Consider the following 230,686-nt stretch of genomic DNA (forward strand, 5'->3'; position numbering starts at 1 on the left):
CTACAACAAATGAATTTACCATTTTAGTGGAGGATGAATTTGTCGATAAGGCCTTCGCAGCCATTAAACGGGTAAAGTCCTAAAGTTGAGTTGTTCTTTTTCGTATCATGCTTTCATATAGATTTACAAGTACAAAGGTGCATATTGCAGGTAATACCCACCCTAAATTCTCCTTAGCTAAAGGAATAAATTTATTGATCCCAGCCAATTCTTTCGCAGAAATTAAAAACCCTAAAAAATCAGGAATACTAAATATGAATGCGACTAAAACCACTGCTCTAAATACAAAGCTGGAAGCCCACTTTTCAGGTATCACGTTCAATACTATCAGCACAATACATATGGGATAAATAAACATCAATGCTGGAAGCGCTATATCAATAATATACTTCACATCCATTTGTCCAACACCAATGCCGACCATACAACAAATAATTGCCGTAACTAAATAGGCTTTTTCATATTGCTTAAAGTAAGCTTTAAAAAAATCTGCCACACTTACAATAATAGCAACTGCAGTAGTAAAACACGCCAAACTTACCAATATACTCAGAAAGACCGAACCGGTACTCCCTAAAGTTTTAGATGCTAGTCCAGAAAGTAAATCTGCTCTTGAAATCCCCTCGTTAAATTCAGAATTATGTAGAGCACCAACAGCAATCAATCCAGCATAAATTATGAATAGACCAGTCATAGCGATCAAACCAGATTTAAAAATCATCACTTTTTTTTCCTTGAAAGACATCGTCTTTTTTGAGTTGTTAATAGAGACTAGCACCACACCTCCCATTAGCAATCCTGCAATAGCATCATAAGTTTGATAACCTTCTAATAAGCCACTAACTACAGGTAATTCAAAAGTAGATGCATGCATTTCTACGGCAGGAAACGCAATACCTATAGCGATGATAATTAATAATATAACAACAATTATAGGCGTTAGATACTTCCCTAATATATTCAATACATTATTTCTATTTATTACAAAGAAAAAAGCTAGGACGAAAAATACAATACTTGTAAGTAGCGAACTTGTACCAAAAAAAGGGGCAATAGCCATTTCATGTGTAACAGCTGCCGTTCTAGGTGCGGGCAATGCAATGACAATTAGAAAAATGCAAAAACAAAAAAATAGGCTAAAAACAGGGGAAACTTTTTTACCAAAATCGTACATGGTACCTTGCACATTTGCATGTGCCAACAGAGCAAGCATTGGAATGATGGTTGCTGAAATAATAAAACCAAGGGCGACCAACCACCAATCTGCCCCAGAATTAAAACCTAGTAACGGTGGTAAAATTAAATTACCTGCCCCAAAGAAGCCAGCAAACAACGCAAACCCAAATACAAAGGTTTCCTTAGTTTTATTCATAGGTTGATTTTATCTTTGCCTAAGATATTATAAAAATGTTTCTACAACACAAAGGCGTTCATATTTTTTATACCGACACAGGAGAAGGACAACCTTTGGTATTGCTGCATGGATTTCTAGAAAACAGTAGCATGTGGGAGGCATTCATTCCAGAAATATCAAAAAAAAACAGAGTCATTTGTATTGATCTGTTGGGTCATGGGCAAACGGAATGTCTTGGCTACGTACATACTATGGAACTTATGGCTGAAGCTGTTGATGCTGTTTTACAACATTTGCAGGTATATAAACCCATCATGATTGGTCACTCTATGGGCGGCTATGTCGCTTTGGCTTTTGCGGAAAGGAATCCTGAAGCATTACTTAAATTATGTTTAATGAATTCCACGGCACAAGAAGATTCTACCGAAAGAAAGGAAAATAGGGAACGCGCCATAAATGCTGTAAAACAAAATCACCAATTATTCATAAATATGGCAATCAGCAATTTATTCCGTCCCAAAAACAGAATCATTTTTGCAGAAGCCATCAAAGCCATAAAAAAAGAAGCCTTAAGAACACCACTTCAAGGTATCATCGCTGCTCTTGAAGGCATGAAAATTAGAAAAAACCGAGAAGCTATAATGAAAAACGGATCGTTTAAAACGATGATGATGATAAGCAAAAAAGATCCTGTTTTAGACTATGCAATAGTAATGGAAGAAGCCAAAAGAAACGAGGCAAAAGTCGTTGAATTTTCCGATGGGCATATGAGTTATATTGAAAATGAAAGTTTATTCTTTCAATCAATAATGTATTTTATCGAATAAATTATGCTTTTAATCGTTTTATTAAAATATATTACTATGTTTATAGTCCCCAAAACGATTCATTATGAAAACCACTACCCACAAAACTTCATTTATTCCTAAAATGTACTGCAACCTCTTTGGTCATGATTATCAAGTTTCTAAAAAGGTTACGCGTCATGTTAAGGAATATATGTGCTCTCATTGCAAAAGACAATTAACAACCAACAGCAATGGGAACTTAATTGAGCTCACCCCAAAATTTAAAGAGATAAATGCCATTCTTGAGCGTATTCACAACAGCCGAACGTTACGTTCAAAGGAAAAACTATTCAATTCATCGATTTGTTAACAGGTTGTTGATAACTTCTGAATGTTTTCACTATATTTAACTATCTCTCCTAGATAACATTAAACTAATTAATAGTGAAAATGAAAAACATTCATTGCAAGATGTTTGGTCATGATTTTAAAGTAGCGCGTCATGTTACCTATCATGTCAAAGAATATCAATGCCAACACTGCAAAAAACAATTGACTACAAGTGGAAATGGCAGCTTAATTGAGTTGACTCCAAAATTTAAAGATATCAATGATGTCTTAGAGCGTATCCATCAAAAGCGCCATTTGAGACTGAAAACTTTAAAGCAAGAAAAAACCTTAGCAACTAACACTCAAGAAAAACTACGTATAGCTTAGCCATTAAAGTTTTTCCAACCTTGCGCTTTAATAGGAATTTTAGTTTCTGCTCTAGTCACTAAATGCATCCCTTCCGACGCTTCTTTAATATAGCCAATAACCGTGAAATTAGGGTTCCCTTTTAAGTTTGGATAATCCTCTTGGGATATTGTAAATAACAATTCGTAATCTTCTCCACCATTTAAAGCCACGGTGGTACTATCTATATTAAATTCTTCACAGGTAGAAATCACTTCTTGATCTAAAGGAATTTTACTCTCGTACAAATCACATCCCACTTTACTTTGCTTACACAAATGCATAATTTCTGAAGACAAACCATCGCTGATATCAATCATTGCAGAAGGCTTCACCTTTAACTCACTAAGTAATTTCACAACATCTTTCCGTGCTTCGGGCTTTAGTTGCCGCTCAATTATATAGGTATATGATTCTAAATCTGGCTGACTATTAGGATTGACTTTATACACCTCCTTTTCACGTTCGAGCACTTGAAGACCCATATAAGCGGCTCCCAAATCTCCAGTAACCACCAGTAAATCATTAGGTTTAGCGCCATTTCTATAAACAACATCTTTTGGCTCTACTTCACCAATTGCGGTCACAGAAATTAAAAGTCCTGTTGTAGACGATGTCGTGTCGCCACCAACAACATCTATATCATAAACTTTTGCCGCAGTCTCTATACCCGCATATAAATCTTCCAAAGCTTCCAAAGGAAACCGGTTAGACACCGCTATACTTACTGTCACTTGAGTAGCTATAGCATTCATCGCGTATACATCTGATAGGTTTACCACGATGGCTTTATATCCCAGATGCTTCAAAGGCATATAGCTCAAATCAAAATGTACATTTTCAATAAGTAAATCTGTACTAATAACAACTTGATTCTTTTTAAAATCCAAAACGGCTGCATCATCGCCAATGCTCTTAATAGTCGTTTTCTGAGTCACCTCAAAATGCTTTGTTAAATGGTCAATGAGTGCAAACTCCCCTAAATCACTCAATGGGGTACGTTGCTGATTTTTATCTTCTATCATGCTGCAAAAATAGGAAGCTTATTAAAAAAAAGGAGGAAAAGATTCAATTATTGTTAGTCACATTTCAACTATTTGCAATAGACTCTGTCGATTTTAACATTTAAATCGACGATGTGTGGTTTACATTGTTCATAATTACCTTAATTTTGTTCCAGTGGTTTTGAACCATATATACTATTCATAAGCATTTCGAACAATATAAACCAATATAAGCTCGTTTATTTATACCAGTTTGAAAACAGAGAAAGCTTAGTTTAGAAAAAAAACAAAAAAATTGTCCTATGTCCTTAAAAAGTAAATACATCAATACTTTTAAAATTGTTATTGTTTGTCTTGTCTTAACTGTATGTCAATCTTGTGAGAACGAACCTGTCGAAATAACCCCCATAACAGACTCGGATGGTGATGGTATTGAGGAGGGTGTTGACAATTGCCCATTCACAGCAAACCCTAATCAAGAAGATGAAGACAACGATGGTATTGGAAATGTATGTGATGATGATTTTGGTGGCGATCCTGTCCCTTTAGCGCTCTGCGAAAACGGTTTTGCCGATATCTACCCATGTAAAGACTACGATTTAATGGCACGTATACCAATTAACGTTCTTGCGTCCACATTTACAGACAATTTAACAGCCCCAGAAGGGAGCGATATTTGGGGATGGACAGACGCCTCTACAGGAAATGAATATGCCATTGTAGGAACCACAAATAGCACAGCGTTTGTTGATGTTACAAACCCTTCTAATCCTGTGTTCTTAGGAAGAGTTAATACGGAAACCACAGATAGCTTTTGGCGCGATGTCAAGGTGTACAATAATTTTGCCTTTATTGTTGCTGATGGCGTAAATGACCACGGGATGCAAGTTTTCGATTTAACCCGTTTACGTAATGTTACTAATCCACCGCAAACCTTTACAGCAGACCAAGTTTTTAAAGATGTTGGCAGCTGTCATAACATTGTGATTAATGAAAGTGAAGCAATCGCCTATTTAGTGGGCTGTAACACCTTTGGTGGTGGCCCAAACTTTATTGATATCTCAAATCCAGCAAACCCGACAACCCTTGGTGGATTTGCATCTAATGGCTATTCGCACGATGCACAAGTTGTGACCTATAACGGCCCAGATACAGAACATACTGGAAAACAGATTTATATTGGGAGCAATGGTAGTACTCGAGTAACCAATAAAGTGGTCATATTAGATGTGACGGACAAAAGCAACCCATCGTTTATTGCTGAAGTGACATACCCTAATTCGCAATATGCACATCAAGGCTGGTTTACCGAAGATCAACGCCATTTTATTTTAGGAGATGAATTGGATGAGATTAGACTTGGAGGTTTAACAAAAACATTGGTTTTTGATTTTACTGACTTAGATAACCCCGTATTATCTTCAACTTATTTTGGCCCAACAGCAGCAATAGACCATAATGGATATGTAAAAGGAAACAAGTATTACTTAGCCAATTACAGAGCAGGAATGCGCGTTTTAGATATTACGAACATCGCTGCAGCTACTGATGCTATGACCGAAGTTGCATTTTTTGACACATACCCTTCAAGTGATAGTGCTGCTTTTAATGGAGCATGGAGTGTTTATCCGTATTTCCCAAGTGGAAATATCATCATCAGTGATATTGAAAGTGGTTTGTTCATTGTTAGACCTAGTGATTTATAATAGTGTAGCCCCATTTATACGAAAAAGAACATATTAACGATTGCGATTTTAGTTACAGCTTATACCCTGTTAAGTTGTAACCCGGATGACACGGATAAACCTAAAAACCCCAGTTTTATTGAAGATGTTATTACGCTCGGAGGCAGCCTCAACGAAAGTGCTCAAGCCGTTATCTCAACTAACGATGGTGGTTATGCCATTTTAGGCTATACGCAAAGTATGGATGGAGACATCACAGCTAAACAAGACGAATCTTTTGATTATTGGCTTACCAAATTTGATTCGGCAAGTAATCTAATGTGGCAAAAAACATACGGCGGCACTAGTAATGATAGGGGCAATTCTATTATTCAAACGGCAGATAACGGTTATGTCATTCTCGGAAATAGTCAAAGTAATGATGGGGATATTTCGACCAATGCCGGCTCCAGTGACTTTTGGGTTTCTAAATTGACAAATTCCGGAGACCTTGTTTGGGAACAGTCTTATGGATTTGCAGGGTCAGATGACGGCAATGCTATCATTCAAACCAATGATGGCGGCTACTTACTTGTTGGCGTTTTAGATGTTTCCGCTTCTGGTGGTCTGGGAAATAGCAAAATCAACTCTGGAAAATCAAGCAGTCATGCAGGTGGCGATTATTGGGCAATAAAATTAAATGCATCTGGCACGAAGGAATGGAGCCGTTTTTACGGTGGCAGTTTTACAGATATACCGTTTGATGTGATGCAAACTTCAGACAATGGGTATTTGATAGTGGGGTCTTCAGATAGTAATGATGTTGATATTACAAATAATATAGGAACTTACGATTTTTGGGTTATTAAAATATCTGAAACTGGAACTTTGGTTTGGGAAAAATCATTTGGTGGTTCAGAAATAGATGAATCTAGAGCCATTGTTCAAACTAACGATGGGAATTATGTCATTATAGGAGATACTAGAAGTGATACCATAGACGTTTCAAGCAATAAAGGCGCTGCTGATTTTTGGCTGATTAAAATGACTCCAAACGGTGATTTAATTTGGGAGAGAACAATTGGTGGTAGTAGTTTCGATGCCGGACGTTCCATTGCAATTACGCAAGATGGCGGTTTCGTAATTGTTGGCAGTTCTCGGAGCGCCGACGGAGATGTACCCGATAATAATGGGCAAAATGATGCGTTTATGATTAAGGTAGACACTAACGCAAACATTGTATGGCAAAAAACAATTGGTGGTTCTGAAATTGATCTTTTTGAAGCTGTCACAGAACTTAACAACGGAACAATTGTCGCTGTTGGTGAGTCTAATAGTGCTGATAACGATATTATTGAGAACAAAGGCTTTACAGATGCACTCATCTATACAATTAAAGATAACTAATGAAGAATATATTAATTTTCTTGAGCTTGGTGTTTTTAACCGCTTGCGCAGAAGATAATGACGACACTAATTTAGGTTATAATGTGACATTTAGTTTCTCGCACACTTGGGATGGAGAACCTGTTTCTGATGCCACTTTTAACACCATTCAATATACTAATGCCAATGGTGAGCAAATGAGCATTGAAAAGCTTCGGTATTTAATCTCAAATATCACCTTTCAAAAACCAAATGGCGATGAATTAATCCTCGATGGTTATCATTTAGTGGATGTTACCAGTGGCGAAAACTTGGTGATTACACCATCAGCTACAATCACTTCAGGAACCTATAGTAACGTGTCGTTTACCTTTGGATTTAATAACGAGGATAATTATGGGCAAACCTATTCCGATTTAAATTCAACCTCTTGGAATGTTCCTGAGATGCTTGGTGGCGGATATCATTTTATGCAATTAGAAGGCAAATTTATTGATAATACAGCTACCGCAACTGGTTATGCATATCATGCCATTAGAGCGGTTGATAATAGTGTAACCCCGCTAAAATTTCAGGATACTTTTTTTGTAGTTGATTTAGGGAAAGTGACCATAACCAATAATGCAACATTTAATATTGAAATGAATATTGCCGAGTGGTTTAAAAACCCTAATACTTGGGATTTAAATGTATTATATAATTCGCTAATGCCTAACTATCAAGCCCAAGTTATGATGTTTGAAAATGGGCAAAATACTTTCAGTTTAAAATCTGTAACACCCTAAGTTGCTTTGAAAAAATGGATCGTTTATATTGGTGTTTTAATTCTTTTCATTTTTGCCTCGTGCTCAAATGAATCGACAGATCAGTATATTCCAACACCAAGTCCGTTACAAATTCCACCTTTTTTTGAGGAAAATATATTAAACCCCGTCATTCCAATAGACAATCCACAAACCACCGAAGGTATTGCTCTAGGTAAAAAACTGTTTTTCGACCCTATTCTATCTGGCGACAATTCCCAAGCCTGTGCCGATTGCCATGCGCCCCAAAACGCCTTTACCGATGCCGAACGTTTTAGTGAGGGTATTGATGGTGTTTTTGGCAAACGCAACTCTATGCCGCTTTTTAATCTAGCTTGGAATTACGACGAAAAATTCTTTTGGGATGGTGCCTCATTTAGTTTAGAACATCAAGCGTTTGTCCCTGTTTCCGACCCGATTGAAATGGCGAGTCTCTGGACCGATGTTCAAACCAAACTTCAAGACCATTCCGAGTATCCAACACTGTTCCTGCAAGCATTTGGCGTAAACAAAATTGATTCTACATTAATAACAAAAGCCATTGCTCAATTTGAAAGAACCCTAATTTCATCCAATTCAAAATTTGACAAATATCTATTAGGGGAAGCTATATTAACGCAAGAAGAGCTCGATGGTTTTAACGTGTTTATGGACGAAACTAAAGGCGATTGTTTCCATTGTCATGGAAATGAAAACAACCCATTATGGACCGATAACAGTTTCCATAATAATGGATTGGACGCCACATTTTCAGATCTTGGATTAGGTAAAGTTACGGGCGATCCAGCCGATAATGGAAAATTCAAATCGCCGTCCTTACGAAATCTCGCGTTTACGGCACCCTATATGCACGATGGTAGATTTACCACAATAGATCAGGTTATTAATCATTATAGCGAAGGTCTTAAAAACTCACCTACGATTGATCCCTTGATGAAAAAAGTGGCACAAGGTGGCGTACAATTATCCGCAAAGGATAAAGTAGATCTTAAAGCGTTCTTATTATCACTTACCGATACAGAGTTTACAACCAATCCAGACTTTTTAAATCTATAAGAAATTACTATAAAACCATATGCTAATATAATGTTAGGTTATATGGAAATCCATGACTTATATTGTATATTTGCACTCTATTTAGACAAAATCTATATAAGAATTATGATTAAAGTTTCTGAAACAGCTAAGAAAAAAGTTATCGAGCTTATGCAAGATGAAGGCTACAATGCAACTACCGATTTTGTACGCGTTGGTGTAAAAAGTGGTGGTTGTTCTGGACTTTCTTATGATTTAAAATTCGATAACGAGAATAAAGATGGCGACAAGGTTTTTGTAGATAATGACGTTAAAATTATTGTTGACAAAAAAAGCTTTTTGTACCTAATTGGCACAACCTTAGAGTATTCTGGAGGATTAAACGGAACTGGGTTTGTGTTTAATAATCCAAATGCTAACCGAACTTGTGGTTGTGGTGAAAGCTTTTCTTTATAGTTCAAGTGTAGAAAGTAAAAAAGTTTAAAAAGTAATAAATGGCAAAGTTTAACTCTTTTGAAGAAATTATTTCATGGCAAAAATCAAGAGAATTAAATAAAGCTATTTATCACATAACAAACAATAATACTTCTTTCTCCAAAGATTTTGGATTAAGAGATCAAAATAAGAAGGTCAAGCATATCAATTTCTTCTAACATTGCTGAAGGATTTGAAAGAGAGACCACAAAAGAGTTTATTCGTTATTTATATATTGCAAAAGCATCTGCTGGAGAATGTCGTTCTCAACTATATTTAGCATTTGATTTAAAATATATTAACAATAATGATTTTAATAAATTAAAGTTAAACGTAAATGACATTTCAAAAATGTTGAGTGGTTTAATAAAATATCTTAATTCCACTTTATAAACTTTTAACTTTATAACATTAAAACTAATTTATGTCGAAGTATACCGAGGATGATTTACGCGAAGAACTAAAGACCAAAGAATATGAATACGGTTTTTACACAGATATTGAATCTGATACATTTCCTATTGGATTAAATGAAGATATTGTACGTGCCATTTCCCTAAAGAAAGAAGAACCACAATGGATGACTGATTGGAGATTGGAAGCCTTTAAAGCTTGGAAAGAAATGACCGAACCAGAATGGGCCAATGTACATTATACAAAGCCAGATTTTCAAGCCATCTCATACTATTCTGCGCCAAATAGTAAACCAAAATACGATAGTTTAGATGAAGTAGACCCTGAACTTTTAGCAACGTTTGCAAAACTAGGCATCTCCATTGATGAGCAAAAAAAATTAGCGAATGTGGCTATGGACGTTGTGATCGATTCTGTTTCTGTAGCAACTACTTTTAAGAAAACATTAGGCGAAAAGGGTATTATTTTTATGAGTATTTCTGAAGCCATTAAAGAGCATCCAGAACTCGTTAAAAAATATTTGGGCACAGTAGTCCCACAAAAAGACAATTTCTACGCGGCATTGAATTCTGCTGTGTTTAGCGACGGTAGCTTTTGCTATATTCCTAAAGGGGTTCGCTGTCCAATGGAATTATCCACGTACTTTAGAATTAACCAAGCAGGAACCGGTCAGTTCGAAAGAACGTTAGTTATTGCAGATGAAGGAAGCTATGTGAGTTACCTCGAAGGTTGTACCGCACCGAGCCGAGATGAAAATCAGTTACACGCAGCCGTAGTAGAGTTAATTGCATTAGATGATGCCGAAATAAAATATTCAACCGTACAAAACTGGTATCCAGGAAATGCCGAAGGCAAAGGAGGGGTTTACAACTTTGTTACCAAGCGTGGTCTATGTGAGACCAATGCGAAAATATCATGGACACAGGTTGAAACAGGGTCTGCTGTTACATGGAAATATCCAAGTTGTATATTAAAAGGTGATAATTCGGTTGGTGAATTTTACTCCATTGCAGTAACCAATAATTATCAGCAAGCCGATACGGGGACAAAGATGATTCATTTAGGAAAGAATACGAAGTCCACCATCATTTCAAAAGGAATTTCTGCAGGAAAATCCCAGAATAGTTATCGTGGATTGGTTCAAATAAATTCCAGGGCAGAAAATGCCCGGAATTTTTCACAATGTGATAGTTTACTAATGGGCAACGAATGTGGCGCGCATACCTTCCCATACATTGAAGCGAAAAACAAAACCGCAAAAATAGAACATGAAGCGACCACCAGCAAGATTGGAGAAGACCAGATTTTCTATTGCAACCAACGTGGAATAGATACCGAAAAAGCGATTGCACTTATTGTAAATGGTTTCAGTAAGGAGGTTTTAAATAAGCTCCCTATGGAATTTGCTGTTGAAGCACAAAAATTATTAGAGATTAGTTTAGAAGGAAGTGTAGGCTAAAATTCAATTATAGATGAAAAAAATAGGAATTCTATTAGTATTAATCACCATGGTTTTAAGTTGCAAAAACGAAGTGAAATCCCAAACATCAGAGGGTAATATTACTACAGAAGACGCTCAGAGAACAGAAAAACAAAGTGATGGTTTAACCCTATTAAAAGGTGAATTTGTCTATTATAATGGGGCGGCAGTATTGCAAACACGAAACGAAATTTACGGCATATTCATTACAGAAAAACTGGAAGAACTGGATAAAAAAGCTGGTCAGTATAAAAAAGAACCCACAGATATGGTCAATGTTGAAGTCAGAGGTAAAATTACCAATACCAAGGACGACAAAATACTTTGGGAAAATAAATTTGAAATTATCGAAATATTAAATGTTTCTGCTCCAAATGAGACAGAAAATAACATTGTAAAATTAGCACAATAACAGTATGTTAAAAATTAACAATTTACACGCAAGTGTTGAAGATAAAGGTATTTTAAGAGGTATAAACCTTGAAGTCAAACCAGGCGAAGTTCATGCAATCATGGGACCCAATGGCTCAGGAAAAAGCACATTGGCCTCTGTTATTGCAGGTAAAGAAGAATATGAAGTAACCGAAGGGAATATCCTTTTCGATAACGAAGATATTGAAGATTTAGCAGCTGAAGAGCGTGCGCACAAGGGTATCTTCCTATCCTTTCAATACCCAGTTGAAATCCCAGGAGTGTCTGTAACCAACTTTATTAAAACAGCTATTAACGCAACGCGTAAAGCAAAAGGTTTAGAAGACATGCCTGCAAAGGAGATGTTGAAACTCATTCGTGAGAAATCCGATTTATTGGAAATCGACAGAAAATTTCTGTCGCGGTCTTTAAATGAAGGGTTTTCCGGAGGAGAAAAAAAACGTAATGAAATTTTCCAATTGGCTATGCTAGAACCTAAACTGGCCATTTTAGATGAAACGGATTCTGGTTTGGATATTGATGCCTTGCGCATTGTTGCAAACGGCGTTAATAAACTTAAGAGCAAAGATAACGCTGTCGTAGTTATTACGCATTACCAAAGACTTCTAGATTATATTGTTCCAGATTTTGTACATGTTATATATGATGGGCGTATCGTGAAATCCGGCGGAAAGGAACTGGCTCATGAACTGGAAGAGAAAGGATACGATTGGATTAAAGAAGAAGTGAACGCATAGAAAAGTTTGCAGTATTCAGTTTCAGTGTGCAGTAGCTCACTAATACTGGAGATGTAAAACCTTAAAAAATAGGGAACAGTTTAACACTTAGTTACATTTATGAAAACTGAGACTGAAAACTGAGACTGAAAACTGAACACAATGGATTTAAAAGAAGAATTATTATCGTCCTTTTTAGTTTTTGAAGACAATGTAGATATAGATAGCTATGTCCATCATCTTCGAAATGATGCCATAAAAGTATTTGAAGAAAAAGGATTTCCAACCAAAAAGGAAGAAGCTTGGAAATACACCTCGCTCAATACCCTTATAAAACAGGATTATAGTGTTTTTCCAAAACAGGAAAACGCTTTGGAATATCGTGATGTAAAAAAGTATTTCATACATGATATAGATACCTATAAAATAGTATTTATAGATGGTAAATATTCATCACACCTGTCGCAAACTACTCATGACGGAATGGATATTTGCTTAATGTCTGCCGCACTCTCAAAGCCAAAATATCGTTTAATCATTGAAAATTACTTCAATAAAGCAGCAACAAAAGACAGTTTACCTTCTTTAAACACAGCCTTTTCAAACGAAGGTGCTTACATCCATATCCCAAAAAATAAGCTTGTAGAAAAACCTATTCAAATTATCCATTTTTCAACGGGAAACGAATCGGCAACGCTTTTACAACCACGTAATTTAATCGTGGTAGACGAGAATTCACATGTGCAAATCATTGAGCGTCACCAAAGTTTAACAGATAACTCGACTTTTACAAATAGTGTGACCGAGATTTTTGCAAACAAGCGCGCCATTGTAGATTATTATAAAATTCAGAATGACATTTCAAAGGCCTCATTAATTGATAATACCTTTATCAAGCAAAAACGAGAAAGCGTCGCCTCGGTGCATACTTTCTCATTTGGCGGCAAATTAGTTCGTAACAACCTTAATTTTTATCAAGAAGGCGAACGCATTGATTCTATTTTAAAAGGCGTCACTATTATTGGCGATAAGCAACACGTCGATCACAACACCCTGGTACATCATATAGAGCCCAATTGCGAAAGTCATCAAGATTATAAAGGTATTTTCGGCGAGAATTCCACTGGTGTATTTAACGGTAAAATTGTGGTAGATAAAAAAGCGCAAAAAACCAATGCCTTTCAGTCCAACAACAATATATTAGTTAGTGATAAAGCCACGATCAATACAAAACCTCAACTGGAAATTTTTGCAGACGATGTGAAGTGTTCGCACGGTTGTACCATTGGTCAATTAGATGAAAGCGCCATGTTTTATATGCAAACGCGCGGTATTCCAGAAAAGGAAGCCAAGGCCCTTTTAATGTATGCCTTTAGTAACAATGTTTTAAGTTCGGTAAAAATTCCTGAAATGAAACAACGTATTACTAAAATTATTGCTAATAAATTAGGTGTTAATTTAGGGTTTGATCTTTAAATTAATTTGAAGCTATTTCCCGCTATCCGCTATATCTTTTTTGCTTAGAAAAAAAGCAAAAAAGGATGCCGCTACTATCGGGGCTAAACACAAAGCCATGTTCAACGTAGACGATATAAGAAAAGATTTTCCCATTCTTTCAAGAGAAGTAAATGGCAAACCTTTAATATATTTAGATAATGCCGCTACATCCCAAACCCCAAAACAGGTTATAGACGTTATAGTAGACTACTATTCAAATTACAATGCCAATATCCACCGTGGTGTGCATACCTTAAGTCAGGAAGCTACCGATTTGTACGAACAAGCGCGTCAAAAAATCCAGCAACACTTTAATGCTAAGTTTTCGCATGAAATCATTTTTACATCGGGTACTACTCATAGCATCAATTTAGTCGCCAACGGATTTTCATCACTCTTAAAAACTGGCGATGAGATTCTTGTTTCAGCATTAGAACACCATAGTAATATCGTGCCTTGGCAAATGCTTTGTGAACGTACTGGCTCTATTTTAAAAGTCATTCCAATGAACTTGGAAGGCGAATTGGTTATCGCAGATTTTGATAGCTTGTTATCAAACAAAACAAAACTGGTATTTGTTAACCATATTTCAAATGCCTTAGGCACCATCAATCCTATTGAATACATTATTGACAAAGCACATCAAGTTGGCGCTGCGGTTTTAATCGATGGTGCGCAATCCTGCCCGCATATTAAACCCGATGTTCAGAAATTAGATGCCGATTTTTATGTGGCTTCTGCTCATAAAATTTGCGGTCCCACGGGCGTCGGTATGCTTTACGGAAAAGAAGCATGGCTCAACAAATTACCACCCTATCAAGGTGGTGGTGAAATGATATCCGAAGTCACTTTCGAAAAAACAACCTATGCCGAGTTGCCACATAAATTTGAAGCTGGTACTCCAAACATTTGCGGGGGCATTGCCTTTGGAGCTGCTCTTGATTATATGAACCAGATTGGTTTTGACGCCATAGCATCCTACGAAAACGAACTGCTTGATTATGCTACAGCAGAACTGCTTACCATAAAAGGACTAAAAATTTATGGTACTTCAAAAAACAAAACGTCTGTTGTTTCCTTTAATTTAGAAGGTATTCACCCATATGATATCGGGACTATTCTAGATAAATTGGGCATTGCTGTACGAACAGGGCACCACTGTGCGCAACCTATTATGGATTTCTACAACATTCCAGGAACGGTACGGGCCTCGTTTGCATTCTACAATACCAAATCAGAAATTGATGCTCTGGTTAATGGTGTGAAAAAAGCAAAATTGATGCTTTCGTAAACACGACTCTGTTATTACAATCCGAAAAATTTTATTCTTGCTTAAATTTCTCTGTTATCTATTTAACAGAATTGTGCAGTTTGTCGAATATTTAACAATTCTTTTACATATTGTTAACATATTCTATTTAATTCTTATATATTCAGCAAAATTTAAACCTAAACCTTCATTAAAATGAAAAAATTATTGTTGAGTATGGCCGCTGTAGCCCTATTATTTACAGCTTGTGATGATGACAAAAGTGCATCTATCGAGCAATCTAAAGTAGACATGAATGACTTTTATGTATATACAGATGCAAATGATGACGTAGCTTCAAAATCGGCAAATGATAAAGGAAATAAAAAATCCTGTTCATCTATGTCTGTCCTTAATAGACAACTTGATGCCAACCCGGGATTAGAAAGAAAGATGTACAACATAGAATTGCATACTAGACAATTCATTGCTGGAAAAGGCAAACCACCAGGATCTGGCGGCAGCGGTACTGGCGGAGGTGATACTGATGTAGATATACTACCAATTCAAGATAATTTAGGCATTATTAACATTCCCGTTTACGTACATATAGTCTATCCAAATGCAAATAGCATTTCTGATAGCAGGGTATCTGAGCAAATGAGTGTTTTAAACGCCGATTTTAAAAATACCAATACCGGTTTACTTCCTAGCGGAACAACCTTCGCAAACGATGCAACCAATGCCGAATTTAGTTTCTCATTGGCAGGAACTATTAGGCATGATGACCCTAAGTCTTCTTGGGGAACAAATGATGCTGTAAAAGTAGCATATCCCCCTATTACTCCAGAGACCCACTTAAATATTTGGGTTTGTGAAATAGGTGGAGGTATTTTAGGCTATGCACAATTCCCAGGCGGAAATGCTTCTACAGATGGTATTGTTCTTGGTGGTGCTTACTTTGGTAATACTGGCGGTGTATATGGTGCAGGTAGAACGGCAACCCACGAAGTTGGACATTATTTAAATTTACGTCACATTTGGGGAGACGGAAGATGCAACAGAGATGATTTTGTAGCTGATACACCTTTAGCTGGTGCTTCTAACGGAGGCTGTCCTTCATTCCCATCGGTAAGCTGTAAAACTGCTGATATGACCATGAATTATATGGATTACACGTATGACAACTGTATGTATATGTTTACCGATGGTCAAAGAAACAGAATGCGTGCTATATTTGCACAAGGAGGTTCTAGAGCGGGTATGCTAAACTAATTTCCACTTTAAATATAAAGTTAAAAGACGCCAAATTTGGCGTCTTTTTTGTATTGAACTCGTTTAAACTTTTTCAATTAGCTAAAAAATTGTTTTTTTGTACCCATTTTTCATCTTTTTTCATTACGTAGCGCTGCTATGCAACTCAAAAAAAACCTTAACTGGTCACAAAATGACTAATTCTCGACTCAATCCAAAAAGTTTAAACAAGTTCATTATTAATTATCCAAATAAATCGTAAACTCCATGAAATTTCTAATCGCACTTTTATCCATTGTTATTTTAGACAATGGCTGTTCCAAATCAAAAATCAATCAAGATACCCTCACTATTGAATATACTGCACAGGCACGAGGCCCTTATCAGCATATTAAAATCAACAAAAAAACCATCGCTGTTATTTCTACTAGAGGCGGGGAAACAAAGATAAAACCCTGTCTAGAAAAAGATTGGAACCGTCTCATAAGTATTCTTAAAACTGTAGATATTCAAAACATCCCAAATTTAGAGGCGCCTTCAGAAAAGCGGTTTTATGATGGTGCAGCCATCGCACGCTTAAAAATAACACATGATAAGGAGACCTTTGAAACGGAGCCTTTTGACCATGGAAATCCGCCAGAGGCTATTGCTCCACTTGTTAAAGAAATCTTATTGCTTTCAGAAAATATTGAATAGCAAGTTTTGTTATTGTATTTTTGCATAAAATGGATATTGTGACTATTGAAGCTATACAAGAAGAAATTATTGAGGAATTCTCCATGTTTGAAGACTGGGAAGAACGCTATCAGTATATGATTGATCTAGGGAAAGATTTACCCCTAATTGACGACCAATACAAAACCGAAAGTAATATTATAAAAGGATGCCAAAGTAAAGTTTGGGTGCATGCCGAAATGAACAGTGATAAGATCCAGTTTACAGCAGATAGTGATGCCATAATAACAAAAGGTATCATTGCTATTTTAATTCGTGTATTCTCCAATCAGCATCCTAAAGACATTATTGATGCCAATACCGATTTTATTGATAAGATTGGATTAAAAGAACATTTATCGCCTACTCGTGCCAACGGGTTGGTAAGTATGGTAAAGCAACTTAAAATGTATGCGATAGCATATCAAACACAATTGAACTAGTTTAATTGTTTATGCGTTTAGCGGTTATCCTTCTAAACGTATTTACAAAAGAACACATAAACTTAGAAAAGATGAGTGAAACAATAGATACTACAGCATTAGGCGAAAAAATAGTAAACGTACTTAAAACGATTTACGACCCGGAAATACCGGTTGATATTTATGAATTGGGTCTAATTTACGATGTGTTTGTAAATGAAGATTATGATGTTAAAATCCTTATGACATTAACAACACCCAATTGTCCAGTGGCTGAAACCTTGCCTTTAGAAGTTGAAGAAAAAGTAAAATCCCTTAACGAGGTAAAAAGCGCTGAAGTTGAAATCACGTTTGATCCGCCTTGGACCCAAGATTTAATGAGCGAAGAAGCGAAGTTGGAGTTGGGGATGCTTTAGAATAGAGCTTTCAGTATTCAGCGTTCAGTATTCAGTGTTCAGTAGCAGTTGGCGTAACCAGCCAAATTAATTCAAATTGATAAAGTAGCACCTAAATAAAAAAAATCTTGAAACCGACTATCCTCGAGGTAGAGCCATAGAGGTATTTCGTAGGTTTCATTTTGGCCTTTGCGCCAAAAACAGAAATTTTGTATTTTACCTCACCCGGATCTGCGAAAAAGCAGTTCCGACCTCTCCGAAGGAGAGGTAAAGCGGAAACCCCGGCAGAGCCTTCGGGGAATTATTTAAATTAAATACACAAAAAATGGAAGGTGAATATTATAAAACAAAAGAATCTGTTGAAGAATATATCGAACTTGCAAGAGAGGTAAATGGGGGGCAATTGATAGAAAAAATTACTAAATTTTTGCCTATAGATTCTCTTTTACTTGAAATAGGTTCTGGCCCAGGGACAGATTGGAAAGTCTTAAGTAACTATTATAAAGTTATTGGCTCAGATAATTCAACAGAATTTTTATATCACTTAAGCAACAAATATCCCCATGGGGAATTTCTTCTTCTGGATGCTATCACTTTAAAAACATCTCAAAAATTTGATGGTATTTATTCAAACAAAGTGATGCATCATTTAAAAGACAACGAATTAAGTGCCTCTATTAAAAGACAGTATGATATATTAAATGCTGATGGAATCATTTGTCATTCATTTTGGAAAGGACAGGGTTCTGAAATATTTAAAGGGCTATTCGTTAATTATCATACAAAGGAAAGCTTAATGACGTTATATCAAGATAATTTTGAGATCCTTTATATTGAAGCGTACGATGAATTTGATCATAAAGATTCCCTTTTGTTAATTGCAAAGAAAAAATAAAATGCCAGACGACATCATAAACCGCATAGCGAACAGTAAATTAATCACTTTAAATCTGGAGGATTATTACCCAGCAGGACAGCGTGTGCTTTTTGATATTAAAGACTGGCTTTTTGAAGGCATCGTTTTACGGGAAAAAGATTTTAGAAACCATGTCTTAGAACACGATTGGTCCCAATATAAAGACAACTATGTCGCTTTAATTTGCAGCAGCGATGCCATCGTTCCGGGTTGGGCTTTTATGTTACTTAGTGTGCAGTTACAGCCCTTTGTAAAAAAAACAGTCATTGGGGATTTAGAAACTCTAGAAACCGCTATCTATCAAGAGGTTTTAAGCCATTTAGATGTTTCAGACTACCAAGATAAATCGGTCATTATTAAGGGCTGTTCTAAAAAGCCCGTTCCGCAAAACGCCTATATTATGTTGGCAAATAAACTACAGCCCATAGCAAAATCCATTATGTATGGTGAGGCGTGTTCATCGGTACCTTTATATAAAAAGAAATAACTTTTATCCCATTTACAATTTACTTTAACTCTAACTTTTCTTGACTTTGTTAGATGTTGATATTAACTTTATCTTAGCACCTTCAAAACAATAAAAAAATTTTAAAACTGGCTATCCCCAAGACAAGCCATAGGGGGATTTCGCCTCCCGATAGTTATCGAAATCATTTTGTCCTCAGGGCCAAAAATTAAAATTTTGTATTTTACCTCACCCAAAACTGCCAAAAAAGGCAGTTCTGACCTCTCCCAAAGAGAGGTGAATAGGAAACCCCGACCCAAGGGTCGTAAAATTTTTAGATTAAAAATGAAAAAAACATTATTATTACTAAGCTTTTTTATCGGAATTATTTCTCTTCAAGCGCAGACCTTAGAGTCTGAATTAAAAGCAGAACAGGCTGCTAAAAAAGATTCGATCAAAGCTCTTGAAACTCGTGTTAATGCCATTCAATCTCAATTAGATGCTTTACCTGGTTGGAAAAAAGGTGCTTTTGGTACTATTGGCGGAAGTGTCTCTAATTTTAAAAACTGGTACGCACAGGGAAATCCTAATAATGCCTCTGGAAATATTGGTGTTACAGTAAATGCATTTGCGAACTTAACACAGGATAAGTTTTTCTGGAGAAATGCAGCCAACGTCAATTTGTCTTGGGTAAAATTAGATGACAAGGATGACCCAACAGACAATGATTCGTTTAGAGAAGCTACAGACGTTTTTAATATTACATCTTTATACGGTAGAAAATTAAATGAAAAATTTGCCATTTCGGGCTTGGGAGAATACCGTACGACTTTACTAAGTAATTTTAATGATCCTGGATATTTAGATCTTGGTGTTGGTGCCACTTGGACACCTATACAAGATTTAATAGTCGTGGTTCACCCATTAAACTACAACTTTGTATTTAGCAATGAAGACGCTATTTTCGAGTCATCATTAGGAGCTAAAATTCTAGCGGATTATACGAGACAAATTGGCGCCATAAGCTTTAAAACAAACCTCTCTATGTTTCAAAGTTATGAAAGTTCAGATCTTTCAAACTGGACATGGACCAACTCTTTTGGCTATACGCTTTGGAAAATGATTGGAGTAGGTTTTGATTTTGGATTAAGAAACAATAAACAAGAAGCTTTAAACTATGCCGTAAATACTTTAGGCGATGCTACAGCTACATTTGACAATGTGGATAACGATTTACAATCTTACTGGATTGTTGGTCTAAATTATAAGTTCTAAAAAGACTTGATTTCTAAAACATAAAACCCACAGTTCAGATAGACCTGCGGGTTTTCTGTATTTGAACTCATCTTGACTTTTTGTTTTTAACCGAAAATGAGTTGGAATTTGTTCAGATTAGGCAGTTTTTGAAAGGCATAGCATCGTTACGCATAAGAAAAGTAACGAAATATGGGCGAATTTCAGCCATTTTTTAGGAAATAGAAAAAGTCAAGATGAGTTCATTAAGTAATATCAGTTTCTTTTGAATTTTCTTTTCTTATTCTTCCTGCCGAACAAGCGCTTAAAAAATTTATCGCGTTTTATGGGTTCACAATTTAAGTCTGCCAACACTTGAGGTGATGGTTTTTCAAAATGGCTTTTTGTTATCTCATTAAAAGTAGCATCTGCGTTTAATTTCTGATAGAACTTTGCAAAAACTGGAAGTGCCGAATTAGCCCCTTGTCCCATTCCCGTAGTTTTAAAACCAATGGCATGATTATCATTTCCTACCCAGGTTACCGTGACCAGCTTTGGAGTAATTCCAACAAACCAACCATCTTTATTATTTTGAGTGGTTCCTGTTTTTCCAGCAATGGCATTCGTTAAATTATAAGTACTTCTTAACCTCGAAGCTGTTCCAGAATTAACAGTAGATTTCATCATTTCCAACAACACTTGTCTGGTATAACTATTGAAGGCCTCCTGCTTATTTTCTTCTGGTTCGAATGAAGCAATGACATGTCCATTTTTATCTTCAACCTTTAAAATACAATACGGTTTTGCTACACGGCCACTGTTAACATAACTTGTATAGGCAGCTGTAAGCTCTCTTAAATTAATTTCAGCGACACCCAAAACTATTGATGGCTGATTGGGCAGGGTTTTAGTAATGCCCAATTTCTTAACCTGATCTAAAACCTTTGGAATTCCAACTTTATTTAAAACCTTTACTGAAATGGTATTTACAGAATTGCTTAATGCCTTTTCTAAATTATAGTTAATATGTTCACCTTCTACAGTGCCGCCAGAATTACTGGGTGTCCAATTATCGTAATTTGTATAAGTCACTTCGTCTAATGAAAAATAGGTACACGGATTCATGCCATCTTCAATAGCGGCAGTATATACAAATGGTTTAAAGGTAGAACCCACTTGTCTTTCACTCTGTGAAACATGATCGTATTTAAAATAGCGGTAATCAATTCCTCCAATGTAGGTCCTAATGGCGCCTGTCGTCGATTCAACTGAGAGCATCCCCGTATTTAAAAACTTCAGATAATGCCGCAAACTATCTTTTACTGAAACGTTCTTTATCGTATCGCCTTCCCAACGAAACAATTCAACGTCGCGCTTCAAAATAAGTGAATCTTGAATTTGTTTTTCTGACAAACCTTTTTCTTGATAGGATTGATAAACAGGCGTATTTTTAACAGCGGCATCAACTAATTGTTTATTTTTTAACCAAGGGGCACGCGTTCCGTAGGACATTTCAAAATCTTTTTGCAGTGCCGTTAAATGTTCTTTCATGGCCTCTTCTGCCAATTGTTGCATATTATAATCCAGAGTAGTGTGCACAATCAGTCCGTCCTTATACAAATCATAAGGCTCACCGTTTGGCTTCATTATAGTGTCTAATAATGTTGCTAATTCCTTTTTAACCTGCTCCCTAAAATAAGGGGCTATCCCTACGTCATGATTAAATGAACGATAATTTAAAACCACATCCTGATGGGTGTAAAAATCTAAAGAATCATTAGACAGATATTTATATTTTACCATTTGATTCAACACCATGTCTCGTCGCTCTTGACTTCGCTTTAAATGTAATCGTGGATTAAAGTAATTATTCGCTTTTAAGGTGCCAATTAATGTGGCCGCTTCAGATTGGGTTAAATCAGACGCCGGTTTGTTGAAGAATTTACGGGAAGCGCTTTCGATACCATAGGTGTTATCTGGAAAGGGAACGGTATTAAAATAAAGTGTGAGAATTTCATTTTTAGAATAAATGGATTCAATTCGTTTAGCAACAATCGCTTCCTTAAACTTATTTACTAGCATGCTAAAAACCACATAATCTTTTCTTCCGAATAGATTCTTGGCCAATTGCAAGGTGATGGTGCTTCCACCACCTGCCGATCTATCTTGAAATATGATGTTTTTAACGAACACACGCATCAAACTTACATTATCTATCCCGTCATGCTCAAAAAATCGGGCATCTTCTGTAGCAATGAGTGCATCAATTAAATGCTGGGGTAAATCCTCAAAATGTAGAGGCTGTCTGTCATAAATATAATATTTACCAATTAAGCGACCATCTTTGTCCAACACTTGAGTAGCTTGCTCCTGTTTAATGGAGCCCAATGCTTCAGTTGTGGGTAGCGCACCAAAAAACCCTAAATATATAGATAGGTACAGCCCAATTAAAAAAAGGAGTCCGGCTGCGGAAATAATCGCTAGCCATTTTATCCATTTATATTTAAATATGTTTAACAACCTTTTTACAAGCGGTGACTCTGGAAAAATTTTCATTGGAAAGATTTAATGACTTTCTTCGTAATCAGGGTATAGAAAATGGTTATAAGGAAAACGGGTTATATGGATCTCTCTTACCTCATCATACACTCGTTTTTTGAAGTCTTCTAAATTCTCTTTATTTAAAGCCGAAATGAACAAAGCATTTTTACCTACTTTCCCCATCCATGTTTTTTTCCATTCTTCTAAAGAGTAATGTCTTTCTGAGCGTTCGGTTTCTAAATCGTCTTCTTCTAATGGTTCAGCCTCATAAGCATCAATCTTATTAAAAACCATAATCGTTGGTTTGTCGCTACTTTTTATTTCACCTAAAATTTTATTGACCGATTCGATATGCTCTTCAAAATTAGGGTGTGAAATATCTACAACATGCAAAAGTAAATCGGCTTCTCTTACTTCGTCCAGCGTACTTTTAAAACTATCGACGAGTTGGGTTGGCAATTTTCGAATAAAACCAACGGTATCACTCAACAAAAATGGCAAGTTTTGAATTACGACCTTTCTCACCGTCGTATCTAAGGTGGCGAACAACTTATTTTCAGCAAAGACATCGCTTTTGCTAATCACATTCATGAGTGTGGATTTCCCAACATTGGTATAACCCACCAGCGCTACACGAACCATTTTGCCGCGGTTACCACGCTGTACCGCCATTTGCTTATCAATGGTTTTTATACGCGCTTTCAAAAGTGTAATTTTATCACGTACAATACGTCTATCTGTTTCAATTTCGGTTTCACCGGGACCACGCATACCTATTCCCCCTTTTTGACGTTCAAGGTGGGTCCACATACCTCTTAATCTAGGGAGTAAATATTCACATTGAGCCAGTTCCACTTGGGTTCTTGCATAACTCGTTTTTGCACGTTGCGCAAATATGTCTAAAATTAAATTGGTTCTGTCCAGTACCTTACAGTTGAGAATTTTACTTATATTTCGTTCTTGAGCAGAAGATAATTCGTCATCAAAAATAGCTGTCCCAATATCGTTTTCTTCAATAAAAAGACGCACATCTTCCATTTTTCCTGTACCTATAAAGGTTTTGGGGTTTGGCATGTCCATTTTCTGGGTAAATCGTTTTATAACCTCACCTCCCGCTGTATATGTTAAAAACTCTAATTCATCTAAATACTCCTTGGATTTTTCTTCATCCTGTTCTTTGGTAATAACGCCAATGAGAACTGCTCTTTCCAAGCTAACATCTTTCTTTTCTATCATAAATTAATTAATTGAAATCATTTGAAGCATATTCAATAATCTTCAAAGAATAAAATAAGGTCTTTTTTATTAGTTTTGAGGTTACTAAAGATTAAATCTATAGCTCATTTGAATGCGTGCATCCCTCACTGAATTATAAATCTCTTTAAAGCACAAAGTTACATAATTGAACCCATTATAACTTTTATATTTTTTTGGCTTACTTTTGACGCATGACCTACCCCTTAGGAGATATTCCCGTTAGAAACGATTTACAAACTATAGCCTTTTATAATGTTGAAAATTTATTTGATGTTTTTGACGACCAACGCACTAACGACAACGATTTTTTAAGTACGTCTGTGAAAAAATGGACAAAAAAACGCTACGGTAATAAGCTTAGGAAATTAGGATATACCATCTCTAATATTGGAAAAAAAGAAACAGGAAAACATCCTGCTCTTATTGGTATTGCAGAGGTAGAAAGCGCCAATGCTATTGAAGACTTAATAGCTTCCGCACACTTAAATGATTGCAGTTATAAATACATACACTATGATTCGTTAGACGAGCGTGGTATTGATGTCGCACTCTTATATGATGCAACTGTTTTTCAAGTTCTTGATTCTGAAATTTTTAGAGTTGATTTGCTTAATGAAGCTAATTTACCAGACTACACACGTGATATTTTATTGGTTTCTGGTCTGTTGGATGGCGAAAAAATTCACGTGATTGTGAACCACTGGTCTTCTAGACGCGAAGGTGAAAAGGAAACCGAATTTAAGCGTCTGGCATCTTCAAATAAAGTTGGAGAACTTATTTCCAAGATCAAACACAATGATGCTCAAGCCAAAATTGTTGTTGTGGGTGATTTTAATGATGACCCGTCCAGCCTAAGTATAAAACAACTTGTTGATGCTCATGGTTTATTCAACCCAATGGAGACCTTGCGCTCTTATAGTAGAGGTTCTAGTAATTATAATAGACAATGGAATTTGTTTGACCAGATACTATTTTCCACTAATTTTTTTGAGAGTACTAAAACAGATTTCGAATATTTCACTGCAGATATTTTTGATGCAAATTTCTTAAAATTGATGAACGGCAAGTACAAAGGCACACCATTTAGAACTTATATTGGAAAGCGCTATAATGGTGGATATAGCGATCACTTTCCCGTATATGCTATATTTAAGAAATGATTGTTTCGTTATGGCGTAAACATGAAGCAATCTGACTGTTATTAATTAATATAGAACTACTTTTACAACTGTAAAGATTCCATTTACAAGATCACTTCGGTCATGCTTCCCTCGTAATGACGGTTTTATTTGTGGTTTAGAAATATAAATCAATCTGCTACAATTTAGTCCAATATATTTAAACTTTACGTCATTGCGAAGGAGGCACGACTGTGGCAATCTCTTTAAAAAAAAAGACTGCCACATTTTGCAAAAAAAGCAAAAACTCGCAGTGAAGGATAGTTTGTTATTCTGAATTCAATTCAGAATCCCATCAAACATTGCAATAACTTTATAAGGCCTTGAAACAAGTTCATGGAGAGGAAACCTTTTAAGCAGCTTTGGATACCACATAAGTCAACCCCAAAACGGCAACGGGCAATAACCAGAGCAACCAAATATTATAAGTCGGTTTTTTATTTTTAATCCTTTTAGCATTAAGCACCATCCGTTTTCTTCCACTATACTGTATCCAATTCTTGAAGTATATAAAAACTACAACCAATACAAACACTATCCAAGCTTTATCTGCCGACATGATATCCATGTGCATTTGTTTAAAAAAACCAGCAAAAAATACACCTAAAAGCAATAGTAAAGTGCATTGTAGAAATGTGATATAAAATGTGGCTATACTATTCGCCTTTTTATTGTTTTTGGTTTTGTAATAATTAAAAAGGTTGAAGAACAGTGTGTCGAATGTGGTCATTTGGCGAATTTATGGTATTTATTCAAATTTAGATCTGTTTACGATCAACCTTTTCTACTCTGCATAATCAACACTAATCTCATCCAACTCATAAATACCATCAAAAGTATCTTGTCCGCTACCTGTGTATTTAAATGCGATATGCATCGTTCCTGTTGCACAGGACAGATCAACACTTCCAGAATTAAACCAAGGCACAAATGAATCGGTATCCTTTACAACGTAAGCTGCAGACAAAACGCCCCAAGTTGCCGAGGTAATGTTTTCTTCAGTGCCATCCCAATCTAATGCATATAAGACTTCCATAAAACTGCTATCAGCGAGACTGTTGGATGTTTTAAAGCGTAATGTTTCTCCATCTTGTGCGTCCAAGTCAATTGCAGGTGTTATTAGCCACCCTATGTTACTAGCATCACCAGAGCTTGAAGATTGAAACCTAGCAGATCTCCCTAAAGAGGCGTTAGAAGAGGTTGATGAATACCCTTCCCAAGCTTCGGTACCCGCTTGAATATAGTTGGTCCAACCAGCAATTACAATGGGTCTGTTATTTCTTTGAGATTCAAAATCTTCATATAATAGATTTCCTGATCCAACACTTGATGCTAGCCCGCATGAAAATTCCATTGGGTCGCAACGCTCCGTATTATCAAAATTAATATCTGCGGAACTGTTCAAAATTAAAACATTGAAATCGTCACCAAAGTCTCGACTGAATATCCCAGTAACGGATCCTTTCCCTTGAGGGACTATTAATGACTTAAAATCTGAAAACGTACTGGTTTCCAAAATCATTGAAATACCAGAATCGCAACTTTCAAGAATGCGATGTCCATCAAATTCATCATAAGCCTCGCTTGCAAAAGTGGCGCCCAATTCAAATCTATTTAGTTGCATATTATTAAGTTGGATTAAGGTGTTTTTATCCGCTTCGGTTAAATCTGCCAACCCAGAAATTTTAGGCGTAATGGTAGCAACCTCATTACTTCTTATAACAATACCTTTATACTCTGCAGGTTGAATTTGCTTCACCGCAACAGCATCGCCTTTACCAATGGTGATGACGCCGTTACTTTCCCCTATGGCCAAACCATTCATTTTAACATATACTTTTTGTCCAAATTGATACGTATCAGATAAACTACTCACATTAATAATCACTTTAAAACCTAACCTAGGGTCGTTATCTGGACTGCTATCATCTGTTTTATTCTGAACAATTAATTCTTCAAAAAAGTTACCCGATTTATCTGTGGAAATCACATAGCCTTCAATAAAAAAATCAGGTTCGTCATCAATAACCACAGTCGCATTTCCGTTATTTACAGCTTGTTCAAAAAGTGATTTTACAGCTTTAAAAGTTGTTATTTGCGCTGATGGGATATTTGGTTCGGTAACTGAAATATCCGGGATACCATAGTCATCATCTTTTACACAAGACGCAAAAAGCATCAAAGCACACATGATACTCATAACCGTTTTACTATTCATTATCTTTTGCATAATAATTCATTTAAAATCTAACATTTAAATTCAAGAAATAAGTTATGCCACGTCCGTACCAATATTTTGATCCAAAAACTGGTGAATCCAACGCTTTATCATCTCTTAATTCTCTATAATTAGCATTTCTGCCTTGTTCAAAACCACCTGTTTTATAGACTTCATCTAACAGATTGTTGATGCTTCCAAAAAATCCAACATAATAGTTTCCAATTTTCCACGACTTTCCGCCCACTAAATTAACCGACATATAATCATCAAAACGCTCCTGCTTTAATAAGGTCCTTGCCAAATCTTTATCATAATCATTAAACACATTCCCGTCAAAATCTGTATTAAAATTGGATGATCTGGTTAATGGGCTCACATCTACATAAGTATTACTGAAAAAATTCGCTGTTGCACCAAACCACCAAAAATCGGGGTCGCGATATTCAAAACCAACGGAATACGCATTTTGTGGCCCCGATGCCAATTTGTAACCTTTTAGTTTTGATTGACCGAAATCCTTAAATCCGTTTACAAATCCAGCCTCGACAGAGTCTTCATCTGGCTCGGTTGACAAAAACAAATTAGGATTATTGTCGTAAGTAAATTGACCTATTGCAGCTGCCCCTTTTAACTTAATAGTTGCAGTTACCTGTGCTTCAATACCTACTTCTGCGCCCATGTGCTTTCTATCAATACCTTGTAGAATCTCCTGTACGAATGCGGTATTATCACCACCAATGCCATCTGCAAAAAAGAATGCTATTTCGCTAGCATCAGAAATTTTCGTGTAATATCCTGTTAATTTTGCTTTAACACTTGAGGACCGAAATATATAACTAACATCAACAGACGCTATTTTTTCCTCTGAAATACCTGGTACGGTATTATGATTTTCCCTAGAATTAGAAAACGTATTTTGTATGGATGGTGCTCTTGAAATTAAGCCACCATTAAAATCGAATACATGCCTTCCTGATAATTTATAAGTTAAACCGGCTTTTGCTCCATAAGCTGTGAATACCATTTTTTCTCCTTTGCCCAAGGAGTTATCAGGAAATCCACCATTTTGATAGACCCCTTCCCTTTGATATTGTGTGTTTTTTATACTTCCTGAAATATAAAAATCTACTTTATTATAGGTAAATTGAGCATGTGCGTAACCACTTAACTCGTTTGCAAAAATGTTGTAGTCATATTTAAATGTATCCCCTTCACCCACAATTCGGTTTGGATGACGTAGATCGTTTTGAGCTTCATCAATGTTTGTGGCAAAACCATCAATATCCAAATAAGTTGAGCCACCCAAAAGATCTAAAACCTTTGCGAAATTTTTCGATTTTAAGGACTTATAATTTATACCAGCATCCAGAATAATATAATCATTGACCTGTTTGTTTAAAATAGAATTTACTGTCAATTGCGTGTCGTCAACGCGATCTTCGTATAATGCATAAATGGCATTTCCACCATGTTGACTGTTAACGATATTGGCATTATACATGCTGTTCCAATTAATTTGACCGTCATTTTGAAATGCTTTTAAAGCGCTATATGCAAATTGTAAATCATTTGGAAAGTTCCTTTCAAAATAACTTGGAAGTTTTTGATAATACGTCGGGCTTGGATTTGATCCTCCTCCTTGAGGAAAACCATCAATTAAATCTGTACCATTATAGTCCAATCGGCTATTGCTAAATTTCCCAAATTGATACCCCATATTGGTGTTTAAGGAGGTTTTACTATCAAGCTCCCAATAGTGGTTTAACATCACTATAGGTTCGTTAACTCCCTTAATTCTGGAATTTCGTTTTTCACCATCTTGCCATCCCCAATACTCATTATATTTTATATCTTTTAAATCGTAAATCTCTTGGGTGTTTGGAGATGATTTTCCTCTGCGGTTTGGCGTGTAAATGGCCGTTAAGTTTATACTATGTTTATCATTAATAAGTTTTTCTACTGAAGCAAAAAATGAATTTGAATTATAACTCGTGGCATCTTGATAGCCTTCATTACCCCAGCGCCTACCAACAGAAACGGTATATGCCCAGTTTTTTTTTAATAATCCTGAAGCATAAGTCCCCATAACCCGATTTGTATAGCTTCTGTTTGAGGATGAATATGTCAAACGCCCTCCTGGTCTAGCTTCCGAAGCCCTAACATGTATATTTGTAGTGCCCAAAACACCTCCAAAATTATAGCTTGATGGTCTTAGTCCCCAAGTTAGTTCTTGATTGCGCAACACATCATTGATCCCACCCCAATTACTCCATTGTGGCCTGCCATTATATATTTTATTCATTTCCATACCATTAATGAGAATGGATCCGTTTTTTGAATCTAAACCTCGAACTCTAAAAAAAGACGGACTGAATTCAAAAGCTACTGTTCTTTGAAAGACATCGAGAGAAGATGCTAACAATCCTGAAATATTATCTGCTCCACTCGTGTCATCGTTAAGTTCATCATCTGTCAAGGTAATTGTAAATAAATCGGCGACACCTAAAAGAGTCCTTTCTAAAGTCATATCACTAATATTTACCGTTTTTCCCTCGTTTATAATAATGGGATACCGTTTTGTGATATATCCGGTTTTTGAAATTTTCAATATGTGCTCTCCTAAAAGGACGTTTTTATTAAATATAAATTCGCCTAAGGCATCCGTTAACACATATAAATCTGTGCCTTCGATAACTACGGTCACATCTTCGATAGGCTCGAAAGAGCGTGCTTCTTTAACACTTCCCTTAATAACGGTTTGTTGAGCATGGAGCGAAATTGAGAAAAATCCGAGTAAAAATATGAGGGCTGTTTTAGTCATACCTATCTTTAAGACCCAATAATAATAACTAATTATATTCTAAAAAATTTAAATCACTTACAATAACTTTGGCTTAGGTTTTGTATTATAACTACGGTAATATATTCTTATCTCGTTTAAATGAATTATTTAAAACTTAATTTACTAACTTTATTTATGTGTGTGTTTATAAATACAAACGCACAAGAAAAGAAGTTTAAAATTCATACCATAGCCTTCTACAATTTAGAAAATTTATTTGACACTATAAATGATCCCACTAAATTTGATGAGTTTAGTCCTATTATGGAACTAAAGACTGATCGTGGTAAAGCCTATAAACAAAAGGTCCATAATATGGCACGTGTGATTTCTAATATTGGCAAGGATGTTACCAATAATACCCCAGCAATTATTGGTGTTTGTGAGGTTGAAAATAGAAGTGTGATAGAGGATATAGTGAATGATTCCTTATTACGCCATAAAAATTATGGCATTATCCATTACGAAGCACCAGATACTAGAGGGATAGATGTGGCGTTATTATATCAAAAAAAGCTATTTACACCTGCTAGTACAAGTACACATGAATTAAAACTATATGATGATCAAAATCAAAAACGGGTTTATACCAGAGATCAATTATTGGTAAGCGGTGAGCTTGAAGGAGACCCCATTCATCTTATTGTAAATCACTGGCCTTCTAGACGTGGTGGAGAAGCAAGGAGTAGGCCTAAACGTATTGCAGCCGCTAAGTTGAGTAAGCGTCTTGTTGATTCACTTCAGGTAATAAATCCTTATGCTAAAGTAGTTATTATGGGTGATTTCAATGACAATCCAAAAAATACCAGTATACGCTCTATTCTAAAAGCAAAAAAAAATAAATCAGTTGGTTTAAAGGGAATTTATAATCCATTTATAAACTTATATAATAACGGTTTGGGCACAACCGCTTATCGTGATGCTTGGAGTCTGTTCGATCAAATTATGGTCACGAAGCCATTACTTGAAAAAGAGTATTCGTCTTTTAGGTTTTATAAGGCGGGTATTTTTAACAAGCAGTACTTAATAACTAACAAAGGTGCATATAAAGGCTACCCTTTTAGAAGTTGGTCGAATGGCGGTTTTAGTAATGGTTATAGTGACCATTTTCCCGTTTATGTTTATGTGATTAGACAAGTCCCCACTGTCCTATCGGACATCTCCCCGAAGGAGAGGGATTAAGCATCATGCTTTTTAGTTTTATATAAAAATACGAGTTCGATTAACAAACTTTTAATTATCAATTAGTTCTTAAAATCCTGCAAGGTTTTGAATCCCATTAGCTATCGGGGCTTGTAGGTTTATTTTGTTTAGTTTAATACCTGCAAGGTCAAAATAAGACCTTGCAGGATATGAAAAAGAATTATTTGTTGTTGAAATTAAAGCTGTTAAATTTTTGAATATTAATCAAACTCACGTTAAAATTTACACTTCAATCCATAAAAAAAGACCTGTCTGGTTTTTGAAACCTGACAGGTCTGAGTATGTATCTCTTTTAATATTGAACTCGTTTATACGAATTACGCCATCCAAGTACTCCATGGAATTCTAGACAAGAACAACACTAAAGCTATCGTATAAAATATGGCAATCAATTTAAGTTTCGCTTGAGAAGTCAATTTCTTTTTATGCTTTGAATAACCTATGGTAATTAAAGCTACTGCTATGATGTTTATTAAGGGGTGTTCAACTAAATATAATCTGTTAACCGAATCTTTCATGATCTCGCCCATTCCTAATTCGCTAAACATTTGTAATCTGGGTGATACAAAATACAAAACCAACCCTATTAATAATTGAATGTGCGATACGATTAAAGTGAATAAAGATATTCTAAAATCCTTAGCGGTATATTCTTTATCTCCCAGTGTTTTGATTATAGCGTTTACAGTTGCAATTATTAAAACTAAAAGCACTAAATATGCCCAATATGAATGAAGTGATCTTACCGTTTCGTACATGATTATTTTAATTTATTTTATTTAACAAATGTAATAATTATATACATAAAAAAACCGCTTCTCCTAATAACTAACTAGAGAAGCGGTTTTTGAATTTTTTAAAAAATAAATGCTACCATTTATTCTCTGCAGCAGCACCTCCCCAAACTAAGGTTGCCAAATAGGGATTGTCAATAAATGCGTTTCTATTGCCTTGGGCTGCATAAATAACATTATTTCTTTGTTCTTCAAAAGCAGAAACAGGATCTTCTGTATTCCATTTTAGGAATAACTCTAAAGTACCAACCTTAGTGAAAGTTTCTCCATATCTAATATTCAAATACATTACCATTCGTGCTACATCTCCCTTCCATTCATCACCAGGATACCATTTTTCTCCTTGTAATGCATACGTTCCGCTACCATCTATAAAGCCATAATTGAGACGCTCGCTATTCACATCTGCATCACATGACCTTAAATGATGTAGATCGGTTACTGCATCTTCTGCACTTAACAAAGATTGTGGGTATATATGCTCTGTATTAAAGGTTTGTGGTGAATAAGAGTTTGTACCTGACATGTATTCTTCCCAATATCGACTTACACCAGAATACATCAATATGACATTATCTGCATTACTTTCATCTTCATCTGCGTTGTACAAGTATTGATGTCTTTGTCCATAAGACAAAATAGTAGTATGATTTGATTTTGTATGTTCTTCTAATTCATCAAACATTAAATTAGAATCTTCAGAGAAAATAACGCCGTTATAATAATCTACTAATTGTGAAGGAATATTAAAACCTATAGGCTGAATAACTGTAATAGTAACGGTAGCAGTAGAACATGTGTTATTTGGACTGTCATCATCACAAATGGCATAGACAAAAGTGTCTTCACCTAGAAAGCCATTTTGTGGTGTATATGACACGGTGCCATCATTGTTTAAAATAACTGTTCCTTGTGTTAAGGCATCATCAATCGTTGACAAAATCGAATCATCAATTAAAGAATCGTTATCCAATACATCAGAAATTATTTTTACTTCATTTTCTATAACCGTGTAAGCATCATCTACTGCCGTAGGATTTCCTTCATCTATTACGGTTATTGTAACGGTAGCAGTTGCACATGTGGGCGTAGAGTCGTTATCACATAAGGTATAAGTAAATGTGTCTTCACCAGAAAACCCATTTAGCGATGTATAAGAAATTGTTTTATTATTGTTTAATATTACCGTACCAGAGCTTGATGAATTATCAATTGAAGTTAATATAGCATTATCAACCAATGTGTCATTATCCAATAAGGTTGTAATTGTTGTTGTTGTGTTCTCTATAATTTCTAAAGTGTCATTTACGGCAGTTGGGTTACCTATATCAGTTACAGTAACGCTTACCGTACCTGTTGCGCAATTTGGAGAACTTAAACCGTCGCAAATAGTATAAGTAAAATTGTCGGTGCCAGTAAAGTTATTTGCTGGTGTATAAATAAGTTTGTTAGAGGCTTGGGAAATTGTTCCACCATTGGTTGAAGCAGTATCAAAATCGTTTAGCTTCGCATTATTTGTAAGCGTATCGTTACTTAAAACACTTATTGGTATTGAGGTGTTTTCTAGAGTACTTACAGCATCATTAGCAGCTACTGGAGGCTCTACAGCAATACTATCATCACTCCCGCCGCATCCAAAAAGTATTACGGCTAAACATATATATACATATTTCATAACAAAAGTTTTATGTGAAGATAAAAAAACCTCTTAGTTTAGTAAGAGGTTTTTTTTTAATTGAATTAAGATACTAATTTGCTACCCAAACTCCATCTGTTTTGATAACGCTTTTACTTTCAATACCTGTTGAACCCGTATATACTACGAAGTTTAAAACATATTTTTGTCCTTCTTGAGCACTAGGGTTTTTTGCATCTAGTAGCACATTAGCTACTTCCAATAACATATCATCATCCCAGTAATTATCACTTCCAGATCTTCTATCAAAACTTCCGAAGAATCCTACATTGTCCGCAGGACCCGGATAAATATCTATGAACGCGTTTGAAATTAATGCAATATCTGAACTTGTTAACGTATAATTAATAGTGTTATCTGGCAACCATTCACCATCTTCAAAACCATATTGGAATCTAGTTTCAATAACGTCTGGAGTTAAATTCCAGTTTTCACCGTCAAAAATACTATGACCGTATTTTGTTGAAGTTCCACCTGAGAAATAATCGTATTGAACCATAGCCACATCGCCTTCTTGAGCGTAAGGGAATAACTCTTCTAAAAAGATGTCTAAAATATAAATATCGCTGCTTCCAAAGTTTGGAAATCTAAACCCGAAAGTATCGAAATTTTTATCTGTAAATACATAAGGAAATTCCCAATCGCCATCGTTCTTAGCTACTACAGCAGTTACTTCTACAATAGTTGCATTAGCAATATAGGCTCCTGATGAAAATAATAAAGTCATAGTTTCTATGCCGCTAGAACCATTGTAAATATCATAAGTTACAGCGTAAACATCACCTTCTGTCGCAGTTGGTAAAATAATATTTAAAGCTTCCAAAATCATAGCATCACTCCAGTAATTATCACTTGTAGATCTTACGTCAAAACTACCAAAGCGCCCTAAATTTTCCGCAGGACCTGGATATGTTGCACTTAAATCAGTAGCTATTGTCTCATAATCAGTCCCTGTTAATGCATATTCTGTTGCGGTTGTTCCACTAGCATCAGCATCCAATTTAGAGAATCCGTATCCATTGTATTGAATAGTAAATGATTCTGAAAAGTTTGTTCCACCATCATAAATAGCAAAAGTAACAGCTACAACTTGACCAATACTATATTCACTTCCTAATAATTCGTTAAAACCTTCTAAAAGCATATCATCTGACCAATAGGCGCTATTTGATGGTCTTCTATCAAAATTTCCGAATCTCGCTGCGCTTTCAGCTGCTTCAGGGTATGAAGAACTTAAAGCATTACCAATAGTTTCATAATCGTCACCCGATAATGCATAAGATAATATATCTGCATTATAAGTTAATTCTACAAAAGTTCCATTGTCTGCTGTTTCATAGTTAGAGCCTAAATAGCTATCAATTTCACTTAAATTTGATAAGGTTTCCGTCGTAGACATAATCTCTAGCTCTGTTTCATCGAATAAGTTATAACCAACAGTTACTAATGAGCCTTCTCCCCAAACAGGGTATTTATCAGCTAAAAAGTCTGGGATTATTTGATCTGCTTGATCTTGAGATTCAAAATATTCCTCCCCGTTTAATTCTGTTTCATACAGCGCATAATCTTCTGAAGTAAAAGTGTATGTTTCTTCAGCTTGAATAAAATCAAATCCTGGTTTTTCTACTGAATCGAGATCGTTATAAATATCTTCATTAGGATTACAACCTGTTAAGGTTATGCCTAAAATTACTAAGCAATAAATTATTTTTTTCATTTTCTTTTTTTTTAGAAATTAAGTTTTGCACCGATACTAAATGTTCTTCCATAACCGAAATACACTAAAGCCGTGTCTGCTGTAGAACCAGATCCATCTTGTGCATCTGAAATATATTCAGTATCAAACACATTATTCATTCTACCTGTTAAAGTCGCATCAAAAGACCCAAATTTAAATCCATGGCTAAGGGCTATATCAAATAAACCATAATCAGGCATTTTCCATGCGTCTGGCGCACCTTCTGTACCACGATCACTAGGGTCATAATCAGCATATATATCAGCATAATAGTTGTAGTCTATAATAAATCTAGTTTCAGGTGCTAATTTATAATTAGCTCCTAATGCAAACGTTGTTTGTGCTGCATCAGCTACATGTAAATCACTAATATATATATCTACGGTATCCAACAAATTTTGCTCTTCATCAAAAATATCTACACCCAATACATCGCTATCCCATCTCCAATCTCCTAAAGATGCCATACCCGTCACGCTTAATTTATCCGTAGCTCTATACACAAAGTCTAACTCTATACCCTGGTGAATAGCATTTACGCCTAAAATATTAGCTGCTGCTCTTGTCCCATCAGGTTGTTGGAAGCTAGCCGTTTCTGTTCTATCATTCCATGTGGTTCTGTATAAGTTTACGTTAGCAGTTAATTTCTCACCACGAAAACCATAACCTAACTCATAACTTGTTATTTTTTGATTTTCAGCATCCGCATTAATATTGTCATTTGAAAAATTTAAAAATACAGAATCAAAATCTGCTGCTTTTTCAAAGTAGCCTAAGTTAGCAAATACATTATGATTTCCATCAATTCTATAATTTGCACCCCCTTTAATACTATAACCTAAAAAATTATATTTATCTGTTTCCTGCAAAGGATCTGAATCTAAGTAATTAAAATAATCAATTCTTTGGTAAGACGTATTAGACACCGCTAAAGCTACAAATGTGTTAAAATTTTCATTAACATCGTATTCTAATTGACCAAAGAATCCTAACCAACCAACTTTTCCGTCGTTATTATAATTTATCATATCCCCGACTTGAGCTGCATTATTTGGGTTGTTTTCATCATTATCATCTAAGAAATATTGTCCGCCCAATAAATCGGTTACCTCTTGAAAGTGTATCCCTGTATAAGATCTATAGTCTAAACCAGCTAATAACACTAAATCATCAGATAAATCTGTTTTTAATGTAGATAACAATCCGTACCAGTTATGGTCATTACGAGACGCTCTTAAAATGGTTTCAGAACCATTTGCTCCTAAAGCTTCATTCTCATCAGAAATTTTATCAAAATCTAACGGTCCAAAAAGACCTGTTCTATAGTCGCTACTTCCATCAGCATTAAAAGTAAACTTATTAACACCTCTGGTTCCACCACCACCGCCTGATCCGAAAGACACATAAGCAGATGAGTTAATAGATGTTTTTTCGCTTAGAGTCCAATAATGGTTTAAAGAAATTTGAGGTTTATTGTAAAAGTTGTCTTCTTGATAAGTTACTTGACCATTCTTATACCCCCAATCGGCGTTGAATTTTCTACCTCTTTCACTATTTCTATAAGTCTCAATTAGTTGTCTGTTTTGTCTTTGTCCATGACGTTGTTTAGAACCAAATGCAGAAAATGCTAGTTTGTGATTTTCGTTTATTTCTTTAGAAATATTTACAAAATATGAAACACCTGTAAACTCTGTACCATCAACATATCCATCACCTGTAGTTTTTGCAGCAGAAACCGTTGCAGCAAAACCATTGTCCATTAATCCTGTTGAGTATGTTAAGCCATATTTTAGGTAACCATCGTTAGCAACGGTTGCTAGTATGTTACCTCCTTCTTCAACATCGGTAGTTTTTGTGATAATATTGATTGTACCTCCAATAGATGGTACAGCAAGTTTTGAAGCTCCTAAGCCCCTTTGAACCTGCATGGTACTAGTCACATCACCTAATCCTGCCCAGTTAGACCAGAAAACACGACCATTTTCCATGTCGTTTACAGGAATACCGTTTATCATTACAGCAACATTTTCAGAATCAAATCCACGAAGATTAATTCTACCATCACCATATCCTCCACCAGCTTTAGTCGCATACACACCGGGTGTAGATTTTAAAATTTCTGGAAACTCTTGTGTCCCTAATTTAAGTTCAATATCTGCGGCTTTAACGGTAGATACTGCTACTGGTGTTTTTCTATCAACTGCTACAGAAGCAATGATTTGTATTTCTTCAAGTCCAAATTGACTTGACTCTAATTGGATGTTATCTAAAGTAGTATCTCCAGAAAAAGAAATAGTTTTAGAATTATAACCAATATAGGAAATTACTATCTCACCAGAAGATGATAATGTTTTAAAAGAAAAATTTCCGTCAAAATCGGTAGTTACACCATTGGACGTGCCTTTTTCAATAACGTTTGCTCCTGGAAGTGGAACATTACTTCCTGCCTCTAAGACTGTACCACTAATGGTGCTTTGAGCCATCATTACCGTAGAACATAATAGCACCACAGCCATCAATAAAAATTGAGTCGTTTTTTTCATAATTTGTAATTAAATTAATTATTTGAAATTAGTCGAAGCAAAAGTACATATAAATGATTAATTAATATTACCCAAATGTTAAGAAATTTAACAGTTCATTATATGATAAAAAAAGCATCGAAATTCAGATTTCGATGCTTTTTATAAAGTGAAGTGGTTTAAACTTTTAAATTAATTAAACCCTTTATAATAATTCAATAAATTGGCTGTAGAAGCGTCGTGATTATTCGAGTTACTCGTGTTAAATTCCTGTAAAATTTTATTAGCTAACTGCTTACCAAGTTCTACTCCAAATTGGTCATAGCTGAAAATATTCCAAATAACACCTTGAACAAAAATTTTGTGCTCATACATAGCAATAAATTTCCCTAAGCTTTCTGGTGATAATTTATTTATAAAAATGGTGTTTGTAGGTTTGTTACCTTCAAATACTTTAAAAGGAACGATTTCTTCTTTTGTGCCTTCCGCAATAACTTCCGCTCCTGTTTTACCGTGTAATAACGCCTCGGTTTGTGCCAAAAAATTGGAGGTTAACTTATCTTGGTGATCTTGATTTCCGTGCAAGGATTTTACAAAACCTATAAAGTCGGCCGGGATTAATTTAGTGCCTTGATGGATCAATTGAAAAAAAGCATGTTGGGCGTTGGTTCCTGGCTCTCCCCAAATAAGCGTACCTGTTTGATAATCAATTAGGTTGCCATTTCTGTCTACACTTTTGCCATTACTTTCCATAATACCCTGTTGCAAATAGGTGGCAAACTGATTTAGATATTGAGAATATGGAATGACCGCTTCGCTTTCAGCCTCAAAAAAATTGTTATACCAAACACTAATCAGAGCCAAAACCACTGGAATATTCGTTTTAAAATCTTCATTTTTAAAATGTTCATCCATCTTGTTTGCACCAGAAAGCAAACTGTTAAAATGATCATAGCCTACTGCTAAACTTACAGATAAGCCTACGGCACTCCACAGTGAAAATCGACCTCCAACCCAATCCCACATAGGGAATATATTATTCTTATCGATACCGAAAGATTGGACGCTACTTAAATTAGTAGATACTGCAACAAAATGTTTTGCAACAGCTTCGTTAGTGGCCGATTTTAAAAACCAGTCTTTTAAAGTATTTGCGTTAGAAAGGGTTTCTTGAGTTGTAAAGGTTTTTGAAACAATTACAAAAAGGGTTGTTTCTGGGTTTAGTTTTTTAATGACTTCATTTACATGATCCCCATCTACATTGCTTACAAAATGCGTTGTTAAATGATTTTTATAAAACTGTAGCGCATCAACCACCATGGCGGGTCCTAAATCTGAACCGCCAATACCTATATTCACAATATCTGTAAACGGCTTGCCTGTATACCCTTTTAAGTTACCATTAACCACATGATTGGTAAACGTTTTTATTTTTTCTTTAACTTCATGAATCTCTGGCATCACATTTTTACCATCCACTTTAAAATTTGCATCTTCTGGCGCACGCAAGGCCGTATGCAATACTGCTCGTCCTTCAGTTTCGTTAATCACTTCACCAGAAAATTGACTTTTAATAGCCGCTTTAAGTTTTACCTCATCGGCCAATTGCAGCAAATAGTTAAAAGTCTCTTCAGTCATTCTGTTTTTTGAAAAATCGACATAAAAGTCCTCCCATTTTATAGTAAACTTATCTGCCCGTGCTTCATCTTGAGCAAACCAATCTTTCATGTGATCATCTTTCACATCTTTATAATGGGCTTGTAATTTTTTCCAAGCATTTGTCATTGTTGGATTTATTTTAGGTAATGCCATGGTTTAATTTTTAAAAGTTATTAAATTGTCTTCTAGACCACCATCTGTAATCTCATTGGTGAAAGGAATTAAATCTAAAGTCGTTTTTATAGGCTCTATAAAATCTAAGAATTTAACTTTTAAAGAATCTGAAATAGGCTTCGCTTCGGGCAATTTTTGTTTAAAAGGATCTACCTGTTTGCCATTTTTCCAAAAGCGATAGCACACGTGCGGACCACCAGTATTTCCTGTCATGCCAACCCAACCAATAACATCGCCTTGTTTCACAAACTGACCAACCTTGGCCTTGCGTTTTTTCATATGAAGGTATTGCGTTTCATAGGTGGCGTTATGCCTAATCTTTACATAATTGCCGTTACCTCCTTTTCTTCTTGACTCTGTTACTGTACCGTTAGCTGTTGCCATAATTGGCGTGCCTATACCTGCAGCAAAATCGGTGCCTTTGTGCGGACGCACTTTAAAGCCATAAACTGCAATGCGGCGTTTTAAGTTATACCTAGAGGAAATTCTTTTGAATTTTACAGGTGCTTTTAAAAATGCACGTCGTAAATTTTTCGCCTCTTCGTTAAAATAATCTATAATGCCTTTCGTACTATCTGTTTCAAATTCGAAAGCATAAAAGGGTTCTTTATTGTGTTCAAAATAGGCCGCTTTAATATTATGGACGCCTGTATAAATAGTGTCATCTATATATTTATCGGTGTAAATCACTTTAAAGCGATCGCCTTTTTGAAGGCGTCTAAAATCAATGGTCCATGCATAAATTTCATCTGCCATTTTATAGGCTAATCGCTGACTTAGACCTTGTGCTTCTAACTCTGCCGAAATGCTGCTTGTAATAATACCCGTGGCTGTTTTTTCAACATATTTAATGGGCTTTTTACTTGTATAGGCATGGATGGAATCTTGAAAATTAATAACCACATATTCTTCTTGGTTAGGCTGGTAAATAAAACACTTGGGTAGCTCTAATGAGTCCTTAGAACATAATAAGGTGTATGGTTTACCAACTTGAAGTTTTCGAATATCAAAACTATCCCGGGCTATATTGGCAATGTTGTAAATTTTAGGGTAACCTATTTTGTTGCGTTCTAGAATTTCGCCAAAACTATCTCCTTTTTTAACAGTATCGCGCTTTACTATAAAATCATTGAGGTTAAAACCAAATTCATAAATATGGACAGGTTCCACAACGACCGCCATGTCTTCTTTTGGTTCTGGTAATTTATTATTTTCCTCTTTGCAGCTTGCAAAGGCCAATATACTTATTAGTAAAATTAAACATCTGTACCCCATTCCTGTAATTCCTTTTCTGTCCATAAATCTGGAAAAAATATTCTTCTTTGATATTTTGGGTGCATGTATTTCACCCATTCACTTCCACCAGTTGCCTCGGCTGTTTTTCCTCCAATATTCAAATAATGATTGGCTGTGTTATAATGTGCCATAACCCACTTTATATTTACTGTATAATCGTAATGGCGCATGGCGTCTATTAAATCTTTATTCTCTTTGACATCTTTTGGTAGCGCTTTAAACTTGGTCCACAAATTATGTGTATTGTAAAATTCTGTAAATCTAATAAATTCATCTTTATACTTTTCTTCAAAAATCGTTAAAGTATAGCTCTTTTTTCCTGTTCTATAATCCTTTCCTGCAGCTTGCCAATACAAATGCTCAAAAGCATGTTCATAGGTCGTATTTCTATCTATGGTTTCCCTGAATCTATTGTCAATAAGATTAATAAGCTCTGTTGATGCAAATTCTATCTTCCGGTATTGGGCACTTTGAAAGCCGCTTGCTGGCGTTAATGTTTTTCGGAATTTATTGTACTGTTCTATATCCATGCCATCTTTCATAATAGTGAAAGAAGATGTCAGCATATCGAAATAGCGACTGATTCGCATGACCTTTGTTATAAACATGGTTGCATCAACTGATTCAGCTTTTGCAACTTGCTCAATTTCATGAAGAATCATTTTGAAAAGCAGCTCGTTGACTTGATGATACATGATAAACACCATCTCATCTGGTAAATCGGTACGTGGGATCTGAAGATTTAATAAGGTATCTGTATGAATATAATCCCAATAATTAATGGGTTTACTATGCAACAAGCCTTCTAAATGTGTGTCTAAATCTTGGCCTAGTTTATTATATTTTTCTTGGAGGTGATCGTTAATATTATTTTCCAAAGTTTTTTAATTTGCTACAACAATTCTGAATGGATGTTTTAGGCCTTTAAAAGCCTCAAGGTCTGCACGTAATGAGCCCACAGCTAAATCTGCCTTAATGCGTAAAGGTACTTTATTTTTGTCTTTTGAGACCCAAAGCGTTAAACTTTCTTCCTCTTTAAATACGCGCCCTGCCATAACATATGGTCTGAATTTTAAGGATTCTATTCTACCAAAATCCGTATCTATGGTTTCTTCACCCAAATACTTTAGTTTGAAGCCATAATTTTCTTCATCAAAAAACATATCTACTTTTACCTCATCTCCAATTTTCATTGTCTTTACATCTAAATTATTTCTTAGATAATAAAACGTCGAGACCATATCTTGAATATTTGGTGCTGTGTCTACAACCGTCTTCTTTTTATGTTTCTTATCATGAACATAGGCTTTTTGATTTTTTTGATCAAAATTAATCTCCAGGTCTTTGGTGTGACCACCTTCATCAATGTTTCGAATAAACTTATAAGGCGTCAAGGTGGTTTTGTCGAAGTAGCTTTCGTAGCGGTCCTTTACCTTAAAAAACCATTTTATCATCCCCGTAGTCCAGCCTTTACCAATCACGTGATACACCTCTTTATTGTCTATTTTGGAATCTTTAACTGTAAGTGTCGCATTTCCCGCTTTTAGAAAGCCGCTATAACTCATTTTAAACTTAAACCATTCACCATCTCCAAACGCTGAATTTTGCTGCGAAAAAGACGTTTGAATAGTAAGAATCGTGACGAATAAAAGTATAGCTCTTTTCATATGTTGTAGGTCATTGTAATGTAACTTGGTAACTTACATTTTATTGTTGTAGCTATCAAATTACAATTACTGTTCCAAAAATAAAAAAATTCTTTAGACTGCTTGCCTTTATATGAAGCCGATAACATAAAATTGTTACAAACAAAAACTCCATCATTTTATCATGATGGAGTTTTTACCATATTCAATAGCTCTTATAGTGTGCCTCTATTCGCTTGTTCTCGCTCAATAGACTCAAATAGCGCTTTAAAATTTCCTGCTCCAAAACCTCTTGCTCCCATACGTTGAATGATTTCAAAGAATAAGGTCGGACGGTCCTCAACAGGTTTCGTGAAAATTTGCAATAAATACCCTTCCTCATCGGCATCTACCATAATGGATAACTTTTGAAGCTCCTTAATATCTTCTTTCATCATGTCTTTATGCTCGCCCAATCGTCTTGGAATATCGTCATAATAAGCCTGTGGGGGGGGGGGCAAAAACTCAACACCTCTGGCTTTTAGTTGACTCACCGTGCCAATAATATCATCTGTAGCAACTGCTATGTGCTGTACGCCTGCGCCTTCATAAAAATCAAGATATTCCTCAATTTGAGAACGTTTCTTTCCTTTTGCTGGCTCATTTATAGGGAACTTTATCCGGCCGTTACCATTACTCATCACCTTGCTCATTAATGCAGAGTATTCGGTATGTATTTGCTTGTCATCAAATGACAGAAAATTTTCAAAACCCATAACGTCCTCATACCATTTTACCCATGTGTTCATTTGGCCCCAACCTACGTTTCCCACCATGTGGTCTATATATTTAAGACCAACGGGTTCAGGGTTATAGTCTGACTCCCAAGCCCTGAAACCTGGCAAAAATGAACCGCTATAATTTTTGCGTTCTACAAACATATGTACGGTTTCCCCATAGGTATAAATACCAGCCCTTACGACTTCGCCATGTTCATCTTTTTCAACAGCAGGCTCCATATACGATTTGGCACCTCGCTTTGTGGTTTCTTCATAAGCGCCTCTAGCATCTTCTACCCAAAGTGCAATGACCTTCACACCATCACCATGTTTTACAATATGGTCGTTTATGGGTGATGTACTGTTTAATGGGGTCGTTAAAACTAATTTTATTTTATCTTGTTTTAAAACATAGCTTACCGCATTTTTTGACCCTGTTTCCAATCCTTTATAAGCATAGGATTGAAATCCAAATGCTGTTTTGTAAAAGTGTGCTGATTGTTTGGCATTCCCAACATAGAATTCTACATAATCGGTTCCTAAAAGTGGCAAAAAATCTTGTGCGCCTTCGAATATTTTTTCTAATCCGTAATTTACTGATTTTATGTCTTTGCTCATGATAAAAACCCCTCTTAATCTCCCCGAAGGGGAGAAACTCAAATCGGGTATTTGAATTTTTTATTTTAAAAATTTAATTTATTGATGGTGCTATTCCTTCCCTTTGAGAAGGTTAGGATGGACTTAACCACGATTTATAATAGTCTTCATCTGCTATTTTCATAGCGTCTTCTGTAACCATTAATGGCTTAAAAGTGTCTACCATAACCGCTAGCTCATCTGTTTTTGTTTTACCAATACTACGTTCTGTAGCGCCTGGATGGGGACCATGCGGAATGCCGGCTGGATGCAGAGAAATGTGTCCCGCATCGACATCATTACGACTCATGAAATCACCATCTACATAATACAACACCTCATCGCTATCTATATTGCTATGGTTGTAGGGTGCTGGAATGGATTGCGGATGATAGTCATACAAACGCGGTACAAAACTACATATTACAAAAGCATCGGTTTCAAAAGTTTGATGCACTGGTGGCGGTTGATGAATTCGACCTGTTATGGGTTCAAAATCGTGAATTGAAAATGCATACGGGTAGTTATACCCGTCGTAACCAACCACATCAAAAGGATGGGAGGCATAAACCATTTCTATGATTTCATCTTGCTTTTTTACTTTAATTAGAAAATCCCCTGTCTCATTATGCGTTTCCAATTCCTCAGGCCTTCGGATATCGCGCTCACAAAATGGGGCATGTTCTAATAATTGTCCAAACCAATTTCGATACCGTTTTGGCGTGTAAATGGGTCTGCGAGACTCTACTATAAACAGTCTGTTATCCTCTGTATCAAAATCAATTTTATAAATAATGCCTCTTGGAATTAATAGGTAATCACCATATTTAAAATCTAAGTTTCCAAGGTGGGTTCTTAGTTTTCCTGTGCCTTTATGGATGAAAATCATTTCATCAGCATCAGTATTCTTATAAAAATAATCTTGTGTGGATTGCTTTGGTGCTGCTAAAATTATGGCACAATCACTATTTATTAAAACCGTTTTTCGGCTCTCTAAATAATCAAGCTCTGGCTTCACTTGAAACCCTCTAAAGCGATACGATTTAATATTATTTGCTTTTGATATTTTAGGCGCAACGCTATATTGTTTTTTTATGGATTTTACTTGTGTTGGCCTATGCTCGTGATAACTATTTGTTGACATCCCATCAAAACCAATGGTGCCAAAAAGCTGCTCAGCATACAATGAGCCATCTGGCTTTCTAAATTGAATATGGCGCTTATGTGGGATATTCCCTAGTTTGTGATAAAAAGGCATTGTTCTTAAATTTAAATGTTGAATACTAAAATTAAAACGTGTAAGTCTTTATATTTTAAAGTCTTATAAAGATACAATAAAGCCTACTTATTCTGGATTTCTCTTGATAAGAAAATGAAGATATGATAATAAATCTGTCCAAAAAAGTGTCATAGTATAGCAAATATCGGAAAAACTTATCAATTATAAATAAGATTTACTAGACTTTCAATAATTACAGTTCCCTTAGAATGAATCTGAAAATATTTAAAACCAAAATCCAACTGTAAAAAACCACACGCCACTTTTAGCTTCTGGCGAATAACTGTATTTAGCTTGAACGGGGCCAATAAATGTATTAATAGCATAACCTAAGGCATAGCCTCTATAGTCTGGAAGTGCAAACCAATCGCTACTATCAAAAATATTATCATCAACATTGGCCCAATTGCCTTCTAAAGTAATATATTGATTTTTAAAGGCTTCATAATTGGCACTCATATACGCTTTTATATAACTATTACCGGTTAACGAAATAAAGTCATATCCTAAAAATGGAATAAAATTATTTATAAGATCATTTCCATACCCGCCCAATGCAAAATCCAGGGAATTTGTATTATTGTTGCCGATTTTAAATCCGCCACCAGTCTGTAAATTAAAAGATAACTTTTTTGAAACACTAAAGGCATAACCCAACGTGCCTTGAGCAATTGAGAAATTTTGAAATTCCGTATTGAATCTTGATGCAAATAAATACGTGTGTAGGTCTGCATCAAAATAAACCCCTCTCTTCGGAAAATATTTATTGTCATATGTGTCTAACTTTAATTGACCAAACACGCTAAAATAGTCTGTGTTTTCAAAAGCCACATCGTCGGGTTGGTTATCTCGAAATATAGTTTCAGAGGTTATGGATAATCGCTTATGTTCTGCCCCCAGGCTTAAGGCAAAATCTTTTCTAAATAAGGTTTCCAAATATACTTGATTGGTTTGGTCGCGTAATTCTATATCCAATTTATTCACTTCTGCACTAATAATCTGGCCTTCTTCTAATAGTAAGTCGGCACTAACATTTTTGTGAAATTGGTTATATCTAGAACGCAACCCAAAACTCAGATAAAACCCGTTGTCTATGAGGTATTCAAAGTTGTAACGCACATTATCTCCTAAAATAAGATCTAAAGACGCAATATCATTATTGAATAATAATCGTTTTTTTGTAAGGTTAACAATAGCTGCAGTCTTATACAAATCGTCAAAATGCAATCCCATTTTTAAAGAAGTGGTACTGTTTGTTTCGGTTACTGAAGCATGTAAATCATACCCCGTATTGTATTGCGACTTTTTAAATTCATAAAGAAATGACTCAAAATTATTGGTAGCTACCAAATTATTGACGCCTTCATTAAAGGTATCATAACTAATTTTTTGATTAGGCTTTAATTTCAGCTTCCCCAAAACATAGGATCGTGTATAGTGCTTCCTTCCATTAATGTAAATACTATTAATTTTTATACTGTCTATATTTTTTATTGTCTCAAATTGCTGTTTCTTTTTAATTCGTTTTGACTGAATATCCTTCAAAACATCGGTATGTTTTAGCGCTGCCGTAACACCACTTTCAATAATATCCAGACTTTGGCCGAATGATATGACGGTAAAATCCTCAATATTTGGTTTTATATAAACATCTGTTTTAGCCGACTTTATTTTCATGTCCTGAATAGTACGGTAATTATTGATTTGAAGTAAAATTTCTGGAGCGGATTTTAGCTCATCCCTTGTTGCCAAATTATCTTGAACATCTACACCAATAATTAAATCCATGCCTTTTTTTCTAAGTTCATCTATGGGATAATTGTTAACCACACCACCGTCTACCAGAATTTGATCATCGATAACTACGGGTTGAAATAGCGATGGAAAAGCTCCACTTGCCATGACTGCTTGCGGCAAATGGCCCGTATCTAGCATCACAGCTTTACCCGTTTCAATATCCGTGGCTATACAGAAAAAAGGAATGGGAAGGTCACTGAAATTTTTATTTTGATTGACAGGCAATGTTAACTTAGAAATCAAACTATAGGCATTTTGACCACGAGAAAGGGCAGATGGCAACTTCACTTTAAAGTTATCGAATGGGAGGACTATGGCAAACTTTTCTGAATTATTACGTTCATAGAATGTTTTTGATTTTCTAGGTAAATCATCACTTATTAAGTCATCAAAATCGGTTGATTTAAATATAGAGTCCAAATCTTTTCCCGAATAACCAGAGGCATATAACCCGCCAACAATAGCACCCATGCTAGTTCCTGCAATATAATCAATACGAACCCCTAAGCTATCTATAACCTTTAATACGCCAATATGCGCTAAGCCTTTAGCGCCACCACCACTTAATACCAGACCAACTTTTATATCATCCTTTTCAAGATTTTGAGCCTGACCACTTAAACCTATAATTATTACTATAATTGCTATGATGTATTTCATTTCTTGTGGAAGTAATTATAAATTTTTTCAGCTCTAGACACACCTACGATTTCCTCTAGTTCATCTAATTTTGCATTGGCTACACGTTTTGAAGATTTAAAATGCTTCAATAAATCGATAACCGTTTTTTCTCCAATTCCCTGGATGGTTTCCAGCTCTGTATTTAAGGCGGTTTTACTTCGCTTATTTCGGTGATGCTCAATTCCAAAGCGGTGCGCTTCGTTACGTAATTGTTGAATAATCCTTAACGTTTCACTTTTCTTATCTAAATATAGCGGAATTGGATCATCTGGATAAAATAACTCTTCTAAACGCTTTGCAATTCCGATGATCGCAATTTTTCCTCTTAAATTTAGACTATCCAAACTTTTGACCGCTGAAGAGAGTTGCCCTTTTCCGCCATCAATTATAATAAGTTGAGGTAAGGGTCGCTCCTCATCTAAAAGACGTTTATAGCGACGGTACACCACCTCTTCCATAGAAGCAAAATCATCTGGTCCAACCACCGTTTTTATGTTGAAATGTCGATAGTCCCTTTTACTTGGCTTTCCGTTTTTAAATACCACACAGGCCGCCACAGGATGCGTGCCTTGAATATTCGAATTATCAAAACATTCAATATGTCTAGGTTCTTCCGGCAGACGTAAATCGGCTTTCATTTGTGCCATAATCCTATTCACATGTCTGTCTGGATCTGTTATTTTTATTTGTTTAAAACGCTCCATCCTATAGTATTTGGCATTTCTAAGCGACAAATCCAATATATGCTTTTTATCCCCCAATTTAGGAACGGTAATTTTTATATCGTCACCTAAATCAACTTTAAATGGCACATAGATTTCTTTTGAATTGGAATGGAAACGTTGCCGAATTTCGGTAATGACCAATTCTAATAATTCTAAATCGGTTTCGTCTAATTTCTTTTTAATTTCTAAGGTATGTGAGCGTATAATGGCCCCATAAGATAATTGCAGAAAGTTAACATAACCATAACCCTCATCACTCATAATGGAAAACACATCCACATTACTGATTTTCGGATTGACAATAGTTGATTTGGCTTGATAATTTTCTAAAACCTCAATTTTATCTTTAATTTTCTGAGCTTGTTCAAACGCCATATTGGTGGCGTAGGTTTTCATTTGGGTTTTAAAAAGCGTTAGTGAATCTTTAAAATTTCCTTTTAAAATTTCTTTAATGGCTTGAATATTTTCATGGTATTCAGTCTCAGATTCTAATCCTTCGCACGGCCCTTTACAATTCCCTAAATGATATTCCAGGCATACCTTATATTTTCCTTTATTTATGTTCTCTTCAGATAAATGATAATTACACGTTCTTAAATGATAAAGGCCTCGAATTAAATCTAACAATGTAGACACCGTTTTCATACTGGTATAAGGTCCAAAATATTCGCTCCCATCTTTAAAAACCCGTCGCGTAGAAAACACCCTAGGGAAACGCTCGTTTTTAATGCAGATCCACGGATACGACTTATCGTCTTTCAACAGTACGTTATATCGTGGCTGATACTTTTTTATTAAATTGTTTTCTAATAATAAGGCATCCGTTTCGGTGGCGACCACAATGTGTTTAATATTGGTGATTTTGCGAACCAAAACACGGGTCTTCCCATTATCGTGTGTTTTTGTGAAGTAAGAGCTTACTCTTTTTTTTAAATTTTTTGCTTTTCCAACATAGATTAAATTATCTTTTACATCATAATATTGATACACGCCAGGAGCTGTTGGTAAGGTTTTTAATTGTATGTCTAACGTGGGTTTGGTCATTTCTTCAAAGATACTATATATCTATAATTAGAGTTAATTTTTAGCGGCTTTTCAAATGTGTTTTAAGAACGCTTTTTTATTACCTTGCGTGCTACAAATATTTCAAATTAAATGCCCAGAAAAGTAATAGGTAGAATTGACAAAGCAGATTTCCCTTTGCTTGATTTGTACGAGATTGATATCAAAATTGATACCGGCGCGTATACATCTTCTATTCATTGTCATCAAGTTAAAATAGAAGGCGATTTACTAAAATGCACTTTCTACGATAAGGGACATCCGCTGTACAATGGCAAAGAAATTACATTTGACACCTATCAAATTGCCAAGGTAAAAAGCAGTAATGGTATCGTGCAAGAACGCTATAAAGTAAATACTACTATCATCATTTTCAACAAAAAATATAAAATTAATTTAACCTTAAGTACGCGCGACGACATGAAATACCCTATCCTTATTGGACGACGGTTTTTAAACAAAAAATTTATTGTCGATGTTAGTTTGAAAAACGTATCTTATCAAAAACAAAATCTATGAACATCGTAATCTTATCCCGAAACCCCAACTTATACTCTACTAAAAGGCTTGTAGAAGTTGCCGCAAAACGCAAACATCATGTAGAAGTCATCGATCCGCTAAAATGTGAAATTATCATTGAGAAAAAGAACCCAGCCGTTTTATATAAAGGACGGGTTTTAGACAATATAGACGCCATTATACCAAGAATTGGTGCTTCGGTTACGTTTTACGGAACTGCAGTGGTGAGACAATTTGAAATGATGAAAGTCTTTTCTACCGTAGAGTCTCAAGCTTTGGTAAGGTCTCGTGATAAATTAAGAAGTTTACAAGTGTTATCGCGTGCTGGTTTGGGCATGCCGAAAACCGTTTTTTCAAATTACACGAAAGACGTTAGCGACATGATTAAATATGTTGGTGGTGCACCACTCGTTATTAAATTACTGGAAGGCACACAAGGCTTAGGGGTCGTTTTAGCGGAGACCAATAATGCAGCAGAATCTGTTTTAGAAGCGTTTAATGGTCTACAGGCACGGGTTATTGTGCAAGAATTTATTAAGGAATCCAAAGGCGCCGACATCAGGGCGTTTGTAGTTGATGGTAATGTAGTTGGTGCCATGAAACGACAAGGCAAAGAAGGTGAATTTCGCTCTAACTTACACCGTGGCGGAAGTGCCGATATTATTGAATTAACCGACGAAGAGGAAAATGCGGCCTTAAAAGCAGCTAAATCTCTTGGCTTGGGAATTTGTGGTGTCGATTTACTACAATCTGCGCGTGGTCCGTTAATTTTAGAAGTAAATTCATCACCTGGTTTAGAAGGTATCGAAGCGGCAACGCATCACGACATTGCTAAAACCATCATTCGTTATATTGAGCGTAATGTTTAACATATATGACAACTAACTACAAAGACCTTATCACTATTTTAGGGCAGGATATTCCTTTGGGAACATCTACTGAAATCAATTTTAACATTGCCAGACTTCATACCGCTTCAGACATTAATGTGCCCATAATTGTGGAGCGATCAAAAATAGAAGGCCCTACCATTCTATTTAACGCCTGTTTACATGGTGATGAGATAAATGGTGTTGATATTGTGAGGCAACTTATTGCTAATAAAATAAACAGACCAAAACGCGGTACCGTTATCTGTATCCCCATTTTGAATATTCTTGGGTTTCTAAACGGATCTAGAGCATTCCCCGATGGACGTGATTTAAACCGTGTTTTTCCGGGTAGTTCAAACGGTTCCTTAGCAAGTAGAGTGGCTCACAAACTCATCCATGAGGTTATTCCGGAAGTTGATCTTATTGTCGATTTCCATACAGGTGGCGCCAGTAGGTTTAATGCGGCACAGGTAAGAATTGTAAAAGACAATCCTGAATTAAAGGAACTGGCACAAGTATTTGGAGCGCCATTTGTACTATACTCGAAACATATTGCAAAATCCTTTAGAAATGCCTGTTTTCAACTCAATAAACCCATGGTTTTATTTGAAGGAGGTCGATCCTCTTTTATAGACGATAACATTTCTAAAATTGGAGTAGAAGGCGCTAAGCGTCTTTTAGCGCATTACGACATGCTGGACGAAGCACATAAAGTCAACAAACCAAAATCAAAATCTATTTTTGTAGAAAAAAGTAGTTGGATTCGAGCCAGGCGTTCAGGTATGTTTAAATCTATTATAAAGATAAATTCTAAAATAGAAGTCGGGAGCATTATTGGTCAAATAACAGATCCTTATGGTAAAATTCATCAGCCTGTAAAATCTACTTATGCGGGTTATGTGATTAATGTTAATGAAGCGCCCTTAGTGTACCAAGGTGATGCGCTATTCCATATAGCCACTAAGTTACATGATAAAAAGTAGTGCGGCATGAGCAAATTGCAATTAAGAGAAAAATACACCTTACTTAGACAATCTATAACGCATCAAGAGCGCGAAAATTTAAGTTTATCGATAGCTAATCAAGTTCTAAAATTGCCTATTTGGGAGCATCTGTTTTATCACATTTTTTTAGCTATTGAAGAAAAAAAAGAAATCAATACAGATTATATCCTCAACATTTTATCGGGTAAAGACAAAAACGTTTTAATATCGAAAAGTCATTTTAAAACGGGCGATATGTCTCACTTTCTTTTAACGGATAATACTATCATTAAGAAAAACAAGTATCATATTCCTGAACCCGTTGATGGTATTGAAATTACAGAAGATAAAATCGAAGTGGTCTTTATTCCTCTTTTAGCATTTGATGAACAGGGCAATCGGGTGGGTTATGGTAAAGGATTTTATGATCGGTTTTTAGCTAAATGCAAGCCTACAGCTATTAAAGTCGGGCTGTCCTTTTTTAAAGCTGAAACTGATAATATAGATGTTTTTGAAAGTGATGTGAAGCTCGATTACTGTGTGACGCCGGATCACATTTATCGGTTTTAATGACTCTTGGGAAACGCCTTTTTATTAAACACAATTAGCAATAGAAAACCTGTGCTAATCGCCATATCGGCAATATTAAAAACAGGTTCAAAAAAGTTAAAGCGTTTCCCACCATAAAAAGGGAATGCTTCTGGAAGGTCTATTTCAAATAAAGGAAAGTACAACATATCGACTACCTTCCCATGCAGTAAACTATCATAGCCGCCAGACTCCGGTAAAAATGCCGCCACTTGGCTTACACTATCATCAAACCATACACCGTAAAATACAGAATCTATAATATTCCCTAAGGCACCTGCAAAAATAAGAGCGATGGCCCATATTAAAATCACTGGACGCCGCCTGGAAGTGGCATCATACAACCAATAGCCAATTCCAAAAATAGCCACTATTCTAAATAGCGTTAAAGCAACTTTGGCGCTCCTATCATCAACAAAGGACACAAAATCGCTAATTTTAGTACCCCAAGCCATCCCATCATTTTCAATAAAATAAATTTTAAACCATGAAAACACTTCTAAGCTTTCATGTAAAGCAAAATGGGTTTTAATATAAATTTTACTTATTTGATCTATAAGTAAAATGAGCAAAATGACAACTATGGATTTTTTTAGAGACATTATAGATAACGCTTAATGATTTATTCCTACTGATAGCTAATGGTGTTAGTAGGAATCACAAATAAAAACGTCTCGTTTGTTAGTCGAGACGTTATCATTTATATTTAAAATAACTTGGTGTGCATTTTTTGTCAGTTCGGGTGATTTTCGATAAAAAATCATATTAAGAACACTAGTTTTATAACTAAAATTTGATTCTCGATACTAATTTTTCTCATTGTCAATTGTATAATTCACTCGAATTGACAAATTTTATTCAAAATACACAACAGGTAAAATATTCTTATTGCATGTTTTTAGCTTCAATGCTCAACGTCGCATGCGGTACTAATTTTAAACGTTCCTTGTTTATCAATTTGCCCGTAACTCTACAAACGCCATAGGTTTTACTTTCAATTCTGATCAGGGCATTTTTTAAATCACGAATAAACTTCTCTTGCCTAATTGCTAGTTGAGAATTTGATTCTTTACTCATCACAGAACTACCTTCATCAAACGCCTTAAACGTAGGCGATGTATCTTCAGTCCCATTATTATGGTCATTCATATACGCGCTCTTTATAAGCTCTAAATCATGTTGTGCTTTTTCGATTTTTTCCGTAATCAGTAATTTGAATTCGGCTAAATCTGCATCTGCATACCTTATATTTGTATCCATTTTGTTTGTTTTTTTAATGTATTTGAATAAATAGCTTGGTGTTGATATCGTCAAATGCAATCTCTATACCATTATTCATTACGTCTTTAATTTCTAACACTTCCGCTAATGTTTCTGCCTTAATATATTCTCTATTTGTTTCTATGGCATTTGCCACATGTTCATCGTTTTGAAATATGACATCAATCTTATCAGTAACCTCAAAACCTGAATCTTTTCGCAAGTTTTGAATACGGTTAACAAGCTCTCTTGCAATACCTTCTTTACGCAATTCATTGGTTATGGTAACGTCTAAGGCTACTGTTAATGCACCTTCGTTTGCCACTAACCATCCTTCTATATCTTGTGATGTAATCTCGACATCATCAAGTTCTAAAATAATACTTTTTCCGTTAATATCAATATCTAATTGACCATTTTGCTCGATTTTTTTAATGTCTTCGGATGTAAACACCTGAATAGCAGCTGCAATAGACTTCATGTCCTTACCAAAGCGAGGCCCAAGGATCTTAAAATTAGGTTTTATCTGTTTTACCAAAATACCTGAAGCATCCTCTAACAGAGTGATTTCCTTAACATTGACCTCATGTTTTATCAAATCTGAAACCGCCAGAATTTCTTCCTTTTGTTGTTCATTATCAACAGGTATCATTATTTTTTGAAGTGGCTGACGCACTTTTATCTTTTCCTTTGCTCTTAATGATAATACCAAAGAAGAAATGGTTTGAGCACTTTCCATTTTTCGCTCTAAACTTTTATCAACATATGCTGCATCAAACACAGGGAAATCAGCTAAATGTACACTTTCAAAATTTTCCTTTTTAGTCACTGAATTTAGATCTAAATACAGCTTGTCCATAAAGAAAGGAGCGATAGGCGCACCTAATTTCGCAATGGTTACCATACAAGTATAAAGCGTTTGATATGCCGAAATTTTATCGGTTTGGTAATCGCCTTTCCAGAAACGCCTTCTACTTAAACGCACAAACCAGTTACTTACATAGTCTTGCGTAAAATTTGAAATGGCTCTAGCGGCTTTTGTAGGTTCGTAATCTGCGTAATATTCGTCTACTTTCTGAATTAACGTATGCAATTCAGAAAGAATCCAACGGTCTATTTCTGGTCTTTCATCTAGAGGTATTTCCGCCTCAGCATAACTAAATTTATCTAAATTAGTATACAATGTGAAAAACGAATAGGTGTTATAAAGCGTTCCGAAAAACTTTCTCTTTACCTCTTCAATACCTTCTAAATCGAACTTTAAATTATCCCATGGATTGGCATTGCTAATCATATACCAGCGTGTGGCATCTGCACCAAAAGTGGACAACGTATCAAACGGGTCTGTGGCATTTCCTAAACGTTTAGACATTTTTTGTCCGTTCTTATCCAATACCAAGCCGTTAGACACCACATTTTTATAAGCCACAGAATCAAAAACCATCGTCCCAATGGCATGAAGGGTATAAAACCATCCACGAGTTTGATCGACACCTTCTGCTATAAAATCGGCAGGAAAGGCTTTTTTATCATCAATGAGTTCCTTATTTTCAAACGGATAATGCCATTGTGCATAAGGCATAGCGCCCGAATCGAACCAGACATCAATTAAATCGCTTTCGCGGAACATTTTTTGTCCGCTTGGCGATACCAATACAATTTGATCAACGATGTTTTTATGCAAATCTATTTTAGCATAGTTGGCTTCGGAATGGTTTCCAACTTCAAAGCTTTGGAAGATGTCAGATTCCATAATACCTGCCTGAACGGCACGTTCCATTTCTGCTTTAAGTTCTTCAACCGAACCAATACAAATTTCTTCTGTGCCATCTTCGGTTCTCCAAATAGGCAAAGGAATCCCCCAATAGCGTGAACGTGATAAATTCCAATCGTTTGCATTTGCCAACCAGTTTCCAAAACGACCCGTTCCAGTGGCTTTTGGTTTCCAGTTGATGGTTTCGTTAAGTTCATACATCCTATCCTTAACATCGGTTACTTTTATAAACCAAGAATCCAAAGGATAATAAAGAATGGGCTTATCTGTTCGCCAACAATTTGGGTAACTGTGTTTATATTTTTCAACCTTAAAGGCTTTGTTTTCTTCTTTTAACTTGATGGCCAGTTCAACATCGACTGAACGTTCGGGCGCTTCGCCATCATTGTAATATTCGTTTTTAACATATTTACCAGCAAACTCTCCCATTTCTGGTCTGAATTTCCCTTGCAAATCGACCAATGGCACTAGGTTGCCGTTTTCATCTTTGACTAATAGTGGTGGAATTTCAGGTGTAGCCTGTTTTGCCACTAAAGCATCATCTGCTCCAAATGTTGGTGCTGTGTGTACAATACCAGTTCCATCTTCAGTCGTAACAAAATCGCCAGAAATGACTCTAAATGCATTTTCTGCATTATCGTTTGGTAACGCATATTTTAAAAGTTGTTCGTATTTTATACCGACTAAATCTGAGCCTTTACATTCTGCTATTACTTTAAATGGAATTTTCCTACTGACTGTTTGAATATCTGCCTCAACCATAAGTTGAAGCTTTTTTTCATCAAATTCATAACCATGTTCATAAAATACAGATTTTAACTTAGGAATGTCTTTTTTGTATTTCACCAATAAATCAAAAAACATTTGAAACTGTACATCCATTAGTTTCTTACCATACAAAATCTCTATTCTTTCTGTTCCTCCAATTTTAGCTTCCTCTATATTTGAAAACTCAATCGATGAATCAAGTTCAAAAAAAGTTTTTTTATCAAATTGGTAGTCAACTAATTTTTTTGCAAGTATCACTTTAACAGGCTCAAATGTATATTGATTATAGGTTTCAACTAAAACATAATCAATCTTAGAACCCACTGTTAATGCCGTATTACTAGGCAAGGTCCAAGGTGTGGTGGTCCACGCTAGAAAAAAAATCCCCCCAGCCCCCGAAGGGGGAGTTTGTTGCTCTTCCCTAAATTGAAACGCTTTATAAAAAGTGTTCATATTTCCCCCTTCGGGGGTTAGGGGGAATTGCGCCACAACCGTAGTGTCCGTAACATCTTGATACGTCCCAGGTTGATTTAACTCATGTGAGCTTAAACCTGTCCCCGCTTTTGGTGAATATGGTTGAATGGTATAGCCTTTATAGATTAAGTTTTTATTGTAAATCTCTTTGAGCAACCACCAAACACTTTCCATGTATTTGGGTTCGTAAGTAATGTATGGATCATCCATATTTACCCAATAGCCCATTTTTTCGGTTAAATCATTCCAAACATCTGTGTATCGCATGACTGCCTTTCGACACGCTGTATTATAATCTTCTACAGAAATGGTTTTACCAATGTCTTCTTTAGTAATCCCCAATTCTTTTTCAACGCCTAACTCTATAGGTAAACCATGTGTATCCCAGCCTGCTTTACGCTTAACTTGATAGCCTTTCATGGTTTTATATCTGGGGAAAATGTCTTTAATAGCACGCGCCAAAACGTGATGTACTCCGGGAAGTCCGTTTGCAGAAGGTGGCCCTTCAAAAAACACAAAGGGTTTGTTGCCTTCGCGTGTCTCCACACTTTTTTCAAAGATGTTGTTTTCTTGCCAATAGCTTAAGATATTATCCGCTACTTTTGGTAAGTCAAGTCCTTTATATTCAGGAAATTTAGCGCTCATTAATCGTTGATTCTTATAAGTTCGCGAATTTAAGGAATTTTGATAAAAAACCCACCCATTTGCGGTAAAAGCGTCAATTTAAAATGTCGTGAACTTAATTTCATTTAAATTAGCAATAATTCAACACGGTATATGCGTTAATAATCCCTTGATTAGCGTTAATTAGAATGCCAAAATATTTGTATCATTGAAACAAATTAATCCTAAATTTATAATTATGAAAAATTTATCAATAGTTTTTGCTCTGGTATTTATGGCCTTGACCTTCAGTTGTAATCAAAATGTAAACGGGCAAGCGCCAGAAGCGGTAAAAAAATCTTTTCAAGCCAAATATCCTGGGGAGAATGATCCTGACTGGGAGAAAGATTCAAACGGTAATTACGAATCTCACTTTAAAATTGATGGCATAAAATACAGAGCCGATTTTAAACCCGATGGAATGTGGATAGAAACGGAATCCAGCATAGAGAAAAAAGACTTACCGAAGGCCATTAGAGAGAAAATTGAAAATGATTATGAAGGTGAAATCACAGAAATTGAAAAAGTAGACCATCACTCAAAAGGGATTTTTTACGATGTGGAATTCAAACAAAAAGGTAAAAATAAAGATATTGAATTCAAGGCCGATGGGAGTGTAATAAATTAATTCTAAATCCTTTTCCTCTCTTTAATTATTATGGCATATTAGTTGCCATAACGTAACCATACAAATTATCTTTGAAAATGATGAAAAGCTTAAGAATATCTTTAATTATATTGATTTCGCTCAGCACCCTGACTTCCATGGGGCAAGATACTAGGGTTAAAAAGAAAATTGGAGTTGCACGAATACCTATTACTGTAATTAATGATACTATTCTTGCGCCATTACCGATTAAGCATATAGAGGAAATTGAGCCTATTTTTGAATTGCAGGACAAAACCCTTCAATCTTTACTTAATAAAGAAATCAACCGTAACCCCTCATGGAAACGTTTAGTAGCCAACAAGTCTTTAGCTATCGGCATTGTAGATTTAAGTGATTCTGATAACATTAAATACGCCGGTATCAATGACGAGAACATGATGTATGCTGCAAGTTTACCAAAAATTGCTATTTTATTGGCAACGATGGATGCTATTGATAAAGGTGAAATAGAAGACACAAAAGAAGTTAGAAACGATTTGCGACTCATGATAAGTAAATCTAATAACCAAGCATCAACCCGAAATATAGACCGTATAGGTTACGAGAAAATAGAAGCAGTCCTTAGAGCGCCAAAAACAAAACTTTATGATGAAGAAGTTGGTGGTGGCTTATGGGTTGGGAAGCGTTATGCTGCTGGTGGAAGGCGATATCCTGAGCCTTTAAAAGGCTTAAGTCATGCGGCCACAGCCAAACAGGTTTGCAGTTTCTATTACCAATTGGTCATGGGGAATTTAATAAGTACAGAACGCTCTAAAGAAATGTTGGAAATCATGAAAAATCCAGCATTACATCATAAATTTGTAAACACGTTGGATAAAATTGCTCCGAAAGCAGACATCTACCGCAAATCTGGTTCTTGGAAAAATTACCATTCAGACTCCGCTTTGGTATGGGGACCAAAAAGAAAATACATTATAGTAGCGCTAGTAGATAATGATTATGGTGAGAAAATTATTCGGAATCTTGTGATGCCTTTAGAGAAGGTCATGAAAAAATCCCGAAATTTGTCCAAACTTAAAAAATTGTAATCTAAATTTTGATAAGACCGTTTTTATATAAAACATTTGGACTAAGAGATGGTGAATTATACATCTCTTTTTTAATGCAGTTATATATCTTTCTAGTCATAACGGTGTTGCTTATTGTTAAACCAACTGTTAATGCTCTTTTCTTATCGCGATTAGGCGCAGACAGCCTACCTTATGGCTACATTATCGTGGCTATTGTAGCAGTCATTACCACCTATTACTACAATAAAGCTGCGATTAGATTTGCCCTCGTTCAAGTTACCACAATTACCCTTATATTTTTTAGTTTAAGTTTTATTGCGTTATGTGCAATTCTTAATTTTGGAGTACTTAATAAATATATACTTTACGCTTATTACGTGGGGGTGTCTCTATTTGCAGTTATTGCCACTTCGCAATTCTGGATTTTAGCCAATATTGTTTTTAACTCTAGGGAAGCCAAACGCTTATTTGGTTTTATTGGTGCTGGTGCCATTGCAGGAGGCGTGTTTGGAGGCTATTTAACGAGTATCATAGTTTCAGCATTCAATAATGTCACCGCAATATTAGTTGCAGCTATTTTAATCTTGTGTTGCATTCCTATCATGCATAAAATATGGTCTTTAAGAATTAAGAAGCTTAATACCTACGTAAGGAAACAACGAAAATATACGGATTCTAATGGCGGTGAATCTGCTTTAAAGATTATTTCAAAATCCAAACACTTAACCTATCTCGCTATTATTACTGGATTAGGTGTGGTTGTCGCTAAATTAGTGGATTTTCAATTTAGCGATTTCGCCAACAAAGCGATACTGGATCCTGATAAATTGGCTTCATTCTTCGGTTTTTGGTTTTCAACCTTTAATGTATTAGCACTGATACTCCAGCTCTTTTTAACAAATAAGTTATTAAGTAAACTTGGCGTTTCTACTACCTTATTAATACTCCCACTGGGCATAGCAATTGGAAGTTTGCTCTTTATAACCTTTCCTGAATTATGGGTGTTAATTATTATAAAAGGGATTGATGGCAGTTTCAAACAATCCGTTAACAAAGCGGCGGTAGAATTATCCATCATGCCCATTCCCTTTCATATAAAAAATCAGGCCAAATCCTTTATAGATGTTGCTGTAGATAGTATTGCTACTGGATTAGCCGGTTTGATGCTTATTTTCTTAATTCGGAAATTAGATCTCGATACAACGTATATTACTGTAATCATATTGTTATTTACTTTCGCATGGATTGTATTAATATACAAACTCAGGGAAGCGTATTTCAATTCTTTCAGAATAAACATTCAACGCAACCTTACCACAGAAGCCCTTAATAAAAAAGAATCTCGAAAAGAGAATACCATCTCGTATTCCAGAAGAATTTTAAGAACTGGAAGCGAAGATGCTATTTTAAACATGCTCGATCAAATTAGCCAATATAAAATTAATGCCTTAAAGCCAGAAATTATTGCCTTACTGGATTTCCCATCTATTTTAGTAAAAATCGAAGCTATTAAGCAGTTGTATGCTTACGATAAAGGGACTGCCATTAACAAGGTTAAATCGCTTATTATTTCCGAAGATGATGAATTGGTTTATACCGCTTTAGAATATATTTTAGAACACTCCTATTTAAATAAAAATGAATTTTTCAATCAATATTTAGATCATGAAAGCAGGTATATCTCCGGTGCAGCATTACTATGTCTTGCTAAGGAGGCATCAGACAATAAACGGCTATCAGAAGCTTATAATTTAGAAAAAAGAATTGCCGATAAAGTTAAATCTTTACATGATGATAATGATGTTGAGCGGAAAGAAGAAATTGCTAAATTGCTTATAACTATAGCATATTCGGGCTTAAGGCAATATTATCCATTTATCAACCTTAATCTCAATCATAAGAAGTCCTACATTGTAAAACACGCTATAAAAGCGGCCGGCATTACTGTCGATGAATCGTATATAGAAGTGCTCATTCGTTTTCTAAAAACCAAAACCTATAGAAACATCGCCATTAAATCTCTTAAAAGATATGGCTCTGAAATAACCAAAACCTTTATTAAGCTAGATAGAAAAGAAGAACTTGGTGTCGACGCAAAACGTTACATCCCTAAAATAGTGCAATCTTACAATACCCAAGGTGCTGTAAAAGTCTTAATTAGGCTTCTTAAAAGTAAAGATGTTATAATACGATTTGAATCTGCAAAATCATTAATCAAATTAAAATCGAAAAGTGAGCATTTATATTTTAATAAACGCTTGTTTAATAATGCCATAATCAATGAAAGTAAATACGTTAAAGATACTTTGGACATTATCGCATCCATTCAATATTTAAGTAAAGGAGATATTGAAGTAGACACCCCTATTTCTGCCGCTAGAGAAAGTCTAATTGGGGTTTTAGAAGAACAACTTGAAACGAGCCTGCAATGTATCTTTAAGTTGTTGAGTTTGGTGTACGAAGAAGCAGATATTAACGTGAGTTACTCGGGGCTAATAAGTGAAGTAAAAGAAGCTCGCATAAATGCCTTGGAATTTTTAGATAATTTACTTCAAAGTCAATTAAAATCAAGAGTCCTACCACTGGTAGAATACTATATTGTGGACGAAAGTGAAGTTAACAATTCGCGCTTGAAATTAAATATCATTCCAGAAAGTGCTTATATAAAATTGCTGATTAGAAAACGAGGGAAACGCATTAAGCTTGAATTGCTAAAACTAATTGAAATATTAAAAAACAAATCTTATATCCCAACAGTGGCATCTTTAACGAAACACCAAAACAAGGATATAAGATTTACTGCTATTGAAACCCTGAAAGAGTTAAAAAAGCTTTAAACTAATTATCACCTGTATCTTCTTCATCTTTATAGTCTACCTCAACAACTGGCGGCTTTTTATCTATATTATCCTTAGAAATCAAGTCATCAATTTTACTTGCCAAGTACATATGCGCTCCTGCCGAGTTTTTATTAAGCACATTCGTCATTAAACACACTATATACTTGGTATTGTTTGGATGTTCTACAATAATTACCGAGTTCATATAATTAAACACATTGCCAGCATATTTTTGACAATTTGGATTCTTTTCACGATCACATTTATAATAGCTCCCCGATTTAAAATAAACAGCAGCACTGTCTAAGCGGTTAGATTTCGCATAACGGATACGACGGTCTGTTAAGTACAACAAGCGTTTAATTTCCAAGCTAGATTTTTCGTCTATTACTTTCCCTTGTTCTAATTTAACCAGATATTTCATTAATCCTTTTGGCGTACCAATACTTCCCCCTTTTCTACCCACGTATCTTCCTGCAGGACGTGTAAACAATCCGCCCAATCTCCAGTCATCTTCTGTAATACCAAGTTCACGTAATGGTTCGTTAACAACCGTATTTGCTAAGTTAGTTAATGAATCTCGAGGCGTTTCCTTAAAATATGTCTCTGCTTGCTCTTCAGTCAGTTCAAAATAGTTTTCTTCAAATGCTGCCATAAGCATCGCTTCTCTATACATGACACTGGCCGCACCATTATTACTTACAGAAACCATGTGGTCTAACCATTCATATAACGAAAACTCATCACTTGCCACAACTTGTCTTTTAGTGAGTCTGTCTTTTTCAATATCATAAATAGGAATGGTGTGATGGTCGCCCGTACCCCAATATCTTGAGGTCACTTTAATATCTCTTAGATACATCACGCGATCTTCCCAAGAGTCTGGACATAATTTTGCTAATTGATAAAAAACCGCATTTAAAACGGCTATTTTACCAACGCTTCCTGGTTGATAGCCAACATTTTCTCTATACGCAGCGTACTTTAAATTTTCGGGATCGGACATATCGAGTACAGCTGCAGAATATCCACCGCCAGGAAATAACCTGTTTATACGTTTAGCAAAATCGTCATCTTCAACTAAAATTTTATTAACACTATCTTCTTTTACATTGGTAAGATTTAGCTTAATATCCTCCAGTTTTTTATAGGCTCCTGCTGGGATGCGCGTATAGCGAACGCTATCCAATTGAAATTTTCTGAGTTGATATAACCTTTTTATGCCCGTGGTTTCGTAACCATCAATAGGATAAAAAGTGAAGCCAAATGATATTAAAATGGCGAACAGTATCGAAATGCTAAGTAACTTTTTCATAATTATATAGATGTTGAAAGCTTAATTTTTAAATTCTTGTCCAGTTTTGGTGCAATAGCCGAAAGATAGTCTGAGCTTTTGGCCTGTTTATTTTCAACGAAAGGACGGATTTGGAACAGCCACAGTTTGTCATCTTTAAAACCAAACTCCACATCAAAAGCCTGATTGTTTACTGATTCTTCAGATAACTTTTTTCTAACTTCTTTTGCAATTTCACGAATATCTTCAATATTCTTATTATTTAAAATAGGTGATTCAAAAGTGGCAATATACTCTTTAGTGCCGCCAGTTTTTGGCAATCGAATATAATCCGATTGTCTCGCAGGCGCCAGTAGCACGTGGGTTTTTTCGGTAATTAATCTTGTTTCTGCAGATTGACCGTCAACGGCACCTCCAGCGCCTTTACTAAATGCCACGGTTAAATCGTCGTCATTTCCAGAATTTATCCCCTTAGTAATCATGACACCAGAGTAATCCACATCGACACTCGGAATAATTAAAATTGACGGGAATACATTTTCGGGGTTAGACAAATACTTCTGCCTCCATTTAAAACTTCTCTCGGTATATGCAGATGCCCAGACACGCTTTATGCCATTTAATATTTCGGCTTCATCTAAAATATTAAATAAAGTGAGGTTTAATCCTGCTCCTGTAAACTCTTTAAGATCTTCCATATTCGTGTCACTTCTTAAAAACACAGGAACATCGCCAATTTTATCTCCAAAAACAGACTTAAAATTACTTTTTAAATCTTTTAAAAATGAGGCGTCAAGTGGCATTTTAATAATGGCTTTATGTAATTTTTCCAAGGCCTTGAGTTGGAAATCTTCTACAGCGTCCTCTGAAGCGCCTTCCGATTGCATTTCATTCGCTTTTGAAAACGTATCATTCAAATATGCCCAGTACGACTTGTTTTCACCAGGCATAGCTTCATCCATATGCGACCTAAAAATCCCGAACGGAATAATTAATCCTTCCACCACCTGATCTGGAAACAACTTTTTCAACTCTCCCAAATTGGCAGCTTTTGGGCCACATAATTTTCCAGAATCCTTGGCGTCTACATCGCGCATGTTCACTACCTTCTTTTTATCCAATCGGATTTGATCTACAGGAACCGCAATTACATTTTTACTACGTTGTTGTTTGCTGAATAAATTCTGCTCAACATGAGACATATCGTCTTCTGTTTTTAAAACCACATTGCCTTTATTGGACACCGCGTAGAATACCATTTTACCACTGTATTTTTTTAAATCCTTAAGATTTTCATAAGACAAGGCTGCGTTAGGAATTCCTAAATTTCTAGCTAATAATTGCACGTGCGACACCAAATTCCCTTCTGATACCGTCATAATTCCTGCTACAGGTTTTAAATCGGCAGGTGGTTTTTCAAAGATGTATATTTTGTTTGTACTCACTTCTACTAAATCGGGATTGCCATCAACAACAACCAACTCCCCTTTAGCGTATCCAGGATTTAAGCCTCTAATGGCACTTTGATTACCGATAGACATCACCGTATTATTAATATTCGTGGCTTTTGCAACAAAACTACCCAATTCACTAACGGTTTCACCAAGATTAAGTGCGATGCTACTTCTAACTCTATCATCAATAAAACTATAGGCTAAAGGTTCAAAGGCTGTATAGATATCCACGTCCTTCTGATAATTGGCTTTAACCATTGAGGCGCTCCATTCTACAGCACTTCGCGCAACACTTAAAACATCGTTTAATTCGTCAACTTTTAATTCATCTTTAGCCAACTGACTTCCTATGGCTTCTTCAATGGCTTGATATTCCCAGTTTTCGAGGAGGCCTGTCCCCATGGCAGCACACACTAAGGTGTTTATTTTTTCCAGATTATGATACAGGGTTTCTGTTTTCCAATCTTGAAGTTGCGATAATAAGGTGTGCTCCAATTCATTTGAAATATCAAGTAAAATCAATTTGTCATCACTCTTATCAAAACTATTTATGTGTAGACGAATGGTGTTTAAAATATTAGCAATATTAGAACTAAAGGATGCCGAAGATTCGTTATTCTTATTATCTTGAATAAATGCCATGATTTTTTTAGTAGCTTCATTAATAACAGAGACACCTTTTAAATCACTTTCTAATTTATCAAAATCGATAGGAGCATAATACTTCTCCATCGTTTCAATAAGTTCTCCAAAATCTCTTTTTAAATTGGTAGATAGCTTCGATTGATTCTTTCTTGCAAAAGTTTTCACAGCATCTACATCAGCAGCTTCTGGCTTTCCATGAATTTTTATTCTTAAATCCATAAAAGGGACATATTCTTCTGAAATAATTTTAGATTGACTCCGCATGAGTTGTGCGATGTTACTATCGCCGTTATGAGGGATATCTTTCAGCGCTTGTCTAATTAAATAATAATTGCTTTGCAGTAAATTGTCATTTTTTAACAACCACTCAAAAAAGTCCTTTCCCCAAGCTTCTTCATCTTCAGATTGAATAGCACCTCTGTAATACTGTCCTTTTCTTAATATCCAGCCGTCATCCACACTGGCTAGATATTTTCCTATTTGATATTGTTTTAACCTGCTATAATTATTTGTTTTATCTAAGAACGCGTCCTTTTCGGCGGCAGCCAAAATATCTCCAAAAAATAAATGGTTGGTTTTTCGCAAATTTATGGCACTTTCTTTAAAACTGGCATGTTGAATGCCACCACCAATACTATCTGGACAAGGATCTCTGGGCTCCCTTATGCTACCGTCTTTACAAAACCATTTAATTCTGTAATATGGCCCGCGGATGTCCTTTTTATAAGTTTCTACTAAATGCTCTAACTGTTTATTAGATAGCTCTTGAGACCAACTTAGTGTGGTAAAAAAAACGAGAAGTAATATAATGTAATTCGATTTGTGCATTTTGATAAATTTGGGTATTAATGTAATATATTTTTTTATTACAATTTGCAATGATAACCTATTAAAATTGTTATACTTAATGGCTTTAGAGATTATTTTAACTCAAATGAACCTAAACAATAAAATCTACTAAATCTTCTATTTTAGAGATGAGCTGAATTTTAATAACTGTGTTTTTTAATGACATTTTATTGTATTTTGAAACAAAAATTGTTGAAAACCCTAATTTTTCGGCTTCCAAAATACGTTGTTCTACCCGTTGCACGGGTCTAATTTCTCCTGAAAGCCCTACTTCTGCCGCAAAACAAAAGTCTTTTTGAAGCGCTACATCTTCATTGGATGATAAAATTGAAGCTACCACAGCCAGATCAATAGCCGGATCATCCACAGTGATACCACCGGTGATATTTAGAAACACATCCTTTGCTCCCAGACGAAAGCCAGCACGTTTTTCTAAAACGGCCAGTAGCATGTTCAAACGTTTTGCATTAAAACCTGTAGCACTGCGTTGTGGCGTGCCATAAACGGCAGTACTCACCAACGCCTGAACTTCAATCATTAACGGACGTACACCTTCTAAAGTAGCTGCAACGGCATTTCCGCTTAATTCTTCATCTTTTTTAGATATTAAAATTTCAGAAGGATTTGAGACCTCACGAAGCCCAGATCCCTGCATTTCATAAATACCCAATTCGTTTGTAGAACCAAATCTATTTTTATGCGCTCTTAAAATTCGGAACACATGATTTCTATCGCCTTCAAATTGCAAAACCGTATCTACCATATGTTCCAAAATCTTTGGCCCTGCAATATTTCCATCCTTGGTGATATGACCAATAAGCAGCACCGGCGTAGATGTTTCCTTGGCGAACTTAATAAGCTCGCTGGTGCATTCCTTTATTTGCGAAATGCTCCCAGAAGAGGATTCAATATAATCTGAATGTAAGGTTTGAATGGAATCTATAATCACAATTTCTGGTTGCAACTTTTCAATTTGCTTAAAGATGTTTTGCGTTTTGGTTTCTGTTAAAATGTAGCAATTGTTATTCTCTGGATGAATACGTTCTGCACGCATTTTGATTTGTTTCTGACTTTCCTCTCCAGAAACATATAAGGTTTTATAAGGCAGCTTTAAAGAAATTTGAAGCAACAAAGTGCTTTTACCAATGCCAGGTTCACCACCCAATAAAGTCAATGAACCAGGAACAATCCCGCCCCCTAAAACACGATTAAACTCGCCATCAAAAGTGTTTAATCTGGCTTCTTTTGAGGCATCAATTTCATTAATTCTTAATGGAATAGCGGTTCTTTTGGCCCTTGAGGTTGGCGGCTTCCAATCGCTCTTCTCAAGTTTCTGAATAACCTCTTCAACAATAGTATTCCATTCTTTACAGGCGTTGCACTGTCCTTGCCATTGCGCATATTGCGAGCCACAGTTTTGGCAAAAAAAAGTCGTTTTTATTTTCGCCATTAATATCCGAAGTCTTCTTTAATTAAATCTGCTTTTTCAAGCATTACATCTTTGGTGATGCCTGCTATTTCATCTAAAGTATAAGCCGACTGATAGGTCCACATTGCTTTTTTAGACTCTCCTGTTTCTTCATAAAAGCGTGCCAAGTAATAATTACCTAAAAGTGTTTTAGGATATTGTTTTCTAGCTATTTTGCCGAGTTCTTCAAAATATTCAAACTTTTCTATTTTTTCTATGGCTGCCGAAATTGCCTTAAAATCGTTTATAAGTATGGTTTTCTCTATGCCGAACAAATTATAAATAGTCTCATACTTTTCTTGAAGATATACAACAGGCGAGGTTTCTAACTTAAGGATTGTTTCTTTATACTCGGCTTTACTAATAGGTTGGAACACACTAAAAATTTTCTCTATAGCATTTGGCAACACATGTAAAGGCAAGGCGTAATGTGAAGGGCCTTCAAAACTTTTAAAGTTGTAATGCAAGTTCTCATTTTCTAATTCAGATAGGTCGGTATGTAAAGCGTTGCTCATCCCGATTATAGGCTTAGAATCACCGCTAGTATTTGCTAGATAGTAAAATGTTTGCGTGTCTATACTTTTTAAACGCTCTGGAATATATTCAATCATTTGAGGCCCCAATTCTGGACTTATCACAATATAACCTTGAAACAATGGCTTTGGTTTCAGTAAAAAATAATTAATAAAATTAGCTGTTTCGCCGTGTCCTACCGCCACTCTAAAATTAGCTGTTCTATAGGTTTTATCAATATAAGGCAATAGCTCCATGCCTATAAACTCAAAAAAATTGACACCTGTTTCAATAGGAAGTGAATTTTGTTCGGAATACATGGAATCATCATAACGTTTATCAAATTGATTTATACCTACTACAATGGCATCTGGCATATCTTCCCAGTAGGAATAATAATCGACGTTACCTGTAACGGCCTCAAAAAGGTAATCGCCATCCAAAACGACAAACACAGGGTAATGCTGATCTTCGTTAGCGTTATAGCCTCTAGGTAGTTGAATTTTTAATTCGCGAGATTCGCCTAATTTTGAAGATTCTATAGATTTATAAATAGCCTGGCCATCAACACTTAAAATGGATACTAGCAGTAACAGAACAAAAAGGAATGGTTTCATAAATAGGATACTGATTTGAGATTTAGTACTGGCAAGATATGAAAATAAGTGAACCCTTAAAAAAGCAAACGCATTGAAGTCACTTTTTTTGCGAACCCTTTTTTCGATTGTAAATAGGTAAATAAATTAAGGATAAGCCTCCGAAAATGATAATCATTAAAGTTTGTGACCCCCACATAATCCATCCAAAGGCAATACTCGGTTCTTCAGCAATTCCAAAAATAGAAAATGCGGCATAAATAGCTAAAGGATAAGAGCCAATACCACCATTTGTAGCGGCAATACTAAAACTGGCAGATATAAAACCTATTAAAATAGCACCTGCTGAAATTCCTTCTAAATCTTCAATGGCAAAGGAAGTGACATAAAACATAAGTAAGTACATAGCCCAAATAAATAGGGTGTGAAAAATGAATGCCCATTTCTTTTTCATCTTAAAAATGCTCAAAGCACCCTCTACCAAACCACTAATAAAATTTCTGATTTTTATTGCAATCTTAGAATCACTATTCTTTATAAATCTTGAAAATAAAAGGACTAATATCGCAAGTATTGAAATCCCAATGATTATTTTAATGGGATCAAAAGTATCTACAAGAAAGCCATAAATAAAATCAAACTGTAAAAAAAGGGTTATTAAAATAATGCCAAACATGACAATAACATCTGCAATACGCTCTGCAACAATAGTCCCAATGCCCTTTTCAAAAGGGACGCCTTCATAATTAGTAAGAATGGATGCTCTGGCTACTTCACCTGCTCGGGGAATGGTATAATTAATTAAATAGGTAGCAAAAACAGCCATGACACTATTACCAAATCTGATGTTGTAACCCATAGGCTCCAACTGAAAACGCCAGCGGTATGCCCGTGATAAATGACTTAGCAAACCCAGGAACATACCCATTATAATATACTTATAATCGGATTTTTTAAGATAGACCAATAACTCTTCAACTGAAACCTTGGATAGCGAATACCAGACCAAAAAAACTCCCAACAACAGTGGGAGTATAATGGTAAGTATTTTTCTTGTTTGTGGTTTCAAAACAACTTATTTTAACAAGTTTGTGGCTTCATCTGGAAATACCAAAGACGGCTTAAAAACTTTAGCCTCTTCAATATCCATGAAGGCGTAGGTTATTAAAATTAAGGTATCGCCAACCGAAACTTTTCTGGCAGCAGCACCGTTTAGGGTAATTTCACCACTGTTTCGCGGCCCTGGTATAACATAAGTTTCAAGACGTTCACCATTGTCATTATTAACAATTTGAACTTTTTCACCTTGTATAATATTGGCAGCTTCCATTAAATCTTCATCAATAGTTATACTACCAATGTAATTAAGGTCGGCACCTGTACATTTTACTCTATGAATCTTAGATTTTACTACTTGAATTTGCATGTGGCAAAGATAATTAATTTAGTGCGATATTATCTATGAGTCTAATATCATCTGCATATACGGCTATAAAAGCTCTATATGATTTTTTGTTTGATTTTCTTTTTACTGGTTTCAAGGTTTCTATATCTGCAATAATAAAATATTCCAATTTTAATAAATCATGTTTTGCAAACTGATTTTCAACCCATTCCGTTATTTTATTAGCACTTTCTGTGCCAAATTTTGCTTTGGCAGTTTTTAGCGTCTTGTAGATAAACGGGGCTGCTTGTCTATATTCCTCTGTTAGACGAGCGTTACGAGAGCTCATGGCTAAACCATCACTTTCACGATGGATTTCGCAACCTACTATGTTTACAGGCATATCGTAATTTCTAACTAGGGCTTTAACTATTTGAAGTTGCTGAAAATCCTTCTTACCAAAATAGGCCTTATCTGGTTTTAAAATATCAAACAACCGTTTCACAATAGTCCCTACCCCGTCAAAATGTCCTTTTCTAAAACGTCCTTCCATTTCGAACTCAATACCACCAAACTTATAATCCTGAGAAATTATATCGCCTTCATATATATCATCAACACTAGGTGCATAAACTAAAATGCGGTTATTTTCGTTAAGTGTTTTAAGCAATTCTACATCGTTATTTAAAGTCCGTGGGTACTTGCTTAAATCATTAGTATTGTCAAATTGGGTTGGATTAACAAAAATGCTCACAACCACATAGTTGTTATCATGAAGCGCTTTTTTCACAAGCGCTAAATGACCATGATGCAAGGCGCCCATAGTAGGGACTAAGCCTATCGTGTGTTGTTGAGATTTTAGTACCTGAATATCAGGCGAAATCACTGTTTTTTGATTGTAAATTTTCACTATTTAATAAAAAATTAACGCGTGCAAACTTAAGATTTTAGAGTGAATTTGCATAAAATTTTGTACTTTTGCGTGTTTTTTATTTTGAATTCTCAAAAGAAAGACAGATACATGACGTGCATTATCAATTTTATAATACCCATAAAATCGTTGTTTGCACATTTTTTAAGACCATTAAAGTCACCAAAACCTAGCATATGAAAGATAAGAGGATATTGTATGTATCATCTGAAGTAGTACCCTATTTACCTGAGACCGAAATTTCATCCATGTCATTTGAAGCGCCAAGAATGGTTAACCAACAAGGCGGACAAATTAGAATTTTCATGCCTAGATACGGGAATATTAATGAGCGAAGACATCAATTGCATGAAGTCATTAGACTTTCTGGAATTAATTTAGTTGTAAATGATTTAGATATGCCACTTATTATTAAAGTAGCATCGATTCCTAAAGAGCGTATTCAAGTTTATTTTATAGATAATGACGAATACTTTAAAAGAAAGGCCACGTTAACGGATGAGGATGGCAAATTGTTTTCTGATAACGATGAACGCGCTATTTTCTTTGCAAAAGGTGTTATAGAAACCGTTAAAAAGTTAAACTGGGCACCAGATGTTATTCATGTGCATGGGTGGTTAGCATCATTACTTCCTGTTTATCTAAAAGAATATTATAAAGATGAACCCTTATTCAATGAAAGTAAAATAGTAACCTCTGTATATAATCAAAGTTTTAACGAAACATTAAATAAAGATCTGTTTAATAAGATTAAATTTGACAACATTAATGATGATGCTATTGAAGGTTTGAAAGAACCAACATACACCAACTTAATGAAAGTAGCTATCGATTATTCTGATGCGCTAATTGTTGGATCAGAAGAAATTCCAGAAAGTTTAGACACTTACATTAAGGCATCTGAAAAACCTGTTTTAGAACACAAACATAAAGATGAATTTGGAGAAGCCTACACGGCGTTTATTAATAATGACGTTTTAAGCTAGACCCACGTTCCTTATATTATATATGAAAAAAATATTTAAAGCCCTAAAATTCTCAAGTCTTTTTAGCCTAATTGTCATTTTATTTGTTGGTTGCGACAAAGACTTTAACATCCTTGAGAGTGATGTTCTTGGTAGAGATAACGCTAACTTTAACACAGGTTTTAATAAACTTCCTGTTTTGGCCTACAATAAAAAGTTAGACTCTGTTCAAATAAACGGTTTAAGCGCTAATTTGCTTGGTGTTTATAACGATCCTTCTTACGGACTCACAAAAGCGAGTATTATTACGCAAGTAACACCAACAACGTTTGGTGTCGATTTTGGCGTTAACCCAATTATTAAATCGGTAACCTTGCACATACCGTATTTTAGTAGAGCTATCGACGTAGATGGTGATGGAAACCTTACTTATACCATACAAGATTCGCTATTCGGAAATCCAGAGGCGTTTATAAAACTCTCTATTTATCAAAACAATTACTTTTTAAGGGATTTTAACCCTAATTCAAGTACAAACGAGGCACAGAACTATTATTCAAATGCTGAAAGTGGCATTAACATGACTGATAATTTTGCTCTTACCGATAACGCTCTCATAAATTTTGACGAGCAAAAGGGCGCTTTAGTATATAATGATGACAATTTCATTCCGAGTGCTGATGCCATTATTACAATTACCGGTGAAGGTGAAACTGCAGTTACGACAAGGTCTGCCCCTGCGCTTAAAGTTGAATTGAACAAAGATTTTTGGACAAATTTATTATTTCTCGATGCCACCGAAGCAGACTTAAGCAATTCTAATAATTTTAAGAATTATTTTAGAGGCTTGTATTTCAAAGCTGAAAATATAGGTAACGATGGTAATATGGTATTGCTTAATCTGGCTTCAAACGAAGCTAATATCACTATCAATTATATCAATGATGCGAGTACCGACGATGATACAGAGACTTATACTCTTAATTTTTCAGGAAACCGATTAAATACTTTTATCAATGATTTTTCATCAGTAATACTAGAAAACGGCGATAAAGATTTAGGCGACCTACAACTCTATTTAAAAGGAACTGCTGGCTCCATGGCCGTTGTAGATTTATTTGGAAATGAAGACCTAAACGATAATGACATTCCAGATGGCTTAGAAGATTTTATTAGTGACTACAGAAAAACGGATAAAGACGGAAAATTTATTACAGAACCGACAACGGGGAATTTCAAACTAAAACGCTTAATTAATGAGGCCCAATTGGTCATTTATGAAGACGTAACGTCGCTGCCTTCAGATGAGGACTACCATAAGTACGACCGTATTTATGCCTATGATATTGCCAATGAACTTCCAACTGTCGATTATTTTATTGATCCTGTAGAAAATAGCCAAGAGCCTTATAACTCAAAAGTCATCAGCTTGGGGCAAAGAATTATTGAAGACGATGTTCCAAAATATAAAATTAGACTGACTGAGCACTTGAACAATATCTTGCTTAAAGATTCAACCAACACCAAATTAGGGTTGGTGATATCCAATAATGTGAACCTCATTAATAATGCGGAAATTTTAGATAGCGAAGATGCGGTTAAGTCAATTCCATCTGTCTCTATTATTTCGCCCAGAGGGACTATTTTATATGGCACCCATAGCACTGTTGACGAAAAGAAAAGAATGGCCTTCGAAATATTTTATACAGAACCCAAAGAAAATTAATCTTTACAATATGTAATTCGCACGCCGAAAGTCATTTATAATTATAAAAAATGACTTTCGTCGTATAAATAGGGAATTCATATAATAATTCTTATTCACTAGCATATATTTCACATATTTGCTTTGAATTAAAACCCCAAAACTAATAGAATCATATGTGTGGAATTGTTGGATATATAGGACATAGAGACGCTTACCCCATTATAATCGAAGGCCTTAAGAGACTTGAGTACAGAGGATACGATAGTGCCGGTATCGCTTTATTTGATGGTACCGATTTAAAAGTATCAAAAACGAAAGGTAAAGTAGCTGATTTAGAAGCGCGTGCAGATATCGAAATTTCAAAAAGTGGAAATGTAGGCATCGGCCATACACGATGGGCAACCCACGGTGTACCTAATGATGTGAATTCCCATCCGCATTTATCAAATTCGGGAGAACTGGTTATTATCCATAATGGAATTATTGAAAATTACGATTCATTAAAACAAGAGCTTATATCTAGAGGCTATGTTTTTCATTCGGATACCGATACCGAAGTGCTCATAAATTTAATTGAAGATGTCAAGAATAAAGAAAATGTTAAGCTTGGCAAAGCGGTACAGATAGCCTTAAACCAAGTTATTGGCGCCTATGCCATTGCCGTGTTCGATAAAAATAAGCCAGAAGAGGTCGTTATTGCTCGGCTAGGAAGCCCTTTGGCTGTTGGCGTTGGAGAAGATGAATTCTTTATTGCTAGTGATGCGTCACCTTTTTTAGAATATACAAAAAATGCCATTTATTTGGAAGATGAAGAAATGGCAGTTATTAGGTTTCATAAACCTATTAAAATCCGTAAAATTAAAGATGATTCTTTAGTTGATACCTATGTACAAGAGCTTCAATTAAACTTAGAACAAATTGAAAAAGGGGGCTATGAGCATTTCATGCTCAAAGAGATTCACGAACAACCTAAAGCGATTACAGATACCTACAGAGGAAGGCTCTTAAGAGGGGATGCCATTATTAAAATGGCTGGTGTTGAAGATAACATGAAGCGGTTTCTTAATGCCAATCGTATTATTATTGTGGCTTGCGGTACATCGTGGCACGCAGGACTGGTAGCCGAATATATTTTTGAGGATCTGGCTAGAATTCCTGTAGAAGTTGAATATGCTTCAGAATTTAGATATAGAAACCCTGTCATTACAGAGAATGACGTGGTGATTGCCATTTCGCAATCTGGTGAAACCGCCGATACTTTAGCTGCCATTAAACTAGCCAAGTCAAAAGGTGCTTTCGTATTTGGAGTTTGTAATGTAGTCGGTTCATCTATCGCAAGAGAATCAGATGCAGGGGCATATACGCATGCTGGTCCAGAAATTGGAGTGGCATCAACTAAAGCATTTACAACTCAAATTACCGTTTTGACATTAATCGCATTACGTTTAGCTAGAGCTAAAGGCACCATGTCAAGTTCAGACTTCCGTCAACACTTATTAGAGTTAGAAATGATTCCTAAAAAAGTTGAAAAGGCCTTAGAAGCGGATGCACATATTAAAATGATTGCAGATGTATATAAAGATTCACGAAATTGCTTATACTTGGGCAGAGGTTTTAATTTCCCTGTAGCTTTAGAGGGCGCATTAAAACTAAAGGAAATCTCGTATATTCATGCTGAAGGCTACCCTGCTGCTGAAATGAAACACGGTCCCATCGCATTGATTGATGAGAATATGCCTATTGTAGTCATTGCTACAAAAAAAGGCCATTACGAAAAGGTTGTGAGTAACATTCAAGAAATTAAATCCAGAAAAGGAAAAATTATAGGTATTGTCACTGAAGGCGATATACAAGTGAAGGAACTAGCAGATCATGTTATTGAAGTTCCAGATACACTAGAATCCTTATCTCCATTACTTACTACCATTCCGCTTCAATTACTATCATACCATATTGCGGTGTTGTTAGATAAAAATGTCGATCAACCACGTAATTTAGCGAAATCGGTTACCGTGGAATAGTTAACGGCATCACAACCTAATTTGAAAATAGTGTGATTTTTATCATTTTAATTGCTAAAATGATAAAAATCACACTATTTTTTTGCAGAAAAACTACTATGCGCGCATAATTTTTTATATTTTTATGTGGAAGTCCTGTATAATATATATATATTGCTAAACTAAACTTAAACTAATTCATACAAATGAAAAAAATTCTCCCAATTTTCATGTTGTTTTTATGCGGTATCACCTACGCTCAAACAACAATTACCGGGACTGTTGTTGATGACAGTGGTCAACCCATTCCTGGTGCAAACATCATAGTTACTGGAACTTCCACTGGAACAGTAACAGACTTTGATGGTAATTTTTCACTCATTTACGCTCAAAACCCTCCATTTTCGGTACAAGCAAGTAGTGTAGGGTTTGAAACAGTGACTGTTGAAGTTACATCAAATAATCAAAAAATTGATTTTATCCTTAACGAAGGAACTTCTCTAGATGAAGTAGTCATTTCGGCATCGAGAACTCCTGAGCGTATTTTCGAATCACCAGTAACTGTGGAGCGTTTCGGATTAAAGGAAATTAAAAATACAGCTTCAGCAGGTTTTTACGATGGATTAGAAAATCTAAAAGGGGTTGATATTAATACGAATAGTTTAACTTTTAAGTCGATAAACACCAGAGGATTTGCAACATTTGCAAACACACGTTTTATGCAGTTGGTAGATGGCATGGACAATTCGGCACCCGCATTGAATTTCCCAATCGGAAATTTGGTTGGAATGAATGAGACCGATGTAGCTAGCGTCGAGCTATTACCTGGAGCGGCATCTGCTCTTTATGGAGCGAACGCATTCAATGGTATCTTATTTATGCGAAGTAAAAGTCCTTTTGATTTTCAAGGCATTAGTGGTTATCATAAACAAGGTATTACTTCGCAAGACGCTGGTGGGGACAATACCTATAGAGATTCTGGTATCAGAGCAGCTTATAAGTTCAGTAATAAATTTGCTGCCAAAGTCAACTTTGGATGGTTAAAAGGGACAGATTGGACTGCTGATAATTATAATGGTAAACCAGGAACTGGTGCTACCAGAGAAAGTCTCGATTATGATGGAATTAACGTTTATGGTGATTTGGTTGCTGCTAACATTAACGTATTAGCTGGCGGAACTGGTATTGTACCAGATGTGGTTGTAAGTAGAACTGGCTACGAAGAAAGAGACTTGACAAACTATAATGCAGAAAGTATTAAAGCAGATTGGGGCTTGTATTTTCGGCCTTGGGAAAATGATTTTGAAATTCAATACGTTGGAAAGTTTGGTACAGGAAATACCATATACCAAGGTAGTAACAGATACAATATTAATGGTTTCTCGCAACAGCAACATAAAATTGAAGTAAAGAATGATAATTTCTTTGTTAGAGGCTATGTCGTTTCAGATAAAGCTGGAGATTCTTATGATATGGTATTCACAGGTGTTAATATAAATAGAGCATGGAAGTCTGATGAACAATGGTTTGGTGAGTATATCAACACTTATGTTGGTGCCACACTTACAGGAGCAACAGATACTCAAGCTCATGCTGCCGCAAGAGCACAGGCAGAGTCAGGGCGTTTTTTACCTGGCACTCCAGAATTTGAAGCTGCATTCAATAAAAGTATTAACGACCCTGATTTGACTACAGGTTCTAAATTCCAGGATGCATCTAAATATTATCATAGTGATGTCAATTACAACTTTAGTCATTTATGGGATGTAGTAGATATTCAAGTTGGTGGCTCATATAGACAATACAGTTTAAATTCTTCTGGGACTATTTATACGGATTTTGATGGTCCTATTGATTATTCTGAATATGGAATCTACACCCAACTCCAAAAAGAATTTGAGTTGAATGATGACATGCAATTAAAACTTACGGGTTCTGCACGTTACGATAAATCTGAATTTTTCGATGGCTTTATTTCTCCCAGAATTTCTGCTGGTTTAACAGTAAACAGAAATCATAATATTAGAGCTTCAGTACAAACAGGTTTTAGAAACCCAACCACACAAGATTTATTTATAGGTCTTAATGCTGGTCCAAGAGTTTTAGTTGGTTCTGCTCCAGATAATTTAGATCGTTATGAAAGAACTTATAACATCAACCCAGGAGGTATTGCTTTGGGTCAACCAGCTACGGTTTCTCAAACGGGTCGAGCTGCTTATGAAAATTCATTCTTAAAATCATCAGTAGATGCATATTTAGCAAGTGGTAACAATGTGAACAATAGAGATGCTAGTTTATTAGAAGTTGGTAACTCTGATGTTGTTAAGCCTGAAAAGGTTACTTCTGTTGAAGTTGGATACAGAGGTAAGCTAAATAAGGTAATCATTGATATGAGTGTTTATTACAACAAGTACCAAGATTTTATTTCTGGAGAAGTTGTGAGCGCACCGTTCTATGGTACTGCTGGAACTGATGATATTTCTGTTGATGCAATTTCAAATCGCGATTTTCGTGATTATCAAACCTATAACAATTCTGAAGCAGATATCAATTCTTATGGTGGCTCTATAGGTTTAAATATGAAAGTTTTAGGAGGTTTTGATTTAGGTGGAAGTTATACCTATACTAAACAGGATTTTGACCAAGCTGCTTTCCCTGACTTTATTACAAGCTTCAATACACCAGAACATAAAACTAAATTAAGTTTTGGAAACACTGAACTATTTAAAAACTTCGGATTTAATGCCGCTTGGAGATGGAGTGACACCTATTATTGGCAAGCTACCTTTGGCAATGGTCAAATTCCAGCCTATCATGTTATAGACGCACAAATTAATTACACAGTCCCATCACTTAAGTCATCATTTAAAGTAGGAGCAACAAATTTACTTGGGGATGAATATTTTACAGCCATTGGTGTTGGTAGCATTGGATCCATGTATTACTTGTCTTGGACTATTAATAACTTATAAAAATTGATTAAAATGAAAAGCATTAAATACATATTCCTTTCAGCTGTCCTAATAACGTTTACAGCTTGTAGTGAAGACGATTACGATTATACCCCAAACCCAGAACCAGTACCAGCTTTTACTGCTGGTAGTGCAGATTTTACAAACTATGTTGCTGTTGGAGCCTCTTTTACAGCGGGTTTCACGGATGGCGCTTTGTTTATTGCTAGTCAGCAAAACTCATTTCCAAACATACTATCACAGCAATTTGGTAGCGCAAATTTTTCACAACCACTGATGAATGATAATATTGGTGGACTACTATTTGGTGGAAACATTATAACTAATCCAAGGCTATTTTTCAATGGCTCTGGACCTGCTGTTTTACCTGCAATACCAACAACTGAAACAACAAATATTCTTTCAGGATCCTTCTCTAATATGGGAGTTCCTGGAGCAAAAAGTTTTCATTTCGTAGCTCCTGGTTATGGTAACCTTGCAGGAGTACCTGTTGGAGCTGCAAATCCTTATTTTGCAAGAATGGCATCATCTACAAATGCAACTATTATTGGTGATGCTGTCGCTCAGAATCCTACTTTTTTCACACTCTCTGAAGTAGGAGGAAATGATGTTTTAGGGTTTGCAACTTCTGGAGGATCAGGAGTTGACCAAACAGGGAATTTGGATCCAGCTACTTATGGTGGAAATGACATTACAGACCCTAATGTATTTGCCCAAGTTTTTTCAGGCCAAGTCACAGCATTAACCGCAAACGGTGCTAAAGGTGTTGTTGCTAACGTACCCTATATTACTAATTTACCTCACTTTACCACGGTGCCATTTGCTCCATTAGATCCAACAAATCCAGATTTTGGCCCTCAAATACCAACATTGAATACAGTTTTTGGTGCGCTAAATCCAATTTTTCAAGCCATTGACCCAAGTCGGGTGATTGTTTTTTCTGAAACGGCGGCAAGCCCTGTGGTTATTAAGGATGAAAGTCTGCCTAATATCGCAGCACAAATTTCAGGAGCACTAGCTGCCAGTCCAGCTTTTCCCGTTTTCCTTTCTCAGTTTGGTTTAGACGGAAGCAACCCGACTATTGTACAAACCGTAGCTGGTTTGTTTGGAAGTTTGTATGGACAAGCAAGACAAGCTACAGAAGATGATTTACTAGTGCTACCAAGTAGCTCAATTATTGGTACAGTAAATACCGCTTTTGCAGGCCAACTAGCCCTAGCAGGATTATCTCAAGCTGTTGCGGGTCAATTTGCTGTAGAAGGCGTCACGCTTCCTTTAGAAGATAAGTGGGTTTTATTACCAAGTGAACAGCTCGCTATTAGAACTGCAACAGATGCTTACAACGCAACAATTGCGAGCGTTGCTTCTGCTAACAGTTTAGCTTTGGTTGATTTTAAAGGCATTTTGGAGGAGGCTTCCACTACAGGAATCTCTGATGGTGATTTCACGCTTACAACTGATTTGGTTTCAGGTGGTTTAGTAAGTTTAGATGGTGTACATTTAACAGCTAGAGGTTATGCTATAATGGCTAATAAATTTTTGGAAGCTATTGATACTACTTATGGCTCCAATTTTATAGCTGCTGGAGTTAAGGCAAATCCTGGAGATTACCCAACAAATTATTCTCCTAACTTATAATAATTCAATTCAAATATATTATACTGAAACACCTTCTTACCGAAGGTGTTTTTTTTGTCTAAAAAAGGCATAGTTTGATACAAAAATTTAAATTAAAAAATATATCTTTGCACGCGAAAACATCAAGTGTGTTCATAGAATTAAATCGCATAATATTAAACATATAAGTAATGTCTAAAGTTACAGGTAGAGTTGCACAAATAGTAGGTCCCGTTATCGATGTTGAATTCGGTGCAGGTGCTGAACTTCCAAAAATTTATGATTCGTTAGAAATTAAAAAAGCAGATGGTTCGCTTTTAGTACTTGAAGTACAATCTCACATTGGTGAAGATACTGTTCGTACTATTGCTATGGATTCGTCTGATGGTTTAAGTAGAGGTACTGAAGTTGTTGCAACTGGAGCACCTATACAAATGCCAATTGGAGGTGATGTATATGGCCGTTTATTTAATGTAATTGGAGATGCTATTGATGGTCTTGGAGATTTACCTAAGGCGGGTGATGCTGGATTGCCAATTCACAGACAAGCACCTAAATTTGAAGATTTATCAACCTCTACTGAAGTTTTATTCACAGGTATTAAAGTCATCGATTTAATTGAGCCCTATGCAAAAGGTGGTAAAATTGGATTATTTGGTGGTGCCGGTGTAGGTAAAACGGTATTAATTCAGGAGCTGATTAACAATATAGCTAAAGGACACGGTGGACTTTCAGTTTTCGCTGGAGTTGGAGAAAGAACGCGTGAAGGGAATGACCTTTTAAGAGAGATGTTAGAATCTGGCATTATTAAATATGGTGACGACTTTATGCATTCTATGGAAGCAGGCGGATGGGATCTTTCTAAAGTTGATAAAGCTGGAATGAAAGAATCTAAAGCGACGTTTGTTTTCGGACAAATGAATGAGCCTCCTGGAGCACGTGCACGTGTGGCCTTATCTGGTTTAACCATTGCTGAATATTTCCGTGATGGTGCTGGTGAAGGACAGGGAAAAGATGTCCTTTTCTTCGTAGATAATATTTTCCGTTTTACACAAGCTGGATCTGAGGTATCTGCATTACTTGGTCGTATGCCATCTGCGGTAGGTTACCAACCCACATTAGCAACAGAGATGGGTGCCATGCAAGAGCGTATTACATCAACAAAAAGAGGTTCTATTACATCTGTACAAGCGGTTTATGTACCTGCAGATGATTTAACCGATCCTGCTCCCGCAACAACATTTGCTCACTTAGATGCCACAACGGTATTATCTCGTAAAATTGCTGAATTGGGTATTTATCCTGCGGTAGATCCGTTAGATTCTACTTCAAGAATTTTGACTGCTGATATTTTAGGAGCTGAACATTACAACTGTGCGCAACGCGTAAAAGAGTTATTACAACGATATAAAGAATTACAAGATATTATTGCCATCCTTGGTATGGAAGAATTATCTGAAGAAGATAAAATGGCTGTTGGTAGAGCAAGACGTGTACAACGTTTCTTATCACAACCGTTCCACGTGGCTGAGCAATTTACAGGCCTTAAAGGTGTTTTAGTAGACATTAAAGAAACCATTAAAGGGTTTAATATGATTATGGATGGTGAATTAGATCACTTGCCAGAAGCAGCATTTAACCTTAAAGGAACTATTGAAGAAGCTATTGAAGCTGGTGATAAAATGTTAGCTGAAGCTTAATTGGTTAATGGTTTATAGTTTATGGTTGCTAGTTTTACCAACAACCATAAACTAATAACAAACAACTATAAAATATGTATTTAGAAATTGTATCTCCAGAAGCATCCCTAGTAAGTGGCGAAGTTGAAAGCGTTACTGTTCCAGGTGTCGATGGTGAATTCCAAATGTTAAATAATCATGCCGCCATTGTTTCACTATTGGCTGAAGGTGAAGTAAGGTTTCAAGGAAATCCTGCAATTACCATAGGCTACGAAAATAAATTTACTCAGAAAAACGGTAAATGGGTTATGCATATTAATGGCGGAACCATTGAAATGAAAGATAATAAAGTTATTGTTTTAGCAGACTAGATTTTATTTTACAATATATTAAAAACGCGAAGCAAATGCTTCGCGTTTTTTTATGCCCTTTACCTAATCTTTAATAGGCTAAGTTCTTCATTTGCATTCATCAAAATAAAATATAATTCGTCGTTTATAACAATACGCTCAATAGCCTTAACTTCATTATTCGGCAAACTTATTAAATCTTTATAGTCAGATATTTTATTGTTGTTATAAGTTAAAATATAACATTGAGAAGCATCGTAACGTATCGTTTCAACTTCTGAATCATATATACTTCCAACTCCCAATAATTCAAGTAAACCATCATTATTCATATCTAAAAACTCAAAATCTAGCGTAGGTCCAAATTGAGCTAAATTGGGTAAGCTTTTAAATTCAAAATCCCCATTGCCATTATTCTGAATATAATACGAACTAAAACTGGAGGCTTGTAAATGAAGGGCAGACTCGATATTTTCTTTTCCGTAAACATCCATAATATTCGAATTGGCAAACTCTCTAAATGTTTTAATTTTTTCGTTTAAGAAAGGTGTTTGTTGAGATGAACATTCCTTACCACGAATAGGAAATAAATCGCCATCAGATTCTTTACTTAATGCAATATCGTAGCTAGCATTGTCATCAAAATAATTAGCATAAATATGTAGTGGTTTCTTTTCTGTTGGATGAAATTTATTATTTTCTCCTAAGTTTCCAACAAAATAATCATCATCGCCATCGGTATCAAAATCTATCGCGCATATGGTTTGAAACCAACCTGTAATGGTATTTGTTGGCAAATCTACTTTTGTAAAAGTGCCCTTTTCATTATTAAAAAATGTGACAGGCATCCATTCGCCTGCCAAAACTAAATCGACATCGCCATCACTATCATAATCTGAAAACTGGGCATCGTTTACTAAACCAATGGTCTCTAACTCCTTAGCTTTTATCGAAGTCATGTTTATAAAGTATCCGTTTTTATTTTCCAATAAATACGATGTTGGTTCCTTGGGATATTTCCCTGGAACTATGCGTCCGCCAACAAATAAATCTAAATCACCATCATTATCATAATCGCCAGTGGCAATGGCCTTTGTAATCGTCAACATTTCTGGAAGTTTTCGTTTCGAAAAATTTCCTTTACCGTCATTTATATATAACCTGTCTTGAAGTAAAGTGCTTTTTTCTGGTTGACTGTAGTTACCCGAAGCAACATATAAATCTAAATCGTTGTCATTATCAACATCAAAAAACAATGCATTGTTATCATTATACGCTTTATCTTTTTCAAATAACTCCTGATTTGTTTTCACAAAAGTTCCTAAATTATTTTGAATATAAAGTTCTGCAGAAAATCCTATTGTATTTCCAATGAAAACATCGTCTAAACCATCGTTATTCACATCGGCAACGCTTAGTGCATTATCAATTGTAGATTGCTTTTGAGGTAATAATAACTGCAAGTTGTAATCGTTAAAATTAACAGATTTGTGTTTGTAATCAATTCCTATGCTAGAGGCAGAAATTGAATCGAATAATGACACTTCTTTTTTAACATCAACATCTTCTTTTTTTGCTTTTGAATAAGACAAGGTTAAGCGCTTATTTGCTTCAATATTTGTTAAAGTTTCTGTCTTATTATCATTCCAAATCACTTTCAAACTATCTACAACTTTTGATTCTCCCAACCCAAAATTCAAATTAAAACTTACTGATGATTGATAGCCTCTACTCGTATATAGTTGCTTTAATTGTTGTGTATTATTAGTGTAAACTTCAACTTTTGCACCGATGCCTTTTATGTTTTCTTTTGAGCCTTCTAAACTTAATGTTACATAGTTAGCTTCTGTATTATTCCTATAAATAGATGCTTTATCTGACTGATTATTAAGCACAAGATCGAGGTCGCCATCATTATCAAGATCGGCATAAGCGGCACCGTTTGAATTTATTTTAGCGTCAAAACCAAAATCAAGAGAGACATCTTTAAAAGTATAATCGGCATTATTTTTAAACATATAATTTGTAAGCTTTTCTGAAGGAATTAAATTAGTAGCTTCTTCTAAACTTTCCTTTTTATTATAGTTTATATTTTTTCTGCGCATGGTATTTCTAAAATCCTGATTAGAAAGGTCTTTATCTATTCCGTTGGTAACAAACACATCGTTAAAGCCATCATTGTTAAAATCGGCAATTAAGGGCGCCCAACTCCAGTCTGTTTTTGCTATTCCCGAAAACTGGCCAATTTCACTAAAAGTTCCATTTCCGGAATTAAGTTGTAACATATTAGACATGTATTGATGGTGATAGCCTTTGTTCACCATACGATTAAATTTTGCCGTGCTCATGGATGGCATATTTTCTTTTCCGCGCTTTCTATCGGCAGCCATCATGTCTAAAACAATAAGATCTGGTAACAAATCATTATTAATATCAGCAAAATCAGAGCCCATGCTATTGTTTGAAATATGCTTAAAGTTCTCTAGAACAGAGTTTTCGAAAGTGCCATCTTTATTGTTAATGTATAAAAAATCGGGTTCTAAAAAATCGTTTGCCACATAGATATCTGGCCATGAATCGTTATTAAAATCGCCAATAGAGGCACTTAAACCCCATGCTTTTTTAGTGGAAATCCCCGATGTTTTCGTGACGTCTTTATAGACGCCATTGTCGTTTCTGAATAACCGGTCTATATCATCTTTTGTTAATCTACTTTGATATTGAGGTGGGCTGAGTAAATCGTTATTAAAATTTGAGCTATGGTTAACGAGATACATATCTAAATCGCCATCTTTATCGTAGTCTAGAAAATAAGCCTGTGTTGAAAAACCATATTCTTTTAGCCCATATTTTAAAGCCTCTTCCTTAAAAGTATTGTTTTTTTGATTGATAAAAAGCTTGTTTTGCCGCGCCCTGCGATTGTTTAATGATCCCGATTTACAAACATAAATATCCAACCACCCATCGTTATTAATATCTACCATAGCAACTCCTGTAGTCCAGCCTGTATCATCTTCGACTTTAGCTTTTTCAGTAATATCTTCAAATACAAAGTTCCCTTTGTTTAAGTATAATTTATTGGAATTTTGATTAGAGGTAAAGTAAACATCTTCTAAACCGTCGTTATTAATGTCGCCTACAGCTACGCCTCCGCCATTATATATATATGAGTAGTTTAAAAAATTGAAATCCAAATTTTCTTCAACTTTATTCTCAAAATCTATTTTAGAATGGCTTTCTGGAATCGCTGTGAACACAGTGTTTTTTCCATCGTCAAAAGGAACAAAATTGTTTTCTTCGCTACAGCTTATACAAAAGCAAATTAAGGTTATGAATAATATGTGCTTTAAACTCATAGCTGACTTCATTTATTTTAAAAAATATATTAAAAACGTGAAGCAAATGCTTCGCGGTTTTTTATACCCACAGATTAATGTAATATCCATTTGTAAAAGGAATCAAAAACATTAAACCATAAAAAAATTACTCCTTTTTTAATCCAAGTTTATGCCCCAAAAAAGCATAATATAAAATAATGAGATAACATGGTAATAAAATCCAATAACCTTTTGTAGAAGCTTCTGCAAATGCCATGGCATCACTCATACCTTGAGCAACTAAATCCGCTTTATTTCCATCAACTAATTTTCCATATAATGGAGGTATTATTGCGCCTCCTGAAATAGCCATAATTAACAATGCTGAAGCTGTTTTAGTGAATTTACCCAACCCCTTTAATGTTAAAGGCCAAACAGCTGGCCAGACCAATGCATTAGCTGTCCCCAATGCTGCTACAAAAAGAACGGATACAAATCCTGAAGTAAAAATTATACAAAAAGTAAATATTATTCCTAAAATAGCGCTTGCTCTTAATGCTAAAGCTTGATTAACATATTTAGGAATTAAAAACACACCTAGTCCATAAGTAGCAACCATCGCCATTAATGTAAAGGTTGTGAAAAATTTAGCATCAGTGGCGGGAAACCCTAAAGAAATACCGTAAGCTATAATAGTGTCACCTGCTATAACTTCAGCACCAACATACACGAAAAGGGTTAATACTCCTAGCCATAAATGTGGAAATTGAAAAATACTGGTTTTAGCTGTTTCTCCTTCTTTTGATACTTCAATCGGTTCGGCTTCAACATGTGGCAACGGTGCTTTTCTAATTAGAACCCCTAATATAAAAAGAACAACTGCCATAACAATATAAGGCGTTACAACACTATCTGCCATAGCATCTAACAAGAGTCCTTTTTCAACAGCACTAACGATACTTAATTTTTCTTTAATTTCGTCTATTCCTGATAATAAAAGAGCTCCAAAAATTAGTGAGCCTAAGGCACCTGCAACCTTATTCGCAATTCCCATAATTGCTATACGCTTTGCGGCACTTTCAATAGGTCCTAAAATAGTAATATAGGGGTTTGAAGCTGTTTGTAACAAAGTCATCCCCATACCTTGTACAAAAATCCCTAATAAAAACACCCAATATGTTCTTGCCTCTGCTGCTGGAATAAAAACTAAAGCACCAATAGCCATGACAATTAAGCCTAAAGACATCCCTTTTCTATACCCAATTTTATTAATTATATAGGAAGCGGGTAAAGCCATAACCACAAAGGAAATGTAGGAAGCTGATGCTACTAAAAAGGATTGTGCAGACGTTAATTCACTAATAGTTTTCATAAAAGGTATTAAAGCACCATTAATCCAAGTAACAAAACCGAAAATGAAAAATAATCCGGCTATGATAAGAATTGGAACTAAGTGTTTGTTCTTTGCTTGCATTGATGTTTCTAGATTATTAGCTATGGTTATTAATAAAATTATATTTTAGTTTGTTTTACCGTCATTAATATTGAAGATGCATTCTTTAGTTTGTTTATATAATTACGTCCAATTCCAAATAATAAGTTCCCAATTTTGATTATTTGACATATACCTTTTTAGCAACTTAAACCCTATTGTTTTATGGGCATTTAAAGACCTCGTATTTTTTCCGTCTACCTCGGTAATTATCGCATCAAATTCATGTTTTACATGGGTTTTCATGGCATTGTAAAGCCCTCTAAATACACCTTGTTTTCTAAATGCTTTATCAATGCAAATCTGCCCCATGGTTATATAGCTAAGATTTGGATCTACACAGCTATCTATTTTCTTAAACATGGGTTTTAAAACAGGTATCTCTTCCTTAAATGCTTTAACCATAGATAAGGCATACCCAATTACGTTGCCATTACTTTTTGCAATGGTGTGGGCACAGGTATTGTTCATGGCTTTTAAGATGGAAAAATCATGTTGTACGGTTACAAAGCCTTCAGATTTGCTCTCTGCTTTGGATATAGAATCTCGAATATTTACATGTTGAAGATCGAGAATTTGATATAACTCCTCAGTAGTTTCTGCCTTTTTGTAAATTATATTTTTCACTTAAAAGACTACACTTTTTTAATCACATTGGTAACAATACCCCAAATGATAAAATCATTTTCGCTTGTAATTTTTATTATGGGATAATTGGGATTTTCTGGCTGCAACCAAACCTCATCTTTATCTACTTTTAAACGTTTTACTGTAAACTCACCATCTAAAAAGCAGACCGCTATTTTGTTGTTTTCTGGTTCCAGGCCTTTATCTATAACCAACAAATCATTGTCGTCAAGTCCTGCTCCAATCATAGATTGCCCGCTTACCCGTGCAAAAAAAGTGGCTTCTTTGTTTTTAATAAGTTCTCTGTCTAAAGAAAGTCGCTCTTCTTTAAAATCTTCGGCTGGCGAAGGAAATCCTGCTGAAATGCCGGTATCTAAAAATACGGCATCCAATCCGTTGATGGCTTCTGGTGTGAAAAGCGTTAAACTTTTAGAGGTATGAAGTATCATGTTTATTTGTGTATTATTTTTTTGCTTTAGTGTTGCAATCCTTTGTATTCGCTAACACTTTATAATGACATTTAAAACCTTTTGCAATCTGACTAAGGTGGATGTGAAAGTAAATATACGAGAAAGTGATATTTAAATTGAAAAAGAAACTATTAAAATAAAATTTTATTGTATATCCGTAAACACCCCTATATTGATTAATATTTTGTATATTTAATTGATTCAAAAACAGTTAGCTATGGATATATTTTCTTTTGGGGTTCATTTCACAGATGAAAAGAGTTGCAGGCTTCATTTCAAGGAGCAAAGGGACAAGCAAGGTGTTGTTTGTAAGCGTTGCGGATGTACAGACCACTATTGGCTGATCAATAAATGGAGCTATCAATGTAAATCCTGCAACTCAAGGACATCATTGCGCAGTGGCACCATAATGGAAAGCTCTAAATTGTCATTTCTGGTTTGGTACAAGACCATTTTTTTGATGAGCACCACAAAAAAAGGATTTTCCAGTAAAGAGATACAGCGCCAGTTGGGGCTAAAACGTTATGAGCCAGTTTGGGCAATGGTCCATAAACTGCGTAGAGCAATGGGGGATCGTGATGACAGGTACACATTGGAAGGAATGATAGAAATGGATGAAGGCTATTTTACTATTGAAGCCTCGGAACAAGCACACAAAACCCAAAAAGCAGGTCGAGGGAGCAAAACTAAATCCAATGTTATGATTATGGCAGAAAGCACCATACTGGAAGATATAGAAACAGGAAAAGTAGATAGACAATGCCGTTATTTTAAAGCTAAGGTATTAGAAGACCACAAGGCAGATGGCACAGACCAAAGCTTCAAAGACGCTATTGATGACGAGCAAACTATTATATTTACAGATAAGAGTACTTCATATGTAAATATTGCAGACTATGTAGAAATACATATGACAGAGAAATCAAACGAACAAACCACCAAAGAAACACTCAAATGGGTGCATATAGCAATAAGCAATGCTAAAAGGAACTTTGCGGGAACTTATCATAAAATCAAGAAGAAATATTTGCAATTATATCTGAACGAGTTTGTTTATAAGCTCAACCGCAGGTATTTTGGAGAACGAATCTTTGATAGGCTTATTATTGCTAGCATTACAGCTAATGGACATTAAACGGATATACAAAAAATTTTTGATCTTAAAAAAACTTCGCTTTCTTTATAATAGAATTCCCAATACGTTTATAGGTCACTTTTTTGCCCTTTGCACAAAAATGATACACTGCTTTTTCCTTTTGTTCTTTATAAGACAACAATAAAACATCAGTGACATCGCACTTATAGTCTTTAGCAACCTTTTTCTTTACATGATCAATTGTGGCATGACCTCGCTTTAATTTTGATTGGATTTTACTATCTAACTTTGGCTCTTTAAACCCTTTCTCCATATTACAGGCATTCTTACTTAATTACTTAGAGCCATCTGCAACGGCACCAACTGTAGCTGGTTTTTCTGAATCGATATACTCCCAAGAAAAATCAGTCTTTAGTAAAACGCGTCTGCCATCATCTGTTTTTACAATATGATTATCTTGGGCAAAACCGATACCAGAGATCGTAAATAAGAGCAATAAAAAAATCGTTTTCATAGTGCGTATATTTTATAGAATTATAAAAATACACTTTTCGTGTTAAACTAATCTTCTACATATTCTAAAATATCGGCTGGTTGGCAATCTAAGGCTTTACAAATAGCCTCTAATGTTGAAAACCGAACCGCTTTAGCCTTACCCGATTTCAAAATAGATAGATTGGCAGGCGTTATATCTATAATTTCGGCCAATTCATTGCTACGCATTTTACGCTTCGTCAACATGATATCAAGATTTACAATTATTGGCATAAGTTAGATTGTTAGGTCGTTTTCAGCTTGAATTTCAGTAGCTCGTTTAAATAATGACGCTATAACAAAAATGACACCAGCCATAAATATATATGCAGAAGTCTCCATTTCTAGTTCTGTAAAAATCACTTTGTAACTCAACCATTTGGTATAAGCATTCGAAATAATCCCCAAGAGACCCACACTTAATGAAAAATAACTAATTTTAAAAATCAGTTGTACTACTACTCCATCAAATGGCCTATTAAAATCCATTGTTTTAAATATTTTAATTAGAAGGTAAAAAATATAAGCCTTTATAATTACAATCAATACAAAGAGCAACACAACAAAAGTGTAGTGCATCTCACTAAAATCATAAAGATTAGAGATATCAATTCCCATATATAAATTTTCGGTAGCCTTCTTATTTACAAAAATGGTAAGAATTGACACTATAGCTATGGCACCCGCTTTAATACAGTAGCCTATAAATACAATCCACGATACTACGTTCATTATGTTTAAAACTTGTTTTGTTTTCATAATTATTATTGTTTTTCGATAACAAATATACAAAAATTATTGATAAACAATAATTTTTTATTAAAAAAAGATAAATATAAATTTTTAGACCTATCATGTTTTAAAAACCTGACAGGTCTTTGTACATTTGATTTGTGATTCCAAAAAAACTTCAACAAAAACTAGAAGAACGCAAAGCGAATAACGCTCTGAGATATTTGGGAACACCATCTAATTTAATAGACTTTTCATCCAATGACTATTTAGGTTTTTCTAAATCTGAAACCATTTTTAATAAGACACACGCGTTTTTAGTGGGGCATAACATGACCCAAAATGGGGCTACGGGCTCTCGTTTATTATCAGGTAATCACACTTTATATCCTATTACTGAAAATATAATTTCAAATTTTCACAACAGTCAATCTGCACTCATGTTCAATTCGGGTTACGATGCCAATATCGGGCTCTTTTCGTCTGTCCCACAGCGCAACGACGTGATTTTATATGATGAATTTGCACACGCTTCCATACGTGATGGCATCTCTATGAGCCATGCCACAGCCTATAAGTTTATGCACAATGATCTGGAAGATCTAGAACGTCACCTTGTGCGTTGCCGACAGATTTCAAAGGAAACCACTATGTATATAGTAACAGAATCTGTGTTTTCTATGGATGGTGATTCGCCAGATTTAAAAGCCCTAGTTACCATCAGCAAAAAGCATCAAGCGCATGTTATTATTGATGAAGCACATGCGGTTGGTGTTTTTGGAAAAAATGGTGCAGGTCTTGTTCAAGAATTAGAATTAGAACAGTATATATTTGCTCGCATTATAACCTTTGGAAAAGCGCTGGGGTGTCATGGTGCTGCTATTCTTGGAAGCGAGCCCTTGAAAGCATATCTCATCAATTTTGCGCGTAGTTTTATATATACTACCGGGCTACCACCTCATAGTTTAGCCACCATTCAGTTTGCGTATCAGGAATTAACTGATACAAAAATCAGACATAAACTGCATCAAAATATTCACTATTTTAAATCGGAAATCACTAAAAATAATATTGAAAATATCTTTATTGAATCTCATTCGGTGATTCAGTGTTGTATTATTTCAGGTAATGATTTGGTAAAATCTATTGCAAAAAAACTACAAGACCATCAGTTTGATGTCAAACCAATAGTATCACCAACCGTTCCTAAAGGCAAAGAGCGCTTGCGTTTTTGCTTACACAGTTATAATACTAAAAAAGACATCTCAGCGGTTTTAAATTTGCTGGCAACTTTTATAAATTAGGCATGACGGAAACACCCAATAAAATGTATGAGCGAAATATTTAAAACCATAGCACGATTTCAATATTCCATGGAGGCACAAATCGTAAAAGGCCGACTGGAAGCCGAAGGCATACAAGTGTTTCTATCAGACAACCTAACCATAGATACAGACCCGTTGGTAAGCCATGCTATTGGCGGCGTGAAACTCAAAGTGTTATCCCGTCAAGCGTTGGAAGCACAGCATATTTTAGAGTCTATCAAAAAATATTCTATTGATGACGATGGTAATACCGTAAATTGCCCAAATTGTAAAAGCGAAAAAATAGAACTCTTTTCAACAATAAAGGATGCTAAATCATTATTCTGGTTTATTTTTGGTGTATTATTTTCAACACTCCCATTTTACACAAAACATAAATATAGGTGTGAAAATTGTAAAACAGAATTTGATTTAAAATGAACACCTATTTCATTACAGGAATTTCAACCGATGTCGGTAAAACAATCGCTTCAGCAATTATAACGGAAGCTTTAGAGGCCGATTATTGGAAGCCTATTCAAGCTGGGGAATTAGACCATGGCGACACCAAAAAAGTAGAACATTTAATTTCAAATAAAACATCGAAATGTCACCCCAATAGCTATGCGTTACAAACTCCAATGAGTCCACATGCAGCTGCAGAAATTGAGAATATTTCAATTGACATTAAAAAAATTAAATCGCCGAAAACTAAAAACCATTTGGTTATTGAAGGTGCGGGCGGATTGTTGGTCCCTTTAAATGACACCCAGACCGTTTTAGACCTCATCAAACCAGGATATATGGTCATTGTGGTATCTCGTCATTATTTAGGAAGCATTAACCATACACTGCTTACCGTGAATCTTTTAAAAGAAAAAGGCTTTAATGTGTCTATCATCTTTAGCGGTGCGGAACACGTAACAACCGAACGTATTATTTCTAAAATGACAGGTGTTCCCATCATTGGAAGAATTGATGAAGAGCCCTATTTTGATAATAATGTGATTAAGGAATATGCCGAAATTTTTAAAGAAAAATTGTAATCAATGTTACCTTGAAATTGCTTGTGCCGAATTTATTTCAGTATTTCAGGGGTAACATCAAAAAAATATGAGATACTGAAAACGAGTTCAGTATGACGCTTATGAACTTACAAGAACGCGACAAAAAACACCTATGGCATCCCTTAACGCAACATAAGTTGCATCCCGATACCGTAGCCATAACCAAAGCCGAAGGTTGCATCCTAACAGATGAAAACGGTAACGAGTACATTGATGCTATAGCCTCTTGGTACACCTGTATGTTTGGGCATTGCCATCCGTATATTACCAGTCGAGTCTCAAAGCAAATGCAACAACTCGATCAAGTGGTGTTTAGCGGTTTTACTCATAAACCAGCTGTAAAACTTAGCGAAGCGCTTATAAAAATCCTCCCTGAGAATCAAAACAAGATTTTCTTTAGTGACAATGGTTCTACGGCTGTTGAAATTGGAATTAAAATGGCGCTACAGTTTCATTTTAATAAAAGTGATAAACGGAATACCTTAATTGCCTTTGAAGATGGATTTCATGGCGACACCTTTGGTGCCATGAGTGTTTCTGGATTATCGGTTTATAACGGCCCTTTTGAAGACTTCTTTTTAGATGTACAACGCATTCCTACCCCTAATGGCAAAAACCATGAAGACATATTAGACACTCTGGAGGCTATTGTTAAAACACATGATGTGGCAGGCTTTGTTTACGAACCTTTGGTACAAGGTGCCGCCGCCATGAAAATGCATGACGCTGAGGGTTTAAATGCTATTCTAAACTTTTGTAATGACCATGATATTATTACTGTGGCAGATGAAGTCATGACCGGTTTTGGGAAAACAGGCAGGCACTTTGCATCACTCTATATGGATACAAAACCAGATATTATCTGTTTAAGCAAAGCACTTACCGGGGGTTTATTACCTATGGCGCTTACCACCTGTTCCCAGAAAATATATGATGCCTTTTATAGCGACGACCTTAAAAAAGGACTTTTTCACGGGCACACCTATTCTGCAAATCCACTGGCTTGCACCGCTGCTTTGGCGAGTATTGAGCTTTTGACCTCGAAAGAGATGCAAGACAACATAGCCCGCATTACCGATTCACATCAAGCGTTTGGAGCACGTATAAAAAACCACCATAAAGTAGTATCTATTCGGCAAATGGGTATCATTTTCGCACTAGACCTGAATGTTGAAATGGCACGTTATGGTAACTTACGAGACAAGTTATTCCAGTTTTTTATGGATAAGGGTGTCTTTCTGCGCCCATTAGGCAATACCATATATATTCAAGCGCCATACGTGATTACTAAAATTCAATTGGATAAAGTGTATCAAGTTATTGAAGATGCTTTAGAAATAGTATAACTTTGTCATCCGAACGTCAATCTAAATTTATTTCAGATTTACATCCCAACATGATGAGGTGCTGACACAATCCCAATATCGGGACAGCATGACAAAAACATATGGACAAACCAATCTCTATAACGGCTATAGCATCTATTTCCCCCTTGGGAAAATCATTGGCCGACACTTGGACGAATTATCAAACGGACAGCCATTTTATCAAAGAAAAAAAGTTTAAAAATGATCCTGTTTTAGTCGCTGAAATTCCAAAAGAAGCAAAACAAGACATTGAATTATTAAGACAATCTGACAGCAAATATAAATCGCTTGACAATACGGTTTTATATGCCATTTACGCCTCTAGACAAGCCGTAAGAGATGCCGGTTGGAAAAATACAGACAATTTTGGTATCAATATCGGCTCATCAAGGGGCGCGACACATCTCTTTGAAACCTATCACGAAGATTTTCTTAAAAATAACAAGGCCAAAACCCTAAGTTCGCCAACCACAACTTTAGGGAATATCTCATCTTGGGTGGCTCATGATTTACAAACTAAGGGCCCAAACATTAGCCATTCTATTACCTGTTCAACGGCATTGCATGCGGTACTAAACGGAATTGCTTGGATAAATTCTGGCATGTGCCGTTCCTTTTTGGTTGGCGGCAGTGAAGCGCCATTAACAGGGTTTACTATTGCGCAAATGCAAGCTTTAAAAATTTATGCTAAAGACACTAATGACTATCCGTGCAAAGCCTTAGACCTGAACAAAACCCAAAACACGATGGTATTGGGAGAAGGCGCTTCTATGGCCTGTTTAGAATCTGGCAGAAAAGAAAATGCCTTAGCTATTATTAATGGTATGGGTTATGCCACCGAAATTCTTGAACATAACATCTCCATTTCAAGCGATGCCAAATGTTTTCAAAAATCCATGCAAATGGCATTGGGCGGCATGAATCCGGAGGCCGTTGATGCTATTGTAATGCATGCTCCAGGGACTATAAAAGGCGATCAATCGGAATATAAGGCCATTGAAACCCTATTTAAAACAAAGATGCCCGCTTTAACTTCCAATAAATGGAAAATAGGGCACACCTTTGGTGCTTCTGGAATGTTGAGCATAGAATTGGCGATTTTAATGTTACAACATCAAACCTTTATAAACGTGCCCTATTTAGATAACGAGCACCAACCGACCACACTCAATCATATTTTAGTGAATGCCGTAGGTTTTGGCGGAAATGCCGTGAGTATTTTGTTATCTAAAAAATAAAAGCGTAACTTTTAAATTAGTATTTTTGAAATTGAATAACCAACAGATTTATGAGCGAGATAAGACACAACTGGACTAAGGAAGATATTCTTAATATTTATAATAAACCCTTAATGGAATTGCTTTACGAAGCAGCTACCATTCACCGTTTGCACCACGATCCTAATACGGTTCAGGTGAGCACCTTGCTATCTATTAAAACGGGGGGTTGTCCAGAAGATTGTGGTTATTGTCCGCAGGCAGCACGTTATCACACCGATATTGAGGGGAATGATTTAATGTCTCTTCAGCAAGTAAAAGCGCAAGCTTTACGAGCCAAATCAAGCGGAAGCTCGCGCGTATGCATGGGTGCCGCATGGCGAAATGTAAAAGACGGCGAGGAGTTTGACCAAGTTTTAGAAATGGTACGCACCATAAACAAATTGGATATGGAAGTGTGCTGTACCTTGGGTATGATTACCGAAAACCAGGCCCAACGTTTAGCAGAAGCCGGATTATATGCTTACAACCATAACTTAGATTCCTCTGAAGAGTATTATAAAGAAGTCATTTCCACGCGAGGTTACGAAGACCGTTTAGAAACTATTGATAATGTACGTAAAACCAATGTTACAGTGTGTAGTGGCGGTATTATTGGTATGGGCGAAAAGATTGAAGACAGAGCTGGCATGTTAGTCACCTTATCAACATTAAATCCGCAGCCAGAATCAGTTCCTATTAATGCGTTGGTAGCCGTTGAAGGCACGCCTCTAGAAGACCAAGAACCTGTATCTATTTGGGATATGGTTCGTATGGTAGCTACCACTAGAATCGTGATGCCCGAAACCCAAGTACGATTAAGTGCGGGTAGAACCGACATGACCAGAGAAGGACAAGCCATGTGCTTTTTTGCTGGTGCCAATTCCCTTTTTGCAGGTGATAAATTATTAACCACACCCAATCCAGATGTGAACGAGGATATGAAAATGTTTGAGTTATTGGGCTTGAACCCGCAAAAGCCCTTCATTAAAAAAATGCAACCTGAAACCGTTGAGGCCAATAATTCTCAGTATCAAGCCTTAGGTGAAAAGCCGAAATGGACACGGCCAGAGCATGCTATTGAACGTAATGAAGCAGCAAAGGCAAAAGCTAAGACTGTTAAGTAGCGTCATTTCGACGATAAGAGAAATCTGATAATCTTAATCTGTGAAAACCTAACTATTTTTCGTTGCTACATAAATACGTCGTTTATATTACTACTAATAAATACCGAACCACATGATACATAGGTTTTACCAATAATATCCAAAATAGATTATCTCAACATTATTTTGATAGTCAACATACTAAAAAATCTTTTGCAGGAAAATATGCATGCATCTATATGGTTTATTACGAAACATTCAAATATCCAAAATTACGGATTGCAAGAGAAAAAGGACTCAAAAAATGGTGACGCGAAAAGAAAAATAAATTAATATCAGATTTCAATTCTAAGTGGGAGACTTTAAATCATCACATATTCTAATCTTTATGCGATGTCTCAATCGTTCCTCATTTCGACATGACTAAAAAACACCTGCGTTAGGGATAGCAGCGGCATCCTTTTTTGTGCCCAACAATACGTTATAATAGAAACTCATTTTAAGAGGTATTGCGAGCATTTATTGAGATCCTGAAATAAATTTAGCACAAAAAAGATATAGCGTATAGCCCGACCCTTGTGGTAACGCACAAATTACTTTTTTACTTCGACTCTATTTTAATACCTTTGACTCCCTTAAAACTCGGAAGCATTGTCCTTAAACCTTCAAGATATACCGCGCGTTCATACCATTAGTAAGGCTAATTTTATAGAGTACTACCTAAAGCCGCAAAAGCCTGTTGTGATCGAGCATTTTATTGATGATTGGCCAGCCTATAGCAAATGGAATTTAGCGTATATGAAACGTTTGGGAGGCGACATTACGGTGCCGTTATATGATGACCGCCCCGTGGATTATAAGGATGGGTTTAATGAGCCGCATACTAAAATGAAATTGGGTGATTATGTCGATTTATTACAGCGCGAACCTACCAAATACCGTATTTTTTTATGGAATGCCTTAAAGGAAATACCGCAGTTACAAAAGGATTTCTGGTTTCCGGATTTTGGTTTAAGGCTGATGAAAGGTTTGCCTATGCTATTTTTTGGAGGTCGCGATGCACACACTTTTATGCATTATGATATTGATTTAGCCAATATTTTTCATTTTCATTTTGAAGGCAAAAAACAATGTATTTTGTTTGACCAAAAGCAAACCGATTATTTATATAAAATTCCGCATTCCTTAATTACCCGCGAGGATATTGATTTTAATAATCCTGATTTTGATAAATGGCCCGCACTTAAAAAAGCCACCGGATATAAAACAGAACTCAATCATGGTGAAACGCTGTATATGCCCGAAGGCTATTGGCATTATATGCGTTACATCACACCAGGTTTTTCTATGAGCTTGCGCGCTATTGCCAGAAACCCAAAAAACTTTAGTAAGGCTGTTTATAATTTATTGATCATGCGTCAATATGATAACGTTATGCGTCGCTTTAAAGGGCAGAAATGGATAGATTGGAAAAATGAACAGGCTATAAAATCCACAAATAAACGTTTGTAATTAAAACCTTAACAATTACAAAACTTAGTAATACATTTGCACACTCAAAAAATAAAAATAATGAAGAAAATAATTTTAGTAGTAACCTTATTAAGTGCTTACTTAATAAATGCACAAGCTTTTATAGGTAGTGGCGATAACAAATTTCAAGTTGGTGCAAATTTTTCAAGATAATGGTACAGGGCTTAACGCCAGTTACGATTTTGGTGTTGGCGAGAACATGTCTTTAGGTCTTTCGTCTACCTACGCCTTAGGTGTTGATGATGCGCTTGATGCTGATTTTGGAGATCGTTTTGATGTTAGAGCGCGTTTTAACGCCAACTTAGGCAGTGTGGTTAATATTGATGAGAATTTTGATATTTACCCAGGTTTAAGTTTTGGTTTAAAAAACTTTGGCGGCCATTTAGGGATGCGTTATTTTTTTACTGAAGGTTTCGGGATTTATACCGAATTCAATACGCCTTTTGCTAAATACAATACCGATAGATTAACGCCAGATGAAAAACTACACAACCAGTTTACCGTAAATTTAGGTGCTGCCTTTAACTTATAAACCCTATACTTTTAAAAAAAGCGAATAAGAGAATTATTCTTTACCCGATTTTTTATGCCTTACTTGATGATTTCGTGTGCTTTAGCATAAACTAAATGCGACTCCCAACCGCGATATAAAAAATAATCTATAAACTTCTTTCTTTTCTTCATAACATGCATTTCGGTAATGATTTTCGCTCTTTTTTCGGCTAAATCATTAAAAATCTCGATATACTCCGCCTCTGGTATTTCTGCAAGTGCCTGATTTATATTAACTTTGGACACGTCCTTTTGCTTTAGTTCATAAGTTAATCGGCGTCGACCCCAAGCCTTAATTCTAAACTTACCACTTACAAATGTTTTGGCAAAACGTTCTTCGTTAAGAAAGTTGTGTTGCAACAGGTGTACTACAATCATATCGATAGCTTCAGGTATCATACGCATAGACACTAATTTTTGCCTGACTTCTTGATGACAACGTTCTTGGTACGCACAATAATGCTCTAGTTTTTTGGTAGCTTCTTGTAGGGTATATGTTTTATTTGATTGCATAGGCTTTCAAAAATAACAATAGATACATTAACAATAAGAATAAAAATTTATAAAAACCAAATCGTAGATTTTCAAAAGGTAACACGATGCAAAACTTGACTTATAAATCATCCCTTACATTTTTAATAGGTTGCTTGTTTGTGGTGTCTTTTGGGTTTGGGCAAATAAAATTAGCTGAAGTAAATTTTGAAAAATCAGGAGGGTATTCTACAAGTATTCCAGAATTTACAGATTTTGTTGATCCTGGAACAGGAACGGATGGAAGGGATTATTTTATTAGAACAGACGGGGCTAATATTAGAGCAGAAATATTTACCAACAAACAAGGGTCTTATTATTTTACCGCCCAAGATCATAGCGCTGATGGCAGACCCAATATTGCCAGATTATTTTTAAACAATTTGAACGTAAGCGGCTATTCTAATTTAGTGTTTAAAATACATCTTGCTGAGGATGATTTAGTAGATGGAAGTACAAATCATTGGGATAACCCAGACTATGTCCATATTGGTTATGATATTGATGACACCGGAATTTATTCAGACCTTTTATGGATTGAAGGGTCTGGGGGTGACAATAGCGCACCCAGAATAGATACAGATTTTGACGGTACAGGTGATGGTACAGAAATCACGGATGAGTTCGTGCAATTCTCTGAAACCATAGGTGGTATAGGGAGTCTTTTAGACATCCAGATAGAATTTAGACTAAACGCCGAGGGAGAAGATATTGCCATCGACAATATTGAAATTTGGGGGACTTTAGACCCTTGTGGTTCAGCGGTGACTTGGGATGGTTCTTCTTGGGATAACGCTGGTGCCGGACCAGATATCACAACACCTGCAATTATTAACGCTGATTTTAACACTGGCACAAACGGAAGTTTTAGTGCTTGTAATTTAACCGTATCTAACGATTCCGATTTATTTATTGCAGATAACACTTTTGTGGAAATTCAAAATGATATAAGGGTTGATGCTTTAAGTTCTATTGATATTGCACCTACAGGTGCTATAGTTCAGAGAAATGATTTTAGTGATCTTATAAACAGCGGTTCTATGTCCGTTGACAAAATAACCGCTCCTATGGACGCTTGGTATGAATACACCTATTGGAGTTCGCCTGTTTCAAATGAAACTATTGTTGGAGCGATTCCTGACTCTGAACCTAGTAGACGTTTTGTATATAATGGGCAGGATTTTTTGGATGCCACTGCCGAATCCAATAATGACAATTCATCTGATTCCGGTCAGGACGATGTAGATGATGATGGCAATGATTGGGCACGGGTAGATAGCACGACAGTTATGGAAGCAGGCGTTGGATACGCTACTACATTAACTGAGTTTGCCTATAATATTGTGCCAGGAACATCTAATAAAAGTTTTAGATTTACTTTTACAGGTGATTTTCATAATGGTGTTTATAAAATTCCTGTATATAGAAATGACTCTGAAATGGCAGACAACAACTGGAATTTAATAGGAAACCCATATCCTTCAGCTATTGATGCGGATCTGTTTTTAGAAGTCAATAGTGCTATTCCTCAAGATATTAGCGGCATCGATTATACTGGCATCCCATATATAGATGGTGCGATTTTTTTATGGTCTCAAGACACGAATTTTTCTGCTAATAACAATGGAAATGAAGCACTAAATTTTTCAGCCTCAGACTACGCTATAATCAATGGATCGGGTGAAACTGCCGGTGGCGATGGGATACAGCCAAATCGATTTATCCCTTCGGGTCAAGCCTTTTTTGTATCCATGTCTAATGATGCCCCTGCCGATTTGTTTTCTGGAGATGTTTACACAACAGAGGTCAGGTTTAATAATGGGATGCGTACTTCTGGGACTACGGATAACAGTCAATTCTTTAAAAACTCATATACTAAAAAGAGTTCTACTTTAAATGCTAATAAATTATGGATTGATTTAACTTCTGATAATGGCGTGTATAATCAAACTCTTGTCGCTTATATAAACGGTGCTTCTAACGATGATGATGGTGCTTATTTTGATGCTCGTAAAAGTCCATCTGCTGGTACTTCTGCAATACTATATACTATTATAGAAAATTCTGATAAAAAATTCGCTATTCAAGGAAAATCACCACATAGCTTAAATGAAGATGAAATTATACCACTTGGATTTAGTACGACTATAGATGTAGCTACCTTATACAAACTATCTATTGCGCAATTAGAAGGCGACTTTTTAGACAACAATCCTATCTTTTTAAATGACAAACTTTTAAACACCGTGCATGATTTATCGGCATCAGATTATAGCTTTACATCCGAAGTCGGGGAATTTAACGAGCGTTTTGAAATCGCCTTTACTGCCAGTGCATTTTCTACCGAAGAACTCCGCGCAGAGCAGCATGGATTGAAAATTATAGAAAGTAATGGTAACCGTGTACAGTTTAGCGTAAACCCTAATCTAAACATTAAAACTGTTGTTATTTTTGATGTATTGGGCAGACCCTTGTACAATTTAAAAGGGACGCAACCTACCGAAACGTTTACCTTATCCAATTTAAAGAACACGGTTTATATTGCTAAGGTGACCTTGTCAAATGGTGCCGTGATTACTAAAAAGGCTCTAAAAAAATAATGCGTTTTCAAATGGGTAGTGGCATCAAAATAGTTGGCGACCAGATTCTTTCAACGAGTCGTCATAACTGTTGGCTTTGTTATGCTTTAAACAATCTGGGGTTGATTAATAAATTTTTAATTAGTTATTAAAATCCTACAAGGTTTTCAAATCTTGTAGAATTATTTTGTAATTCTAATACCTACAAGGTCAAAATAAGACCTTGCAGGATATGAAAAAGAATTATTTGTTGTTGAAATTCAGGTTTTTTAATCTTGAACATTAATCGAACCCAGGTTTTAAAAACGATACTTCAAAGCCATAATTAAGTTTCTTCCTCCTGCCGTAATTCCCGAAGAATAGGGTCTATAACGCTGGTCTGTAATGTTTTCTAAGGCTGCCGTAATAGTTGTAGAAGCTCCAATAGTATATTGAGTTCTTATATTAAGGGTATACCATGAGGGTGCAAAAGGATTCCCATCAGCATCGCTAGCATACAAATAGTCTTTTTCCACTTCAGAAGGCGCTAATTGATTGAAGGCTAATTCATTATTATAATTCAAAAATGCATCCACTTTAAAATCCCCTTGATTCCAAATAAGGTGGGTATTTCCAAAGTGTGGTGCGACGTGACGGATGGGTACCTCAACTCCATCATTATCCTCTGTTCCACCAATAATACTGTACTGCGATGTGAGTTGTAATTGGGTAGATATAGGAAGTTTTAAACCCACCTCAAACCCATAAATCCATGCCTTGGACGCATTTTGAATGGCTTGTACTTGACTGAGTTCTCCATCATACATGATTTCTGATGCACCGTTTAGGGTAGCATCACGTCTTACAAGCGCATTGTCTAAATACGTATAGTAAGTGCTCATGTCTAAAATAAGTTTCTTATTGAAATTTAATTTTAGTCCCAATTCGCCACCATAAGCATATTCTGGTCTTAAGGCCTCATTAGGCACCACCACCGATCCAGGTTCGGAATCGAATACTTTACCAATATCATCAATATTGGGTGCACGAAACGCAGAAGAGGCATTTAACTTCCACTGCATAATCTTATTCGGAGACCAGGTCATACCCGCGGTTCCTGTGAGCGCCCCTGCGCGATTGGTCGATCCATTAAATGGTAAGTTTAAATATATATTATTCTCTGAAAAGTCTGCTTTCGATACCACATGATTAAAACGCAAACCCGACTGAAACACAAATTTGGAATTGGGTTTATATTTAATACTGCCATACACTGCTGCCGATTGCCAACTGGCACCATTTGGGTATCTGGACACTGTTGAATTTAATTCTTGTGTGGCAATATTCTGTTCTAAGCCTTTAGATTTTACTTTATTATACACATACGCTGCTCCGTAATAGAACCGGGTTTTTAAGCTCGCCGTTTTTTCAAAATCTAAATTGAATGAATAGGCATCTACAGCTTCTTCCCGAGTGCTTCTAATATCGGATTGAAAATCACGATCCGATCGACTTTCTTGAAAATTTTGATAGGCTATCGTGGCCTTTATTTTATCATATATATTAGAGCCACTGCTTAATTTAGTGACTTGCATATTGGACATGAACCAACGTTGTGGGCCGTAATGCCATTCAACAGACCGTAAGCTGTTATTTTTATAGCGAATTAAACGATCGTACCTAGGAATATCTGAGGTGGTGGTGTAATACAATCCCAAATCGAAACTCAAGTTCTCGGTAGGTTCATAGCGCGCTTTCTGCAATAGATTCAACTGACTATAGCCAGAATATCTTTGAATCTTTGGATTACTATTTAAAATACTTATGTCTTCACCATCTACTCGTATGGCGAACTCTGGTCTTAAATAAGCATCTAGTCCGTTTGCTCCCATTCGTAAATCCCCAAAACTGGTATAGCTGGCATGCGTTACAAAACCCCATTTCCTGAATCCTAAATTAAAATCGATATGTCCTGTTTTCTCATCACTAGCGGTAGCATAGCGCGTAATCACTTGAGACCTTATAACTAAAGAATCTATATAAGACAGCTTGGGTTTTTGGGTATAAAAACTCATGACGCCCCCAATGGCATCGCTACCATAAATTACAGAACCCGAGCCCAAGGTCACCTCTGTATTTTGAATAGCAAAAGGGTCTATGGAAATCACATTTTGCAAGTTTCCCCCTCTAAAAATGGCGTTGTTCATGCGTACGCCATCTACCGTAATTAATAATCTATTGGTTGAAAACCCACGAATCATCGGGCTGCCACCACCCAACTGACTTTTTTGAATGTAAACCTGTCCTGTACTTTCTAACAAATCGGCAGTGGTTTGCGGATTCACAAATGCCACACTTTCGGCATTCATGCTTATTATTTTTTGAGGAATATCTCTTTTACTTTGTTGAAATTTAGAGGCCGAAATAACAATTTCTTCCAGGCCTTGCGTGTTCGATTCTAAATAAATGCGATTAGCGATCCCGAGTTTAGATTTCGTAAGGCTTTTTAAAACAAAAGATAAGTGTTTAAGATAAATGGTTTCAGTATCTGAAAACTTATCAAGATTGGCTTCCCCAATAAAATTTGTAACAACACTTTTAGATTTGTCAATATTGTAGATTGCCACCCCAAAAACAGGTGCGTTGCTGCTTTTATTAAGCACCTTTATTTGTTGCCCATGCATGCTGGTTATGGCAAATAAAAAAGTTAAGAATCCGTAAAAAAATTTCATGTATTAATTAAAAACTTGATTAAAAATCTTCAAGGATTTAGGGGTTTTAAAGCTGCCCAAATGTAATTCAAAATAGAGCAAAATCATATTTAAAAATGCTTGTCTTTGTTTGGCGTTAATCTTCACTAAATAAAGTGCATCAAATGTTGTGCCCATTAGTTGTTTTAAGAGTATTAAATTTTCTCCTGAAATGGAATATCGATCTGTTTTTTTTAACTCGAATTGACCATGACTGAGGTTAAAATATTGATAATCTGTATTAAAATCTTCGGGATAAAACCCTAGGTACTTGGTGAGGTTAAGTAAAAACAATAAGTGAAAGTTTGAATAATTCGAATGGGTGTCGAGCCAGAGTAGCGTGGTTTCAATATATTTAAATAGCGATTCATTTTTTTCTTCTTCTTGCAAGGTGCTCGATAAAACCTCGGAAAGGAACATAACAATCGAACTTTTTAAAATATGCGTATGTAAACTGGTATATTGATGATTAAGTTTCGTTTCTGTGATGGCCTGCAATGAACGATTGCCTTTATAAACGATGTTTAATTGCAATTGCGAAAGAAGCTGAAAATAGGCTACTCTTGAAGCGCCTTTTTTGCTTTTTAAGACCCCACGAATAAGAAAACTAACAACGCCCAATTGCTCCGTATAGCACTTGACTATTAAATCGTTATCACGGTATTTTAGCTTAGAAAGAACAATGGCATTTGTGAAAACCTGCATTACCTAACCACCATTAATTTTATAATGCGTGTTTCAAATGTATCCAAATCTGATAGCATCACCAAATAGACACCAGAAGCCACGATATTATTCGCTAGGTTTTTACCATTCCAATAGGCTGTTCCGCCATCAATTTCGAGATTAAAACCATTATATCTTTGATTGGTTCGAGACTGCGCCTCTGCAACTAAATTACCTTCAATATCTGTTATTTTTATATTTACATTTTCAGAAAGGTCTTTAATCTTGACCTTTTCATCTACTATATTAAAGTTCGGTCTAACGGGATTGGGATATGCGAAGGTGTTTGTTAAGTCTTCCAAAGGATCCGAAGACCCCGACCGAAAAGAGACTAAACCTTTGCTTGTGGCAATATACACAATGCCGTTTACATCATCTATTGCGACATCATTGACCGTGTTTGAAGGTAGTGGTGAATTATCTGTTGTAAAATGATAAATGGTTTGTTGGCCGTCCGAAGAAAAATAGAATAATCCTGAATCGGCAGTAGCAATCCATTTGTTATTGGAGCCATCTACTTTTATATCGGTCACAAACTGCTGAAATAATAACTCCTTAGCAATGCCATCTTCAAGAATAATTATTTCTTCAACCGTTGCATTATCATTAGTGAAAAAGTCGGATGTGTTATAAAGCACCCGCAATCCACTTTCCGTACCTATCCATAATTGATTTCTCTTGTCTAAAGCTACAGCCCAAGTTCGGGTTGTTGGCATATTTTCTTCTTTTTCTCTTATATTTTTTAATAATGGCGTGCCGCTATTTTCGTTATATACAATTAGACCATAGTTGTAACTTCCAATCCATTTGGTAGAATTATTATCAATAACAAGATCGCTAAATCCAAGGTTACCAAAAGGATCTGGGATTAAGGAGCTAAAATCATAACTTTGCCACTGGTCTGTATTGGGGTTATAAGACTTTAATGGCTTATCTATTATGGCCGTCATAGACCACAATAAACCGTCTCTATCGAACACCGATCCCGAAAGCCTTAGACCAATAGCATTTGGATCGGTTGGCAGTGCGTAGGATTCCAAACCACTATTGGTTTGATCAAATCGGTTGGTAGGAATATCATCCAGGATTTCTAACAAACCATCCTGGAATGAGCTTACAAATACTTGTTGAGGATTAAATGGATTAATGGCAATATTGTTTAAATTTCTCAAATTAAACAAACTATCGTAAGGAATATTCCTCCATAATTCGTCATCAAGTTTACTAAGGCCATAAGGTCTTACTGGCGAGGGAACATATCTACTCGTATAATCACCAAAAGAAACCCATACTTTATTAGTCCCTGCTTGAATTGAAAAAGGTGTATTTAATAATGGTCCATCGGGATGAATTTCTCCATAGTTTACAGGGTTTGCAATGGCTGTTTTCAAAACACCAAAATTTTTGGTGCCAATATATAGAAATTCTGAATCTGAAGTGGCAGATGTGAATACCGTTGGAAAATCCGTTGATACGGTTGCTTGCACTATTAAATTAAAAGCCGCATCGTAAACGAATACATCATTTTTAGTGGTTACGGTTAAACGGTTGTTGACAGAATTGGTATGAAGTGGTGCATCATTATATGTAAACCGCGTTACGGGAACATCATTCACTATCTCAAAAATACGTCTTCCCGTATTAACAGCATATAATGCATTCTCCACATACTCGACGGATAAAAAACTACCCGTAGTAATAGTTTGCCAATTCCTAAAGTCAATCAAATTTGGATTTGAAATTTGTGCTTTTTTTATACCATTTCCATTTGAGCAGGCTGCATAAATGTAATCGCCTTTAATGGCTGTTTGTTTGACTTGCAATTGAGCGCCACTATTGCCTATAAAATACGTATCTCCAAACTCCAATCGCTCTAAATCAAATACAGAAATTCCAAAATTTGTAGATATGTAAATGACGTTATTATATGAATTAAAGTGATTGATTCTTTTATCTATCGAAGGAATGGTTGGTTTGTCAATAATATCGACTACCGTTAGAATTTTATCGTCATTATCAAAAGCAATTTCAATCAAGCCATTTTCATAGCCTATAATTAATAATTCATATGTCGTGCTGTAATAAATAGTTGATATAGATTCTCCAGACAGCCCATTAACCGTGGTTAGTTTTTCAATGTCATTAGTGTCGGTATCATAGCTAAAAATCGCATTCTCCGCAGCAGCATATATCTTGTTGTTCCCAGGGATCACATCTTTAATATTAAAATACGAAAAATGACCTTCCCATAATGCTGAAAAATCTTGAGCAAAATGTAGCAATGGCAACAGGAGAATAAATAGTGAAAAGGTTTTTTTCAGCATAAGTGTGTTCTAAATGTAAATATATTTATAAGTAACGGGTTTTAGCAGAAAATAATATATTTTAAATGAAAAAGACCTCTTGTTTCCAAGAAGCCTTTTATAATTTAACTATTGGTGCTTTCTAAACCACGCCTTGTGCTAACATAGCATCTGCCACCTTAACAAAACCGGCAATATTAGCCCCTTTTACATAATCGACATAACCATCATCGTCTTTTCCATATTCAATACATTTATCATGGATATCTTCCATAATATCTTTCAGTTTCTCATCGACCTCTTCTCTCGACCAATTATATCGTAACGAATTTTGAGTCATCTCTAACCCAGAGGTTGCAACTCCTCCCGCATTTGATGCTTTCCCCGGTGCAAACAAAATTTTAGCTTTGTGAAATGCAGTTATTGCTTCCTTTGTAGATGGCATATTAGCGCCTTCACTTACGCAAAAACAGCCGTTTTTTAATAAGGTCTCGGCATCTGCTTCATCTAGTTCATTTTGAGTAGCACATGGTAAGGCGATATCACACTTTACCCCCCATGGCGTTTTACCTGCTTCAAATTTGGCATGAGGATATGCATTAACATATTCACTTATTCTACCGCGTTCCACGTTTTTTAAATGCATAATAAACTTCAACTTATCGGCATCAATGCCTTCCTCATCATGAATATATCCTGAAGAATCTGAAAGTGTCAATACTTTTCCGCCTAGGTGCAGCACTTTTTCTGCGGCATACTGTGCCACATTTCCTGATCCAGAAACCACGACGTCTTTTCCTTCAAAGCTATCCTCTCTAATTTGTAGCATTTTTTGCGCAAAATAAACGTTGCCATAACCCGTTGCCTCTGGTCGTATTAAAGAGCCTCCCCAAGACATTCCTTTTCCTGTTAGAACACCTGTAAATTCATTTCTTAGTTTTTTATACATACCGAACAGGAAACCTATCTCTCGTCCACCAACACCAATATCTCCAGCAGGAATATCTGTATTAGCTCCAATATGTCTAAATAATTCACTCATGAAGGCATGACAAAAACGCATGATTTCGTTATCGCTTTTTCCTTTAGGATCGAAGTCACTTCCTCCTTTTCCTCCTCCCATTGGTAAAGTTGTCAGACTATTTTTAAATACCTGCTCAAAGGCTAAGAATTTTAAAATACTCATGTTGACAGTCGGGTGAAAACGCAAACCGCCTTTGTAAGGTCCAATGGCTGAATTCATTTGAATTCTATAACCTCTATTTACTTGAATTTCTCCTGAATCGTCTACCCAGCAAACCCTAAAGGTTATAGCCCGTTCTGGTTCTACCATTCTTAAAAGAATGTTTTTACCATGATAAATATCATGATTAACAATATAAGGAAGTACCGTTTCTGCTACTTCTTCAACAGCTTGCAGAAACTCGGGTTCGTTGCCGTTTCGTTCTTTAACAAGATCTAAAAACGAATCAATTGTGTCTTTCATTTATTCAATTTTGTATTATAATTTATAAATTTGCAATTTCAATGCACAAATATACGTTATCTTTAAAAATTACATCATTTTTTTTTGAAATTCGCAATTAATTATTTGATGATATTTTAGTCATTTTCTTAATATTTGTTTCTACCCTCAGTTTTTATATATTTGTTCTTAATTGCGCCTATGAGTCAAAACCTTATTATGCTTAATTTGAAACATTTAGCTCTAATATTTTGCTTGTTCTTTATTTGCCACTTCTCATTTGCACAATTAGGCTTTTCTCATGAAATAGGCATTGTTGCTGGTCCTGTTCAGTTTCGATCAGATTTTGGTGTAAGGGAGGATTCGCAAACAAATTTTGAGAATTCAGGTGTAGGGATTGGTCTTCTACATTATATGAATTTCGCTTACAGTGCCGATTGTAATTGTTATACAACAGACACCTATTTTAATGATCATTTTAAGGTTAGAAACGAAATTTCATGGAATAGAACGAATTTAGAACATGCTGGTGAATTTGTTGATCCTTCCAAAACTAGCGCTGATGCGAATAGATTGAGAGCACACACAGGAGTTGCCCAAAACCTTGATATTGGCACACAATTAGAATGGTTTCCTTTAAGTATAAGATCTTTTCAATCTTATGGTTACAAATTTGCGCCTTATCTTAGTTTGGGTGCGCATTTCACATCTTATAGCCCAAAGGCAAAAACAGTTTATAATAGCCCAGATCCAACGGTAGCATTTGGAGATGTCTTTGATGCTGGTAATATTTATTCGTTTTGGGTAGACGATCCAAGTGCAACATATCCTATTAATACCAATGGTGGCACAACATGGTCCGTTGTATCCAGTATTGGCGTGCGCTACAAACTAGGCCCCCTATCTGATTTATTATTGGATTTTAGGGGACAATATTATTTTAATGATTGGGTTGACGGCCTGAACCATAAATTGGAGTATAATAAACATAATGATTGGTTATTGTGGTTAAACTTTGGCTACATTTATTATTTGGACTAAAGAATATCATTTATAAGCTTTATTTCAAAGCCTGTTCTAAATCAGCAATTAAATCATCAATATCTTCAATCCCAACGCTCAATCTAACTAAAGAATCTACAACACCTATTTTTTCACGCTCTACTTTAGGGATGCTAGCATGTGTCATACTTGCTGGATGTCCAGATAAAGATTCTACGCCGCCTAAAGACTCTGCTAAAGTGAATACCCTAAGGTTCTCAATGATTTTAATAGCTCGCTCATAATTATTGCCTTTTGCGGTAAAAGAGATCATCCCACCAAACCCGTTCATTTGGCTTTTCGCAATATCGTGATTGGGATGACTTTCAAATCCTGGCCAATATACTTTTTCAATTTTAGGGTGTTTTTGAAGATATTTTGCAACCGCTTTACCATTTTCACAATGACGCTGCATTCTAACATGCAGTGTTTTTATACCTCTCAAAACCAGAAAACTATCTTGAGGCCCACAAATAGCGCCACTAGCATTTTGTATAAAATACAATCTATCGGCTAAGTCTGTATCTTTCACTGCAAGGGCTCCCATGACAACATCACTATGGCCGCCTAAATATTTTGTTGCAGAATGCATAACAATATCTGCTCCTAAATCTAAAGGTTGTTGTAAATAAGGCGTTGCAAAAGTGTTATCTACCGCTAAAATCACATTATGTTTTTTAGCTATGTCAGATGTCGCCTTAATATCTATAATGTTCATCATCGGGTTGGTTGGTGTTTCAACCCAAATGAGCTTGGTGTTTTTATTGATATACTTCTCAACATTCGAAGCATCTTGCATCCCGATAAAATGAAATTTGATGCCAAAATCCTGAAAAATCTTAGTAAACAATCTAAACGAACCGCCGTACAAATCGTTTGTAGAAATCACTTCATCATGAGGCTTTAAAAGTTTCATGACGGCATCAATAGCCGCCAGTCCTGAGCCAAATGCTAAACCATATGTCCCATTTTCGATACTAGCAAAAGCATTTTCTAAAGCATTACGCGTAGGGTTGTGCGATCTAGAATACTCATAACCCTTATGCCCACCAGGAGTGGTTTGTGCATAGGTAGTAGTTTGATATATTGGTGGCATAACGGCACCATATGCTGGATCGTGCTCTTGACCGCCATGTATCGTTTTGGTATTAAATTTCATTGTAATTTCTGTTTGTATAAATGTAAGTTTAAATTCGGTCTATTCAAATGCAATATTTACCTTTAACATTAAAACAAACCTGTCATACATTTATGAAAAAATATGGTCTAATTCTCTGTGTTTATATAGTTTTATTTTCCTGTGAACAACCAACGAAGCTATTATTTGCCGAGGTTGATTTTACATCTAACAACGATGATCTCGTAACGGTTAATATTCCAGTAGCTACAGAAGGTTCGGTTATTTCTGAATATATAAATTCTGAAATTCATTCACAGGTTATATCTGTTTTAAGTTTTGATGATTCTGATGATGAAAACGCCGAAACTATAGAAGAAAGCATCGCAAATTTCAACAATGCGTTCGTTAATTTTCAAAATGATTTCCCAGAGCGTGCTCAAGAATGGGAGGCTCAAATAGATGGCGATGTTATGTTCCAATCTGAAGAAATTATAAGTATCGCGCTAAGCAATTACATCAATACTGGTGGGGCGCACGGTATTTTAACCATTGTTATTTTAAACTTTGATGCGAAAACAGGATCAATTCTAACTTCCGGAAACTTAATTAATAATCCCTCAAAATTGAAAGCCATTGCAGAACCCTACTTTAGAGAGGCGTTACAAGATCAAAACATGACGTTTAATAGCAAAGATTTTAAGCTACCAAGAAATATAGGTTATAGTGATGATGGTCTCGTATTTGTATATAACATAAACGAGACAGATCCTTATTCTGATGGGATTATTGAATTTGTAATCCCTTATAATAAAATTAATTCGCTGTTAGTTTTTGATAGCGCGATATAAGGCCATGACATAGCCCAAATGCATACCTTCATGAAACAGTATAAACTCTAGAGCATCATCAATATTAGAAAGTGTATTTCCTGTAGTAGACACGGTATATTCTTGGAAATTCTTAAATGTCTCACTATTATAATCGGCTTGCGTGCTTTCAATAGTTCTGAATAATAATGTATTAATTTCATCAACTTCCTGCTGCGTTACTTCACTTTCAGGTTTACTTCCTTTTTTGTATTTGTCGATTAAATCGTCACTAACCATGGTTGGTAATCCAGATAATCTATATGCTAATAACTGCTCGGTAACTACAATATGACCAATATTCCAGATAATATTATTATTAAATCCTTTTGGGATTTTATTCAAATCTGATAACGATGTGTTTTCAATATAGTTTCTAAAAAATTTTCTAGTCTTAAATAATACTTCAAAGGTTATGGTCATAGCTACAGATTTTTTAATAAATATAGTTTAAATGCCATAATTACTTTATTTTGTTGAAAATTATTTCTCAATGAAAAAAGTTTACTATTTAAAAACCTGTAGCACCTGTGTTAGAATTTTGAAGAATTTAAATTTATCTGAAGATTTTATATTACAGGATATAAAAACGGAACCCATTACAAAGTCACAACTCGAAGCCATGAAAGACCTAGCTGGTAGCTATGAGTCCTTATTTAGCAAAAGAGCACAGCTTTATAAAACAAAAGGATTAAAAGCTATAGATTTAAAAGAGTCTGACTACAAAGCGTATATTTTGGAACATTATACCTTTTTAAGCAGACCGGTTATTATTATTGAAAATGCGATTTATATAGGTAATTCCAAGGCTACGATTGAGAGCGTTAAAGCTTCATTAAGTAAATAGTGGTTATTATTCGATTTCTCTTTTAAGACTTAAGGAACCTTTATACTCATAAAATTAATAACTGAACCACTATGGACTAAAAGTCCATAGGTTCGCGATGGTGACTTAAAGTCACCCAATGGTCACTTCTCAATTATAAAATTCGTTGCATTACCATCATCTGGTCTTCGATGGTGCTCCAAATACTCATTGACCATTTCATCAGTAATATTCCCGGTCCTCCAGCAACCATAACCAATTCCCCAAAAATGCCTTCCCCAGCCACCATTAAGCAAAAAGAATGGATGCCTAATACAGGCGCAAGCAATACAAGCACAGGGAGCAACATCGCAGTAGTCGCCAAAGGACAGTCCGTGCTCATTACCCGGGCGACGGGCTTCAGCAAAAAAGTTTCATAGCTTCCGCACTGAGTCACAGAACCTGTTCGCAAGTAACCAAGGTGTGCTTTTAAGTTAGGTATTTAAATACACTTACCTCTACAATTTTAATCTATAGTATCTAATTTACACATCATTATAATCTACCACAATTGTAGGGGTAATAGCTTGTGCTTGACAGGTTAAAATTAAACCTTCGTCAATATCACTATCTGTCAAAATATTGTTATGAAGCATATTAGCTTCACCTTCAGTGAGTCTAGCGATACAGCTGCTACAAATACCTCCTTGGCAAGAGTAAGGGGCGTCAATACCTTCATTTAAAGCAGCTTCTAGTATGGTGCTTTTTTGTGACATTGTAAAGAGCAACTCTTTCTTTTTTATTATAACGGTTATTTTTGTACTGCCATCCAATACATTTTTTATAGTATTAGCAGGAGCTGAAACTTTAAATAGTTCAAAATGAATATTATTATTTTTTATATCATACTCTTGTAAAACTTCTGAAACAGCAGTTATCATAGCTTCTTGCCCACATAAGTAGAATGCATCGACAATAATACCTTTATATTTATTTTCGATAAAGTATTTTACTATGTTTTTTTCAATTCGACCAAATAAAGCATTCTCCTCATCACTTTGGCTAAATACAAATTCAAAATTAAACTGATTTGGATATTTTAGATTAAGATCTAGTAATTCCGCATAAAAAATAGTATCCTTAGGTGTTTTATTACCATAAATTAAAATAAATTTACTTAAAGGCTCTTCTTCTAAAACGGTCTTTATAATGCTCATGATTGGAGTAATACCACTACCAGTAGCAAAACCCACAATAATTCTTGCTGTAGATTTAATTGGCTCGAAAACAAAACGTCCTTTTGGTGGAGCTACCTCCAAAACATCATTAGCTTTTAACTGAGTATTTGCATAAACTGAAAATAATCCGTTTTCAACTTTTTTAATAGCTACTTTTAGTTCATTGCTTTTTGGAGAAACACATAACGAATAATCTCTACGAATTTCCTTTCCTTTAATTTTAGTTTTAAGCGTGATATACTGCCCTGCCTTAAAGGCAAAAATTTCGTTTAAATTCTGAGGCACATCAAAACTAATGATTACAGCGTTATCAGTATCTTTAATAACTTTCTTTATTGTTAGTTGGTGAAATTGTGACATAAATTTTAATAAATTTATAAGGGCGAATGCATATTCGTTATAAATTCCATACGGAAGAATTTTTAAGGATCTTAAAAAAAATAGCTTTAGTATAAAGGAAATAGTATTAATGAACCATTTGAATATCTATTAGAGAAAGCCTATCTCCACAACGCGATTTGATTCCTAGTTTACCAATGAAAACTAGATAAACGAATCATCAAATTAATTCAATTTCCCCAAGGGCGTTCATTAATCCCTTAAAAATCAATGTGCTTCCGAGTTAAGAAGTAAGGCTTACCATAACACTCTCAATAAATATATCACTATAAATAAACTTCTTATTATTCATGGTAAACCTTCAAAATAATCTCAATACTTTATTTCTTCTTTGCCTTTTTCTTAACTGGGTTTAATAGCTTTCTAACAGAAGGAGATGAGATGTACCATAGTAAAAAACCACTCATTACTGTTATTAACCCTAAAATAGAAAATATTCTTAAAAGTGTATTGTTAAAGTTATCTCTTCCTTCATAATCCATTGTATGTGTCATCCATAAAAAATCAAAAATACGCCAGTTGCGATGTCTTACAGTTTGAAATTTGCCATCATTAATTGATATATATGCTTTTAGCGCTTCATCATTTGAATAAGAAACTACATATGCTGGCAATTTCCCTATATCCTTTCTTTGGCGAAATTCATGATGATTATCAGTCTCAGTTAATATGTCAATTGATACCACTTTTAAATCATCCCTCATTCTTTTATTAGCTATATATAATGCTTCATCTTGAGTAATTCCATTTTTTGGATTACCTGAATTAGCATCAAAGAGTTTACTTTCATTCAGCCAATAATAGGGCTTGTCCGCAATATTTAACAATTCCAATGAAGTAATATCTTCGTTTGATTGTATTTCGTTTGGGCCAATCAAATTACTAAATGATGTTTTTAACATCGATTCATTCAGAAATTGGTCGCCATGAATTTCATCAATATCAGTCCAACTAAAATATAAACCACTTATTGTCCACATAAGGAATTGTATGCCCAAAAATAAGCCCAAATAGCGATGAACCTTTCTTATTTTTGATGCTGTATGTCTATTTACCATAATTGTATTTATTTTTTTTAAATAAAAGAACATAGCGCTATTTCCAATAAAATAGCGCTATGGAGCTTTGACTAAATTAGTATCCTCCTTGTGTTTGTACCATTCCTGATGCGTTAATTTCTTCAATTGGAATGGGATAAATAGTTTGATAATTATCAAACTTAATCGTTATTTTGTCTAGCGGTATATTTTCATGATCTGATGCAACACGAGTAATGTCCTTACCTCTTCTAATATAATCATATACACCATGACCTTCTACTGCTAACTCTTTTCTTCTTTCAATAGCGATTTCATCTACAAGGGCATCTCCAGTTAACGTTGATAAAGTATAGGATGTGCTTCTTCGTTGGGTAACTTCAAATAGGTAGCTCGCGCCGTCCCCGTTACTTCTTGCTGCAGCTTCGGCAGCAATCAGAAAAACTTCTGACAAACGAATGACAACAACATTATGAGACCCCTCTTGAGCAACATCTAAATACTTTGCATAACTTAATTCGTCTGTAGTTTCTCTATCCTCTTGAAAAAATTGGCCTCTCGGGTCATCAGCAAATTGAGTCAATAATGTTTTAAATGAAAGTGTTGCCAAAATATCTTCCTGTCCTCCATTATCGTTTGTTAATTGAGCACTTATAGCACTACTTCCTACAGAATTATTTGGATGAATTAAATCTAGTTCAAATAAAGATTCTGAATTAAAAGGATCTCTTGTAAAATTAGATATATTCATTAAGCTACTGGAACCCATCGTTGAGATAACTTTTTCTGCATAGATGAGCGAATTAGCCCAATCTTCTTGATATAAATAAGTTCTTGCCAATAATGCTTGCACAGCTGTTTTATTAATGAATCTTGAATTTTCGACAGGACTCAATAAAGCTTCAGCGGCTTTATAATCGGTAATTACTTGCGCATATACATCTGCAACAGTGCCTCTTTCTATTATTGCTGCCCCAGTAACTTCAACAACCAAAGGGATTCCTTGAGACGACCCATTACCTATTATCCATGGATAGGAAAATGTTCTTACCAAATCAAAGTGAATCATAGCTCTTAAGGCCAGTGCTTCTCCTTTTATTCTGTTACGCTCACCATCATCTCCAGGTACTTCATCAATTTTTGCTAAGAGAATATTAAGATTATTTAATGCCTTATAGCAAGAACTCCACATATTAAAAGCATTTCCATTTAATATAGCAGTTTCACTATATTCATATTCTACCCTTAAAGGATTCCTCTCATTTAAACTAGGCTTGATGGCTCTAAAATCGGTGCCTTTCATGGCAGCACGTAAATAAAGCCCTGCACCCAAATAGCTTGTTCCAGCAATCTCGTTATATACTCCCATTAAAACACCATTTGCCTTCGTTACAGTAGAGAATACTATTACTTCATTTATTTGATCGTCAGGAAATTTTTCCAATACATTTTCACAAGAGCTAAGCAGTATACTCATTACCAACATGTACACTATTGTTTTTATATTTTTCATCATTTTTCTCCTTTTATTTTGTTAAAAATTACTGTTAAAAATCAAGCTTTAAACCCAAAGTAAAACTTCTAGCTGTTGGGATTTGATAAAAATTTACTCCATTTATCGAAGATTCTGGGTCATAACCGTCTAGCTCTGTTGATAGAAATACATTATTTATTAAAGCATACAAATTTACAGATTGTATATACTTATTTTTAATAGGTACGTTATATCCAAGACGTATGTTTTTAAGTTTTAAATAATCTGCACTATACAAATATCTTGTTGATATAGCATTGGACCCGTTAGTGGCTCCATTTATTCTTACAGGAACATTTGTATTAGTATTTGTTGGAGTCCACCTATTTAATTGATTTGTTGTTACGGTATATTGAGGTCTCGCCCCATCATCATCTCTTTTGTACGAGGTTAAATCATATACACTACCACCAATTCCATAAGTGAATAAAAAATTAAAGCTCCAGTTCTTATATGTGATTTCATTAGAAAAACCACCTTGAACGTCCTGTGTTGCTTGACCAAAAATACCGTAACCAGCTTCTTGATAGTCCTCTGTAATTGATCCTGTTCTATTTCCATTATTATCTAAAACATACCATTGAGCACTACCGGTTTCTGGATTCACTCCTTTATAATCTCTTAGATAAAAAGAATAAAAATTTTCTCCTTCTCGACGAATAATAGGGTATTCATCATAGTTTCTAGAAGTAATAATAATATCGCTAGGCAATTGAGTAATCTTATTTTTTAAAGTACTCGTATTGATAGTAGTATTCCATGTAAAATCTTCTTGTTCTATAATACTAGCTCCTAATGAAAACTCAAGTCCACTATTCTCCATACTACCATAATTTCTTAACGCAGTATTAAATCCACTAGTAGAAGATATAGGTACGTCTAATAATATATTATCAGTTTTTTTATTAAAATACTCCAGAGTTATCGCATACTTATCAAACAATTGAAAATCAAATCCTATATTAAAATTTTCACTTGTTTCCCAAGATAAATTTTCGTTAGCAACTTGAGATAGTTGTACCCCTGCATCGTCTCCATAGCCATTTCCTCCACTAAAAAAAGGAAGATGTGCATATAATTGAGACGGTAAGTTCCCATTTGTACCATAACTAGCTCTTAATTTCATATCTTGAAAAACACCATCCTTTCCCTCCATAAAATTCTCTTGACTTATTCTCCAAGCACCAGAAATTGCCCAAAAATTACCCCATCTTGAATTAATTCCAAACCTTGAAGAACCATCTCGTCGAAAACTTCCACTTAAATAATACTTTTTATCAAAGTCATAGTTAACCTGTGAAAGAAAAGAAACTAAACCATAGCCTGTTTCATTACCTGAAAAACCCCAATTTCCGTTAACTCCATTTGGCGCTAGTAAATCGTCATCCAATACATCATATCCATCTATTCCAATCCACTTAGCCTTAGTATCTTCTATTTCAAAACCAGCTAAGGCGCTAACAGTGTGTTTTTCATTAAATACTTTATTATAATTTACAATATTAGAACTTGTTATTTTGAATCCTTCTTGTTTATATTGCCCCGTTGCTCCATTCCATTGTCCTGCACCCGAGCCAAATTGACTATTGTCATAACTAACTTCATCTGTTGAGTAATGTTCTATACCAAATGTGGATTTGAATGATAAATTTTCATTAAAATCTAATTTTCCCCAAAAAGTTCCTCTGGTCCTAAATTCATCATTTGTAAACACTCCTAATGCTAATAAAGCAGAGGGATTAGAATTTGCGTCTAACTGGTTTGGCAAATCGGCGTACGAACCATCATCATTTCTTATACGAGCTACTGCGGGAATCATACGTGCCATATAATAAGGATTTAATGAGAATGCTCTCTCATAAGTTGCTCCCCTTTTCCTTAAAGCCATCGATAAATTAGCACCGAAACTTACATAATCATTTGCCTTGTTTTCTAAATTAATTCTACCTGAATAACGTTTCAAATCAGACCCTACAAATGTTCCTTCTTGATCTAAATATTCACCTGAAACAAAAAATTTGAACGTATCTGACCCCCCACTGGCAGTAAGGTTATATTTTTGAGTTACACCATTTCTTGAAATATCTCCAATCCAATCACTATTATATGCCGTAGTTCCATATAACTGTTCATAGTTTGTAGTAGCTATAGCAACATAAGAGTTATAAAGGCTTGAATTAGCATAAACACCTTTAAAATCGCTATTATCATTATTCACAATTAGCCTGTTCACATCACCTTCTAACCATAATTCTTTATATTGCTCTCCGTTAACTAAGTTTTCCATGCCTAAGTTATTGGCAAAACCTAATTGAGAAGTAAATGAAAATTTAGTTTTTCCGCTTTGCCCTCGTTTTGTTGTAATAATAATTACACCGTTAGCTGCTCGAGAACCATATAAGGAAGCTGCCGCTGCATCTTTTAATACTGTAAGAGTTGCGATATCGTTAGGGTTGATACTGGTTAAGGGATTCTCTGCTTGAATACTCCCATTACTAGCTCCTCCCCAAGCTCTTAAAGTGGCATCCGAGTTAATCACCACACCGTCAACTACGTATAAAGGTTGAGATGACCCATTTACCGAACCAACCCCTCTAATACGAATATTTGATGGCCCACCTGGTTGTCCAGTAGTAGCAATCTGAACTCCAGCAACATTACCCTGTAATCCCTCCTCAAAACTACTAGTAGCTTCTCTAACAATTGCTTCTGTTTTAACAGTTTGTGCAGATCCTGTAAAACTGCTTTTTTTAGAGGTTCCATAAGCAGTTATTACGACTTCGTCTAATTGGTTATCTACTTCCATTGTCACATTAATAATGTTTGATTCTCCTACTGTAAATTCTAATGATTTGAATCCTACATAAGAAAAAATTAAAACCTCACCCTCACTAATACCGATTGTGTAATTGCCGTCAAAATCTGATTGTGCTCCTTTAGTTGTTCCCTTTACAATAATATTTACTCCAGGTAAAGGTATCCCTGAATTGTCAGTAACAGTACCTGTAATTGTTTTTTCTTGAAGGTTAATTATGTTATCTGTATATATTGAATTTGCATAAACAGGGCTGAAATTTATATTAATTAATACAAGAAACGTAATTAATATATAATCTCTAAGATTCCTTTTTTTCTTAAAAACGGAATTGATGTTGTTAATTTTATTCATAAGCTTGTGTTTTATAATTAATTATTATCGCTGTAAAATACAGTAGTTCATTTTATAACAAATTTTAGTTTATCTTCTTTAATTACCCATTTCATATATTGTATTAATTAATATAAATTTTGCTCTGAATTAAATCCCTTTCCATAAGAAAATTATGAGTGAAATCAAAAATGAAGTTTCATTTGTCCAAATTTATTCTTATTTTTAATACCTAACAAGACTAATTAAGTAAGTTATTGATGTTTATGGGTAATCAAATAGAATTAAGACATATTCGCTATTTTTTAGCTGTAGCTGAAGAATTGCACTTTAGAAAAGCTGCGGAGCGATTATACATTTCTCAACCAGGACTGAGCAGGCAAATAAAACAAATGGAAGATGATTTGGGAATTAAATTATTTGAACGAAATAACAGAAAAGTAAATTTGACCAAGGTCGGTCTGTATCTTAAAACTGAACTTTCAAGAAAATTAAAAAATTTAGATCATATTTTCAACCATGCTAAATTGCTTCATGAAGGAAAGAATGGTATTTTAAATTTAGGTTATGTAGGCTCTGCCATGCAAAAAATTATCCCCGATCTACTATTGAAGTTTAAGAAAGATCATCCAAATGTTCTATTTAATTTAAAAGAAATGGACAATAAAAGACAAATAGAACATTTATTTTTGCAAAATATTGATGTAAGTTTCACAAGGTTAGAAAGGGTTTCAAGAGATCTAAATATTCAGCAAGTTTTAAAAGAACCTTTTTGTTTAGTTCTTCCAAAAAATTATCCAATAGATAGTACAAATTTTAAAGACATTTCTCAATTTAAAAATGAATCTTTTATCCTGTTTGACGAAGAATTCAGTCCGTCTTATCACAAAAAAGTAATGCAAATTTTTGACGATAGTGGGTTTACCCCTCAAATTTCTCATAATACAATCCATTCAAGTACCATTTACAAATTAGTTGAAAATAATTTAGGCATTGCTATAGTTCCAAAATCTTTACAACTTAAATTTTATAAAAACGTGAAGTTTATTGAATTGGATAAAATTCCTCAACGAACAATTTTATCCATTGTATGGGATAATAACAATACAAATCCCATTTTAGAAATTTTATTGAAATATTTTAAATAAAAAAATTCTTGAATCCGACTATACCCGATACATGGACTTGCTAAAACAAAAAAGACCTTACATTTCTGTAAAGTCTTTCTCTTACTAAGCTCCTTCTCTTGGGCTCGAACCAAGGAGATTAAACTGCTTTACATCAAATGCTTGACAACTTGACAACTTTTATTGTAACCTTTTTGTATGCCTTTTTTAAATAATTAAATTACTTCAAATTCTTAATCGCTGGTTGTAATGCCACTTCAAATTTAGGTAAGTAGGTAACTAAAAATTCATTCATTTTATCCCAATCGTTTTTATCAAATAAGTTTACATCACCCAATTCATATTTAATACGACTCATTTTGTAGTTTGCTAATTCTTCCCATTCAAGTTCACCACCAAATGTGTTTTCAATACTTTCTTTATTAGATAATAAGTATTTTTTATTTAGTTCTTTGCTTGATGAACCTATACTTAATTCTATTCTTACATACTTGCCAGTTATAACGAATGTATAGCCTAAACCACTAATTCCAGCTCCAGAACTTAACCAATGGTCTTTAGTTGGGTTTACATTAGAAAATAGTTCAGTGTCTACAATTAAAGGCAACAGCTGTTTCCAATATTCTTTACGTACACCAAAACGATTAGGTACGTTACCACTATCACTATCAGCATATTTTATTAGTAACTCATCTTCAAGTTCAAATAATGGAAGTAATTTTTTAAGTGTACTAAACTTAGAATTACTATCTATATTTGATTCAATAAAATAACCACTTTGCAATTCTTGTGGTGCTCTAAAATCTGATGCATTACGAGACATTTTAAATACATCTTTAGCTTCTAATAATAGTTGTGCGTTTTTCTCGTATAATTTTTCAATTACATAAAAATACATTTGAGCAATAACCTCTTCATCTACTTTAGTGTTTTCAAAAATAAAATACTCTAATTTTTTATGTTTAGGTGATTCTGCATTGTATAGATTTTGTTCTTCTGTATTATCCGAAACAGGTATTTCTACATCTGGGTATTCCCATATTTTAAGAAAACGACTGTAAATTAAATCAAACCTTTCATTGTAGTTTTCAATATTCCAATTATTAATGGTTTTAAGATAATCGTTAAGCCAAAGACGACTATAATTATAACCTTGTTCACCACATTGTCGGTTCATCATCTTTTTATCTGGAAAGGATTTATTACTTAAAGCTCCATTATTACCTGATAAAGTTAAATTAGCAATTGTGTTTACATACTTCTCTTTAAACTGAAAATAATCATCAGGTGTTATATTTTTATTCCAATCTTCATTTGGGGTTTGAGGAAAAATATGTTCAATTGTTATGTTTTCATTTGAAGTGTTTACATATTCTCTGTTGTTATAATTCTCTAACAACTCAAACATATAATTTCTGTTTTTTGATTGGATATTATATAAATCTTTATCCTTCAATGCTGTTTTTAAATCTTCGTCGGTTGGGAATTTTGCACCACCACGTTTCTTTATTAAAGCTAATGCAATAGAATCATAATACTCTTCTGTATCAACTTCAGAATATAAAGTCATAAATATTTTATTCAATGAATTGGTAGGCAAGCCTACAACAAAACGTCTCCAAGTATAAGATTGAATCAATTTTAAAATTTTAATTAACTCGTCATTGCTAAGTCTCTTTTTTATTAAATCTAAATCTTGCATCATAATACGCATTACTAAACACTATGAGTATGCTGAAAAAAACTAAAAAGCAAAGTGACCATTTCAATTTCAATAGCAAGGGATACTGATGATAGACAATTATGATTGGTAAAATAACAACAAACAATAGTGCTGATATTAAGAATAAATAAATTTTACTTTTACTCTTTTTAATTTCATTTTCTAGTATTGAATTTATTGCATTAGTTATTTTTACCCTTGGTTTTAAATACACAAAGATTATTAGATTGCTTGTTAATTTAATTAGCCATTCCATATACCAAGATATAGGTATAAGTTACAGATAAATGAAAGTAAATGCAAGGGATATTTGTCGTACCATATGGCATCAAAACAAATTAAAATAGCACAATTAGAAGCAAATAATATTTTCGTTTTATTTTATAAAAGTTAGAAAACGCAGATAATGAAAAATTTGTATTTCAATTTACACGTAAAATGGTTTATTCGAAAAAAGTAAAATGTTGTACCAATATTGTGCTGAAGGGTAATATTTAAAAATAAAAAAACCACTCAATCTCTTGAATGGCTTTCTCTTTTTAAGCTCCCTTTAATAAGCTATTATTGAATCGATTAATTTTGATTTTCAAAGAGTTAGACTTAAATTAAACCTTTCTTGAATATCATACCAACAACCAATTAATAACAACTTAGAGGTTATTCTTCCTTTTTTAAATCCTTAGGATACACTTTTAAAATTTTTCCATCTTTGGAAATAACTATTGGTGTTTCTTTTTGTTCTTTAAATTTGATCATTTTCTCATAGGCTTTTTCTAAGCCCTTTGAAATTTTATCTTCTAATTCCTGTAATTGTTCTTTAATTCCCATTGTATTTTTCTTTTAATTCATTCCAAACTATATCATCTTTTATAAATAGTTTATCATCAGCTCCTTCTGCTATAAATTTAAACCTTTCTTCTGAATTATCAGCAATTATCCATTTATCAACTATTAGGATATATTTCTGGAACAAATTTCTTAGTCCATTTTTGTAACGCCTTCTTATAACATCTACTGGAATATTATGCCCACCTTCCAAAACTCTAGTTTTAACACGTTCAATTGCTAACTCTTCTGAATTTAATTTCAAAAAAAGTAAAATTACCTCGTATCTTTTTAGTTTTGCCTTTTTAATAAAACTTACATAGCTATTCGTTGACAACGTTGTTTCTAAAGCAAAAGTCTTGCCATCTTCCAATAACTCATTAATTCTAGCTAGCATTATTCTTCCTGCCTGAAAAGCAACTAAGTCTGGATTAAACGGAGAAAGTCCTCTTGCAATTTCATCGGCATTTACAAACTCTTTACAATCAAAAATTTCAGGTAAAATAGTAAATGAAGCAGTTGTTTTTCCTGCGCCATTTGGGCCTGCAATAATGTATAACTTTTTCATTAGCACAAAGATAGTATAATCTTTTAGCTTTAGTATTTATGAGTTTACTTAAAAAGAATTTTCAGATTAAAACTATATTTTTATCAAAATAAAGGTGATTTTATTTTTTAAATATGGAAGTGATTACAAAAGAGCAATTACAACTTTTTCGTTCTCTTTTTAAAGGGCGTGATGATGTTTTTGCTTTACGTTGGGAAAAGCAAAACAAAAATGACTATATGCCTGCATATTCTTATGACCCTTATATGTATCGACTTCATAAGCAAAGCGGTGGCTCATTTAAGAATTATACTGATAAAACCTATTTAAAACTAGATGATTACCAACTTTTAAAACATTTAAAAGGCAATCATTTTACAGGAATTTATCCACTTTTAAAAGATAATACATCAAATTTTATAGTTGCAGATTTTGATAAAACTGGTTGGGAAAAACAATCAAAAAAAGCATTAGAAGCTTGTACAGAAGCGCAAATTCCTGCTTATTTAGAACGGTCTCGGTCTGGAAATGGCGGACATGTTTGGATTTTCTTTGAAGAACCGTATCCTGCAATTAGAAGCAGAAGAATTGTTCTAACACTTTTTGAGCAAGCTAGTATCTTTTCAGTCTTTGATAAAAACACAAGTTTTGACCGTTTATTCCCAAATCAAGATTATTTATCAGGTAAAGGATTGGGAAATCTTATTGCGCTTCCTTTACACGGCAATACTTTACAACAAGGAAACTCTTGTTTTATTGATGCCGATACATTAATACCTTTTCTGGACCAATGGGCATTTTTAAAAACAATCAAAAAAGTATCAACACTTGATTTAGATGCTATTCTAAAATTATTTTCTGAAAAACCAAATCAAGAAATTTCAATAGAAAAAGAAATTACGTACAATGGAAAAATTCAAATCATTTTAAAAAATAGTATCACTTTAAACCGTAATGGTTTAACCCGTATTCTAACTAATTTTCTAAAAGAGCAATTAAACTTTTTCAATTCTGATTATGCTATAAAAAAGAAAACAGGCAGAAGCACTTATAAAACGGAACGTTATTTTAAACTTATTGAAGAAACCGAAAACACTATAGAAATACCAAGCGGCTTTATAGGTAAGTTGTTACGGTTTTGTAATCAAAATAAAATTCAATATAATTTTTTAGATGAAAGAATTAAACTAGAAGAAATTGAAATAACGTCTTCAATTCAATTATTAAACCACCAACATTTATCTCTTGAAATTACCAAGAAAAAAGATTTTGGAATTATAGTTGCCCCTCCAGGATCTGGTAAAACTATTATTGGCTTAAAAGTCATTGAACAGAAAAAACAACCAGCATTAATTATCACGCACAGAAAACAAATTGCAGAGCAATGGATAGGCAGAATTGAAAGCTTTTTTGGAATACCCAAAAGAGACATCGGGAAAATTGGTCAAAGGAAAATGAAGATAGGAAAACAAATAACAGTTGCATTAATTCAGTCCTTATCAAAAAAACTGAATACTGCCCCTAAAGAGTTAACATCGGCTTTTGGTACAATTATTATTGATGAATGCCATCACATTCCAGCAAAGTCTTTTAGAGAAGTTATAAATCGTCTATCTCCCTTCTACCAATATGGATTAACAGCAACACCTTTTCGAAAAAATAGTGATGAAAAACTACTGTTTGTCTATTTGGGCGATATTATTTCGGAAATAAAACCCAATGAAATAGATACTTTTAAAAAAGCAAGATTTACTGTACGTGATACAAATCTAGATATTCCATTTAATTCCAAAACTGACCATTTTGAAACATTATCCAAAATATTGATTCATGATTCTGAAAGGAACAAGATCATATTAAAAGATATTCAATATGAGTTAAACAAAGGTAGAAAGGCAGTTATTATTACAGAAAGAAAAGAACATATTCAAACACTAAATCAATATTTAAAGAATCAATATGAAATTATTACACTTTCTGGAGAAGACAACACATCTTCAAGTAACTCAAAATGGCAAGCTATAAAACAAGGGAATTACCAAGCTATTATTACTACTGGGCAATATTTTGGAGAAGGTATTGATATTAAGGATGTTTCATGTTTATTTTTAGTATATCCTTTTGCCTTTAAAGGAAAGTTAGTTCAATACATTGGTCGTGTTCAGCGTTCAGAATTAACCCCAATTATCTACGATTATAGAGATAAACATATTCCATACCTCAACAGACTATTTTTAAAACGAAACACATATTACAGAAATCTAGACCGACAAGCTACATTATTTGATGATTTTGAAGAAAATATAAATCCTATTTCAAAAGGGAATAAAATTGACAAAACTTTCAAAGTTCCTATTAATGATTTAGAGTTTCATTATGGAATGGTTAGTTTTTCTTATTCTTTGAAATCAAACATATCTATTCCATTTGAAATCGAGAATGAAGATATACAACCAGAATTTGAAGTTCTGAAACCATATTTTGCAAAAGTACTAAACTCAAAATCTGTTGTTATTCATATAAATATTGAATTTGAAAACGATATCATTGTATCGCAAATAGCAACATCTAAAGATATTGAGAACATAAACAAGGAAGTCATTGAAAGCGTAAAGTTTCAACTTGTAAAACAAAATTTTATAAAATCTGGAAAAACAATCAATCAAGAAGATATCACAAATAATATTGAAGCTTTTTTTGATTCAAAGGAAAACCTATTGGAAACTATTTTAAAAAATGACATTTATGTCCATTCCAAACAACTTTATTATTTGGCAAAGCATCACGATTTCAAAACTCTAAAAATTAGATTTGTTTTAAGCCCATTTTCATTTGTATTTTTATTGGTAGGAGAGCTGAATTACCATATTATTTTAGAAACGTTAAATACTAAAGAAGCAACTTACATTTGGCGTCTTTCCAAAGATTCAATCCTATTTAAAAAAGAGTTGTCACAAATAAATCAAAAACTAAACTTAATTCGTATAAGTGGTCGACAAGCTTTTTTAGAAACTAAAAACAGCAACTTTAGTCGAATTATACATGATTATAATAATGCCGAAAAAGGATTTTATAAATGGAAAAACATACTAGAAGAAAGGTTGAGTTAGCATTAATGGCTCTTATACTCGAACCTATTTTAACACTTAAAAAAACAGCGTCAATTTCAATTAAGGTAGGAGAATTATAGAACCGCTTTATTCAAAACCGTTTAAAATGGCTAATTCAATAAAAATAACCACCAATATTGGCTAAACTGGATATGATTAAATTATAAATTATCGGATAGAGTATCTTAATCCTCTTTCTTTTTAATTTTTTAACAAAAATAAAATGTTGTACTGAAGGGTAATATTAGAAAATAAAAAAGCCACTCAATCTCTTGAATGGCTTTCTCTCACTAAGCTCCTTCTCTAGGGCTCGAACCTAGGACCCTCTGATTAACAGTCAGATGCTCTAACCAACTGAGCTAAGAAGGAGTGTGCTTTTTCGCCTTAGCGAGCGCAAATATATAGTAATTTTTAATTACTACAAAACGACTTTTAATTTTAATTAAAAAAATTAATCAAAAACTGCTTTAAATATATCATTCCCGTTTGCAAACAGTACCAAAGCTATTAACAGTATAAACCCAACCATTTGTGCATATTCCATAAACTTATCTCCAGGTTTTCTTCCAGACACCATTTCATATAATAAGAACATGACATGACCTCCGTCTAAGGCTGGGATAGGCAATAGATTTAAAACCCCCAGCATAATGGATAAAAAGGCGGTAATATTCCAGAATACTTCCCAGTTCCAGAAACTAGGAAATATATCATAAATAGCCTTAAAACCACCAACGCCTTTATACGCACCGGTACTCGGTGTGAATATGGCTTTGAATTGTGTAATGTATGACGAAATTTTATCACCAGTCTTTTTAATACCAATCGGAATGGACTCAAAAAATCCGTATGTCTTATTTTTAAATTTATAATAATCTAGAGCCTCTAAAGTTTCTGGAGTAGAACCGTTGGCATATACCAATCCCAATTTACCATCTTCGCTAATTTTTAAAGGGATGACGGTTTCATTATTATCTCTTAAAACGGTAGCAGATACTGTTTGTCCTTTAAATTTTTCTAAGCCCTCTTTTACTTGATCAATATATCTAGTGTTGTAATCATTTAAACCAAGTATGATATCTCCTGCTTTAATTCCACTTGCTTTGTTATAGGATGTATCAGGAACCTGAACAATGGCGAATGGCATCCTCAAATTGATAAAACTTTTTTCCTTAGAATCAATTAATTGTGCTAAAAAATCCTCAGGCATGGTTACTGTAGATTGTTGCCCGTCTCTTTCAATAGTAATCTCTCTCCCAAATAATACTTTTTCGGAAACTTCAGAAAAGGTTTCTATCTTATCACCATCAACAGCTATAATATTATCTCCGGTTAGTAATCCCGCTTTATTGGCCACAGTGCTCTCGATAAATAATCCATCTTTTATATTTTCAATGGGTAAAAAAGTCTCTCCGTAATAAAAGGTCATGCCTATATAAATAAAAACAGCCAATAAGAAATTAACCGTGACGCCACCCAACATAATGATTAAACGTTGCCATGCTGGTTTAGAACGAAATTCCCATGGCTGTGGCTCTTTTGCCATTTGCTCAGTATCCATGCTTTCATCAATCATTCCAGCAATTTTAACATAGCCTCCTAGTGGCAACCAACCAATTCCGTATACCGTTTCGCCTATTTTTTTCTTAAACAGGGAGAACTTCACATCAAAAAATAAATAAAACTTTTCTACTCTTGTTTTAAAGGCTTTTGCAGGAATAAAATGCCCTAATTCATGTAAAATAATAAGCAATGAAAGACTCAATAAAAATTGAGATATTTTAATAACAAACTCCATATATCTTCTGTCGTATTTTTATAATCGCACAAAAGTAAGCTTTTAAACCAACTTTAAAAAGCCTATTGCTGAATGGCTCTGTATTTAACAAGAATTTAAGTCAAGAATAAATTCCATCTGTTTGAATTTCATTGTATTTTTGCAAAAGTTCAAATCTATACTTCTAAAAAATGTTATCCTTTTTTAAAGATTATAAAAAGTTCGCCATTGTTTTTGGTATTATTTCCGCCATTATAATCATACTCATTTATAACACCTTAAATGTGTACCGGCCACTTGATATTTACCAACCTGCCAGGGTGAGCTCTGAATTGGTTGACAGCACCATTCAACACCAAAAAAAGTATCATAAAATAGCCGATTTTAAATTTATTAATCAAAATGGAGACACCATTACGCAAGAAGATTATAAAGATAAAATCTATGTTGCCGATTTCTTTTTCACTACCTGCCAAACCATTTGTCCGATTATGACAGATCACATGGTAGACATTCAAAATAAGCTTATAGATGATGATGACGTCATGCTGCTTTCTCATACGGTGACTCCACAAATTGATACTGTAGCACAACTAAAGCGATACGCCATTAAAAAAGGGGTGAACGATAAGAAATGGAATTTGGTTACCGGTGACAAAAAGCAAATCTACGAACTTGCAAGAAAATCCTATTTGGCCGTAAAAACCAACGGGCTCGGGGACAAATATGATATGATTCATACCGAAAATTTTATGCTTATTGACAAGAAACGCCAAATTCGTGGGTTTTATGATGGTACTAATTCCGAAGATATTTCCAAACTCCTTGAAGATATTAAAATCTTGAAAAAAGAATACGACCAATAGTTTATAACAATCTATTTCTTTAGCCTAAATTTTTATATTACTTTTGCTTCTTTAAAATCAATCTAAATAAGCTTGGAAGATACTTTAGCCAATTTAAAACGTGGAGAACGCGGCATTATAAAGGATGTTTCGTCAGTTCATATTCCATTAAAGCTCCTAGAAATGGGGTGCTTACCAGGTAATAGTGTCAAACTAGTACAAATGGCTCCATTCCAGGATCCCATGTACTTAAACATCAATGGCACGCATTTAGCCATAAGAAAGGAAACTGCTATCCATGTTTTAATTGAACGCGTAGCAGATGAGTAAACAAATAAATGTTGCCTTAATTGGAAATCCAAACACAGGGAAAACTTCCGTTTTTAATGCCTTAACCGGACTCAATCAAAAAGTTGGTAATTACCCAGGCATAACGGTTGAGAAAAAAGAAGGTATTTGTAAGCTTCCCCGCGGTGTGAAGGCACATATTATAGATCTACCTGGTACGTATAGCTTAAACGCTTCATCCCTTGATGAAAATGTTGTTATAGAACTTCTTCTTAATCGAAATGATAAAGACTTTCCAGATATTGCGATTGTTGTTAGTGATGTCGAGAACTTAAAACGTAACCTGCTCCTTTTTACCCAAATAAAAGATCTTCAAATTCCTGTTGCCTTGGTGATTAATATGGCAGATAGAATGCGTTATAAAGGCATTTCGCTAGATATTCCTTTTTTGGAAGAACACCTTAAAACAAAAATTGCATTAATTAGTACCCGTAAAAATGAAGGTATTGACACTTTAAAAGATATTATTGCCAATTATAAGGAGTTATCGGTCACACCATGTTTAAATGCTTCTGAGATTGATGTAGAATATTTTGAAAACCTGCGAAAAGCCTTTCCAAATCAATTACTCTATAAACTTTGGCTCGTCATTACCCAGGATGTTAACTTTGGTAAAACCGACCGAAATGAAATTGATGCTGTTGCAAATTTCAAAACTAAAAGCAAAAGCGATTTAAAGCGGTTACAGCAAAAAGAAACCATAAAACGCTATCAATTTATAAACAACGTACTTAAAAAAGGGCAAACTATAGACGCCTCTCAAGCTAAAGATTTACGAACCAAATTGGATCGTGTTTTAACCCATAAGGTTTGGGGTTATGTCATATTCTTTTTAATCTTGCTTACTATTTTTCAAGCCATTTATGACTGGTCTAGTGTTCCCATGGATTTTATCGATGGTGTTTTTGCCTCATTAAGTGAATGGACAAAAAACGAACTACCACAAGGTGCATTTACAAGTTTGCTGGCAGAAGGCATCATTCCCGGACTTGGCGGTATCGTTATATTTATTCCGCAAATTGCCTTTCTGTTTTTATTTATTGCCGTACTTGAAGAAAGTGGTTATATGAGTCGTGTGGTGTTTTTGATGGATCGCGTCATGCGCCGTTTTGGTTTAAGTGGCAAAAGTGTTGTTCCCTTAATTTCAGGAACAGCCTGTGCCATTCCCGCTATAATGGCAACCCGAAATATTGAAAGTTGGAAAGAACGCCTCATTACTATTTTAGTGACGCCATTTACCACCTGTTCTGCAAGACTTCCGGTATACTTGATTATTATTTCACTCATCATTCCCGAAGGCCGCTTTCTTGGATTGAGCTTTCAAGCATTAACGCTCATGCTATTATACCTTATTGGCTTTGGTACCGCCGTTATATCCGCCTATATTTTAAATAAAATTTTAAAGATTAGGAGTAAAACCTTTTTTGTGGTTGAAATGCCTAATTACAAGCTGCCGTTATTAAAAAATGTCGTTTTAACGGTTGTTGAAAAAACAAAATCCTTTGTTTATGGTGCCGGGAAAATAATTTTAGCAATATCCATTGTGTTGTGGTTTCTAGCATCTTATGGCCCGGGCGAAGATTTTAAAAATGCCGAAAATATAGTAAACATAGAATATGCCTCTCAAAATTTATCTTCAGAAGCTTTGCAACAAAAAATCGCATCGCATAAATTAGAACACTCCTTTATTGGCATCACTGGAAGAGCTATTGAACCTGCTATTAGACCCTTGGGCTATGATTGGAAAATTGGTATTGCCATAATAAGCTCTTTTGCTGCTCGGGAAGTTTTTGTTGGCACTTTGGCTACAATTTACAGTGTTGGAAGCGATGAAGAAGCCACCATAAAAAACAGAATGGCTGCTGAAATTAATCCAATTCTGGGTGGTCCATTATTTACGTTTGCTTCTGGTATTTCATTGTTGCTGTTCTACGCCTTTGCCATGCAATGCATGAGTACTTTGGCTATTGTAAAACGTGAAACCAATAGTTGGAAATGGCCCATCTTACAGCTAGTAATTATGAGCGGATTTGCTTATATTGTAGCATTAATTGCTTTTCAGCTTTTGAAATAAAAATTGGTAAATTATAAGCGCTAATAACGACAAAGACCTATGAATCCTCTTTTGCAAAATATTTTAGCCTTTTCTGCACTCATAGTTGCTGTCGGATTTCTAGTGGCTAAATTTATCTGGAAACCGAAGAAAAAATCCTCTAAAGCCTGTGGCGGTGACGATGGTTGTGGCTGCCATTAAATTATATTAACTACAAACTCGTTCTTAACACAATTTAACAAACAAGTTATTGGCTATTATATTAGATATAATAAGTTCTTGTGTATTTGTTTTTATTTTTATTGAATTATCAAAAGGTTCTCTATTGCTTACTTGGAACTTTGTTCCTAAAGCAATATTATTTTTATCTAAATACTTTAAAAAATCTGACGAGGAATCTTTAACACCAACACAGATGCAGTCCTCTCCAATTGGAACTTTCGATAAAAGTATTTTATCCATTTTTTTTATATTTCCGCTTTTATCAGGAATTGGGTCGCCATGTGGATCGTGTGTTGGGAATTCTAAAAAAGCGTCCAATTGATCGATGAGCTTATCCGACTTGATATGCTCTAATTGTTCTGCAACTTCATGAACCTCATCCCATGAAAAATTGAATTTTTCAACTAAAAACACCTCCCAAAGCCTATGCTTTCTAATAATATTAGTTGCTATTTGATTCCCTTCATCAGTAAGATTAACGCCTTGATATTTTTTGTAAGCAGCATAGCCTTTTTCTGATAGTTTCTTTACCATGTCTGTTACCGAAGAAGCTTTTGTATTCATTTCTTTTGCTATAGCATTTGTACTCACATTAATAGCTCCTTGCTTTCCTAAATGATAAATGACTTTTATATAATTCTCTTCGGTAAGTGTTATCATCGCTATACTAATTTTTAACAACAAATATAAAATAATTAACCCGTTGTGTATTATGGTTTGTTCAACTTAATTTGGGTGCCAGTTGGGTTTCTATAACGTAACCAAACGATTTTTAAATAGATTTCCACTTTTAATAATCCCAAAGATGCTATGTATGATTTTGTTTCTAACAACACTTAAAACCACCATTTTGTTTTTGCCTTCCTCTTTTTCTTCGAAAATATATACTTAAATCATTTCTGGCTTAATGACGCTCATTACATCTAAATGGAGTAATTTTTTCATCAATCTGATTTTAAGTAGAAAACTATATCGAGAACTAGTTTACTCTTCGGAAGTTTAATTCTCGATACTAATTTCACGCATATTTATTAGCAAAATTCACGCGAAGTGACAAATTTTCGCCAAAAAGCATCCAGATAATAATTAAATCATTAAAATAATTTTTAGATTAATCTAAAATAATATTTATATTTGCAAAAAATAAATATCAACTTAATGAAAAAATCATGTTTTATTATTAGTTTAGTCGTAACACTTATTTGTGTGTCGTGTGATAAAGCCATTCTCGAAGGTCCTTTAGATGAAAATGTATTAGATGGACAAATAGAAGGGTTATCATTTGATGAAAATATTCAGTTTTTAAATGGAGATGAGGCTTTTGCAGAAGTGTTTACATCAAGTAATGGATTAGGCCCTTTGTTTGTTGCAAACAGTTGTGTTACCTGTCATGCGGGGGATGGGAAAGGACATCCTTTTACTACATTAACACGATTTGGACAAATAGACGCAAGTGGAAATCAGTATTTAAACTTTGGAGGTCCTCAATTACAAAATAGAGCGTTACCCGGTTATACTCCAGAGGCTATTCCAAGTGGAGCAACATCGGCAAAATTAACACCTCCAATAACCACAGGATTGGGATTTTTAGACGCAGTAACGGATGCAGATATTATTGCAATGTCCGATCCAAATGATGCAGATGGCGATGGTATTAGCGGCGTACCAAACTGGGCAGAAATTCCACCTTATGTGATTTTAAGAGCCAATGCCATAGCTCAAAACGGAAAATACATTCATCGTTTTGGAAAAAAAGCTGCCGCATATGATTTATTACACCAAACCGTATCAGCATACAATCAAGATATGGGAATCACCTCTACTTTTGAACCAATTGACACCTATTCTGGATTAGAGGTTGATCCAGAAGTTTCAAATAATGCCGTTAATGATGTTGTTTTTTATCTTAAGACATTAAAAGCTCCTATTCAGCGTGATGAAGACAATGTGTTTTCTGGTAAAAATATTTTCTCAGAAATTAAATGTGCTAGTTGCCACAAACCAACATTGAAAACTGGATTTTCTCCTATCGAAGCAATCTCAAACAAAGAATTCCATCCTTTTACCGATTTATTATTACATGACATGGGAAGTAATTTAGATGATGGCTATACAGAAGGTGGTGCATTAACTGCCGAATGGAGAACACCGCCATTATGGGGGCTTGGGTTAGCTCCAGACTCTCAAGGTGGTGAGTATTTTTTAATGCATGATGGCCGAGCCAGAAGTATTGAAGAAGCCATACTTTTGCATGAAGGCGAAGCAGCAAATAGCAGATCACTCTATCAAAATCTTTCTCAAACAGAGAAAAATAATTTGATAGAATTCTTAAACTCTCTTTAAAATGAACAGAAAAGAATTTATAAAAACATGTGGGTTTGCTTGTGCAGGAACACTTGTTTTTGGCAGTGTTTTTCAAAGTTGTTCTTCAGTAAAAATGATTTCTGGAATAATTGAAAATGATATCATTATTGTTAAATTATCTGACTTTATAATCTCAAAAGATAATTCCTTTAGGAAATACGTAATTATACAAAATGAAAAATTAAATTTTCCGATAAGTGTATATCGAATAAATGATACTCAGTATAGTGCGTTATGGATGCAATGTACACACCAAGGTAACGAATTAACTGCTTTCGGAGACAGACTTCAATGTTCTGCCCATGGTAGCGAATTTGACAAAAACGGCAATGTAACCAATGGTCCTGCATCTAATCGTTTAAAGACATTTCCAGTTGTAAAAGAAAAAGAATTATTAAAAATTTCACTAAAAACGGTATGAACAAATTCATAATATTACTAGTAATTGTTGCTTTATCGATACCTGAAAGTATCGCCCAAATTGATGATTCATTATTAAGAAAAACACAAAAAGACACCGTAAATAAATCTATGAATATGGATGCTGTTTACAACAGACCTTTTCTTGGCTTAGGCAAAACACCTATTTCAGTTGGAGGTTACGCCGAAGCCAATTGGCAATATTTAGGTACGGATGGTGTTAGTGAGGGGCATCAATTTCAAATGAGAAGAATGACTCTATTCGTTTCTTCAACCATTAGCAAAAAAATTAAATTCTTGAGTGAAATTGAATTTGAAGAAGGAGGAAAAGAAATTGCGATTGAATTTGCTGCAATCGATGTAGAATTTCATCCCCTGTTTAATTTAAGAGGAGGCATTATCATGAACCCAATAGGCGCATTTAACCAAAATCATGATGGCCCAAAATGGGAATTTACTGATCGCCCTATTTCAGCAACACAAATGCTACCTGCAACATGGAGCAATGCTGGATTTGGACTGTTCGGGAAAACATATTCCGATAATTGGATGTTTGGTTATGAAACCTATTTATCAGGCGGTTTTGACAACACAATTATTGATAATGCAGAAAACAAAACCTTTTTACCTGCAGCTAAAAACAATGAAGAACGATTTGAAGAGTCTGCAAGCGGAACCCCTTTATTAACTGCCAAATTGGCTGTACGCCATAATAAAATTGGAGAATTAGGAATCTCCTATATGGGAGGAATTTATAATACATTTGAAGATGATGGTGTGGTATTAGATGAAAAACGCAGGTTGAACGTGTTTGCTTTAGACTTCAATACGACCATTCCAAAAACAAACACTTTTATTGTAGGAGAATGGGCTTGGATTTCTATAGATATTCCTTCTACGTATACACAACAATTTGGGAACAAACAAAAAGGTGGATTTGTTGATATTGTACAGCCCATACTAAAAAAAGAGATGCTAGGTTGGGAAAAAGCGACTTTAAATGTGGCATTTCGTTTGGAATATGTAGATTGGAATGTTGGTGAATTTAACGAAACAGGAGGAAATATTGGTGAAGATACTTGGAGTATCGTACCAGCAATTAGTTTTAGACCAACATCAGAAACCGTATTTCGATTAAATTATAGATACCAGCAACAATATGACCTTTTAGGCAATGGTCCCGCCGAAACTAGTGGACTTAGTTTTGGGGTTTCTACCTATTTTTAGTAATATAGCTATTATGAAACATCCATAACTAAAAATTAGAGACATAAAGGAATGATTATATGGATGTTCCATGCCTGTGCTGAGCGCAGCCGAAGTATGACCGATAAAATAAATAGATAAAGACACATGAAGCAAATAAGGATCATACTACTTACAGCAATAATTTTAATAAGCTGCAAAACCGAAAAGAAAACCAACGGCAAACTAAACGTTGTTACCACGACATCTATGATAACCGATTTGGCTAAAAACATTGGTGGCGAGCATATCAATTTACAAGGTTTAATGGGTAGTGGCGTAGACCCACACTTGTATAAAGCCAGTGAGGGCGATGTATCAAAGCTTTCAAATGCTGATATTATTTTTTATAACGGTCTACACTTAGAAGGTAAACTGGTTGAGGTTTTCGAGAAAATGAAAACCATACAAACCATGGCCATTTCTGATGCTTTAGACCAAAAAACCCTAATTGGTTCAGAATATTTTGCTTCAAATTACGATCCGCATATTTGGTTTAATGTCGATTATTGGATCCAAGCCACACAATTTATTGTCAATAAGCTTTCTGAAGCCGTTCCTGAACAAAAAGCAGCCTTTGAAGCCAACGGTATCAATTATACCAAAAAGTTGGAATCCTTAAAAGTACACTTGAAATGCATCATTGAAACACTTCCCAAGGAAAAACGTATTTTAGTAACCGCACACGATGCCTTTAACTATTTTGGGAAGTCGTTTGGGTTTAAAGTTGTTGGCTTACAAGGCATTTCAACCGCTACCGAAGCTGGCGTACAGGATGTTCAAAAACTGGCAGCTTTCATTATAGAAAACAATGTAAAAGCTATTTTTGTGGAAAGCTCGGTGCCAAAAAGAACCATTGAAGCCTTACAAGCCGCCGTAAAGTCTAAAAATCACGACGTAACGATTGGCGGCACGCTGTATTCTGATGCTTTGGGTGATGCGGGAACTGTTGAAGGCACATATATTGGTATGTTTCAGTACAATGTAAATACGATTGTGAATGCACTAAAATAAGTTTTCAGTCACAGTCGCAGTTTGCAGTGCTTGCTCAAAACTTAAAAACAATTAGCTTTGAAAAATTATTTGAAGCTGTTTCCTGCTATCCGCTGTATCTTTTTTGAAGAAAAATCAAAAAAGGATGCCGCTTCTATCAGGGCTAAATTATCAGCTATTGTTGGTGTTTTATCGAAAATTAAAGGCTTCCTGCAAGGTTTTTGAAACCTAGTAGGTATAAAACAATAAAGTTCAATTAAAAAGATTCCCGCTGAAGTTTATCTTGAGCGTAGACGAAAGATAGGAATGAAAAAATGAAACAAAACATTGCAGTACAAGTAGACGATTTAACGGTAGCTTATAACTATAAACCCGTGCTTTGGGATATCGATTTAGAAATTCCCGAAGGCGTACTTATGGCTATTGTTGGACCAAACGGCGCAGGGAAATCAACCCTTATAAAATCCATTTTAGGGATTTTAAAACCTATTGCTGGAAGTGTTTCTATTTATGGCAAACCCTATGAAAAGCAACGCTCGCTCGTAGCTTACGTGCCTCAAAAAGGAAGTGTGGATTGGGATTTTCCAACCACAGCATTAGATGTCGTGATGATGGGGACTTACGGGAGCTTAGGTTGGATTAAGCGCCCTGGATTGACACAAAAAAAATTAGCTCTAGAAGCCTTAGAGAAAGTAGGGATGCTAGCTTTTAAGGGCAGGCAAATAAGTCAGCTTTCTGGCGGCCAACAACAACGTATTTTTTTAGCCAGAGCTTTGGTACAGAACGCTTCCATTTATTTTATGGATGAGCCTTTTCAAGGGGTGGATGCGACCACAGAAATAGCCATCATTAATATTTTAAAGGAACTCAGAAAAGAAGGTAAGACCGTTATAGTCGTGCATCACGATTTACAAACGGTTCCAGAATATTTTGATTGGGTAACTTTTTTAAATGTCAAAAAAATAGCAACAGGTCCTGTTAAGGATATTTTTAATGATGATAATCTCACTAAGACCTATGGTATTAACTATAAAGTGAGTATTCAGAAATAATGAATCAAGAAATGAAGACGCAAAGCGTAGCTTCTAACAAATAATTTCGAAAACGAAAGGTGTTAAAACAATTTCCTGATTTTGATATAATTTTTTGGTTCGTCCCGATAGTCATCGGGATATACCAAGACAACATAAACTGACAATAAAAATATGAGATTCTGAAAGAAGTTCAGAATGACATTATGGATATAACAGAATACATAAAACTCGTCTTTACAGACTACACCCTAAGAACCATAACCTTAGGAACTGCTGTTTTAGGTGCCGTAACTGGTATGTTGGGTAGTTTTGCAGTGCTTAGAAAACAAAGCCTATTGGGCGATGCCATATCACACGCTGCCTTACCAGGCATCGCCATTGCCTTTTTAATAACCGGTGCAAAAGACAGCAACGTACTCTTGTTGGGTGCTTTAGTAAGTGGGCTTATCGGGACGTTTTGGATTAGAGGTATCACCACAAAAACACACTTAAAATCTGACACGGCACTGGGTCTCATTTTGTCTTTATTTTTCGGTTTTGGGATGTTACTCCTCACGTTCATTCAAAAACAGCCCAACGCCAATCAGGCAGGTTTAGATAAGTATTTATTCGGGCAAGCCGCCACTTTAGTTGAAAGCGATGTTTGGCTCATGGCCATTGTCACTGGTATTTGTTTGTTTGTTCTTTTACTTTTTTGGAAAGAATTCAAAATCCTTTTGTTCGATGCCGACTATACTAAAACACTAGGTTTCAACACAAAATTTATCGATATTCTAATCACCTCGTTTATAGTACTAGCTATTGTGTTAGGCCTGCAAACCGTAGGTGTCGTGCTTATGAGCGCTATGCTACTAGCACCCGCTGCCGCTGCAAGACAGTGGACTAACAGCCTTAGTGTTATGGTGTTTTTAGCAGCGCTTTTTGGTGCTTTTTCAGGTGTGGTTGGCACCGCAATTAGCGCCAGCCAAAACAACCTGTCCACTGGACCCGTTATTGTGATCATTGCTGGTATATTTGTGCTGTTTTCATTTATATTTTCACCTAGTAGAGGTTTGTTATTTAAGCATATTAGATTCATTAAGAACCGTAGAGATATCGAATTGCACAAAACATTAGCATTCATGTATCACATTGCAGAAACACACGAGAATATTTCACATCCTCATGCTGTTAAAATCTTAAATAATTTTCAAGGGTTTACCAAAGGCACACTTCAGAAATTGGTAGATAAAGACTATGTGACTATACACGGGAACGAATGGAGTTTAACTGAAGAAGGCTTTAAAACAGCAGCAAATTTATATAATCAACAACCAGCACCTAATGAGTAGTGCACAGATAGAAATACAACTTATTGCTTGCTTGGTGGCGGTGGCCTGTGCTATTCCAGGTACGTTTTTAGTACTCCGGAAAATGGCAATGATCAGTGATGCTATTAGTCATTCCATTTTACCTGGTATTGTCATTGGCTTCTTTATTACCCAAGATTTAAATTCGCCAGTACTCATATTTTTGGCGGCGTTAACAGGCATACTAACCGTAGTGTTGGTAGAGCGCATTCAAAAAACAGGTTTGGTAAAAGAAGATACTGCCATTGGATTAGTCTTTCCAATTCTATTCAGTATTGGCGTTATCATGATTGCTAAAAACGCCAACGATGTGCATTTGGATGTAGATGCGGTTTTGCTGGGTGAGTTGGCTTTCGCGCCTTTTGATAGATTACTCATTTCGGGTGTTGATGTTGGACCAAAATCCTTATGGATTATTGGAAGCATTCTTATCGTAACTATAGGCTTATTAATTGCTTTTTTCAAAGAACTTAAGGTCAGTACATTTGATGCTGGTCTAGCTTCGGCATTGGGGTTTTCTCCTGCTATTATTCATTATGGATTGATGACCGTGTCTTCTATCACCACCGTAGGTGCATTTGATGCCGTAGGCGCCATTTTAGTCGTGGCATTAATGATTGCCCCAGCCGCTACAGCTTATTTACTGACCACCAATTTAAAACGGATGCTTTTGTACGCCGTATTATTTGGCATATTCAGTGCCCTTTCTGGGTATTGGCTCGCCCATTGGCTAGATGCCTCCATATCTGGATCTATAACGACTATGCTCGGGTTATTGTTTTTAGTGGTTTATTTATTTGCCCCCAGCAAAGGTATTATTGCGGTGTTATATCGAGAAAAACAACAAAGAACAGAAGTGTCGTTACTCACCTTTTTATTACATTTAAAAAACCATACTGAAGAACGGGAACGACATGTTAATCACCTTAGCGAGCATATCAATTGGCAAAAAGTGAGGGCTAAAACCGTATTGGACCTAGCACTTAAAAATAATATGATTTTAATTGAAAAAAACATTGTGTCACTTACTGTAAAGGGAGATGAATTTACTTCTCAAGCCATTGATTATATTATTACCAATGAAGATGCACAAATTGAAGATATGAAAGAGGATTTCTTCTTGTTTAGGGGATAGTGCCATTTAGGGCAAGCGAAGGATCTAATCTTAAATATATTGTAATTCCTTTTCGAATATGGAAAGACATTAGAATTTCTTCTTGCTTAGGGGCAAAATATATGCAAAAATATTTTATAGTTAAAACCAAATGGATATATTTGTAACCATGTGTAATGTTACATAATATGGTTATAAAGGATTACTATTCAATATCAGAAGTATCGGAAATTCTAGAAAAAAGCACAGAAACATTAAGACGTTGGGATAGCACCGGTAAATTACCAGCAACCCGAGAGCCCATAAGCGACTATAGAATCTATAAAAAGGAACAACTTGAACTATTTCCTAGATTTAATACGTATGTTAATGGAAAGAAATTTTCTGGGAATCATATAAAACCTACCAAAGAATTTTCTGTGTTAGAGCTTTTTGCTGGTGCAGGCGGTTTAGCTTTAGGACTAGAAAAAGCTGGTTTAAATTGTGTTGCTTTAAATGAAGTTGACAAATGGGCTTGCGAAACATTGCGTCAAAACAGACCTAGTTGGAATGTTTTGGAAGGGGACATTAAAAATTTTGATTTTTCAAAATATGAAAATGAAGTTGATATAGTCACAGGTGGATTTCCTTGTCAAGCGTTCAGTTATGCTGGAAAAAAATTAGGATTAAATGATACACGAGGCACTTTATTTTATGAATTTGCCAGAGTTATAAATGAAGTAAAACCTAAAATTTGCCTTGGAGAAAATGTAAAAGGCTTGTTGAGTCACGAAAAGGGAAAAACACTTGAAGGAATGATTTCTGTTTTAGATGAAATTGGTTATAACGTAGTTTCTCCGGCTCGAGTTTTAAAAGCGATTAACTATAATGTTCCTCAAAAAAGAGAACGGCTTATCTTAATTGGTGTTAGAAAAGATATTGATTTAGAATACCACTACCCTTTACCTTATGATACTATCTATAATTTAAGTGATGCGCTTAAAAAAGGAAAGCTTTTTGAAACCGATGTTCCAAAATCTGAAGGTTCTAAATATCCTAAACACAAAAAAGATGTGCTTGATTTAGTACCACAAAAAGGGTATTGGCGAGATTTGCCCTTAGATATTCAAAAAGAATATATGCAAAAAAGTTTTTATTTAGGTGGCGGAAAAACAGGAATGGCTAGACGCATTGGATGGGATGAACCTTGTTTAACATTAACATGCAGTCCAGCGCAGAAACAAACCGAACGTTGCCATCCAGATGAAACGAGACCTTTCACCGTTAGGGAATATGCTAGAATCCAAACTTTTCCAGATGATTGGAAATTCAATGGATCGGTGTCCCAACAATACAAGCAAATAGGTAATGCCGTTCCAGTTAATTTAGCAAAAGAAATAGGCTTTTCTTTAGTGAATTTTTTAAATGATTATGAAAAAATGAATCAAGAAAATTTAGCTTCAATTTCTTTAGAAAGTGTTTCAATAGTTTGATGTAAAACTTTAGTGCCATCAACTTCTAAAGCCACTTCTCCAACAGCGTCAATTAAATCATAATAGAAATCTTCTTTTCCTGTTAATCTGTGCCAAAAATCTTTTCCAACTATAACTGGGTACTTTTCGTTAATTCGCTTATAATGGGAACTTAGTTCAGAAGTTTCACCATAAATAACCCCAACAACCATATCATTAATACCAATATTTAAATTGTTGGTTCTTGCTAAACTTATAGTGCCTTTAAAATGATTGAAAATCGTTTCCACATCATCAAAGTTTATCGTATTTGGGCCAGATTTGAGTTGGCAATATTTTTTTCTTCCGTCTATAGCATCAATAAATTCAATATCAACTCCATGTGTTGTGGAACCAAAACCTTCAAAAAGTTCACTTATCAATTTTTGAATCCTCATACCAAAAGATGTATTTATAGAAGAGCCTAAAACTCTAGGCAGAACCAAAGCTTCAGCAATACTTTTGGCATCATCATTCCCCTTTAAAAAATTAGCCAAATATTTAAACAAAAAAGGGTTAATGTTATAATTCTTTAACTGACTAGCCTTTTTACAACCTACATTAATATGTGCTTTTACAATTTCATTTCTGAAAAAATTTTTAGCTTTGTTTAATAGCAATAATCTCTGATTTTCTTCCATAATTATATTTGTCTCTCAAATATAATATATTAATTCAAACATTATAATTATAATCCTACAAATAAATAGTTCGTATCTTAATAATTTAAATTCCAATTTCGCATAAGATATATTATGGCAAAACACAACGAACTAGGTAAAAAAGGCGAGCAGCTGGCAGTCGATTTTCTTTTGAAACATGATTATGATATTGTAGAACGCAATTATAGATTTCAGAAAGCCGAAGTTGATATTATAGCGCAACAAAAAGACATCCTTGCTATAATTGAAGTAAAAACACGCTCAACTACCGATTTTGGAAATCCGCAAGATTTTGTAAAAACCAAACAAATTCAGCGTTTAGTAAAAGCTGTGGATGAATATATTACTATGAACAGCTTAGACGTGGAAGTCCGTTTTGATATTATTGCTATTGTAAAAGTTGGGAGAAACTTTGAAATTGAGCATTTAGAAAATGCATTTTATCATTTCTGACTAGTCGTCCTGAACTTGTTTCAGGATCTCATAATCAACTGTAAAAATTAGTGTGATGCTTAAATGGATTCAGCATGATGTGGAAATATTCAATTAATCCTCTTCTTCAAAAAAATCCTTTAAAGCTTCGAAATTTTCTGGTTTAGCTAAAATGACCTTATTTTTATTTAATAGAAAATAGGTGGGTGTCGCATGTATGTTATAATCATTGCTAATAGGGTTATTCCATTTTCCTTGACCATACACATGAATAAATTCTGAGAATGACTTTTTCAATGCCTTCCACTTTGTGGGTTCATCTTCTAAACCAATGGCCACAACTTTTAAAGCATTTTTTTCTTGACATTTGACAAATTCTTGCAGTTGCGGAATTTCATCCAAACAATGCGAACAGGTACTGCTCCAAAACACAATAACATACTTTTCAGAACCACTTAATTCGCTCAGCTTTTTTGTGATTTTTTCATTTTTATTTGCTGTCTGAAATGAAAAATCTGGAGCCTGTCTTCCAATAGCTGTTCTAGAAAATGCAGTTAGGCCATCCATTAACTCTTTATCTTTCAAGGTTTTTGCAATGTCCATTAAATATTTATCGGAAATATAATTGGCCACATTTTCAAATTCTAAATCTATCATTTGTTGCCATAAATCTACCAGCAAAATACGCTTAATAGCATTAGGTGCTGTTCTTGCTTTATTATAAAATACATCAATATTAGTCTTGTAATTAGTGACTTCATCTACCGTTTCAGAAGACATCCCAAAAACATAATTAAGCATGCGTTCTTCTAAAAAATTAGAGGCCTGCAAGGTTTTATTATTGAAATCAACATAGTCAAAATAATGCGTTTTCAAACTGTCAACATATGGTTTTACCTTTATAATATTTTTTGGAATAAATGGCTTGTTCGCCTCAATAAAATGATAAGCAATCATACCTTTTGCCAATTTTTCATAACTCGCTTGCGCTTCGCTTTGGGTTTTAAATAAAGATTTTAAAGCAATCGTATCTTTACTTTCCTCTCTAAAAAAATTACCAATACTGTGGGTTATTAAAGACATGCTATTGGTGTAGGATGACAGCAACTTGTTTTCTGATGAGGATTGAAATTCCACTCCTGTTTCTGAATTAAAAGTAAGTTTGATATCTTCTTTCCCATTGTAAATGATATCGAAATTATAATCTTCTTGAGGAATAGCATATACCAATCTGTACATGCCTCTCGTGTTTGTAGAATCTAACTGAAACTGAAACCTACCACCCTTGCTAATTTCTGAATTGGCTATATACTCTGAAATCGTTGGCGTGACTTTATATAGAAGCGCCACATTATAATCTTCGGCTGGAGAAAACGTACCAGAAATGGTATGTTGCCCAAAAAAAAGATTGGGTAACCATAAAACAACACATACAATCAGTTTCAACATCGGAAGATTTTATTTTTAAGTTGGCAATAATTAAGCCAAAATGGGTTGCAATGCTTTTAATGCTTGGTCTACAGATTTTATAGATTCAAAAGTAAGTAATAATCTTAAACCGTTGCGGGTTTGTTTTTCCTTAATCTTACATGTATTGGAATGGGTTTGGACAAATTGCAATACGCTTGTGAAATTGTTACTTTGGTAAAATTCACTTTGCTGATTGGTTATAAAATAGCCAATAAAACGACCCTTTTTCATAATTATTTTCTCAAAGCCTATTTTAGTAGCGAGCCACTTAATACGGACACTATTTAATAAATCTTCCACTTGCACGGGTAACTCACCAAAACGGTCAATCAACTCCAATTCGAACTTTTGAAGTTCTTCTTCCGTTTTAAATTTATTAAGCTGCGTGTATAGGTTAAGCCGTTCGGCAATATTGTTCACATAGTCATCAGGGAACAACAATTCAAAATCTGAATCGATGGTGACTTCTTTCACATAGACTTTCTCCTCGGTATCATCGTCATACAGATCTTTAAATTCATTTTCCTTGAGTTCTTCAATCGCTTCATTTAATATTTTCTGATAGGTATCAAAGCCTATTTCATTAATAAATCCGCTTTGTTCACCGCCTAATAAATCGCCAGCACCACGAATTTCCAGATCTTTCATAGCAATATTAAACCCGCTCCCCAATTCGGTAAATTGTTCTAACGCCGTAATACGTTTTCGTGCATCATCGGTCATTGCTGAATATTCAGGCGTAATAAAATAACAAAATGCCTTTTTATTACTTCGTCCCACACGACCTCGCATTTGGTGCAAATCACTTAATCCAAAATTATTGGCATTATTTATAAAAATGGTATTGGCATTGGGTACATCCAAACCGCTTTCTACAATAGTGGTACTCACCAAAACATCAAAAGCCCCATTTATAAAAGCTAGCATGAGCTGCTCTAATTTTTTGCCTTCCATTTGTCCGTGACCGATTCCTATTTTAGCATCGGGCACCAACCGTTGAATCATTCCTGCAACTTCTTTTATATTTTCAATCCGATTGTGAATAAAGAAAATTTGTCCGCCACGTTCAATCTCATAACTCACTGCATCCCGAATGGCATCTTCACTAAAACGAATTACGTGACTCTCTATAGGATATCTATTAGGAGGTGGCGTGGTAATAACCGATAAATCTCTTGCTGCCATTAAACTAAACTGAAGCGTTCTGGGTATTGGTGTGGCTGTTAATGTGAGTACATCTACATTATCTTTTAAGGTTTTCAGTTTTTCTTTTACGGCAACTCCAAACTTTTGTTCTTCATCGACAATTAGTAAGCCTAAATCTTTAAATTTTACATTTTTATTTACGAGCTGATGGGTGCCAATAAGAATATCCACTTTACCTTGCTCTAAACCCTCTAGTGTTTCTCGTTTTTCTTTAGCAGTTCTAAAACGATTTATATAATCTACGGTTACCGGAAAGTCTTTCAAGCGCTCTTTAAACGTTCTGGAATGTTGATAGGCTAAAATAGTTGTTGGTACTAAAACAGCCACCTGTTTCCCGTTATCTACCGCTTTAAACGCTGCCCGAATAGCGACTTCGGTTTTACCAAAACCTACATCTCCACACACTAACCGATCCATGGGACGTTCGCTTTCCATATCGGCTTTAATATCGGCTGTTGCGGTACTCTGGTCTGGCGTATCCTCATAAATAAAAGAGGCTTCCAGCTCATGTTGCATATAGCTGTCTGGTTTGTATTGGTAGCCCTTTTCTGTTTTGCGCTTCGCGTAGAGTTTAATTAAATTAAAGGCCACGTGCTTAACCCGTGCTTTGGTTTTTTGCTTTAAGGTTTTCCAAGCATTGCTACCGAGTTTATAAATTTTTGGTGGCTTGCCATCTTTACCATTAAATTTCGTGATTTTGTGTAACGAATGGATGCTTAAATATAAAATATCACGCTCGCCGTATACCAGTTTAATGGCTTCTTGTTTCTTGCCTTCAACATCAATTTTCTGCAAACCTCCAAAACGCCCAATACCATGATCAATGTGCGTTACATAATCGCCAATATCTAAATTGGTCAATTCCTTTATAGTAATGGCCTGTTTTTTGGCATAACCATTTTTTACATGGAATTTATGATAACGCTCAAAAATTTGATGATCTGTATAGCAGACTATTTTGGTATCGTGATCTATAAACCCTTGATGTAATGATAAAATGATGGTATTATATGATTTTACCTCTAGGCTGGAATCATCAAAAATATCATGGAAGCGTTTTGCCTGCTGTTCGCTAACGCAGGCAATATAATTGGTATAACCTTTTTCGTGATTGGAATTTAAATCTTCTATTAAGCGGTTAAATTGCTTATTAAATGCGGGCTGAGGCGTGGTATTGAAGGCAATTTCATCCAATGAAACAGGTTGCTTCGTTTCACTCGCAATGACGCTGTGTTTAAAAACAGCCGTACTTCCAAATTCAATTATTGAAAAATCTAACAGTTGTTTTTTAAGCAAATCCGAATTACAGAACAACTCATCAGGTTCTGCATGTTTTATTTCTGACGACAAGGTTTTAAAAGCCTCTTCCGCTTTAGTGAAAAAATCATCTATTCTAGAGAAGAACAAATCGGCATTTTTAAAACAAATCACCGTTTTTTGAGCCACATACTTTAAGAAACTTTGCTGACTTTCTTGCAGTAATTTATTAGCGACATTTGGTATGATATTAATTTTTTTAACCGGCTCAATAGACAGTTGTGTTTCCACATCAAAGGTTCTAATACTATCGACCTCATCCCCAAAAAACTCAATACGATAAGGCTCGTCATGCGAGAATGAAAATACATCTACAATACCACCACGCACTGAAAACTCCCCCGGTTCTGTCACAAAATCGACGCGTTTAAATTGATATTCAAACAGCACCTCATTTACAAAATCAATCGATAATTTATCGTTTACGCCTACTTTAAGAGTATGGCGTTCCAGTTCTTTCCTGGTGACTACTTGCTCGAAAAGCGCATCTGGATAGGTGACAATGATGGACGGTCTTTTTTGCGAATTGATGCGGTTTAGAACCTCGGCACGCAGCAGTACATTCGCATTATCGGTCTCTTCAATTTGGTAAGGTCTGCGATAACTGCCTGGATAGAACAACACATCTTTTTCCCCAATTAATGCTTCTAGGTCATTTAAATAAAAGGCAGCCTCTTCCTTATCATTAAAAATAAGCAAAAACGGTTTCTCTGTTTGTTTGAAAATACTGGATAGTACAAAGGAAAATGAAGACCCGACCAAGCCCTTTATATGTACTTTATTTTTGTTTTGAGATATAACAGCTTGCAGATTTTGCGTTTGCGAAAGCTGTAAATAGGTTTGTGCGAGCATAGTTTTACTCAAGACATTTATTTTTTGCAAATATAAATGTTTAAGCCTATAGTTACTCCAAACTATTTTTACAATAAATAATAATTTTAATCCTGATAAATTAATGGGTTTGGATAGAATACAGCCAAGGCAAACCAATAGCTAACGACGGATTTTGCTCCAGTAAGTGTTTCTCCTTTTCTAGGTCCAGCAATAGCCTTTCCGAAAACGTCCCATTTATTTCCTTCATCATCTTTAAAAAAGACCCCTTCAGAACTATTAAAATCATATTCAAAATTTAAATTAATATAATCTCCTGTCAGCTCAAATGCATATATTAAACTTTGGTTTCCCGCTACTACATAGTTTTTATTATTAAATGTATCTTTTATCACCTTACCTGTACCAAATTTTGAAAATTGATAAGCTCTAGATTTATTGTCATCAATAATGCCATAAACCCGTTCTTTATTTGGTAAGTCATTGTTTAAAATTGATGGCCTGAATATAAAACGCGCATTATTAACCGCATAATCTCCATATGGATACACCGAATATTGCCTTGAAAATCCAGTTTGTAAACTTAAAACCTTGGTATTTGGATAAAGGGTTTTCCAAATATCCCAAGTTGTTTCTACAACATTTAATAATTTAGGTTTCTGTGAAATTAATTCCCCATTTACACATTCCAATCGTAATTGGGACCAATTACTATCTGTGCTTCTATCATACAAAATCAAATTTGCATTGTACAGTAACCCTGAAACGCCAAAGGTTGTTTTAACACCATTTGATTCACTTTTCCATCCAAAAGCTGTTCCGGTTAACGGGCAATAATTTATAGTAACGGCGTTTCCGTTAATGTCATCATTAACAATTTCATGCCAATCCAAAATTTGATGGGGATAGGCTCTGGCTTCATTACCATCTACAATCCCAACAACTAAATCACTTGCGTTTATAAAATTCGCTTCACTGGCCGTAATAAATTGCGGATTATCTATAGACGGTATCCCGTCTTTGCCAGGACCACCATCTCTAACTTCCGAAACTGGAATTAACCAGTTTGGTGTATTATCACTTGAAGGGTTTCCATCGTTGTTGTTCGGGTTTGACTGAAAAGAATCATTCTCACCACTGCTGCTGCATGATGTAAAAAACAATAAAATCAATACATAAAAAACATTTTTTTTCATAGCTTAAATATTTATTAGACCTAACTTAAGTCTGGGTTTTATTCTATATAACAATCCTGTAGTAAGTCTATATGTTGGTGTTAACTGGGTGCCATCCACATGACTATAAAGTGGTAATTCCGCTTTTACTGAAAAACTTAAATTCGGAGAAAGTGCCATTGAAAAACTGGGTATTAAAAACACCCAATCCCCTCCCGTATTATCTAAATCAAAGCCATCAATTTTATCTTTTATGGCATTTCTATATTTAAAGGAAATACTTGTGTTAACTATGGTTTTTAAGAGTAAAAATTCATCAGAAAACCCCAAAAAGGCTTGAAATTCGTTTCCGAACTTGTAAGTTGAATTTTCTAAATAGGTGTTGTTTGTTCCTGTCCCTCGGTATGTAAACCTAGTGGAAAAGGTAAATGAAGGTCTAAAATCGAAGTTTTTTGATGACGATAGCCAATAAATAACATCCCAAGCATTGCTGCCAGGTTGTAAATCGGCATTTAATGTAATGCCCTGATTGTTTTTTTTAGTTGATGATCCTAACGGTAGTTTTGCTCCCAACCCTAATGCAAAACTACTGGATGCGCCTAAAACCTTGTTAAAGTTATACTTCATTAAAATAACAGCATCCCCAACGCCTGAGGTTTTATCTAAATTTTGATTACCAAATTGTGTGATTTTTCTTCGTTGGCTAACCCAAGTGAATAATCCTTCCGCAGAAAGATGGTCGGTTATAGAATAACTCGTATTTAATAAAACAGAATGTGTTATTCGTAGTCTGGAATTATCATTTAATGTATTACTACCTTCATTTAAGGTGTTTAAATTATTATAATCATAAGATAATCCGACTTGAAGCGTTCCTTTTTCATAATTAGGCAATCCTATATTATTTGAAAGAGGAATACCTCCTGAGCAACATGTCTGTGCGTTCACATTAAGAAATAACAAAAGGACTATTAAGATAATGAAACGCTGTGGATACATACGAACAAGTTTATAATAATGGTCGCATTAATTCCCACGCCTTACTAAAATTAACATTTACGAGTGATTTTGTAAGCTATGTTATACCAAAACAGCCATTTCCCTCCCCTTTTTTAAAAACTGCGTCTAAAATGCACGCACTAAACCTAAAACCAGTTTACCAAGTATCGCCTTTAATGATTTGAAATCGCGAGTTATGAGAAGCCTTAAAAAAGAACCTATTATATTTTCCTATAGCTCGTAGATTTATTTATATATTGCAGCAATAAAAGAATAGAAATATGTCATTTGCAGATTTATTTGATAGTGGATTTAAAAAACGTAATGAAGATCATTTTGCATCTATTGTGCGTGTCGCCATGGATGATGGAATTATTTCTGAGGCAGAAAAGGATTTCTTAGATCGTTTAGCACGCAATTTGAGTATTGGTGAGAATGATTATAAGATTATTTTAAAGGATTACAAATCACATCCTATAAATCCTCCACATTCTTATGATATACGTTTAGAACGTTTATACGATTTAGCACGAATGGTTTATGTGGATCATATTGAAGGGGATGATGAAAGAGCGATATTAACAAAAGTGTCTGTAGGCCTAGGGTTTCGTCCTGATAATGTAAAATATGTGGTTGACAAGGCTTTGACTTTGGTGAGCAACGGTGTAGATTTAGACACCTTCATTAATGAAATAAAAAATATGAATAGGTAAATTTTTTACTTATTGAGATATAAGAGCGAACTATTGGGCTCGCTTTTTTATTTGTGTAGTTTTAATTGAATACGCTTTCGCGGAATATCTACCTCGAGCACTTTAACTATAATTTGCTGATGCAGGCTCACGTGTGCATTTACATCTTTAACGAAGGAATCTGATAAATTTGAAACGTGAATTAGTCCGCTTTCCTTAATACCTACATCAACAAAACATCCAAAATTGGTGATATTATTTACAATGCCCGGTAGGAGCTGACCCGCTCTTAAATCGTTGATGCTTTTTATATTTTGATTAAAGGTGAACACTTTGGCTTGCTCACGGATATCTAAACCCGGTTTCTCTAATTCTGAAACGATATCTTGAAGTGTTGGTAGGCCTACTGAATTTGTACAATACTTTTTTAAGTCTATTTTTTCAAGTAAAACAGCGTTTCCAATTAAATCGTTAACAGATGCATCGATGTCTTTTGCCATTTTATTTACTATAGCATAACGCTCTGGATGCACTGCCGAATCATCCAATGGATTTTCCGCGTCTTTAATTCTTAAAAAGGCAGCGCCTTGCTCAAAAGCTTTTTCGCCTAATCGCGGCACCTTTTTAATGCCCTTTCTAGACATAAATGCGCCATGTTCATTTCGGTAATTAAAAATGTTTTCAGCCAGTTTTGTTCCAATTCCTGAAACATAACTTAACAAGGGCTTACTCGCCGTATTGATATTGACACCTACAGAATTGACACAGTTTTCAACCACCACATCCAGCTGCTTTTGCAATTTGGTTTGATCGACATCGTGCTGATATTGCCCAACACCAATCGATTTCGCGTCTATTTTTACCAATTCGGCTAAGGGGTCTTGCAAACGTCTACCAATAGATACGGCTCCGCGAACCGTGACATCGTAATTTGGGAATTCTTCACGAGCAATTTTTGATGCCGAATAAATACTGGCGCCTGCCTCACTCACCACAAACATTTGTATCTCATTTTTAAAATGCACTTTTCTAATAAGGGCTTCGGTTTCCCGTGATGCCGTTCCGTTACCAATAGCAATGGCTTCAATTTTATAAGCATCGCAAAGCGAACTTATTTTTTTTATCGCTCCGATACTGTCATTTTTTGGTGGATGTGGGTAAATGGTTTCATTATACTTCAATTGGCCTTGTGCATCTAAACATACCACTTTACAACCCGTCCTGAATCCTGGATCAATTGCCAGAACGCGTTTTTCTCCCAGTGGAGAACCCAGTAACAACTGCTTTAGATTTTTGGCAAATACAGTAATGGCTGCTTCATCGGCCTTATCTTTTGCTATTTGTAACGCTTCATTACTTAACGATGGCAATAATAGTCGTTTATACGCATCGTTTACGGCAACTCTTATCTGTTCTGCACAGGCGTTATGACTTCTAATTATTCTATTTTCAATCTTATCTATGGCACGTTCATCATCAATTGTAATTTTGACACGAATGAAGTTTTCTTTTTCAGCTCTTAAAATAGCCAACAACCGGTGTGATGGGATTCGACTTAAAGCTTCTTCCCAATCAAAATAATCTCTAAATTTTTGAGCCTTTTCATCATCCGCTTTTGTTTTTATCACTTTCGTGGAAATCATAGCGAAACGTTCTAATTGCTGACGTATATTATTTCTAATATCTGTGCGCTCGTTTACCCATTCGGCAATAATATGGAGCGCGCCTTCTAAGGCGTCTTCTGTAGTTGCTACCTCGCCCCTCACATATTTTAAGGCTAGGGATTCCATATCATTTGCATTTTGGATCATGATCATTTTTGCCAAAGGTTCCAAGCCGTTTTGTCTTGCTTTTTCGGCTTTGGTTTTTCGGCTTTTCTTATAAGGCAAGTATAGATCTTCAAGGGTCGTTAAATCTTGAGCACTCATTATTTTTTTTTCTAATTCGGGGGTAAAAACGTCTTGTTCTATTAAGGCTTTTACAATAGTGCTTCGTCGCTTTTCTAAGGTTTCAAACGCTTCTTTATATTTTACAATATCACCAATTTGAACTTCATCTAGATTTCCAGTTCGTTCTTTTCTGTAGCGGGATATAAAAGGAATGGTACAATCTTGATTTAACAAATCTATAGTGTTCTTTACAGATTCTTCTGAAAGTTGTGTATTCAAAATTATATAGGCAATTTGGTCTATCATATGAATCAAAAAAATATTAAAGCGAATGTAATAAAGTTCCTTTTAAATTTTGAAGTGGTTTAAACTTTTTTGATTGAAGCGAAAAATAGCTATTTTTTATTCATTTTAAAGACTTTTTTGCACTTCATAGCAGGGCTACGAAGTAATAAAAAGGCGAAAAAGGGGTGAAAAGGAGCCTTTTGCAGCCAATTGAAAAAAGTTTAAACCACTTCATTAAGAAAACAAAAAAGTCTAATCATTAAGATTAGACTTTTTTTTGATATTTATTTAATGAAGGTTAGTTGCTCTGTTTTAATTTCCAGATTCTTGCTTAGCATCTTCTACCATCTTTTCATTTGGAAGAATGGCTACATTAACACGTCTATTCTTCGCACGTCCTTCAGCAGTAGAGTTATCATGCATAGGTTGTGTTTCTCCAAACCAGTTGGTTGTGAATCTGCCACTGCTCAATCCTTTATCTGTAAGATAATGTGTTACAGCGTTTGCTCTATTTTTAGACAAAGTCATGTTATAATCAGCATCTCCAGCACTGTCTGTATGCCCAACGACTAAAATATTTGTATCCGGATATTCTTTAAACACGCCAGCCAACTTGTTTAAAGTGGTTTGTGAAGCTTCATTAACGTTGTATTTATTCGTTGCGAAATACACGCCACTACCTTCGTCAAAAGTCACTACAATACCATCGTCTACACGCTCTACTTTAGCACCTGGAATCTCTTCTTCTATTTGTTGCGCTTGCTTGTCCATTTTCTTACCGATCAATACGCCGGCAGTTCCACCAACAACCCCGCCAATAACAGCTCCTAATTCGCCATTACCACCTTTTCCAACATTATTGCCAATTATAGCACCTAAAACTGCACCACCTGCAGCACCAATAACAGCGCCTTTTTGTTTATTATTCGCATTTTCCACTGATTTACAATTGGTAAAACTAAGTACCAGTATTAATGCCAAAAATGGCATTCCGATTTTATTTAAGATTGTTTTCATTGTTTTTAAAGTTTTGTAAAGTTCATGTTAATTATAAAGGGCGTGCCATCAACAGTTACGGTTTGTTGCCATTGCATAATGGATTCTGTAAGGACCGTTAATTTTAATCTGAACCCTTGATTGGTTTCCGATTTCCCTTTTTCATTGGTTGGTTTCAATAAGAAGTTAAATGTACCCGAAGCTTCGTCTACTTCTAATATGGTGAAATTAAAATTTCTATCACCAGTTGCACAAGCACTATCTGTTATGGAATAGATTCCTGTATTATTGTTAGGAATGAACTGCCAGGTACTGTTTTCAAAGCATTCTTTTGAAACATCGTTCAACAACGTCACATTATATGATCCTGTTTTACTATAATCAATTGAATTCAATGTCCAGTTTCCTTTAAGGACTTTTTTCGATTCTCTAACGGTTTTAGATGTACCGCACGATGCTAGCGATATGGCTAACAATAAAAATAAAATTTGGAGTTTTTTCATAATATTAAATATTTAAAGCAAACATACTCTATAATAACTTACCTATATGACTCAAACCGTTTAATGTTTAATGCATTTAGCTTGTAGTGATTATACTAGCCAGTTCCTACTGTGCTGTGAAAGTCTTAACTGATATGTAAACCATTATTTACGTTGGCATCATCTGGGTTTACAAATACTAATTTACCCTCAGCGGATTCTGTCATTAAAATCATGCCTTGACTTTCAACGCCTCTCAAATCTCTCGGTGCCAAATTTACAAGTACCGTTACCTTTTTTCCTATGACTTCTTCAGCAGTAAAACTTTCGGCAATTCCAGATACAATAGTGCGAACATCTATGCCCGTGTCTACTTTTAAGACCAAAAGCTTTTTGGTTTTCGGCATTTTTTCGGCTTCTAAAATAGTGCCTACCCTAATATCCAGTTTTGTGAAATCGTCAAAAGTGATGGTGTCTTTTTGTGGCTCCACGACTTTATTAGCTGCTTCATTGACTTTTTTACTAGCAATTAATTTATCCAATTGTTTCTGAATCGTTTCATCTTCAATTTTAGAAAACAGAAATTCAGCCTTTCCAATTTGGTGACCCGCTGGAATAAGAATGTCTTTTGTAACCATATCGTACCAAGGCATTGCTTCTACAAATGCGTCATGCTTTTCGTTTGCATCATTGCCGTTCTGTTTTAAATTAAGTATGCCTCTTAGTTTTTCAGAAGTAAATGGTAAAAAGGGCTCGCTCAATGTTGCTAGAGCTGATGCAATTTGAAGGGCAACATACATGATGGTTTTTGTGCGTGCTTCGTCTAGCTTGATGACTTTCCAGGGCTCTTCATCTGCTAGGTATTTGTTTCCTAATCGCGCCAAATTCATGAGCTCTTGCCCAGCCTCCCTAAAACGATAACGCTCTATGGAACTTGAAATAACATTTGGAAATGCTTTAACCGTTGCTAAAGTAGTTTTATCTATGTCTAAAAATACTGAAGGTTCTGGAATAATGCCTTCATAATATTTATTGGTTAAAACAACCACCCGATTAATGAAATTCCCAAAAATGGCAACCAATTCATTATTATTACGGGCTTGAAAATCTTTCCAAGTAAAATCATTATCCTTAGTTTCTGGAGCATTTGCAGTAAGTGCGTAGCGTAAAACATCTTGCTGATTTGGAAAATCCTCTAAATATTCAGGTAACCAAACCGCCCAATTTTTAGAAGTTGATAATTTGTTTCCTTCTAAGTTTAAAAATTCGTTGGCCGGTACGTTTTCCGGTAAAATATACGACCCTTCACTTTTTAACATCGCTGGGAAAATGATACAATGAAATACGATATTGTCTTTCCCAATGAAGTGCACTAATTTGGTATCCTTATCTTTCCAATACGGCTCCCAGTCTTTCCCTTCTCGTTCTGCCCACTCCTTGGTAGATGATATATAACCAATAGGCGCATCGAACCAGACGTAGAGGACTTTGCCTTCGCCGCCTTCAACAGGAACGGGGATGCCCCAATCTAAATCGCGAGTTACGGCACGAGGACGCAAACCATCATCAATCCAAGATTTAACTTGTCCGTAAACATTGGGTTTCCAATCTTTCTTATGACCTTTTAAAATCCATTCTTTTAAAAAATCCTCATGTTTATCTAAAGGCAAAAACCAGTGTTTTGTTTCTTTTAATGTTGGTACATTACCTGTAATGGCAGACTTTGGGTTGATTAAATCTGTCGCGTTATGGCTGGTTCCGCAATTTTCACATTGATCGCCATAACTTTCTTCATAGCCACATTTTGGGCAGGTACCCACAATAAAACGGTCGGCCAAAAACTGATTGGCCTCCGCATCATAAAATTGCTCTGTGGTTTCTTCAGTGAATTCGCCCTTGTCATACAGCGTCTTAAAAAACTCTGATGCGGTGTCGTGATGGATTTTTGCCGAAGTTCGCGAATAATTATCGAAGGTAATTCCAAAATCCTCAAAAGACTGCTTGATAATAGCGTGGTATTTATCGACAATATCTTGGGGCGACACGCCCTCTTTTTTCGCTTTAATGGTTATAGGCACACCATGCTCGTCACTTCCGCAAATAAAAACGACATCATTTCCTGTCAAACGCAAATAGCGTGCGTAAATATCCGCAGGCACATAAACCCCGGCCAAATGCCCAATATGTATGGGTCCATTAGTATAAGGCAATGCTGCAGTGATGGTATATCTTTTAGGTTTGTTCATCAATATGAAAATTAAATTTTACGTCATTGCTAAGGCGGTACAACTGTGGCAATCCTATGAATTGAAGTTCAAATACAACAGATTCCTGAGCTTCGCTCTAAATAACGTATTATTTTGAAGCCGTAAAAGTACACATTTTGAAAAGGATTTAGAAAAAAAATGTACATTTACGGTATGTCAAAAATCACACACATCCTATTCATTTTCTGTGTTGTTTTCTTCTTTGGAAGACCAACGCTTTTATCTCAAAATAATCACTCAAAAAACGCTAATATTTTGATACAACCTCCCTATTTAAAAGCCGGCGACACCGTGGCTATTGTAGCACCTTCCGGTGTTTTAAAAAACAGAACGAAAGAGGTAGAACAAGCTAAAACCCTTTTAAAAAGTTGGGGCTTGGAAGTCGTGTTGGGTGCGCATGTTTTTAGTAAAGATGATCATTTTGCAGGCACCGACAACGAACGTTGTGAGGATTTTCAAAACGCCTTAGACGATTCAAAAATCAGTGCGATCTGGTGTGCCCGTGGCGGTTACGGTACGGTGCGCATATTAGATAAATTGAATTATTCAAAATTTAAGCAAAATCCAAAATGGATTATTGGCTACTCTGATATTACCGCGCTTCATAATCAAATTCATAATAATGGCTACCAAAGTATTCATGCCTTAATGTGCACCAGTTTACAAGATGATTTAAGTACAATCGAAAACACCGTTTCTTCCTTTAAAGATGCTATTTTTGGAAAACCGATGCATTATACTTTAAAAGGATCTGAATATAATAAAGTAGGGGCAGTTACAGCGCCTTTGATTGGTGGAAATTTAACGATGTTACACACCATGTTAGGGTCTGAGACAAGTATTGATACTTCAGGAAAAATTCTTTTTATTGAAGAAATTGGCGAGTACAAATACCATATTGATCGTATGCTTCAAAGCCTAAAGCGTGCTGGCTATTTTGATAATTGCCAAGGCGTTTTGGTAGGCGATATGAGTAAATTGAGAAAGAACACCACCCTTTGGGGAACTTCTGTTGAACAATTGATTCTAGATGCGTTGGCAGATTATAATTTTCCGATTGCGTTTAATATGCCCGCGGGACATGAAAAAGATAATCGTGCCATGATATTGGGTAGGACTGTTAAGCTGATAGTGGGCAAGGAGCAGTCTACAGTCGTTTTTCAAAACTAAATGGTCTAATTTCTTTTAATTGAATTTTAAGGTAATCTCAAATTCAATAGCATCAGAAATAATATCATCTCTAATACCACCAAACAACCCTTTCGACTTATATTTAACCATTAGAATTCAGGCACCGTTCTGCTATTTTTCATATATGGTTTTTTTTACTACTAAAGTTTTTACAAATTATTTTAATAGTGCTTTCTTAAAGCCATTTGGCTTAGGATTTATGTTTTCAAAAAGCCAGCTCATAAGTCACATTACAATGTGCAAACATTTAATCCACACTTATTTTCCACACTTTGGCTGGGTTGTTGTCTCAATTTTACCAATCCTGTCTATAACGACGTTAGTTTTATTTAAATCGAAAATATTTTCCATCTTATGTTTAATAATTTAATTTGTTAGCTAACTCGTGCAATTTATTTATATCTTGAAACTATTATATGGAGTTTTACGATTTACCAAAAGAAGCACGAAATCAACTCGTTTAAAAAATCAATTGGGACGTTGCGTATGGTTTAAATTCAAACGACACATAGACTATTAATAAATAATCCTCGGGGCAAGCCCACGAGGTATTCAAAGGAAGAAAGTTTATTTTTTAGTTTGATGAAAACCTTAGGTTTTCAAACTTTCCTCTAAACCACCGACGCAAGCATCGGAGAATTCTATTGATTAAATACTTTTCCTATGAAGACACCTACATTCGTAAAACAGGTTATTTAGCTATTGGCAAAATCTTTTATTCTAAACCAGAATTACAGAACAAAATACTTTCTATTTTAAAAAACTTATTAGAATCTGACACTTCGCCTTCGCACGGAACAAGTCGCTCAGTACCAGCTCTATCAAAGTAAGACAAACAGTGGTAAATGCCGTCTGGGAAATTGGAAAATTTCATTTTGATAAAGTACCGCATTTTTTTGATACGGGCTTGTTTGATAATCATCATTCGGTTAGAAACACAGTAATTGGCTCAGTTAAAAAAAAAGGGGGGGGGGTAAAAAGGTTGTTGCGCATTTTAATACTTGGGGAAACAAATCGCTTGTGCAAAAAACACTCGACGAAATTGTTGATGTACATAACCGGTATAAAAAGTTTTCGGTTTTATCTCAGCAGGAAGCTATTGAGTTTATTGATGGGAATTATAAACCCAAAATTTGATACTTTCTATTTTATTCCATTATTAAATTATTTGAACTTTAGCTACGCCTCCTCTTAAAAAAAGGAATTGATAAAGGATATTTACAAGTACCAGAACCCAAAGCCTTAAAAATATTGACTATACTAACCACAATACCATATAAATAAACAGCTGCCGTACCAAAAAAATTAAATCCTGGAAACGGGAAAAAGGCTAATAACGATATTACAAGCAACAGCGACATTGTAAAATGAAAATTAATGACTGCCCTACCGTGCTCGTCATAAATTTTATTATCTTCTGCTTTATGAATCCATATAAACAAAGGAAACAATACATTTGCAAACGGAATGATTAACCCAAAAAAAGGTAAGCCATGAAGTAAAAGCATCCATTTGCGTTGAATGGTTTCTTCCTTTGGGTTTTCTATAACAATAAGATCATCAACATTTATATCTAGTCCAACTGCCAATAATTTAACCGTTTGTAAATGCGGTTGGACTTCCCCTTTTTCTATACGTTGAATTGTACGCACACCAACTGAAGTTTTTTCAGATAAATCTTCTTGAGTATACCCTTTTAACCTTCGTTGGTATATTAAATTTTCACTTATGGATCGATTTTTCATTTCTGATATTTTAATTTAAATGGATTTGTTCTTTTTTAGAAGACACTTTTTTCCATTTCCATAAACAAATTCCTAAAATTATAAATCCAATATTTAGGGCTATAATATATAACAATATCCCAATTGGATTGAATCCTATTGGTTCGTCTTGAACTGCTTTTGTTAAATATAAGATAGATGAATTGAGTTTATCCTCAGTAAATAATTTATTATTAGCAATATTACTACCCCAATGGATTCCAATAGCAAATAAAATTGTACCTGATTTTAGCAATGCTGTAGCAAGAACCAAATGCCCAATAACTATAGAAATAGAATAGAAAATTGCTCCAAATATTCCTATCCCAAAAACATCGTGCATGGCTATAAAAACCATAGATATAATAATTTTAGCAACGGTTAAATTGGTCATTGAGATTATTTTTTTATAGATATATCCTCTGCAAATCAATTCTTGCACCGCAGCTGTTGGTAAAACCCAATATATATGCTTTAAAATATTAGAGTAGTCCATACTTCCATTTATTTGAATAAAATCTTCAGTTAAAAATGATTTTAAGCAATAACCCACAAATACAGCTAAAACACCCAGAACAAGTCCAAAAAATAATAAATATAGATTTGTTTTTTTTAAGTTAAGACCGAGTTCATTAAGGTTTTTGTTTTCTGTATTATACATTATGCCATTCACAACAATCAAAAGTATAACACCAACAAACGGAAATACTTCTTTAAGTTTTGGAAAATTAATTATTGAACTTAAAAAAAGTGCAATAATTATAAGTATAACAGTAAATACGAGCCTTGAAACGTTAGGAAAGCTTTTAATAATTCTATTCATGTTTTTGATTATAGCCATGATTTTTTAATACACCACAAAACTAAATCAACCTCCCTGTTTTTAGCACGTCATTTAAATGTCACCTATATGTCATTTGTAGATTTTAAAGGCGTTACGAAGAAAACATGCTAAATAGAAATACATTAAAACCCGCGTTCCTTCTGCAATTGCTCATAAGCGTTCTGCACTTGCCTAAATTTTTCCTCGGCACCGTGTTGATGTTCTTTTCCTAAATGGATGACTTTATCTGGATGATACTTTTTAGCCATGGTTCTATAGGCCTTTTTAATTTCATCTACCGTAGCAGTTTTATCTATTTCTAGAATTTTATATGGATTGGATCCACCATGGAACATGGCTTTGATACTTTCATAATCGCGTGCACTAATGCCCAAATAACCAGCTATGGTGTAAATTTGTTTGACTTCATCTTCAGATACAAATCCATCGGACTTTGCTATACCAAATAGAAAATGTAACAGTTGTAAGCGCGATGGATGATCCATCATCTGCCTAATTTGCAAACACACCTGTCTCGTTGGAATGCTTTTTTGTTTGGTAATTTCCTTAAAAAGTTTAAACGCATGATTCGCACGTTCTTTTCCGTACATCCCCACAAATTGCTGTCTCACAAAATCAAGTTCACGTTGATCTTGTCTGCCATCAGCTTTAATAACAATTGATGCCAAAATAAGTAAACTCACTTCAAAATCGCCCGATTGGGTTTGAGGACGCTGTTGGCGTCGTGTTCTATAAGCAGTTCGCCCTTGAGGCCTTTGCGCATCCCCTTGCTCAAGAAACGGGTTGTTCTCTCCGTTTGTAAAAGCATCTAAAATACTTCCTAATACCAGTCCTAGAATAGCACCAATTGGACCACCAAATGACCACCCTAAAGATGCTCCTATCCATTTTGAAAAACTCATGTAAGTAATTTGTTTTAATTGTGACCAAAACTACATATAAAGTATTTCTTTTAAAAGAAGAACAGTGTAATAAGTAGGTTCATTATATTTTATCAATTGAAATAATAACATTTCGAAGTGATTAAACTATTAGTTAGTAGATTACTTCTTTAATTTGTTACACAATTGATATCTTTGCAATCTGAAATCGTTAATATAAAAATTTAAAAATATGTATCCAGCAGAATTAGTAAAACCAATGCGTGAAGACTTAACTAAAGTGGGGTTTGAAGAATTACATACAGCAGACGCCGTTAATGAAGCCTTGGCAAAAGAAGGTACAACCTTAGTGGTGGTGAATTCAGTTTGTGGTTGTGCGGCAGCAAATGCACGTCCTGGTGCTAGAATGAGTTTACAGAATGCTAAAAAACCAGACCATATTGTGACCGTATTTGCGGGTGTTGATAAAGAAGCGGTAGATCAAGCTAGACAGCATATGATTCCGTTTCCTCCAAGCTCACCATGTATGGCGCTTTTTAAAGATGGTGAATTAGTGCATATGTTAGAGCGCCATCATATTGAAGGAAGACCAGCAGAACTTATTGGTGAAAACCTTATGGATGCATACAACGCACACTGTTAGAAGGCTGTCATTAAAAACTTTATTTGAGCAGACTGCCCATTGTCAATGTGGTCCTTGCTATTTAAAAATTTAACCACGATTAAAATCGTGGTTTTTTTGTGTTTTATAAGCATTAGGTTAATTTTACAACATGATTAAACTATTGGCATACCCACTAACCGTTATTTACTATCTGGCCTTTTTTCTAACCATTGTTATTTTTCATCCAATACAATGGTTTTGTCACCATGTGTTTGGATATCAAGGATTAAAAAAAAGCGTAGATGTTTTACAGTTTTTCTTAATGCGGTGCATGAATATTTTAGGCACGAGGTTTACATTTAATAACCCCTATGACATTCCAACCAATCAACCGCTCATTATTGTGGCCAATCACCAAAGCATGTATGATATATCGCCCATTATGTGGTATATGCGCAAGCATCACCCTAAATTTATAAGTAAGATGGAATTAGGAAAAGGCATTCCCAGCGTATCTTATAATTTACGTCATGGTGGATCCGTATTAATCGACAGGAAGAACCCGCGCCAGTCTTTACCAGCAATCATAAAATTTGGTGAATATATTGAGAAAACAAAGCGTGCAGCAGTTATTTTTCCTGAAGGCACTCGCAGTAAAACTGGTGAGCCAAAACCATTTCAAACGAAAGGGCTAGAAATATTATTAAAGAAAGTGCCATCTGCTTTAGTCGTTCCCATTTCCATAAATAACTCATGGAAAACATTAAAATATGGAAATTTCCCAATGGGTTTAGGGACTCATATAACTTTTACCGTACATAAGCCTGTAAAATTTGCTACCTTTGTTAATAATCAAGATTTAATACATAGTGTTGAAACCACTATAAAAGAGCATATACACCCCTAAATTCATAAAGATGTCTTCAAAGAACGTCAGATTAGAAGTGATGCAGTTTTTGGAAAAAGACGTAGAATCGCTTATTAAAAAATACCTCATCCCGATAGACAGTATTTGGCAACCCTCAGATTTTTTACCAAATTCTGAAGGTGACAATTTTTTTGAAGAAGTACGCGAAATACGTGAGCTCTCAAAAGAATTGCCTTATGATTTCTGGGTAGTTTTAGTTGGTGATATGATTACGGAAGAAGCGCTACCAACTTACGAATCATGGTTGATGGATGTGGAAGGTGTAGACCAAGTTGACAAGGAAAATAGTTGGGGAAAATGGGTGCGTCACTGGACGGGTGAGGAGAATAGACATGGTGATGTCCTTAACAAATATTTATATCTTTCGGGGCGTGTAAATATGCGTGAAATTGAAATAACAACCCAACATCTTATTGCAGATGGTTTCGATATTGGAACCGATAGAGATCCTTACAAAAACTTTGTTTATACCAGTTTTCAAGAATTAGCTACTTATGTTTCCCATAACCGTGTCGCTAAATTAGCAAAAGACAAAGACAACAAACAGTTGGCTAAAATGTGTAAAATCATTTCGGGTGACGAAATGAGACACCACCATGCATATTCAGAATTTGTTGAGCGTATTTTTAAGGTAGACCCAAGCCAAATGATGCTCGCGTTTCATCACATGATGAAATTAAAAATTGCAATGCCTGCTCATTTTTTAAGAGAATCTGGAAATAAAATAGGAACCGCTTTTGAGGAGTTTTCTAATACGGCACAACGCATTGGCGTATACACGTCTACTGATTATGTAGATATTTTGGATAAATTAATTAAGAGGTGGGAAATTGATAAGATTACCAACCTTACTGATGATGCCGAAAAAGCGAGGGATTATTTAATGAAGCTCCCCTCAAGAATGTATCGTTTGTCCGAGCGTATTAGAATCCCTGAAAATTCTTTTCAATTTAAGTGGGTCGAGCCTGCCGTGATAAAATAATGTTCAACCTTTTTAAATGAACTTGTTCAATTTCAATATATAAATCAATTCCTTTCATGTATGAAAGGAATTTTTATTTTTAACCCGTTATGACTTCAGAAGAAATAATCAATACTACTATCGATTTTGTAAAAGAGCAATTAAAGGACGCTGAAGGTGGGCATGATTGGTTTCATATAGAGCGCGTATACAATAACGCCCTGCTTATTTCTGAAAATGAGAAAGTTGATACATTTGTAGTGTCACTAGGCGCATTACTTCATGATATTGCCGATAGTAAATTTTATAATGGAGATGAAACTGTTGGCCCAAAAATAGCACACGAATTTTTGCTTAAATTAAATGTAGATTCTACTATCATTAATCATGTTATAAATATAATTAAGCATATTTCATTTAAAGGTGGTAATGAAGTACAGACATTTCATTCTATTGAATTAGACGTCATTCAAGATGCCGATCGTTTAGATGCTATAGGCGCCATTGGTACTGCAAGATGTTTTAATTACGGGGGTTTTAAAAATCGTCCGCTTTACGACCCGAACATTAAACCAAACCTCTGTATGAGTAAAGAGGAATATAAAGGTTCAACAGCTCCCTCAATCAATCATTTCTATGAAAAGCTGCTACTTTTAAAAGATAAAATGAATACAAAAACTGGAACGGAAATGGCTTTAAAAAGGCATGCTTTTATGGAATCGTATCTGAAGCAATTTTATAGCGAATGGATCGGAAAGCTATAAAAATATTATATAGTAATTCTATTTTATTTTAGATTTTAAATTTTTGTCAGACTACAATCATAACATATACAAGCTGTTAGTTCATATTTAGGTAACAGATAATTTTCCATATAAATTCATCAAAATGGATGTTTTTCTTTTCTTAGTTGTAATATATCTTTGATTTATTATGTTTAAAAGCTCAAATATGAAAAAGAGACTAGAAAAATTACATACAAAAAACGATAAAATCACTACGTTTAATTCTGTTTTATATTCACTAATCCTAATTCTAAAGCTACCTATAATAACGGGGGTGTTATTACTTTGGTTTAAATTAAAATAGATAATTGTTCTCCATTTTTTATTGTTTCCATAAAAGCCGAATTGCTTGTGGTATAAATAAAACCTTTACCATAAAATATAAAGAATGCCGGGAATAATGTAATTTATCGATAAAGTCAATTTTTTGTCTGAATTAGTTAACTCTTTAATTATAATGTACTTAAATTTGTAGCCCCTAACTCATTGAACGATGACAGACCGATTTATCCCTCTATCAAGAATGCTAATTTTAGTATTCACTTTTTTTTCACTGACCATTTCTGGTTCAACTAGGGTAAATTATAGTATTACAGTTTCAAATAATATATCTTCAAGTGAAGATATTATTTCTGATTATACTCTAGATGCATATAACATTTCCGAAAAATTAGCACCTACGTATATCCAAATTCAATATCCTAATGGCAATGAATTTTGGCAAGTTGGCAAAACACCTTATATAACTTGGGAAAGTGAGGGACTTGAGAGTGACATTGTATTAGAATACTCTAATGATAACGGGATATCCTGGTTTCCGATTGCTACTGTTAGCAACATGACATTTAGTTATGCTTGGACAATTCCTGATAATGTTTCCAAGAATTGCCTAGTAAGAGCAACTTCAGATATAGTAACAGATACCAGTAACAGTGTATTTGAAGTTTCGGATGATGATTCTACATGTAACATCGTTGTATTAGGTTCTTCTACAGCAGCAGGTACTGGCGCTTCGCCTCGTGACAATTCTTGGGCTAATAAGTTTCAATATGACATTTTTCAAGAAAACACAAAACTAAATATTATTAATCTAGCTAAGGGAGGGTATTCCACTTATCATATACTCCCCAATAATACGCCTATTCCAGATGGTCGAACTATTGATGAAGAAAAGAATATAACCAAGGCCTTAACTTATAACCCTGTGGCTGTTATTGTCAATTTACCATCTAATGATACGGCATATGGGTATGCAGTGTCTACACAATTAGATAATTTTGAGATTGTAATTAATGAAGCAGAAGATAACGGTGTGGAAGCTTGGGTAGCAACTACCCAACCTGTTAATTTTAGCGATGCTAATAAAATTCAAATGCAAATAGAGGTTAAGGACGGAATAAATAATCTTTGTGGTATTAAAGCCATAGATTTTTGGACTGACCTTGTTGATGAAAATGGTAAGTTATTACCAGAAGTAGATTACGGTGATGGCATTCATGTTAATAATATAGGCCACGATTTCTTGTATAAAAGAGTTTTGGGAAAAAATCTTCAAAGTCAAGTCTGTGCTAATCCTAATGTCACACTAGGAATAAATGAAATTGATGAATTAGAGGATTTTAATTTAAAAATCTTTCCTAACCCTACTACAAATCACGTAAACCTTAAATTTAACAGCAAAATAGGTGGTAAACTATCTATTTCGTTCTATGATGTATTAGGAAAAAATCATTTGGACATGGCTTCTAAACATTCTTTTAGTTCTGGTCTAAATACTTTAAAACTGAATTGGTCCAATAAAAACAGTAACATGTATTTTGTGGTTTTTGAGTTTGAAACCCAAAACGGCTCATTAAAAAAAAGTATGCCACTTTATATACGCTAATTACTGTATAATAAGTTTTATTTCCTTTCGATATTGCGATGCACTTTTACCTGTAATCTCATTGAACTGCTTATTAAAATGGGAAAAGTTATTAAAACCACACTCAAAGCAGATATCAGTAATACTCATTTGGCTTTCATTCAATAACTTGGTGGCGTGCACCACACGATATTCATTCACCAATTGAGTAAAAGTCTTTCCCGTAGCCTTTTTAAAGTACCTACAAAATGCCGGTACTGTCATGCTTACTTTATCTGCTATTTCTTCTAAACTAATGTGGTTTATAAAGTTCTTGTTAACGTGTTTAAAAATTACGTCAATTTTAGTACTATCCTGAGCCTCTGCTTCAAAGGCAAAGCCATCTGCATTTAATAACGTATAATCATCGGTATTTGCCAAATGATTTAAAATATCCAAAAAACTAAGAACCCGCTCCAGACCATCATAGTTCATAAGGTGCTCTATTTTTGGTCCAATTATTTTTTTCGTGTCTGGTTTAAAAAGGATTCCCTTTTTTGCTCTGTCAAACAGCAATGAAATGGCAGTCATTTCTGGAATTTTCAAAAAATCATCTCCTAAAAAACTTGATTTAAACTGCACGATTGTTTCAGTACCTGTAGCTGTAAGTCTATCTGTGAAACCATTGTGCGGTAAATTTGAGCCAATTAGTAAGAGTTGACTATTATTAAAATAGGATAAATGATTCCCAATGTGCCTTTTCCCTTGTCCTTTATTAACATAAACCAATTCCAGTTCTGGATGAAAATGCCAAAATGCAGCAGCCTTTTCAGCTTGTTTAACGTGCTGCCTAACCAGTAACGAACTTCCAAAGCCGGGACTAACTTTTTCAAAAGCGGGCTTCTTATTATTCATATAATCAATTTTGAAGCAAAACTAAGGAATTTTCATATAATAATATGTATTCATTTAACCCAATTATATTCTATTTTAACTTAACATAGATTTAACTTAGATTTAACAGTTAATTTAGCATATAAATTGGACAAAATTGATGTTTTTAAAACTTCCCTTCCACCATACCTTTGTACTGTTAAACGTTAATAAATCCAAATCATGAAAAACGTAAATAAAATTTTTAAAAACAGCATATTGGCACTTACTATGTGTGCTACCATGCTAGGCAATGCCAATGAAATTTCTTCTATAAACAATAAAGAAGACCTTAAGAAGACTGCATTAGTAATCAGTAATGTAAAGGAAGGCGATCTCCTATCTATTAAAGATGACAATGGTGTCATTCTATATAAAGAATTTATCAAAGTATCGGGAACATATAAAAAAGGATTCGATTTAACCGCTCTTCCCGATGGAAGCTACTTTTTTGAAGTTGACAAAGATCTGGAAATTAAAACCATTCCTTTTACTGTAAAATCGAATGAAGTAATTTTTGATAAAGACAGTGAGGTCACAATTTATAAACCTTATACCCGTGTAAAAAACGACATAATATATGTGACGAAATTATCCCCAAACAAAGCACCATTCAATATAGAAATCTTTCATAACAATAGTGGTGATTACAATTTAGTACATTCTGAAACTATTGAAAATACTCAAACTATTGAAAGGATATTTAAATTACAAGAAGGTAGTTACAAAATAGTTTATCACACCGATAATAGAGAGTTCACGAAATTCATTAACAATTAGTTTAATGTCTTATTTAGTTTAGTTTAGTTGATAAAAGTGAGCTGTGGTGGCTCACTTTTAATTTAAAATCTTTAATTATGGAAATAGAAAAATTAGAAAGTTTTAAAATTGATCATTTCAATAAAGCCATATTAGAATTCAAATTTCTAAAAAATGATTGGCTTGTTAAAAGGACTCTCCTTCATATACTGTGGGCGTTCATTAACATCACTACATTAATTTTTGTTTATTCACTAGTTTCAAACACAAAATGGACGCCCGTATTTATAGTAGGATGTCTATTATATTGCCTTTTCTATTGGTTATTAAGTTCTATCATGTTTGATAAACTTATTGGTGATGAAATTGACCATTTAAAATAATTTTAATTGACCATCCTTATATTGCTCATGCAAATCTAGATTTAGTTTAGGCATAGATTGATTTATAAAATATTTCTGTCTTGCTAATCTAACCAAATCATTAATTTGTTTTGCAATGTTGCCTTCGCCACGCATGCGTGTTCCATATCTGCTGTCATTTAGACGACCTCCATGGCAGTCTTCAATTTGATGAAGCACCTTTTCAGCTCGATCTGGTAGCTTTTTTCTAATCCAATCGGAAAAAATTTCGCCAATAGCACCATTTAACCTAACAATAGTGTGACCTATGGAAGTGGCTCCGTGTTTTGATGCCGTCTCGGCAAGCGCCAAAATTTCATGACTGTTGATTGAGGGAATTATTGGTGCCAACATCACATTTACTGGAATCCCATGATCGCTTAAAATCTGAATAGTTTCCAAACGCTTTTTAATACTTGCTGTTCTGGGTTCCAAAATACGTCTTGTGTCTTCTGATAGTGAGGTTAAGGATATCGTCACGCTTAATAAACGATCTTGAGCCAAAGCTTTTAAAAGATCCAAATCTCTTAAAATGAGCGCATTTTTTGTTATGATGCCTACAGGGTGTTTATATTTTAAAAACACCTCCAAACACTTTCTAGTAATCTGATAAATACGTTCAGCCGGTTGATAACAATCTGTATTGCCAGACATAACAATAGGGTGTGCTTTCCAACTTTTCTTCTTTAGTACTGCTTCTAGTAACTTTGGCGCCTCTTTTTTGACCATGATTTTACGTTCAAAATCCAGCCCTGCACTATACCCCCAATATTCATGGCTGTTGCGCGCATAACAGTAGATACACCCGTGCTCACAGCCTTGATAGGCATTCATGGAATACATCATGCCAACGTCTGGACTATCCACTTTATTGACTATCGTTTTAGGAAATACCTCTAAATATTGGGTTTTGTTTTTGTCACTTTCTTCACCTTCTTTATGGCAATACTCTAGAAAATCATCACGTGTTTCATGGCTAAATTCGAAAAAACGATTAGGCGTATTAACCTGTGCACCACGGCCTTTTATGGTAACTTTGGGATCCATCTAAATAATTATAAGGTTTTCTTACTAAGAACTGCTCCTTAAAATTACCCATAATGTATACGTAAAACTGTTAAAGTGAATATGGGTTATTAACAAATATTATTTTCCAGGAAAATTCGCTTTTCGTTTTTGTAAAAATGCCGTAGTGCCTTCTTTAAAATCTTCAGTCCCAAAACTTTTCCCGAATTCTTTTATTTCAACATCAAATCCATTAATGCCATCTGTATCATTAGCATTTATTGCTTTGATAGCTGCACTAATGGCTACCGGAGAATTCCGTAAAATTTTACTGGCAATTTTCTCGCAAAACGGAAGCAGGTCTTCTGGCGTTGTAACATGGTTAACTAGCCCATAATTTAATGCCTGATTTGAGTCAATCATTCCTGCCGTCATAATAAGTTCCATAGCACGACCTTTTCCAATTAAATTAGGAAGCCTTTGTGTGCCGCCGTAACCGGGAATCACACCAAGAGACACTTCTGGCAAACCCATTTTAGCATTATCGCTGGCCACCCTAAAATGACAGGCCATGGCAAGTTCAAGCCCGCCCCCAAGTGCAAAACCATTAACGGCTGCAATAACTGGAGTTCCCAAATTTTCAACAAAATTGAATAATAAATCCTGACCTTTTGCTGCCAACTTAGCACCTTCTTTTGCACTAAAACTAGAGAACTCACTAATATCGGCACCGGCAACAAAGGCTTTTTCACCACTTCCTACAAGAATAATGACTTTGGTATTTTCATCTTTGTTAGTCGCCTTAAAAGCTTCATGAAGTTCTTGAATGGTCTCCTTATTTAACGCATTTAATTTAGTTGGCCTATTAATGGTTATAGTAGTAATACTGTTATGTTGACCAACTATGATGTTGTTGTAATCCATTGGTATTTATTTTTGAAGTGTTTGTTAATATAATAAAATTGACTATTGTTCCTTAGGAAATGTTACAGTAAATGTCGTTCCTGTATTTTTTTCCGATTCAAATGATATGGTGCCTTTATAAGTTTCAACAATGTTTTTAACCATGGCCAAACCTAGGCCCATACCACTACTTTTAGTTGTGAATTTGGGTTCAAATACTTTTGTTTTGTTTTCTTCCGAAACGCCCGATCCATTATCTGCTACCGTAATCATAACATTGTGAATGTCCTCTGTCACCTTAATATTTATTTTGGGTGTTTTGTTTTCTGGTATCGCTTGAATACCATTTTTAACTAAATTGGTAATGACGCGTATTAATTGCGTCCTATCAAATTTCGCAACTATTTCATCAGACTCAGCAGTAAAACTAATATAATTTTCATTAAAAATATCTAAAGCCAATTTCACAATATTTACCACATTTAAGGTTTCATTTTGTTGCGCTGGCATTTTAGCGAAATTTGAAAATGCCGATGCTATGGCGCTCATGGTATCAATTTGCTGAATCAATGTCTTGGTATATTCATCTAATTTTGAATGAATCTGTTCATCCTCAGGATCGAATTTACGCTGAAAATTCTGGACTGTTAAGCGCATAGGTGTCAACGGGTTTTTAATTTCATGCGCCACCTGTTTCGCCATTTCCCGCCACGCCTGTTCCCGTTCACTCGTGGCCAACTGTACGGCACTAGCTTCCAATTCATCAATCATGCTGTTATATGAATTCACCAATGTTGAAATCTCCTCGCTGCTATCATCGATCATGATTTTTTCATTTCGGCGTTCTAAACGCGTTGCATTTATTTTTTCGCTGATTGTTTTTAAGGATCTCGTTATGTATTTAGATAATAAAAAGGCAATAGCAACCGCCATGAGTAATACAAATAGAAAAGCGTAACTGATACGCGCTAAAAACTCATCAAGTTCTTTAGATAGAAAATCGTCCTTTTCTAAATAGGGTAAATTTAAAATGGCGAGCTCTTTTGATTTTTGATCCGTTATAAAAGTATATGAGGATTGAAAGGTTTCCCCGTTCTCCATGAGTTTATCAACATACCTATGCTCTGCTGTATGGGATAGGGCATTTAAAATTTCAGCATCAATACATTTATCTATAGCCTCAGGCTGTAATGATGCTTTTGATGAAATTAATAGCGACCCTTCTAAATCGTATAAATTAACTTGTAATTTATGAATGTCCGCAATGTTATAAATTTCATCTTTAAAAATTATAGGAATATTTTCAGTAATTACCTCCCAAGTATTTTGCCTACTGTTTAAAACCCGCTTTATGTGTGTTTGAATATTTTGCTCCTTACGTTCCAAACGCTGTGTATGGTAATCGCGTGTTTCCTCTCTATATTGATAAATGGCTACTGCAGCAATAAGCACAGAGGCTAATACGACTAACAATATCATGGCCAAAAAGATACGGGTACGTAAAGAGAGTTTTTTTAGTTTCATTAAGTAGAATAATGCATAAATATAACAATAATCGCACCAATGTTTTTACTTAATATTTGAAGCATCTTTTAAAAGTTTTTATGATTTGTTTTGAATACAAAATGAAGCTCACAACAGTTATTAATCGTTAGGTTATTTAGTTCTTATAAGATTGTCAGGCAGCATATCTGGCGTGTCTGTGATGAAAATATTTTTTCACTTGTGGTTTGTCCTTTTTTCTTTTGTTCATAAAATCATTGATATTTTCCTTTAGCTGTTCCTTGTTGATCGCCCTTTTCTTGCCGATAATATTGGTCTTCAGATCTTGGTTGACGTATTCCTGGGGATTCAGTTCCGGGGAATAGGGCGGGATGAACAATACTTCGATCTTATCATTGTTCTCCTCTAGCCATTGGTCAAGTTTGATGGTCTTGTGGGCGGGATGGTTATCGGTAATGAAAAATATCTTTTTATTGCTATACTTTATCATCAGTAGCAAGAACATCTTAAAGACCTCGCTGTTGAAGCCCTTCTCCATCAACATGAACTGCAGATGCCCCCTGTTGCTTATTGCGGAGATCATATTGACCGTGTATCTTTTCCCCGTTGCCTTTATTATAGGCGTTTTTCCTTTAGGGGCATAGCTCTTGCCTGCCTGGTGGTCGCTCCTGCAGCCCGTCTCGTCCCCAAAGTATATTATCGCTCTTTCTGCCTTTGCCCTTTTTTCTATCGCCGGATATTCTTCCTCCAGCCATTTCCGTACGTTTTCCGGCTTTTGCTCGAACGCCTTTCTTATGGGCTTTTGGGGAGTGTACCCCCATTTTTTCAGGTAGCGCCCTACCTGCCAGCGCGACAGCTCGACGCCGAACTTCTGCGATATCAGCTGCTGTACGGCTTCCCTTGTCCAAAGTCCGAAGGGGAGCTTCAACTGCTCGGGAAGTTTTTCCCTGATAAGTTCCCGCACCTTATGGGCCTGGTCCTTCTTGAGTTTCATGCCGCCCTGCACACCACGTTTCCTGCTGCACAGCGCGCGCTTGCCGCCGGCCCTGTACCGCGCCCATATCTTGTTTACCGAACGCTCGGTGATACCAAAAATCTCGGCGGCCTGTCTCTGGGTGCCCAATTTCTTGCGGAGATAATCGGCCACACGCAACCGTGTTTCCTCTTGGGCATCTTGGTTCTTACGCTTCTTCACCTTTGTTTTCATACAATAAAGATACGTAAAATTTTCAGAATAAGAACTAATTTATGCTCTTATTAATAAGCATCAGGGTTTTTAGAACGGATAGATTTATACACTTTGAAACCTAACATAACAAGAACCCCTAAAATGATAAGACCAACCACACCCCAAACCCAATTGATGGCACTTTTTAACACCACCAAAAAGACCACTGCAAATAAGATAAACGTAGCGCCTTCATTCCAAATCCGCATAAAACTTGAAGATTTTTTAACCACATCGTTTTGCAATTGTTTGTAATACTGATGTGTTTTTAGGTGATACATTATCAGTAAAACTACAAAGGCTAATTTTACGTGCATCCAAGGTTGTTGAAGCCAAAATGGTTGCAGAATAAGTAGCCAAATAGCGAATACCGTTGCTAATATAGCAGAAGGCCAAGTGATAATAAACCACAGGCGTTTAGCCATAAGCTTGAGTTGATTACCAAGAATCTCTTTATCTGGTGATGGCTTGTGAAAAGCTTCAATTTGATATACAAAAAGTCTGGGAATGTAGAACAAACCTGCGAACCAAGTAATTACAAAAATGAGGTGAAAGGATTTTATGTATTGGTAGTATTCCATCGCTAATAATTTAGGTGTTTGAGCGCAATGCTGGTTTTAGATTTCTATTAATTTCCCTATAAAGAAAATAGCCGGTTACTAAAGTGGCAAGGACATCTGCAATTGGAAATGATATCCAAACCCCCAATTCACCATAAAAATTTGGCAGTATAAATATAAGTGGAATAAAGAAGAAACCCTGTCTTGTTAAGGTTAACAATAATGCTGGTTTTGCTTTACCTATGGCTTGAAAATAAGCTGCTCCAATAAGCTGTATGGCAATAATAGGTGTTGCCAAAAATACCCAGCGCATGGCGGGAGGCGTTTCTTTTAGAACTTCAATATCTGTGGTAAATAATCTCGTGATAACATCGGGGAAAACCATAAGTAAAACAAATACTAATGTAGCCAAACCTGCAGCATATTTAATAGCTGTATAAATGGCTTCCTTAACACGGTCATAGTGTTCAGAGCCATAATTAAAGCCTGCAATAGGTAAAAACCCTTGGGTTATTCCGTACACGGGAAAAAGGGCAAACATAAGCATCCTGCCAACAATAGCATAGGCTGTAACCGAAGATTCGCCACCTAAATCGTATAAAATATTATTCATAAATAAATAGGTAATACTTACAACCGCTTGTCTTGCCAGCGTTACAAAACCCAATGAACTTATTTCTGAAACAAGGGATCTGTTTAATCCGAAATGGCATCTGTTTATCTTTAATTCCGAATGCTTCGATAAGAAAAACCACAATATAAAAACAAAACACAGTAAGTAAGACCCCGTGGTTGCCCAAGCGGCACCTTCCATTCCTAAATCCAATACTATGATGAAAATATAATCTAAAATAAGGTTCCCTACAGACGGTATCATCATGGCATACATCGCAAACTTTGGTTTGCCTTCGGCTCTAATTACCGTGTTTCCCATCATACAAAGTGCCAAGAACGGAATGCCATAAAGCACGATGGTGTAATAAATTTTTGCAGGTTCTAAAATAGCCCCTTTCCCTCCAAATGTCGGGACGATAGACTCGGCAAACCATAAGCCGAAAATGACCATAAGTATGGTAAGCAATACCGTTAGCGTAATTTGGTTTCCAAAGGTTTTTAGTGCTTTCCCTTTATTTTTTGCCCCCAGTGCCCTGGAAATTATTGAGGAACCTCCAATACCAATGGCCATCCCAAGGGCAGCAATAAAAAACGATACGGGAAGTACCACATTAATGGCGGCTATAGCAGTAGAACCAATCCATTGGCCAACAAAAATAGTGTCTATTAGGATGTTTAATGACATTACTAATATCCCAATAGAAGCCGGAACTGCCTGCCTTATAAGTAATTTGCCAATAGGTTGCGTGCCTAAATCCTGCGATAAAATTTTCGCCATTATACCACTAAGGTTTTAGAGTCTACCCATTCATGTATCCATTTTGAAAGCAATGCAACCCAATCGGAGTCATCATTCAGGCATGGTACTGTCGTAAATTGATTACCACCCATTTCATGAAAAATTTCTTGGCCTTCCATAGCAATTTCCTCCAGCGTTTCCAAGCAATCGCTTACAAATGCGGGCGTTACAATGGCCATATTTTTGACACCTTCCTTACCCAAACGTTCAATAGTTCTATCTGTATAGGGTTGCAACCAGGGGTCAAAACCTAAACGCGATTGAAATGATGTTGAAAATGTACCTTCCTTAAATTGCAGATGTTCAGCAACCAATCGAGTCACCTCATAACATTGATGTCTATAACAAAATTCATGTGCTTTAGATGGTGTTTTACAACAACTTCCATCAATTTTACAATGCGATTTTGTGATATCACTTTTCCGGATATGGCGCTCTGGAACCCCATGATATGAGAATAATAAATGCTCATAATTTTTTCCATCTAAATGTGATTTTATCGAATTGGAAAGCACTTTAATATAATCCGGTTTATTGTAAAACGCAGGAACCGATTCAATTTTTATATTAGGAAAATGTTCTTGACGAATCTCTTCGGCCAAAACCACAATAGTTTCAGTGGTTGCCATGGCAAACTGCGGATATAATGGAAATAGCAATACCTCATCAACACCTTGGTCTACCAATTCTTGTAAGCCTTTTTTGATGGTCATGTTTCCATAGCGCATAGCTAGTGCTACAGGCTCTTCCACCTGCTTTTGAAGCTTTTTTTGAAGGCGTTCGGACAATACAATAAGTGGAGATCCTTCTTCCCACCATATTTTTTTGTACGCTTTCGCGGAAGCCTTTGGTCGTGTGTTTAAAATAATACCCTTAACCAGTAAATTTCGTGCCCAAAGTGGCACATCAATAACACGTTCATCCATCAAAAACTCACCTAAATATTTTTTTACGTCCTTGGACTCTGGACTATCGGGCGAACCCAGATTAACTAGTAAAATTCCTTTTTTCATTTACAATTTTTATTTTTTAAGCCCTAAATAAGATCCTAGTGCTTTTTGTTTGGCAATATTATTTCGAGATGATTCATTATAACAGCTATCTTGAAAAATACCACAGGAAATAGTTGGACGAACTAGAGAATTGGTGTTCGTGTTTTTCTCTAATGCTGCAATTTCAGGCGTTAAATAGTTCATATACAAGCTACAATTGTTGTTGCGTCAATGACATGACATATTTTTTAGGCGTTGTGCCATATTTCTTTTTAAACGCTGCGATAAAATGACTGGAGGTGCTGTAGCCCACTTTATGGCCGACTTCATTGACATTATCATTACCTGCTTCTAATAATTTTCGAGCTACCTCCATTTTATAATCAAATAGAAAACTAAAAACGGAATCTCCATAAATCTGCTTAAAGCCTTCTTTTAGCTTTTTAATATTTAATCCTATCTCATCAGCAAGTTCTTGTAAACTTGGTGGTTCTGCCATTCTTGCAATAATAATCTCTTTAGCCTTCCTTATTTTTATAACATTCGTTTCGTCAACTAAAAACGGACATTGCTCAATATCGGCCTCTTCGCTTCTATTAAAATACAAGCTCAAAAGTTCGTAGGCTTTGCCTTTGTAATATAGGTTTTTGATGCTGGAATTTAAGTTATAATTTATAAGCTGGTTTAGAACAATGGCCATAGATGGCGAAATATTCCCATCCTTATAATATTTTTTATCCTTATTGTCTTGATTTAAAAATGAAATATAATCGGCTTCTTGAGAAAATAAACCATGAAATTTTTTGATAGATATCAATATAGAAACCATCCAAGATTGCGGATTGATGTCCAAACAAATTGGAAGATCACGTTGCGGGTTATAAAGCAATAATGAGTTTTCTTCAAGAATATCCAATCGGTATCTGCCGGCATTAAAAACAAATTGACTAGAGCCTTTCACACAGAAATGAAACTGAATATAATCACTATCTATCTCTTTTGCAACAGATTGTAAATCACTTAATTCATTTTTATAGGTAAGCACAAAAAACCCATCGTCAACCTTGGTTTCATCAAACGCCCTTTTAGCGACACTTTTGTTAATTGTGATTTCTTCTTTCATATGAATTTTATTTAGATTGGTTCTAAATTGATTATTGAAAACCCGCCCAATTCACTGCAAAAATATGACATTTATCATATAATTAGAAAAAATAAGGTTAAAAAACCACAAACGATACTAAAAGTTCTTTGAGCGTTACTTTTTTGCTTCACATCAGTTCTATTTTTGTTTCATAATTTCAAGTATTATCATGCAGAAGTATAATATTTCTCGAAGTCATTATTTTTATGCTATTGGTTTAAGCTATAAAAAAGCAGATGCCGATATTAGAGGTCGCTTTAGTTTAGACGAAGCGTCAAAATTGGCGGTTCTTAACCAAGCCAAAGAGAATGATATTGAAAGCTTGGTAGTAACATCTACGTGCAATCGTACTGAAATATATGGTTTTGCACAGCATCCTTTTCAATTAATTCAATTACTTTGTGATAATACCAGAGGTACGGTAGAGGAATTTCAAGAGGTCGCCTATATATATAAAAACAAAGATGCCATTGCGCACATGTTTCGTGTGGGCTCTGGGTTAGACAGCCAAATTCTTGGTGATTTTGAAATTATAAGTCAGTTAAAAACCAGTGCAAGAATATCAAAAAAACACGGTTTGCTCAATCATTTTACAGAACGATTGGTCAATGCCGTTATTCAGGCAAGCAAACGTATTAAGACAGAGACCAACATCTCTTCGGGCGCCACCTCGGTATCCTTTGCTTCTGTTCAGTATATTTTTAAAAATATTGAAGATATTTCCAGCAAGAATATTTTACTGTTTGGAACGGGAAAAATAGGAAGAAACACTTGCGAAAACTTAGTGAAACATACTAAAAACGAGCATATTACACTCATTAATAGAACTAAGGATAAAGCACAAAAAATTGCCGGAAAATTTAATTTAATTGTTAAAGATTATGGTAATTTACAAGAAGAGATAAGCCATTCTGACATCTTAATCGTAGCTACCGGAGCGCAACGTCCTACTATAGACAAGCACCTAATTCAAACCCATAAGCCACTACTTATCTTAGACCTTTCCATTCCTAAAAACGTTCATGAGAATGTTGAAGAATTAAGCAATGTTTCTTTAGTGCACCTCGACCATTTATCACAAATAACAGACAGCACATTATCTGCTAGAAAAGCACATATTCCTTTAGCTGAAACTATTATTGAAGAGGTAAAATCAGATTTTAATAGCTGGTTGGAAACCAGAAAATTTGCTCCAACGATAAAGGCATTGAAACATAAGTTAAATAATTTTGCAATTGCAGAATTAGATACTCAGCGTAAAAAGTTGTCTGATTTTAACGAAGCTCAGGCCGAAATAATTAGCACTAATATTATTCAAAAAATAACCAATCATTTTGCACATCATTTAAAAGATGACAATATTTCTACAGACGATAGTCTAGAACTTATAAAGCAAGTGTTTCAGTTAGAACCTTCAACTAAAAATGTCTAAAATTATTAGAATTGGTACACGCGATAGTGAATTAGCACTATGGCAAGCAAAAATAGTACAAAGTCAACTTGAGCATTTAGGGCATAAAACAACCATTGTTCCTGTAAAATCCACGGGCGATTTAGTTCTGGACAAACCACTTTACGAACTTGGAATAACCGGTATCTTTACCAGGACCTTGGATATTGCCATGTTAAATCATGATATTGATATTGCCGTCCATTCTTTAAAAGACGTACCAACGGTGCTACCAAAAGGCATTGTGCAAGCAGCCGTTTTAAAACGGGGCAACGTTAATGACACGCTCGTATTTAAGGATAATGAAGAATTTTTAGGTGCCAAAGAGGCTATTGTGGCCACTGGTAGCTTACGAAGACGTGCCCAGTGGTTAAACAGATTTCCAACACATACTATAGTCGATTTAAGGGGTAACGTAAATTCCCGCTTACAGAAATTAGAGGGCCATGAAGATTGGAATGGCGCTATTTTCGCCGCTGCTGGTATTGGAAGAATCGGGATAAGGCCCGAGGAGGCTATTAATTTAGATTGGATGATTCCTGCGCCTGCACAAGGCGCCATTATGATTACGGCTTTAGAAGACGATGAGGAAACAAGAACTGCCTGTGCAGAATTAAATCACGAAGAGACTGAAATTTGCACTACTATTGAGCGCGAGTTCCTAAATAAACTAGAAGGTGGGTGTACGGCTCCAATAGGCGCATTGGCATACATTAAAGATGAAGAGGTTAATTTTAAAGGGGTTCTATTAAGTGTGGATGGCACAAAAAAAATTGATGTTACTAGGGTTAAAAAATTAGGCGAACATAATGACTTGGCTCAATATTGTGCTGATTTTATTATTGAACGTGGCGGAAAACGACTGATGGACATCATCAGGCAATCAGACAAAAAAACCAATGTGTACTCTACAAAATCGTTTACCGAAGATCAACGTCTTTTATTTCATGAAAAAGTAGTCGCTGATAGCTCAGATTTTATCAAAATAAGTTTGAATCGGATTCATCCGCGTTTCTTAAAAAATGAAATTCAAAATGTAGTGATTACTAGTAAAAATGTGGTGGAATCATTAATAACTAATTACTCTGCTGTAGAACTTCAATTTAAGAATATTTACTGTGTTGGTCGAAGAACCAAACGTCTTATTGAAAAAAGAATCGGAAAAGTCACCCATTTTGAAAATAATGCAAAAAGGCTTGCCGAGTATTTAGTCGATTTTATTGAAGGCACCGAAGTCACTTATTTTTGTAGCGACATTCGCTTGGATGCTTTACCAACTATTTTGGCTGAAAATCACATCAAGGTAAATGAAGTTGAAGCATATCAAACAAAATACGACGGCATAAAAGTAGATGATTCCGTAGAAAGTGTGATGTTTTATAGTCCATCAACTGTTGAAGGTTTTGTTCAGAAGAATGATGCTGAAGTGATTGCATTTTGCATAGGAGAAACAACGGCTAATGAAGCAAGTAAGCATTTTAAGGATGTGAGGATTGCTAAAGTGCCAACTGTTGAAAGTGTGATTGAATTAGTAAATGAGTATTATATATAATGGCTTTTAGCTATTAGCCCTATGCCGTTTGCGCCACTGTTATGAAGAGCAAATAGCAAAGGGCTAACTGCCAAAAGCTAGTGAAATGAGAGACTTTAGAAAACTTGAAATTTGAAAAAACGGAATTGAGCTTGTAAAGCAAGTATATCTATTATCAGATAAAATGCCTTCAGAAGAAAAGTTTGGTTTAAGAAGTCAAATAACAAGAGCATCTGTTTCTGTGCCATCAAATATTGCAGAAGAATGCAGTAGAAATAGTGAAGTTGAATTTAAGCGCTTTTTAGAAATTGCAATCGGATCATTATTTGAGGTTGAGACGCAACTCATAATAGCTCAAGAACTTGAATTTATAGAACCAGAAGAACTCAAAGTCATTTTTAATTTAATTCAAAAAGAAGGCAGAATGATAAACAGTTTAATTAATAAAATAAAAAATAGCTGATAAGCCTGAACTAAAAGCCAAAGGCAAACAGCCAAATGCTAGATATGATTAAAAACGATTTATTTTTAAGAGCATTAAAAGGAGAAACCGTAAGCCGTCCACCCGTTTGGATGATGCGTCAAGCCGGACGCTACTTGCCAGAATTTATGGCCATTAAAGAAAAGTACGATTTTTTTACACGTTGTCGCACGCCTGAGTTAGCAAGTGAGATTACTGTGCAACCCATAAGAAGATACGGTATGGATGCCGCCATTTTATTTTGTGATATTTTGGTAATTCCGCAAGCTATGAACATCGAGGTACAAATGAAACCCAATTTTGGACCGTATTTACCAAACCCTGTTCGTTCGCAAAAAGATGTTGACAAAGTCATCGTTCCTGATGTTAAGGTGGAACTGGATTATGTGTATCAAGCTATAAAAGCCACCAAAGAAAAACTGAATAATGACATTCCATTAATAGGTTTTTCGGGATCCCCTTGGACTATTTTATGCTACTGTGTACAAGGTCAAGGCAGTAAGAATTTTGATAAAGCCAAAGAATTTTGTTTTACAAATCCTATCGCTGCACATCAATTACTTCAAAAAATAACCGATACCACGATTGCCTATTTAAAAGAAAAGGTGAAAGCAGGTTGCGATGCCGTACAAGTATTCGATTCTTGGGGTGGGATGCTCTCTCCTGTCGATTATCAAGAATTTTCATGGCAATATATTCAACAAATTATTGATGCTTTAAAAGACGATGCCCCTGTAATTGCATTTGGTAAAGGCTGCTGGTTTGCCTTAAATGATATGGCAAAATCCGGTGCCGCTGCCCTGGGCGTAGATTGGACTTGTTCTCCTAGAAATGCACGTTATTTAACTGGTGGTAATATTACGCTTCAAGGTAATTTTGACCCGACTCGGTTGTTTTCACCACCATCAGAAATAAAGAAAATGGTACACCAAATGATTAACGAATTTGGGAAAGACAAATACATTGTAAATTTAGGCCATGGTATTTTACCTAATATTCCATTAGATCATGCCAAGGCATTTATAGATGCTGTTAAAGAGTATAGCCCCTCTTAATCTCCCCCAGGGGGAGAAACTGTTATGGCAAAATAGCACTCTAAAAGTTTGACATTTTGACGAAAGTTTAATATAAATACGACTCAAACTCCCTCTCCTTCGGAGAGGGCTGGGGAGAGGAATAGAGCTAGGAGAGGATTTATGATTAAAAATATCACATTAGGGATCAAAGCCTATTTCGGAGCTTTTAGTTTAATTTCAAAACTAAAACTCTGGAAATATTTTGCTGTTCCTATGGTAATTAGTGTCATTACGGCATCCACAATAGGTGTTTCAGCATATGCCTTTTCAGATAACATCGGCACTTTTATTTCTAAAGCTTGGGTTTGGGAATGGGGGAAGGATACTTTTTCTGTCTTCGGCACCATCCTTGGCGCACTAATGGTTATAGTCATCGGCCTCATTTTATATAAGCACATAATTATGGCTTTATCGGCGCCGTTTATGAGTCCGGTTTCAGAGAAAATTGAAAAATACATCACCGGTAATCTAAATGCAGATCATAGAAAAACCTCTTTTTCAGAGCAACTGTATCGTGGCATCCGTATTAATGTTAGAAACCTTTTATTAGAATTACTTTTCACAATCCCAATTCTACTTTTAAAATTCATCCCTGTAATCAACATTTTTTCAACCATATTATTGTTTCTAGTCCAAGCGTATTACGCGGGTTTTGGTAATATGGATTATACTTTGGAGCGACACTTTAAATATCGCCAAAGTGTGAATTTTGTAAAAAAGCACAAAGGAATTGCTATTGGGAATGGTATTGTATTTATGTTGTTCTTGATAATTCCTGTGATTGGAGTTATTTTGGTATTGCCATTATCGGTCACTGCGGCTACCTTAAAAACAGTTGAGTCTCTAGAAATTGATAATCTAGAAAGCAGGTGAATTTTGATGCCTACCACATATCGCCTATAAAATCAAGTGATGCTTGGAAGGTCTGTAATTTTATAATTTCGAATGAAGATCGATTAAAAACGTATTTTCCTAATACCTTAAAACAAAACTTAACCCCAGAATTATCAAAAAAATTTGTTGAAAAAAAGGTGAAACAATTCGAATTAGAAGAAGAATATCTCTTTACAATCAAAACGATTGAAACCTCAGAAATCGTTGGATTGGTCTATATTAAAGAAATTGATTGCACGACCAAACAAGGTGAGTTCGCGTATTGCATTGGCTACCCCTACACAGGCAAAGGGATTACCGCCAAAGCGATTCATCTACTATCTGATTACGCTTTTAATGATTTGGGGCTTAAAAGACTTCAAATTATTGTGTATAAAGATAACCTTGCCAGTATCCAAGTGGCTAAAAACAATAATTTTACTTGGATAAAAACACTTAAAAACGAATTCACTCCTATAGGATCAAAACCTTTAGACATGGAACTTTATGAACTGTACCATGAATTTGAACAGTGATGATAATGAACCAGGCCTGACAGGTCTTAGAAACAAAGAAAACAGTAATAAAATGGCATTGGAAAAAATAGAAAAAGACCATTATTATCATATTTTCAATCGAGGTATAAATAGCGCTGTTATTTTCAAAACAGAAGATAATATGGCTTATTTTCTAAAATTAATTGAGGAACATTTAGCAAAAAAGGTCGATGTCATTGCATACTGTTTAATGAATAATCATTTTCATTTAGTTGTTAAAATAAATGAAGGAGGTGCGTTGGCCACTCAAGCTTTTTCAAATCTTTTCAATGCCTATGCTAAGGCATTTAACAAGCAGCAGATTAGGACTGGAAGCTTGTTTGAAAAAAATTTTAAAAGAAAAAGAATACTTAATGAGGATTACTTAAAAAATGTTATTATTTACACACATAATAATCCTGTAAATCATAATATTTCCAAGTTTGCTGAGGATTATAAGTTTTCATCTTATAGCCAGTATCTATCTGAAGAAAATAACAACAATAAATTATTGTCTAAAAATGAAATTCTTAGACTTTTTGATTCAATAGCTAATTTTGAAATTGTGCACAAACAAACAAACAACTTAGGTTTAGACCTACAAGATTTTGAAAACCTTGCAGGACAAGAAACCTCAGGACAAAACGAGAAGCTTAACCTGCAAGGTCTCAAAGACCTTGTAGGTTTTTCAGTCAAAGATAAATTCTATAAATACATACAAGAATTACAAGATACCATCACCTCAAGATTAGAAATTGTAGATGGTAAAGCTAAATTTCAAGAAGATTTGTGGCAACGTCCCGAAGGCGGTGGCGGACGTACACGCGTTATCGAAAACGGCAATGTTTTTGAAAAAGGCGGCGTTAATATCTCAGGAGTGCATGGGAAGTTACCTAAATCTATGCAAGCCTATTTTAAAGTTGGTGACGTTGATTTTTTCGCTTGCGGATTAAGCCTCGTATTACACCCTAAAAACCCAATGGTTCCCACAGTGCATGCCAATTGGCGCTACTTTGAAATTTACGATGAAAAAGATGGCTCCTCCCCTTCGGGGAGGTCGGGAGGGGCTTCTTGGTTTGGTGGTGGGCAAGATTTAACACCTTATTATCTGTTTGAAGAAGATGCTATTCATTTTCACCAAACCTGCAAAACAGCTTGCGACAAGCATAATTCTGACTTTTATCCAAATTACAAAAAACGTTGTGATGAGTACTTTTACAACACGCACCGACATGAAGGTCGAGGCATAGGTGGTCTCTTTTTTGATTATTGCAAAGCTTCTGAACATATGACTATGGAAAATTGGTATAACTTTGTAACCGAAGTCGGCGACAGTTTCCTTGAAGCCTATGTGCCTATAGTAGAAAAAAGAAAAGACTTAGCATATACCAAAGCACAGCGCAATTGGCAAGAAATCCGTCGCGGACGCTATGTAGAATTCAATTTAGTGCACGATAAAGGCACACTATTCGGTTTAAAAACCAACGGACGTATAGAAAGTATTCTTATGAGTTTGCCACCACATGTGCAATGGGTATATGACCATCATCCAGAAGCTGGAAGTGAGGAAGCAAAACTTTTAGAGGTATTAAAAAACCCTGTAGATTGGATAAACAAATAAACGTAACAACCTGCAAGGTTTTGACAACCTTGTAGGTTTAAAATATAAAATATGTTCCCTTTAAGAAGAAACCGAAGATTAAGAACCAATGAAGCCATTCGTTCTTTAGTTAGAGAAACCATTATTTCACCAAACGATTTTCTTGTGCCGCTTTTTGTGGTAGAAGGCAAGGGCGTGAAAGATGAGATTCCATCCATGCCCAACTACTATCGATATAGTTTGGATTTGCTTGAAAAGGAAGTTAAAGACCTTTGGAACCTCGGCTTAAAATCGGTATTGCTTTTCGTGAAAGTGCCAGATGATTTAAAAGACAACAAAGGCACCGAAGCCTTAAACCCAAACGGCTTGATGCAACGCGCCATCAAAACCGTAAAAAACGCATGCCCAGATATGCTGGTCATGACCGATGTGGCACTAGATCCTTATTCCGCTTACGGGCATGATGGAATCATTGAAAACGGACAAATTTTAAATGATGAAACTGCCAGTATATTGGCAGAAATGAGCGTTTCACATGCTCAGGCTGGAGCTGATTTTGTGGCACCCAGCGATATGATGGACGGACGTATACTTTCTATTCGTGAGGCTTTGGAAAATGAAGGATTTATCAATACAGGTATCATGAGTTATTCTGCAAAATATGCCTCAGCATTTTACGGCCCGTTTCGTGATGCTCTGGATTCTGCGCCTGTAGATCTGGTGGATATTCCAAAAGATAAAAAAACCTATCAAATGGATTATGCCAACCGGTTTGAAGCACTTAAAGAAACCCACATGGATATTGATGAAGGTGCCGACATAGTGATGATTAAACCTGGCTTGTGTTATTTAGATATCGTGAGGGAAATTAAAAATGAGGTGGATGTGCCAGTTGCGGTCTATCAAGTGTCTGGTGAATATGCTATGCTAAAGGCTGCTGCCGAAAAAGGCTGGTTAGACCACGATGCGGTTATGATGGAACAGATTACAGCGATTAAAAGAGCGGGGGCAGACATTATTGCGAGCTATTTTGCCAAGGATGTTGTTAAGCTAATTATTTAGATTTTTATCGCTTATTTGTATATTCTTTCATAATAAATTTTTATCATTGTGATTATTAGCCTACAATTTCGATGATTAAATCCTACTTATTTTTTTTCTTATTCTTTATTTCTGTCCAATATGGTTTTGCGCAATTGGAAGCGCATTTAATTTCTAATGAAGGCTGGGTCAAAGGTAATTTGGTAGAAATTGGTATTAACTCAAAAGGTGTGTATGGTGCGAATACATTAAATAAGCCGGTTTCTTTTCATAATAATAGAGAAACTGACAATAACCTATTTGGCTTTATCGCAAATCCGCTGGATGACGGATGGGTAGACTATGATGGTGATTTTTTCTCACCTGGTGATCCTGAAGAGGGTTTTGCTATTGAAATAAACGGTGTGAATTACAACAATAATAATGGGATTGATGTATCGCAAATTCCTGGAAAAATTTCTGGTGTTAATGTCATATCCTCAGATTGTTTTGAAAATATTGCGCAAATTTCATGGGAAGGCAATGTAGAAGGACTCAATATCAAAAGATATTACAGTATTACCCAAGATGGACTTTTTATTCAAATGACTACATTTATTAAAAACCTATCTGATACTGCAAAATCCAATATCTTTTTTATGCACAACGTAGATCCAGATAATAATGTAACGCTCAGCTCACGTTACGAGACAAATATGGAGCTTATTTCTCAAGCGAGTTCCGTAACAGATCAAACTTGTCTGGTCACTGCCTCACAAGACGCGCTCTCTACACCTCAAGATATGGATGGCTCTAATGTGAGTTTATATGCTAAAAATGATAAAGCCAGAGTCTGTTTTGGTGGTTTTAATAATAGGTCTGCAAGTGATGTATGGAACGGTTCTGGCTTCACGAATACAGAAGGCTCGATAACAAACAATGTTGATGAGGCCATTTCTATTGCATTTAATTTAGGCGACATTCCGCCGAACGAATCTATTAGATTTACTTACTATTATATATTGGAAGAGGTTGATGAATCATTTGTCCCATTCATTGTAAATGCTATTCAGGACAACCCAAGCATATGTGACGGACAAGATGGTAAACTTATATTTTCTGGTTTAACCGAAGGGGTGTCGTATGGTATTAGTTATGTTGATGATGGCGTTTTAGTCCCTGAAGAAAACTATATCGCAGATAGTGATGGTGTTGTTGAAATAACCAACTTAGATGCAGGCTCGTATTCTAATGTGGCATTAAATTTTTCAGGTTGTGATACAACCATTAATACAGTCTTTGAATTAAGAGATCCTGAGCCACCAAACTTCACTATAAATAAAAGAGATTATACAAGTTGTGCAAACCCTGAAGGTGAACTTGTATTTTCAGGATTAACACCGCTTACAAGTTATGCTATTGAATTCAGTCATCATGGCATCCTTAACGAACCTCAAGATATAATTGCCAATTCTTACGGTGAAATTATTTTTAGTGATTTATTATCTGGGGTCTATACCGACTTTGTCTTAGAACAATATGAATGCATTACAACAAGTAAGGAAATCGTTAAAATAATTGGTCCTGTAACCCCAACCTCCTATCAAATACCGAATCAGTTTTATTGCGACGAGGATTATGACCACATCACCCAAATTGATTTATCGATTTTAGATGATTTTGTTCTTGGTTCAGATTCAGCCTCAACGTATATAGTGAGTTACCATAATACCGAAGAAGACGCTATAAGCGATGTTGTTCTTAACGCATCAGATTACACAGCAATGGGTGAGGTTACCTATGTGCTCTATGCTAAAAAAACCCATAACGGATCCGGATGTTATTCATACTTACCATTTACAATCACAATAAACCTTCCCCCGGTTTTTGATATTGACGACACTTTGATTTGTTTAAACAGTGACGATACTGTTAATCTAGACTATCAATTACCTATTCTTTATACAGGTTTATCGGATGCCACACATAATTTTGAATGGTTTTTCGAGGGCGTGCAAATTCCGGGGGAATCGTCAAGCCAATTAACTGTTACCAGTGACGGCGATTATGCTGTGACAGCTACCATAATAGAAACGGGATGTAATTACATCAAAGAGGCCACCGTATACCCTTCTGGCCCTCCGCAATTGCTAGACGTGGTGGTGACGTCTGTACCGTTTTCTGAAAACCATACTGTAGACATTACTGCTAGCGGTTATGGGGAATATGTTTTTTCCGTGGATGATGGTGCTACGCAACAATCCAATCAATTCACTAACTTAAAATCTGGATACCATACGTTTCAAATTATTGATGTAAAAGGTTGTGGCACTGTTAATGTCGAAAAATTACTTATTGACTACATGAAAGTTTTTACCCCTAATAATGACGGATATAATGACTATTGGCAAATTATTGGTATAAATGCCCTAATTCAACCAATAATTTACATTTTTGATAGGTATGGTAAACTATTAAAACAGCTCAACCCCAATGCAAGAGGGTGGGATGGTACATGTAATGGTAAAGTATTGCCAAGTTCAGATTATTGGTTCAAAATTATTTATAAAGACGATAACAACATCGAGCGTGAGTTTAAAGAGCACTTTACTCTAAAGCGTTAAAAGGCTTAAAATAAGCTTAGTCTTAAATCCATCATTTTATAGATAAGAGTTTTGTAAATTAGCACAACAAAAATTATTTTTAATGAGTACATTACTTTTCTGGGCAGCTATTTCTATATTCTTTTCTTTTTTGTGTTCCATTCTTGAGGCCGTTTTGCTAAGTGTAACACCAACGTTTATTAATGTAAAAAAACAAGAAGGAAAAGATTACGCATTGACTTTGGAAACTTTAAAAAAGGACGTCGACAAACCTTTAATTGCTATCTTGACATTAAACACCATTGCTCATACTTTGGGAGCAATGATGGTGGGTATTGAAGCGGAAAAGCTACCGTATAAAATCGAACTTTTTGGAATAAATACTGTTGGCGTGGTTTCAGCCATTATGACATTTCTAATTTTAGTGGCTTCAGAAATAATACCAAAAACCATTGGGGCTACCTATTGGAAAAAGTTAGCCAATTTCACCTCGAAAGCTTTAGTAATTTTAATCTTTCCTTTAAAATATTCAGGTATTTTATGGCTGTTGCAACTCACCACAAAACTTATTGGAGGAAAAGGTCATGGCAGTGTACTGAGTCGGGAAGGGTTTTTAGTCATGGCAGATATGGCTCATGAAGAAGGGGTGTTTCAAGAAAATGAAAGTAAAATTATAAGAAACCTGCTCACCTTTAAAGAGGTGTTTGCCAAAGACGTGATGACCCCACGCACAGTTATGCAAGCGGAAGACCAAAATACGACTGTTGAAGATTTTTTTAATAAAAACCTCAACCTTCGCTTTTCAAGAATTCCCATATACGAAGAGTCTTCAGACAACATAAAAGGGCTGGTTCTAAAAGATGAAATTTTTAAAGAAATGGCGCTTGATAATAATTTAAAAAAATTATCAGAGTTAAAACGAGATATTATTATAGTGGATCGAAATTTACCGATTCCAAATTTATTCGAACAACTGGTTGAAAGCCGTAACCATATGGCTTTAGTCGTTGATGAATACGGATCTGTTAGTGGTTTGGTAACGATGGAAGATGTTATTGAAACTTTGTTAGGGTTGGAAATAATGGATGAAAGCGATAATGTTTCAGACTTACAAGTGCAAGCCAGAAAAAATTGGGAAGCACGGGCCAAAAGACTAGGCATCATTGAAACTAAAGACATCAACTAATGGAAAGCTGTATCATATCTTCACCTTTAGGGTTTACTAAAATCACAGGAAATGAAGATGGTATTAGTGCTATAACAATATTAAATTCGGAAGAAATAGCCACAGATATCATTCCAATAACACTAGAGGATTGCGTGATGCAGCTTCAAGAATATTTTGAAGGAACGCGAGAGCAATTCGACCTTAAGTTAAATCCGCAGGGGACCGAGTTTCAGAAAGGAGTTTGGACGCAATTAGCGCAAATTCCATACGGAAAAACAACATCATACTTAGAACTGTCTAAACATCTTGGTAATGTAAAAGCTATTCGTGCCGTAGCTAATGCCAATGGCAAAAACCCGTTATGGATTATTGTGCCCTGTCACCGTGTTATTGGCAGTGACGGCAGTTTAACTGGTTATGCAGGTGGCCTACATAGAAAGCAATGGTTGTTGGAACATGAAAGCCCCTATAAGCAGCAATCGTTATTTTAAATCACCTTTATTCTATTTCTACTTATAAATAAATCAAATATTTCCTATATTTAATTTAACTAAACGTTTACAAATGAATTTTTTAAAAAACCTCATAAAAGGGATTGCTATAATATTTGGCTTATTAATCATCATACTCTACATCACAGATACCGATTATTTAATTAAAGCTGTGAGAACGATATATTTAAAAGGACACACCACCGCATTTTTACAAGATTATAAAGAATTTGATAATCAAATTATTAAAAATGCCACACCCCAACCTTGGCCAAATCACAAAGATTATAATATTGCTAAAGAAACAGAAGCGCTTAATGACATAAATAAATCTAACGGAACTGTTGCTTTCGTCATTATAAAAAATGACAGTATTTGGTTTGAAAACTATTATGATGGGTTTTCAGAAGATTCAAAATCAAATTCCTTCTCGATGGCCAAAAGCTATGTTTCAGGACTTTTAGGGAAAGCTATTCAAGAGGGTTATATAAAAAGTCTAAATCAACCGGTTTGCGATTTCCTTCCAACATTTTGCGAAGGTTTAGCGGCTAAAATGACGGTTGGTGATTTATCAAGCATGGCATCAGGAACCAATTGGGATGAGGCTTATTATTCGCCACTATCCATCACTACCCGTGCTTATTTTGATGATGATTTAGAAAAAGTGATGTTGGGCTTAAAAGCGGTTGAACAACCTGGGGGGAAATTCAAATACTCCAGTGGAGATACGCAGATGCTCGCCATGGTTATTGAAAAGGCGACCGGTAAAAAAATGTATGATTACTTAACCGAAAGTTTTTGGAAACCTCTTGGAAGTGAAAATCAAACATTATGGCAAGTAGACAGCGAAGCCCACGATTTAGTTAAAGCCTACTGTTGCATTGCCAGTAATGCTAAAGATTTTGCGCGTTTTGGGAAATTATATAAAGACCATGGTAAATGGAAAGGTAAGCAAATTTTAGATTCATCCTTTGTGGCGAAATCCCTAAAACCACGATTTCCTGAAAGTCCAGAATATGGCTATGGTTGGTGGTTAAAACGTATTAATGACAAACAGTTTTTTATGATGCGCGGACATTTAGGACAGTACGTTATCGTGGAGCCAAATGATAATATTATTATTGTCCGTTTAGGGCATTCCAAAGGAAGCAATAAGCAAGTGGGGGCATTTACTGCAGACATATCCACTTATATTGAAGAGGCTTATAACATGTTAGAAGAATGATTTCAAAACTAAATCTTGAAAACATCTTATTCCTGGATATTGAAACCGTTCCAGAAACTCAATATTTTTCTGATTTAGATGACACAAAACAAACGCTCTGGGAGCACAAATCAAAATATCAGAGGAAAGACGATATTACAGCTGAAGAATTTTATGAGCGCGCTGGTATTTGGGCCGAATTTGGTAAAATAGTATGCATATCTGTGGGCTACTTTACCTTTCAGGGTGACACTAGAATGTTTAGGGTCACTTCGTTTTATGGCGATGAAATTAAAATCTTAAAGGATTTCAAAAACTTGTTAATGTCGCACTTTAACGAGACCAAACATTTGCTTTGTGCCCACAATGGAAAGGAATTTGACTTTCCATATATAGCACGCCGCATGATTATTCATCATATCAAATTGCCTTATAAACTGAACTTGTTTGGCAAAAAACCATGGGAGGTTCCACATCTAGATACTTTAGAATTATGGAAATTTGGAGACTATAAAACCTATACCTCTTTAAAGTTATTAACGAATGTTCTAGGCATCCCATCGCCTAAAGATGATATTGATGGCAGCGAAGTATATAGGGTATACTACGAAGAAAATGAAGTAGATCGCATTATTGTTTATTGCGAAAAAGATACCATTGCCGTGGCACAAATATTCTTAAGATTAAGAGGCGATGCGCTTTTAGAGGGTGATGAAATTATTCATGTATAAATGGAAGAAAAAACTATTTTAAAAGTTGAAAACCTAAGTGTTTCATTTGGTGACAATAAGGTCATTCATAATATATCTTATCAACTCTATAAAAATGAAACGTTGGGCATTGTAGGCGAATCTGGCTCTGGTAAATCGATCTCTTCCTTAGCTATTTTGGGCTTGCTTCCAAAACATGTGTCCAAAATAGCATCAGGACACATTTTGTACGATAACCAAGATTTAACCGCACTTTCAAACCAAGCATTTCAAAATATCAGGGGCAATAAAATCGCCATGATATTCCAAGAGCCTATGAGCTCATTAAACCCATCTATGTCTTGCGGAAAACAAGTGGATGAAATTTTATTGAGGCATTCTAATTTGACTAAAAAAGAAGTCATAGAAGAAACCTTGTTGCTCTTTGAAAAAGTGAAACTACCCCATGCCCAACGTGTTTACGATGCCTATCCCCATGAAATTTCGGGCGGACAAAAACAGCGCGTTATGATTGCTATGGCTATCGCCTGTAAACCAGATATTTTAATTGCCGATGAGCCAACCACAGCACTAGATGTAACTGTGCAAAAGGAGATTATTATTTTGTTGAAGCAATTACAGACAGAAACCGGTATGAGCGTTATTTTTATAACCCACGATTTAGCTTTAATATCTGAAATTGCCAATCGCGTCTTGGTGATGTATAAAGGCAAAATTGTTGAAGAAGGTGGCGTTTTAGATATATTTACAAACCCACAAGATAATTACACGAAGGCACTAATTCATTCTCGTCCATCACTTGAAACACGTCTAAAAACCTTGCCTACCATTCAAGATTATTTAGATGATACCTTTTCGGAAACTGTTATTACTTCCGAAGCACGTCAACGTAAACATGAAAAACTATACAGCAAACCCCCTCTATTGAAAATAATAAATGTTGATAAAGAATATATTTCAAAATCTGGATGGTTTTCAAAACCCACAAGGTTTAAGGCTGTCAATAATGTAAGTTTTAAACTCTACAAGGGGGAAACGTTGGGATTGGTTGGCGAATCTGGCTGCGGAAAATCAACGCTAGGAAACGCTATCCTTCAATTAGATAAAGCCACAGCTGGAAAAATTATTTATAACGGTGTTGATATTACCAAATTATCTAAAAAGAAAATTCGTAACCTAAGAAAGGATATTCAAATTATTTTTCAGGATCCCTACTCGTCATTAAATCCAAGAATCCCTGTTGGGGAAGCCATCATGGAACCTATGAAAGTCCATAAGCTTTATAACTCTGATAAAAAACGAAAAGAAAAAGCCATTGATATTTTAAATCGCGTGGGCTTATCTGAGAATTTCTTTAACCGCTATCCACATGAGTTTTCAGGAGGGCAAAGACAACGTATAGGGATTGCACGAACTATTGCACTTCAACCTAAATTAATTGTTTGTGATGAGTCTGTTTCTGCCTTGGATATTTCTGTTCAAGCTCAAGTACTGAACTTGCTCAATGAACTCAAAGACACCTTTGGTTTTACCTATATATTTATATCGCATGACTTGGCGGTAGTTAAATATATGTCCGATCAATTATTAGTGATGAATCAAGGTGAAATTGAAGAGTTAGACGATGCAGATGTGATATACAATAATCCAAAAAAAGCGTATACAAAAAAACTAATTCATGCTATTCCCAGAGGCTTATAGCATGAATATTTTTTTTGTTAAATACACTAAGCTTTTTAGAAACTGCAAATTTTCTTTTACTGTTTCTTTTAATCTGCTTTCATCATTTGTAGGTGGTTCAGGTAGATTTGCTGTAATATTCATAGGTTTTAAGTTTATGGTAGATTTGGGGAATCTATAATTTAACTTGGCTTATTTGGGGACAGTAAATATGATATAAAAAAATGAATTACACGTTTAAAAACATAAAAAATAGATGAAATACATTTATATTTAACATTTCACTGATTTTAGTGCGTTTTTTCATATGCTATTCTTCCATTTCAGGAATATCGCCTTCGATAAGTAAAGTGCCTTCAGTAGCATTTTTAATAGCTTCTACAGAAACTCCTGGGGCACGCTCCAATAACTTAAAACCATTTGCTGTGACTTCTAAAACACCAAGATTAGTCACTATTTTTTTCACGCATCCTACACCTGTTAGTGGTAATGAACATCGCTTTAATAATTTTGATTCCCCAGCTTTGTTGGTATGCATCATAGCGACAATAATATTTTCTGCACTGGCTACCAAATCCATAGCACCGCCCATCCCTTTAACCATTTTTCCAGGAATCTTCCAATTGGCAATATCTCCGTTTTCAGCCACTTCCATAGCTCCTAATATGGTTAAATCTACATGTTTGCCTCTAATCATAGCGAAACTCATAGCAGAATCAAAAAAACTAGCACCAGGTAAGGTGGTTATGGTTTGTTTCCCTGCATTGATCACATCGGCATCTTCTTCACCTTCAAAAGGAAAAGGCCCCATGCCTAATACACCGTTCTCACTTTGAAATTCGACTTCAATATCATTACGCACATAATTAGCCACCAAGGTTGGAATACCAATACCTAGGTTAACGTAATATCCATCCTGTACTTCTTTTGCAATGCGTTTTGCAATACCTGTTTTATCTAACATTCTTTTTTAAGTTATAAGTTAAAAGCGCCTAAAGTTTTTAAAGTTAGAACTTAAGAGCACTTTAAGTACTTTAAATTTTTAACTTCTTGATCTAACCGTTCGTTGTTCAATGCGTTTTTCATAACGTTCCCCTTGAAAGATGCGCTGTACAAAAATTCCAGGAATATGAATATGATTCGGGTTTAGTGTTCCTAATGGCACTAATTCTTCAACCTCAGCCACGGTTATGGTTGCAGCGCCGCACATATTCGGATTAAAATTACGGGCCGTCCCTTTAAAAACTAAATTCCCTGCGGCATCGCCTTTCCAAGCTTTAACAAAAGCAAAATCGGCTTTAAAGGCGTGCTCTAACACATACATTTTACCATCAAATTCCCTGGTTTCTTTACCTTCGGCAACTTCGGTGCCATAACCTGCTGGGGTATATATTGCAGGAAAGCCGGATTGTGCCGATCTGCAGCGTTCAGCTAATGTTCCTTGCGGAATGAGTTCCACATCCAATTCCCCAGAGAGCATTTGACGTTCAAATTCATCATTCTCACCAACATAAGACGATACCATTTTTTTTATTTGATGTTTTTGAAGTAATAAGCCCAGACCAAAATCATCTACACCCGCATTATTGGAGATACAGGTTAGGCCTGTTACTCCAAGTTTCACCAATTGAGCAATAGCGTTTTCGGGAATTCCACTAAGGCCAAAGCCACCCAGCATAAGGGTCATATCATCACTAACGCCATCGAGTGCCGCTTGAACATTCTCTACCTTTTTATTAATCATGTTTACCTTTAGTTTAGTGCATTAAAAGTACGAACAAAAGGACTATATTAAAAACGGATTTAAATAAAAAAGCCATTCTAAAAAAGAATGACTTACTTATAATTGTGAGTATTTGAAAACTCAAAAGTTATGTGGGTATTTTAAAATTCTAAATCATCTGGCACATCTTCCTCTTCACCATCACCATTATCCTCGTCTGAAGCATCCGCACAGTTAACGTTTATAGATAATACTGAAGGTACATCAAACGCATTTTTCGAAACGTTAAGTTCCTCATCAGCATAGCAACTTTTCATATATAAGCCCCAAATAGGTAAGGCCATTGCAGCTCCCTGCCCGTAGGTAATCGTTTTAAAATGTGCCGCTCTGTCCTCGGCACCCACCCATACCCCTGTAACTAAGTTTGGCACCATCCCCATAAACCAGCCGTCACTTTGGTTTTGTGTTGTACCTGTTTTACCAGCGATTGGATTATCAAAGCCATAGGGATATCCTGTAATGATCTCTTTGTAATCTGCTCTATCTTTAGCGTAACTGTGTCTTAAACGCGCTCCTGAACCAGACTGGGTAACGCCTTCCATTAACTTCACTGTTACGTAAGCCGTTTCTTCGCTTAATACATCACGGGTTTCTGGCTTAAATTGATACAGGATAGTCCCATTTTTATCAGCAATACTAGTTACCATTACAGGTTTGGTATATACGCCTTTATTCGCAAATGCAGCATAAGCACCAACCATTTCATAAACACTAATATCTGGTGTACCCAACGCAATTGAAGGCACCGGAGGCATATCTGATTCTATACCCAGTTTTTGGGCTAAATCGACCACAGTTTGCGGACCCACTTTGTCTATGAGTCGTGCCGTAACCGTATTTACAGAATTTGCTAATGCGTTTTTTAAAGTGCGCATCCCACCATAACTACCACCAGAATTCTTTGGACACCATTCTTCTGGGTTTCCATATTTATTCTTATCAATACAGAACGGTGAATCGGGTAATTCATCACATGGTGACAAATGAAGTTGATCTATCGCAGCGGTATACACAAAGGGTTTGAATGTTGACCCAATCTGTCTTTTTCCCTGCATCACCATATCATACTGAAAATGTCTGTAATTCATGCCACCAACCCATGCTTTTACATGACCGGTTTGAGGATCCATAGACATCATCCCTGTTCTTAAGAACGATTTGTAATAACGCATACTATCAATAGGTTTCATAATCGTATCGATCTCCGTAGCCTTACCATCCTTCCAAGCAAAAACTGACATTTGAGTCGGTTTTTGAAAAGAGTCCTCTATGTCTTTATCCGCTTTTTTTAAGTCATATTTCATCTTCCTCCAACGTTCCGATTGTTTCATGGAACGCCTTAGCAAGTTGTTAATTTCACTTATTTCCAGATCTAAAAATGGTGCTGTAGGATTGCGGTCTGGTTTATTTTGATGAAAAAATTCCGCCTGCAATTTGGGCATATGCTGTTCCACGGCATCTTCAGCGTGTTTTTGCATGCGAGAATCTATGGTTGTATAGATTTTTAATCCTTCATTATACAAATTGTATTTAGAGCCATCTGGTTTTGGGTTTTCCTTAATCCAGTCTTTCATAAAACCTGTAAGATATCCCCTGAAATAGGTTGCTATGCCATCACGATGTGATTGTGGTGTGTATTTTAAATCAAGTTCCGTTTTTTGAAGCGAATCTTTAACAGCTTCATCTAAATAGCCATATTTTTCCATTTGAGCCAGGACAACGTTACGTCGATTTCTAACCCCAACAGGATTACGGTCTGGTCTAGGGTTGTACAATGACGAATTCTTAAACATCCCTACCAACATGGCAGACTCCTTAATGCTTAAATCACTAGGTTCCTTATCAAAATAAATACTGGCTGCCGAACGAATGCCATCGCCATTATTTCCAAAATCATAGATATTAAAATACTGCGCTATAATTTCTTCTTTGGTGTATTGGCGCTCTAATCGTATGGCAATAATCCATTCTTTAACTTTTTGAGAAATTCTACCTAAGGTACTTCTTGATGCCTCTCCAGTAAATAATTGTTTTGCCAATTGTTGCGAAATTGTACTCGCTCCTCCATCTTTTCCTAAAGTTACCATAGCTCTTAGGGTTCCTCGAGCATCAATTCCTGCATGACTATGGTAACGCGCATCTTCGGTAGCTATAAGCGCATCTACTAAATGCTTTGGTAATTCTTGATAACCTACTGGGGTTCTATTGTCTTTAAAATAAAATTTGCCCAATGTTTTTCCATCCGAAGAAATAATTTCTGTAGCTAGATTTGTATTTGGGTTTTCCAATTGGGTGTGATCTGGTAAATCTCCAAAGTACGAGGTTAATAAAAATGTTAATAATACTGCGACTATTCCGCCTACAAACAATATCCAAAACCACCTCACATAAGCTGAGAAGTCGTTAGTCGTTTTTGTGCCTTTTTTTGTTGCCATGTCTTTTTTATTATAATACATCTATGTAACCTTTTAAAAAGCGAAACCTATAGATGTGACATTTTGTTATTAATTATTTTCAATTCTGAAGCCAATATCGGTAATGCCTTCTAATTCCACGACACCATTAACTTTCCCATTTTCTCTCATAGCATGCTGAATATTCACCCTGTATTCTCCAGCTTCAGTAAAAACTACCGCTTCTTTATACCACAACTTATTCTCTTTAACATCGCCATAACCAGACCCTAAAAGTTTCCCGCTAGGTTCTACCATTTTATACTCTAAGGTGTCTTTAATGGTTTTTCCATGGGGAAAGACCATCTCAACAATTAGGAATAGATTGTTAAATTTATACTGACTTGTGTTTCTTAAATTCACAAACAAATTATACTTGTTAAGAGAATCTGGAGGGTTTATTTTAAAGCTGATTACAGAATCTTTATGCCATGTACTGGGAACCGATTCGTAAACATCAAATACTCTGTTTGAATCACAAGAGGCACATAACACGACACTCAATGCTAACATTAATAACGCCTTACTTCGAAACATTTTTCTTGTTTTGGGGTTTTCTTTTCGCGTTTTTGTTCCTGTTATTTTGGTTTGGATTGCTATTTGGTTTGTTGGTTCTACTCGCTTGATTGCCTTTCCTTCTATTATTTCTACGTTTATTTTTTGGTTTTGGACTATCAAAACGTGTTAAGCTATCTTGACCTACAACGTTCTCAAACTCGTTTTTAGTGTCCTCTATAATAAGTTCTGAGGCGTATTCTTCAAGACTTGCAATTTTTTTGTTCTTTATATTTAAATCTATAATCTCATTGGCTTGAGCGGTAGTTATCTTATGCCAATTCATCCATTCCCCTTCATAAGCATACCACATATGCCCTTTAAAAATATCGGTTTTTTGGCATACCGCCGTGCCTTTTTCTGTTTGAAGCTTTATATCTGTTTTAGGGAAACTCTTTAAGGCGTCCAAATACGTATCTAATTCATAATTTAAACAACATTTTAGTTTTCCGCATTGTCCAGCTAATTTTTGAGGATTTAGGGACAACTGTTGATAACGTGCCGCCGATGTGCTTACCGAGCGAAAATCTGTTAACCACGTAGAACAACACAATTCGCGCCCACAGGAGCCAATGCCACCAAGTCTTGATGCTTCTTGACGAAAACCAACTTGTTTCATTTCAATACGGGTTCTAAACTCGCGTGCAAACAGTTTAATAAGTTCTCTAAAATCGACGCGATCTTCGGCTGTATAATAAAAGGTCGCTTTGCTGGCATCGCCTTGAAATTCGATATCAGAAATTTTCATTTGCAATCTCAAATCAATAGCGAATTGACGCGCTTTGACTTTCATAGGCTCTTCCTTGTCGCGAGCTGCCGACCAAATATCGATATCTTTCTGACTGGCTTTACGGTAGATTTTCAAAATATCGTCCCCTTCTTGAGACACATTTTTTCGTTTCATCTGGACACGTACCAATTCCCCCGTAAGGGTAACCATACCAATATCATGACCAGATTGTGCCTGGGTAGCCACAATATCGCCAATGCTAAGGGTTAAATTTTCGGTGTTTTTATAATAGTGCTTTCTTCCGTTTTTAAAGCGGACCTCAACCCAGTTAAAGGGTGTTTCTCCATTTGGGAGAGACATATTTGCTAGCCAATCAAAAACAGTGAGTTTATTACAACTATCTGTACCACAGGTACCATTATTTTTGCAGCCTTTTGGAGAGCCGTCTTTAGTTGAGCAACTTGCGCAAGCCATATGTTAGCATATATTGAATTCAATAACAATTAAATATTGCCATGAATGAAGGTTCTTAAATAGTTTTGTTTGCCGCAAAGCGGAACGACGCCATTAAAGTGATTTTTCCAAATCAAATTTAAAAAGTCATCTTATGGATGTAAAGATAAGATTATTATGTTGACTTAAAAAAAGGAAGTTTATCAATTGAGCTCTATCTCGTAGTTAAGTCTATTGCTTAAGTTTCTAAGTTCGTATTTAGACTTAAATATGTTCCCAAATAATGTACCACCCCATCCTATTTGAGCGCTAAACTCGTTAAAGGTTTGCTCTTTCCAATTAAAATCGGGTTTCCAAAAAGAATCTGGCGAAATATAGCAAAATGTATAATCGTAAATGAAGCTCGACGTGTTTATTTCGATTTTATCTGGGAGTTCTGTTGGTGCTAGAAGCGTAATATTATTTGTTTTACAGTTACGTCTTATCGTTTTTATTATATCTGGGTAATCTGATCGTATGGCATCTAGATTGAAATCGCTATACTCGGTATTTCCTAGCTTTCGAATGGGTCTCACTTGTAGAATATCAAAACTATCCCCACTAAAATGATCGAACATAGATTGTAATTCGTAGAAGTTGTCTTTATTGAAGGTATAGTTAATACGCACTTTAAAATTATAGCTATTTTTTAACTTCGCAAGCACACGGAAAACATCATGAAATTTCTCGTAATTAGCCTTGTCCATAAAGGCTTCATAGGATTCTTTTTCAATACCATGTAATGAGATTGTAAATTCATTCAATCCAGCATTTAGAAGCGCTCTTATCTTTTCTTCATCAAGTAAATTCGCATTTGTTGTTAACGATATGTAAGGCACTTTGTAAGCTTTACCTAGCTCGACAACTCTCACCAAATTTTTATATAGCGTTGGTTCGGTTCCACAACCTATTTGAAGCTTTAATGCGCGCTTGAAAATCACTTTGGCAATACGCTCTAACTCTTCATCTTTTAGTTGGCCCTTTAAGGTTTTTACAAATTCAGCATCGGTAAAATAACACATTTTACAGCGTAGGTTACAGGCCATTACTGGATCTAAATTAACTGCTAAATATCGAAGATTAAGCTTGTGAAAAACGTATAAGCCAAAAAACTTAATACGATGGTTTTTAATAAGCCTGTTAATCCTAAGCAGTTTATAAATATTCATCTAAGATGAGGGTTTAAAAGACTCAAATATGTTTCTTAAATCTTTTTTATAAGGCAAATGGTCCGCACGTCCTTTTTTAAATATATCGTTGCTGTTCCCTTGTCCCTTTCTGAGTTCTTTTTGTTCTTGGTAAGGTAAGGCATTTATTTCTTTACATTTGGTTGAGCAGCAGTTATCCATTTCTTTTTTACAATCGTTACATTGAATAAACAGTAAATGGCAGGCTTCATTGGCACAATTGGTATGCTCATCGAACGGGTTTCCACACTGATGGCAATTTGCAATCACGTCTTCGCTAATACGTTCAGCTCTTCTATCATCAAATACAAAATTCTGACCGAGGAATTTATTTTCCAAATTTTCATCATTTATTTGTCGCGTGTATTCAATTATCCCGCCTTCTAATTGATAGACATTTTTAAAGCCCTTGTGCTTAAAATAAGCGCTGGCTTTTTCACAACGAATCCCACCGGTGCAATACATAACCAAGTTTTTATCTTCTTTGTAGTCTTTTAAATCGGCTTCAATGATATCTAAAGATTCTCTAAAAGTATCGACATCTGGGGTGACCGCATTTTTAAAATGACCAATTTCACTTTCGTAATGATTACGCATATCGACCAACACCGTCTTCTCATCTTCTATAAGGTTATTGAATTGTTTGGCACCTACGTGAATCCCTTTATTTGTAACATCAAAAGTATCGTCATTTAATCCATCTGCCACAATTTTTTCACGAACCTTTACTTTTAGCTTTAAGAACGATTTATTGTATTGCTCTACAGCAATATTCAGTCGAATGTTCTTTAAAAACGTAATACTGTCTAAATGAGATTTGAATTCGTTAAAGCGATCTGCCGGTAATGATAATTGCCCGTTAATCCCTTCATGTGCCACATAGATTCTTCCCAGAACATCTAAGGCATTCCAGGTAATAAATAAATGGTCTCTAAAAAGGTGCGGGTTGCCAATTTTGGCATATTTATAAAAAGAAAGCGTTAATCGATTTTTACCTGCTTTATCAATCAATTCAGCTCTTTCTTTAGCGCTTAATGTATTGTACAGTTGCATGCTATACCAAGGTTTTAAGGTTAAAAAAATAATATGTTTTGCAAAAATAAGCTTTTAAAAAAAACAGCCCAATTTATTGCATAAAAAAAGCACTCTGTAGTCACAGAGTGCTTTTTTTTGACTAATCCGTAGTTAATATTATTTTAATTTTACCTAAAAAAATATACTACGGATTTAGCCACCATCGGCTTTACAGCTACTATTTAGAAAAACAGCAACTGAAACACCTAATGCGTTCATTAATAATATTTTTATAAAATATTTCATATTAAACTTGAAGGCTTTTAAGTTTATCATTCGCCTTTATAATCAAAACATTAAAAAGGCGATGATGGAACTTGAGGTCTATTTCATAGCAAAAATTTCCCTGCTTTAATTAATAGATGCAAAATGTGTAAAAAGGTTGCGTGATAAAATTGTATTGTGCAAAAAGATATAGTATTTTAGCGTGAATAATTTCAGAAAAAAAGAGATAAATGGGCAATGAAAAAGAAGCGAAATTAAAAGCGCTAAAACTTACATTAGACAAATTAGATAAGGCATACGGTAAAGGCACCGTTATGAAAATGAGCGATTCGGCTGTGGTAGATGTAGAGGCTATTCCTTCAGGGTCTTTAGGTTTAGATATCGCCATGGGCGTTGGTGGTTACCCTCGTGGGCGTGTTGTTGAAATATATGGCCCTGAATCTTCAGGAAAAACAACTTTAACTTTACACGCTATTGCCGAGGCTCAAAAAGCTGGTGGGATTGCTGCGTTTATTGATGCCGAACATGCTTTTGATAGATTCTATGCAGAAAAATTAGGTGTTGATATTGATAATTTAATTATTTCTCAACCAGATAATGGAGAACAGGCTCTAGAGATTACAGATAACCTGATTCGTTCTGGCGCTATTGATATCGTAGTTATCGATTCTGTGGCGGCACTTACTCCAAAAAGTGAGATAGAAGGTGAGATGGGTGATTCCAAAATGGGACTGCACGCGCGTCTCATGTCCCAGGCCTTAAGAAAACTTACAGGCTCTATTAGCAAAACAAATTGTACCGTTATTTTTATTAACCAGTTACGTGAAAAAATTGGTGTCATGTTCGGTAATCCTGAAACAACTACTGGTGGTAACGCACTTAAATTTTATGCCTCGGTAAGATTGGATATTAGACGTTCTACCCAAATAAAGGACAGTAACGGGAATGTTTTAGGAAATAAAACCCGAGTTAAAGTCGTTAAAAACAAAGTGGCGCCACCATTTAAAATGGCAGAGTTCGATATTATGTATGGCGAAGGTATTTCAAAAGCAGGTGAAATATTGGATGTTGCCGTAGAACTTGAAATTGTTAAAAAAAGTGGATCTTGGTTTAGTTATGATGATACGAAATTAGGGCAAGGTCGAGATGCTGTAAAGGCCATTATAAAAGACAACCCCGAGCTCTTTGAGGAGTTAGAAGAAAAAATAAAAGCCGCTATAAAGGTTTCTTAATAAATATAAAATCCCTTTGAACAGGGATTTTTTCAGTTTTATACGCAACCATTGGGAGACAATTGCATCTAAAAGAAGCAACCATGTACTAAAAACTGATTATATTTTTATTATGAAAAAGTTACTTGTGCTTTGTTTGAGCATCATACTGTTAAGCTCATGCAGTGTGGGAGATGATACCCCAGATTATAGTTTTGAAGTGTTACCTATAGAAAGCGTTGTTATTCCTGATGAATTTACATTAGGTGAAACGTATCCTATAACCGTGGCTTATTTTAGGCCAACAAACTGCCATGCCTTTAAGGAATTTTATTACTTGAGAGAGAATAACGAACGTACGGTAGCACCTATTAATTATGTGCTTAATAATGACAACTGTGAAACCATAGAGGATGACCTAGTTGAAGCTACATTTAATTTTTTGGTGACTAGTAATGGCTCTTATATTTTTAAGTTTTGGCAAGGTGAAGATGACAATGGAGATGACCAATATTTAACTATAGAAGTACCAGTGATTGACTAATTTTTAACTTATTAATTAATACATGGTGGAGATTTGAGTTTAAAACAACTCATAGAAAAATGTAAATCGAATGATACTAAAGCACAAGGAGAATTATACAAGCTCTTTTCGAGCAAACTATTTTCAACCTGCTTAAAGTATTCGCGTAACTATGTCGAAGCAGAAGATAATTTGCAAGATGCCTTCTTGATAATCTTCGATAAAATTGGACAGTATAAGAACAAAGGCTCTTTTGAAGGTTGGCTTAAGCGTATTACTGTAAACACCGTATTACAACGGTATAGAAGCGAAAAAATTTTTGATATTATAAACGAAAATATTGAAGATGACGTAGACATAGAATTGGACGAAGCCTCAATTTCAATCGATTATCTTTTAAAAATAATACAAGATTTACCCGACCGGTATCGATTGGTTTTTAACCTTTATGTGCTTGATGGATATTCACATAAAGATATTGCAGAGATGCTAGATATTAATATCGGCACATCAAAATCAAATTTGGCAAGAGCAAGACATATTTTAAAACAAACCATCAACAATTATAAATCAACACAACGATTACAATCCTTATAATGGGAGATAAAAAACATATAGACCGTTTATTTCAGGAAAATTTCAAAGATTTTGAAGTAGCCCCAAGCGATGCTGTCTGGCAAAACATAGAGGCAGCATTACAGGAGAAAAAGAAGAAACGCCGAATTATACCAATTTGGTGGCGATATGCTGGTGTAGCAGCCTTGCTATTGCTGCTATTAACAATCGGTGATTTTTATTTTAATAATGATGAAACTACTCCAGCAAACCAAATAGTTGACACCAAAAACGATTCTGAGCCTACCAAAGCTGATATAGAACTAAAAGATTCTGATGTCAATAACATGGTCACTAACAACGATTCAAATAATCAAGACTCTAAAGGTTTAAATGAGGTGAGAGAAGCTTCTAAGGATAATAAGCTTAATCCTCAAATTAAAAAGAATAGCAACTCCAGTATTACTGTAGTGGCAAAAAACACTAATACTAATGTTGATACTGAAAATAAAACTGCTATTGATACAAATTCGATATCTAATAGTACTCTAAACCCTTCTAAAACGCTTGCAGAAGTAAAAAATAATTCAGAAAAGCAAGTTGATTCAGAAGTCGATAAACCAAACTTGCTTCAAGATAATAACCGTTCCGCTGTGACAAATAATGAAGATAAAACTGGTACTGGAGCTATTGTTTCAGAAAGTTCTAAAGCGAATCCTGTTAACGAAGCCAATAATTTAATTGTTAATGATGCTATTAATAAAGAGAACGTCAATAATATTGCTACTAATGAGAATAAATCGGACTTAAGTATTGAGGAGGTATTAGAGCAAGCTAAAGATATTACTCCAGAAGAGAAAAGGTTAAGTAGGTGGAGTGTTGCACCAAATGCCGCTCCGGTTTACTTTAATACTTTGGGTGAAGGCTCCTCTATAGATCCCCAATTTATTAGTAATTCTAAAAGTGGTGAGTTAAATATGAGCTATGGTATTGGCGCCACGTATGCCATTAATAAAAGACTAAGCATCCGCTCTGGCGTGAACAAAGTCAATTTGGGCTATAACACAAATGATGTGGTAGTATTTCAATCTGTAGGCTTTAGTTCTAGTTCGCGCGCCTTAGCGAATGTAAACGCTGAAGGCAGTTCTACTTCTGCTACATCAAGTAATATTTCAGTAATTAGTTCTGAAAATTTAACATCCAAAGTAGCACCAAACGCATTGGAATCTTTTAACACCTCCATTAACCAATCAATAGGGTATATAGAGGTGCCTCTAGAAATTGAGTACGCCTTAGTCAATAAAAAATTAGGCGTTAATGTTATAGGTGGATTTAGTTCTTTCTTTTTAAGTGACAACAAAATATATTCTGAAACTGGTGGCTCACAAACCTTTATAGGAGAAGCCAATAATATTAATAAAGTGAGTTACAGTGCCAATTTTGGAGTGGGCTTGAACTATCAAATTTCAAAAAAAATAGATTTGAATTTAGAACCTATCTTTAAATATCAAATCAACACGTTTAATAATACATCTGGTAATTTTAAACCTTATTTTATTGGGGTTTATACCGGATTTGCTATAAAGTTTTAGGTTTTTGGTTAGATCTAGATGTTGATTTTCAACACGCTTGGAAATTAACATCAAAAAAACTGCTCCTCCCCGGGGCAGTTTTATTTTTTATAGGCCTTTAATTGATTGCAAATAACAGCTTTCGCTTTCTCATTTAAAGCTTTAGTATCTTCAATAGTTAAATTTTCAGTGGGTATAAATTTATGAACCTTAGCACGCATCTTTCCAGGGCCTCCACTAAAAAAAGTATATGAAAACCGTTTCTTATTATCTCCAAAAGTAATAGGTACAATAGGTATTTTATGGTTAATGGCTAATCTAAAAGCACCATCTTTAAATTCGTCCAATTCAATATGCTCCTCAGGAACACCACCCTCTGGAAAAATACAAATACTTATGCCAGATTTTAGACGTCGCTGCGCTCTTAAAAAAACGGCTTGCCTACTTTTGGCAGAACTTCTATCTACCAAAATACAGGTGCGTTTATAGAAAAAACCAAATAAAGGGATTTTTGCCAATTCCTTTTTACCCACGAAAACAAACGGGTTTTTAACAGTAACCAGCATGAGCATAATATCTGCCATAGAGGTGTGGTTGGCAATAAACATATAGCTTTTATCTTTCTTTGGAATGTCTTCGCGTTCTATCTTATACATAAAACCCATGCCTATTAAAATAAACTTTGACCAAATTCTTGCCAACCTTAAAAAATAAGGATACCAAGACTCCCTAGAAATTGAAATTAAAAGAAGTGGAAACATGACAATTATGGGCACCGCTACAAGAATATAAAACCAAATACGGTATAAAAGCCAAAAAATATATTTAAAAATAATCATAGGCCTCAAAAATACACAATTGTATTGAGCTATTTTACCAAAAACAATTACCTTTGTGTCTTACTAAAAATTAAAGATGGCAAGAATACTAACAGGCATACAAAGCACAGGAACACCGCATTTAGGAAATCTTTTAGGCGCGATAATTCCAGCCATTGACATGGCAAATAACCCTGAAAATGATTCCTTCCTGTTTATTGCAAATTTGCATACCTTGACTCAAATTAAAGATGCCGATACCTTGCGCACGAACACCTATTCCACAGCAGCCACTTGGTTGGCCTTTGGTCTGAATATTGAAAAAACGGTTTTTTACAGACAAAGTGATGTGCCTCAAGTAACAGAATTATCCTGGTATTTAAGCTGTTTTTTTCCCTACCAGCGCCTCACATTGGCACATAGTTTTAAAGACAAGGCGGATAGGTTAGAGGATGTAAATGCTGGTTTATTTTCGTATCCTATGCTTATGGCAGCCGATATTTTGTTATATGACGCTGAAATTATTCCTGTGGGGAAAGACCAACTGCAACATATAGAAATGACACGTGATGTCGCCTCTCGTTTTCATGCTAAAATGGGTGAAACCTTTGTATTGCCAGAAGGTAAAATTCAAGAAAACACCATGCTTATTCCAGGCACTGATGGTGAGAAAATGAGTAAAAGCAGGGATAACATTATCAATATTTTTTTTGATGATAAAAAGCTGCGCAAGCAAATCATGTCTATTGCAACAGATAGTACGCCTCTTGAAGACCCTAAGGACTGGGCGACTTGCAACTGTTTTGCCATTTATAGTTTATTAGCTGACGGTTCTCAAATTGAAACCATGAAAGCTAATTATGAACATGGCGGATATGGCTACGGACACGCTAAACAAGCATTGTTTGAACTAATAACTCATATGTTTTCTGAAGAACGAGCGCGTTATAATTACTACATGAATAATTTGTCTGAAATTGACAAAGCACTTGCTTTAGGTTCTGAAAAAGCGAAACTGGTTGCAGATACTGTTTTGGGTAGAGTAAGAGAGAAGGCTGGGTATTAAATTCCTGCGAAGGCAGGAATTTTAAATAACCTCAAACAACTTCCCTGGCAATGGCCTTATCACACCTTTTAATTCCATGTTTAAAAGTACACCCGCCACTTTAAAAATGGGTAATTGACAGTTAATGGCAATCACATCCAAGACCTGTTTATCGTTTTCTTTTAAATAACTGTAAATCACTTTTTCGGTAGAATCAAGTTCTACAAATAGTTGCTTTTGTATCGCGGGTTTCTTGTCATCTTCCAATTGCCAATTCAAGATATAAGGAACATCTAAAGGGGTGGTGAGCATATGTGCTTTTTGATGCTTTATTAAATTATTACACCCCACACTCTGACTATCTGTAGTACGTCCAGGGACTGCAAAAACATCTCGGTTATAGGAATTTGCAATATCTGCGGTGACCAAGCTCCCCCCTTTTTCGGCAGATTCAATAACAATGGTTGCTTCACTTACACCTGCAATAATTCTATTTCGTTTTAAAAAATTATTTTTATCAAAAGGATCACTACTCCAAAAATCTGTATAAAAACCACCGTTTTTTTCAATATCAACCATATATTTTTTGTGAACTTTTGGATAGATTTGATTTAATCCGTGCGCTAGACAAGCTATAGTTTGCAAGTCCTGTGCTATGGCTGCCTTATGTGCTGTAATATCTGTGCCATAAGCGAATCCGGAGACGATAATGGGATTATATGGTGATAATTTTTCTACTAATTCTTCGCAAAAAGCCACACCACTAGTTGTAATTTTTCTGGCACCCACAATGCTTATAATATGTCGATGCTCAAGGTTCATATTACCTGTTTGAAACAATAAAATAGGCCCGTCAATGCAATGTTTCAGCTTTTCAGGATAGCTTTCGCCAGTGAAATAACTCACCTTAATTTGGTTCGTTTTAATAAATTCCATTTCCTTCTCAGCAGCTTTCAAATGCTCCGAATCATATAACCCTTTTAAAACATTCAGTCCAATACCATCAATTTTTATAAGATTTTGCTTCTTTGCTTTTAATACGGCTTCAGCAGACCCGCAGGTTGCTATAAGACGCTTAGCCGTAATATCCCCAATATTGGGAACATGCTGTAGCGCAAGCGTATAAAGTAAATCAAGCTCTAACATAATTGAAATCTCTTTTTGAAACTACAAGAACGTCATTTTTATCCTGTTAATAAATACTTGCATCTATATTTTTATGGAACCTATATTTTTTTAACTTTGTTTCTATGCAACTAGAAACCTACATAAGCGATTTACTCTATAGATATGAATGTGTTACTGTTCCTAAATTTGGAGCCTTCGTAACACAAAGGGTTTCTGCAACCATAGACGATACCACTAATTCCTTTTTTCCGCCTAAAAAGGTATTATCGTTTAATGAGCAAATTCAAGCCAACGATGGTTTATTGGCACATTATATTGCTGATGTAGAAAAAATTCCTTTTGAAGTTGCTGTAAAAAAAATTGACAAACGCGTTAAAACACTTAAGGCCTATTTAACACAGGGCGAAACGCTTACCTTTAAAAATATTGGCGAGATTGTTTTTAATAACGAGGGTAAAATTTTATTCGAACCCACTTACCACCTTAATTACTTAACAGATGCTTTTGGCTTATCTCAATTTGAAACATCCCAAGTAAATCGTGAGGTTTATAAAAAAGAAGTGGAAACTATTGAAAATGTCATTCCTATTGGCGTCACTTCAGAAAAAAGAAAATCTAAACCGTATTTAAGATATGCTGCCGTCGCTGTAGTCGCCTTAACCTTAGGTGGGTTTGTGGCTTCTAATTATTATGTTAACCAAATTGAAACGCACAACCAACTGGCTCAAGAAGAAGCGACACAACAACTGGATACCAAAATTCAAGAGGCCACTTTTAGTTTAAATCCACTTCCCGCTATCACCCTAAATGTGACAAGGCAAACGGGTAATTATCATATTATTGCCGGTGCTTTTCGAATAGAAAAAAACTGCATAAAAAGGATCGAACAACTTAAAGCAGATGGCTTTAGCGCTAGAAAAATTGGTGTTAATAAATACGGCTTGCATGAAGTTGCTTATTCCAGTTTTGAAACAGGCCAAGAGGCGCTCACAGCCCTTCGCAATATTAGAAAATCGCACAATAAGGATGCGTGGTTGTTGGTCAGAAAATTGGACTAATCAAATATACAATTCCCGCTTATTTTACTTCTTTAATACCTAAAACATAGTACCTTTGCAAAATCTCTAAAAAAGAAATGATGAAAGCAAAGACGCCTGATCAATCTCGAACAATTATGACCGATTTGGTTTTACCTAGTGAAACCAACCCTTTAAATAATTTATTTGGCGGTGAATTATTAGCTAGAATGGATCGCGCTGCCAGTATTGCCGCTAGAAGGCATTCAAGACGTATTGTGGTCACCGCATCTGTCAATCACGTGGCATTTAATCGCGCAGTGCCTCTAGGTAGTGTAGTTACTGTCGAGGCCAAAGTGTCTCGTGCATTTAAAACGTCGATGGAAATTTTTATCGATGTTTGGATGGAGGATCGGGAATCTGGCGCCAGAACCAAAGCCAACGAAGCCATTTACACCTTTGTCGCTGTTGATGAAACGGGGCGACCTGTTGCAGTTCCAGAAGTGCTTCCAGAGACTGATATAGAACACGAACGTTTTGATGCCGCTTTACGTAGAAAACAGTTAAGCTTATTACTTGCAGGAAAAATTAAACCCAATGATGCTACTGAATTAAAAGCATTGTTTGAGTAAGTTTTAATTTATTTTAAAAGGTCAAATTTATAAGATTCCTGTTTTCAAAGGGAGCTATCACATTTTATAAATCCAACTGGCTGGATTTTGCGTATTACTTTCTTTTGAAATACTAAAACTAAGGATAGCTTCACCACTTGAAGGATTTGTAAATACCTCGCCAATGTCTTGCTTGGTCTTCACTTTGTCACCTGTTTTCACATAAACCTTGGATAGATTTTTATAATAGGTAATATAATTTCCGTGTTTCACAATCACAAACGGATTGATGTTTTTCATCACCACAACCCCAATCACTTCACCGTTAAAAACAGCCCTCACTTTAGCGGCTTTTTCTGTAGCAATTCTAACCCCGTTACTCCGTATTGTTAACGATTTATCAATAGGAGATGGTTGCGTACCATACCCTACTTTTACATAACCCTTTTCAACAGGCCACGGCAGTTTCCCTTTGTTTGATAAAAAATTAGAAGCCAGTACTTTTTCTTCAGCAGTTAATGCAAAACTAGAACTGCTAGCAGCTCTACCTGCTTTTTTGTTCGATTTCGCAATGGCCGCTTTTATAATTCTATCTATCTCAGCATCAATTTTTCTAGCTTCTCGTTGTTTTTTCTTAATTTGAGCGGTATATCTGCTCAAATTACTTCTAATGGAAGCCATCAAAGTTCTGTGCTGTTTTCGTTCGCCTTCCAAAGATTTTTGTACAACTTTGTTTTCGGCAATAAGTTGCTTTTTAGCTCCCTTTTGTTTCAACAAATCCGTGTTTATCTGCTGTAATTCCTGTGTTTTTGCCTTGATTGTTTCCCCTTGTTCACGTTGGTGGTCCGAATATTGCTTGATGTACTGTAGGCGTTTGTAGGCCTGCTTAAAATCATTTGAAGACAACAGGAACATAATTCGACTTTGTTGGTTCTTACTTTTATAAGACTTCACAATCATACCAGCATAGGCTTCCTTTAATTGCTCTAGTTCTTCTCTAAGATTGGTGATTTTCTTTTGATTATTATTAATTTCCCTTGTTAACAAATTTGCTTGCTGATTGGTAACCTTGATTAAATTATCCAATACGCTTATTTTATAGTTGAAATCTTCAATTAATGAAAGTTGCGATTTCTCTTTTGATTTATTTTCAGCCCGTAACTCATTGATTTTCTGAATTTCCCTTCGCAGTTCCTGTCGCCTGGTCTCCAACTCCTTTTGTTTATTATTTTGGGAAAAAACAAGGGTGCTAAAGAGTAAACAAAACCCAAATAATAGAAATTTATGTAAGACTTTAATTGACATGTTTAGAGTTCTATTTCTTTATAGTCTGATGGGATTTTAAACGGAAAGCGTAAGGCTTCATTTAAAGAAACACCTTTATATTCTAAATGGATTTGCATTTCTTCATTTTCCTCGACAGCAATAATTTTGATGCGCTCAGGTAAAATTTGCTTATCTACATCTTGATGGGATAGGTAATCGATTTGTAAATGCCTAGAGGTACTTGATTGCGAGATTTGTTGCGACTTGACTTTAAAATAAGTGGACTCCAACAGCAAGAACAGTTCAAATAACTCACGCTGTTTTTTAGGCTGAAGCACGTAGGTTTGATTATCAACATACATTTTATAGCTATCGTCTCTTAAATTATAAAGGGCTTCACCTAAAAGTAAATTCTGAATTTTTTGAAAGTCCAACTCTGTTCCAAGTAAATCACTTAAATATGAGTAATCACCTTCAAAATAGGTATTGTCCAACTTATTATAAAAACTGAATTTCTCTGGAGTTATTAAAGCTTTCACTACCGAAATAGGCGTAGACAATAGTAATATTTTTTCATCCTTTTGCAACCGTATGTTTACCGTATAGCTCTTTTCTTTATTTTTCTCAACGATATCAATTTTAACCCGGGCAGCAAGCGTTTTGAAATTTGGTTTCTGTTTGGTGTTTTCCTTGATGAGTTGTTTTGTAGACAAGTTTAAATTAGCCTCGCCTTCGCTAATGGTTTTTGAAGTTTTACAGCTAAAGGCTAAAACTGATAAACAAATATATAGGCATGTCTTCATTAATTGGGGGATTGTAGTTGTTTTGCTTTATCACTAAACGCTTTAGCCTTTGCAGTATTGTTTAGTTGGGTGTAGGCTTTACTGAGCTGATTATAAAAATCGGTTTCCATTTTCGGGGCATCAATAATATAATCAAGTCCTAATTCTAAAATGACAATGGCTAATTTCGATTTATTCAAGGCATTTAAAGATACGCCGTTTATCAAATAGAGAATGGGTTGCGAAGGATAATTATCTAAGGCATTGGCACTCCTTTTTGCTGCTACATCAAACTGTTTTAAATCAATATAGAGCAGTAAGGTATTGCGTAATACTTCAAAATTATTTTTATCCTTGTTTAGAGCTGCTTCATAATACTCCAACGCTTTTGCTTTGTCTCCTTTTGCAATGTAGTACTGCCCCAATTCAATTAGTGTTTTTTCATTTTGTTGCTCTGATGCAATTGTCGTTGCTTCTACCAAGTCGGACTCAAATTGTGGGTTTTCACCAACAAAACTCACAAAATCTGAAAGCACTTTTAGTTTTGCTTCTGGTTTTATTTCAGGACTTTTAACAACAATTTTCATCGAGTTGATAGCTTTCTCAGCGTCATTATCATCCAAATAAAATTTATATAGAGCTAAATGGACCAATTGTGAATTCGGGTTTATTTTTAACAGTTCTTTAGCGATTTCAAAGGCTTTTTCCTGCTCGTTATTTTCGCTGTAGCGAAAAATGAGTGCCAAATAATTGGATTCTCTATCAGGATTATTTTCAACACGCGCTTCTAGATTTTTTATTTGATCTGACTTACGACCTGTTGCTTCATAAACCTGATTTCGCATGATGTCCCTAGCCATAGAAATACCAAGCGTTTTATCTAATTCATCCAAAAGCTCCAAAGCCTCATTATACTTTTTGTTCTTTATGTAAAGTGACGCCAAATCTTCTTTATAATCTGGATGGTAAATTACGAGCTGTTTTAGTGTTTTAATGGCTTTTTCAAAATTATTCTGTGACACATAAAACCCATACAGTTCGTCTAGAAACCATTCGTTATCCGGTTCTAATTTCACGGCTTTCTTTAAGGCGTCTTCTGCATCACCGAAGTTTTTTAACTTCACATAGTTTTTACCCAATTCAAAATATAACACAGGTTTTGAATCATCAATCTCAATACATTTTAAAAGTGCCTCAGCAGAACGGTCATAGTTTTCAATACCTTTTTGCTTTAAGGCTTCATAAAATAATTCCTGAAATTCATCCTCATTGTTTCCTAAATCGTCATTTTGAGCATAATTTACCTGAGGAACGATTACCATTCCGAAGAAAAAGAAAAGTATATAAAATTGCTTTTTCATTGAATTTACAATGTCAGCCTAACGTCGTTTACTTATTTCGTTTAAAAAATATGGTTGATTTCAATATTACTCGACAGGACTACATATTTCAAAATATGTACCAAACTCTGTTTGATGAGATTCCTGCCTTCGCAGGAATTTATTCCAATACCGAATAATCACCAATGCTAATACTTGTAAAGTCACCATCATAATTCACGTAATTCCCTATCATCGCATTATCTAAATTAGCGTTTTTAATAGTGGTATGTGTTTGTATTAAGCTATTTTTAACGATTGAATTTTCAATAATGGTATTATTCCCAACGGAAACGTAAGGACCAACCGTTGTGTTTATTAGCACGACATTTTCACCAATAAAACAGGGTTCGATAATTTTAGAGTTCTCTAAGGTAACCGATTCTGAAATCAATGCTTCTTCGCCATCCCCTTTTAAAAACCCTAACATGCGTTGATTAGTTTCGATGGTTATGGCTTTATTTCCACAATCCATCCACTCATCAACAGTTCCTGTTTTAAATACCTTTCCATCAGCCATCATGCGCTTAATACCATCGTTAATTTGGTACTCGCCACCATTCATAACGTTTTCATCAAGAATTTCTTGCAATTTATCTTTTAAAACAGCCACGTCCTTAAAATAATAAATCCCTATAACCGCTTGATCGCTGACAAATGTTTCTGGCTTTTCTATCAATTCGACAATGTCATCATTGGCATTTAACTTGACTACACCGTAAGCTTCTGGATTATCTACCTGTTTTGTCCAAATAACGCTATCTGCGGTGGGATCCAAATCGAATTCAGCTCGAATTAAAGTATCTGCATAGGCAATCACAGCTGGCCCCGATAAAGATGGTTTAGCGCACATAATAGCGTGACCCGTACCTAAAGGCAGATCTTGCCTGTATATGGACGCTTTAGCACCTAAATCGGTTGCCAAAGCCGTTAAACTTTTTACCACATCATCGCCAAACCAAGCAGGGTCACCAAGCACAAATGCGATTTCCTCGATAGGTTGTTTTAAAACTTTAGCAATATCTTTTACCAATCGGTGAACAATGGGTTGACCTGCGACTGGTATTAATGGTTTTGGTACGGTTAAACTATGAGGGCGCAAACGAGAACCTCGTCCTGCCATGGGTACTATTATTTTCATTATTTAAATGTTGATTCGTTGATTTGTTAATTTGTTTAATCGTTTATTTTACGCCGGTACTCCCAAAACCACCTTCACCACGTTTGGTTTCAGATAATTCTTTTGTTTCTTTCCATTCTGCACGTTCGTGTTTTGCAATAACTAATTGTGCAATACGCTCTCCATTTTGGATGGTAAAATCTTCATTTGAAAGATTGACCAAAATAACGCCTATTTCGCCTCTATAATCGGCGTCAATAGTTCCAGGCGCATTTAATACGGTAATTCCTTTTTTTGCTGCTAATCCGCTTCGTGGTCTTACTTGGGCTTCATATCCAATGGGCAGTTCTATAAATAATCCTGTGCCCACAATACTTCTTTCTAAAGGTTTTAAAACTCTTGACTCAGAAATATTGGCGCGTAAATCCATTCCGGCAGAGGCCAACGTTTCATAATGTGGTAAATCGTGATTTGATTTATTAATGATTTTAATATTCATTCCCTTCTCCTGTCTTCCCTAAGGGAAGAAACTTTTATTTAATTTTTAATACTCTTTTAATTTCATTTTTCTCTGAAAAATAAACAATTCCCAAAAATACAATTAACATGGAAACTCCTATAATATAATTGCCTCTAAATTGATAAAATGAAAGTATAGACAAGCCCATAGAACCAACCAAATAAACGCTTATTTTCTTAAGGTTATAGGGTATGGGGTAATACTTTCTTCCTAAATAATAGGAAAGTCCCATCATGACGGCATACGCTGCTAAAGTAGCTACTGCAGACGCCTTATAACTGTAGGTTTCAATAAAAATATAGTTGATTACCAATGTTACAAGCGCTCCAACTATGGAAATATAAGCGCCAAATTTGGTTTTATCTGTAATTTTATACCAAACTGAAAGATTGTGATAAATACCCAAGCAAAAGTTGGCTATCAATATTATGGGTACCACCCACATCGCTTCCCAATACGCTTCGCTACGCACGATGATAGGTTTTAACACATCAGCAAATACTACTACGGTTAATAGAATTACAGCACCAAAAGCCACAAAGAATTCTAAGATTTTAGCATAATTTTTTTGAGGATTATCACTTTTGGCGTGACTGAAAAAAAAGGGTTCAATACCTAACCGGTAAGCCGTTGCAAATAAGGTCATGAACAAGGCTATTTTATAACATGCCGAATACATACCAATGTCGGTTTCAGCAATATCTGCTGGTAATAATTGTTTCAGTAAAATTCTATCAAAGGTTTCATTTATAGAAAAAGCAACTCCAGCAATTAGTACAGGAAATGCATAACGCATCATGGTTTTCCATAATGCACTATTAAATACATACTTAATTTTGGCATAAAAGGAGCTCATTAAAAGTAAGGTTACTGCACTAGCCACAAGATTGGCAATGAAAATATAACTCACCTCAAAATTTGGTTTATAAATACTACTGAGAAAAGCATGATCTGTTGTCAATCCTTTTAAAAACATTAGAAAGAATATATTCAGTCCTAAATTAATCGCTACGTTCAAGATTTTTATGATGGCGTACCTCATTGGTTTTTGGGTAGCTCGCAACCACGCAAATGGAATAATGACCAATGCATCTAACAGCAAAATCCAAATAACTAAGTTGATGTATTTAGCATCAATATCTATAAATGAAGCAATGTTATTTTGAAAAATCAAGGCCAATATAAAAAAGCCTAATGACGTTACAATCAAGGAAATAGTCGATGTCCCAATCACTTTATCTTTATCATCCTCCTTATTAAAGAATCGAAAAAAAGCGGTTTCCATACCATAAGCCAAAACCACATTAAATAATACAAAATATGAAAATATCACAGAGACTTTGCCGTACTCTGCAACAGAGGATAATACGCCTTTTGTTGTATAAAGCGGCACCAATAAAAAGCTTAGCATTCTTGGAAGTACCGTGGCTAAACCATAAATAAATGTTTGTTTAAATAAAGACTTAAGTCCGCTCAATGATGGGTTATTTGAAGTGCTAAAAATACGTTTTTAGCTAACGTAAACCAAAGATTATGTTATTGTTAGTTCGGTCGGACGCTAGGATATCGAGCTGACTCCTTTTTAGTAATCTTAGAAATCTTATAGTATAATGTTCTATTCCCTTCTTGATAACTTACTACGCACTCATTATCTTTTAATTCAAATGGTAGTTTTTTTGGGATTTCGGGAATTGGGTTATTATACTCTTCTATAGTCTCGCTACTCATAATAATATCCTGTTTTTGGTTCACTTTTGATGCAAAACGCCCCACATAAATGGAATTATTCTTAAATTCCAACTTCACTTGTTTTCCTTGAAAATAGACACTATCTAATTGAATGTCATTTGTATTCGCCATAATGGGAATGAACAAATTAACCCCAGAGCCACCGCCTTGTACACCTGCTACCCAATGTTGATAATAAACCGCTCCTATTTCGAGAGGCAACTCTTTCTGTAATTTGTATGTACTTGCGCATTGTGAAAAACTAGTCATAACAAAGGCCATTAAAACTAAAGCTATTATTTTTTTAAATAGTTGCATAATACTGATTTAATCATTTAAATATACCATTTTCAAAATTGATGCCATAAAAAAAAGTCTCAGGATTGTGAGACTTGATTATTTTTCTAATTCCTCTATTTGAAGATTCGCTCTTCGTCCAATTGTTCAAGGCTTTCGCACATTGAATATTTGCCTTTCGGCTAATTATTCAGAGCTTCCGCTGGTTGAAAATTTGACTTCGTATAGCTTCGTCTAATTGTTCAGAGCCTCTGCTGGTTGAAAATTTGACTTCGTATAGCTTCGTCTAATTGTTCAGAGCCTCTGCTCCTCCAACAATTTCAAGGATTTCATTTGTAATGGATGCTTGACGTGCCTTATTATAGGTTAATTTCAATTGATCTCTTAACTCAGTGGCGTTATCTGTGGCTTTATGCATCGCTGTCATACGTGCTCCGTGTTCGCTTGCAAAAGAATCCCTAATCCCTTTGTACAATTGCGTTTTTAATGACTTCGGAATAAGTTGCTCAACAATTTCAGCTTTAGAAGGTTCAAAGATATAATCTACATTATTTACGGCAGCGCCTTCAACTGGAACTATTGGCAAAAATTGTTCTACAGTTATTAATTGAGTCGCAGCGTTTTTAAACTTATTATAAACAATATCAATCTTATCGAATTCACCAGTGACAAATTTATCCATTAACAATTCAGCAATGGCAGCTACGTTATCAAAAGTTAAATCTTCATAAACCTCACTTTTATTAGCTATAACCCGATTTGTTTTCTTGAATGCATCGTTGGCTTTTTTTCCAATAGCCACATAAGATACTTCTTGATTAGCATACTTTTCATTACTCAACTTAGAAACCTCTTTGATTATGTTTGAGTTAAAAGCGCCTGCTAGACCTCTATTTGAAGTTATGGCAACAATAAGTACTTTTTGAACATCCCTTTGGGTTGAATATTTACTTCCAGAATCAGCATCTAAGGTTGCGCTTAAACTTTGCAAAAGCTCAGTTAACTTATCTGAATAAGGACGCATTGCTGTAATAGCATCTTGTGCCTTCTTTAGCTTTGCAGCAGATACCATTTTCATGGCACTGGTAATCTGCATCGTTGAAGATACCGATGATATTCTGTTACGTATTTCTTTTAAGTTTGCCATTGGCCCCACCTAACCTCCCCAAAGGGGAGGGATTTTGTTAGTTATACTTTATAATATTAATCCTCCTTTAACTCCTCCCCTTTGGGGAGGCTGGGAGGGGCTATTTATATTTCCCTGATAAATCTTTTGCTACAGCCGATAACGTATCTGTAACCTCATCAGTTAATTTTCCTGCTTTTAATGTTGCTAAAACATCACTGTGTTTGGCTTTTAAGAATTCTAAATAATCACGTTCGAATTCCTTGATTTTTTCAACAGGCACATCTCTTAACAAGTTTTTAGATCCAGCATAAATAATTGCTACTTGGTCTTCAACTGTAAAAGGATCATTTTGTGCTTGTTTTAAAATCTCAACATTACGTTTTCCTTTTTCAATGACATTCAAGGTAACAGCATCTAAATCTGATCCAAATTTCGCAAACGCCTCTAATTCACGATATTGTGCTTGATCTAATTTTAAAGTACCTGCTACTTTTTTCATGGATTTAATCTGAGCATTACCACCTACACGAGATACCGAAATACCTACGTTAATAGCCGGACGTACCCCTGAGTTAAATAAATCTCCATCTAAGAAAATTTGCCCATCTGTAATAGAAATTACGTTTGTTGGAATATATGCAGAAACGTCTCCCGCTTGTGTTTCAATAATTGGTAAAGCTGTTAAAGAACCGCCACCTTTTACCAAAGGTTTTAACGAATCTGGAAGATCGTTCATGTCTTTAGCAATATCATCATCATTAATCACTTTTGCTGAACGCTCCAATAATCTTGAATGTAAGTAAAATACATCTCCAGGATACGCTTCACGTCCTGGTGGACGACGTAATAATAAAGATACTTCACGATATGCCACGGCTTGTTTAGATAAATCATCATACACAATTAAAGCTGGACGACCAGTATCTCTAAAATACTCACCAATGGCAGCACCTGCAAACGGCGCATAAACTTGCATTGGCGCAGGATCTGATGCGTTTGCAGCAACAATAGTTGTATAAGCTAAAGCGCCTTTTTCTTCTAATGTTTTAGCAATTAATGCTACTGTTGATGCTTTTTGACCAATAGCAACATATATACAAAATACAGGCTCTCCTGCATCGTAAAATTCTTTTTGATTTAAGATTGTGTCGATACAAACCGCTGTTTTACCAGTTTGACGGTCACCAATTACCAACTCACGTTGACCACGACCTACAGGAATCATTGCATCAATAGACTTAATACCTGTTTGTAATGGCTCTGTTACCGGTTCACGAAAAATAACGCCTGGTGCTTTACGCTCTAAAGGCATTTCGTAAGTTTGACCAGCAATGGGTCCTTTACCATCGATAGGGCTACCTAAAGTATCAACAACACGTCCAACAATACCTTCTCCTACATTAATAGATGCAATACGCTCAGTACGTTTAACAGTCGATCCTTCTCTAACACCTACAGAAGGGCCTAACAATACAATACCTACGTTATCTTCTTCCAAGTTTAGTACAATACCTTCTAAACCGCCATCAAATTCTACTAATTCTCCATATTGAGCATTAGCTAATCCGTAAGCACGTACGATACCATCACCTACCGTTAATACTGTTCCTACCTCGTCTAAAGAAGCACTTGCTTCAAAACCTGATAGTTGTTGTTTTAAGATTGCTGATATTTCAGCTGGTTTTACTTCTGCCATTTTATTTAGTCTTTAGCTTTTAGCCGTTAGCCTTTAGAAATTAAGCCAACCTAAAACTATATTAATTTAATGTAAATTCTCTTTTTAATTTATTCAATTGATTTGCAACACTAGCGTTATACTGAATGTCGCCAATACGTAATATGAAACCACCAATAATGCTTTCATCAACAATATTTTCAACTTCAACATCTTTTCCAGTTAATTGCTTTGCCTTTTCTAAAACCTGCTTTTTTAAATCGTCGGTCAAGGCAATAGCTGTTGTAACGGTTGCTAGTTCAATGCCTTTGGATTTATCATATAATTGATTGTACTTAGCCGCTACCAGACCTAAAATATCAATTCTATTATTCGCAATTAAAGTATCAATTAGATTTAATGTGGATGTATTCGTGTTTTTAAAAACCTCCAATAATATATTTTTCTTAATGGAAGAACTAATTACAGGACTTTGAAGTGCTTCTCTTAAGTTTTTGTTGTCTGCAATGGTGTTCGTTATCAACTTCATGTCTTTGTTCACCGCTTCTGCTGTATTCAGATCTAAAGTTAAACTTAAAACTGCTTTTGCATAACGTATTGCTGCTCTTGCTCCCGCCATTATCTTTCTAGTTTAATACTGTTTCACCTAACATAGACTCTACCAACCTGAGTTGTTTGTCCTTGCTAGATAATTCTTCACGCACCACTTTTTCAGCAATTTCTATAGATAGTGTTGCTACATGGTTTTTAAGTTCTGCCATAGCTGCTTTCTTTTCGCTCTCAATGGCAGCTTGCGCTTGCATAATCATTTTATTAGCCTGCTCTTGCGCTTCGCCTTTAGCATCTTCAATCAATTTGTTTTTGATATCTCTTGCCTCTTTCAACATCTCCTCACGCTCTGCTCTTGCTTCCTTTAATAATTTTTGATTATCTGCCTGAAGGTTTTGCATTTCTAACTTTGCTTTTTCAGCAGCGTCTAATGCATTCTTAATACCTTCTTCTCTATCATTTACAGAGTCTAAAATTGGTTTCCATGCAAACTTTTTTAGCAAAAAGATTAGTGCTATAAAAAGTACGGCCTGCCAAAAAAACAATCCTAATGAAAAATCTTCAAATAATTTTCCCATAATAATTATATTTCTAAAAACTTATGTTTAATTAAAAAGAACAGCTATAACCAACCGTTATAGCTGTGTCTTAGTTTGTTTTATACTGCAAATAAAGCAGCAAATCCAATACCTTCAATCAAAGCTGCTGCGATAAGCATAGCTGTTTGAATTTTTCCTGTAGCTTCAGGTTGACGAGCGATTGCATCCATAGCAGAACCACCGATTCTACCAATACCAATACCTGCTCCAATTACTACTAAACCTGCACCTACGATAGCTGGAATTTCCATAAAAATATATATTAAATTAATTAAACATTCAATTTATTAATGTGCTTCATCATGTTCCTCAACGGCCATACCGAAGTATAATGCTGAAAGCACTGTAAAAATGTACGCTTGTAACGCAGCAACCAATAATTCTAAAATTGCTAAAACAAACGCCAATAAAAGCGATAATGAACTTCCTAACCAATTTTGGAATAGAAATATCATACCTATAATACTCATTAAAACCACGTGTCCTGCGGTAATATTAGCATACAAACGAATCATTAATGCGAACGGCTTGATAAACGTTCCTAATAATTCGATGGGTGCTAATATAATTTTCATTGGCCATGGCACACCAGGCATCCAGAAAATATGTTTCCAGTAATTTTTATTTCCAGAAAAGGTTGTGATTAAATAGGTTAAAAGCGCCAAAAACAAAGTCACCGCAATGTTATTAGTCACGTTCATTCCTATAGGCGTCAAACCAAATAAATTCACAATCCAAACAAAAAAGAATACGGTCAATAAATAACTCATATATCTTTTATAATGCTTTTCACCAATGTTAGGAACAGCTATTTCATCACGTACATAAAGCACAATAGGCTCTAATATACGCCCCGTTCCTTTTGCCATGCCATTGTTGCTTCTATATGATTTTGCCATTCGACTAAATATAATAAACATGATTAGGAACACCATAAAAATCATGACAACATTTTTAGTGATAGAAAAATCTAATGGTTTTTCATTAATCGCATGACCTTCCTCATCTTCTATGATATCTCCGTTTAATCCGTCGACTTTATAAATTTTAGAATGGTGCACTTTATAGTAATTGCCACCAACCTTGGCAACGGTTTCACCGTGATGAAATTTAGAAGACAAAAACACTTTTAATCCATTATCCCAAAGGATAACAGGCAATGGAAATCCTACATGTTTTTCTTCTCCAGTATCTGCTGTATAAGAAAACAGATTGAAGTCATACGAATCTTGTAAGTGATGTTGAATATAGTCTTTTACTACTGTTTTTCTATCGCTGCTAGACGCATCGTTTTTGCTACTTTCATTCCCATAGGAAACAAAAGTTATTAATAGAAGTAATAATGTTATTGGTTTCAAAGATATTTTTCTTCGCATATCACTTTAAATAATAGTGGCTTAAAAATCGGTGCAAAGGTATGTTTTTATATCAAAACCAAAAACTATTTTGCTTTTTATTTCACAGGAGAATTATTCTATATTTGGCATCATATTTATGATTAAGGGCATGAACCTGTTTTCTGATTAACAACCTGCCCATTTCCCAAATTATGGTGATGATTTACAAGGATTTATTCCAAGGCATTTAACCATTTGCTAAGACTGGTAGTTTCTAAAACTAAACCCGTTGCATAAGGTACGAAAAAAGCAGCAAATTCTAATTTTGAAATGTTACCATCCATTTTAAAAATAGGATAAAACACAATAAAAAATACGGCAAATTTGAGAAAGCTCCCTATTAGAAAAATAAAGCCTAATTGACTCTTAAGCTTTTGTCTTAATAGATACAAAACACCAAAAATTAAAATTATAAGTATGCCATTAATTATATAAGATAATACGATGTTGTTATCAAATAATGAAAAGTCCAATAAATAAAGAGTTCCTATATGAATTCCAAAACCAAGCGCCAAAAGCAAGATCGCTTTAAGCGTAAAACTAAGAAAAGGATTAGGCATTATTTGTTGATTCGGTTAACTTGTTTAATAACTGCATAGAGCGAAATAGCAACCCCAAGAAGTGTTGTAATAATAGTATATAGTTTTTCGCCAGCATTGAATTTTACATCCAGCCACTTGCCCAATAGCACAAAGAGATAGATGGTAACACCCATTTGAATGGCCACTCCCATAAGAACAGCTGCATTTTTAAGCTGGCTTCCCGGGTTCTTTTTGTTTTTGTTGTTGCTGCTGTTGTTGCTGTCCACTTTTATTCATTTCTTTAACGGTTCCTTTCATAACGCAGGTGACGTTAAATGTGGCTCCTGGTTCTACGGCTAATTTGCCAACTACAACTTCGCCCTCAATATGAGCTGCGGCTTTTAATGTTAATGTCCCGGACAATGCTAACTTTCCAGAAAACTTGCCTTCAAAATAAGCATCTGTTCCTTGCATGGTGCCTTTTACAAATCCTGTTTTTCCCACGACTACTTTTCCTGTGGTTCTAATATTACCTTCGATGATACCGTCAATTCGGAAATCGCCTTCACTATTAAAATCTCCTACAATTTTAGTGCCTTGGGAGATTATATTTTGACTTGATGTACCTTCTACCATGGTTTTGTCTTTTTTATTATCAGAGAACATAATTTAATTATTACTGATGTTTAAATAGGTGTCCAGATTTTTATGAATCTGGATAATTTGATAATTTACCGATGCTATTGCAAAGTAAGGTTCTTTTATTTTCTGCTTGTCTTTTTTAGTCATTAATTGGTCAAATGTGTTTGCTATTTGCCCGTTTTTAAAGCCGTGTATCACAACAAATGTTGTACTTGGGTTATAGACATCCACAGATGTTTGTAAGTTATAATACCGAATGTTTTCAAGCACCTCGTCCAAAGTTTTTTGAAATTCTGCTATGCCTTCTTTTTTAGAGCTGTCAAACTTAAAAATGATTTTAAAGTTATTGGCTAAACTATCCGTTTCCTCTATAAATTCTTTGTTTTTAAGTCTAGGTAAAACAGAAGATTGAATAATTTCCGCTTCTTTTCCTTCTGGCGTGTTCGCGTAAGTAACCGCCACATAGTTAATCCCCTTTTCATAAGCTTCATAGCCGTAAAGTCTTCCTGTTGCTGTCGCTTTTAAAAGTTCGAATTTTGAAACTTCGGGTTCGCCATCAAATACATTAATATAATCTTCAGCTTTCTCAATAGCTGCTACATATTCTTGCGCCTCGTACTGTTTATAAATTGCTTCATACAAGCTTTCAGGACTATTTTCATCTCTTGCCGTTATTAAATCTGGGTTGCTTAAAATGGCAGCGTATCTCGATTCTGGAAAGTTGTCAATAATGTCTGTTTTGGCAATGTTCGCCTCATCATCTTCATCTAACAAAGCATAAATTTTATATAGATTATACTTTGATGGTAACACAAGGCGTTCCTCAGGATTGCTTTTTAATAAATCCTGAAACTTGTCTTTAGCCAACTGGTATTCTTTAAATTTTTCCTTATAAATGAGACCCAACTGGTAGTAGGCAAAATTCCGCTCTTTGGAGATGCTGTCTATCACCTTTTCTTCGGAAGGGATTTTTGATATGTAAAATTCCGGATCGAATAACTCTTCTTCTGAAGCTGAGGCCAAAATATTATTTGAAGCATTATTACGCACTCCTGATTGCCCTCTATTAGACCATCTCCAGTTATCTTCTAAGGGTCTATCTCCCCAAATTTTCACAAATTCATTCTTTCCATACGCTGCCGTAGTAGGGTTGTAAAAGTAAAATGCCGCCGCTTGATTATTGGCGCTACCCGCAGGTTTTGCACCGCCTATTTTATTATTCACAGTAGCCAATCCTTGGTTCCGTAGCGCCGCTTCCGCTTTTTCCTTATCCGCTTCTGCCTTTGCTTTCAGCGTTTCAACATAGGTTTCAAAATAGGCAAGACGTTCAGGTTCTGGTAAATTTACTAGATGAAGAATACTATCATTTACCGTAGCAATTTGCTCATAATAAATGACATCCTCTAAATTCTCACGCTTGCGTTTTATAGCTCTATAAGGTTTAGAATTCACCACCAAATTAGTCATGGTACTATCGTAATAATTTCCAGCTTCTTGATAGAACGAATTATCAAAATTCATATCCCCAAGAATTTCGTGATTTCTGGCTTTAAGTTGTTTGTCTGATGTGTTTGTTCGTAACGACTTATTAAAATATGCAACTGCTAGGGTATCCGATTGATTGTTTAGATGATAAGCACCAATCTGATGGTAGATATTATCTAAAAAGGGTCTGTTTTCTCGATTTTCCTCCAGACCTGTCATTAATTCTATAAGCTCTAACTTGTTTCCATTCTCATAATCGAAATTTTTAATTTTTTCAATATGCGCACTAATCATATAAATACGAGGCGTTTTTCTATTGAGTTCAATTACTTCACTAAAGGCAACATTCGCGCTGTCCTTATATCCTAAAGTATTATAAAGCTGACCTTGTATAAACTTGTAACGACCACGTTCATCATTACTTTTTGTGGCAATTCCTGCAATCTTTAATTGTGCTAAAGCACTATCTATAGATTTTGTGTTTAAATAGGCTTGCGCTAAAGTGGATGTGGCATCTGCTATATCTTGATCTTCAAGCTCATTTTGTTCTAAAAGACGTTTTAAGTTTTTAATGGCCAATTCGTCATTTTCTAAACGCATATTGGTTTTTTCTCTCCAAATTTTTGCCTGATTTATTTTATCGCTTGCTGGATATTTATAAAGAATGTAGTTGAAGGCTTCCAATGCGGGCACGAAACGCTGATCGAAATACCGCGCTTTACCCAAAAGTAAATAAGCCTCGTCTATTTTCGGGTTCTTTTCTTTCCCTTTTAAATTGATACTGTGTTTTTGAATGGCCTTAACCGCTTTCTCTTCGGCCCTGTTAAAATTTTCGTTTTTAGATTGACCTGGAAGAATGACCTCTTCTGAAATCTGCATACGCTCGATAGGAAGAATCTCCCAATAATTATCGGCATACCCTAAATTGAGACTGTTTCTGCCTTCCTCTAAAGCATTATAACCATTGTATAAGGCGTTATATTCTGCAGTAACCGCATGGTAATTACGTGTAATAAAGGTGTCCTTTTTTCGAGAACAACCCATCACTAACATGGCAATTAATACGAAAGTAGCTATGGCCTTATAAGTAGTTTTCAATGCTGGTATTTTTAGTCTACTAAATAACTAGAAACTCTAGCTATTATTATATAGAATGGTAAAAATAAGCATCTTTTTGGATTTACCTATAAAATCAAGTTGCTTTTGGTGAAGCTTTTAGCCAGCAAAATGTACCTCCAGTTCTTTTAAGGTGGCGTCACTTGTAGCCAAGTCTTTAACGACCTCGCCTTTTTCCAATACCACAATACGTTCACAAACATCGGTAACATGCATTAAATCATGGCTAGATATTAGCATGGTGACGCCTTGCTTTTGGGCCAGGTCCTTGATAATGCCTTTCAGTCTTATTTGAGTTGTTGGATCTAAGTTTGCAAAAGGTTCATCTAAAATAATGACTTCTGGGTTTCCTATAAGAGCTGCAACAATACCCACCTTCTTTTGGTTCCCCTTGCTTAAATCGCGTAAATACTTTTTCTGCCCTAAGATTTCACCGTGAAAGAAGTCTTCAAACTGAGCAACAAGATTGTTAACATCTGCTTTGTTTTGCCCGCGTAACTCCCCAATAAAATAAAAATATTCTTCGGCAGTTAAATAGCCAATCAAAAAGCTTTCATCTATAAATGATGACGTGAATGGTTTCCAATCTTCACTTTCGTGAACCAAAATATTATTGTTTTTTATAGAACCCGTGGTAGGCTGAATTAAGTCTAACAGCAAACTAAAATAGGTGGTTTTACCAGCACCATTATTGCCTACTAAACCAAAACTTTGTCCTTTTGGAATGTCTAGTGATTCTATATGAAGCACGACGTTGTCGTTATATTTTTTTGATAAGTTAGATGTGATTATCATGTGTGTTGTTATTAATTGTTCTGATCAAAAGCACTGATCATTTTATATTTTGATGCTTGGTATTTGGCCGTAATAAACGCCATAAGCTTAGAATGAAAGATAATACCGATAATGCCTAATATGGCCAAAACTAAACAGCCGACTTCAAATCCAACCAAGAAATACGTCAGACCAAAAATAGCCAATGGCAATAACATTAACGGAATCCCTATAAGCCATTGTACGGCACCAGTACCTTGATAATTGAACGCGGCGCGTTGGTTTAAATCTATTTTTTTTCTATTGTAAGAGCCCCCAATTAGAATGACATGTGTGTTCACACCAATATTATAAATGGCCGCTGCAAAATGTGCCAGTAGAATTTTCCACCCAAAATAAACGTATGGAATACTTAGTACAAATAAAATAATCACACTAAGTGTCATGAGGGTGAATTTAGATTTTAAATATTGTTCGTATTTAATATTCTGGCTCATAAGCAGCTTGTAATACCCACTGTCCCAAGCTGGAATAAATTGCCCGAAATTAATTAGAAAAATCCCAGTCACAAAAATGCCAATAAATGCAAAAAACCATGGCATGTCTTGATAAGTAGGCTGCGGATAGAAAAACAAGCCATACAACAGACCTAAAACTAGCATCCAAACCGATGATTTAGCACGTTTGTTACGCCATAATAATTTTAAATCCAACTGCATAAATGGTGCAATCTCTCCAAAATTCTTCGTCCAGTCTAAGTTAGAAGCTTTTACCTCTTGCACTTTGGTTTTAAGCGAGCTGTCTAAAAATAGCTTTTGATGCAGTATTTTAAAATTATACAGATATAACCCCAATAATATAAGCAGTGGTATAACGAGTAACAATGGGTTTTCTGATATCCCCATAATTCCATTTGATAAGGCTTCAGAAATATTTATAATATTAAAATGATCTAAAGCAAACAACGCACCAGCAAATACTATAAGTGGTAGAAAAGACAATTCGGTTTCCGCTGAAAGACTTTCAATTATAAAATTTAAAAAATTATTGATTAAGGTGATCAAAATGATTGTAATAATCCAGATAATAATTGTGCCCACATCGTAACCGTTACTAATGAGCATCACCCCAAAAGGAATAATGGCAAATAAAGGCAGGACATTTATAAAGGCCATCACCGATTTGCCAAGTACAAAGTTTACCACCTTACTACGTTTTATTGGTAGTGTAAGTAGAGGTTTTACACTCATAACTGGGAGCTTCTGAAAGAAGAACCGAATCATAAGATCGCCCAAAATCCAAAAAAACAAGAATCCATTAAATACAACAAAGGGGTCGCTATCTGGAAACATTTTTTTCAATAACGGATACATCGCAATACCCATTGCCAAAAACATGGCTATAAAATACAAGGCAAAAAAGCCCATAAATATTTTAATAG

The 230,686-nt window shown here is 35.2% G+C and carries 202 protein-coding genes, 1 tRNA gene and 1 pseudogene (2 of these 204 only partly in view); 98 read left to right on the plus strand and 106 right to left on the minus strand.

Annotation, left to right across the window (positions count from 1 at the left end):
- Positions 1-83: the 3' portion of a hypothetical protein gene (locus tag FAF07_RS06155; protein WP_142784277.1), read on the plus strand. Its footprint begins 574 nt before the window's first position; only the last 83 of its 657 coding nucleotides appear in the window; its start codon lies off the left edge, out of view; its stop codon occupies positions 81-83.
- On the opposite strand, the gene brnQ is transcribed toward FAF07_RS06155, so the two are convergent.
- Positions 80-1,372 carry a branched-chain amino acid transport system II carrier protein gene (gene brnQ, locus FAF07_RS06160; RefSeq protein WP_142784278.1) on the minus strand — a complete coding sequence of 431 codons (1,293 nt, stop codon included), beginning with the start codon at positions 1,370-1,372 and terminating at the stop codon, positions 80-82. The genes FAF07_RS06155 and brnQ overlap by 4 nt on opposite strands.
- 35 nt (positions 1,373-1,407) lie before the next feature.
- Here brnQ and FAF07_RS06165 point away from each other — a divergent pair, with 35 nt between their 5' ends.
- The 3 genes from FAF07_RS06165 (at position 1,408) to FAF07_RS06175 (ending at position 2,859) form a co-directional block, all read left to right on the plus strand.
- Positions 1,408-2,181, plus strand: coding sequence for an alpha/beta fold hydrolase (locus tag FAF07_RS06165; protein WP_142784279.1), 774 nt, complete (start codon positions 1,408-1,410; stop codon positions 2,179-2,181).
- Positions 2,182-2,245: 64 nt separating this feature from the next.
- Complete coding sequence (locus FAF07_RS06170) at positions 2,246-2,512, plus strand: hypothetical protein (protein WP_142784280.1); 267 nt, start codon at positions 2,246-2,248, stop codon at positions 2,510-2,512.
- An 80-nt stretch (positions 2,513-2,592) separates the two neighbouring features.
- Complete coding sequence (locus tag FAF07_RS06175; RefSeq protein WP_142784281.1) at positions 2,593-2,859, plus strand: hypothetical protein; 267 nt, start codon at positions 2,593-2,595, stop codon at positions 2,857-2,859.
- Here FAF07_RS06175 and thiL read toward each other — a convergent pair.
- Entirely contained in the window at positions 2,856-3,902 is a 1,047-nt protein-coding gene (gene thiL, locus FAF07_RS06180; protein WP_142784282.1) for a thiamine-phosphate kinase, read from the minus strand. The genes FAF07_RS06175 and thiL overlap by 4 nt on opposite strands.
- A 281-nt stretch (positions 3,903-4,183) precedes the next feature.
- Between thiL and FAF07_RS06185 the strand changes: the two genes are divergently transcribed.
- From FAF07_RS06185 to FAF07_RS06270, 19 genes are all read left to right on the plus strand, one after another.
- Entirely contained in the window at positions 4,184-5,587 is a 1,404-nt protein-coding gene (locus FAF07_RS06185) for a choice-of-anchor B family protein (RefSeq protein WP_142784283.1), read from the plus strand.
- A gap of 219 nt (positions 5,588-5,806) precedes the next feature.
- Positions 5,807-6,952 carry a hypothetical protein gene (locus FAF07_RS06190; RefSeq protein ID WP_246067785.1) on the plus strand — a complete coding sequence of 382 codons (1,146 nt, stop codon included), beginning with the start codon at positions 5,807-5,809 and terminating at the stop codon, positions 6,950-6,952.
- Positions 6,952-7,716 (plus strand): MbnP family protein, encoded by a 765-nt coding sequence (locus FAF07_RS06195; protein ID WP_142784285.1) that lies wholly within the window; start codon positions 6,952-6,954, stop codon positions 7,714-7,716. The genes FAF07_RS06190 and FAF07_RS06195 overlap by 1 nt, the downstream gene beginning before the upstream one ends.
- Positions 7,717-7,722: 6 nt before the next feature.
- Complete coding sequence (locus FAF07_RS06200) at positions 7,723-8,790, plus strand: cytochrome-c peroxidase (RefSeq protein ID WP_142784286.1); 1,068 nt, start codon at positions 7,723-7,725, stop codon at positions 8,788-8,790.
- A 105-nt stretch (positions 8,791-8,895) separates the two neighbouring features.
- Positions 8,896-9,225, plus strand: coding sequence for a HesB/IscA family protein (locus tag FAF07_RS06205; RefSeq protein ID WP_142784287.1), 330 nt, complete (start codon positions 8,896-8,898; stop codon positions 9,223-9,225).
- Between the two features lie 38 nt (positions 9,226-9,263).
- Entirely contained in the window at positions 9,264-9,422 is a 159-nt protein-coding gene (locus FAF07_RS18810) for a four helix bundle protein (protein WP_246067786.1), read from the plus strand.
- 1 nt (position 9,423) lies between these two features.
- Positions 9,424-9,636, plus strand: a complete 213-nt coding sequence (locus tag FAF07_RS18815) for a four helix bundle protein (protein WP_246067820.1) — start codon at positions 9,424-9,426, stop codon at positions 9,634-9,636.
- A gap of 31 nt (positions 9,637-9,667) precedes the next feature.
- The gene (gene sufB, locus FAF07_RS06215) at positions 9,668-11,116 is read left to right on the plus strand and encodes a Fe-S cluster assembly protein SufB (RefSeq protein WP_142784288.1); all 1,449 of its coding nucleotides are present in this window, start codon (positions 9,668-9,670) and stop codon (positions 11,114-11,116) included.
- Between the two features lie 13 nt (positions 11,117-11,129).
- The gene (locus FAF07_RS06220; RefSeq protein ID WP_142784289.1) at positions 11,130-11,549 is read left to right on the plus strand and encodes a hypothetical protein; all 420 of its coding nucleotides are present in this window, start codon (positions 11,130-11,132) and stop codon (positions 11,547-11,549) included.
- A 4-nt stretch (positions 11,550-11,553) separates the two neighbouring features.
- Entirely contained in the window at positions 11,554-12,306 is a 753-nt protein-coding gene (gene sufC / locus FAF07_RS06225; protein ID WP_142784290.1) for a Fe-S cluster assembly ATPase SufC, read from the plus strand.
- A gap of 141 nt (positions 12,307-12,447) precedes the next feature.
- Positions 12,448-13,761 (plus strand): Fe-S cluster assembly protein SufD, encoded by a 1,314-nt coding sequence (sufD, locus tag FAF07_RS06230; RefSeq protein ID WP_142784291.1) that lies wholly within the window; start codon positions 12,448-12,450, stop codon positions 13,759-13,761.
- A 97-nt stretch (positions 13,762-13,858) separates the two neighbouring features.
- Positions 13,859-15,073, plus strand: a complete 1,215-nt coding sequence (locus tag FAF07_RS06235) for an aminotransferase class V-fold PLP-dependent enzyme (protein WP_142784292.1) — start codon at positions 13,859-13,861, stop codon at positions 15,071-15,073.
- A 174-nt stretch (positions 15,074-15,247) separates the two neighbouring features.
- A complete protein-coding gene (locus FAF07_RS06240) occupies positions 15,248-16,306 on the plus strand; it encodes a zinc metalloprotease (RefSeq protein ID WP_142784293.1) in 1,059 nt (352 codons plus the stop codon).
- 246 nt (positions 16,307-16,552) lie between these two features.
- Complete coding sequence (locus FAF07_RS06245; RefSeq protein ID WP_142784294.1) at positions 16,553-16,981, plus strand: hypothetical protein; 429 nt, start codon at positions 16,553-16,555, stop codon at positions 16,979-16,981.
- A 38-nt stretch (positions 16,982-17,019) separates the two neighbouring features.
- Entirely contained in the window at positions 17,020-17,442 is a 423-nt protein-coding gene (locus FAF07_RS06250; protein ID WP_142786551.1) for a SufE family protein, read from the plus strand.
- Positions 17,443-17,513: 71 nt separating this feature from the next.
- Complete coding sequence (locus tag FAF07_RS06255; RefSeq protein WP_142784295.1) at positions 17,514-17,837, plus strand: DUF59 domain-containing protein; 324 nt, start codon at positions 17,514-17,516, stop codon at positions 17,835-17,837.
- A 304-nt stretch (positions 17,838-18,141) separates the two neighbouring features.
- A complete protein-coding gene (locus tag FAF07_RS06260; protein WP_142784296.1) occupies positions 18,142-18,711 on the plus strand; it encodes a class I SAM-dependent methyltransferase in 570 nt (189 codons plus the stop codon).
- Between the two features lies 1 nt (position 18,712).
- On the plus strand, positions 18,713-19,219 hold the full coding sequence (locus FAF07_RS06265) for a DUF2480 family protein (RefSeq protein WP_142784297.1): 507 nt from the start codon (positions 18,713-18,715) through the stop codon (positions 19,217-19,219).
- Between the two features lie 303 nt (positions 19,220-19,522).
- On the plus strand, positions 19,523-20,452 hold the full coding sequence (locus FAF07_RS06270; protein WP_142784298.1) for a DUF3078 domain-containing protein: 930 nt from the start codon (positions 19,523-19,525) through the stop codon (positions 20,450-20,452).
- A 234-nt stretch (positions 20,453-20,686) separates the two neighbouring features.
- Here FAF07_RS06270 and FAF07_RS06275 read toward each other — a convergent pair whose 3' ends face one another.
- Positions 20,687-22,966 carry a transglycosylase domain-containing protein gene (locus tag FAF07_RS06275; protein ID WP_142784299.1) on the minus strand — a complete coding sequence of 760 codons (2,280 nt, stop codon included), beginning with the start codon at positions 22,964-22,966 and terminating at the stop codon, positions 20,687-20,689.
- A 9-nt stretch (positions 22,967-22,975) separates the two neighbouring features.
- Entirely contained in the window at positions 22,976-24,187 is a 1,212-nt protein-coding gene (gene hflX / locus FAF07_RS06280; RefSeq protein ID WP_142784300.1) for a GTPase HflX, read from the minus strand.
- Between the two features lie 212 nt (positions 24,188-24,399).
- On the opposite strand from hflX, the gene FAF07_RS06285 reads away from it, so the two are divergent.
- A complete protein-coding gene (locus FAF07_RS06285; protein WP_142784301.1) occupies positions 24,400-25,368 on the plus strand; it encodes an endonuclease/exonuclease/phosphatase family protein in 969 nt (322 codons plus the stop codon).
- Positions 25,369-25,738: 370 nt separating this feature from the next.
- Here FAF07_RS06285 and FAF07_RS06290 read toward each other — a convergent pair whose 3' ends face one another.
- Genes FAF07_RS06290 through FAF07_RS06300 form a run of 3 tightly spaced genes read right to left on the minus strand, consistent with a single transcriptional unit; the run spans position 25,739 to position 30,428 of the window.
- Positions 25,739-26,116, minus strand: a complete 378-nt coding sequence (locus FAF07_RS06290; protein ID WP_142784302.1) for a hypothetical protein — start codon at positions 26,114-26,116, stop codon at positions 25,739-25,741.
- A gap of 54 nt (positions 26,117-26,170) precedes the next feature.
- Positions 26,171-27,616: a DUF5689 domain-containing protein gene (locus FAF07_RS06295; protein WP_142784303.1), complete on the minus strand. Its 1,446-nt coding sequence runs from the start codon at positions 27,614-27,616 to the stop codon at positions 26,171-26,173.
- Between the two features lie 10 nt (positions 27,617-27,626).
- Positions 27,627-30,428, minus strand: coding sequence for a TonB-dependent receptor (locus FAF07_RS06300; protein ID WP_142784304.1), 2,802 nt, complete (start codon positions 30,426-30,428; stop codon positions 27,627-27,629).
- Between the two features lie 120 nt (positions 30,429-30,548).
- Between FAF07_RS06300 and FAF07_RS06305 the strand changes: the two genes are divergently transcribed.
- The gene (locus FAF07_RS06305) at positions 30,549-31,631 is read left to right on the plus strand and encodes an endonuclease/exonuclease/phosphatase family protein (protein ID WP_142784305.1); all 1,083 of its coding nucleotides are present in this window, start codon (positions 30,549-30,551) and stop codon (positions 31,629-31,631) included.
- 338 nt (positions 31,632-31,969) lie between these two features.
- On the opposite strand, the gene FAF07_RS06310 is transcribed toward FAF07_RS06305, so the two are convergent.
- The 12 genes from FAF07_RS06310 to uvrC form a co-directional block, all read right to left on the minus strand.
- The gene (locus FAF07_RS06310; RefSeq protein ID WP_142784306.1) at positions 31,970-32,410 is read right to left on the minus strand and encodes a hypothetical protein; all 441 of its coding nucleotides are present in this window, start codon (positions 32,408-32,410) and stop codon (positions 31,970-31,972) included.
- A 112-nt stretch (positions 32,411-32,522) separates the two neighbouring features.
- Positions 32,523-34,121: an Ig-like domain-containing protein gene (locus FAF07_RS06315; protein WP_142784307.1), complete on the minus strand. Its 1,599-nt coding sequence runs from the start codon at positions 34,119-34,121 to the stop codon at positions 32,523-32,525.
- 73 nt (positions 34,122-34,194) lie between these two features.
- Positions 34,195-35,859 (minus strand): hypothetical protein, encoded by a 1,665-nt coding sequence (locus tag FAF07_RS06320; RefSeq protein ID WP_142784308.1) that lies wholly within the window; start codon positions 35,857-35,859, stop codon positions 34,195-34,197.
- Between the two features lie 11 nt (positions 35,860-35,870).
- Complete coding sequence (locus tag FAF07_RS06325; RefSeq protein ID WP_142784309.1) at positions 35,871-38,423, minus strand: TonB-dependent receptor; 2,553 nt, start codon at positions 38,421-38,423, stop codon at positions 35,871-35,873.
- Between the two features lie 171 nt (positions 38,424-38,594).
- On the minus strand, positions 38,595-40,214 hold the full coding sequence (pgi, locus tag FAF07_RS06330) for a glucose-6-phosphate isomerase (RefSeq protein WP_142784310.1): 1,620 nt from the start codon (positions 40,212-40,214) through the stop codon (positions 38,595-38,597).
- 3 nt (positions 40,215-40,217) lie between these two features.
- The gene (locus tag FAF07_RS06335; RefSeq protein ID WP_394344967.1) at positions 40,218-41,534 is read right to left on the minus strand and encodes a M23 family metallopeptidase; all 1,317 of its coding nucleotides are present in this window, start codon (positions 41,532-41,534) and stop codon (positions 40,218-40,220) included.
- A complete protein-coding gene (locus FAF07_RS06340; RefSeq protein ID WP_142784311.1) occupies positions 41,492-42,409 on the minus strand; it encodes a tryptophan 2,3-dioxygenase family protein in 918 nt (305 codons plus the stop codon). The genes FAF07_RS06335 and FAF07_RS06340 overlap by 43 nt, the downstream gene beginning before the upstream one ends.
- 6 nt (positions 42,410-42,415) lie before the next feature.
- Positions 42,416-43,198: a DUF3108 domain-containing protein gene (locus FAF07_RS06345; protein ID WP_142784312.1), complete on the minus strand. Its 783-nt coding sequence runs from the start codon at positions 43,196-43,198 to the stop codon at positions 42,416-42,418.
- A gap of 194 nt (positions 43,199-43,392) precedes the next feature.
- Entirely contained in the window at positions 43,393-44,553 is a 1,161-nt protein-coding gene (gene hppD, locus FAF07_RS06350) for a 4-hydroxyphenylpyruvate dioxygenase (RefSeq protein ID WP_142784313.1), read from the minus strand.
- Between the two features lie 112 nt (positions 44,554-44,665).
- Positions 44,666-45,829 carry a homogentisate 1,2-dioxygenase gene (locus tag FAF07_RS06355; protein WP_142784314.1) on the minus strand — a complete coding sequence of 388 codons (1,164 nt, stop codon included), beginning with the start codon at positions 45,827-45,829 and terminating at the stop codon, positions 44,666-44,668.
- Positions 45,830-46,075: 246 nt separating this feature from the next.
- Entirely contained in the window at positions 46,076-48,307 is a 2,232-nt protein-coding gene (locus FAF07_RS06360) for a patatin-like phospholipase family protein (RefSeq protein ID WP_142784315.1), read from the minus strand.
- On the minus strand, positions 48,304-50,097 hold the full coding sequence (uvrC, locus tag FAF07_RS06365; RefSeq protein ID WP_142784316.1) for an excinuclease ABC subunit UvrC: 1,794 nt from the start codon (positions 50,095-50,097) through the stop codon (positions 48,304-48,306). Before uvrC ends, FAF07_RS06360 begins: the two co-directional genes overlap by 4 nt.
- A gap of 111 nt (positions 50,098-50,208) precedes the next feature.
- On the opposite strand from uvrC, the gene FAF07_RS06370 reads away from it, so the two are divergent.
- The 4 genes from FAF07_RS06370 to FAF07_RS06385 are packed head-to-tail and all read left to right on the plus strand — an operon-like array spanning position 50,209 to position 53,059.
- Complete coding sequence (locus FAF07_RS06370; protein WP_142784317.1) at positions 50,209-50,634, plus strand: ATP-dependent zinc protease family protein; 426 nt, start codon at positions 50,209-50,211, stop codon at positions 50,632-50,634.
- Positions 50,631-51,503, plus strand: coding sequence for a 30S ribosomal protein S6--L-glutamate ligase (gene rimK, locus FAF07_RS06375; protein ID WP_142784318.1), 873 nt, complete (start codon positions 50,631-50,633; stop codon positions 51,501-51,503). Before FAF07_RS06370 ends, rimK begins: the two co-directional genes overlap by 4 nt.
- Positions 51,504-51,508: 5 nt before the next feature.
- The gene (locus FAF07_RS06380) at positions 51,509-52,489 is read left to right on the plus strand and encodes a succinylglutamate desuccinylase/aspartoacylase family protein (protein ID WP_142784319.1); all 981 of its coding nucleotides are present in this window, start codon (positions 51,509-51,511) and stop codon (positions 52,487-52,489) included.
- 6 nt (positions 52,490-52,495) lie between these two features.
- A complete protein-coding gene (locus FAF07_RS06385) occupies positions 52,496-53,059 on the plus strand; it encodes a 5-formyltetrahydrofolate cyclo-ligase (protein WP_142784320.1) in 564 nt (187 codons plus the stop codon).
- On the opposite strand, the gene FAF07_RS06390 is transcribed toward FAF07_RS06385, so the two are convergent.
- The 3 genes from FAF07_RS06390 to ileS all read right to left on the minus strand — a co-directional run bounded on the left by FAF07_RS06390 (position 53,056) and on the right by ileS (position 57,998).
- Positions 53,056-53,679, minus strand: coding sequence for a lipoprotein signal peptidase (locus FAF07_RS06390; protein WP_142784321.1), 624 nt, complete (start codon positions 53,677-53,679; stop codon positions 53,056-53,058). The two genes, FAF07_RS06385 and FAF07_RS06390, sit on opposite strands and share 4 nt — an antisense overlap.
- A gap of 283 nt (positions 53,680-53,962) precedes the next feature.
- A complete protein-coding gene (locus FAF07_RS06395; RefSeq protein WP_185956529.1) occupies positions 53,963-54,337 on the minus strand; it encodes a TraR/DksA family transcriptional regulator in 375 nt (124 codons plus the stop codon).
- Between the two features lie 13 nt (positions 54,338-54,350).
- Complete coding sequence (ileS, locus tag FAF07_RS06400; RefSeq protein WP_246067787.1) at positions 54,351-57,998, minus strand: isoleucine--tRNA ligase; 3,648 nt, start codon at positions 57,996-57,998, stop codon at positions 54,351-54,353.
- A 217-nt stretch (positions 57,999-58,215) separates the two neighbouring features.
- Between ileS and FAF07_RS06410 the strand changes: the two genes are divergently transcribed.
- The 3 genes from FAF07_RS06410 to FAF07_RS06420 all read left to right on the plus strand — a co-directional run bounded on the left by FAF07_RS06410 (position 58,216) and on the right by FAF07_RS06420 (position 62,533).
- Positions 58,216-58,644 carry a PepSY-like domain-containing protein gene (locus FAF07_RS06410; protein ID WP_142784322.1) on the plus strand — a complete coding sequence of 143 codons (429 nt, stop codon included), beginning with the start codon at positions 58,216-58,218 and terminating at the stop codon, positions 58,642-58,644.
- Between the two features lie 77 nt (positions 58,645-58,721).
- Entirely contained in the window at positions 58,722-59,714 is a 993-nt protein-coding gene (locus FAF07_RS06415) for a serine hydrolase (protein WP_246067788.1), read from the plus strand.
- A gap of 74 nt (positions 59,715-59,788) precedes the next feature.
- A complete protein-coding gene (locus tag FAF07_RS06420) occupies positions 59,789-62,533 on the plus strand; it encodes an Npt1/Npt2 family nucleotide transporter (protein ID WP_142784323.1) in 2,745 nt (914 codons plus the stop codon).
- Position 62,534: 1 nt separating this feature from the next.
- Here the strand turns inward: FAF07_RS06420 and FAF07_RS06425 are convergent, their stop codons facing one another.
- From FAF07_RS06425 to panC, 7 genes are all read right to left on the minus strand, one after another.
- Positions 62,535-63,851, minus strand: coding sequence for a serine hydrolase (locus tag FAF07_RS06425; RefSeq protein ID WP_142784324.1), 1,317 nt, complete (start codon positions 63,849-63,851; stop codon positions 62,535-62,537).
- Positions 63,852-63,853: 2 nt separating this feature from the next.
- A complete protein-coding gene (locus tag FAF07_RS06430; RefSeq protein WP_142784325.1) occupies positions 63,854-66,757 on the minus strand; it encodes a PEP/pyruvate-binding domain-containing protein in 2,904 nt (967 codons plus the stop codon).
- A 112-nt stretch (positions 66,758-66,869) separates the two neighbouring features.
- Entirely contained in the window at positions 66,870-68,228 is a 1,359-nt protein-coding gene (radA, locus tag FAF07_RS06435; protein WP_142784326.1) for a DNA repair protein RadA, read from the minus strand.
- The gene (locus tag FAF07_RS06440) at positions 68,228-69,376 is read right to left on the minus strand and encodes an alpha/beta hydrolase (RefSeq protein ID WP_142784327.1); all 1,149 of its coding nucleotides are present in this window, start codon (positions 69,374-69,376) and stop codon (positions 68,228-68,230) included. Before FAF07_RS06440 ends, radA begins: the two co-directional genes overlap by 1 nt.
- A gap of 79 nt (positions 69,377-69,455) precedes the next feature.
- Positions 69,456-70,424, minus strand: coding sequence for a lysylphosphatidylglycerol synthase transmembrane domain-containing protein (locus tag FAF07_RS06445; RefSeq protein WP_142784328.1), 969 nt, complete (start codon positions 70,422-70,424; stop codon positions 69,456-69,458).
- Positions 70,425-70,430: 6 nt separating this feature from the next.
- Positions 70,431-70,781, minus strand: a complete 351-nt coding sequence (panD, locus tag FAF07_RS06450) for an aspartate 1-decarboxylase (protein WP_142784329.1) — start codon at positions 70,779-70,781, stop codon at positions 70,431-70,433.
- 13 nt (positions 70,782-70,794) lie between these two features.
- On the minus strand, positions 70,795-71,649 hold the full coding sequence (gene panC / locus FAF07_RS06455) for a pantoate--beta-alanine ligase (protein ID WP_142784330.1): 855 nt from the start codon (positions 71,647-71,649) through the stop codon (positions 70,795-70,797).
- A gap of 197 nt (positions 71,650-71,846) precedes the next feature.
- Here panC and FAF07_RS06460 point away from each other — a divergent pair, with 197 nt between their 5' ends.
- The 7 genes from FAF07_RS06460 to FAF07_RS06490 all read left to right on the plus strand — a co-directional run bounded on the left by FAF07_RS06460 (position 71,847) and on the right by FAF07_RS06490 (position 82,982).
- Positions 71,847-72,656: a glycogen/starch synthase gene (locus tag FAF07_RS06460; protein WP_142784331.1), complete on the plus strand. Its 810-nt coding sequence runs from the start codon at positions 71,847-71,849 to the stop codon at positions 72,654-72,656.
- 22 nt (positions 72,657-72,678) lie between these two features.
- Positions 72,679-74,361, plus strand: coding sequence for a DUF4270 domain-containing protein (locus tag FAF07_RS06465; protein ID WP_142784332.1), 1,683 nt, complete (start codon positions 72,679-72,681; stop codon positions 74,359-74,361).
- Between the two features lie 155 nt (positions 74,362-74,516).
- Positions 74,517-76,364 (plus strand): glutamine--fructose-6-phosphate transaminase (isomerizing), encoded by a 1,848-nt coding sequence (glmS, locus tag FAF07_RS06470; protein ID WP_142784333.1) that lies wholly within the window; start codon positions 74,517-74,519, stop codon positions 76,362-76,364.
- 185 nt (positions 76,365-76,549) lie between these two features.
- The gene (locus FAF07_RS06475; RefSeq protein ID WP_142784334.1) at positions 76,550-79,315 is read left to right on the plus strand and encodes a TonB-dependent receptor; all 2,766 of its coding nucleotides are present in this window, start codon (positions 76,550-76,552) and stop codon (positions 79,313-79,315) included.
- A gap of 12 nt (positions 79,316-79,327) precedes the next feature.
- A complete protein-coding gene (locus FAF07_RS06480) occupies positions 79,328-80,953 on the plus strand; it encodes an SGNH/GDSL hydrolase family protein (RefSeq protein ID WP_142784335.1) in 1,626 nt (541 codons plus the stop codon).
- Between the two features lie 170 nt (positions 80,954-81,123).
- Positions 81,124-82,632 carry a F0F1 ATP synthase subunit beta gene (atpD, locus tag FAF07_RS06485; RefSeq protein ID WP_142784336.1) on the plus strand — a complete coding sequence of 503 codons (1,509 nt, stop codon included), beginning with the start codon at positions 81,124-81,126 and terminating at the stop codon, positions 82,630-82,632.
- Positions 82,633-82,706: 74 nt separating this feature from the next.
- Complete coding sequence (locus FAF07_RS06490; protein WP_142784337.1) at positions 82,707-82,982, plus strand: F0F1 ATP synthase subunit epsilon; 276 nt, start codon at positions 82,707-82,709, stop codon at positions 82,980-82,982.
- 59 nt (positions 82,983-83,041) lie between these two features.
- Here FAF07_RS06490 and FAF07_RS06495 read toward each other — a convergent pair whose 3' ends face one another.
- The 4 genes from FAF07_RS06495 to FAF07_RS06510 form a co-directional block, all read right to left on the minus strand.
- Positions 83,042-86,317: a VCBS repeat-containing protein gene (locus tag FAF07_RS06495; RefSeq protein WP_142784338.1), complete on the minus strand. Its 3,276-nt coding sequence runs from the start codon at positions 86,315-86,317 to the stop codon at positions 83,042-83,044.
- Positions 86,318-86,444: 127 nt separating this feature from the next.
- Positions 86,445-87,752, minus strand: coding sequence for a sugar MFS transporter (locus tag FAF07_RS06500; protein ID WP_142784339.1), 1,308 nt, complete (start codon positions 87,750-87,752; stop codon positions 86,445-86,447).
- A 102-nt stretch (positions 87,753-87,854) separates the two neighbouring features.
- Positions 87,855-88,397 (minus strand): GNAT family N-acetyltransferase, encoded by a 543-nt coding sequence (locus FAF07_RS06505; protein ID WP_246067789.1) that lies wholly within the window; start codon positions 88,395-88,397, stop codon positions 87,855-87,857.
- An 8-nt stretch (positions 88,398-88,405) separates the two neighbouring features.
- Positions 88,406-88,846, minus strand: coding sequence for a LexA family protein (locus tag FAF07_RS06510; RefSeq protein ID WP_142784340.1), 441 nt, complete (start codon positions 88,844-88,846; stop codon positions 88,406-88,408).
- Positions 88,847-89,084: 238 nt separating this feature from the next.
- Between FAF07_RS06510 and FAF07_RS06515 the strand changes: the two genes are divergently transcribed.
- Positions 89,085-90,002: an IS1595 family transposase gene (locus FAF07_RS06515; protein WP_142783597.1), complete on the plus strand. Its 918-nt coding sequence runs from the start codon at positions 89,085-89,087 to the stop codon at positions 90,000-90,002.
- A 25-nt stretch (positions 90,003-90,027) separates the two neighbouring features.
- On the opposite strand, the gene FAF07_RS18820 is transcribed toward FAF07_RS06515, so the two are convergent.
- From FAF07_RS18820 to FAF07_RS06530, 4 genes are read right to left on the minus strand one after another with little or no spacing between them, the layout of a single operon-like run.
- The gene (locus FAF07_RS18820; protein WP_246067790.1) at positions 90,028-90,276 is read right to left on the minus strand and encodes a hypothetical protein; all 249 of its coding nucleotides are present in this window, start codon (positions 90,274-90,276) and stop codon (positions 90,028-90,030) included.
- A gap of 21 nt (positions 90,277-90,297) precedes the next feature.
- Positions 90,298-90,477, minus strand: a complete 180-nt coding sequence (locus FAF07_RS18825) for a DUF3157 family protein (RefSeq protein WP_246067791.1) — start codon at positions 90,475-90,477, stop codon at positions 90,298-90,300.
- A gap of 47 nt (positions 90,478-90,524) precedes the next feature.
- A complete protein-coding gene (locus tag FAF07_RS06525; protein WP_142784341.1) occupies positions 90,525-90,731 on the minus strand; it encodes a helix-turn-helix domain-containing protein in 207 nt (68 codons plus the stop codon).
- A gap of 3 nt (positions 90,732-90,734) precedes the next feature.
- On the minus strand, positions 90,735-91,256 hold the full coding sequence (locus tag FAF07_RS06530) for a DUF2975 domain-containing protein (RefSeq protein WP_142784342.1): 522 nt from the start codon (positions 91,254-91,256) through the stop codon (positions 90,735-90,737).
- 134 nt (positions 91,257-91,390) lie between these two features.
- Between FAF07_RS06530 and FAF07_RS06535 the strand changes: the two genes are divergently transcribed.
- From FAF07_RS06535 to FAF07_RS06575, 9 genes are all read left to right on the plus strand, one after another.
- The gene (locus FAF07_RS06535; protein ID WP_142784343.1) at positions 91,391-92,533 is read left to right on the plus strand and encodes an aminotransferase class I/II-fold pyridoxal phosphate-dependent enzyme; all 1,143 of its coding nucleotides are present in this window, start codon (positions 91,391-91,393) and stop codon (positions 92,531-92,533) included.
- A gap of 27 nt (positions 92,534-92,560) precedes the next feature.
- On the plus strand, positions 92,561-92,974 hold the full coding sequence (locus FAF07_RS06540; protein WP_142784344.1) for a putative signal transducing protein: 414 nt from the start codon (positions 92,561-92,563) through the stop codon (positions 92,972-92,974).
- On the plus strand, positions 92,971-93,579 hold the full coding sequence (gene bioD, locus FAF07_RS06545; RefSeq protein ID WP_142784345.1) for a dethiobiotin synthase: 609 nt from the start codon (positions 92,971-92,973) through the stop codon (positions 93,577-93,579). The genes FAF07_RS06540 and bioD overlap by 4 nt, the downstream gene beginning before the upstream one ends.
- 101 nt (positions 93,580-93,680) lie before the next feature.
- Positions 93,681-94,946: an adenosylmethionine--8-amino-7-oxononanoate transaminase gene (bioA, locus tag FAF07_RS06550; RefSeq protein WP_142784346.1), complete on the plus strand. Its 1,266-nt coding sequence runs from the start codon at positions 93,681-93,683 to the stop codon at positions 94,944-94,946.
- Positions 94,947-95,047: 101 nt separating this feature from the next.
- Positions 95,048-96,205: a beta-ketoacyl synthase N-terminal-like domain-containing protein gene (locus FAF07_RS06555; protein WP_142784347.1), complete on the plus strand. Its 1,158-nt coding sequence runs from the start codon at positions 95,048-95,050 to the stop codon at positions 96,203-96,205.
- Positions 96,206-96,255: 50 nt separating this feature from the next.
- Complete coding sequence (gene bioB / locus FAF07_RS06560; protein WP_142784348.1) at positions 96,256-97,350, plus strand: biotin synthase BioB; 1,095 nt, start codon at positions 96,256-96,258, stop codon at positions 97,348-97,350.
- Positions 97,351-97,487: 137 nt separating this feature from the next.
- A complete protein-coding gene (locus FAF07_RS19015; RefSeq protein ID WP_317130348.1) occupies positions 97,488-97,640 on the plus strand; it encodes a GIY-YIG nuclease family protein in 153 nt (50 codons plus the stop codon).
- Positions 97,641-97,980: 340 nt separating this feature from the next.
- Complete coding sequence (locus FAF07_RS06570) at positions 97,981-98,841, plus strand: cupin-like domain-containing protein (protein WP_142784349.1); 861 nt, start codon at positions 97,981-97,983, stop codon at positions 98,839-98,841.
- A 154-nt stretch (positions 98,842-98,995) separates the two neighbouring features.
- Complete coding sequence (locus FAF07_RS06575) at positions 98,996-99,394, plus strand: DUF6646 family protein (protein ID WP_317130339.1); 399 nt, start codon at positions 98,996-98,998, stop codon at positions 99,392-99,394.
- A gap of 59 nt (positions 99,395-99,453) precedes the next feature.
- Here the strand turns inward: FAF07_RS06575 and FAF07_RS06580 are convergent, their stop codons facing one another.
- Positions 99,454-99,927, minus strand: coding sequence for a regulatory protein RecX (locus FAF07_RS06580; RefSeq protein WP_142784350.1), 474 nt, complete (start codon positions 99,925-99,927; stop codon positions 99,454-99,456).
- A gap of 86 nt (positions 99,928-100,013) precedes the next feature.
- Between FAF07_RS06580 and FAF07_RS06585 the strand changes: the two genes are divergently transcribed.
- The gene (locus tag FAF07_RS06585) at positions 100,014-102,545 is read left to right on the plus strand and encodes a T9SS type A sorting domain-containing protein (RefSeq protein ID WP_142784351.1); all 2,532 of its coding nucleotides are present in this window, start codon (positions 100,014-100,016) and stop codon (positions 102,543-102,545) included.
- 278 nt (positions 102,546-102,823) lie between these two features.
- Here FAF07_RS06585 and FAF07_RS06590 read toward each other — a convergent pair whose 3' ends face one another.
- The 4 genes from FAF07_RS06590 to gdhA form a co-directional block, all read right to left on the minus strand.
- Positions 102,824-105,235, minus strand: coding sequence for a TonB-dependent receptor plug domain-containing protein (locus FAF07_RS06590; protein WP_142784352.1), 2,412 nt, complete (start codon positions 105,233-105,235; stop codon positions 102,824-102,826).
- A gap of 3 nt (positions 105,236-105,238) precedes the next feature.
- The gene (gene recO, locus FAF07_RS06595; protein WP_142784353.1) at positions 105,239-105,958 is read right to left on the minus strand and encodes a DNA repair protein RecO; all 720 of its coding nucleotides are present in this window, start codon (positions 105,956-105,958) and stop codon (positions 105,239-105,241) included.
- Positions 105,958-108,303 (minus strand): type IX secretion system anionic LPS delivery protein PorZ, encoded by a 2,346-nt coding sequence (porZ, locus tag FAF07_RS06600; RefSeq protein ID WP_142784354.1) that lies wholly within the window; start codon positions 108,301-108,303, stop codon positions 105,958-105,960. The genes recO and porZ overlap by 1 nt, the downstream gene beginning before the upstream one ends.
- A gap of 121 nt (positions 108,304-108,424) precedes the next feature.
- Entirely contained in the window at positions 108,425-109,768 is a 1,344-nt protein-coding gene (gene gdhA, locus FAF07_RS06605) for an NADP-specific glutamate dehydrogenase (protein ID WP_142784355.1), read from the minus strand.
- A 198-nt stretch (positions 109,769-109,966) separates the two neighbouring features.
- Here gdhA and FAF07_RS06610 point away from each other — a divergent pair, with 198 nt between their 5' ends.
- Positions 109,967-110,788 carry a THC0290_0291 family protein gene (locus tag FAF07_RS06610; protein ID WP_142784356.1) on the plus strand — a complete coding sequence of 274 codons (822 nt, stop codon included), beginning with the start codon at positions 109,967-109,969 and terminating at the stop codon, positions 110,786-110,788.
- Positions 110,789-110,807: 19 nt separating this feature from the next.
- On the opposite strand, the gene FAF07_RS06615 is transcribed toward FAF07_RS06610, so the two are convergent.
- A complete protein-coding gene (locus FAF07_RS06615; protein WP_142784357.1) occupies positions 110,808-111,947 on the minus strand; it encodes a cystathionine gamma-synthase in 1,140 nt (379 codons plus the stop codon).
- A gap of 92 nt (positions 111,948-112,039) precedes the next feature.
- Between FAF07_RS06615 and FAF07_RS06620 the strand changes: the two genes are divergently transcribed.
- Complete coding sequence (locus FAF07_RS06620; RefSeq protein WP_185956530.1) at positions 112,040-112,756, plus strand: DUF3298 and DUF4163 domain-containing protein; 717 nt, start codon at positions 112,040-112,042, stop codon at positions 112,754-112,756.
- Here the strand turns inward: FAF07_RS06620 and FAF07_RS06625 are convergent.
- Complete coding sequence (locus tag FAF07_RS06625; protein ID WP_142784359.1) at positions 112,733-113,197, minus strand: DinB family protein; 465 nt, start codon at positions 113,195-113,197, stop codon at positions 112,733-112,735. The two genes, FAF07_RS06620 and FAF07_RS06625, sit on opposite strands and share 24 nt — an antisense overlap.
- A 70-nt stretch (positions 113,198-113,267) precedes the next feature.
- On the opposite strand from FAF07_RS06625, the gene FAF07_RS06630 reads away from it, so the two are divergent.
- Positions 113,268-113,621, plus strand: coding sequence for an arsenate reductase family protein (locus tag FAF07_RS06630; RefSeq protein WP_142784360.1), 354 nt, complete (start codon positions 113,268-113,270; stop codon positions 113,619-113,621).
- A 122-nt stretch (positions 113,622-113,743) separates the two neighbouring features.
- On the opposite strand, the pseudogene FAF07_RS18830 reads toward FAF07_RS06630, so the two are convergent.
- The 5 genes and pseudogenes from FAF07_RS18830 to FAF07_RS06655 form a co-directional block, all read right to left on the minus strand.
- Positions 113,744-113,881: pseudogene (locus FAF07_RS18830) on the minus strand (IS200/IS605 family transposase); the annotation flags it as partial.
- A 243-nt stretch (positions 113,882-114,124) separates the two neighbouring features.
- Positions 114,125-115,177 carry a ferredoxin--NADP reductase gene (locus FAF07_RS06640; RefSeq protein WP_142784361.1) on the minus strand — a complete coding sequence of 351 codons (1,053 nt, stop codon included), beginning with the start codon at positions 115,175-115,177 and terminating at the stop codon, positions 114,125-114,127.
- A gap of 359 nt (positions 115,178-115,536) precedes the next feature.
- The gene (locus FAF07_RS06645) at positions 115,537-116,274 is read right to left on the minus strand and encodes a PepSY domain-containing protein (RefSeq protein WP_142784362.1); all 738 of its coding nucleotides are present in this window, start codon (positions 116,272-116,274) and stop codon (positions 115,537-115,539) included.
- A 76-nt stretch (positions 116,275-116,350) separates the two neighbouring features.
- On the minus strand, positions 116,351-117,769 hold the full coding sequence (locus tag FAF07_RS06650; RefSeq protein ID WP_142784363.1) for a RagB/SusD family nutrient uptake outer membrane protein: 1,419 nt from the start codon (positions 117,767-117,769) through the stop codon (positions 116,351-116,353).
- 31 nt (positions 117,770-117,800) lie between these two features.
- Positions 117,801-120,956, minus strand: a complete 3,156-nt coding sequence (locus FAF07_RS06655; protein ID WP_142784364.1) for a SusC/RagA family TonB-linked outer membrane protein — start codon at positions 120,954-120,956, stop codon at positions 117,801-117,803.
- A 245-nt stretch (positions 120,957-121,201) separates the two neighbouring features.
- Here FAF07_RS06655 and FAF07_RS06660 point away from each other — a divergent pair, with 245 nt between their 5' ends.
- Complete coding sequence (locus FAF07_RS06660) at positions 121,202-122,083, plus strand: LysR family transcriptional regulator (protein WP_142784365.1); 882 nt, start codon at positions 121,202-121,204, stop codon at positions 122,081-122,083.
- Positions 122,084-122,282: 199 nt separating this feature from the next.
- On the opposite strand, the gene FAF07_RS06665 is transcribed toward FAF07_RS06660, so the two are convergent.
- From FAF07_RS06665 to FAF07_RS06670, 3 genes are all read right to left on the minus strand, one after another.
- On the minus strand, positions 122,283-123,767 hold the full coding sequence (locus FAF07_RS06665; RefSeq protein WP_246067793.1) for a DUF4268 domain-containing protein: 1,485 nt from the start codon (positions 123,765-123,767) through the stop codon (positions 122,283-122,285).
- 675 nt (positions 123,768-124,442) lie between these two features.
- Complete coding sequence (locus tag FAF07_RS18505; protein WP_185956532.1) at positions 124,443-124,613, minus strand: hypothetical protein; 171 nt, start codon at positions 124,611-124,613, stop codon at positions 124,443-124,445.
- Entirely contained in the window at positions 124,603-125,178 is a 576-nt protein-coding gene (locus tag FAF07_RS06670) for a zeta toxin family protein (RefSeq protein ID WP_142784367.1), read from the minus strand. The genes FAF07_RS18505 and FAF07_RS06670 overlap by 11 nt, the downstream gene beginning before the upstream one ends.
- 113 nt (positions 125,179-125,291) lie before the next feature.
- Between FAF07_RS06670 and FAF07_RS06675 the strand changes: the two genes are divergently transcribed.
- On the plus strand, positions 125,292-128,267 hold the full coding sequence (locus FAF07_RS06675) for a DEAD/DEAH box helicase (RefSeq protein ID WP_246067795.1): 2,976 nt from the start codon (positions 125,292-125,294) through the stop codon (positions 128,265-128,267).
- Positions 128,268-128,562: 295 nt separating this feature from the next.
- Here the strand turns inward: FAF07_RS06675 and FAF07_RS06680 are convergent.
- Both FAF07_RS06680 and rseP read right to left on the minus strand, forming a co-directional pair.
- Positions 128,563-128,636, minus strand: a tRNA-Asn gene (locus FAF07_RS06680).
- An 82-nt stretch (positions 128,637-128,718) separates the two neighbouring features.
- Positions 128,719-130,065, minus strand: coding sequence for an RIP metalloprotease RseP (gene rseP / locus FAF07_RS06685; protein WP_142784368.1), 1,347 nt, complete (start codon positions 130,063-130,065; stop codon positions 128,719-128,721).
- 170 nt (positions 130,066-130,235) lie between these two features.
- Between rseP and FAF07_RS06690 the strand changes: the two genes are divergently transcribed.
- The 4 genes from FAF07_RS06690 to FAF07_RS06705 all read left to right on the plus strand — a co-directional run bounded on the left by FAF07_RS06690 (position 130,236) and on the right by FAF07_RS06705 (position 133,491).
- Positions 130,236-130,910, plus strand: a complete 675-nt coding sequence (locus FAF07_RS06690; protein ID WP_142784369.1) for an SCO family protein — start codon at positions 130,236-130,238, stop codon at positions 130,908-130,910.
- Between the two features lie 72 nt (positions 130,911-130,982).
- Entirely contained in the window at positions 130,983-131,219 is a 237-nt protein-coding gene (locus FAF07_RS06695) for a FeoA family protein (RefSeq protein WP_142784370.1), read from the plus strand.
- Entirely contained in the window at positions 131,212-133,311 is a 2,100-nt protein-coding gene (feoB, locus tag FAF07_RS06700; RefSeq protein ID WP_142784371.1) for a ferrous iron transport protein B, read from the plus strand. The genes FAF07_RS06695 and feoB overlap by 8 nt, the downstream gene beginning before the upstream one ends.
- A gap of 39 nt (positions 133,312-133,350) precedes the next feature.
- The gene (locus FAF07_RS06705; RefSeq protein WP_142784372.1) at positions 133,351-133,491 is read left to right on the plus strand and encodes a FeoB-associated Cys-rich membrane protein; all 141 of its coding nucleotides are present in this window, start codon (positions 133,351-133,353) and stop codon (positions 133,489-133,491) included.
- Positions 133,492-133,515: 24 nt separating this feature from the next.
- On the opposite strand, the gene FAF07_RS06710 is transcribed toward FAF07_RS06705, so the two are convergent.
- Complete coding sequence (locus FAF07_RS06710; RefSeq protein ID WP_142784373.1) at positions 133,516-134,172, minus strand: metal-dependent transcriptional regulator; 657 nt, start codon at positions 134,170-134,172, stop codon at positions 133,516-133,518.
- 498 nt (positions 134,173-134,670) lie between these two features.
- On the opposite strand from FAF07_RS06710, the gene FAF07_RS06715 reads away from it, so the two are divergent.
- The 9 genes from FAF07_RS06715 (at position 134,671) to dcm (ending at position 143,503) form a co-directional block, all read left to right on the plus strand.
- Positions 134,671-135,855: a di-heme oxidoredictase family protein gene (locus FAF07_RS06715; protein WP_142784374.1), complete on the plus strand. Its 1,185-nt coding sequence runs from the start codon at positions 134,671-134,673 to the stop codon at positions 135,853-135,855.
- Position 135,856: 1 nt separating this feature from the next.
- Positions 135,857-136,297 carry a QcrA and Rieske domain-containing protein gene (locus FAF07_RS06720; RefSeq protein WP_142784375.1) on the plus strand — a complete coding sequence of 147 codons (441 nt, stop codon included), beginning with the start codon at positions 135,857-135,859 and terminating at the stop codon, positions 136,295-136,297.
- Positions 136,294-137,523 carry a hypothetical protein gene (locus FAF07_RS06725; RefSeq protein WP_142784376.1) on the plus strand — a complete coding sequence of 410 codons (1,230 nt, stop codon included), beginning with the start codon at positions 136,294-136,296 and terminating at the stop codon, positions 137,521-137,523. Before FAF07_RS06720 ends, FAF07_RS06725 begins: the two co-directional genes overlap by 4 nt.
- A 126-nt stretch (positions 137,524-137,649) precedes the next feature.
- On the plus strand, positions 137,650-138,555 hold the full coding sequence (locus FAF07_RS06730; protein ID WP_142784377.1) for a metal ABC transporter solute-binding protein, Zn/Mn family: 906 nt from the start codon (positions 137,650-137,652) through the stop codon (positions 138,553-138,555).
- 57 nt (positions 138,556-138,612) lie between these two features.
- Positions 138,613-138,759: a hypothetical protein gene (locus FAF07_RS18510; protein WP_185956533.1), complete on the plus strand. Its 147-nt coding sequence runs from the start codon at positions 138,613-138,615 to the stop codon at positions 138,757-138,759.
- 89 nt (positions 138,760-138,848) lie between these two features.
- A complete protein-coding gene (locus FAF07_RS06735; protein WP_142784378.1) occupies positions 138,849-139,586 on the plus strand; it encodes a metal ABC transporter ATP-binding protein in 738 nt (245 codons plus the stop codon).
- Positions 139,587-139,771: 185 nt separating this feature from the next.
- On the plus strand, positions 139,772-140,899 hold the full coding sequence (locus FAF07_RS06740; protein ID WP_142784379.1) for a metal ABC transporter permease: 1,128 nt from the start codon (positions 139,772-139,774) through the stop codon (positions 140,897-140,899).
- The gene (locus FAF07_RS06745) at positions 140,892-142,052 is read left to right on the plus strand and encodes a metal ABC transporter permease (RefSeq protein ID WP_142784380.1); all 1,161 of its coding nucleotides are present in this window, start codon (positions 140,892-140,894) and stop codon (positions 142,050-142,052) included. Before FAF07_RS06740 ends, FAF07_RS06745 begins: the two co-directional genes overlap by 8 nt.
- Before the next feature lie 167 nt (positions 142,053-142,219).
- Entirely contained in the window at positions 142,220-143,503 is a 1,284-nt protein-coding gene (dcm, locus tag FAF07_RS06750; RefSeq protein ID WP_142786557.1) for a DNA (cytosine-5-)-methyltransferase, read from the plus strand.
- Here dcm and FAF07_RS06755 read toward each other — a convergent pair.
- Entirely contained in the window at positions 143,455-144,162 is a 708-nt protein-coding gene (locus FAF07_RS06755) for a PmeII family type II restriction endonuclease (protein WP_142784381.1), read from the minus strand. The two genes, dcm and FAF07_RS06755, sit on opposite strands and share 49 nt — an antisense overlap.
- Before the next feature lie 114 nt (positions 144,163-144,276).
- Here FAF07_RS06755 and FAF07_RS06760 point away from each other — a divergent pair, with 114 nt between their 5' ends.
- Positions 144,277-144,636 carry a YraN family protein gene (locus tag FAF07_RS06760; protein WP_142784382.1) on the plus strand — a complete coding sequence of 120 codons (360 nt, stop codon included), beginning with the start codon at positions 144,277-144,279 and terminating at the stop codon, positions 144,634-144,636.
- A gap of 93 nt (positions 144,637-144,729) precedes the next feature.
- On the opposite strand, the gene FAF07_RS06765 is transcribed toward FAF07_RS06760, so the two are convergent.
- The 4 genes from FAF07_RS06765 to FAF07_RS06780 all read right to left on the minus strand — a co-directional run bounded on the left by FAF07_RS06765 (position 144,730) and on the right by FAF07_RS06780 (position 151,613).
- Positions 144,730-146,064, minus strand: coding sequence for a TlpA family protein disulfide reductase (locus tag FAF07_RS06765; protein WP_246067796.1), 1,335 nt, complete (start codon positions 146,062-146,064; stop codon positions 144,730-144,732).
- A gap of 30 nt (positions 146,065-146,094) precedes the next feature.
- Entirely contained in the window at positions 146,095-149,472 is a 3,378-nt protein-coding gene (mfd, locus tag FAF07_RS06770) for a transcription-repair coupling factor (protein ID WP_142786559.1), read from the minus strand.
- A gap of 74 nt (positions 149,473-149,546) precedes the next feature.
- On the minus strand, positions 149,547-150,635 hold the full coding sequence (locus FAF07_RS06775) for a DUF3179 domain-containing protein (protein ID WP_142784383.1): 1,089 nt from the start codon (positions 150,633-150,635) through the stop codon (positions 149,547-149,549).
- 3 nt (positions 150,636-150,638) lie between these two features.
- Entirely contained in the window at positions 150,639-151,613 is a 975-nt protein-coding gene (locus tag FAF07_RS06780; protein WP_142784384.1) for a transporter, read from the minus strand.
- Between the two features lie 281 nt (positions 151,614-151,894).
- Between FAF07_RS06780 and FAF07_RS06785 the strand changes: the two genes are divergently transcribed.
- Positions 151,895-152,326, plus strand: coding sequence for a tellurite resistance TerB family protein (locus tag FAF07_RS06785; RefSeq protein WP_142784385.1), 432 nt, complete (start codon positions 151,895-151,897; stop codon positions 152,324-152,326).
- Between the two features lie 47 nt (positions 152,327-152,373).
- Here the strand turns inward: FAF07_RS06785 and FAF07_RS06790 are convergent, their stop codons facing one another.
- The 4 genes from FAF07_RS06790 to metG form a co-directional block, all read right to left on the minus strand.
- Positions 152,374-154,500 carry a Tex family protein gene (locus FAF07_RS06790; RefSeq protein WP_142784386.1) on the minus strand — a complete coding sequence of 709 codons (2,127 nt, stop codon included), beginning with the start codon at positions 154,498-154,500 and terminating at the stop codon, positions 152,374-152,376.
- Between the two features lie 291 nt (positions 154,501-154,791).
- Positions 154,792-155,496 carry an OmpA family protein gene (locus FAF07_RS06795; RefSeq protein WP_142784387.1) on the minus strand — a complete coding sequence of 235 codons (705 nt, stop codon included), beginning with the start codon at positions 155,494-155,496 and terminating at the stop codon, positions 154,792-154,794.
- Between the two features lie 5 nt (positions 155,497-155,501).
- A complete protein-coding gene (locus tag FAF07_RS06800) occupies positions 155,502-155,978 on the minus strand; it encodes a lipocalin family protein (RefSeq protein ID WP_142784388.1) in 477 nt (158 codons plus the stop codon).
- Positions 155,979-156,103: 125 nt separating this feature from the next.
- Positions 156,104-158,203, minus strand: a complete 2,100-nt coding sequence (gene metG, locus FAF07_RS06805) for a methionine--tRNA ligase (protein WP_142784389.1) — start codon at positions 158,201-158,203, stop codon at positions 156,104-156,106.
- A gap of 174 nt (positions 158,204-158,377) precedes the next feature.
- Between metG and FAF07_RS06810 the strand changes: the two genes are divergently transcribed.
- Positions 158,378-159,394, plus strand: a complete 1,017-nt coding sequence (locus tag FAF07_RS06810) for a S66 peptidase family protein (protein ID WP_142784390.1) — start codon at positions 158,378-158,380, stop codon at positions 159,392-159,394.
- A 736-nt stretch (positions 159,395-160,130) separates the two neighbouring features.
- Here the strand turns inward: FAF07_RS06810 and FAF07_RS18515 are convergent.
- From FAF07_RS18515 to FAF07_RS06825, 4 genes are all read right to left on the minus strand, one after another.
- Positions 160,131-160,307: a hypothetical protein gene (locus tag FAF07_RS18515; RefSeq protein WP_185956534.1), complete on the minus strand. Its 177-nt coding sequence runs from the start codon at positions 160,305-160,307 to the stop codon at positions 160,131-160,133.
- A 283-nt stretch (positions 160,308-160,590) separates the two neighbouring features.
- Positions 160,591-161,160: a helix-turn-helix domain-containing protein gene (locus tag FAF07_RS06815; protein ID WP_142784391.1), complete on the minus strand. Its 570-nt coding sequence runs from the start codon at positions 161,158-161,160 to the stop codon at positions 160,591-160,593.
- Positions 161,161-161,170: 10 nt separating this feature from the next.
- Complete coding sequence (locus FAF07_RS06820) at positions 161,171-162,001, minus strand: CPBP family intramembrane glutamic endopeptidase (protein WP_185956535.1); 831 nt, start codon at positions 161,999-162,001, stop codon at positions 161,171-161,173.
- A gap of 143 nt (positions 162,002-162,144) precedes the next feature.
- Positions 162,145-162,924, minus strand: a complete 780-nt coding sequence (locus FAF07_RS06825; RefSeq protein ID WP_142784393.1) for a TerB family tellurite resistance protein — start codon at positions 162,922-162,924, stop codon at positions 162,145-162,147.
- Positions 162,925-163,135: 211 nt separating this feature from the next.
- Here FAF07_RS06825 and FAF07_RS06830 point away from each other — a divergent pair, with 211 nt between their 5' ends.
- The 5 genes from FAF07_RS06830 (at position 163,136) to FAF07_RS06850 (ending at position 168,066) form a co-directional block, all read left to right on the plus strand.
- Complete coding sequence (locus FAF07_RS06830; protein WP_142784394.1) at positions 163,136-163,546, plus strand: BrxA/BrxB family bacilliredoxin; 411 nt, start codon at positions 163,136-163,138, stop codon at positions 163,544-163,546.
- Positions 163,547-163,676: 130 nt separating this feature from the next.
- On the plus strand, positions 163,677-164,414 hold the full coding sequence (locus tag FAF07_RS06835) for a lysophospholipid acyltransferase family protein (protein WP_142784395.1): 738 nt from the start codon (positions 163,677-163,679) through the stop codon (positions 164,412-164,414).
- A 10-nt stretch (positions 164,415-164,424) separates the two neighbouring features.
- Complete coding sequence (locus FAF07_RS06840; RefSeq protein ID WP_142784396.1) at positions 164,425-165,417, plus strand: acyl-ACP desaturase; 993 nt, start codon at positions 164,425-164,427, stop codon at positions 165,415-165,417.
- Positions 165,418-165,506: 89 nt separating this feature from the next.
- Entirely contained in the window at positions 165,507-166,160 is a 654-nt protein-coding gene (locus FAF07_RS06845) for an HD domain-containing protein (RefSeq protein ID WP_142784397.1), read from the plus strand.
- A gap of 544 nt (positions 166,161-166,704) precedes the next feature.
- Entirely contained in the window at positions 166,705-168,066 is a 1,362-nt protein-coding gene (locus FAF07_RS06850) for a T9SS type A sorting domain-containing protein (protein WP_185956536.1), read from the plus strand.
- Here FAF07_RS06850 and FAF07_RS06855 read toward each other — a convergent pair whose 3' ends face one another.
- A complete protein-coding gene (locus tag FAF07_RS06855; RefSeq protein WP_142784399.1) occupies positions 168,067-168,939 on the minus strand; it encodes an AraC family transcriptional regulator in 873 nt (290 codons plus the stop codon).
- Between the two features lie 201 nt (positions 168,940-169,140).
- On the opposite strand from FAF07_RS06855, the gene FAF07_RS06860 reads away from it, so the two are divergent.
- Positions 169,141-169,737, plus strand: coding sequence for a hypothetical protein (locus FAF07_RS06860; RefSeq protein ID WP_142784400.1), 597 nt, complete (start codon positions 169,141-169,143; stop codon positions 169,735-169,737).
- 353 nt (positions 169,738-170,090) lie between these two features.
- Here FAF07_RS06860 and FAF07_RS06865 read toward each other — a convergent pair whose 3' ends face one another.
- The 9 genes from FAF07_RS06865 to FAF07_RS06900 all read right to left on the minus strand — a co-directional run bounded on the left by FAF07_RS06865 (position 170,091) and on the right by FAF07_RS06900 (position 178,845).
- Positions 170,091-171,164: a PA0069 family radical SAM protein gene (locus tag FAF07_RS06865; protein ID WP_142784401.1), complete on the minus strand. Its 1,074-nt coding sequence runs from the start codon at positions 171,162-171,164 to the stop codon at positions 170,091-170,093.
- A gap of 99 nt (positions 171,165-171,263) precedes the next feature.
- Positions 171,264-172,046, minus strand: a complete 783-nt coding sequence (locus tag FAF07_RS06870; RefSeq protein WP_142784402.1) for an enoyl-CoA hydratase/isomerase family protein — start codon at positions 172,044-172,046, stop codon at positions 171,264-171,266.
- Between the two features lie 42 nt (positions 172,047-172,088).
- On the minus strand, positions 172,089-173,549 hold the full coding sequence (locus FAF07_RS06875) for a sensor histidine kinase (RefSeq protein WP_142784403.1): 1,461 nt from the start codon (positions 173,547-173,549) through the stop codon (positions 172,089-172,091).
- A 154-nt stretch (positions 173,550-173,703) separates the two neighbouring features.
- Positions 173,704-174,735 carry an IS630 family transposase gene (locus FAF07_RS06880; protein WP_142784028.1) on the minus strand — a complete coding sequence of 344 codons (1,032 nt, stop codon included), beginning with the start codon at positions 174,733-174,735 and terminating at the stop codon, positions 173,704-173,706.
- Positions 174,736-174,785: 50 nt separating this feature from the next.
- Entirely contained in the window at positions 174,786-175,337 is a 552-nt protein-coding gene (locus tag FAF07_RS06885) for a CopD family protein (RefSeq protein ID WP_142784404.1), read from the minus strand.
- A 10-nt stretch (positions 175,338-175,347) separates the two neighbouring features.
- Positions 175,348-176,709, minus strand: coding sequence for an MATE family efflux transporter (locus tag FAF07_RS06890; protein WP_142784405.1), 1,362 nt, complete (start codon positions 176,707-176,709; stop codon positions 175,348-175,350).
- Complete coding sequence (gene hemH / locus FAF07_RS06895) at positions 176,709-177,743, minus strand: ferrochelatase (protein WP_142784406.1); 1,035 nt, start codon at positions 177,741-177,743, stop codon at positions 176,709-176,711. The genes FAF07_RS06890 and hemH overlap by 1 nt, the downstream gene beginning before the upstream one ends.
- Before the next feature lie 9 nt (positions 177,744-177,752).
- Positions 177,753-177,926 (minus strand): hypothetical protein, encoded by a 174-nt coding sequence (locus tag FAF07_RS18520; RefSeq protein WP_185956537.1) that lies wholly within the window; start codon positions 177,924-177,926, stop codon positions 177,753-177,755.
- A gap of 7 nt (positions 177,927-177,933) precedes the next feature.
- On the minus strand, positions 177,934-178,845 hold the full coding sequence (locus FAF07_RS06900; protein ID WP_142784407.1) for an AraC family transcriptional regulator: 912 nt from the start codon (positions 178,843-178,845) through the stop codon (positions 177,934-177,936).
- 190 nt (positions 178,846-179,035) lie between these two features.
- Between FAF07_RS06900 and hemA the strand changes: the two genes are divergently transcribed.
- The 14 genes from hemA (at position 179,036) to FAF07_RS06970 (ending at position 195,310) form a co-directional block, all read left to right on the plus strand.
- Positions 179,036-180,298, plus strand: a complete 1,263-nt coding sequence (gene hemA / locus FAF07_RS06905; RefSeq protein ID WP_142784408.1) for a glutamyl-tRNA reductase — start codon at positions 179,036-179,038, stop codon at positions 180,296-180,298.
- Entirely contained in the window at positions 180,291-181,868 is a 1,578-nt protein-coding gene (gene hemC, locus FAF07_RS06910) for a hydroxymethylbilane synthase (RefSeq protein ID WP_142784409.1), read from the plus strand. The genes hemA and hemC overlap by 8 nt, the downstream gene beginning before the upstream one ends.
- A gap of 163 nt (positions 181,869-182,031) precedes the next feature.
- A complete protein-coding gene (locus FAF07_RS06915) occupies positions 182,032-182,310 on the plus strand; it encodes a four helix bundle protein (protein WP_246067797.1) in 279 nt (92 codons plus the stop codon).
- A gap of 44 nt (positions 182,311-182,354) precedes the next feature.
- Positions 182,355-183,383, plus strand: a complete 1,029-nt coding sequence (gene hemE / locus FAF07_RS06920) for a uroporphyrinogen decarboxylase (protein ID WP_142784410.1) — start codon at positions 182,355-182,357, stop codon at positions 183,381-183,383.
- A 141-nt stretch (positions 183,384-183,524) separates the two neighbouring features.
- On the plus strand, positions 183,525-184,277 hold the full coding sequence (locus tag FAF07_RS06925) for an EI24 domain-containing protein (RefSeq protein WP_142784411.1): 753 nt from the start codon (positions 183,525-183,527) through the stop codon (positions 184,275-184,277).
- Positions 184,274-184,813 (plus strand): GNAT family N-acetyltransferase, encoded by a 540-nt coding sequence (locus FAF07_RS06930; RefSeq protein WP_142784412.1) that lies wholly within the window; start codon positions 184,274-184,276, stop codon positions 184,811-184,813. Before FAF07_RS06925 ends, FAF07_RS06930 begins: the two co-directional genes overlap by 4 nt.
- A gap of 658 nt (positions 184,814-185,471) precedes the next feature.
- A complete protein-coding gene (hemF, locus tag FAF07_RS18840) occupies positions 185,472-186,434 on the plus strand; it encodes an oxygen-dependent coproporphyrinogen oxidase (RefSeq protein ID WP_246067821.1) in 963 nt (320 codons plus the stop codon).
- Between the two features lie 51 nt (positions 186,435-186,485).
- Complete coding sequence (gene hemB / locus FAF07_RS06940) at positions 186,486-187,475, plus strand: porphobilinogen synthase (protein WP_142784414.1); 990 nt, start codon at positions 186,486-186,488, stop codon at positions 187,473-187,475.
- A gap of 71 nt (positions 187,476-187,546) precedes the next feature.
- A complete protein-coding gene (locus FAF07_RS06945; RefSeq protein WP_142784415.1) occupies positions 187,547-190,057 on the plus strand; it encodes a T9SS type B sorting domain-containing protein in 2,511 nt (836 codons plus the stop codon).
- A gap of 82 nt (positions 190,058-190,139) precedes the next feature.
- Complete coding sequence (locus FAF07_RS06950) at positions 190,140-191,222, plus strand: CNNM domain-containing protein (protein ID WP_142784416.1); 1,083 nt, start codon at positions 190,140-190,142, stop codon at positions 191,220-191,222.
- Entirely contained in the window at positions 191,222-191,695 is a 474-nt protein-coding gene (locus FAF07_RS06955) for a methylated-DNA--[protein]-cysteine S-methyltransferase (RefSeq protein ID WP_142784417.1), read from the plus strand. The genes FAF07_RS06950 and FAF07_RS06955 overlap by 1 nt, the downstream gene beginning before the upstream one ends.
- Before the next feature lie 73 nt (positions 191,696-191,768).
- Positions 191,769-192,920, plus strand: coding sequence for a serine hydrolase domain-containing protein (locus FAF07_RS06960; protein WP_142784418.1), 1,152 nt, complete (start codon positions 191,769-191,771; stop codon positions 192,918-192,920).
- The gene (locus FAF07_RS06965; RefSeq protein WP_142784419.1) at positions 192,917-193,630 is read left to right on the plus strand and encodes a 3'-5' exonuclease; all 714 of its coding nucleotides are present in this window, start codon (positions 192,917-192,919) and stop codon (positions 193,628-193,630) included. The genes FAF07_RS06960 and FAF07_RS06965 overlap by 4 nt, the downstream gene beginning before the upstream one ends.
- On the plus strand, positions 193,631-195,310 hold the full coding sequence (locus FAF07_RS06970; protein ID WP_142784420.1) for an ABC transporter ATP-binding protein: 1,680 nt from the start codon (positions 193,631-193,633) through the stop codon (positions 195,308-195,310).
- A 289-nt stretch (positions 195,311-195,599) separates the two neighbouring features.
- On the opposite strand, the gene FAF07_RS06975 is transcribed toward FAF07_RS06970, so the two are convergent.
- From FAF07_RS06975 to trhO, 7 genes are all read right to left on the minus strand, one after another.
- Positions 195,600-196,253, minus strand: a complete 654-nt coding sequence (locus FAF07_RS06975; protein WP_142784421.1) for a 3-oxoacid CoA-transferase subunit B — start codon at positions 196,251-196,253, stop codon at positions 195,600-195,602.
- 78 nt (positions 196,254-196,331) lie between these two features.
- On the minus strand, positions 196,332-197,033 hold the full coding sequence (locus FAF07_RS06980; protein ID WP_142784422.1) for a CoA transferase subunit A: 702 nt from the start codon (positions 197,031-197,033) through the stop codon (positions 196,332-196,334).
- 140 nt (positions 197,034-197,173) lie between these two features.
- Positions 197,174-199,507 (minus strand): penicillin-binding protein 1A, encoded by a 2,334-nt coding sequence (locus FAF07_RS06985; protein WP_142786560.1) that lies wholly within the window; start codon positions 199,505-199,507, stop codon positions 197,174-197,176.
- Between the two features lie 69 nt (positions 199,508-199,576).
- The gene (locus tag FAF07_RS06990) at positions 199,577-200,062 is read right to left on the minus strand and encodes a gliding motility lipoprotein GldH (RefSeq protein ID WP_246067798.1); all 486 of its coding nucleotides are present in this window, start codon (positions 200,060-200,062) and stop codon (positions 199,577-199,579) included.
- The gene (locus tag FAF07_RS06995) at positions 200,049-201,284 is read right to left on the minus strand and encodes a PSP1 domain-containing protein (protein WP_142784423.1); all 1,236 of its coding nucleotides are present in this window, start codon (positions 201,282-201,284) and stop codon (positions 200,049-200,051) included. Before FAF07_RS06995 ends, FAF07_RS06990 begins: the two co-directional genes overlap by 14 nt.
- A gap of 182 nt (positions 201,285-201,466) precedes the next feature.
- The gene (locus FAF07_RS07000) at positions 201,467-202,471 is read right to left on the minus strand and encodes a radical SAM protein (RefSeq protein ID WP_142784424.1); all 1,005 of its coding nucleotides are present in this window, start codon (positions 202,469-202,471) and stop codon (positions 201,467-201,469) included.
- Positions 202,472-203,542 carry an oxygen-dependent tRNA uridine(34) hydroxylase TrhO gene (trhO, locus tag FAF07_RS07005; RefSeq protein WP_142784425.1) on the minus strand — a complete coding sequence of 357 codons (1,071 nt, stop codon included), beginning with the start codon at positions 203,540-203,542 and terminating at the stop codon, positions 202,472-202,474. It lies immediately after the preceding gene.
- Between the two features lie 476 nt (positions 203,543-204,018).
- Here trhO and recA point away from each other — a divergent pair, with 476 nt between their 5' ends.
- The 4 genes from recA (at position 204,019) to FAF07_RS07025 (ending at position 207,669) form a co-directional block, all read left to right on the plus strand.
- Entirely contained in the window at positions 204,019-205,020 is a 1,002-nt protein-coding gene (gene recA, locus FAF07_RS07010; RefSeq protein WP_142784426.1) for a recombinase RecA, read from the plus strand.
- Between the two features lie 112 nt (positions 205,021-205,132).
- A complete protein-coding gene (locus FAF07_RS07015) occupies positions 205,133-205,543 on the plus strand; it encodes a hypothetical protein (RefSeq protein ID WP_142784427.1) in 411 nt (136 codons plus the stop codon).
- 33 nt (positions 205,544-205,576) lie between these two features.
- Positions 205,577-206,119 (plus strand): RNA polymerase sigma factor, encoded by a 543-nt coding sequence (locus FAF07_RS07020; RefSeq protein ID WP_142784428.1) that lies wholly within the window; start codon positions 205,577-205,579, stop codon positions 206,117-206,119.
- On the plus strand, positions 206,119-207,669 hold the full coding sequence (locus FAF07_RS07025; protein WP_142784429.1) for a hypothetical protein: 1,551 nt from the start codon (positions 206,119-206,121) through the stop codon (positions 207,667-207,669). The genes FAF07_RS07020 and FAF07_RS07025 overlap by 1 nt, the downstream gene beginning before the upstream one ends.
- Before the next feature lie 80 nt (positions 207,670-207,749).
- Here the strand turns inward: FAF07_RS07025 and FAF07_RS07030 are convergent, their stop codons facing one another.
- Positions 207,750-208,487 (minus strand): lysophospholipid acyltransferase family protein, encoded by a 738-nt coding sequence (locus FAF07_RS07030; RefSeq protein ID WP_142784430.1) that lies wholly within the window; start codon positions 208,485-208,487, stop codon positions 207,750-207,752.
- Between the two features lie 76 nt (positions 208,488-208,563).
- On the opposite strand from FAF07_RS07030, the gene trpS reads away from it, so the two are divergent.
- Positions 208,564-209,532 carry a tryptophan--tRNA ligase gene (trpS, locus tag FAF07_RS07035; RefSeq protein WP_142784431.1) on the plus strand — a complete coding sequence of 323 codons (969 nt, stop codon included), beginning with the start codon at positions 208,564-208,566 and terminating at the stop codon, positions 209,530-209,532.
- A 21-nt stretch (positions 209,533-209,553) separates the two neighbouring features.
- Here trpS and dprA read toward each other — a convergent pair whose 3' ends face one another.
- On the minus strand, positions 209,554-210,657 hold the full coding sequence (dprA, locus tag FAF07_RS07040) for a DNA-processing protein DprA (RefSeq protein WP_142784432.1): 1,104 nt from the start codon (positions 210,655-210,657) through the stop codon (positions 209,554-209,556).
- Positions 210,658-210,761: 104 nt separating this feature from the next.
- On the opposite strand from dprA, the gene FAF07_RS07045 reads away from it, so the two are divergent.
- Both FAF07_RS07045 and FAF07_RS07050 read left to right on the plus strand, forming a co-directional pair.
- Positions 210,762-211,697 (plus strand): HU domain-containing protein, encoded by a 936-nt coding sequence (locus tag FAF07_RS07045; RefSeq protein ID WP_142784433.1) that lies wholly within the window; start codon positions 210,762-210,764, stop codon positions 211,695-211,697.
- Positions 211,698-211,777: 80 nt separating this feature from the next.
- Entirely contained in the window at positions 211,778-212,287 is a 510-nt protein-coding gene (locus FAF07_RS07050) for an acyl-CoA thioesterase (protein ID WP_142786562.1), read from the plus strand.
- A 57-nt stretch (positions 212,288-212,344) separates the two neighbouring features.
- Here the strand turns inward: FAF07_RS07050 and FAF07_RS07055 are convergent, their stop codons facing one another.
- From FAF07_RS07055 to FAF07_RS07145, 19 genes are all read right to left on the minus strand, one after another.
- Positions 212,345-213,571, minus strand: coding sequence for a murein hydrolase activator EnvC family protein (locus FAF07_RS07055; RefSeq protein ID WP_142784434.1), 1,227 nt, complete (start codon positions 213,569-213,571; stop codon positions 212,345-212,347).
- A 2-nt stretch (positions 213,572-213,573) separates the two neighbouring features.
- A complete protein-coding gene (locus tag FAF07_RS07060; RefSeq protein ID WP_142784435.1) occupies positions 213,574-214,335 on the minus strand; it encodes a DUF4292 domain-containing protein in 762 nt (253 codons plus the stop codon).
- A complete protein-coding gene (locus tag FAF07_RS07065; protein ID WP_142784436.1) occupies positions 214,335-215,675 on the minus strand; it encodes a tetratricopeptide repeat protein in 1,341 nt (446 codons plus the stop codon). Before FAF07_RS07065 ends, FAF07_RS07060 begins: the two co-directional genes overlap by 1 nt.
- Positions 215,676-215,814: 139 nt before the next feature.
- Positions 215,815-216,834 (minus strand): sugar phosphate nucleotidyltransferase, encoded by a 1,020-nt coding sequence (locus FAF07_RS07070; protein WP_142784437.1) that lies wholly within the window; start codon positions 216,832-216,834, stop codon positions 215,815-215,817.
- A 43-nt stretch (positions 216,835-216,877) separates the two neighbouring features.
- Positions 216,878-217,312, minus strand: a complete 435-nt coding sequence (dut, locus tag FAF07_RS07075; protein WP_142784438.1) for a dUTP diphosphatase — start codon at positions 217,310-217,312, stop codon at positions 216,878-216,880.
- Positions 217,313-217,346: 34 nt separating this feature from the next.
- Positions 217,347-218,810, minus strand: coding sequence for an oligosaccharide flippase family protein (locus FAF07_RS07080; protein WP_142784439.1), 1,464 nt, complete (start codon positions 218,808-218,810; stop codon positions 217,347-217,349).
- A 65-nt stretch (positions 218,811-218,875) separates the two neighbouring features.
- Positions 218,876-219,379 carry a hypothetical protein gene (locus tag FAF07_RS07085; RefSeq protein WP_142784440.1) on the minus strand — a complete coding sequence of 168 codons (504 nt, stop codon included), beginning with the start codon at positions 219,377-219,379 and terminating at the stop codon, positions 218,876-218,878.
- A gap of 265 nt (positions 219,380-219,644) precedes the next feature.
- The gene (gene atpG, locus FAF07_RS07090; protein ID WP_142784441.1) at positions 219,645-220,505 is read right to left on the minus strand and encodes an ATP synthase F1 subunit gamma; all 861 of its coding nucleotides are present in this window, start codon (positions 220,503-220,505) and stop codon (positions 219,645-219,647) included.
- A gap of 100 nt (positions 220,506-220,605) precedes the next feature.
- Positions 220,606-222,183 carry a F0F1 ATP synthase subunit alpha gene (gene atpA, locus FAF07_RS07095; RefSeq protein ID WP_142784442.1) on the minus strand — a complete coding sequence of 526 codons (1,578 nt, stop codon included), beginning with the start codon at positions 222,181-222,183 and terminating at the stop codon, positions 220,606-220,608.
- Positions 222,184-222,244: 61 nt separating this feature from the next.
- Entirely contained in the window at positions 222,245-222,781 is a 537-nt protein-coding gene (atpH, locus tag FAF07_RS07100) for an ATP synthase F1 subunit delta (protein ID WP_142784443.1), read from the minus strand.
- 7 nt (positions 222,782-222,788) lie between these two features.
- Positions 222,789-223,289 carry a F0F1 ATP synthase subunit B gene (locus tag FAF07_RS07105; protein WP_142784444.1) on the minus strand — a complete coding sequence of 167 codons (501 nt, stop codon included), beginning with the start codon at positions 223,287-223,289 and terminating at the stop codon, positions 222,789-222,791.
- A gap of 80 nt (positions 223,290-223,369) precedes the next feature.
- Positions 223,370-223,561 carry an ATP synthase F0 subunit C gene (gene atpE / locus FAF07_RS07110; RefSeq protein ID WP_142784445.1) on the minus strand — a complete coding sequence of 64 codons (192 nt, stop codon included), beginning with the start codon at positions 223,559-223,561 and terminating at the stop codon, positions 223,370-223,372.
- Positions 223,562-223,597: 36 nt separating this feature from the next.
- The gene (atpB, locus tag FAF07_RS07115; RefSeq protein ID WP_142784446.1) at positions 223,598-224,686 is read right to left on the minus strand and encodes a F0F1 ATP synthase subunit A; all 1,089 of its coding nucleotides are present in this window, start codon (positions 224,684-224,686) and stop codon (positions 223,598-223,600) included.
- Between the two features lie 194 nt (positions 224,687-224,880).
- A complete protein-coding gene (locus FAF07_RS07120; RefSeq protein WP_142784447.1) occupies positions 224,881-225,267 on the minus strand; it encodes a hypothetical protein in 387 nt (128 codons plus the stop codon).
- Positions 225,267-225,440, minus strand: a complete 174-nt coding sequence (locus FAF07_RS07125) for an AtpZ/AtpI family protein (RefSeq protein WP_142786563.1) — start codon at positions 225,438-225,440, stop codon at positions 225,267-225,269. Before FAF07_RS07125 ends, FAF07_RS07120 begins: the two co-directional genes overlap by 1 nt.
- 16 nt (positions 225,441-225,456) lie before the next feature.
- On the minus strand, positions 225,457-225,894 hold the full coding sequence (locus tag FAF07_RS07130; RefSeq protein WP_142784448.1) for a bactofilin family protein: 438 nt from the start codon (positions 225,892-225,894) through the stop codon (positions 225,457-225,459).
- A 3-nt stretch (positions 225,895-225,897) separates the two neighbouring features.
- The gene (gene porW / locus FAF07_RS07135; RefSeq protein WP_317130341.1) at positions 225,898-228,453 is read right to left on the minus strand and encodes a type IX secretion system periplasmic lipoprotein PorW/SprE; all 2,556 of its coding nucleotides are present in this window, start codon (positions 228,451-228,453) and stop codon (positions 225,898-225,900) included.
- A gap of 117 nt (positions 228,454-228,570) precedes the next feature.
- Complete coding sequence (locus FAF07_RS07140) at positions 228,571-229,266, minus strand: ABC transporter ATP-binding protein (RefSeq protein ID WP_142784449.1); 696 nt, start codon at positions 229,264-229,266, stop codon at positions 228,571-228,573.
- Between the two features lie 11 nt (positions 229,267-229,277).
- Positions 229,278-230,686 carry the 3' portion of a DUF5687 family protein gene (locus FAF07_RS07145; RefSeq protein ID WP_142784450.1) on the minus strand. Its footprint extends 70 nt past the window's final position, so 1,409 of the gene's 1,479 nt are visible here — the last part of the coding sequence; the start codon falls outside the window, past its right edge — the gene reads right to left on this strand; the stop codon is at positions 229,278-229,280.

This window comes from Changchengzhania lutea (assembly GCF_006974145.1).
GTDB classification, from domain to species: Bacteria; Bacteroidota; Bacteroidia; order Flavobacteriales; family Flavobacteriaceae; genus Changchengzhania; species Changchengzhania lutea.

Bases quoted from the DNA above. Each gene is read 5' to 3' on its own strand.
- FAF07_RS07120 (WP_142784447.1), bottom strand. From the start codon at position 225,267: ATGCCTAATCCTTTTCTTAGTTTTACGCTTAAAGCGATCTTGCTTTTG.
- FAF07_RS06790 (WP_142784386.1), bottom strand. From the start codon at position 154,500: ATGATAGACCAAATTGCCTATATAATTTTGAATACACAACTTTCAGAA.
- FAF07_RS06825 (WP_142784393.1), bottom strand. From the start codon at position 162,924: ATGAGTTTTTCAAAATGGATAGGAGCATCTTTAGGGTGGTCATTTGGT.
- FAF07_RS06765 (WP_246067796.1), bottom strand. From the start codon at position 146,064: ATGTTGAAACTGATTGTATGTGTTGTTTTATGGTTACCCAATCTTTTT.
- FAF07_RS06195 (WP_142784285.1), top strand. From the start codon at position 6,952: ATGAAGAATATATTAATTTTCTTGAGCTTGGTGTTTTTAACCGCTTGC.
- atpD (WP_142784336.1), top strand. From the start codon at position 81,124: ATGTCTAAAGTTACAGGTAGAGTTGCACAAATAGTAGGTCCCGTTATC.
- FAF07_RS06730 (WP_142784377.1), top strand. From the start codon at position 137,650: ATGAAGCAAATAAGGATCATACTACTTACAGCAATAATTTTAATAAGC.
- FAF07_RS06800 (WP_142784388.1), bottom strand. From the start codon at position 155,978: ATGAAAAAACTCCAAATTTTATTTTTATTGTTAGCCATATCGCTAGCA.
- FAF07_RS06725 (WP_142784376.1), top strand. From the start codon at position 136,294: ATGAACAAATTCATAATATTACTAGTAATTGTTGCTTTATCGATACCT.
- panD (WP_142784329.1), bottom strand. From the start codon at position 70,781: ATGCAAATTCAAGTAGTAAAATCTAAGATTCATAGAGTAAAATGTACA.
- FAF07_RS06960 (WP_142784418.1), top strand. From the start codon at position 191,769: ATGAATTTTTTAAAAAACCTCATAAAAGGGATTGCTATAATATTTGGC.
- FAF07_RS06975 (WP_142784421.1), bottom strand. From the start codon at position 196,253: ATGTTAGATAAAACAGGTATTGCAAAACGCATTGCAAAAGAAGTACAG.
- FAF07_RS06185 (WP_142784283.1), top strand. From the start codon at position 4,184: ATGTCCTTAAAAAGTAAATACATCAATACTTTTAAAATTGTTATTGTT.
- recA (WP_142784426.1), top strand. From the start codon at position 204,019: ATGGGCAATGAAAAAGAAGCGAAATTAAAAGCGCTAAAACTTACATTA.
- FAF07_RS06205 (WP_142784287.1), top strand. From the start codon at position 8,896: ATGATTAAAGTTTCTGAAACAGCTAAGAAAAAAGTTATCGAGCTTATG.
- bioD (WP_142784345.1), top strand. From the start codon at position 92,971: ATGAACACCTATTTCATTACAGGAATTTCAACCGATGTCGGTAAAACA.
- FAF07_RS06415 (WP_246067788.1), top strand. From the start codon at position 58,722: ATGATGAAAAGCTTAAGAATATCTTTAATTATATTGATTTCGCTCAGC.
- FAF07_RS06850 (WP_185956536.1), top strand. From the start codon at position 166,705: ATGCTAATTTTAGTATTCACTTTTTTTTCACTGACCATTTCTGGTTCA.
- rimK (WP_142784318.1), top strand. From the start codon at position 50,631: ATGAACATCGTAATCTTATCCCGAAACCCCAACTTATACTCTACTAAA.
- uvrC (WP_142784316.1), bottom strand. From the start codon at position 50,097: ATGACCAAACCCACGTTAGACATACAATTAAAAACCTTACCAACAGCT.
- FAF07_RS07130 (WP_142784448.1), bottom strand. From the start codon at position 225,894: ATGTTCTCTGATAATAAAAAAGACAAAACCATGGTAGAAGGTACATCA.
- FAF07_RS06610 (WP_142784356.1), top strand. From the start codon at position 109,967: ATGCTTAATTTGAAACATTTAGCTCTAATATTTTGCTTGTTCTTTATT.
- FAF07_RS06425 (WP_142784324.1), bottom strand. From the start codon at position 63,851: ATGAAAAAGTTACTTAGCATTTCGATACTGTTCGCCATTTTAATATCA.
- hemE (WP_142784410.1), top strand. From the start codon at position 182,355: ATGATTAAAAACGATTTATTTTTAAGAGCATTAAAAGGAGAAACCGTA.
- FAF07_RS06775 (WP_142784383.1), bottom strand. From the start codon at position 150,635: ATGAAAAAAAATGTTTTTTATGTATTGATTTTATTGTTTTTTACATCA.
- FAF07_RS06515 (WP_142783597.1), top strand. From the start codon at position 89,085: ATGGATATATTTTCTTTTGGGGTTCATTTCACAGATGAAAAGAGTTGC.
- FAF07_RS06440 (WP_142784327.1), bottom strand. From the start codon at position 69,376: ATGAAACCATTCCTTTTTGTTCTGTTACTGCTAGTATCCATTTTAAGT.
- recO (WP_142784353.1), bottom strand. From the start codon at position 105,958: ATGCAGGTTTTCACAAATGCCATTGTTCTTTCTAAGCTAAAATACCGT.
- FAF07_RS06980 (WP_142784422.1), bottom strand. From the start codon at position 197,033: ATGATTAATAAAAAGGTAGAGAATGTTCAAGCGGCACTCGATGGCGTT.
- FAF07_RS06585 (WP_142784351.1), top strand. From the start codon at position 100,014: ATGCAAAACTTGACTTATAAATCATCCCTTACATTTTTAATAGGTTGC.
- dprA (WP_142784432.1), bottom strand. From the start codon at position 210,657: ATGTTAGAGCTTGATTTACTTTATACGCTTGCGCTACAGCATGTTCCC.
- FAF07_RS06590 (WP_142784352.1), bottom strand. From the start codon at position 105,235: ATGAAATTTTTTTACGGATTCTTAACTTTTTTATTTGCCATAACCAGC.
- thiL (WP_142784282.1), bottom strand. From the start codon at position 3,902: ATGATAGAAGATAAAAATCAGCAACGTACCCCATTGAGTGATTTAGGG.
- FAF07_RS07085 (WP_142784440.1), bottom strand. From the start codon at position 219,379: ATGCAACTATTTAAAAAAATAATAGCTTTAGTTTTAATGGCCTTTGTT.
- FAF07_RS06950 (WP_142784416.1), top strand. From the start codon at position 190,140: ATGAGTACATTACTTTTCTGGGCAGCTATTTCTATATTCTTTTCTTTT.
- FAF07_RS06970 (WP_142784420.1), top strand. From the start codon at position 193,631: ATGGAAGAAAAAACTATTTTAAAAGTTGAAAACCTAAGTGTTTCATTT.
- FAF07_RS06285 (WP_142784301.1), top strand. From the start codon at position 24,400: ATGACCTACCCCTTAGGAGATATTCCCGTTAGAAACGATTTACAAACT.
- FAF07_RS06300 (WP_142784304.1), bottom strand. From the start codon at position 30,428: ATGACTAAAACAGCCCTCATATTTTTACTCGGATTTTTCTCAATTTCG.
- FAF07_RS07000 (WP_142784424.1), bottom strand. From the start codon at position 202,471: ATGAATATTTATAAACTGCTTAGGATTAACAGGCTTATTAAAAACCAT.
- FAF07_RS06360 (WP_142784315.1), bottom strand. From the start codon at position 48,307: ATGAAATACATCATAGCAATTATAGTAATAATTATAGGTTTAAGTGGT.
- FAF07_RS06165 (WP_142784279.1), top strand. From the start codon at position 1,408: ATGTTTCTACAACACAAAGGCGTTCATATTTTTTATACCGACACAGGA.
- FAF07_RS06500 (WP_142784339.1), bottom strand. From the start codon at position 87,752: ATGCAAGCAAAGAACAAACACTTAGTTCCAATTCTTATCATAGCCGGA.
- FAF07_RS07050 (WP_142786562.1), top strand. From the start codon at position 211,778: ATGAAAGCAAAGACGCCTGATCAATCTCGAACAATTATGACCGATTTG.
- glmS (WP_142784333.1), top strand. From the start codon at position 74,517: ATGTGTGGAATTGTTGGATATATAGGACATAGAGACGCTTACCCCATT.
- FAF07_RS07070 (WP_142784437.1), bottom strand. From the start codon at position 216,834: ATGAAAATAATAGTACCCATGGCAGGACGAGGTTCTCGTTTGCGCCCT.
- FAF07_RS06815 (WP_142784391.1), bottom strand. From the start codon at position 161,160: ATGAAAAATCGATCCATAAGTGAAAATTTAATATACCAACGAAGGTTA.
- FAF07_RS06660 (WP_142784365.1), top strand. From the start codon at position 121,202: ATGGGTAATCAAATAGAATTAAGACATATTCGCTATTTTTTAGCTGTA.
- FAF07_RS06900 (WP_142784407.1), bottom strand. From the start codon at position 178,845: ATGAAAGAAGAAATCACAATTAACAAAAGTGTCGCTAAAAGGGCGTTT.
- FAF07_RS18820 (WP_246067790.1), bottom strand. From the start codon at position 90,276: ATGGAGAAAGGGTTTAAAGAGCCAAAGTTAGATAGTAAAATCCAATCA.
- FAF07_RS06705 (WP_142784372.1), top strand. From the start codon at position 133,351: ATGAATCCTCTTTTGCAAAATATTTTAGCCTTTTCTGCACTCATAGTT.
- FAF07_RS06295 (WP_142784303.1), bottom strand. From the start codon at position 27,616: ATGCAAAAGATAATGAATAGTAAAACGGTTATGAGTATCATGTGTGCT.
- FAF07_RS06265 (WP_142784297.1), top strand. From the start codon at position 18,713: ATGCCAGACGACATCATAAACCGCATAGCGAACAGTAAATTAATCACT.
- feoB (WP_142784371.1), top strand. From the start codon at position 131,212: ATGAGTAAACAAATAAATGTTGCCTTAATTGGAAATCCAAACACAGGG.
- bioA (WP_142784346.1), top strand. From the start codon at position 93,681: ATGAACTTACAAGAACGCGACAAAAAACACCTATGGCATCCCTTAACG.
- FAF07_RS06495 (WP_142784338.1), bottom strand. From the start codon at position 86,317: ATGAGTTTAAAGCACATATTATTCATAACCTTAATTTGCTTTTGTATA.
- FAF07_RS06355 (WP_142784314.1), bottom strand. From the start codon at position 45,829: ATGCCTTTTTATCACAAACTAGGGAATATCCCACATAAGCGCCATATT.
- FAF07_RS06175 (WP_142784281.1), top strand. From the start codon at position 2,593: ATGAAAAACATTCATTGCAAGATGTTTGGTCATGATTTTAAAGTAGCG.
- FAF07_RS06985 (WP_142786560.1), bottom strand. From the start codon at position 199,507: ATGGCAACAAAAAAAGGCACAAAAACGACTAACGACTTCTCAGCTTAT.
- FAF07_RS06615 (WP_142784357.1), bottom strand. From the start codon at position 111,947: ATGAAATTTAATACCAAAACGATACATGGCGGTCAAGAGCACGATCCA.
- FAF07_RS06675 (WP_246067795.1), top strand. From the start codon at position 125,292: ATGGAAGTGATTACAAAAGAGCAATTACAACTTTTTCGTTCTCTTTTT.
- FAF07_RS07065 (WP_142784436.1), bottom strand. From the start codon at position 215,675: ATGAAAAAGCAATTTTATATACTTTTCTTTTTCTTCGGAATGGTAATC.
- brnQ (WP_142784278.1), bottom strand. From the start codon at position 1,372: ATGAATAAAACTAAGGAAACCTTTGTATTTGGGTTTGCGTTGTTTGCT.
- FAF07_RS06220 (WP_142784289.1), top strand. From the start codon at position 11,130: ATGAAAAAAATAGGAATTCTATTAGTATTAATCACCATGGTTTTAAGT.
- FAF07_RS06480 (WP_142784335.1), top strand. From the start codon at position 79,328: ATGAAAAGCATTAAATACATATTCCTTTCAGCTGTCCTAATAACGTTT.
- FAF07_RS06885 (WP_142784404.1), bottom strand. From the start codon at position 175,337: ATGGAATACTACCAATACATAAAATCCTTTCACCTCATTTTTGTAATT.
- FAF07_RS06170 (WP_142784280.1), top strand. From the start codon at position 2,246: ATGAAAACCACTACCCACAAAACTTCATTTATTCCTAAAATGTACTGC.
- FAF07_RS06830 (WP_142784394.1), top strand. From the start codon at position 163,136: ATGTATCCAGCAGAATTAGTAAAACCAATGCGTGAAGACTTAACTAAA.
- FAF07_RS06190 (WP_246067785.1), top strand. From the start codon at position 5,807: ATGGATGGAGACATCACAGCTAAACAAGACGAATCTTTTGATTATTGG.
- FAF07_RS06945 (WP_142784415.1), top strand. From the start codon at position 187,547: ATGATTAAATCCTACTTATTTTTTTTCTTATTCTTTATTTCTGTCCAA.
- FAF07_RS06530 (WP_142784342.1), bottom strand. From the start codon at position 91,256: ATGAAAACAAAACAAGTTTTAAACATAATGAACGTAGTATCGTGGATT.
- FAF07_RS06540 (WP_142784344.1), top strand. From the start codon at position 92,561: ATGAGCGAAATATTTAAAACCATAGCACGATTTCAATATTCCATGGAG.
- sufB (WP_142784288.1), top strand. From the start codon at position 9,668: ATGTCGAAGTATACCGAGGATGATTTACGCGAAGAACTAAAGACCAAA.
- FAF07_RS06270 (WP_142784298.1), top strand. From the start codon at position 19,523: ATGAAAAAAACATTATTATTACTAAGCTTTTTTATCGGAATTATTTCT.
- dcm (WP_142786557.1), top strand. From the start codon at position 142,220: ATGGTTATAAAGGATTACTATTCAATATCAGAAGTATCGGAAATTCTA.
- FAF07_RS06275 (WP_142784299.1), bottom strand. From the start codon at position 22,966: ATGAAAATTTTTCCAGAGTCACCGCTTGTAAAAAGGTTGTTAAACATA.
- ileS (WP_246067787.1), bottom strand. From the start codon at position 57,998: ATGAGCGCTAAATTTCCTGAATATAAAGGACTTGACTTACCAAAAGTA.
- FAF07_RS18520 (WP_185956537.1), bottom strand. From the start codon at position 177,926: ATGAACTATTTAACGCCTGAAATTGCAGCATTAGAGAAAAACACGAAC.
- FAF07_RS06880 (WP_142784028.1), bottom strand. From the start codon at position 174,735: ATGAAAACAAAGGTGAAGAAGCGTAAGAACCAAGATGCCCAAGAGGAA.
- FAF07_RS06670 (WP_142784367.1), bottom strand. From the start codon at position 125,178: ATGAAAAAGTTATACATTATTGCAGGCCCAAATGGCGCAGGAAAAACA.
- FAF07_RS07045 (WP_142784433.1), top strand. From the start codon at position 210,762: ATGCAACTAGAAACCTACATAAGCGATTTACTCTATAGATATGAATGT.
- dut (WP_142784438.1), bottom strand. From the start codon at position 217,312: ATGAATATTAAAATCATTAATAAATCAAATCACGATTTACCACATTAT.
- FAF07_RS06720 (WP_142784375.1), top strand. From the start codon at position 135,857: ATGAACAGAAAAGAATTTATAAAAACATGTGGGTTTGCTTGTGCAGGA.
- FAF07_RS06755 (WP_142784381.1), bottom strand. From the start codon at position 144,162: ATGGAAGAAAATCAGAGATTATTGCTATTAAACAAAGCTAAAAATTTT.
- FAF07_RS07055 (WP_142784434.1), bottom strand. From the start codon at position 213,571: ATGTCAATTAAAGTCTTACATAAATTTCTATTATTTGGGTTTTGTTTA.
- FAF07_RS06255 (WP_142784295.1), top strand. From the start codon at position 17,514: ATGAGTGAAACAATAGATACTACAGCATTAGGCGAAAAAATAGTAAAC.
- atpA (WP_142784442.1), bottom strand. From the start codon at position 222,183: ATGGCAGAAGTAAAACCAGCTGAAATATCAGCAATCTTAAAACAACAA.
- FAF07_RS06820 (WP_185956535.1), bottom strand. From the start codon at position 162,001: ATGAATAGAATTATTAAAAGCTTTCCTAACGTTTCAAGGCTCGTATTT.
- radA (WP_142784326.1), bottom strand. From the start codon at position 68,228: ATGGCGAAAATAAAAACGACTTTTTTTTGCCAAAACTGTGGCTCGCAA.
- FAF07_RS06665 (WP_246067793.1), bottom strand. From the start codon at position 123,767: ATGATGCAAGATTTAGATTTAATAAAAAAGAGACTTAGCAATGACGAG.
- FAF07_RS06260 (WP_142784296.1), top strand. From the start codon at position 18,142: ATGGAAGGTGAATATTATAAAACAAAAGAATCTGTTGAAGAATATATC.
- atpE (WP_142784445.1), bottom strand. From the start codon at position 223,561: ATGGAAATTCCAGCTATCGTAGGTGCAGGTTTAGTAGTAATTGGAGCA.
- FAF07_RS06310 (WP_142784306.1), bottom strand. From the start codon at position 32,410: ATGTACGAAACGGTAAGATCACTTCATTCATATTGGGCATATTTAGTG.
- trpS (WP_142784431.1), top strand. From the start codon at position 208,564: ATGGCAAGAATACTAACAGGCATACAAAGCACAGGAACACCGCATTTA.
- FAF07_RS07125 (WP_142786563.1), bottom strand. From the start codon at position 225,440: ATGGGAGTGGCCATTCAAATGGGTGTTACCATCTATCTCTTTGTGCTA.
- rseP (WP_142784368.1), bottom strand. From the start codon at position 130,065: ATGGAGTTTGTTATTAAAATATCTCAATTTTTATTGAGTCTTTCATTG.
- FAF07_RS06235 (WP_142784292.1), top strand. From the start codon at position 13,859: ATGTTCAACGTAGACGATATAAGAAAAGATTTTCCCATTCTTTCAAGA.
- FAF07_RS06990 (WP_246067798.1), bottom strand. From the start codon at position 200,062: ATGTTTCGAAGTAAGGCGTTATTAATGTTAGCATTGAGTGTCGTGTTA.
- FAF07_RS06640 (WP_142784361.1), bottom strand. From the start codon at position 115,177: ATGTCACAATTTCACCAACTAACAATAAAGAAAGTTATTAAAGATACT.
- hppD (WP_142784313.1), bottom strand. From the start codon at position 44,553: ATGAGCAAAGACATAAAATCAGTAAATTACGGATTAGAAAAAATATTC.
- FAF07_RS06715 (WP_142784374.1), top strand. From the start codon at position 134,671: ATGAAAAAATCATGTTTTATTATTAGTTTAGTCGTAACACTTATTTGT.
- FAF07_RS06325 (WP_142784309.1), bottom strand. From the start codon at position 38,423: ATGAAAAAAACGACTCAATTTTTATTGATGGCTGTGGTGCTATTATGT.
- FAF07_RS06710 (WP_142784373.1), bottom strand. From the start codon at position 134,172: ATGATAACACTTACCGAAGAGAATTATATAAAAGTCATTTATCATTTA.
- FAF07_RS07025 (WP_142784429.1), top strand. From the start codon at position 206,119: ATGGGAGATAAAAAACATATAGACCGTTTATTTCAGGAAAATTTCAAA.
- FAF07_RS06890 (WP_142784405.1), bottom strand. From the start codon at position 176,709: ATGGCGAAAATTTTATCGCAGGATTTAGGCACGCAACCTATTGGCAAA.
- FAF07_RS06840 (WP_142784396.1), top strand. From the start codon at position 164,425: ATGTCTTCAAAGAACGTCAGATTAGAAGTGATGCAGTTTTTGGAAAAA.
- FAF07_RS06525 (WP_142784341.1), bottom strand. From the start codon at position 90,731: ATGCCAATAATTGTAAATCTTGATATCATGTTGACGAAGCGTAAAATG.
- FAF07_RS06845 (WP_142784397.1), top strand. From the start codon at position 165,507: ATGACTTCAGAAGAAATAATCAATACTACTATCGATTTTGTAAAAGAG.
- FAF07_RS06865 (WP_142784401.1), bottom strand. From the start codon at position 171,164: ATGGATCCCAAAGTTACCATAAAAGGCCGTGGTGCACAGGTTAATACG.
- FAF07_RS06555 (WP_142784347.1), top strand. From the start codon at position 95,048: ATGGACAAACCAATCTCTATAACGGCTATAGCATCTATTTCCCCCTTG.
- FAF07_RS07015 (WP_142784427.1), top strand. From the start codon at position 205,133: ATGAAAAAGTTACTTGTGCTTTGTTTGAGCATCATACTGTTAAGCTCA.
- FAF07_RS06870 (WP_142784402.1), bottom strand. From the start codon at position 172,046: ATGGATTACAACAACATCATAGTTGGTCAACATAACAGTATTACTACT.
- FAF07_RS06650 (WP_142784363.1), bottom strand. From the start codon at position 117,769: ATGATGAAAAATATAAAAACAATAGTGTACATGTTGGTAATGAGTATA.
- FAF07_RS06475 (WP_142784334.1), top strand. From the start codon at position 76,550: ATGAAAAAAATTCTCCCAATTTTCATGTTGTTTTTATGCGGTATCACC.
- atpH (WP_142784443.1), bottom strand. From the start codon at position 222,781: ATGGCGGGAGCAAGAGCAGCAATACGTTATGCAAAAGCAGTTTTAAGT.
- FAF07_RS06810 (WP_142784390.1), top strand. From the start codon at position 158,378: ATGTCAAAAATCACACACATCCTATTCATTTTCTGTGTTGTTTTCTTC.
- FAF07_RS06345 (WP_142784312.1), bottom strand. From the start codon at position 43,198: ATGAAAAGAGCTATACTTTTATTCGTCACGATTCTTACTATTCAAACG.
- FAF07_RS06955 (WP_142784417.1), top strand. From the start codon at position 191,222: ATGGAAAGCTGTATCATATCTTCACCTTTAGGGTTTACTAAAATCACA.
- FAF07_RS06320 (WP_142784308.1), bottom strand. From the start codon at position 35,859: ATGAAAAAAATAATTTATTGCTTAGTAATTTTAGGCATAACCTTAACA.
- trhO (WP_142784425.1), bottom strand. From the start codon at position 203,542: ATGCAACTGTACAATACATTAAGCGCTAAAGAAAGAGCTGAATTGATT.
- FAF07_RS06915 (WP_246067797.1), top strand. From the start codon at position 182,032: ATGCCTTCAGAAGAAAAGTTTGGTTTAAGAAGTCAAATAACAAGAGCA.
- FAF07_RS06410 (WP_142784322.1), top strand. From the start codon at position 58,216: ATGAAAAATTTATCAATAGTTTTTGCTCTGGTATTTATGGCCTTGACC.
- FAF07_RS06620 (WP_185956530.1), top strand. From the start codon at position 112,040: ATGAAAAAATATGGTCTAATTCTCTGTGTTTATATAGTTTTATTTTCC.
- FAF07_RS06965 (WP_142784419.1), top strand. From the start codon at position 192,917: ATGATTTCAAAACTAAATCTTGAAAACATCTTATTCCTGGATATTGAA.
- FAF07_RS06740 (WP_142784379.1), top strand. From the start codon at position 139,772: ATGGATATAACAGAATACATAAAACTCGTCTTTACAGACTACACCCTA.
- FAF07_RS06380 (WP_142784319.1), top strand. From the start codon at position 51,509: ATGACAACTAACTACAAAGACCTTATCACTATTTTAGGGCAGGATATT.
- FAF07_RS06460 (WP_142784331.1), top strand. From the start codon at position 71,847: ATGAAAGATAAGAGGATATTGTATGTATCATCTGAAGTAGTACCCTAT.
- FAF07_RS06835 (WP_142784395.1), top strand. From the start codon at position 163,677: ATGATTAAACTATTGGCATACCCACTAACCGTTATTTACTATCTGGCC.
- FAF07_RS18810 (WP_246067786.1), top strand. From the start codon at position 9,264: ATGGCAAAGTTTAACTCTTTTGAAGAAATTATTTCATGGCAAAAATCA.
- FAF07_RS06690 (WP_142784369.1), top strand. From the start codon at position 130,236: ATGTTATCCTTTTTTAAAGATTATAAAAAGTTCGCCATTGTTTTTGGT.
- FAF07_RS06420 (WP_142784323.1), top strand. From the start codon at position 59,789: ATGCAGTTATATATCTTTCTAGTCATAACGGTGTTGCTTATTGTTAAA.
- FAF07_RS18515 (WP_185956534.1), bottom strand. From the start codon at position 160,307: ATGCGGTACTTTATCAAAATGAAATTTTCCAATTTCCCAGACGGCATT.
- FAF07_RS06860 (WP_142784400.1), top strand. From the start codon at position 169,141: ATGAAAAACGTAAATAAAATTTTTAAAAACAGCATATTGGCACTTACT.
- FAF07_RS07060 (WP_142784435.1), bottom strand. From the start codon at position 214,335: ATGAAGACATGCCTATATATTTGTTTATCAGTTTTAGCCTTTAGCTGT.
- FAF07_RS06760 (WP_142784382.1), top strand. From the start codon at position 144,277: ATGGCAAAACACAACGAACTAGGTAAAAAAGGCGAGCAGCTGGCAGTC.
- FAF07_RS06305 (WP_142784305.1), top strand. From the start codon at position 30,549: ATGAATTATTTAAAACTTAATTTACTAACTTTATTTATGTGTGTGTTT.
- FAF07_RS06855 (WP_142784399.1), bottom strand. From the start codon at position 168,939: ATGAATAATAAGAAGCCCGCTTTTGAAAAAGTTAGTCCCGGCTTTGGA.
- FAF07_RS06395 (WP_185956529.1), bottom strand. From the start codon at position 54,337: ATGGATACAAATATAAGGTATGCAGATGCAGATTTAGCCGAATTCAAA.
- FAF07_RS06785 (WP_142784385.1), top strand. From the start codon at position 151,895: ATGTCATTTGCAGATTTATTTGATAGTGGATTTAAAAAACGTAATGAA.
- FAF07_RS06430 (WP_142784325.1), bottom strand. From the start codon at position 66,757: ATGCACAAATCGAATTACATTATATTACTTCTCGTTTTTTTTACCACA.
- FAF07_RS06490 (WP_142784337.1), top strand. From the start codon at position 82,707: ATGTATTTAGAAATTGTATCTCCAGAAGCATCCCTAGTAAGTGGCGAA.
- FAF07_RS06510 (WP_142784340.1), bottom strand. From the start codon at position 88,846: ATGATACTTCATACCTCTAAAAGTTTAACGCTTTTCACACCAGAAGCC.
- FAF07_RS06240 (WP_142784293.1), top strand. From the start codon at position 15,248: ATGAAAAAATTATTGTTGAGTATGGCCGCTGTAGCCCTATTATTTACA.
- bioB (WP_142784348.1), top strand. From the start codon at position 96,256: ATGAGCGAGATAAGACACAACTGGACTAAGGAAGATATTCTTAATATT.
- FAF07_RS06925 (WP_142784411.1), top strand. From the start codon at position 183,525: ATGATTAAAAATATCACATTAGGGATCAAAGCCTATTTCGGAGCTTTT.
- hemC (WP_142784409.1), top strand. From the start codon at position 180,291: ATGTCTAAAATTATTAGAATTGGTACACGCGATAGTGAATTAGCACTA.
- FAF07_RS06645 (WP_142784362.1), bottom strand. From the start codon at position 116,274: ATGGTAAATAGACATACAGCATCAAAAATAAGAAAGGTTCATCGCTAT.
- FAF07_RS06580 (WP_142784350.1), bottom strand. From the start codon at position 99,927: ATGCAATCAAATAAAACATATACCCTACAAGAAGCTACCAAAAAACTA.
- FAF07_RS06995 (WP_142784423.1), bottom strand. From the start codon at position 201,284: ATGGCTTGCGCAAGTTGCTCAACTAAAGACGGCTCTCCAAAAGGCTGC.
- gdhA (WP_142784355.1), bottom strand. From the start codon at position 109,768: ATGAAAGACACAATTGATTCGTTTTTAGATCTTGTTAAAGAACGAAAC.
- FAF07_RS06795 (WP_142784387.1), bottom strand. From the start codon at position 155,496: ATGAAAACAATCTTAAATAAAATCGGAATGCCATTTTTGGCATTAATA.
- FAF07_RS07105 (WP_142784444.1), bottom strand. From the start codon at position 223,289: ATGGGAAAATTATTTGAAGATTTTTCATTAGGATTGTTTTTTTGGCAG.
- FAF07_RS06735 (WP_142784378.1), top strand. From the start codon at position 138,849: ATGAAACAAAACATTGCAGTACAAGTAGACGATTTAACGGTAGCTTAT.
- FAF07_RS18825 (WP_246067791.1), bottom strand. From the start codon at position 90,477: ATGAAAACGATTTTTTTATTGCTCTTATTTACGATCTCTGGTATCGGT.
- FAF07_RS18505 (WP_185956532.1), bottom strand. From the start codon at position 124,613: ATGGGAATTAAAGAACAATTACAGGAATTAGAAGATAAAATTTCAAAG.
- FAF07_RS06385 (WP_142784320.1), top strand. From the start codon at position 52,496: ATGAGCAAATTGCAATTAAGAGAAAAATACACCTTACTTAGACAATCT.
- FAF07_RS06745 (WP_142784380.1), top strand. From the start codon at position 140,892: ATGAGTAGTGCACAGATAGAAATACAACTTATTGCTTGCTTGGTGGCG.
- pgi (WP_142784310.1), bottom strand. From the start codon at position 40,214: ATGGCATTACCTAAAATAAATCCAACAATGACAAATGCTTGGAAAAAA.
- sufD (WP_142784291.1), top strand. From the start codon at position 12,448: ATGGATTTAAAAGAAGAATTATTATCGTCCTTTTTAGTTTTTGAAGAC.
- FAF07_RS06875 (WP_142784403.1), bottom strand. From the start codon at position 173,549: ATGAAACTAAAAAAACTCTCTTTACGTACCCGTATCTTTTTGGCCATG.
- FAF07_RS06290 (WP_142784302.1), bottom strand. From the start codon at position 26,116: ATGACCACATTCGACACACTGTTCTTCAACCTTTTTAATTATTACAAA.
- FAF07_RS06465 (WP_142784332.1), top strand. From the start codon at position 72,679: ATGAAAAAAATATTTAAAGCCCTAAAATTCTCAAGTCTTTTTAGCCTA.
- FAF07_RS07140 (WP_142784449.1), bottom strand. From the start codon at position 229,266: ATGATAATCACATCTAACTTATCAAAAAAATATAACGACAACGTCGTG.
- hemH (WP_142784406.1), bottom strand. From the start codon at position 177,743: ATGAAAAAAGGAATTTTACTAGTTAATCTGGGTTCGCCCGATAGTCCA.
- FAF07_RS06390 (WP_142784321.1), bottom strand. From the start codon at position 53,679: ATGTCTCTAAAAAAATCCATAGTTGTCATTTTGCTCATTTTACTTATA.
- FAF07_RS06625 (WP_142784359.1), bottom strand. From the start codon at position 113,197: ATGACCATAACCTTTGAAGTATTATTTAAGACTAGAAAATTTTTTAGA.
- FAF07_RS06315 (WP_142784307.1), bottom strand. From the start codon at position 34,121: ATGAAATATGTATATATATGTTTAGCCGTAATACTTTTTGGATGCGGC.
- FAF07_RS07030 (WP_142784430.1), bottom strand. From the start codon at position 208,487: ATGATTATTTTTAAATATATTTTTTGGCTTTTATACCGTATTTGGTTT.
- hemA (WP_142784408.1), top strand. From the start codon at position 179,036: ATGCAGAAGTATAATATTTCTCGAAGTCATTATTTTTATGCTATTGGT.
- atpB (WP_142784446.1), bottom strand. From the start codon at position 224,686: ATGCGAAGAAAAATATCTTTGAAACCAATAACATTATTACTTCTATTA.
- hflX (WP_142784300.1), bottom strand. From the start codon at position 24,187: ATGATAGAAAAGAAAGATGTTAGCTTGGAAAGAGCAGTTCTCATTGGC.
- sufC (WP_142784290.1), top strand. From the start codon at position 11,554: ATGTTAAAAATTAACAATTTACACGCAAGTGTTGAAGATAAAGGTATT.
- FAF07_RS06245 (WP_142784294.1), top strand. From the start codon at position 16,553: ATGAAATTTCTAATCGCACTTTTATCCATTGTTATTTTAGACAATGGC.
- FAF07_RS06780 (WP_142784384.1), bottom strand. From the start codon at position 151,613: ATGTATCCACAGCGTTTCATTATCTTAATAGTCCTTTTGTTATTTCTT.
- atpG (WP_142784441.1), bottom strand. From the start codon at position 220,505: ATGGCAAACTTAAAAGAAATACGTAACAGAATATCATCGGTATCTTCA.
- hemB (WP_142784414.1), top strand. From the start codon at position 186,486: ATGTTCCCTTTAAGAAGAAACCGAAGATTAAGAACCAATGAAGCCATT.
- FAF07_RS06630 (WP_142784360.1), top strand. From the start codon at position 113,268: ATGAAAAAAGTTTACTATTTAAAAACCTGTAGCACCTGTGTTAGAATT.
- FAF07_RS06335 (WP_394344967.1), bottom strand. From the start codon at position 41,534: ATGGACAGAAAAGGAATTACAGGAATGGGGTACAGATGTTTAATTTTA.
- metG (WP_142784389.1), bottom strand. From the start codon at position 158,203: ATGAACAAACCTAAAAGATATACCATCACTGCAGCATTGCCTTATACT.
- FAF07_RS06655 (WP_142784364.1), bottom strand. From the start codon at position 120,956: ATGAATAAAATTAACAACATCAATTCCGTTTTTAAGAAAAAAAGGAAT.
- porZ (WP_142784354.1), bottom strand. From the start codon at position 108,303: ATGCTGAAAAAAACCTTTTCACTATTTATTCTCCTGTTGCCATTGCTA.
- FAF07_RS06370 (WP_142784317.1), top strand. From the start codon at position 50,209: ATGCCCAGAAAAGTAATAGGTAGAATTGACAAAGCAGATTTCCCTTTG.